At 57.6% G+C, this 230,013-nt stretch carries 213 protein-coding genes, 3 tRNA genes and 5 pseudogenes (2 of these 221 only partly in view); 100 read left to right on the top strand and 121 right to left on the bottom strand.

Annotated elements, in window-relative coordinates:
* Positions 1-69, top strand: the 3' portion of a protein-coding gene (locus ACYZUA_RS16085; protein ID WP_461959637.1) for an aldo/keto reductase. The gene continues 945 nt to the left of window position 1, outside the view; the window shows 69 of its 1,014 coding nt (coding positions 946-1,014); its start codon lies beyond the left edge, outside the window; it ends in the stop codon at positions 67-69.
* A gap of 298 nt (positions 70-367) precedes the next feature.
* Positions 368-1,255 carry an EamA family transporter RarD gene (gene rarD, locus ACYZUA_RS16080; RefSeq protein ID WP_461959636.1) on the top strand — a complete coding sequence of 296 codons (888 nt, stop codon included), beginning with the start codon at positions 368-370 and terminating at the stop codon, positions 1,253-1,255.
* A gap of 65 nt (positions 1,256-1,320) precedes the next feature.
* Here rarD and hppD read toward each other — a convergent pair whose 3' ends face one another.
* A complete protein-coding gene (hppD, locus tag ACYZUA_RS16075; protein WP_461959635.1) occupies positions 1,321-2,397 on the bottom strand; it encodes a 4-hydroxyphenylpyruvate dioxygenase in 1,077 nt (358 codons plus the stop codon).
* Between the two features lie 252 nt (positions 2,398-2,649).
* On the bottom strand, positions 2,650-3,594 hold the full coding sequence (locus ACYZUA_RS16070) for a DMT family transporter (protein ID WP_461959634.1): 945 nt from the start codon (positions 3,592-3,594) through the stop codon (positions 2,650-2,652).
* Between the two features lie 78 nt (positions 3,595-3,672).
* On the opposite strand from ACYZUA_RS16070, the gene ACYZUA_RS16065 reads away from it, so the two are divergent.
* The 3 genes from ACYZUA_RS16065 to ACYZUA_RS16055 all read left to right on the top strand — a co-directional run bounded on the left by ACYZUA_RS16065 (position 3,673) and on the right by ACYZUA_RS16055 (position 6,791).
* Positions 3,673-4,545, top strand: coding sequence for a LysR family transcriptional regulator (locus ACYZUA_RS16065; RefSeq protein WP_461959633.1), 873 nt, complete (start codon positions 3,673-3,675; stop codon positions 4,543-4,545).
* A 115-nt stretch (positions 4,546-4,660) separates the two neighbouring features.
* Positions 4,661-6,196, top strand: coding sequence for an EAL domain-containing protein (locus tag ACYZUA_RS16060; protein ID WP_461959632.1), 1,536 nt, complete (start codon positions 4,661-4,663; stop codon positions 6,194-6,196).
* A gap of 232 nt (positions 6,197-6,428) precedes the next feature.
* Positions 6,429-6,791 (top strand): histone-like nucleoid-structuring protein, MvaT/MvaU family, encoded by a 363-nt coding sequence (locus ACYZUA_RS16055; RefSeq protein ID WP_449643700.1) that lies wholly within the window; start codon positions 6,429-6,431, stop codon positions 6,789-6,791.
* Between the two features lie 174 nt (positions 6,792-6,965).
* Here ACYZUA_RS16055 and ACYZUA_RS16050 read toward each other — a convergent pair whose 3' ends face one another.
* The gene (locus tag ACYZUA_RS16050) at positions 6,966-7,490 is read right to left on the bottom strand and encodes a DUF4946 domain-containing protein (RefSeq protein WP_461959631.1); all 525 of its coding nucleotides are present in this window, start codon (positions 7,488-7,490) and stop codon (positions 6,966-6,968) included.
* A gap of 145 nt (positions 7,491-7,635) precedes the next feature.
* Here ACYZUA_RS16050 and gloA point away from each other — a divergent pair, with 145 nt between their 5' ends.
* Positions 7,636-8,157, top strand: a complete 522-nt coding sequence (gene gloA / locus ACYZUA_RS16045; protein WP_033055156.1) for a lactoylglutathione lyase — start codon at positions 7,636-7,638, stop codon at positions 8,155-8,157.
* Between the two features lie 126 nt (positions 8,158-8,283).
* Here the strand turns inward: gloA and ahpF are convergent, their stop codons facing one another.
* The 3 genes from ahpF to ACYZUA_RS16030 form a co-directional block, all read right to left on the bottom strand.
* Complete coding sequence (ahpF, locus tag ACYZUA_RS16040; protein WP_461959630.1) at positions 8,284-9,846, bottom strand: alkyl hydroperoxide reductase subunit F; 1,563 nt, start codon at positions 9,844-9,846, stop codon at positions 8,284-8,286.
* Positions 9,847-9,970: 124 nt separating this feature from the next.
* Positions 9,971-10,534: an alkyl hydroperoxide reductase subunit C gene (gene ahpC, locus ACYZUA_RS16035; protein ID WP_008155117.1), complete on the bottom strand. Its 564-nt coding sequence runs from the start codon at positions 10,532-10,534 to the stop codon at positions 9,971-9,973.
* 145 nt (positions 10,535-10,679) lie between these two features.
* Positions 10,680-11,624: a site-specific integrase gene (locus ACYZUA_RS16030; protein WP_461959629.1), complete on the bottom strand. Its 945-nt coding sequence runs from the start codon at positions 11,622-11,624 to the stop codon at positions 10,680-10,682.
* Between the two features lie 178 nt (positions 11,625-11,802).
* Here ACYZUA_RS16030 and ACYZUA_RS16025 point away from each other — a divergent pair, with 178 nt between their 5' ends.
* On the top strand, positions 11,803-12,822 hold the full coding sequence (locus ACYZUA_RS16025; RefSeq protein ID WP_461959628.1) for a DNA-binding protein: 1,020 nt from the start codon (positions 11,803-11,805) through the stop codon (positions 12,820-12,822).
* Here the strand turns inward: ACYZUA_RS16025 and gorA are convergent.
* Positions 12,819-14,177 carry a glutathione-disulfide reductase gene (gene gorA, locus ACYZUA_RS16020; RefSeq protein ID WP_461959627.1) on the bottom strand — a complete coding sequence of 453 codons (1,359 nt, stop codon included), beginning with the start codon at positions 14,175-14,177 and terminating at the stop codon, positions 12,819-12,821. The genes ACYZUA_RS16025 and gorA overlap by 4 nt on opposite strands.
* A gap of 130 nt (positions 14,178-14,307) precedes the next feature.
* Positions 14,308-15,147: a UTP--glucose-1-phosphate uridylyltransferase GalU gene (gene galU / locus ACYZUA_RS16015; RefSeq protein ID WP_008155104.1), complete on the bottom strand. Its 840-nt coding sequence runs from the start codon at positions 15,145-15,147 to the stop codon at positions 14,308-14,310.
* A 266-nt stretch (positions 15,148-15,413) separates the two neighbouring features.
* On the opposite strand from galU, the gene ACYZUA_RS16010 reads away from it, so the two are divergent.
* Positions 15,414-15,602, top strand: coding sequence for a hypothetical protein (locus ACYZUA_RS16010; protein ID WP_074876938.1), 189 nt, complete (start codon positions 15,414-15,416; stop codon positions 15,600-15,602).
* 139 nt (positions 15,603-15,741) lie between these two features.
* Complete coding sequence (locus tag ACYZUA_RS16005) at positions 15,742-16,023, top strand: hypothetical protein (protein WP_056740098.1); 282 nt, start codon at positions 15,742-15,744, stop codon at positions 16,021-16,023.
* Positions 16,024-16,034: 11 nt separating this feature from the next.
* Here the strand turns inward: ACYZUA_RS16005 and ACYZUA_RS16000 are convergent, their stop codons facing one another.
* The gene (locus ACYZUA_RS16000) at positions 16,035-16,265 is read right to left on the bottom strand and encodes a hypothetical protein (protein ID WP_461959626.1); all 231 of its coding nucleotides are present in this window, start codon (positions 16,263-16,265) and stop codon (positions 16,035-16,037) included.
* 72 nt (positions 16,266-16,337) lie between these two features.
* Positions 16,338-16,694: a hypothetical protein gene (locus ACYZUA_RS15995; RefSeq protein ID WP_461959625.1), complete on the bottom strand. Its 357-nt coding sequence runs from the start codon at positions 16,692-16,694 to the stop codon at positions 16,338-16,340.
* A gap of 212 nt (positions 16,695-16,906) precedes the next feature.
* On the opposite strand from ACYZUA_RS15995, the gene ACYZUA_RS15990 reads away from it, so the two are divergent.
* The 6 genes from ACYZUA_RS15990 (at position 16,907) to ada (ending at position 20,580) form a co-directional block, all read left to right on the top strand.
* Positions 16,907-17,209, top strand: a complete 303-nt coding sequence (locus tag ACYZUA_RS15990; protein WP_024164534.1) for a DUF1883 domain-containing protein — start codon at positions 16,907-16,909, stop codon at positions 17,207-17,209.
* A gap of 29 nt (positions 17,210-17,238) precedes the next feature.
* Positions 17,239-17,415 (top strand): hypothetical protein, encoded by a 177-nt coding sequence (locus ACYZUA_RS15985; RefSeq protein ID WP_156363902.1) that lies wholly within the window; start codon positions 17,239-17,241, stop codon positions 17,413-17,415.
* A gap of 126 nt (positions 17,416-17,541) precedes the next feature.
* Positions 17,542-18,048 carry a methylated-DNA--[protein]-cysteine S-methyltransferase gene (locus tag ACYZUA_RS15980; RefSeq protein ID WP_461959624.1) on the top strand — a complete coding sequence of 169 codons (507 nt, stop codon included), beginning with the start codon at positions 17,542-17,544 and terminating at the stop codon, positions 18,046-18,048.
* Positions 18,045-18,749 carry a 2OG-Fe(II) oxygenase gene (locus tag ACYZUA_RS15975; RefSeq protein WP_461959623.1) on the top strand — a complete coding sequence of 235 codons (705 nt, stop codon included), beginning with the start codon at positions 18,045-18,047 and terminating at the stop codon, positions 18,747-18,749. Before ACYZUA_RS15980 ends, ACYZUA_RS15975 begins: the two co-directional genes overlap by 4 nt.
* Positions 18,739-19,419 (top strand): DNA oxidative demethylase AlkB, encoded by a 681-nt coding sequence (gene alkB, locus ACYZUA_RS15970; protein WP_461959622.1) that lies wholly within the window; start codon positions 18,739-18,741, stop codon positions 19,417-19,419. Before ACYZUA_RS15975 ends, alkB begins: the two co-directional genes overlap by 11 nt.
* 87 nt (positions 19,420-19,506) lie before the next feature.
* The gene (gene ada / locus ACYZUA_RS15965) at positions 19,507-20,580 is read left to right on the top strand and encodes a bifunctional DNA-binding transcriptional regulator/O6-methylguanine-DNA methyltransferase Ada (protein ID WP_461959621.1); all 1,074 of its coding nucleotides are present in this window, start codon (positions 19,507-19,509) and stop codon (positions 20,578-20,580) included.
* Here ada and ACYZUA_RS15960 read toward each other — a convergent pair.
* Both ACYZUA_RS15960 and acuI read right to left on the bottom strand, forming a co-directional pair.
* On the bottom strand, positions 20,544-21,032 hold the full coding sequence (locus ACYZUA_RS15960; protein WP_461959620.1) for a GyrI-like domain-containing protein: 489 nt from the start codon (positions 21,030-21,032) through the stop codon (positions 20,544-20,546). The genes ada and ACYZUA_RS15960 overlap by 37 nt on opposite strands.
* 52 nt (positions 21,033-21,084) lie before the next feature.
* On the bottom strand, positions 21,085-22,068 hold the full coding sequence (gene acuI / locus ACYZUA_RS15955) for an acrylyl-CoA reductase (NADPH) (RefSeq protein WP_461959619.1): 984 nt from the start codon (positions 22,066-22,068) through the stop codon (positions 21,085-21,087).
* A 189-nt stretch (positions 22,069-22,257) separates the two neighbouring features.
* On the opposite strand from acuI, the gene ACYZUA_RS15950 reads away from it, so the two are divergent.
* Positions 22,258-23,322 carry an NAD(P)H-dependent flavin oxidoreductase gene (locus ACYZUA_RS15950; protein ID WP_461959618.1) on the top strand — a complete coding sequence of 355 codons (1,065 nt, stop codon included), beginning with the start codon at positions 22,258-22,260 and terminating at the stop codon, positions 23,320-23,322.
* Positions 23,323-23,717: 395 nt separating this feature from the next.
* On the opposite strand, the gene ACYZUA_RS15945 is transcribed toward ACYZUA_RS15950, so the two are convergent.
* Positions 23,718-24,821 carry an IS110 family RNA-guided transposase gene (locus ACYZUA_RS15945; protein ID WP_461959558.1) on the bottom strand — a complete coding sequence of 368 codons (1,104 nt, stop codon included), beginning with the start codon at positions 24,819-24,821 and terminating at the stop codon, positions 23,718-23,720.
* A gap of 194 nt (positions 24,822-25,015) precedes the next feature.
* Between ACYZUA_RS15945 and modA the strand changes: the two genes are divergently transcribed.
* From modA to ACYZUA_RS15895, 10 genes are all read left to right on the top strand, one after another.
* Positions 25,016-25,783, top strand: a complete 768-nt coding sequence (gene modA, locus ACYZUA_RS15940; protein WP_461959617.1) for a molybdate ABC transporter substrate-binding protein — start codon at positions 25,016-25,018, stop codon at positions 25,781-25,783.
* Entirely contained in the window at positions 25,784-26,464 is a 681-nt protein-coding gene (gene modB, locus ACYZUA_RS15935; RefSeq protein WP_461959616.1) for a molybdate ABC transporter permease subunit, read from the top strand.
* 3 nt (positions 26,465-26,467) lie between these two features.
* Complete coding sequence (gene modC / locus ACYZUA_RS15930; protein ID WP_461959615.1) at positions 26,468-27,547, top strand: molybdenum ABC transporter ATP-binding protein; 1,080 nt, start codon at positions 26,468-26,470, stop codon at positions 27,545-27,547.
* A gap of 75 nt (positions 27,548-27,622) precedes the next feature.
* Positions 27,623-28,663: a DNA topoisomerase IB gene (locus ACYZUA_RS15925; protein WP_461959614.1), complete on the top strand. Its 1,041-nt coding sequence runs from the start codon at positions 27,623-27,625 to the stop codon at positions 28,661-28,663.
* A 72-nt stretch (positions 28,664-28,735) separates the two neighbouring features.
* A complete protein-coding gene (locus ACYZUA_RS15920) occupies positions 28,736-28,957 on the top strand; it encodes a hypothetical protein (protein ID WP_046047413.1) in 222 nt (73 codons plus the stop codon).
* Positions 28,958-29,084: 127 nt separating this feature from the next.
* Positions 29,085-29,315 carry a hypothetical protein gene (locus tag ACYZUA_RS15915; protein WP_010460746.1) on the top strand — a complete coding sequence of 77 codons (231 nt, stop codon included), beginning with the start codon at positions 29,085-29,087 and terminating at the stop codon, positions 29,313-29,315.
* 305 nt (positions 29,316-29,620) lie between these two features.
* Positions 29,621-29,905, top strand: a complete 285-nt coding sequence (locus tag ACYZUA_RS15910; protein ID WP_046047412.1) for a hypothetical protein — start codon at positions 29,621-29,623, stop codon at positions 29,903-29,905.
* 173 nt (positions 29,906-30,078) lie between these two features.
* Positions 30,079-30,288: a hypothetical protein gene (locus ACYZUA_RS15905; RefSeq protein WP_461959613.1), complete on the top strand. Its 210-nt coding sequence runs from the start codon at positions 30,079-30,081 to the stop codon at positions 30,286-30,288.
* Between the two features lie 1,065 nt (positions 30,289-31,353).
* On the top strand, positions 31,354-35,157 hold the full coding sequence (locus tag ACYZUA_RS15900) for a hypothetical protein (protein ID WP_461959612.1): 3,804 nt from the start codon (positions 31,354-31,356) through the stop codon (positions 35,155-35,157).
* 467 nt (positions 35,158-35,624) lie between these two features.
* Complete coding sequence (locus ACYZUA_RS15895; protein ID WP_461959611.1) at positions 35,625-36,206, top strand: hypothetical protein; 582 nt, start codon at positions 35,625-35,627, stop codon at positions 36,204-36,206.
* A 232-nt stretch (positions 36,207-36,438) separates the two neighbouring features.
* Here the strand turns inward: ACYZUA_RS15895 and ACYZUA_RS15890 are convergent, their stop codons facing one another.
* Both ACYZUA_RS15890 and ACYZUA_RS15885 read right to left on the bottom strand, forming a co-directional pair.
* Entirely contained in the window at positions 36,439-37,365 is a 927-nt protein-coding gene (locus ACYZUA_RS15890) for a putative phage abortive infection protein (protein WP_461959610.1), read from the bottom strand.
* Between the two features lie 93 nt (positions 37,366-37,458).
* On the bottom strand, positions 37,459-38,244 hold the full coding sequence (locus ACYZUA_RS15885) for an HNH endonuclease (protein ID WP_461959609.1): 786 nt from the start codon (positions 38,242-38,244) through the stop codon (positions 37,459-37,461).
* A gap of 674 nt (positions 38,245-38,918) precedes the next feature.
* Here ACYZUA_RS15885 and ACYZUA_RS15880 point away from each other — a divergent pair.
* Positions 38,919-39,923 carry a hypothetical protein gene (locus ACYZUA_RS15880; protein WP_461959608.1) on the top strand — a complete coding sequence of 335 codons (1,005 nt, stop codon included), beginning with the start codon at positions 38,919-38,921 and terminating at the stop codon, positions 39,921-39,923.
* Between the two features lie 184 nt (positions 39,924-40,107).
* Here ACYZUA_RS15880 and ACYZUA_RS15875 read toward each other — a convergent pair whose 3' ends face one another.
* The 3 genes from ACYZUA_RS15875 to ACYZUA_RS15865 all read right to left on the bottom strand — a co-directional run bounded on the left by ACYZUA_RS15875 (position 40,108) and on the right by ACYZUA_RS15865 (position 42,362).
* Positions 40,108-40,602, bottom strand: coding sequence for a hypothetical protein (locus ACYZUA_RS15875; protein ID WP_461959607.1), 495 nt, complete (start codon positions 40,600-40,602; stop codon positions 40,108-40,110).
* A gap of 298 nt (positions 40,603-40,900) precedes the next feature.
* Entirely contained in the window at positions 40,901-41,179 is a 279-nt protein-coding gene (locus ACYZUA_RS15870) for a hypothetical protein (RefSeq protein WP_461964173.1), read from the bottom strand.
* Between the two features lie 994 nt (positions 41,180-42,173).
* Positions 42,174-42,362: an HNH endonuclease gene (locus ACYZUA_RS15865; RefSeq protein ID WP_461964003.1), complete on the bottom strand. Its 189-nt coding sequence runs from the start codon at positions 42,360-42,362 to the stop codon at positions 42,174-42,176.
* On the opposite strand from ACYZUA_RS15865, the gene ACYZUA_RS15860 reads away from it, so the two are divergent.
* Entirely contained in the window at positions 42,282-42,719 is a 438-nt protein-coding gene (locus tag ACYZUA_RS15860) for a hypothetical protein (protein WP_461964171.1), read from the top strand. The two genes, ACYZUA_RS15865 and ACYZUA_RS15860, sit on opposite strands and share 81 nt — an antisense overlap.
* Before the next feature lie 220 nt (positions 42,720-42,939).
* On the opposite strand, the gene ACYZUA_RS15855 is transcribed toward ACYZUA_RS15860, so the two are convergent.
* From ACYZUA_RS15855 to ACYZUA_RS15820, 8 genes are all read right to left on the bottom strand, one after another.
* Complete coding sequence (locus ACYZUA_RS15855; RefSeq protein WP_461959606.1) at positions 42,940-43,230, bottom strand: hypothetical protein; 291 nt, start codon at positions 43,228-43,230, stop codon at positions 42,940-42,942.
* Positions 43,230-45,695: a toprim domain-containing protein gene (locus ACYZUA_RS15850; RefSeq protein ID WP_461959605.1), complete on the bottom strand. Its 2,466-nt coding sequence runs from the start codon at positions 45,693-45,695 to the stop codon at positions 43,230-43,232. Before ACYZUA_RS15850 ends, ACYZUA_RS15855 begins: the two co-directional genes overlap by 1 nt.
* A gap of 122 nt (positions 45,696-45,817) precedes the next feature.
* Positions 45,818-46,039 carry a helix-turn-helix transcriptional regulator gene (locus tag ACYZUA_RS15845; RefSeq protein WP_461959604.1) on the bottom strand — a complete coding sequence of 74 codons (222 nt, stop codon included), beginning with the start codon at positions 46,037-46,039 and terminating at the stop codon, positions 45,818-45,820.
* A 72-nt stretch (positions 46,040-46,111) separates the two neighbouring features.
* Complete coding sequence (locus tag ACYZUA_RS15840; protein ID WP_461959603.1) at positions 46,112-46,777, bottom strand: hypothetical protein; 666 nt, start codon at positions 46,775-46,777, stop codon at positions 46,112-46,114.
* A complete protein-coding gene (locus ACYZUA_RS15835) occupies positions 46,768-48,087 on the bottom strand; it encodes a tyrosine-type recombinase/integrase (RefSeq protein ID WP_461959602.1) in 1,320 nt (439 codons plus the stop codon). Before ACYZUA_RS15835 ends, ACYZUA_RS15840 begins: the two co-directional genes overlap by 10 nt.
* Positions 48,088-48,247: 160 nt before the next feature.
* A tRNA-Leu gene (locus ACYZUA_RS15830) sits at positions 48,248-48,334 on the bottom strand.
* Positions 48,335-48,529: 195 nt separating this feature from the next.
* A tRNA-Cys gene (locus ACYZUA_RS15825) sits at positions 48,530-48,603 on the bottom strand.
* A gap of 204 nt (positions 48,604-48,807) precedes the next feature.
* Positions 48,808-49,029, bottom strand: a complete 222-nt coding sequence (locus ACYZUA_RS15820) for a DUF3079 domain-containing protein (protein WP_033055179.1) — start codon at positions 49,027-49,029, stop codon at positions 48,808-48,810.
* 185 nt (positions 49,030-49,214) lie between these two features.
* Between ACYZUA_RS15820 and ACYZUA_RS15815 the strand changes: the two genes are divergently transcribed.
* From ACYZUA_RS15815 to ACYZUA_RS15800, 4 genes are read left to right on the top strand one after another with little or no spacing between them, the layout of a single operon-like run.
* Positions 49,215-49,745: an iron transporter gene (locus ACYZUA_RS15815; protein WP_008153602.1), complete on the top strand. Its 531-nt coding sequence runs from the start codon at positions 49,215-49,217 to the stop codon at positions 49,743-49,745.
* Positions 49,746-50,078: a cupredoxin domain-containing protein gene (locus tag ACYZUA_RS15810; protein ID WP_461959601.1), complete on the top strand. Its 333-nt coding sequence runs from the start codon at positions 49,746-49,748 to the stop codon at positions 50,076-50,078.
* A gap of 22 nt (positions 50,079-50,100) precedes the next feature.
* Complete coding sequence (locus tag ACYZUA_RS15805; protein WP_461959600.1) at positions 50,101-50,955, top strand: FTR1 family iron permease; 855 nt, start codon at positions 50,101-50,103, stop codon at positions 50,953-50,955.
* A complete protein-coding gene (locus ACYZUA_RS15800) occupies positions 50,943-52,322 on the top strand; it encodes a 4Fe-4S binding protein (protein WP_461959599.1) in 1,380 nt (459 codons plus the stop codon). The genes ACYZUA_RS15805 and ACYZUA_RS15800 overlap by 13 nt, the downstream gene beginning before the upstream one ends.
* A 33-nt stretch (positions 52,323-52,355) precedes the next feature.
* On the opposite strand, the gene ACYZUA_RS15795 is transcribed toward ACYZUA_RS15800, so the two are convergent.
* From ACYZUA_RS15795 to ACYZUA_RS15740, 12 genes are all read right to left on the bottom strand, one after another.
* On the bottom strand, positions 52,356-53,975 hold the full coding sequence (locus tag ACYZUA_RS15795) for a methyl-accepting chemotaxis protein (protein ID WP_461959598.1): 1,620 nt from the start codon (positions 53,973-53,975) through the stop codon (positions 52,356-52,358).
* Positions 53,976-54,068: 93 nt separating this feature from the next.
* Positions 54,069-54,764 carry an anaerobic ribonucleoside-triphosphate reductase activating protein gene (locus tag ACYZUA_RS15790; protein ID WP_046052648.1) on the bottom strand — a complete coding sequence of 232 codons (696 nt, stop codon included), beginning with the start codon at positions 54,762-54,764 and terminating at the stop codon, positions 54,069-54,071.
* Positions 54,761-54,928, bottom strand: a complete 168-nt coding sequence (nrdD, locus tag ACYZUA_RS15785) for an anaerobic ribonucleoside-triphosphate reductase (protein WP_008153595.1) — start codon at positions 54,926-54,928, stop codon at positions 54,761-54,763. Before nrdD ends, ACYZUA_RS15790 begins: the two co-directional genes overlap by 4 nt.
* A 32-nt stretch (positions 54,929-54,960) precedes the next feature.
* Positions 54,961-56,976, bottom strand: coding sequence for a ribonucleoside triphosphate reductase (locus tag ACYZUA_RS15780; RefSeq protein WP_461959597.1), 2,016 nt, complete (start codon positions 56,974-56,976; stop codon positions 54,961-54,963).
* Between the two features lie 392 nt (positions 56,977-57,368).
* Positions 57,369-58,361 carry a GTP 3',8-cyclase MoaA gene (gene moaA / locus ACYZUA_RS15775; protein WP_461959596.1) on the bottom strand — a complete coding sequence of 331 codons (993 nt, stop codon included), beginning with the start codon at positions 58,359-58,361 and terminating at the stop codon, positions 57,369-57,371.
* 25 nt (positions 58,362-58,386) lie between these two features.
* On the bottom strand, positions 58,387-59,343 hold the full coding sequence (locus tag ACYZUA_RS15770) for a peptidylprolyl isomerase (RefSeq protein ID WP_461959595.1): 957 nt from the start codon (positions 59,341-59,343) through the stop codon (positions 58,387-58,389).
* A gap of 10 nt (positions 59,344-59,353) precedes the next feature.
* Entirely contained in the window at positions 59,354-60,034 is a 681-nt protein-coding gene (gene narI, locus ACYZUA_RS15765; RefSeq protein ID WP_461959594.1) for a respiratory nitrate reductase subunit gamma, read from the bottom strand.
* Complete coding sequence (narJ, locus tag ACYZUA_RS15760) at positions 60,027-60,782, bottom strand: nitrate reductase molybdenum cofactor assembly chaperone (protein ID WP_461959593.1); 756 nt, start codon at positions 60,780-60,782, stop codon at positions 60,027-60,029. The genes narI and narJ overlap by 8 nt, the downstream gene beginning before the upstream one ends.
* 2 nt (positions 60,783-60,784) lie before the next feature.
* On the bottom strand, positions 60,785-62,323 hold the full coding sequence (narH, locus tag ACYZUA_RS15755) for a nitrate reductase subunit beta (protein ID WP_461959592.1): 1,539 nt from the start codon (positions 62,321-62,323) through the stop codon (positions 60,785-60,787).
* Position 62,324: 1 nt separating this feature from the next.
* The gene (locus tag ACYZUA_RS15750) at positions 62,325-66,098 is read right to left on the bottom strand and encodes a nitrate reductase subunit alpha (protein ID WP_461959591.1); all 3,774 of its coding nucleotides are present in this window, start codon (positions 66,096-66,098) and stop codon (positions 62,325-62,327) included.
* 69 nt (positions 66,099-66,167) lie between these two features.
* On the bottom strand, positions 66,168-67,565 hold the full coding sequence (locus tag ACYZUA_RS15745; protein ID WP_461959590.1) for a NarK family nitrate/nitrite MFS transporter: 1,398 nt from the start codon (positions 67,563-67,565) through the stop codon (positions 66,168-66,170).
* A complete protein-coding gene (locus ACYZUA_RS15740; RefSeq protein ID WP_461959589.1) occupies positions 67,543-68,847 on the bottom strand; it encodes an MFS transporter in 1,305 nt (434 codons plus the stop codon). Before ACYZUA_RS15740 ends, ACYZUA_RS15745 begins: the two co-directional genes overlap by 23 nt.
* A 304-nt stretch (positions 68,848-69,151) precedes the next feature.
* On the opposite strand from ACYZUA_RS15740, the gene ACYZUA_RS15735 reads away from it, so the two are divergent.
* The 4 genes from ACYZUA_RS15735 (at position 69,152) to ACYZUA_RS15720 (ending at position 72,829) form a co-directional block, all read left to right on the top strand.
* Complete coding sequence (locus tag ACYZUA_RS15735) at positions 69,152-70,954, top strand: HAMP domain-containing protein (protein ID WP_461959588.1); 1,803 nt, start codon at positions 69,152-69,154, stop codon at positions 70,952-70,954.
* Positions 70,951-71,598, top strand: coding sequence for a two-component system response regulator NarL (narL, locus tag ACYZUA_RS15730; RefSeq protein ID WP_461959587.1), 648 nt, complete (start codon positions 70,951-70,953; stop codon positions 71,596-71,598). The genes ACYZUA_RS15735 and narL overlap by 4 nt, the downstream gene beginning before the upstream one ends.
* A gap of 86 nt (positions 71,599-71,684) precedes the next feature.
* The gene (locus ACYZUA_RS15725; RefSeq protein WP_282482941.1) at positions 71,685-72,359 is read left to right on the top strand and encodes a Crp/Fnr family transcriptional regulator; all 675 of its coding nucleotides are present in this window, start codon (positions 71,685-71,687) and stop codon (positions 72,357-72,359) included.
* A gap of 74 nt (positions 72,360-72,433) precedes the next feature.
* On the top strand, positions 72,434-72,829 hold the full coding sequence (locus ACYZUA_RS15720; protein WP_461959586.1) for a putative zinc-binding protein: 396 nt from the start codon (positions 72,434-72,436) through the stop codon (positions 72,827-72,829).
* Positions 72,830-73,689: 860 nt separating this feature from the next.
* On the opposite strand, the gene ubiT is transcribed toward ACYZUA_RS15720, so the two are convergent.
* The 7 genes from ubiT to norR all read right to left on the bottom strand — a co-directional run bounded on the left by ubiT (position 73,690) and on the right by norR (position 80,429).
* Entirely contained in the window at positions 73,690-74,160 is a 471-nt protein-coding gene (gene ubiT / locus ACYZUA_RS15715; RefSeq protein WP_461959585.1) for a ubiquinone anaerobic biosynthesis accessory factor UbiT, read from the bottom strand.
* Positions 74,154-75,044 carry a U32 family peptidase gene (locus ACYZUA_RS15710; RefSeq protein WP_461959584.1) on the bottom strand — a complete coding sequence of 297 codons (891 nt, stop codon included), beginning with the start codon at positions 75,042-75,044 and terminating at the stop codon, positions 74,154-74,156. The genes ubiT and ACYZUA_RS15710 overlap by 7 nt, the downstream gene beginning before the upstream one ends.
* Positions 75,045-75,054: 10 nt before the next feature.
* The gene (gene ubiU / locus ACYZUA_RS15705) at positions 75,055-76,050 is read right to left on the bottom strand and encodes a ubiquinone anaerobic biosynthesis protein UbiU (protein WP_150655791.1); all 996 of its coding nucleotides are present in this window, start codon (positions 76,048-76,050) and stop codon (positions 75,055-75,057) included.
* Positions 76,051-76,126: 76 nt separating this feature from the next.
* A complete protein-coding gene (locus tag ACYZUA_RS15700; protein ID WP_461959583.1) occupies positions 76,127-77,362 on the bottom strand; it encodes a molybdopterin molybdotransferase MoeA in 1,236 nt (411 codons plus the stop codon).
* Positions 77,359-77,913, bottom strand: a complete 555-nt coding sequence (gene moaB, locus ACYZUA_RS15695) for a molybdenum cofactor biosynthesis protein B (protein ID WP_046052662.1) — start codon at positions 77,911-77,913, stop codon at positions 77,359-77,361. Before moaB ends, ACYZUA_RS15700 begins: the two co-directional genes overlap by 4 nt.
* Positions 77,914-78,163: 250 nt before the next feature.
* Positions 78,164-78,811 (bottom strand): pyridoxamine 5'-phosphate oxidase, encoded by a 648-nt coding sequence (gene pdxH, locus ACYZUA_RS15690; RefSeq protein WP_461959582.1) that lies wholly within the window; start codon positions 78,809-78,811, stop codon positions 78,164-78,166.
* A gap of 88 nt (positions 78,812-78,899) precedes the next feature.
* Entirely contained in the window at positions 78,900-80,429 is a 1,530-nt protein-coding gene (norR, locus tag ACYZUA_RS15685) for a nitric oxide reductase transcriptional regulator NorR (protein ID WP_461959581.1), read from the bottom strand.
* 156 nt (positions 80,430-80,585) lie between these two features.
* Between norR and ytfE the strand changes: the two genes are divergently transcribed.
* The gene (gene ytfE, locus ACYZUA_RS15680; RefSeq protein WP_461959580.1) at positions 80,586-81,260 is read left to right on the top strand and encodes an iron-sulfur cluster repair protein YtfE; all 675 of its coding nucleotides are present in this window, start codon (positions 80,586-80,588) and stop codon (positions 81,258-81,260) included.
* Positions 81,261-81,395: 135 nt separating this feature from the next.
* On the opposite strand, the gene ACYZUA_RS15675 is transcribed toward ytfE, so the two are convergent.
* Together ACYZUA_RS15675 and ACYZUA_RS15670 are read right to left on the bottom strand one after the other, a co-directional pair.
* A complete protein-coding gene (locus ACYZUA_RS15675; RefSeq protein WP_033059055.1) occupies positions 81,396-81,836 on the bottom strand; it encodes a CopD family copper resistance protein in 441 nt (146 codons plus the stop codon).
* Between the two features lie 25 nt (positions 81,837-81,861).
* The gene (locus ACYZUA_RS15670) at positions 81,862-83,052 is read right to left on the bottom strand and encodes an NnrS family protein (protein WP_461959579.1); all 1,191 of its coding nucleotides are present in this window, start codon (positions 83,050-83,052) and stop codon (positions 81,862-81,864) included.
* Between the two features lie 568 nt (positions 83,053-83,620).
* On the opposite strand from ACYZUA_RS15670, the gene ACYZUA_RS15665 reads away from it, so the two are divergent.
* Positions 83,621-84,304 carry a Crp/Fnr family transcriptional regulator gene (locus ACYZUA_RS15665; RefSeq protein ID WP_008156275.1) on the top strand — a complete coding sequence of 228 codons (684 nt, stop codon included), beginning with the start codon at positions 83,621-83,623 and terminating at the stop codon, positions 84,302-84,304.
* A 5-nt stretch (positions 84,305-84,309) separates the two neighbouring features.
* Positions 84,310-84,498 carry a protein DnrP gene (locus ACYZUA_RS15660; protein WP_461964000.1) on the top strand — a complete coding sequence of 63 codons (189 nt, stop codon included), beginning with the start codon at positions 84,310-84,312 and terminating at the stop codon, positions 84,496-84,498.
* Between the two features lie 209 nt (positions 84,499-84,707).
* Here ACYZUA_RS15660 and ACYZUA_RS15655 read toward each other — a convergent pair whose 3' ends face one another.
* The 6 genes from ACYZUA_RS15655 to ACYZUA_RS15630 form a co-directional block, all read right to left on the bottom strand.
* Positions 84,708-86,549 carry a nitric oxide reductase activation protein NorD gene (locus ACYZUA_RS15655; protein ID WP_461959578.1) on the bottom strand — a complete coding sequence of 614 codons (1,842 nt, stop codon included), beginning with the start codon at positions 86,547-86,549 and terminating at the stop codon, positions 84,708-84,710.
* A gap of 77 nt (positions 86,550-86,626) precedes the next feature.
* Positions 86,627-88,057, bottom strand: a complete 1,431-nt coding sequence (locus ACYZUA_RS15650) for a cbb3-type cytochrome c oxidase subunit I (protein ID WP_461959577.1) — start codon at positions 88,055-88,057, stop codon at positions 86,627-86,629.
* A gap of 3 nt (positions 88,058-88,060) precedes the next feature.
* Positions 88,061-88,501, bottom strand: a complete 441-nt coding sequence (locus ACYZUA_RS15645) for a c-type cytochrome (RefSeq protein ID WP_095133504.1) — start codon at positions 88,499-88,501, stop codon at positions 88,061-88,063.
* Between the two features lie 202 nt (positions 88,502-88,703).
* Positions 88,704-88,958 carry a cytochrome C oxidase subunit IV family protein gene (locus tag ACYZUA_RS15640; RefSeq protein ID WP_461959576.1) on the bottom strand — a complete coding sequence of 85 codons (255 nt, stop codon included), beginning with the start codon at positions 88,956-88,958 and terminating at the stop codon, positions 88,704-88,706.
* 10 nt (positions 88,959-88,968) lie between these two features.
* Complete coding sequence (locus tag ACYZUA_RS15635; RefSeq protein WP_461959575.1) at positions 88,969-89,556, bottom strand: cytochrome c oxidase subunit 3 family protein; 588 nt, start codon at positions 89,554-89,556, stop codon at positions 88,969-88,971.
* The gene (locus ACYZUA_RS15630; protein ID WP_461959574.1) at positions 89,540-90,343 is read right to left on the bottom strand and encodes an AAA family ATPase; all 804 of its coding nucleotides are present in this window, start codon (positions 90,341-90,343) and stop codon (positions 89,540-89,542) included. The genes ACYZUA_RS15635 and ACYZUA_RS15630 overlap by 17 nt, the downstream gene beginning before the upstream one ends.
* Positions 90,344-90,542: 199 nt before the next feature.
* On the opposite strand from ACYZUA_RS15630, the gene ACYZUA_RS15625 reads away from it, so the two are divergent.
* The 11 genes from ACYZUA_RS15625 (at position 90,543) to ACYZUA_RS15575 (ending at position 99,583) form a co-directional block, all read left to right on the top strand.
* The gene (locus ACYZUA_RS15625) at positions 90,543-92,234 is read left to right on the top strand and encodes a cytochrome D1 domain-containing protein (RefSeq protein ID WP_461959573.1); all 1,692 of its coding nucleotides are present in this window, start codon (positions 90,543-90,545) and stop codon (positions 92,232-92,234) included.
* A 24-nt stretch (positions 92,235-92,258) separates the two neighbouring features.
* Complete coding sequence (locus ACYZUA_RS15620; RefSeq protein ID WP_461959572.1) at positions 92,259-92,573, top strand: c-type cytochrome; 315 nt, start codon at positions 92,259-92,261, stop codon at positions 92,571-92,573.
* Between the two features lie 16 nt (positions 92,574-92,589).
* Entirely contained in the window at positions 92,590-92,916 is a 327-nt protein-coding gene (locus ACYZUA_RS15615) for a c-type cytochrome (RefSeq protein WP_461959571.1), read from the top strand.
* Positions 92,913-94,091 (top strand): cytochrome D1 domain-containing protein, encoded by a 1,179-nt coding sequence (locus ACYZUA_RS15610; RefSeq protein WP_461959570.1) that lies wholly within the window; start codon positions 92,913-92,915, stop codon positions 94,089-94,091. Before ACYZUA_RS15615 ends, ACYZUA_RS15610 begins: the two co-directional genes overlap by 4 nt.
* A gap of 1 nt (position 94,092) precedes the next feature.
* Positions 94,093-94,551 (top strand): Lrp/AsnC family transcriptional regulator, encoded by a 459-nt coding sequence (locus tag ACYZUA_RS15605; protein WP_461959569.1) that lies wholly within the window; start codon positions 94,093-94,095, stop codon positions 94,549-94,551.
* Entirely contained in the window at positions 94,548-95,063 is a 516-nt protein-coding gene (gene ahbB, locus ACYZUA_RS15600; RefSeq protein WP_461959568.1) for a siroheme decarboxylase subunit beta, read from the top strand. The genes ACYZUA_RS15605 and ahbB (ACYZUA_RS15600) overlap by 4 nt, the downstream gene beginning before the upstream one ends.
* On the top strand, positions 95,056-95,499 hold the full coding sequence (locus tag ACYZUA_RS15595) for an Lrp/AsnC family transcriptional regulator (RefSeq protein ID WP_461959567.1): 444 nt from the start codon (positions 95,056-95,058) through the stop codon (positions 95,497-95,499). Before ahbB (ACYZUA_RS15600) ends, ACYZUA_RS15595 begins: the two co-directional genes overlap by 8 nt.
* Positions 95,474-95,977: a siroheme decarboxylase subunit beta gene (gene ahbB / locus ACYZUA_RS15590; protein ID WP_283184253.1), complete on the top strand. Its 504-nt coding sequence runs from the start codon at positions 95,474-95,476 to the stop codon at positions 95,975-95,977. The genes ACYZUA_RS15595 and ahbB (ACYZUA_RS15590) overlap by 26 nt, the downstream gene beginning before the upstream one ends.
* A gap of 27 nt (positions 95,978-96,004) precedes the next feature.
* Complete coding sequence (gene nirJ / locus ACYZUA_RS15585) at positions 96,005-97,183, top strand: heme d1 biosynthesis radical SAM protein NirJ (protein ID WP_461959566.1); 1,179 nt, start codon at positions 96,005-96,007, stop codon at positions 97,181-97,183.
* Positions 97,184-97,253: 70 nt separating this feature from the next.
* The gene (gene cobA / locus ACYZUA_RS15580) at positions 97,254-98,093 is read left to right on the top strand and encodes a uroporphyrinogen-III C-methyltransferase (RefSeq protein WP_461959565.1); all 840 of its coding nucleotides are present in this window, start codon (positions 97,254-97,256) and stop codon (positions 98,091-98,093) included.
* Positions 98,090-99,583: a cytochrome D1 domain-containing protein gene (locus tag ACYZUA_RS15575; RefSeq protein ID WP_461959564.1), complete on the top strand. Its 1,494-nt coding sequence runs from the start codon at positions 98,090-98,092 to the stop codon at positions 99,581-99,583. Before cobA ends, ACYZUA_RS15575 begins: the two co-directional genes overlap by 4 nt.
* Positions 99,584-100,853: 1,270 nt before the next feature.
* Here ACYZUA_RS15575 and ACYZUA_RS15570 read toward each other — a convergent pair.
* The 7 genes from ACYZUA_RS15570 to nosR all read right to left on the bottom strand — a co-directional run bounded on the left by ACYZUA_RS15570 (position 100,854) and on the right by nosR (position 109,497).
* Complete coding sequence (locus tag ACYZUA_RS15570; protein ID WP_461959563.1) at positions 100,854-101,597, bottom strand: SDR family NAD(P)-dependent oxidoreductase; 744 nt, start codon at positions 101,595-101,597, stop codon at positions 100,854-100,856.
* A 109-nt stretch (positions 101,598-101,706) separates the two neighbouring features.
* Positions 101,707-102,210, bottom strand: coding sequence for a nitrous oxide reductase accessory protein NosL (locus ACYZUA_RS15565; protein ID WP_461959562.1), 504 nt, complete (start codon positions 102,208-102,210; stop codon positions 101,707-101,709).
* Positions 102,211-102,243: 33 nt separating this feature from the next.
* Positions 102,244-103,074 (bottom strand): ABC transporter permease, encoded by an 831-nt coding sequence (locus ACYZUA_RS15560; protein WP_033062172.1) that lies wholly within the window; start codon positions 103,072-103,074, stop codon positions 102,244-102,246.
* Positions 103,071-103,994 (bottom strand): ABC transporter ATP-binding protein, encoded by a 924-nt coding sequence (locus tag ACYZUA_RS15555; RefSeq protein WP_461959561.1) that lies wholly within the window; start codon positions 103,992-103,994, stop codon positions 103,071-103,073. The genes ACYZUA_RS15560 and ACYZUA_RS15555 overlap by 4 nt, the downstream gene beginning before the upstream one ends.
* Positions 103,991-105,280 (bottom strand): nitrous oxide reductase family maturation protein NosD, encoded by a 1,290-nt coding sequence (locus ACYZUA_RS15550; protein WP_461959560.1) that lies wholly within the window; start codon positions 105,278-105,280, stop codon positions 103,991-103,993. The genes ACYZUA_RS15555 and ACYZUA_RS15550 overlap by 4 nt, the downstream gene beginning before the upstream one ends.
* Positions 105,281-105,307: 27 nt before the next feature.
* Positions 105,308-107,230, bottom strand: a complete 1,923-nt coding sequence (gene nosZ, locus ACYZUA_RS15545; RefSeq protein ID WP_461963996.1) for a TAT-dependent nitrous-oxide reductase — start codon at positions 107,228-107,230, stop codon at positions 105,308-105,310.
* 53 nt (positions 107,231-107,283) lie between these two features.
* The gene (gene nosR, locus ACYZUA_RS15540) at positions 107,284-109,497 is read right to left on the bottom strand and encodes a transcriptional regulator NosR (protein WP_461959559.1); all 2,214 of its coding nucleotides are present in this window, start codon (positions 109,495-109,497) and stop codon (positions 107,284-107,286) included.
* 201 nt (positions 109,498-109,698) lie between these two features.
* Between nosR and ACYZUA_RS15535 the strand changes: the two genes are divergently transcribed.
* Positions 109,699-110,802 carry an IS110 family RNA-guided transposase gene (locus tag ACYZUA_RS15535; protein ID WP_461959558.1) on the top strand — a complete coding sequence of 368 codons (1,104 nt, stop codon included), beginning with the start codon at positions 109,699-109,701 and terminating at the stop codon, positions 110,800-110,802.
* Between the two features lie 403 nt (positions 110,803-111,205).
* Here the strand turns inward: ACYZUA_RS15535 and hemN are convergent, their stop codons facing one another.
* From hemN to ACYZUA_RS15470, 13 genes are all read right to left on the bottom strand, one after another.
* Positions 111,206-112,594: an oxygen-independent coproporphyrinogen III oxidase gene (gene hemN / locus ACYZUA_RS15530; protein ID WP_461959557.1), complete on the bottom strand. Its 1,389-nt coding sequence runs from the start codon at positions 112,592-112,594 to the stop codon at positions 111,206-111,208.
* Positions 112,595-112,617: 23 nt separating this feature from the next.
* On the bottom strand, positions 112,618-113,964 hold the full coding sequence (locus tag ACYZUA_RS15525; protein ID WP_461959556.1) for an oxygen-independent coproporphyrinogen III oxidase: 1,347 nt from the start codon (positions 113,962-113,964) through the stop codon (positions 112,618-112,620).
* 116 nt (positions 113,965-114,080) lie between these two features.
* Positions 114,081-114,524 carry a CopD family copper resistance protein gene (locus ACYZUA_RS15520; RefSeq protein ID WP_461959555.1) on the bottom strand — a complete coding sequence of 148 codons (444 nt, stop codon included), beginning with the start codon at positions 114,522-114,524 and terminating at the stop codon, positions 114,081-114,083.
* 653 nt (positions 114,525-115,177) lie between these two features.
* Positions 115,178-115,618 (bottom strand): CBS domain-containing protein, encoded by a 441-nt coding sequence (locus ACYZUA_RS15515; RefSeq protein WP_461959554.1) that lies wholly within the window; start codon positions 115,616-115,618, stop codon positions 115,178-115,180.
* 40 nt (positions 115,619-115,658) lie between these two features.
* Entirely contained in the window at positions 115,659-116,036 is a 378-nt protein-coding gene (nirD, locus tag ACYZUA_RS15510) for a nitrite reductase small subunit NirD (protein WP_461959553.1), read from the bottom strand.
* Positions 116,036-118,597: a nitrite reductase large subunit NirB gene (gene nirB, locus ACYZUA_RS15505; protein WP_461959552.1), complete on the bottom strand. Its 2,562-nt coding sequence runs from the start codon at positions 118,595-118,597 to the stop codon at positions 116,036-116,038. Before nirB ends, nirD begins: the two co-directional genes overlap by 1 nt.
* A 95-nt stretch (positions 118,598-118,692) precedes the next feature.
* The gene (locus ACYZUA_RS15500) at positions 118,693-118,833 is read right to left on the bottom strand and encodes a hypothetical protein (RefSeq protein WP_461959551.1); all 141 of its coding nucleotides are present in this window, start codon (positions 118,831-118,833) and stop codon (positions 118,693-118,695) included.
* Positions 118,834-118,941: 108 nt separating this feature from the next.
* The gene (locus ACYZUA_RS15495) at positions 118,942-120,147 is read right to left on the bottom strand and encodes a DUF1624 domain-containing protein (RefSeq protein ID WP_461959550.1); all 1,206 of its coding nucleotides are present in this window, start codon (positions 120,145-120,147) and stop codon (positions 118,942-118,944) included.
* A 146-nt stretch (positions 120,148-120,293) separates the two neighbouring features.
* A complete protein-coding gene (locus tag ACYZUA_RS15490; protein ID WP_461959549.1) occupies positions 120,294-122,417 on the bottom strand; it encodes a TonB-dependent siderophore receptor in 2,124 nt (707 codons plus the stop codon).
* A 271-nt stretch (positions 122,418-122,688) separates the two neighbouring features.
* A complete protein-coding gene (gene rtcA, locus ACYZUA_RS15485; RefSeq protein WP_461959548.1) occupies positions 122,689-123,720 on the bottom strand; it encodes an RNA 3'-terminal phosphate cyclase in 1,032 nt (343 codons plus the stop codon).
* 8 nt (positions 123,721-123,728) lie between these two features.
* Positions 123,729-124,517, bottom strand: coding sequence for a nucleotidyltransferase domain-containing protein (locus ACYZUA_RS15480; protein WP_461959547.1), 789 nt, complete (start codon positions 124,515-124,517; stop codon positions 123,729-123,731).
* A 5-nt stretch (positions 124,518-124,522) separates the two neighbouring features.
* Positions 124,523-125,749 (bottom strand): RtcB family protein, encoded by a 1,227-nt coding sequence (locus ACYZUA_RS15475; RefSeq protein ID WP_461959546.1) that lies wholly within the window; start codon positions 125,747-125,749, stop codon positions 124,523-124,525.
* 263 nt (positions 125,750-126,012) lie between these two features.
* Positions 126,013-127,563, bottom strand: coding sequence for an RNA-binding protein (locus tag ACYZUA_RS15470; RefSeq protein ID WP_461959545.1), 1,551 nt, complete (start codon positions 127,561-127,563; stop codon positions 126,013-126,015).
* Between the two features lie 205 nt (positions 127,564-127,768).
* Between ACYZUA_RS15470 and rtcR the strand changes: the two genes are divergently transcribed.
* Positions 127,769-129,367: an RNA repair transcriptional activator RtcR gene (gene rtcR, locus ACYZUA_RS15465; protein ID WP_461959544.1), complete on the top strand. Its 1,599-nt coding sequence runs from the start codon at positions 127,769-127,771 to the stop codon at positions 129,365-129,367.
* 40 nt (positions 129,368-129,407) lie between these two features.
* Here rtcR and ACYZUA_RS15460 read toward each other — a convergent pair whose 3' ends face one another.
* Positions 129,408-129,623, bottom strand: a complete 216-nt coding sequence (locus ACYZUA_RS15460) for a TOBE domain-containing protein (RefSeq protein WP_008145745.1) — start codon at positions 129,621-129,623, stop codon at positions 129,408-129,410.
* Positions 129,624-130,100: 477 nt separating this feature from the next.
* Here ACYZUA_RS15460 and ACYZUA_RS15455 point away from each other — a divergent pair, with 477 nt between their 5' ends.
* The 4 genes from ACYZUA_RS15455 (at position 130,101) to ACYZUA_RS15440 (ending at position 135,982) form a co-directional block, all read left to right on the top strand.
* A complete protein-coding gene (locus ACYZUA_RS15455; RefSeq protein ID WP_461959543.1) occupies positions 130,101-131,264 on the top strand; it encodes a substrate-binding domain-containing protein in 1,164 nt (387 codons plus the stop codon).
* The gene (locus tag ACYZUA_RS15450; RefSeq protein ID WP_461959542.1) at positions 131,252-134,272 is read left to right on the top strand and encodes an EAL domain-containing protein; all 3,021 of its coding nucleotides are present in this window, start codon (positions 131,252-131,254) and stop codon (positions 134,270-134,272) included. The genes ACYZUA_RS15455 and ACYZUA_RS15450 overlap by 13 nt, the downstream gene beginning before the upstream one ends.
* Positions 134,273-134,316: 44 nt before the next feature.
* A complete protein-coding gene (locus tag ACYZUA_RS15445; RefSeq protein ID WP_461963994.1) occupies positions 134,317-135,369 on the top strand; it encodes an alpha/beta hydrolase family protein in 1,053 nt (350 codons plus the stop codon).
* 82 nt (positions 135,370-135,451) lie between these two features.
* On the top strand, positions 135,452-135,982 hold the full coding sequence (locus ACYZUA_RS15440; RefSeq protein ID WP_461959541.1) for a DUF2867 domain-containing protein: 531 nt from the start codon (positions 135,452-135,454) through the stop codon (positions 135,980-135,982).
* Between the two features lie 61 nt (positions 135,983-136,043).
* Here the strand turns inward: ACYZUA_RS15440 and ACYZUA_RS15435 are convergent, their stop codons facing one another.
* Positions 136,044-137,081, bottom strand: a complete 1,038-nt coding sequence (locus ACYZUA_RS15435) for a LacI family DNA-binding transcriptional regulator (RefSeq protein ID WP_461959540.1) — start codon at positions 137,079-137,081, stop codon at positions 136,044-136,046.
* A 211-nt stretch (positions 137,082-137,292) separates the two neighbouring features.
* On the opposite strand from ACYZUA_RS15435, the gene ACYZUA_RS15430 reads away from it, so the two are divergent.
* Both ACYZUA_RS15430 and ACYZUA_RS15425 read left to right on the top strand, forming a co-directional pair.
* Positions 137,293-138,624 (top strand): MFS transporter, encoded by a 1,332-nt coding sequence (locus tag ACYZUA_RS15430; RefSeq protein WP_461959539.1) that lies wholly within the window; start codon positions 137,293-137,295, stop codon positions 138,622-138,624.
* A gap of 13 nt (positions 138,625-138,637) precedes the next feature.
* Complete coding sequence (locus ACYZUA_RS15425) at positions 138,638-140,008, top strand: amidase (RefSeq protein WP_461959538.1); 1,371 nt, start codon at positions 138,638-138,640, stop codon at positions 140,006-140,008.
* A gap of 91 nt (positions 140,009-140,099) precedes the next feature.
* On the opposite strand, the gene ACYZUA_RS15420 is transcribed toward ACYZUA_RS15425, so the two are convergent.
* From ACYZUA_RS15420 to ACYZUA_RS15395, 6 genes are all read right to left on the bottom strand, one after another.
* Positions 140,100-140,330: a hypothetical protein gene (locus tag ACYZUA_RS15420; protein WP_461959537.1), complete on the bottom strand. Its 231-nt coding sequence runs from the start codon at positions 140,328-140,330 to the stop codon at positions 140,100-140,102.
* A 23-nt stretch (positions 140,331-140,353) separates the two neighbouring features.
* Positions 140,354-140,503: a hypothetical protein gene (locus ACYZUA_RS15415; protein ID WP_461959536.1), complete on the bottom strand. Its 150-nt coding sequence runs from the start codon at positions 140,501-140,503 to the stop codon at positions 140,354-140,356.
* A gap of 51 nt (positions 140,504-140,554) precedes the next feature.
* Complete coding sequence (locus ACYZUA_RS15410) at positions 140,555-140,743, bottom strand: hypothetical protein (protein WP_461959535.1); 189 nt, start codon at positions 140,741-140,743, stop codon at positions 140,555-140,557.
* Positions 140,744-140,846: 103 nt separating this feature from the next.
* Positions 140,847-141,665 (bottom strand): DUF3618 domain-containing protein, encoded by an 819-nt coding sequence (locus ACYZUA_RS15405; protein WP_461959534.1) that lies wholly within the window; start codon positions 141,663-141,665, stop codon positions 140,847-140,849.
* On the bottom strand, positions 141,662-142,090 hold the full coding sequence (locus tag ACYZUA_RS15400; RefSeq protein ID WP_461959533.1) for a phage holin family protein: 429 nt from the start codon (positions 142,088-142,090) through the stop codon (positions 141,662-141,664). Before ACYZUA_RS15400 ends, ACYZUA_RS15405 begins: the two co-directional genes overlap by 4 nt.
* Entirely contained in the window at positions 142,090-142,737 is a 648-nt protein-coding gene (locus ACYZUA_RS15395; RefSeq protein ID WP_461959532.1) for a hypothetical protein, read from the bottom strand. Before ACYZUA_RS15395 ends, ACYZUA_RS15400 begins: the two co-directional genes overlap by 1 nt.
* A 352-nt stretch (positions 142,738-143,089) precedes the next feature.
* On the opposite strand from ACYZUA_RS15395, the gene ACYZUA_RS15390 reads away from it, so the two are divergent.
* Entirely contained in the window at positions 143,090-144,148 is a 1,059-nt protein-coding gene (locus tag ACYZUA_RS15390; protein WP_461959531.1) for a glycosyltransferase family 4 protein, read from the top strand.
* The gene (locus ACYZUA_RS15385; protein WP_461959530.1) at positions 144,145-146,301 is read left to right on the top strand and encodes an amylo-alpha-1,6-glucosidase; all 2,157 of its coding nucleotides are present in this window, start codon (positions 144,145-144,147) and stop codon (positions 146,299-146,301) included. The genes ACYZUA_RS15390 and ACYZUA_RS15385 overlap by 4 nt, the downstream gene beginning before the upstream one ends.
* A 569-nt stretch (positions 146,302-146,870) precedes the next feature.
* On the opposite strand, the gene ACYZUA_RS15380 is transcribed toward ACYZUA_RS15385, so the two are convergent.
* The gene (locus ACYZUA_RS15380; protein WP_461959529.1) at positions 146,871-148,904 is read right to left on the bottom strand and encodes an alkyl/aryl-sulfatase; all 2,034 of its coding nucleotides are present in this window, start codon (positions 148,902-148,904) and stop codon (positions 146,871-146,873) included.
* Positions 148,905-149,071: 167 nt separating this feature from the next.
* Between ACYZUA_RS15380 and ACYZUA_RS15375 the strand changes: the two genes are divergently transcribed.
* The gene (locus tag ACYZUA_RS15375) at positions 149,072-150,055 is read left to right on the top strand and encodes a LysR family transcriptional regulator (RefSeq protein ID WP_461959528.1); all 984 of its coding nucleotides are present in this window, start codon (positions 149,072-149,074) and stop codon (positions 150,053-150,055) included.
* A gap of 77 nt (positions 150,056-150,132) precedes the next feature.
* Positions 150,133-150,390 (top strand): hypothetical protein, encoded by a 258-nt coding sequence (locus ACYZUA_RS15370; protein ID WP_461959527.1) that lies wholly within the window; start codon positions 150,133-150,135, stop codon positions 150,388-150,390.
* A 57-nt stretch (positions 150,391-150,447) separates the two neighbouring features.
* Here ACYZUA_RS15370 and ACYZUA_RS15365 read toward each other — a convergent pair whose 3' ends face one another.
* From ACYZUA_RS15365 to ACYZUA_RS15350, 4 genes and pseudogenes are all read right to left on the bottom strand, one after another.
* A complete protein-coding gene (locus ACYZUA_RS15365; RefSeq protein ID WP_461959526.1) occupies positions 150,448-150,612 on the bottom strand; it encodes a general stress protein in 165 nt (54 codons plus the stop codon).
* A gap of 264 nt (positions 150,613-150,876) precedes the next feature.
* Positions 150,877-151,611: a DUF72 domain-containing protein gene (locus ACYZUA_RS15360; RefSeq protein WP_461959525.1), complete on the bottom strand. Its 735-nt coding sequence runs from the start codon at positions 151,609-151,611 to the stop codon at positions 150,877-150,879.
* Between the two features lie 193 nt (positions 151,612-151,804).
* Positions 151,805-152,050, bottom strand: a complete 246-nt coding sequence (locus ACYZUA_RS15355) for a KGG domain-containing protein (RefSeq protein WP_461963991.1) — start codon at positions 152,048-152,050, stop codon at positions 151,805-151,807.
* Between the two features lie 24 nt (positions 152,051-152,074).
* Positions 152,075-152,188 (bottom strand): annotated as a pseudogene (locus tag ACYZUA_RS15350) (con-10 family general stress protein); the annotation flags it as partial.
* Between the two features lie 310 nt (positions 152,189-152,498).
* On the opposite strand from ACYZUA_RS15350, the gene ACYZUA_RS15345 reads away from it, so the two are divergent.
* Complete coding sequence (locus ACYZUA_RS15345; RefSeq protein WP_461959524.1) at positions 152,499-153,056, top strand: ATP-dependent Clp protease proteolytic subunit; 558 nt, start codon at positions 152,499-152,501, stop codon at positions 153,054-153,056.
* Between the two features lie 5 nt (positions 153,057-153,061).
* On the opposite strand, the pseudogene ACYZUA_RS15340 reads toward ACYZUA_RS15345, so the two are convergent.
* From ACYZUA_RS15340 to ACYZUA_RS15330, 3 genes and pseudogenes are all read right to left on the bottom strand, one after another.
* A pseudogene (locus ACYZUA_RS15340) lies at positions 153,062-153,777 on the bottom strand (alcohol dehydrogenase catalytic domain-containing protein).
* A gap of 90 nt (positions 153,778-153,867) precedes the next feature.
* Positions 153,868-154,125, bottom strand: coding sequence for a hypothetical protein (locus ACYZUA_RS15335; RefSeq protein ID WP_461959523.1), 258 nt, complete (start codon positions 154,123-154,125; stop codon positions 153,868-153,870).
* 103 nt (positions 154,126-154,228) lie between these two features.
* Positions 154,229-155,530 carry an Nramp family divalent metal transporter gene (locus ACYZUA_RS15330; protein WP_461959522.1) on the bottom strand — a complete coding sequence of 434 codons (1,302 nt, stop codon included), beginning with the start codon at positions 155,528-155,530 and terminating at the stop codon, positions 154,229-154,231.
* Between the two features lie 404 nt (positions 155,531-155,934).
* On the opposite strand from ACYZUA_RS15330, the pseudogene ACYZUA_RS15325 reads away from it, so the two are divergent.
* Positions 155,935-156,247, top strand: a pseudogene (locus ACYZUA_RS15325) (hypothetical protein); the annotation flags it as partial.
* Here ACYZUA_RS15325 and ACYZUA_RS15320 read toward each other — a convergent pair.
* The 4 genes from ACYZUA_RS15320 to ACYZUA_RS15305 all read right to left on the bottom strand — a co-directional run bounded on the left by ACYZUA_RS15320 (position 156,134) and on the right by ACYZUA_RS15305 (position 158,750).
* Positions 156,134-156,373, bottom strand: coding sequence for a hypothetical protein (locus ACYZUA_RS15320; protein WP_461959521.1), 240 nt, complete (start codon positions 156,371-156,373; stop codon positions 156,134-156,136). The pseudogene ACYZUA_RS15325 and the gene ACYZUA_RS15320 sit on opposite strands and share 114 nt — an antisense overlap.
* A gap of 98 nt (positions 156,374-156,471) precedes the next feature.
* Entirely contained in the window at positions 156,472-156,855 is a 384-nt protein-coding gene (locus ACYZUA_RS15315) for a nuclear transport factor 2 family protein (protein WP_461963988.1), read from the bottom strand.
* 284 nt (positions 156,856-157,139) lie between these two features.
* Complete coding sequence (locus ACYZUA_RS15310) at positions 157,140-158,159, bottom strand: alpha/beta hydrolase (protein WP_461959520.1); 1,020 nt, start codon at positions 158,157-158,159, stop codon at positions 157,140-157,142.
* Between the two features lie 207 nt (positions 158,160-158,366).
* Complete coding sequence (locus tag ACYZUA_RS15305; RefSeq protein ID WP_461959519.1) at positions 158,367-158,750, bottom strand: nuclear transport factor 2 family protein; 384 nt, start codon at positions 158,748-158,750, stop codon at positions 158,367-158,369.
* 116 nt (positions 158,751-158,866) lie between these two features.
* Between ACYZUA_RS15305 and ACYZUA_RS15300 the strand changes: the two genes are divergently transcribed.
* Positions 158,867-159,838, top strand: coding sequence for a LysR family transcriptional regulator (locus ACYZUA_RS15300; RefSeq protein ID WP_461959518.1), 972 nt, complete (start codon positions 158,867-158,869; stop codon positions 159,836-159,838).
* A gap of 106 nt (positions 159,839-159,944) precedes the next feature.
* Here the strand turns inward: ACYZUA_RS15300 and ACYZUA_RS15295 are convergent, their stop codons facing one another.
* Positions 159,945-160,634 carry a nitroreductase gene (locus tag ACYZUA_RS15295; RefSeq protein ID WP_461959517.1) on the bottom strand — a complete coding sequence of 230 codons (690 nt, stop codon included), beginning with the start codon at positions 160,632-160,634 and terminating at the stop codon, positions 159,945-159,947.
* A gap of 61 nt (positions 160,635-160,695) precedes the next feature.
* On the opposite strand from ACYZUA_RS15295, the gene ACYZUA_RS15290 reads away from it, so the two are divergent.
* Positions 160,696-160,887, top strand: coding sequence for a hypothetical protein (locus ACYZUA_RS15290; RefSeq protein ID WP_461959516.1), 192 nt, complete (start codon positions 160,696-160,698; stop codon positions 160,885-160,887).
* 52 nt (positions 160,888-160,939) lie between these two features.
* Here ACYZUA_RS15290 and ACYZUA_RS15285 read toward each other — a convergent pair whose 3' ends face one another.
* On the bottom strand, positions 160,940-161,512 hold the full coding sequence (locus tag ACYZUA_RS15285) for a hypothetical protein (protein WP_461959515.1): 573 nt from the start codon (positions 161,510-161,512) through the stop codon (positions 160,940-160,942).
* A 161-nt stretch (positions 161,513-161,673) separates the two neighbouring features.
* Here ACYZUA_RS15285 and ACYZUA_RS15280 point away from each other — a divergent pair, with 161 nt between their 5' ends.
* From ACYZUA_RS15280 to ACYZUA_RS15255, 6 genes are read left to right on the top strand one after another with little or no spacing between them, the layout of a single operon-like run.
* On the top strand, positions 161,674-162,363 hold the full coding sequence (locus ACYZUA_RS15280) for a TVP38/TMEM64 family protein (RefSeq protein ID WP_461959514.1): 690 nt from the start codon (positions 161,674-161,676) through the stop codon (positions 162,361-162,363).
* Positions 162,364-162,373: 10 nt separating this feature from the next.
* Positions 162,374-162,757 carry a nuclear transport factor 2 family protein gene (locus ACYZUA_RS15275; protein ID WP_461959513.1) on the top strand — a complete coding sequence of 128 codons (384 nt, stop codon included), beginning with the start codon at positions 162,374-162,376 and terminating at the stop codon, positions 162,755-162,757.
* A gap of 56 nt (positions 162,758-162,813) precedes the next feature.
* A complete protein-coding gene (locus ACYZUA_RS15270; protein WP_461959512.1) occupies positions 162,814-163,200 on the top strand; it encodes a nuclear transport factor 2 family protein in 387 nt (128 codons plus the stop codon).
* Between the two features lie 45 nt (positions 163,201-163,245).
* Positions 163,246-163,695: an SRPBCC family protein gene (locus tag ACYZUA_RS15265; protein WP_461959511.1), complete on the top strand. Its 450-nt coding sequence runs from the start codon at positions 163,246-163,248 to the stop codon at positions 163,693-163,695.
* A 53-nt stretch (positions 163,696-163,748) separates the two neighbouring features.
* Positions 163,749-164,339 carry a flavin reductase family protein gene (locus ACYZUA_RS15260; protein WP_461959510.1) on the top strand — a complete coding sequence of 197 codons (591 nt, stop codon included), beginning with the start codon at positions 163,749-163,751 and terminating at the stop codon, positions 164,337-164,339.
* Positions 164,336-165,370: an aldo/keto reductase gene (locus ACYZUA_RS15255; RefSeq protein WP_461959509.1), complete on the top strand. Its 1,035-nt coding sequence runs from the start codon at positions 164,336-164,338 to the stop codon at positions 165,368-165,370. Before ACYZUA_RS15260 ends, ACYZUA_RS15255 begins: the two co-directional genes overlap by 4 nt.
* Before the next feature lie 7 nt (positions 165,371-165,377).
* On the opposite strand, the pseudogene ACYZUA_RS15250 reads toward ACYZUA_RS15255, so the two are convergent.
* The 4 genes and pseudogenes from ACYZUA_RS15250 to ACYZUA_RS15235 form a co-directional block, all read right to left on the bottom strand.
* A pseudogene (locus ACYZUA_RS15250) lies at positions 165,378-166,585 on the bottom strand (NAD(P)/FAD-dependent oxidoreductase); the annotation flags it as partial.
* 105 nt (positions 166,586-166,690) lie between these two features.
* Entirely contained in the window at positions 166,691-167,434 is a 744-nt protein-coding gene (locus ACYZUA_RS15245; RefSeq protein ID WP_461959508.1) for an SDR family oxidoreductase, read from the bottom strand.
* Positions 167,435-167,506: 72 nt separating this feature from the next.
* Positions 167,507-168,610, bottom strand: a complete 1,104-nt coding sequence (locus tag ACYZUA_RS15240; RefSeq protein WP_461959507.1) for an alkene reductase — start codon at positions 168,608-168,610, stop codon at positions 167,507-167,509.
* A 53-nt stretch (positions 168,611-168,663) separates the two neighbouring features.
* Entirely contained in the window at positions 168,664-169,245 is a 582-nt protein-coding gene (locus ACYZUA_RS15235) for a TetR/AcrR family transcriptional regulator (protein ID WP_461959506.1), read from the bottom strand.
* Positions 169,246-169,603: 358 nt separating this feature from the next.
* On the opposite strand from ACYZUA_RS15235, the gene ACYZUA_RS15230 reads away from it, so the two are divergent.
* Both ACYZUA_RS15230 and ACYZUA_RS15225 read left to right on the top strand, forming a co-directional pair.
* Positions 169,604-169,870, top strand: a complete 267-nt coding sequence (locus tag ACYZUA_RS15230) for a helix-turn-helix domain-containing protein (RefSeq protein WP_461959505.1) — start codon at positions 169,604-169,606, stop codon at positions 169,868-169,870.
* A 121-nt stretch (positions 169,871-169,991) separates the two neighbouring features.
* On the top strand, positions 169,992-170,624 hold the full coding sequence (locus tag ACYZUA_RS15225) for a TetR/AcrR family transcriptional regulator (protein WP_461959504.1): 633 nt from the start codon (positions 169,992-169,994) through the stop codon (positions 170,622-170,624).
* A gap of 33 nt (positions 170,625-170,657) precedes the next feature.
* Here the strand turns inward: ACYZUA_RS15225 and ACYZUA_RS15220 are convergent, their stop codons facing one another.
* Complete coding sequence (locus tag ACYZUA_RS15220; protein WP_461959503.1) at positions 170,658-171,860, bottom strand: pyridoxal phosphate-dependent aminotransferase; 1,203 nt, start codon at positions 171,858-171,860, stop codon at positions 170,658-170,660.
* A gap of 293 nt (positions 171,861-172,153) precedes the next feature.
* Between ACYZUA_RS15220 and ACYZUA_RS15215 the strand changes: the two genes are divergently transcribed.
* The gene (locus ACYZUA_RS15215) at positions 172,154-172,825 is read left to right on the top strand and encodes an NAD(P)-binding oxidoreductase (RefSeq protein WP_461959502.1); all 672 of its coding nucleotides are present in this window, start codon (positions 172,154-172,156) and stop codon (positions 172,823-172,825) included.
* A gap of 14 nt (positions 172,826-172,839) precedes the next feature.
* Positions 172,840-173,487: an NAD-dependent epimerase/dehydratase family protein gene (locus tag ACYZUA_RS15210; RefSeq protein WP_461959501.1), complete on the top strand. Its 648-nt coding sequence runs from the start codon at positions 172,840-172,842 to the stop codon at positions 173,485-173,487.
* Here ACYZUA_RS15210 and ACYZUA_RS15205 read toward each other — a convergent pair.
* Entirely contained in the window at positions 173,484-174,065 is a 582-nt protein-coding gene (locus ACYZUA_RS15205; protein WP_461959500.1) for a TetR/AcrR family transcriptional regulator, read from the bottom strand. The two genes, ACYZUA_RS15210 and ACYZUA_RS15205, sit on opposite strands and share 4 nt — an antisense overlap.
* Positions 174,066-174,341: 276 nt before the next feature.
* On the opposite strand from ACYZUA_RS15205, the gene ACYZUA_RS15200 reads away from it, so the two are divergent.
* Positions 174,342-175,217: a LysR family transcriptional regulator gene (locus ACYZUA_RS15200; protein WP_461959499.1), complete on the top strand. Its 876-nt coding sequence runs from the start codon at positions 174,342-174,344 to the stop codon at positions 175,215-175,217.
* Positions 175,218-175,250: 33 nt separating this feature from the next.
* On the opposite strand, the gene namA is transcribed toward ACYZUA_RS15200, so the two are convergent.
* Positions 175,251-176,291, bottom strand: coding sequence for an NADPH dehydrogenase NamA (gene namA / locus ACYZUA_RS15195; protein ID WP_461959498.1), 1,041 nt, complete (start codon positions 176,289-176,291; stop codon positions 175,251-175,253).
* Positions 176,292-176,320: 29 nt separating this feature from the next.
* Between namA and ACYZUA_RS15190 the strand changes: the two genes are divergently transcribed.
* Positions 176,321-176,791: a winged helix-turn-helix transcriptional regulator gene (locus ACYZUA_RS15190; RefSeq protein WP_461959497.1), complete on the top strand. Its 471-nt coding sequence runs from the start codon at positions 176,321-176,323 to the stop codon at positions 176,789-176,791.
* Here ACYZUA_RS15190 and ACYZUA_RS15185 read toward each other — a convergent pair.
* The 5 genes from ACYZUA_RS15185 to ACYZUA_RS15165 form a co-directional block, all read right to left on the bottom strand.
* Positions 176,672-177,451: a gamma-glutamyltransferase gene (locus ACYZUA_RS15185; RefSeq protein WP_461959496.1), complete on the bottom strand. Its 780-nt coding sequence runs from the start codon at positions 177,449-177,451 to the stop codon at positions 176,672-176,674. The two genes, ACYZUA_RS15190 and ACYZUA_RS15185, sit on opposite strands and share 120 nt — an antisense overlap.
* 238 nt (positions 177,452-177,689) lie before the next feature.
* On the bottom strand, positions 177,690-178,949 hold the full coding sequence (locus tag ACYZUA_RS15180) for a cation:dicarboxylate symporter family transporter (RefSeq protein WP_461959495.1): 1,260 nt from the start codon (positions 178,947-178,949) through the stop codon (positions 177,690-177,692).
* Positions 178,950-179,066: 117 nt separating this feature from the next.
* On the bottom strand, positions 179,067-179,492 hold the full coding sequence (locus ACYZUA_RS15175; protein WP_427131037.1) for a VOC family protein: 426 nt from the start codon (positions 179,490-179,492) through the stop codon (positions 179,067-179,069).
* Between the two features lie 166 nt (positions 179,493-179,658).
* Positions 179,659-180,039 (bottom strand): substrate binding domain-containing protein, encoded by a 381-nt coding sequence (locus ACYZUA_RS15170; protein WP_461959494.1) that lies wholly within the window; start codon positions 180,037-180,039, stop codon positions 179,659-179,661.
* A gap of 634 nt (positions 180,040-180,673) precedes the next feature.
* On the bottom strand, positions 180,674-181,519 hold the full coding sequence (locus tag ACYZUA_RS15165; protein WP_461959493.1) for a WYL domain-containing protein: 846 nt from the start codon (positions 181,517-181,519) through the stop codon (positions 180,674-180,676).
* Between the two features lie 96 nt (positions 181,520-181,615).
* Between ACYZUA_RS15165 and ACYZUA_RS15160 the strand changes: the two genes are divergently transcribed.
* The 4 genes from ACYZUA_RS15160 (at position 181,616) to ACYZUA_RS15145 (ending at position 188,192) form a co-directional block, all read left to right on the top strand.
* Positions 181,616-183,028, top strand: coding sequence for a Wadjet anti-phage system protein JetA family protein (locus ACYZUA_RS15160; protein ID WP_461959492.1), 1,413 nt, complete (start codon positions 181,616-181,618; stop codon positions 183,026-183,028).
* Complete coding sequence (locus tag ACYZUA_RS15155) at positions 183,028-183,630, top strand: DUF4194 domain-containing protein (protein WP_461963986.1); 603 nt, start codon at positions 183,028-183,030, stop codon at positions 183,628-183,630. Before ACYZUA_RS15160 ends, ACYZUA_RS15155 begins: the two co-directional genes overlap by 1 nt.
* A complete protein-coding gene (locus tag ACYZUA_RS15150; protein WP_461959491.1) occupies positions 183,617-187,039 on the top strand; it encodes an SbcC/MukB-like Walker B domain-containing protein in 3,423 nt (1,140 codons plus the stop codon). Before ACYZUA_RS15155 ends, ACYZUA_RS15150 begins: the two co-directional genes overlap by 14 nt.
* A gap of 142 nt (positions 187,040-187,181) precedes the next feature.
* On the top strand, positions 187,182-188,192 hold the full coding sequence (locus tag ACYZUA_RS15145) for a Wadjet anti-phage system protein JetD domain-containing protein (protein WP_461959490.1): 1,011 nt from the start codon (positions 187,182-187,184) through the stop codon (positions 188,190-188,192).
* A 67-nt stretch (positions 188,193-188,259) separates the two neighbouring features.
* Here ACYZUA_RS15145 and ACYZUA_RS15140 read toward each other — a convergent pair whose 3' ends face one another.
* From ACYZUA_RS15140 to ACYZUA_RS15125, 4 genes are all read right to left on the bottom strand, one after another.
* A complete protein-coding gene (locus ACYZUA_RS15140; protein WP_461959489.1) occupies positions 188,260-189,030 on the bottom strand; it encodes a hypothetical protein in 771 nt (256 codons plus the stop codon).
* Positions 189,031-189,272: 242 nt separating this feature from the next.
* The gene (locus ACYZUA_RS15135) at positions 189,273-190,802 is read right to left on the bottom strand and encodes a hypothetical protein (protein WP_461959488.1); all 1,530 of its coding nucleotides are present in this window, start codon (positions 190,800-190,802) and stop codon (positions 189,273-189,275) included.
* Entirely contained in the window at positions 190,771-191,823 is a 1,053-nt protein-coding gene (locus ACYZUA_RS15130; RefSeq protein WP_461959487.1) for a hypothetical protein, read from the bottom strand. The genes ACYZUA_RS15135 and ACYZUA_RS15130 overlap by 32 nt, the downstream gene beginning before the upstream one ends.
* Before the next feature lie 441 nt (positions 191,824-192,264).
* A complete protein-coding gene (locus ACYZUA_RS15125; protein ID WP_461959486.1) occupies positions 192,265-192,603 on the bottom strand; it encodes a hypothetical protein in 339 nt (112 codons plus the stop codon).
* A 196-nt stretch (positions 192,604-192,799) separates the two neighbouring features.
* On the opposite strand from ACYZUA_RS15125, the gene ACYZUA_RS15120 reads away from it, so the two are divergent.
* From ACYZUA_RS15120 to ACYZUA_RS15080, 9 genes are all read left to right on the top strand, one after another.
* Complete coding sequence (locus tag ACYZUA_RS15120) at positions 192,800-194,875, top strand: CHAT domain-containing protein (RefSeq protein ID WP_461959485.1); 2,076 nt, start codon at positions 192,800-192,802, stop codon at positions 194,873-194,875.
* On the top strand, positions 194,872-198,513 hold the full coding sequence (locus tag ACYZUA_RS15115; RefSeq protein ID WP_461959484.1) for a WD40 repeat domain-containing protein: 3,642 nt from the start codon (positions 194,872-194,874) through the stop codon (positions 198,511-198,513). Before ACYZUA_RS15120 ends, ACYZUA_RS15115 begins: the two co-directional genes overlap by 4 nt.
* A gap of 18 nt (positions 198,514-198,531) precedes the next feature.
* Positions 198,532-199,842, top strand: coding sequence for a hypothetical protein (locus tag ACYZUA_RS15110; RefSeq protein ID WP_461959483.1), 1,311 nt, complete (start codon positions 198,532-198,534; stop codon positions 199,840-199,842).
* A complete protein-coding gene (locus ACYZUA_RS15105) occupies positions 199,839-201,242 on the top strand; it encodes a hypothetical protein (protein ID WP_461959482.1) in 1,404 nt (467 codons plus the stop codon). The genes ACYZUA_RS15110 and ACYZUA_RS15105 overlap by 4 nt, the downstream gene beginning before the upstream one ends.
* 31 nt (positions 201,243-201,273) lie before the next feature.
* Positions 201,274-203,694 (top strand): tellurite resistance TerB family protein, encoded by a 2,421-nt coding sequence (locus tag ACYZUA_RS15100; RefSeq protein ID WP_461959481.1) that lies wholly within the window; start codon positions 201,274-201,276, stop codon positions 203,692-203,694.
* Positions 203,691-204,986: an ATP-binding protein gene (locus ACYZUA_RS15095; protein ID WP_461959480.1), complete on the top strand. Its 1,296-nt coding sequence runs from the start codon at positions 203,691-203,693 to the stop codon at positions 204,984-204,986. Before ACYZUA_RS15100 ends, ACYZUA_RS15095 begins: the two co-directional genes overlap by 4 nt.
* Positions 204,987-205,029: 43 nt before the next feature.
* Complete coding sequence (locus ACYZUA_RS15090; protein WP_461963984.1) at positions 205,030-207,204, top strand: DEAD/DEAH box helicase; 2,175 nt, start codon at positions 205,030-205,032, stop codon at positions 207,202-207,204.
* 85 nt (positions 207,205-207,289) lie between these two features.
* Positions 207,290-209,944 carry a PD-(D/E)XK nuclease family protein gene (locus ACYZUA_RS15085; protein WP_461959479.1) on the top strand — a complete coding sequence of 885 codons (2,655 nt, stop codon included), beginning with the start codon at positions 207,290-207,292 and terminating at the stop codon, positions 209,942-209,944.
* Positions 209,944-213,342: a UvrD-helicase domain-containing protein gene (locus ACYZUA_RS15080; RefSeq protein WP_461959478.1), complete on the top strand. Its 3,399-nt coding sequence runs from the start codon at positions 209,944-209,946 to the stop codon at positions 213,340-213,342. Before ACYZUA_RS15085 ends, ACYZUA_RS15080 begins: the two co-directional genes overlap by 1 nt.
* Here the strand turns inward: ACYZUA_RS15080 and tnpA are convergent.
* Positions 213,331-213,891 carry an IS66-like element accessory protein TnpA gene (tnpA, locus tag ACYZUA_RS15075; RefSeq protein WP_461959477.1) on the bottom strand — a complete coding sequence of 187 codons (561 nt, stop codon included), beginning with the start codon at positions 213,889-213,891 and terminating at the stop codon, positions 213,331-213,333. The two genes, ACYZUA_RS15080 and tnpA, sit on opposite strands and share 12 nt — an antisense overlap.
* A 109-nt stretch (positions 213,892-214,000) precedes the next feature.
* On the opposite strand from tnpA, the gene ACYZUA_RS15070 reads away from it, so the two are divergent.
* Positions 214,001-215,257: an IS256 family transposase gene (locus tag ACYZUA_RS15070; protein WP_240890573.1), complete on the top strand. Its 1,257-nt coding sequence runs from the start codon at positions 214,001-214,003 to the stop codon at positions 215,255-215,257.
* A gap of 252 nt (positions 215,258-215,509) precedes the next feature.
* Here ACYZUA_RS15070 and ACYZUA_RS15065 read toward each other — a convergent pair whose 3' ends face one another.
* Both ACYZUA_RS15065 and ACYZUA_RS15060 read right to left on the bottom strand, forming a co-directional pair.
* On the bottom strand, positions 215,510-218,320 hold the full coding sequence (locus ACYZUA_RS15065; RefSeq protein ID WP_461959476.1) for a DEAD/DEAH box helicase: 2,811 nt from the start codon (positions 218,318-218,320) through the stop codon (positions 215,510-215,512).
* Entirely contained in the window at positions 218,317-219,087 is a 771-nt protein-coding gene (locus tag ACYZUA_RS15060) for a hypothetical protein (protein WP_461959475.1), read from the bottom strand. Before ACYZUA_RS15060 ends, ACYZUA_RS15065 begins: the two co-directional genes overlap by 4 nt.
* 401 nt (positions 219,088-219,488) lie before the next feature.
* On the opposite strand from ACYZUA_RS15060, the pseudogene ACYZUA_RS15055 reads away from it, so the two are divergent.
* From ACYZUA_RS15055 to ACYZUA_RS15045, 3 genes and pseudogenes are all read left to right on the top strand, one after another.
* Positions 219,489-219,672: pseudogene (locus tag ACYZUA_RS15055) on the top strand (hypothetical protein).
* A gap of 47 nt (positions 219,673-219,719) precedes the next feature.
* Positions 219,720-220,010 (top strand): type II toxin-antitoxin system ParD family antitoxin, encoded by a 291-nt coding sequence (locus tag ACYZUA_RS15050; RefSeq protein WP_461959474.1) that lies wholly within the window; start codon positions 219,720-219,722, stop codon positions 220,008-220,010.
* Positions 220,011-220,012: 2 nt separating this feature from the next.
* Complete coding sequence (locus tag ACYZUA_RS15045) at positions 220,013-220,369, top strand: type II toxin-antitoxin system RelE/ParE family toxin (protein WP_461959473.1); 357 nt, start codon at positions 220,013-220,015, stop codon at positions 220,367-220,369.
* 208 nt (positions 220,370-220,577) lie between these two features.
* On the opposite strand, the gene ACYZUA_RS15040 is transcribed toward ACYZUA_RS15045, so the two are convergent.
* The 7 genes from ACYZUA_RS15040 to ACYZUA_RS15010 all read right to left on the bottom strand — a co-directional run bounded on the left by ACYZUA_RS15040 (position 220,578) and on the right by ACYZUA_RS15010 (position 225,630).
* The gene (locus ACYZUA_RS15040) at positions 220,578-220,877 is read right to left on the bottom strand and encodes an Arm DNA-binding domain-containing protein (protein WP_461959472.1); all 300 of its coding nucleotides are present in this window, start codon (positions 220,875-220,877) and stop codon (positions 220,578-220,580) included.
* 226 nt (positions 220,878-221,103) lie between these two features.
* Positions 221,104-221,179 (bottom strand) — tRNA-Gly (locus ACYZUA_RS15035).
* Between the two features lie 62 nt (positions 221,180-221,241).
* Positions 221,242-221,802: a CDP-diacylglycerol--glycerol-3-phosphate 3-phosphatidyltransferase gene (gene pgsA / locus ACYZUA_RS15030; protein ID WP_008150904.1), complete on the bottom strand. Its 561-nt coding sequence runs from the start codon at positions 221,800-221,802 to the stop codon at positions 221,242-221,244.
* Positions 221,803-221,834: 32 nt separating this feature from the next.
* Positions 221,835-223,658 carry an excinuclease ABC subunit UvrC gene (uvrC, locus tag ACYZUA_RS15025; RefSeq protein ID WP_123368182.1) on the bottom strand — a complete coding sequence of 608 codons (1,824 nt, stop codon included), beginning with the start codon at positions 223,656-223,658 and terminating at the stop codon, positions 221,835-221,837.
* A 2-nt stretch (positions 223,659-223,660) separates the two neighbouring features.
* Positions 223,661-224,302 (bottom strand): response regulator transcription factor GacA, encoded by a 642-nt coding sequence (gene gacA, locus ACYZUA_RS15020; RefSeq protein ID WP_449643584.1) that lies wholly within the window; start codon positions 224,300-224,302, stop codon positions 223,661-223,663.
* Positions 224,303-224,428: 126 nt separating this feature from the next.
* The gene (locus tag ACYZUA_RS15015) at positions 224,429-224,872 is read right to left on the bottom strand and encodes a GNAT family N-acetyltransferase (protein ID WP_461959471.1); all 444 of its coding nucleotides are present in this window, start codon (positions 224,870-224,872) and stop codon (positions 224,429-224,431) included.
* Entirely contained in the window at positions 224,872-225,630 is a 759-nt protein-coding gene (locus ACYZUA_RS15010) for a carbon-nitrogen hydrolase family protein (protein ID WP_461959470.1), read from the bottom strand. Before ACYZUA_RS15010 ends, ACYZUA_RS15015 begins: the two co-directional genes overlap by 1 nt.
* 160 nt (positions 225,631-225,790) lie before the next feature.
* On the opposite strand from ACYZUA_RS15010, the gene ACYZUA_RS15005 reads away from it, so the two are divergent.
* From ACYZUA_RS15005 to ACYZUA_RS14985, 5 genes are all read left to right on the top strand, one after another.
* Positions 225,791-225,919, top strand: a complete 129-nt coding sequence (locus ACYZUA_RS15005; RefSeq protein ID WP_461959469.1) for a hypothetical protein — start codon at positions 225,791-225,793, stop codon at positions 225,917-225,919.
* 336 nt (positions 225,920-226,255) lie between these two features.
* Entirely contained in the window at positions 226,256-227,344 is a 1,089-nt protein-coding gene (locus ACYZUA_RS15000; RefSeq protein WP_461959468.1) for a 3-deoxy-7-phosphoheptulonate synthase, read from the top strand.
* A 288-nt stretch (positions 227,345-227,632) separates the two neighbouring features.
* A complete protein-coding gene (locus tag ACYZUA_RS14995) occupies positions 227,633-228,514 on the top strand; it encodes an esterase/lipase family protein (protein ID WP_461959467.1) in 882 nt (293 codons plus the stop codon).
* 108 nt (positions 228,515-228,622) lie between these two features.
* Positions 228,623-228,904, top strand: a complete 282-nt coding sequence (locus tag ACYZUA_RS14990; RefSeq protein ID WP_008029538.1) for a peptidylprolyl isomerase — start codon at positions 228,623-228,625, stop codon at positions 228,902-228,904.
* Positions 228,905-229,039: 135 nt separating this feature from the next.
* Positions 229,040-230,013, top strand: partial view of an extracellular solute-binding protein gene (locus ACYZUA_RS14985; RefSeq protein ID WP_461959466.1) — the 5' portion only. It continues 895 nt past the right edge of the window; the window shows 974 of its 1,869 coding nt (coding positions 1-974); the start codon lies at positions 229,040-229,042; its stop codon lies off the right edge, out of view.

The raw sequence follows: 230,013 nt of genomic DNA, 5'->3' as shown, positions 1-230,013 counted from the left end.
CATGCGTCGACGCCGGGGTTTAATGATGTGAGCCATTTCGTGTCGGGGCGCAAACCGGGTCTGGCTTGAGATCTCTCCCTCACCCTAGCCCTCTCCCAAAGGGAGAGGGAACCGATTGGGGGATATTCAGCCTATCCTTCGACTTGGAAATCCCTCGCCGAATCCATAATCGACCGGATCCTTCAGGTCGCACAATTTCGTGAGACACCTCGGTCAGTCCCCTCTCCCTTTGGGAGAGGGCTAGGGTGAGGGGATGACGGTTTGAAATTCTGCAGGGATGTTGGAAATATTGATCACTCGGCCAATATTCAGCACAAAAAACACGTATCCTGCGCGCCCCGTTTGACCTTCAACCCGCGAGGACAGTTTGTCTAAAGGTATCGCTCTATCGGTTTCAGCCTCGGTGCTGTTTGCCGTCATGTATTACTACACTTCGTTGCTCACGCCTTTGAGCGGCGTGGAAATCTTCGGTTGGCGAATGCTGCTGACCCTGCCATGCATGACGGTGTTCATGGTGGTCTCCGGTGAATGGAAACGCGTGGTCGCCCTTTTTCGGCGGCTGGTTGGTCAACCGAAACTGCTCGCCGGCCTGATCGTTTCCGCGACGCTGCTTGGCCTGCAACTCTGGCTATTCATGTGGGCGCCGCTCAACGGCTATAGCCTCGACGTGTCCCTGGGCTACTTCCTGTTGCCGCTGTCCATGGTGCTGACCGGGCGGTTTGCCTATGGCGAGCGACTGTCTTACCTGCAAAAGGTTGCCGTGTTTTTTGCGTCCCTCGGCGTGCTCAACGAGTTGTATCAGGTCGGCGGATTTTCCTGGGCCACCTCGCTGGTCGTCATCGGTTATCCGCTCTACTTCATCCTGCGCAAACGACTGGCGACCGACAACCTCGGCGGCTTGTGGATGGACATGGCCTTGATGTTGCCCGTGGCGCTCTGGTTCGTTCTGGGCGGTGAACAGGGTTTCGCCGTGTTCGATCAACACCCGTGGCTGTCGCTGCTGATTCCGTTGCTCGGCGTCATCAGTGCTTCGGCGCTGGTGGTCTACATCATCGCCAGTCGGTTGTTGCCGTTCAGCCTGTTTGGATTGTTGAGCTATGTCGAACCGGTGCTGTTGCTCGGCGTCGCGCTGCTGTTGGGGGAAAGCATCAAGCCAGGCGAGTGGCTGACCTACATTCCGATCTGGTTGGCGGTGGTGGTTCTGGTGTTCGAAGGGTTCAAGCACCTGGTTCGGCAGCAACGAAAATCGATGTAGCACCCGGCACGAAAAAGCCCGGTCAGCATTGCTGCTGACCGGGCTTTTTTTACATCTGAAACAGCTTAGTCGGCGGAGAGCACACCACGACGCACCTGGTCGCGCTCGATGGATTCGAACAGCGCCTTGAAGTTGCCTTCGCCGAAACCATCGTCGCCTTTACGCTGGATGAATTCGAAGAACACCGGGCCCATCAGGGTTTCCGAGAAGATCTGCAGCAGCAGACGCTTGTCGCCTGACTCGGACGAACCGTCCAGCAGAATGCCGCGCGATTGCAGTTGATCAACCGGCTCACCGTGATTCGGCAAACGACCTTCGAGCATTTCGTAATAGGTTTCCGGCGGCGCGGTCATGAAGCGCATGCCGATGCTTTTCAGGTGATCCCAGGTCTTGATCAGGTCATCGGTCAGGAAGGCAACGTGCTGGATGCCCTCGCCGTTGAACTGCATCAGGAACTCTTCGATCTGCCCGGCGCCCTTGGACGATTCTTCGTTCAGCGGGATTTTGATCATGCCGTCCGGCGCGGTCATGGCCTTGGAGGTCAGGCCGGTGTATTCGCCCTTGATGTCGAAGTAACGGATCTCGCGGAAGTTGAACAGCTTCTCGTAGAAGTTGGCCCAGTAGGCCATGCGACCGCGGTACACGTTGTGGGTCAGGTGGTCGATGATCTTCAGGCCGGCCCCGACCGGGTTGCGGTCAACGCCTTCGATGAACACGAAGTCGATGTCGTAGATCGAGCTGCCTTCGCCGAAACGGTCGATCAGGTACAGCGGCGCGCCGCCGATGCCTTTGATCGCTGGCAGGTTCAGTTCCATCGGGCCGGTTTCGATATGAATCGGCTGGGCGCCCAGTTCCTGAGCCCGGGCAAACGCCTGCTGGGCATTCTTGACGCGAAACGCCATGCCGCACACCGACGGGCCGTGCTCGGCCGCGAAGTACGACGCGACGCTGTGCGGTTCGTTGTTGAGGATCAGGTTGATCTGGCCCTGACGATACAGGTGCACGTCTTTGGAACGGTGGGTCGCGACCTTGGTGAAGCCCATGATCTCGAAGATCGGCTCCAGGGTGTTCGGGGTTGGCGATGCGAATTCGATGAATTCAAAGCCCATCAGGCCCATTGGGTTTTCGTATAAATCTGCCATGGTTGGCGCCTCATCATTTTCTTGTCAATTAACGGATCGTTAGTTGCGAGCAATGCTGAGACCGGCGGGTGGCGCGCAGGAGATGCCCCGCACGCTGCGGGCGAGGAAGTCACCGTAGATCAATTGAAACCCAAAACTCTTCATTGTCGACCCAAGGCTATTGCGGGCGAGGCTTCTGCTGCCAGAAGACGATTATTCTTATATGCGTAACCCGATTCTACACAGCGTAAATCGGTTTGTCCGCCTTCTGTATCAAATCCCCTTTTTCCCTGCTCGCGCAAGGGGTTTGTTGCACAGGAAAATCCCCGCGAGGATCAGCCCTCCTCCCAGGCACATCGCCAGGGTCAACTGCTCGCCCAACAGCAGCGCACCGAGGATCACCGCCGTCAGCGGGTTGAGGGCAATGAACACGCCTGAACGCGTCGCACCGATTTTGCGAATGCCGTCGTAATAGCCAATATAGGCCAGCGCCGAACCCAACACGCCCAGGTACATCAGGCTCAACCATTGCGTGGGTCCGAGGCTGGCAAGTGCAGCAACATTCAACTCACCGCGAACGGCACTGGTCACCCACAGCATCAGCGTGCCCAACAGAATCGAGTACGTCACCGTTTGCACCGGGCCTAGCGTCTGGTTCAGGTTTTTGGAGAACAGCGAATAAACGCCCCAGCCAAGCACGCAGCCGAAGATCAACAGATCGCCAATCCAGGCGTCGGCGTTGCCGGCCAACAACTGTGGATTACGGCTGACGATCACCAGGCTCGCCCCGGCAATGCAGATCGCGATTCCGACGACTTTCGCTCGGCTCAAGCGCTCCTTGAATAGCAGCCATGACGCCAGCCCGATCACGGCCGGGTTCAACGCCACGATCAATGATGCCCGTGAGGCATTGATGTAATGCAGCCCATAAAAGAAGCACAGGCTGTAGAAAAAGATCCCGAAAAAACCCAGCAGCGCCAATTGCAGCCATTGCCTGGGGCTGGGCCTTGCGAGAGGCACGCGGGCCAGTAGCAGAAACACCAGCAACGCCACGCTGGCCAGCAAGAATCGCAGGCTGGCGGCAAACAACGGGCTGAGGCTGTCGGCCAGAAACCGCCCGGCGACAAAGGTCCCGCCCCAGATCATGGTGACGGCAGCCAGTTTCAGATAAACCGGGACGTCCGAAGGGTTGGACAGGCTCTGCTCACAGGTTGTCATAGGTTTCCAGAACGAGAAATCGGCGAGATGACGTATCCTTCGACTAATACCTCCTCATCGTAAAATGAGTAAACACTCATGACCCTGACCCAACTCGAGATCTTTTCTCTGGTCGCCGAACTTCAAGGCTTTACGGCGGCAGCCAATCGCTTGGGGATTTCACAATCCGCGGTCTCTCATGCGCTCAAGTCGCTGGAACAGGAATTGGGCGTCGAGCTGCTGCGCCGGCATCAGTCCCGGGTCGAACTCAGCGACATCGGCCAACAGCTTTTGCTGCGCGCCCGGGCGATGCTGGGTCTGGCCAACACCTTGCGCCAGGAAGCGGCCGATGCGCGCGGGATGAAACGCGGCACGTTGCGCATCGGCTCGTTCGGCCCGACTTCATCGATCAAACTGCTGCCATTGATCCTGCAGCACTACCGCGCGGCTCACCCAGGTATCGAGGTCCACATTGACGAAGGCCCGGACCGACAGGTTATCCAATGGCTGGAGGAGCGCCGAATCGATATCGGCTTCGTGGTGTTGCCCGAGGAGCGGTTCGATACCTTTGCGCTGATCGAGGACCAGATGGTCGCGCTGCTGCCCCTCGATCATCCGCTGGCCCGCCGCGACAGCCTGACCCTGAGCGATTTGTGCAACGACCCGTTCGTGTTGACTGAGGCCGGTTCGTCGGAACTGGTGTCGCGGCTATTCAGTGCCGCGCGGCTGACACCGAACATCCGTTATCGCTGCTCGCAACTGTTGAGCACGTTGGACACCGTTGGCCGAGGCGATGCATTGACGGTCGTCGCCGAAGGCTCATTGCCCGATGATCGCGACGGTCGCTACGTGAAAAAGCCACTGTCGCCAACGGTCACACGCCAGGTTGGTCTGGCGGTGCTCGACCAGCGCCAGTCATCACCCGCGACGCTGGCTTTTATCAAACTGGCCGAGCGCCTGAATTACCGTTGAGCGGCACACACGCCGAGGGCCAACTATCATGGCCTTCTACCTGAACTCTTTTTGGAAGGCGACCCGTCCTGCCAGCATTTTGAGAGCCCCTATTTCATCGTGACAGGTTTCGCAAATGCCACTGAACGTCAAAACCCGCCGCAAACGCGTTATCAGAATGGCTGTGACGCTACTGAGCGGATTACTCCCGGTGCTGTTGGGGTTCGCCATTCTTTATATGCAAGCTGAGCGTACGCTCAAGCAAAGTACTGAACAGACGGCCGAAGAGGCCATTCGTCAATTCGAGTTGATGCTCGACAACACCGCCCAGGCCGCCCGCGAATTGCTGCCACTGGCCGGTCAGAACTGCAATGACGTCAAACTGGCCTTGCGCGAACAGGTCACCCGCCGGCCGTTCGTGCGCTCGACCAATCTGGTGTGGGATAACACTATTTACTGCAGCTCGTTATTCGGTGAGGTTCAGGAAACGATCGTTTCCGGCGACTACAGCAAAGGCGCGTTGTTGCTGATGAAGGGCAACCCGGTCACGCCCGATACTGCATTACTGGTGTATCGGCTCGGCAAAGAAAAACAGGGCGCGTTGAGCACCCTGGATGGGTATCACCTGAGCAATGTATTGCGGCTGATCGGTCGCAAGACATTGCTGCTATTGCAAGTCGGTCCCCATTGGTTGTCCGCCGATGGCAAATTCCATGAAGGTGCCCTGCCTGCCTTTGCGGTGGCGCAAACCCGATTGGCGTCCTCGCGTTACGCCTTTTCGGTGGCGGCCGGGTTTCCTCAAGGCGAAACCTGGCGTTTCATGAGCAGTGAGTATCCGCCGCTGTTCAGCTTGCTGATCTTCTTCGGCGTGGTGTCCGGCTTGATCGGGTACTTTGTGCAAAAACGCTCGACATCACCCAGCAATGAAATGCGGCGCGCTCTGGAAGCTGGGGAGTTCATTCCGTACTTTCAACCCGTGGTGCATGGCGACAACAAGAAGTGGTCCGGCACCGAGGTGCTGATGCGCTGGAATCATCCAAAGGAAGGTCTGGTGCGCCCGGAGCTGTTCATTCCGTTTGCCGAACACTCCGGGCTGATTGTGCCAATGACCCGCTCATTGATGCAGCAGACCGCCGAATGGTTGGCGCCTGTTTCATCTTCCTTCGAGGGCGTTTTCCACATCGGCATCAACATTACCGCCAGCCACTGCAAGGACCTGGAACTGGTCGACGAGTGCCGCCAATTCCTCGCAGCCTTCGAACCGGGTGCCGTCAGCCTGGTGCTGGAACTCACCGAGCGCGAACTCATCGAACCCACGGCCATCACCCACCAACTGTTCGAGCAGCTTCATGCGCTGGGCGTGATGATCGCGATCGATGACTTCGGCACCGGTCACTCAAGCCTCGGTTACCTGCGCCAGTTCAATGTGGACTTTCTGAAAATCGACCAGAGTTTTGTCGCCATGATCGGCGTTGACGCCCTCTCACGGCATATCCTGGACACCATCATCGAACTCTCGGCCAAGCTCGACCTGGGTATCGTCGCCGAAGGCGTGGAAACCGTGGAACAAAGTGATTATCTGACTGCCCACGGCGTGAACTTCTTGCAAGGTTATCTGTTCGGCCGGCCAATGCCCGGCGCGGACTTCGTTAACGCATTAAGTCACCATTAACTAGCGGCGCTCAGCGCCGAGACAAAAAATCGCGCACCAATTTGAATCAAAAGACTACTGTTGTTACATGAAGAAAAAGACATGATTTACTCTTGGCCAATTAACTACTACAATTTTTCATGCCTGCGCTAGATTGGCAGGTGAGCCATTATCACCGAGTCGCTTCAAGGCTCTTGGCTTATAGCTTTGTTTGCGGTTGGTATCAGCCAAACACACTATTGGAGTAAAGATATTGTCCAGACTCGCTGAATTTCGTGCAGCTGAAAAGGCCCTTCAAGAGCAGCTCAAGCAGCTGGAAAGCCTGAAGAATGATGCCGGGCTCAAGAAAGAAATCGAATTCGAAGAAAAGCTCCAGGGGCTGATGAAAACCTACGGCAAGAGCCTGCGCGACATCATCGCCATTCTCGATCCGAACCCGGCAAAATCCGGTCTGCAACAGGCAACGCCTAAAACCCGCCGCGCTCGTGTGGTCAAGGTTTATCAGAACCCGCACACCGGTGAACTGATTGAAACCAAGGGTGGCAACCACCGCGGCCTGAAAGCCTGGAAGGAACAATACGGTGCAGCTACCGTTGATTCCTGGCTGCGCGGCTAAGCACTCGCGGTGAAAAAAAAGCCCTGCCAATGCAGGGCTTTTTCATGGACGCCTTCTAAATGCAACGATTGGCGTCGATCAACTCGCTACTTGCTGAATAACTTTGTGCTTAATCCGTTTGGGTATCTAAAAATTTCCGAATGCGCTGAAACCGGTAGCCATTGAAATCTTTAACTAAAGTTTCAAGCTGTTACGGGCCGCGTCTATTTCATCCTGACTTGCCTTATAAACCTCAGCCTGCCCCGCGTAGGAAAGAACATAGGCTTTATCTGCATCTACGGCGGCAACCAATGTTTGAGAAAGCACATGCCTTCCGTTCTGCGTGATCGTGCAGGTAGTTTCCAGCGCGGATAAGCGGCTCAAGGTCGTCGGGTGAATCTTGTTGCAGACACTTTGATAACCGCCTTGAAAGAAGTCCTTCTGCACCGACTTGCGCATCTCCAGCAATACGCCCTGCAGATTCACCTGATGGCCACTTTCCACCTGAGTCATGGTCAACTCCATCACCATCACCGGCGTGCCGTCCTGATCATTCTTCACCGCGCGCTGGCGGGAAACGTGGGTGTTGGCGCCATTTTGCGGGACGGCTTCGACCTCCCAGCCGTTGGGCCAGGTCATGATTGGCTCATCTGCGTGAGCGCTGCTAACACCTGAAAGCACGCAGATCAGGACAACCATCGATTTACAGAAACGAATCATTGCAATGAACACTCACGGATTGAACCGTAAAGTCTGAGCCTCGCCCGCCTGTCAGGCAATAGCCGACGCTTTCGGTTTGGTGATGTCAGAGCCCTTGCGTATCATTGTCGTCATTCGTTAGCCCCATTATTTTTCCGGAGGGCCCATGAGCCTGCACGAATTGAACACCTTCCCAGGCGTCACCGCCCAACCTGACACCGCCACCCAGAAGTTCGTCTTCAATCACACCATGCTGCGGGTCAAGGACATCACCAAGTCCCTGGATTTCTACACGCGCATTTTGGGTTTCTCGCTGGTGGAAAAACGCGACTTCCCGGAAGCCGAGTTCAGCCTGTATTTCCTGGCGCTGGTCGATAAAAACCAGATCCCGGCCGACGCTGCTGCCCGCACCGAGTGGATGAAGTCGATCCCCGGCATTCTCGAACTGACCCACAACCACGGCACCGAGAACGACGCGGATTTCGCTTACCACAACGGCAACACCGACCCGCGTGGCTTTGGCCACATCTGCATCTCGGTGCCGGACATCGTCGCTGCGTGCGAGCGCTTCGAAGCGCTGGGCTGCGATTTCCAGAAGCGCCTGAATGATGGCCGTATGAAGAGCCTGGCATTCATTAAAGACCCGGATGCTTATTGGGTTGAGATCATTCAGCCTGCACCGATGTAATCAAAAATCAAAAGATCGCAGGCTTCGCCAGCGCCTACAAAAGCCAAGTCAGGCTGCGAACTTTTGATCCATCCACAAAAAACCCCATGATCGCTCATGGGGTTTTTGTGTTTTCAGCGTCGAGTGTTATGCCGGGGCCGAAGTCCGGATCAGGTGATCGAATGCGCTTAGGGAGGCTTTGGCGCCCTCGCCCACCGCAATCACGATCTGCTTGTACGGCACGGTGGTCACGTCACCGGCAGCGAACACGCCCGGCATCGACGTTTCACCGCGAGCATCGACGATGATCTCACCGCGAGGCGACAACTCGATGGTGCCTTTGAGCCAGTCGGTGTTGGGCAGCAAGCCGATCTGCACGAAGATCCCTTCCAGCTCGACGGTACGCAACTCGTCCGACTGACGATCCTTGTAACGCAGGCCGTTGACCTTCTGGCCGTCGCCCAACACTTCAGTGGTTTGCGCACTGGTGATGACAGTGACGTTCGGCAGGCTGTGCAACTTGCGCTGCAAGACCGCATCGGCGCGCAACTGCACGTCGAACTCCAGCAGTGTTACGTGGGACACGATGCCCGCCAGGTCGATGGCCGCTTCGACGCCGGAGTTACCGCCGCCAATCACCGCCACGCGCTTGCCTTTAAACAGCGGACCGTCGCAGTGTGGGCAGTACGCCACGCCTTTGTTGCGGTATTGCTGCTCACCCGGGACATTCATTTCACGCCACCGCGCACCGGTCGCCAGGATCACGGTCTTGGCTTTCAGGGTCGCGCCGCTGGCGAAGTGAACTTCGTGCAACTCACCGCTCTTGCCCGGCAGCAACTTGTCAGCGCGTTGCAGGTTCATGATGTCGACGTCGTATTGCTTGACGTGTTCTTCCAGCGCCACGGCCAGCTTCGGCCCTTCGGTTTCCTGCACGGAGATGAAGTTTTCGATGGCCATGGTGTCGAGCACTTGCCCACCAAAACGTTCAGCCGCCACGCCAGTGCGAATGCCTTTTCGGGCAGCGTAGATTGCAGCCGCAGCACCGGCAGGGCCACCGCCGACAACCAGCACGTCAAAGGCCTCTTTCGCGCTGATCTTCTCGGCTTGACGCTCGATACCGCTGGTGTCGATCTTGGCGAGGATTTCTTCCAGGCCCATACGACCCTGGCCAAAGTTCACGCCGTTCAGGTAAACGCTTGGCACGGCCATGATCTGACGGTCATCGACTTCGGCCTGGAACAGCGCGCCGTCAATGGCGACGTGGCGGATGTTCGGGTTAAGCACGGCCATCAGGTTCAGTGCCTGGACTACGTCCGGGCAGTTCTGGCAGGACAGCGAGAAGTAAGTCTCGAAGCTGAACTCGCCTTTGAGCGAACGAATCTGCTCGATCACTTCTACGCTGGCTTTCGAAGGGTGGCCGCCGACTTGCAGCAACGCCAGCACCAGCGAAGTGAATTCATGGCCCATCGGGATGCCGGCGAAACGCAGGCTGATATCGGCACCCGGGCGGTTGATCGAGAACGATGGTTTACGTGCATCGTCACCGTTGTCGAGCAACGTAATCTGGGTAGAAAGACTGGCAACGTCTTTGAGTAATGCGAGCATTTCCTGGGATTTCGCACCGTCGTCGAGGGAAGCGATGATCTCGATCGGCTGGGTGACCCGTTCCAGGTACGATTTCAACTGGGCTTTAAGATTGGCGTCCAACATACGGGCGATTTCCTTTATTCGTTTCGAAAAAAAACGCCCGAGCGAATCTCGCCCGGGCGTTTTTATTGGGCGGTTGCAGCTTACTTAGGTGCGGAACCCCGCCCTGATGATGCGATCCACAGACTTAGATCTTGCCGACCAGGTCCAGGGACGGAGCCAAAGTGGCCTCGCCTTCTTTCCACTTGGCTGGGCAAACCTGGCCTGGGTGAGCAGCGACGTACTGAGCAGCCTTGATTTTGCGCAGCAACTCGGAAGCGTCACGACCCACACCGCCGTCGTTCAGTTCAACGATTTTGATCTGGCCTTCCGGGTTGATCACGAAGGTGCCACGGTCAGCCAGACCTGCTTCTTCGATCAGCACGTCGAAGTTGCGGGAGATGGCGTGAGTCGGGTCGCCGATCATGGTGTACTGGATTTTGCCGATGGCGGGCGAAGTGTTGTGCCAGGCAGCGTGGGCAAAGTGAGTATCGGTGGAAACGCTGTAGATCTCGACGCCCAGCTTCTGGAACGCGTCGTAGTTGTCAGCCAGGTCTTCCAGTTCGGTCGGGCAAACGAAGGTGAAGTCGGCAGGGTAGAAGAACACGACAGACCACTTGCCTTTCAGGTCAGCGTCCGACACTTGTACGAAGTCGCCATTTTTGTAGGCGGTAGCTTTGAATGGTTTAACTTGGCTGTTGATGATAGGCATCGATGACTCTCCGTCAGGGTTGAAAAGTTTGGTTGAGAAGTTGATGGGGTGAATCCTACCCACTCGATTGCCAGATCGCTCATTGGCAAAGCTCATGCTGCTCATTGGTTTTCGCTATTAGCGGAACGTATTAATAGAAGAAAACCTACTTAGCGGCGCCAATGGTTTTTTCCGCGAGCGGTGTCATCCCGAGAAACGGGCTGGCTTCAACATAGCGCATGGCGGACTTCATATCCTTCCAGCCCACGTAACTCATCAACGACTTCAAGTCCCAACCGCTCTGATGCGCCCAAGTGGCAAAGCCGCGCCGCAAGGAGTGACTGGTGTAGTGCTCGGCCGGGATGCCGGCACGCTCCAGCGCCTGGCGCAGTAACGGGATCACGCTGTTGGCGTGCAGCCCCTCCTCGCTCAAGTGGCCCCAACGATCGATGCCTCGGAATACAGGCCCGCGAACCAATGCAGCTTCAGTGATCCAGTCGATGTAGGCCTGCACCGGGCACAGGCGCTGCAATGCAGGAGTCTGGTAAGTCTTGCCGAGGTTTTCGCGGTCACTCTTGGTGCGCGGCAAATAGAGCGTGATGCCTGAGCCGGCAGCCGCTTGCACATGCTCGATCTGTAGCCGGCACAGCTCATCGCTACGAAAGCCGCGCCAGAAGCCCAACAGGACCAGCGCCCTGTCGCGTCGGGCCCGCAACAGAGCCGGTTGATCGTGTTCAGATTTCGCGGTTTGCGCTTCTTGCTCCAACCAGGCAACCACTTGCTCCAGATGTTGAAGCTGTAAAGGCTCGGCCTGTTTTTCTTGAGCCGGGTGCAGCGCGCGAATGCCCTTGAAGACCTTGCGCACCACCGGCGCCTTGGTGGGATCGGGAAAACCCTGACTGTTGTGCCATTGCGCCAGTGCTGACAAACGCAACTTCAAGGTATTGATCGACAGCACTCCCGCGTGAGCGACGAGGTAGCGCGCGACGCTGTCGCTGGTTGCCGGCAGAAAGCCGCCCCAACTGACTTCGAAATGCTCGATAGCCGCCCGGTAGCTGCGACGGGTGTTGTCGCGGGTGGCGGCTTGCAGGTAACGATCCAGATCGGTCATGGGCTCAACTCTCTAAAACGTACCGCTTTGGCGGGTGAAAACGCGCCGCATGGTTCATCACACGGGGTAATACCAGTATATCCCGCATGAATACCGATCGTATTTTAAGTTTTTAATTAGCGTGGTACATTGTGTACTTGGGTGGCATGTACCACAGTACGAAATCGTAGGAGAACTCATGGCTCGTGGCGGCGTAAACAAAGCAGTGGTCCAGGCAGCACGCTTGGCAATTTTGGCTCGCGGCGAAAACCCAAGCATTGATGCGGTACGGATCGAGATGGGCAACACGGGCTCGAAAACCACGATTCATCGCTATTTGAAGGAACTGGATGACGGCGCCGAGCGCGCCGAGGCGCCGCCGGAACCTATTGATGATGAGCTTACGGGGCTGGTCTCGCGGCTGGCACAAAGACTCAAGGAGCAGGCTCAGGAGCCCATCGATCAGGCACGCGCGCAGTTCGATCAGCAGCGAAAAGAGTTGGAAATACAGTTGAAGGAAGCTCAACAAGCGAATGGCGAACTGCATCAGCAGTACGAGATTCAAAGTCTGGCACTGACTCAAGAGTCCGAGGCCCTGCAAGAAACCCGCGCCATGCTGCAGACCGAACAAACCCGCAATGCCGGACTGAACCAGGCGCTGGCCGATTTCGAATTACGCTTGCAAGACAAGGATGAGCAGATTCGCTCATTGGAAGAAAAACACCTGCACGCTCGCGATGCTCTGGAACACTATCGCAACGCCGTCAAAGAACAGCGTGAGCAGGAACAACGTCGCCATGAAGGCCAGGTGCAGCAGATTCAGATGGAATTGCGCCAGGCCCAGCAAAGCGCATTGGTGCGTCAGGATGAGATCACGCAACTGCACCGCGACAACGAGCGTTTGTTAACGGAGAACCGTGGCACCCTGAGAGAGTTGAGCCTGCTGCAGGATCAACTCAAGCAAACCAACGTTCGACAGGATCAGCTACTGGAACAGGTGAACCGTATCGACAGCGAACGCACCCTCCTGCAGGAACGCTTGCGCGCTGCCCTGCTGGAAAGTCAGTCATTGAAACAGAGCGTCGACGAGCAGTCGCAGACAAACAAAGCGCTGGAAATCGAGTTGCTCAAGACTCAGACGAGCCTCGATGAGAGCGTGCGCCTGGCGGCCGTCATTGCGACAGCGCCAGACGCATCAGATGCCAAAAAGGACGATTAACCCTCGACCGGCGTGCGCATGGTGACGAACTCTTCGGCGGCAGTCGGGTGCACGCCGATGGTTTCATCGAAATCGCGCTTGGTGGCACCTGCTTTCAAGGCTATCGCCAAGCCCTGCACAATTTCCCCAGCCTCCGGACCGACCATGTGACAGCCCAGAACCTTGTCGGTCTTGGCGTCCACCACCAACTTCATCAAGGTGCGTTCCTGGCATTCGGTCAGGGTCAGTTTCATTGGACGGAAGCGGCTTTCGAAGATTGTCACATCGTGACCCGCCTCCCGGGCTTCTTCCTCGGTGAAACCGACCGTGCCGATATTCGGCAAGCTGAATACCGCGGTCGGAATCATCTTGTAATCGACCGGGCGATACTGCTCAGGCTTGAACAAACGTCGCGCAACGGCCATGCCTTCCGCCAACGCCACCGGCGTCAGCTGAACCCGACCGATCACATCGCCAAGCGCCAGAATCGACGGCTCAGCCGTCTGATATTGCTCATCGACCTCGACGAAACCTTTCTTGTCGAGTTTGACCCCGGTGTTTTCCAGCCCAAGATTGTCGAGCATCGGACGTCGACCGGTGGCGTAGAACACACAATCCGCTTCCAGCTCACGGCCGTCCTTGAGCGTCACCTTAAGGCTGCCATTGGCCTGCTTGTCGATACGCTCGATATCGGCGTTGAATTGCAGGTCCATGCCGCGCTTGGTCAGCTCTTCCTGCAGGTGTTTGCGCACCGCGCCGTCGAAGCCCCGCAGGAACAGTTCACCGCGATACAGCAACGTGGTGTCGGCGCCCAGACCGTGGAAGATCCCGGCGAATTCAACGGCGATGTAACCACCGCCTACCACCAGAACACGCTTGGGCAGCTCTTTGAGGAAGAACGCCTGGTTGGAACTGATCGCGTGCTCGTGCCCCGGAATTTCCGGAATCTGTGGCCATCCACCCGTAGCAATCAGGATGTTTTTGGCGGTGTAGCGCTCGCCATTGATCTCGACCTGGTGCGGACCAACGATCTTCGCGTGACCTTCATGCAGGGTCACGCCACTGTTAACCAGCAGGTTGCGATAGATGCCGTTCAGGCGATTGATCTCGCGATCCTTGTTGGCGATCAACGTCGCCCAATCGAATTTCGCTTCACCCGGTGTCCAGCCAAAACCCGAAGACTGCTCGAAGTCTTCGGCGAAGTGCGCGCCGTAGACCAGCAGCTTCTTCGGCACACAGCCGACGTTCACACAAGTGCCACCCAGGTAGCGGCTCTCGGCCACAGCCACTTTCGCGCCAAAACCGGCAGCAAAACGCGCAGCCCGCACACCGCCGGAACCGGCGCCAATTACATAAAGGTCAAAATCGTAGGCCATTTTCAATCTCCTCGGCAGTCCACAAGCATACCCGCAGACGTCCGTTGGGCAAGCGCTGCTAACGATATGGGGACGGAAAATGAAAAAGCCACCCGAAGGTGGCTTTTCAATACAAGTGGGTCAGAGGCTATCAGTAAGCCTTGCCAGTCTTGTAGAAGTTCTCGAAGCAGAAGTTGGTGGCCTCGATGTAGCCTTCAGCGCCACCGCAGTCAAAACGCTTGCCCTTGAACTTGTAGGCAATCACGCAACCGTTTTTCGCCTGTTTCATCAGGGCGTCGGTGATTTGAATTTCGCCACCTTTGCCTGGCTCGGTTTGTTTGATCAGCTCGAAAATATCCGGCGTCAGGATGTAGCGACCGATGATCGCCAGGTTCGACGGGGCGTCTTCCGGGGCTGGTTTTTCGACCATGTTGCGAACGCGGTACAAATCATCAGCGATCAGCTCGCCCGCAATCACGCCGTATTTGTTGGTTTCCTGCGGATCCACTTCCTGGATCGCAACGATGGTGCAGCGATACTGCTCGTACAGTTTGACCATCTGGGTCAGGACGCCGTCGCCTTCGAGGTTGACGCACAAGTCGTCCGCCAGCACTACCGCGAACGGTTCGTCACCGATCAGTGGGCGGCCTGTCAGGATCGCGTGGCCCAAGCCTTTCATTTCGGTCTGACGGGTGTAGGAGAACGAGCACTCGTCCAACAGTTTGCGGATACCGACCAGGTATTTTTCCTTGTCGGTGCCTTTGATCTGGTTTTCCAGCTCGTAGCTGATGTCGAAGTGGTCTTCCAGTGCGCGTTTGCCGCGACCGGTGACGATGGAGATTTCAGTCAACCCAGCGTCCAGTGCTTCTTCGACGCCGTACTGGATCAGTGGCTTGTTTACCACCGGCAGCATTTCTTTGGGCATGGCTTTAGTCGCTGGCAGGAAGCGAGTACCGTAACCGGCTGCTGGGAACAAGCATTTCTTGATCATATAAGTCCTTGATAGGGCTGTGTGTACGAGTTTCGGCGCAGTCTAATCAGGCGGCGTGCACCTTACAATGCCCCGCACTGGCTAACCGATGCCATCATAGAGAAATATTCTCGCGGATAGTTCCCGAGATAGCTCCGCAGCCTTTATAGATAGCACAGACCATCAGATCTGCACGGCCGCGGATCGCACAACCCTACACCATCAGCACCCGTCGAGTGCATTTGGCGCTATCATTGCGCGATTGAACCAGTCAACGAGGCAGATAGATGTCGGAAGCAAAAAGTGTCAACGGGTTCCTGATCAATCAGGCGAAAGATGGCCAGTGGTGGGTAGACAGTGCAGGCGGCGAAAATATCGCCGGGCCTTTCCCTACCGAAGCGTCGGCGATTGAAGTGGCATCCGTTCTGGAGCTCGAACACCCAGCCCCGAAGCGCCGCGGCAAGGACAAGTCCTGAGAAGCACCGGACTCGACCCAAGCCCTGCCTCGCGCAGGGCTTTTTTGTGATTGCCTGCAACTAAGTGGCCATTCGCTATAACCTTTTGATGCCAGCGCTGTCACAGGCTCAGCCCCTTCATCCTGACGACGACAACGACATGAATAAATTTTTGCCCCTGATCGCGGCACTGGCCCTGAGCGGCTGCGCCACTTCCGAAACGACCTACTTGAACAACGGCGAGCAAGGCCTGGCGATCGACTGCTCCGGGGAAGCCAACTCCTGGGCCACCTGCTACGAAAAAGCCGATGCCTCTTGCGCCGGCACCGGCTATCGAATCGTGGGTACCGACGGAACACCTTCGACCAAGGAAAGCGACAAGACGCTGGGCGTCGACGTCGGCAACTACAAGAACCGCAGCGTCGTGGTGGTCTGCAAGTAAGGCGCTCTGCCCTACATGTGAATTTCGGCGAACTTGATCCCTAGGCCGCGCACCGTCTCGATCAACTCATCGAGGCTACTGAAGGATTCGACTTCGTCGTTGTCATCCACCAGAAAATAACTGCGCCCGGCGCTTTTCTTGAAAAACACGATCCATTCTCCCGGATTCGCCGGATTCTGAATCACGTGGGTGGCAGAGATGTGACCCTCTGCATGGCGCTCCCGTACCTGCTCTCGCTTCATGCTCGACTCCAGAAATGACAATGCCGCCAAAGCGCTGCTTTGGCGGCATCGGTGCTGACGGGCGACAGTTTATCAGCCGGAAATGCACGCCGTAGCGGCATTGCGTACATCCGTGGGGCGCAACGGCACATTGGAAATGCGCTCATGCAACTTGATGCTGCTGCCAGTGGAGCGGTCTTCGATATCAAATACTGCCGCCGGGCCTGAGGAGAACTTCTGCGGCACGATGACTCGCATACCGTCCTTGTGCGGCTCGACCTGCAGGGCTCCCCGGCTGCTGGCCAGTTTTTCGGTCAGGCATTGCGCGTACTCATGAGGCTTCTTGCCTGAAATCACGCTCATGGTCGGCAGCGACTCATTGATTTCCGAGACATTCGCACAACCACTCATCGCTATTGCCATAGGCAGGAACAGTACACCCCACTTCATACAACACCTCCGATAAAGACACTCCGACAGTACAAATGCTGTTTTTCTCCGAGGCTTGCTGCGTTTATCACTCATAGAATTCCGTATAACTGTTTTTAATTGTCAAAGCAGACCTCGACGACCGGATAATAACCCGTTCGGGCTGATAAACTGCGCCAATCGCACATGCTATCGTTTTGATTTTGTAGAAAAAGCCCTTCTGGAGGCGCCTCATGAAATTTATCCACCAGCGCGAGCACCTCAACGAAGACGACATCGTCGTCATTCAATGCTCCCAAACATGCAATATCCGCTTGATGAACGACGCCAATTTCCGCAGCTTCAAGAATGGCGGCCGCCACACTTACCATGGCGGTGCGTTCGACACCTTCCCGGCCCGAATTACCGCGCCGAGCACCGGTTTCTGGAACATCACCATCGACACGGTCAACCGCCGGCCGATCAGCGTGACGCGCAAACCGACCCTGACTCACACCATCAAGATCATCCGCCGCTCCAGCACAAAACTGAGCTGAGTGGCACCCAAACACCAAGACAAGCAGGTATGACCGTGGCCCAAACGACCAAGTACGTCATCAAATACAAACTCAATGGTGAGCGTCGCTTCGAATTTGCCCAGCTTGAAAACGGCACCGAAGAAGAAGCCAAGGCCGCGCTGGACGCTCTTCATGGTTCGAGCGAAGACGTCATCAGCGAAATAAGCGTCAGCAAAGCGCTGTAACGGGATCTGGAGCGGCAACATGGATGTCTGCTCCTGCCTCTGGAATTCAACCGCAAGGGCCGGAGTGTTCACTCCAATCTCGCGCCCTAGACTGGCCACCTCAACCTTTGGTTAAGGAGTCAGATCATGTCTACTTCCTCGATTCGCTTCATCAGTGGCACTTCCAGCCTTGGCGTCTTGCTGCTGGCATTCAGCGCCGAGGGTTTGTGCGCGTTGCTGATCGGCGATGACCCGGCGATGCTGGAACGCGATCTTGCGCAGCGTTTCCCCGGCCAACAAGCACCACAGCGCGATGAAGGTTTGATGCCTGCGCTGGAGCAAACCCTGCGCCACCTCGAAGACCCGCGCACCACCCTGGATTTGCCCCTGGATTTGCCGGGCAGCGTGTTTCAACGGCGAGTCTGGGATGCCCTTCGGCAAATACCGCCGGGTGAAACCGCCAGCTATATGGATATCGCACGGCAACTGGGGCAACCCACGGCTTTTCGGGCGGTGGCCAATGCCTGCGGAGCGAACCCGCTGGCGGTGATCGTGCCGTGCCATCGAGTGCTGCGTCAGGATGGCAGCCTTGGCGGCTACCGTTGGGGGCTGGAGCGCAAACGGCAACTGCTGGAGCGTGAGGCGCAGCGATGAGTGCACAACTTCTCGACGGACTGGACTGGGTCATGCTCGAGCAGCAACTCGATCAGGATGGCTGCGCGATCATCAGGTCGCTTTTAAGCCACGCGACGTGCGATGAAATCAGCGCCCTGTATGCCCGCCCCGAACCGTTTCGCTCGCAAGTGATCATGGCTCGTCACGGCTTTGGCCGCGGCGAGTACAAATACTTCCGGTACCCGTTGCCGGATGTCGTCGCCCGTTTACGCAGTGCGCTCTACCCACGATTGGTGCCGATAGCCAATCGCTGGTACGAGCACATGGACCTGCCGACCCGTTTCCCGGAAACCCACGAAGCGTTCCTCGACCGCTGTCATGCCGCCGGTCAGGAACGCCCGACGCCGCTGTTGCTGCAATATGGACCGCAGGACTACAACTGCTTGCATCAGGACCTGTACGGCGAACACGTCTTCCCGTTACAAGTGGCGATTCTGCTGTCAGAGCCGGACGAAGACTTCACCGGTGGCGAGTTCGTGCTGACGGAACAGCGCCCACGGATGCAGTCGCGCCCTCAGGTCATCGGTCTGAAAAAAGGTGATGCGCTGATATTTGCCGTCAATCAACGGCCGGTCAAAGGCGTTCGTGGCTATTACCGGGTCACCCTGCGCCACGGCGTGAGTCGCCTGCACAGTGGAAAACGGCATACCCTTGGAATCATCTTTCACGATGCGTTATGACCTCATGAACCCGACCACCTTCGACTTGTTTGCCGACGCGGAACCCGAGCAGCAACCCCGGCTCGATCGGATCGGCGAACAGTCCTGCGTCCTCAGAGGCTTTGCCCTGCCCTGGCTGGATCAGTTGCTACCCGCACTGGACACGGTTCTGGCGGCGGCACCGTTTCGGCAGATGATCACACCCGGCGGCTTTACCATGTCGGTCGCCTTGAGCAGTTGCGGTGCGCTGGGCTGGACCACCGACCGCAGCGGTTATCGCTATACCCGCCATGATCCGCTGACGGGTCAACCCTGGCCGAAAATGCCCGAGGTGTTTTTCGAACTGGCACAAGCGGCGGCGCGGGAAGCAGGGTTTGCGGACTTCGTGCCTGATTCCTGCCTGATCAACCGTTATGTTCCCGGGGCCAAGATGTCGTTGCACCAGGACAAAGACGAAGCTTCCTACGTAGCGCCCATCGTTTCAGTGTCCCTGGGATTGCCGGCGATGTTCCTGTTCGGCGGTTTCGAACGCAGCGACAAAAGCCAACGAGTGCCGCTGTTGCATGGCGACATCGTGGTTTGGGGTGGCGTGGATCGCTTGCGCTATCACGGGGTATTGCCGATCAAGGAAGGCCAACACCCGCGACTGGGCGAACAACGGATCAACTTCACCTTTCGTACCGCCGGATGAAGCCTTCGAATTCGACCGCAAGACCCGGGGTGCAGCGACCCAGTCGGCTGGTTAATCTGTATGAAACGGATCAACGGACATGAAGCCATGACAAGCCATTCGACAAAGATTGCCACCGAGAACGATCCTCGCTGGGCCGCCGTCGTCGCGCGTGATCCCGGGGCAGACGGACAGTTTGTGTATGCGGTGAAAACCACTGGCATTTACTGTCGCCCCAGCAGCCTGGCACGTTTGCCGAAACCGCAGAACGTCGAGTTCTTCGACACAGCCGAGCAGGCCCAGGCGGCGGGTTATCGCCCCAGCAAACGCGCCGCGAAGGATCAAAGCGACATCGCCGCGCAACATGCCGCGACCGTGGCGGCTGCTTGCCGCCAGATCGAAGCCGCGGAGAATCTGCCTGTCCTGAGCGAACTGGCTGTTGCTGCGGGCCTCAGTAGCTTTCACTTCCATCGGGTGTTCAAAGCAGTTACCGGCCTGACGCCCAAGGGTTACGCCGCGGCCCATCGTTCACGCAGGGTCCGTAAGCGTCTCGCGGACGGAGACTCGGTGACCGACGCGCTGTATGACGCCGGCTTCAATTCCAACAGCCGTTTCTATGAAGCCGCCGATCAACTATTGGGCATGAAACCCGGTGATTATCGCGCCGCCGGTCAGAACAACGACATTCGTTTTGCCGTCGGCCAGTGTTCCCTGGGGGCGATTCTGGTGGCGCAAAGTGAACGGGGTGTTTGTGCGATCCTGCTGGGCGATGATCCGCACCAACTGGTCTGCGATCTGCAGGACAAGTTTCGGCGTGCGAATCTGATTGGCGCAGATCACACGTTCGAGCAACTGATCGCCAAGGTGGTTGGTTTTATCGAAGCGCCGGCCTTGGGCCTGGACTTGCCGCTGGATGTTCGTGGCACCGCTTTTCAAGAACGGGTCTGGCAAGCCCTGCGGGAGATCCCCGCCGGCTGCACCGCCAGCTACGCCGATATCGCTCAGCGAATCGGCGCGCCAAAAGCGATGCGCGCCGTGGCTCAAGCCTGCGGCGCGAACAATCTGGCGGTGGCGATCCCGTGCCACCGCGTGGTGCGCAGCGACGGCAATCTGTCGGGCTATCGCTGGGGTGTGGAGCGCAAGCGTCAGTTGCTTGAGCGCGAAAACCCGTCTGAGTCCTGAATGCCGATATAGACCGACACTGAATCCGGGCTGGTATAGACCTCGAAGTCTGTGGCGAACGCGCGGCAAATCTGCGGGTTGTCCTTAAAGTAGGCCCAGATCAGGCCCCACGCCTGAATGACGCTATCCGGCATCACCCCTTTGGCGCTGAATACCAGGTAATCGCCTCCCTCCACCTGAACCTGCGCAAAGTCCTCGGAGGGCGCGGTGACCGCCACCCCCGCGGTCACATCGAAGTGGCCCGAAGCGTCGGACTCGTAGTTGGAGTAGACGCCGTACATGAAGGAATCCGGCTGTTTGTGGGGGATCTTGTCGAAGATATCCTCAACGAAAAATTGTTCCCACATCGGGCCGATGCGCGCAGTGCCTGGTTGCTGCTCTGCGGCATTGCAGGTGCGCACTTGCAGGCCCGAGACGCTAAAGGGCCGCACTTCACGCTGCTTTACATCCATGGTCGATAGTCCTCGTCTCTGTCGTTTTTCTGTTTGATTGGCGGTGTGACAGTCAACGATTGACGTCGACCACCACCCGCCCACGCAATTGACCGGCGAGCAATCGCGGTGCAGCCTCGATCACTTCGCGCAAGCCGATTTCGTGGCTGATCAGCGGCAGCAAGGTGAAGTCTAGATCTTTGGCCAGACGATTCCAGGCCAGTATCCGCCTGGCTTTGGGCTGAGTCACGCTGTTGATCCCAGCCAAGGTCACACCGCGCAAAATGAACGGTGCGACTGAAGCCGGGAAGTCCATGCCTTGCGCCAAGCCACACGCGGCGACAGTGCCGTTGGCCTTCGTGCTGGCACAGGCATTGGCTAACGTGTGGCTGCCGACCGAGTCGATGACCGCCGCCCAACGCTCCTTCGCCAAGGGTTTGCCCGGCTCGGACAGCGTGGCGCGGTCGATGATTTCGCTGGCGCCGAGTTGCTTGAGGTAATCGTGTTCGGAGGTGCGACCGGTAGACGCGACCACCCGATAGCCAAGATTGCTCAGCAGTGCGATGGCGAAACTGCCTACACCGCCGTTAGCGCCGGTGACCAATACATCGCCCTGCTCGGGCGTCACGCCATTATGTTCCAGCGCCAGGATGCTCAGCATCGCCGTGTAACCCGCCGTGCCGATGGCCATCGCTTGCGCCGCTGTGAACGCCTTGGGTAGCGGAATCAACCAGTCGCCATTCAAGCGAGCCTTCTGCGCCAGTCCGCCCCAATGTCCTTCGCCAACTCCCCAGCCATTGAGTACGATCTGATCACCGACCTTGTAGTCCGGATGCCCACTGACTTCGACAGTGCCTGCCAGATCGATCCCCGGCACCATCGGGAATTTTCGCACCACCGGGCTGCTGCCGGTGATCGCCAGGCCATCCTTGAAGTTCAGCGTGCTGTACGCCACACGCACAGTCACATCGCCCTCGGGCAGTTGATCGTCATTGATCTCTTGCAGTGTGGCCCGGTAACCGCTGTCGTCCTTGTCGATCAAAATGCCTTGGAACATTGCTGCCTCCAGATGGAATCACTCAGTTGTCGTGCGTTTGAAATAACACATAGCAACCTTTCACCGTACTCGACTTTAAGCCAAGCGTGGCACACGTACTGAAAACTCGACTGGCCTTATGTCAGTCATAGCTGCTACAAAATCGGTCCTACCGTCCCTGCCCTGTTATGACGTCGGAGAACCCTTCAAATGAGCAAATGGCCAGACACCCGCATTCTTGACCTGCTTGGCATTGAGCTGCCGATCATCCAGGCGCCCATGGCCGGCGCGACCGGTTCGGCCATGGTTATCGCAGCCAGTAACGCTGGCGGCCTGGGCTCGATGCCGGCAGCCATGTTGAGCATCGATCAGTTGCGCGAGGAGCTGAAAACGATTCGTCAACAAACTCAGCGCCCGATTAACGTCAACTACTTCTGCCATCAGCCACCCGCCGCCGATGAGCAACGCGCTCAAGACTGGAAGAATCTGCTGGAACCCTATTACCGGGAACTTGACGTGGACTTCGACGCGCCGACGCCGGTGTCCAATCGAGCGCCGTTCGATAGCGCGGCCTGCGAAGTGATCGAAGAGCTTCGCCCCGAAGTCGTGAGTTTTCACTTCGGCCTGCCGGAAAAATCTCTGCTGGATCGCGTGAAAGCCACTGGGGCGAAAGTGCTTTCCTCGGCCACCACCGTCGAAGAGGCGATCTGGCTCGAACAGCAGGGTTGCGACGCGATCATCGCCATGGGGTACGAAGCCGGTGGCCATCGGGGCATGTTTCTCAGTGATGATCTGAGCAGCCAGGTGGGCCTCTTTGCGCTGGTGCCGCAGATCGTCGATGCGGTGAAAGTGCCGGTGATCGCTGCCGGGGGGATTGCCGATGCACGAGGCGTCGCAGCGGCTTTCCTGTTGGGGGCTTCGGCGGTGCAAGTGGGCACTGCGTACTTGTTCACGCCAGAGGCCAAGGTCAGCGCCTCTCATCACAAGGCGTTGCGCACGGCAAAAGAAAGTGAGACCGCCGTCACTAACATTTTCACCGGCCGCCCGGCGCGCGGCATTCTCAATCGGGTGATGCGCGAACTTGGGCCGATGAGCGCCAAAGCACCGGCCTTCCCGCTGGCGGGTGGTGCGCTGATGCCGTTGCGGGCCAAGGAGGAAGCGGATTTCAGCAATCTGTGGGCGGGTCAGGCATTCACGCTGGGCGTTGAAATGACCACGGCTGAACTGACCCGACGCCTGGCTGAGGAAGGATTGGCCAAGTTGGTGGGTCGGTAACGCACGGCCGTGTAGCAGCTGCCGAAGGCTGCGTTCGGCCGCGAAGCGGTCGTAAATCCAGCTGCCACGGTTAGCCTGAAAGACCGCGGTGTCTGGTTTCACGACCGCTTCGCGGCCGAACGCAGGCTTCGCCAGCTGCTATGTATGGACTCGCCCCCACTGTCTACCCGCTTTTAAAAAAACTGCCGCCCCGTTGCATCTATGTATTAGGCCTACTCGAGGAAGCCGTCGTCGGCTTCTGGCCAAAATTGGAAGAGCTCGTGGCATGCCGATTACAGTCAGGCCTCGAAGGCCACTAGCAGCTTAGGCATCTATCCACGCCGGTCTTACCAGGGGTCAATGTTTTTTCAGCAACAGGTTGGTCAGTAGGTACCTCGGTGGCAGAACTCGGTGGATCAGTGGCTCATCGTCGCTTGCTGGCCGTCGGCGGGCTGGCGACGATAAGTCTGGTCATTCTGTAACAGCACCCAGACGATGCGCAGGTTGCGATTGGCCAACCTGACCGCCGCGTCCTTGCGGCCCAATCGGCTCATCCAGCGCAACAAACGGCGGTCGTCGGGCTGTTGGGAATCAGGTCGCAACTGCTGCAATACCGCGTGGGCACCCTGGATCATCAGGCTGCGCAAATAGCTATCGCCTCGCTTGGTCATGTCCCCCAGTTGAATCGTCTTCCCGCTGCTGTGCTGATCAGGGACCATGCCGAAGTACGCGGCGAACATGCGAGCATCGGCAAAGCGCTCCGGCTTGGTTTCCTTGGCCACCAGCGCCGTAGCGGTGATGGGGCCGATACCGCGCACGGTCATCAACCGTTTGGCTGTATTGTCGGCGTTCGCGGCCACTTCCAGGCGTCCCGTCAGGACGTTGATGCGCTCGCCCAAATGGCGCCACTCGGCCAGCAGTTCGTCGATCAGCTCGCGCAACAGGGCAGGCACCGGCTGGGTGGCATCCTCCAATATCCGCGGGATTCTCTGGCTGATCGCGACGTCGCCCTGTGCCAGCGCAATCCCGTGCTCCAGCAGCAGGCCGCGCATCTGATTACTCACGGCGGTGCGGCGACGCACGTAACCTTGACGAGCGCGATGCAGTGCCTGCATGGCCAGCGCTGCGACACTTTTGACCGGCACTGCGCAGATCTTTTCGTCGCGACCGGCACGCAGGATTGCCAGCGCATCGTTACGATCATTTTTAGGGCCGCTGCGATGCTTGGCCACCAGACCGGCAGGAAGGATCCGCGCCAGGTTGCCTTGATCCTGCAGCTGCCGGGCCCAAGCTTGAGCGCCCGGGCCGGTCTCCATCAGGACCACGACATGAGGCGGCAGCTGGCGGAGAAACTCATAGAACGCCTCGCGCGACTTGATCCGCTGCTCATAATGCACCTTGCCGAGGGCGTCTTCGCCGGCGAGCTGGAAAACATGCTTGGCCAGGTCGACCGCCACGGTAGTGCAGGCCGATAAATCGGCAGAAGACAAGGATTGATCAATCGAAGTATGCTTTTTCATGGACTCGCCCTCGCTGTCGTTGGCTGTTTAGACTGCCACCGTGGCGCATTGACGCCTCGGCGTGGGCGAGTCCATTCAATTACAGGTTCATGCGTGGTCTCAACAGCGCGCATTCCGTTTGCAGGCATTTCGCTATATATTCCGCTATATAGCGTTTACCCCCTCGCTGCACTTGCCTACAACGGAGCCGTTTCATGACCATTCGTGCCTCACGTTTTGCCCCCACCTGCCTGGCAACCCTGCTGGCAGTGTTCGCTTTCGGGTCCGCCCAGGCGGGCGAAGTCCAGGTCGCCGTCGCCGCCAACTTCACTGCACCGATTCAGGCGATCGCCACTGATTTCGAAAAAGACACCGGGCATAAACTGGTCACCTCCTTTGGAGCCACCGGCCAGTTCTATACCCAGATCAAGAACGGCGCGCCGTTCGAAGTGTTCCTCTCGGCCGACGACACCACCCCGCAAAAACTCGAAACCGAAGGCGACACGGTCAAGGGCTCGCGCTTCACCTACGCCATCGGCACCCTGGCGCTGTGGTCGGCGAAAGAAGGTTACGTCGATGCCAAGGGCAAAGTGTTGAGCGACAACCAGTACCAGCATCTGTCCAGCGCCAACCCGAAAGCGGCGCCTTACGGTCTGGCCGCCACTCAGGTGCTGGCCAAGCTGGGCCTGACCGACAAGGTCAAAACCAAGATCGTTGAAGGCCAGAACATCACCCAGGCCTACCAGTTCGTGTCCACCGGCAACGCCGAACTGGGCTTTGTGGCCTTGTCGCAGATCTACAAAGACGGCAAAGTCACCGGCGGCTCGGCCTGGGTTGTTCCAGCCGACATGCACGACCCGATCAAACAAGACGCGGTAATTCTCAACAAGGGCAAGGACAACCCGGCTGCCAAGGCGCTGGTTGAGTACCTCAAAGGTCCGAAAGCCGCCGCTGTCATCAAATCCTACGGTTACCAACTCTAAATGACGCTATCGAGTGCCGACTTTTCCGCCATCTGGCTGACCCTGAAACTGGCGTCACTGACGACGGTCATCCTGCTGATCATCGGCACTCCGATTGCGTTATGGCTGTCGCGCACCCGCTCGTGGTTGCGCGGCCCGGTCGGGGCGATCGTCGCCCTGCCCCTGGTGTTGCCGCCGACGGTAATTGGCTTTTACCTGTTGCTGGCGCTCGGCCCTAACGGGTTTATCGGCCACTTCACTCAATCACTGGGACTTGGCACCCTCACTTTCAGTTTTGCGGGGCTGGTGATTGGCTCGGTGCTCTACTCGATGCCGTTCGTAGTCCAGCCACTGCAAAATGCTTTTTCTGCCATCGGCACTCGCCCATTGGAAGTGGCCGCGACCTTACGCGCCAATCCCTGGGACACGTTTTTCAGCGTGATCCTGCCGCTGGCCCGCCCCGGTTTCATCACCGCTGCCATTCTCGGTTTCGCCCACACCGTGGGTGAATTCGGCGTGGTGCTGATGATTGGCGGCAACATTCCCGAGAAGACCCGCGTAGTCTCGGTGCAGATCTACGATCACGTCGAAGCCATGGAATACGCCCAGGCCCATTGGCTGGCCGGGGCGATGCTCGTGTTCTCTTTTATTGTGTTGCTGGCGCTCTACTCCAGCCGTAAAACCAAAGCGGGCTGGAGCTGATCGATGATTCATACGCGTCTGAAACTGAAATATTCGGAGTTCACCCTGGAGGTGGATCTGCAATTGCCCGGCCGCGGCGTCACTGCCCTTTACGGTCATTCCGGTTCGGGCAAGACCACCTGCCTGCGCTGCATCGCTGGGCTGGAGAAGGCCGAGCAGGGTTTCATCCAGGTCAACGATGAAGTCTGGCAGGACAGCGACAAGAAGATTTTCGTGCCACCACACAAACGTGCGCTGGGTTACGTCTTCCAGGAAGCGAGCCTGTTTCCCCATCTGTCAGTGATGGCCAATCTGGAGTTCGGCCTCAAGCGCATTCCTCGCCCACAGCGACGGGTCGACATAGCTCACGCGACGGAACTGCTCGGGATCGGCCATTTGCTGGATCGCCATCCGCAGCACCTTTCCGGCGGTGAGCGGCAGCGGGTCGGCATCGCCCGCGCCCTGCTCACCAGCCCGAAACTGTTGCTGATGGACGAGCCGCTGGCGGCATTGGATAGCCAACGCAAAAACGAAATCCTGCCGTACCTGCAACGACTGCACGATGAACTGGACATCCCGGTGCTGTACGTCAGCCACTCACAGGATGAAGTCGCGCGGTTGGCTGGCCACCTCGTCCTGCTCAGCAATGGCAAGGCGCTGGCCAGCGGACCTATTGGCGAAACGCTGGCCCGTCTCGACCTGCCCCTGGCACTGGGCGACGACGCCGGCGTGGTGATCGAGGGGCACGTCAGTGCCTATGACGCCGACTATCAGTTGCTGACCCTGCAACTGCCGAACACGACCCTGAACATTCGGGTGGCTCACTCACCGATGACCACGGGTCAGGCGCTTCGCTGCAAGGTTCAGGCGCGGGATGTCAGCCTGAGCCTGCAAAGTGTCGAGCAAAGCAGCATTCTCAATCGCCTGCCGGTCACCGTGATCAACGAAATGGGCGCCGACAACACCGCCCACGTGCTGATCCGTCTGGACGCAGCTGGCACACCGCTGCTGGCGCGGATCACCCGATACTCCCGAGACCAATTGGGCGTGCACCCCGGCCAGCAACTCTGGGCACAGATCAAGGCAGTGGCGGTGCTGGCATAAATCCGCTGGCACGACGGCAACGGCGTGCGGTCAATGGCTGTAACGGCCCCTGCTCCCTCGCCAAGGACTACCGCCATGCCCAACACCGCGCTGCCCGATGTGCTGCCATCCGACCTGCATTATGTCGATGACACCCAACCCGGCATCACCCGCAAGAAACTGCGCGGCAAGTTCTGCTACTTCGACCCTGCGGGTCAGCGCATCACCGATCAAGACGAAATCAAGCGCATCAATGCCCTCGCCGTCCCCCCGGCCTACACCGATGTGTGGATCTGCGCCGACCCGCGCGGCCATCTGCAAGCTACCGGTCGTGATGCCCGAGGTCGAAAGCAATACCGTTATCACCCACGCTGGCGAGAAGTGCGCGATGCCGACAAGTACTCACGTCTGCGGGACTTTGGGCTGGCGCTGCCGAAACTGCGCAAACAGCTTGAAGCACTGCTGGCGGCTCCCGGCTTCAGTCGCGACAAAGTCATGGCCACGGTCATCACCTTGCTCGATGCGACGCTGATCCGGGTCGGCAACACCCAGTACGCTCGGGACAACCGTTCTTACGGCCTGACCACCCTGCGCAACCGTCATGTCGAGGTCAACGGCCACGCGATCCTGTTCCAGTTCCGTGGCAAGAGCGGCGTCGAGCACCAGATCACCGTGAAAGACCGACGCCTGGCGCGGATCATCAAACGTTGTCTGGAAATTCCCGGGCAAAACCTGTTTCAGTACCTGGATGAAAACGGTGAGCGACACACCGTCAGCTCCTCCGACGTCAACGCCTACCTGCAAACCCTCACCGGTGCCAACTTCACTGCCAAGGACTACCGCACCTGGGCTGGCAGCGCGTTGGCGTTGGCGATTTTGCGGGAACTGCAGTGGGAGCCCGAGTCGGACGCCAAACGGCATGTGGTGGAGATGGTCAAGAACGTTGCCAAACAACTGGGCAACACCCCGGCCGTTTGCCGCAAGTGCTACATCCACCCGGCGGTGCTCGATGGTTTCCTTATGGGGGCGCTGGCTGAGCTGCCCAGGCCACGACCGCGTAAAGGGCTTCGGGCGGAGGAAGTCGGGCTTGCGGTGTTATTGGAGAAGATGATCGCAACCGTTGAAGCGACGAACTGACCTGTCTATTTTTTGCACGATTGCAAATGGCTTCTATAGTTGTTGTGAACCTGAATGAGCTGCGGTGACGCCATGGAAGACATTTTCGTTGTGAAGCGTTGCAACAAGATCATCATCTATGGCCGTCGAGCCGGAGATACCAACCATCCACCACCCGATGCTGCTGTCTGGTACCGCATCGCCGATACTCGAACCCGTGGCTTCATCGGTGACGGTTTCGACCATGAAGAGGACGCCCGGCGTGAATGCCGGCAACTGAATGCCAGGTCGCAAGTGACGGTCCGAGAAGGCTGATGCTACCTGCCTTTCACGGGTCTATACTGAAAAAAGCTGAAGGATTAGCGACCCCATCGGCAGACAGCTCGCTCCCCCGCGGGCTTTTTGCTGCCAGTTAAAGGTTTCTTGAACGGAGGTGTTTGCCATGTCCGAAAAAGAGTCCATCACCACTCTGCTCACCCTACTCGACTCCCGTCAGGCTCGCCTGGCAGCGGCATGCAAGGAAATCGCCGACTGGGTCGATCATCAAGGCGGGCACCCGACGGCCCTAAGAATCCGTGATCGTCTGAACGACATCGAGAAGGACGCGCCATTGATTCGCAATACGCTGTCGTCGCTCAAACCTGTCGACCCGCCCCTGCCGCGGTTCAGATGATTCGATCTGGACATCCTCAAGGACACGGCCTGATTCAGGACGCATAAACGGCGACCTTATCGTCACCGGGTGCGTCCTTGCCTGAGCGCTTTCTGCTACATCCCACCCAGCCAGCGCTGGGCTTTTTTATGGCTAAGCATTCCATTTCACACGGCATTCACATTTCAGGCCTTACATTGACAGGACTCCTTTGAAGAATCCCCTGGCCCGCCCGCATGCGGGCCTTTTTTTTGCCCATTTCGCAGGCAACGAACGTCACCGTACGCTGGAGGTCAAACGATTACACGTCACGAAGGAGGCGTCTGATGGTTACTCACTTCAAAGTCGGCGGGCATCTGGCCTGCGGTCACAAAGGCAGCAAGCTCGTTTCAACCAGCGAACTTACCCGGGTGAAATGCAGAAGCTGCCGCAACACCGACGCGTTCAAGGATGCGCGCAAAGACCAGCGCAACGCTGCACGCCGCGCCGCACGCAAAGCCAAAGTTACGCATACAGCCAATGACTGGCGCGCGGCTTGGGTCGAACGGCTCACCGCCATGGAAGGACTGCAACGATTGCCTCGTGGTTTTACCGGTCAACCATTCGTTTAACTGACAGCTTCGGCGGCTGAATCGAGTTCACTCGATCCGGCCGCTGAACGGCACCAGCGAGGCGCCTCTGGAACCCTGCCATTTTTTGGCGGCAAGCAAATTTCTGAACTAGGGTTCTATCGAATCGAAATGGCACCCGCTGCGTTGGCGGGCCTTGATCAAGGAGGAGACAGATGACACCTATTCGTATTGCTGAGAAAACCTATCGCACTTGGTCCAGCCCTATCTTGCTTGAACTCAAAGAAAGAGAGCATCAGCTCGATCCGGCGGCCCGCCAGGCCCTTGAAAATATCTTGGTAGAGAGAAGGCTTGTCAATATCGGCAATCCTTCTGGCAAAAATCGACGCAGTGCTGGTCCAGGGGCTTTCGGCCGGGATCAATAGCTGTGGGTCAAGCTCAAAATAGCGGACCAGAAACAAACAAGGGTTTGCATCAGCTTTCGCCCGCAAACCCTTGATTTAAGATGGTGCCGAAGCCGGGGTCGAACATAGCACCTGAAGGCCTCTACATTACTGGATTTATCTAACATTAAGTTCGCCGCATATACCTAAACGTATACCTAAAACGTGAAGTACTCTGGTCCTCTCCGCCTCCAGCCGGTCGCCTATCGTGCCGAAGCCCTCCCCCGTTTTGCCGTCGCCGGGTGACGCTTGTGATCATCATTACTCTCCCCGTTTAGGGATTGTGGTTAGGATGCAAGTTTTGAAGAGTTGGAAAAAAAAATCGTTTGGCCGCGGGGGCCGATACTGCGAACGCTAATACTTATGACGCAGCACCTCTCTGCATTCCCCCAAATTCGCCCAAGACGGCAATTTCCTAAAAAACTACGAATTAATGATTGAAACGGGCAGGGATCGGTCCTTCGGGCGAAGACTCCAGACTTTCGACCTCCCCCCTATCCAATGGCTTTATCGAACAGCACCAACTACCCCAGTTGCGTTGTCCGATGGCGAGTTTCAGATCAGCAAGCAATCCGTCACTCCCTGCCGTATGCGGTCCAGCGGCGGGCCTCGAACCACCGGCATAAAGGTGAGACCAAGGGTGCCTTCGCTCTATCGAACTTAGGTGGCTGGCCCACTCTGGACTAGCCCCGGTTCGGTTGACCAAGCTTAGAGGCGATTGCCATCCGTGATCAGAGTCAGCTTTGGTGATTGGCCGAGAGCGGCCAAAAGCGGTCGCTCGAAAGAGCCTATCTGGAGCTTCATTTACATGACGCAGTTGCTACCGACGAAAATTGAATCCGCGCAACGCTGATCAATGTTTACTCAGAGAGCTACTAGCATTACTAGTTGCGGGTAAAGATATCAATGAAGGAGGGAGTCTCATGTCGATTCTGCAGGAAATCCCGAACTGGACTTAAACCTTGCCATTATGCCAAAACGACCTTTCTATACGTTACTCACCAAGCAAGGGCTCGATGCCATGCTGCAGAATATAGGCGGTTTCAAATGAGTGTCTCGGAACCGGTAACGTCACGTGCCGGATCGCATGCGGGTCGCGGCTTTCGCTACCAAGATGCGGCCGGGGTCTGGCTGGTAGTTCGGTGCTGGGCCAGCGAACTACCCTACGGCCAAGTGATGCCCGAAGGACAGGATGACTACGAACTTCGCGGCGCGACGAATTCTGCTTTTGCACAAGTGAAGTCACGCCGCGACCACTTGGGCCCGTTCCCCATGGGAGAGGTCGTGGCCTTCGTGCGGGCCCTCTGGGCCCGGTCCGAAGCGGCCTCGTCCACACCGGACGATCTTATCCTAGTCTTGGAGCGCCCTGTGGCACAGGGGCCGACAGTCGACCACGTACTTTCTGATCACCCAGGTTTGGCCAAAACACTGCGCAACGACCCGCGCTGGACGACGCTGGCACCACGCACCCGTGTCTGGATCGCTCCGGCACCATTTGAAGTAGCGGTGGCGACCATCAGTCACACTATGCCCTGTGCGCCTCTAGCGGCACAGGTCCACTACGGCGAACTGCTAAACCAGATCGGTACCTTGGCGGATGCCAATGGCTTGGTGAAGGACGGGCGCTTTGAAGGTCTGGCCGTATCGGACGTAGAGACGAGTGTCCGTCGAATGGAGCCCATATTAGATCTGGCTGGAATGGAGGCGGCCCTTCGCTACGGCTACTGTGACGCCGTCGATTTTCTCACGCCCGCAGACGATCCCAGCTTCTATCAAGGTGTCGATACGCGCCCCGGCCACCTCGCCGCTGGCCTTGTCGCCGAACGGCCGGAGGCGCGCCGTGCCGTGCTTGCCGCGTTGGAAGCCTGTGGAGCAGCCTTGATCGTTGGCCTATCAGGCACCGGCAAGTCCGCCTTAATGTGGGAAGCCGCGCGGGCAGCTCGACATACAACCCGATGGTTCGAAGTTAAGCGGGGCGATTCTGCTGATGCCCACCTCCTCACCCGCCTCGCGCGCGCGCTGAGAGCTTCACCTGCTGCCCCGGTAGGGTTCGTCCTGGACGACGTCGGTCGGGGGGGCGGCGGTCTTTGGGATGCTTTAATCCGGGAGGCCGGCGCTGGAAGCGGTATCCTGCTGTTAGGCTCAATCAGAGAGGAAGATGTATTCATACTGAATTCGCGATCTCGTGCTCGCGAGATCAGGCCCTCTGTGGAGGACGCGGTAGCGGAACGAATCTGGCGTCGACTTTCGGATCAAGGTCAGACCTGCTGGGCGGGCTGGCGCGAACCGTGGGGCCGGAGCGACGGACTTCTGCTTGAGTACACGCATATTCTGACCCGCGGTGACCGTCTCAAGATTGTCCTCGGCGAGCAGGTCGACCGGCGACTACGAGAAACCCGGGACGTGGAGCTGGCCATTCTCCGAGTCACGGCCCTCGCCGGCGCGGCCGGCGCCACGATCGAAAGCGGACGATTACCTAGTGTACTAGGCATCACACAAGGCGACCTCACCCGGGCGCAGCGTCGGCTCGTTGACGAGCATCTCGTAGCTAAACTGGCAGATGGGCGATTGGGCGGCCTTCACCAGCTCCGGTCGGCGACTCTCTTAGACCTCTGCCATGCTCACCCGCCGCCAACGCTATCGCACACGGTCGAAGAATCCGTCCACACTGCCCACGGCGCAAGCCTAAACGCCTTGGCTACCTATGTGATTGTTCATCTTCCAGATGCAACAGCCCCCCTCGTGAACGCGCTCGCGGTACGATTGGAACGTGACTGTGACCCGGTCGTCATGGCGGCAGCTCTGTCGGGCCTAGGCCAGGCCCACGTCGAGACCACACTGAAGCGCTGGGTGCCCGAAGTATTGTCGCTCGGCTTAGAGCCGACGCAGGTCTGCGTGGCCGTCATGTTCGCCGTGGCGGGCTTGGACCTTTCATCTCTGCCAATCCCGGAACGCCTACAGGGAGCTGTGCGTGTTTTACGGACTAGGTCAGCGTCCGATCCGCGGCTAAATCTTCTGTCCACAATATCTCCAGACGCCATGAGTGCGCTATTCGCCGCCGCCGATACGATCCATCTTCGAGCGCTCTTGGGCGCACTGGTGGGCGTGGAGGTTCCCGAGAGCGTCCGGTCGGCGCTCAGCACCCTTAGGCCAGCATTCGATACGCTGGACCTCACCGAAGCTGCTGACCTGTTAGGCGCCGCCCGACTCATTGATCCGCAAATTGCGACGAATTGGGCTGACGTCCACGTTTGCGAGAATTTGCTGGCCCGCGTCCCGCTTGAAACACCATGGGCCGGCCCGGTGGAGGTCGAAGTGGCGCTCGAAGGTCGCCTGCTACGCGGCTCCATCTTTCACGTCGCGCCCTCGGCTCAGACGGACGTGCATGATGAGGTAGTGCAGCTGTGCAATCGCCTGCTCGGACTTGATCCTACAGCAATGGTTGCTGCCGTCGATGCAGTTGCCGCCGATAGTCTTCCATCTGGCCTGCCGGGATATCCGCTCGCCACCAAGCGCATACTGCGCGAAAATCTGCCGCCCTCGGCGCTGCCCGATTGGAATCGACACTGGACCGCAGCGGCGGCGAGGTTGGTCGGAACAGAAAGCTACACGGATTACTTAAAACGTGCCCACGCGTTGTTGGAGCAGCTCGTCCCGGTACTAGAACGCATCGTAGATGGCGTGCTGCGGAGTAAGCTGCCGCCGCCTAAGATCTGGGAGCGGTTCGGCGACGTGCACGAAGCTTCGCGCGCGCTTACACCGCCCCGGGACGGGCCGCCGACTGGCGGCGCCCCTGAGCAGTACAACACACCGTTACAAAATCTGTTGTTCTACTGTTCTGGCGACTTGTTACGACGCTTCGCTCAACTGCCGGAAGGGTATGGCGCATTCGTCATGTGGGCGGGCGACCTGCTCAAAAACGTGCAGGGAGCACGAAGCGAACCTTGGGCTCTCATTGGCGCTCCTCCGGAGAAATTATTGGGACGACTTGAAAGCTTAATCGCATCGCTACGCCTGCTTGCGGCAGAAGCCGGTACCCAAGAAGCACGGCCGACACAACTGTGGCTCTCCGAAGTCCGCAGGGCCGAACTTGGAAACGCATTGCGTCGTGCCAGGATGGCCGTCGAGCACCAGTTGCAGGTGCGGACTACCAAGTACCTGCAACAGGTCAAAGTTGAACTAGAGAAAAATTCTATCGAGCTAGAACTTCATGCTCGTCCGGATTGGAACAACCCCTTGCCTTGGCCGACCTTAGAACTGCTAGCGATAGTGGATATGGAATCACCCACCGACTGGCTGATCTGGTATCTGGAGAAGGAGTCGCTCATCCGTGCCGCCATAGGCGAAAGCCGTCGTATTCAGATCGTGCCACGCATCGGTGGACTTGCGATTTCGCTGCTGACCGTCGGGGGGGTGTCCACTCTGCTTGCGTCGGCGTACGTCGTCGATGATTGGCTCGACGCACTTCATATAAGCCGGCTGGACGACACCCTGACCCGAGCGGCGCAGATCGCACTCGATTCTATTGTCGAACTCGACGGGCTGCGCCGATTCGGTCTTGGCACGGAGGGGCGTCCAGTTGTGGAGCAAGCGGTTCGGGCGGACGATGAGCGGAGGCTCGCCGGAGCCCTTATAGAGTTCGAGAGGCTCGCAGAGGGAGAGCCTGTTCAACTGCTGCCGCGCCGGCTGAGCGAGGAGGTTGCGGCTGGGCATGTTGCCTTGGCGGAAGACATCGCGGCACTGACACACGGCCGGCTGACGCCTGGTGCAGAGGCGCTGATGAATCTCCAAGACGTCTTACTCGTGCAAGATATCACCACCGCTCTACGCGCAAGTGCGGCGAAGGCTTGACTTGTATCGTACCAACCATGCTGTCAGAGGCACTTCTGCAAATGTTCTGAGGTCCGCGTTGCTACGCGAAATCTTTAAGATTTAACCGAGCAGGAGCGCCCTGATTGCGTAAGAGAACGTTGAAGTTGATCATTAAGCGATCAGCGCTCGATGTTCAACACGCTTTAACACAACCTCGGCCAGAAGTGGACACAATACTGGCAAATGGGTGGCGTCACCGATGCTGCTTTCGACTCTAGAGGGCGGAAGAGCTTGCCGTCATCCATGTCGCGCTCCTTCCTGAGCAATGTCGCGTTTTCCGCGACCACCTCTAAGCTAGACAAGGACTTACAGGACGACAAGGAACGTTATACGACACGCCATCGCAACAAGAAACGCGACATGGCATTTCACACAATAGCAGTTAGCCACCTGAACAGCCTGCATAGCCCGGCCCCTCATAAAAATATTTAAGGGAATGTATCAAAATGGCCTTTACCGAACCTAACTTACACTCTCGAAATCTTAAATTCATCTCAATGATATTCATCGTGTATTGGGCATTAGGGCTCGCGCCCGCTGGCGATTCTATCCGGCTTATATTTATTAATTACGAAATCACAAATCCAGCCGCGCTCCCATGGATTGCCCACACCATCCTTTTATACTTCGCTTGGCGCTTTTATCTGAGTTCGAGAAATATGATCAAGCATGGAGTCATTAAGACAATCAACACCAACCTAAGCGGAAAGCACGAGTCCTTGCTCTACAGGCTGCTAGAGAAACGCGCTAAAGAAGACTATATAAGAAACCAAAAAAATAATTTTCAGAAAGAGCGAGAAGATTATGCGCTAGAAAAAAGCATAAATACGTACAACAACGTTGACTTTTCCACTACCCCACAAGAACTGAAGTACGAGTACGGGGAATTATGTTTGAGCTATCAAGCTTACTACAGAGAACCGCGCTTGCCGGGAAATGACTTCAGAGGCTACACAATAAAATACCGATGGTTCCACTTTCTATGGTTTAAGGCCTGGAAAATATTTGAATTTTTAACAGGAAAATAAGAAACCCCTGATTATTTGATACCTTGGGTTCTTTTCTTGTTCGCACTACTAACGAGTGCTTTCAATATCTTAGGGGTTACGGCCAGAAATATACCGTGGTAACGTTGGCTAACAACGCGCTCACTGGGACGGGCTAAAGCCCGCCCCTGTTAGACAAACGAACGACATGAACTGCTCGTTAAGTTCCGCGATCTCTATTTGTAGGACAACAGCTCCAATTGTCTCATCAACGTTATGCTGCGCCCGGGTTTTTCTTGAATTGGCTTTGGCCAAATGCTGCTTGATCGTAAAATCGTTCAGTATTTAAGAGCAATTTATTGCTTTTACTATCAATTGTAAAGGGCATATGTTCAAGAAAAGCATAGCGCTCTATCAGCAGCTTGAAATTCCAGTATGTATCTTGAGTACTGGTGCAGTAGCAATTTATAGCTAGAAGTTGAGTTACGTCATAGCTCAAGAAAGATCTGAGAATATTGCTGTACATTTTCTCGTTTTTTGCAAGCTGAGCACTTTTAATAGTGTTTTCATTGAAATTTATTCCAATATGGCCATCAGGCACATTGGTTGAAATAAATTTTAATGTTTGATACAAAACCCTGAAGTAGTGGCCACATAACCCGTTTTTCTTTTCAAGGGCATCTTTGGCTCCGGCTAAATTTGAGGCTGGCTTTTCAAAAACAGCCTCCCTGACAAGATCAACGTCTGATCTACCGTTAGTCCACTTGCCTGTTGATATTGATATTTTTTCCAACGCTTTATTGTGTTGATCTAGCAATGAAAAGAAGGTGCCCTCGAATTGTTGTTTTATTTGCGTCTTCGATTGCTCGCTTAGTGCCGACTCGGATTTTTCTTGAGCTAATGCTGAGCGCTCTAGTTCTTTTCTAGTAGATTCAAGCTCCTTGCTTTGCAGAACAATTGTTAGCAGGAGGGCAATTAGCCCAAGGAAGCTAAGTATTGGGTTCAGCGTGCCGCCTATAAAGTCACCAAAAGTTCCCCAATCGGCGTTTTGACTGCTAAATTCCCCGTTAAATTCCGTAAAGTAAAATGCGAAAACCATGCCTACAACTCCTGTTGCAAACGCTAGTATCCATGCTAACCATTTGAACAACAGCGCAGGTGTCAGGGTTTCAAATTTTTGTTCTAGATTCAGGTGCGCCATATTTCCTCTTTAGGCATAACGAGTAAGCTAAGTGGCCGGCTTCAGACGACCCAAGCGAACGAAGTGAGTGATTTTAGCCAGTTGTTAAATCGGCTACCAAAATACAGGCATAGAATTCGACGTAACCACAGTAATACCACTTTTTTTTCCGTTGCAGCTTTCACAAAGTATTTGTAAATTAGTCGGATCATTTACACCGTTTAGAGCGATAGGAACTATATGGTCAATTGCAAGCTTTCCACACACATGAAATAGTGAAGTCAAGTCCGACTTGCAAATTGCACAAAGACCTTTCTCTCTGCAAAATAATGCCCGCTCTAGCCACTTGGGCCAGTATGTACATCTAGGGGTTCTTTTTTCCAAGCTCATAGCAATCTTTAGATTGAAGGCCTTCATTGCTTCACGATCAGCGAAAAGCAGTGTAAAAACCTCCGTAACAATTAAAGAAGCAAGACCGTTCAATGCGATGTCTTCTAGATACTCTGACACATACTCATACTTGTGTTTTTCTACAAGCCCCTCTGTAACTAATACTGTCTCCCCAGTTTCATCATCTCGAAATTGCTCTTCGATATACTGCACAAGTGTTAAATATTGGATTTTATGTGAGTCAAGCATAGAAAATACGGGGCGTACATCATCGTAATCCCATCCACCACCACGAAAGTAAAAATTCAAATCATCACGAACTACATGATCTATGTAATCGTGTAAAAGAGACCATTTTTGCGGTTTGGCGACTTGGTTTTCCAAATCGCTAGCTACATCCATTGGATCAATCGAAAAATCATTTTCGAAAATAGCCTTCCGTACTTTATCAGCGTAGGAGTACGACTCACTGAAATTGAAAGCGTGACAACTTTGAAGAACGTTACTCATCTTCGATACCATTTAAATATTTAGTAGACGACGCAGTTTTTGGGGGCACGCCATTTGTGTCTGATAATGTTCCTTGCTCATGTGTAACTCCCTGATCGGCCTGTATATTGTGTTAGCACGCGCGACAATTAGCGGGCCAGGTAAAGAGGTATGACTTCTGCGCACATTACGGAGTCATGTGCATCATGTCTACGGTGTGATTATGGCTGATTCCTGTCTTTCGCCATCGTCAGCTTTGGGTCGAGGCTGTGTAAAACCGTTTTAGAACACGTTTGACAGTCAGGGCTGGAACAAAAATCGCGCTCCTACGCAATTTCTAGCCTGCTGATTACACAAGCACCAGCAGATTTTACGTAGCAATGCAGACTTCAAAACGGCGCATGTGTTTTTACACATTCTGGGTCGATTGCTGCCGAACACGATCTAGAATCATCAGCTTTTTCGGTGATGGATTGGACTGACTAGAAACTCACACCCTGCAAACCAGGGCGCTCAACCCTCTTCAATTTCTTCTGAACCAGTAATGTACCAATACCACCTGCCAGGTAAGCACCGCCAGGTTGCCTTTGTCGGCCGCAAGAAATTCAGCCGCTTCAAATAGCACTTGGATTGAGGTTTTGTTTTTGCCATTCTAAATAATGGCAATTAGCCGTAAATCGACGACAAGGACAGTAATGAACTATATCACCCGCATCTGTCAAAATGACTCCAATTGGCAGTACCCCACCAGGAGCACAGCCGAAGCATCGAATACCTTCTCCTCACAGCACGGCTATGGCCATGAGGAGTGGCTTTTTCGATTCGAATGGCAAATTGGAGGCTGGCAATATGGCTTTCTTCAAGGAGTAAACAAGGGCTGGGAGTCACGGCTCGCACGTGGTGAGCGTGCAGGTGATGTTGTGCTCTACACCCTTACTCCTGATGGGCGGCGCTATGTGGCCCGTATTCGCCATATCGAGTTCCTAGATGAAGCTCAAGGCATTGCGGCCTTGGATCACTACAAGCGCGTTGGGTGGTATAACCGCATGCTGGAGGAAATAGACGCTGTAGATGGTGATAGAAGTGGCTTGGGGAACGGTGAATGGGCCCCTTACGTGTTGAATGTTCGTTTTCGCCCAGAAGATGTTGAGTGGTATCCGCCCAACACATTTGCCGAGGCTGGGGACCCCGTGCTGCACTTCAACCGTTATCAGCTCATTGAGCTTAATCACGAGGCCTCCCTGCCAGAAACGGTGAATACACGCCGCCCGGCTCGGAAAGGACAGAATCTTCCTCCCATTCAAGACAGATATTTCAGGAGCGGCGGCTCGGGACGGGAGTGCTCGCCAGAGCATGGGATAATGCAGGCCGCCCTGCATGAGGAACTGAAGATTGAATACCCAGGGGCGAATATCGTCTTCGAAGAAAATTTTGTAGATGTCACCGTAACAACGGAAATGGAGAACATCCTCTTCGAGGTTAAGTCAGATTTCTGCACCCGTAGGGTTTTGCGCTTGGCGATTGGTCAGCTACTCGAGTACGCGTACTACTGGAATGAGCTACCAGAAAAAGCGGTTAGGCTGGTTGCGGTTGGTCGGACTGCACTGAGTGCTGAGGACGAGAGATATCTCAGATACCTCAAAGAAAAATTGAATCTTCCACTTGAGTATCGCCAGGTCAAGCTTCCCTCTGAGGCTTAGGAGTATCTCTAAATCAGTGCCGATTTTCCCACCCCATAGGCACTTCTTGAGGCTCTCCCGCTCTCTGATGATGAATTTGACCTGCTAACCCAAGAGCGGTGAAAGTGCAAACTAGAAACTACCAAACTCGTCTTAATCGCACATTTTATTCCACCTCACTTATAAAATTACTAGCGAATAAAAATTATTTTGAGGGAGCAGTACAGTGCCAATCTTTTTCTCCATACACCATAAACTTGCATCGCGCCCACTTCTCAGTCTCCGACTCGCCAACGTTACAATCTTTTCGTTGAGGATACTGGGTGCAGTTCCGGAGTTTTGGATAATGACCTACAGGAATAGGATGGACATCCGGATCAAGAACTCGTCGAGTATCGGCCGCAGCCCTGGCGTCGTATAGTTCTTTGCCGCGCATTTTGGCCGCCTCAGCCTGCTCTTTACACGTGGATATTTTTTCATAAATAACATTTGCCTCTTCCAACATATTCACCGGCAACTTACCAAGCTGTAAAGCCTTAACCAACCCTGCCCAGTCTCTCTGTTCGACTTGAGGATACTTCATTTTTAGTGCGGCATAACCGTCACGTTTCATTTGCGGGAGCATTTTTTCTAATCTTTTAGCCTCATCTAGCATTGCTCTGCCTTCGATTGCTAAGGCATTTAATTTAGCTATTAACATCTCAAGCACCTCTCACTATGTTTTTTTTGATATTAGCTCAAATCAGACGACGCGCTGGATTGCTTCCCATCGCGCAATCTTTTTCCTCTACTCGGCTGCAGGGCGCCGGATTTATCCAACCTCGACGGACACAGTGAAGGTGCAGTGATGCAACTGGGCTAGGTGCACATAGGCTATGTACTGCTGAAAACTCCTCGATATAGTTAAACCTCGTAGTGTAGAAAGAATAGGGTAGCCCTTCTGCTATACTTTTTGGCCTTTCGAATGGAGTCAAAGTCATGAGTGCTCAGCCCTCCCTCTACCTGATGTTTTCGTAAGGATGTATGAAAACCAGCTCGCACTTGAAGCAGCCTTGATGGAGCTGCCTCTTTGGATCGAGAAATAAGAAGCAATAGATATTGGCTTCAACATCCGCGGCGCGCCTTTCGCACTTGGCGACAATGCCGACCACATAAAACAGGGCTTTGAATCGGGCAGGTAACGGCCAAAAGCCTCCGGTTGATGGAGCAATGGCAAATGAGTAGCTATGCTTGGCCTGATGCCGGAATTTATCGAGCAGAATGGGCTTTCCGTCCATGGTATATAACCCCCTTGAGCGGTTCACCCGACTGTCACAATGCCCCGTCTGGTTAGGAGGAGACGAGAGGACAAGGAATGATATCCACCAAGCTGGTGAAAGCAGATCGCAGTAATTGGTGTCTATTTATAATGGTACGCCTGTCGAGCCGAATTATAATTATCTGGAGCAGCATCATGCGAATGAGATATTTCTTTTCTTTTCTTCCTATGCTGTTAGCGCTTGATGGTTGCAGCGTCGGAATAATAACTGCAACCCGGACACTACAGGAACCACCATTTTCAACCATGTATTTAGCTGGCGACGTAACTCAAGCGGGCCGTTGTGTGGGTAAATATTGGCAAACCGAGGCCACACGAATGGGGCCTTTTTGGGAGGTTACAACTACGTCCTATCGAGTAACTGTTACCGGAAATCACGGCGCCGGCACCCCTCCAATTGGCTTGGTTATTGAGTTCACCGACACACCTGAGGGTACTAGAGCATCAGCGCATGTGCATCCCATCTACCCCTCTGATGACCCTAGGCGCACAGTAACTATTGCCGCTCTAAATGCCTGCAAAAAAAGATAGAACGCTCAATATTCATAATTAATATATGACGCATAAAAAAGGTTCAAGTCCGTTCGCTTCGCTCACTCGGGACGCCCGAAAGCTACACTAGTGGTCACCCCTTAACTGAACGCTATGCCATTGGTGAAAGATGAATTTTCTGATGCTGACCATAGCAGGAGTCGTGAGCGCAGCAGCTTTTCTGTCGCTGTGTATCTACATTTTTCTAACAGCTCGGGAAAAAGCATAATCCTATGCTCGACATCACAGTCTGCTCGAGTACGCCAATCCCCCCCGATTGGCCTCAATCGATTGCACTGGGGACGAAGATATCGCCAGTGCTTTCGTTGCGCCGACATAGGCTGAGCAGTAACACCTTGGCTTTGCCGTAAGCGAATTTTTACCGATAGACACGTCTAGGCCAGTCAAGGCCGCCTTGCTGATCAGGGTGATAAATGGGTACCTGCTGGGAGCGGGTGCCAGCCACCTTTGCTTAGCCTCTTCTGCACTAGAGCCTTGTATTCCTTGGGCTCAGGCGCATCCTTGAGCTTATGGCGGCGCTGATTGCACAGCAGGCAGGCGGCTGCAATGTTGAAGCGGGTGTCTCTCCCGCCATCCTGCCTGGCGACCAGATGCTCGGCTGTGCATCGGAAGTGCCTAGCCTGTCGAAGGGTAAGGCCATGGATGCGGGCGAAGGCCTCAGGAGTATCGCGCCACATCTGAAAGCCGCAGTAATAGCAGCGGCCACATTGGCGATCGAAAGCAGCGGAACGATGTTTGATAACAGATTTATGGGCCACGGCGGTCTCCTGTATGAAAAAGGAAGTCCGCTGCGCCTAAAGGCAAAAAACGGCACCAGTCAAGTCACTCGAACTGGCCCAACATCGCCCCTGGAAGGGAACGACATGAACAAATCTACGCCAAAACAAAAGCAGTTATCAACTAGCAGTCTGGAAGCGACCACGTTCCCCTCGCGCACCGCAACGTAGTACCAAGCACCAGATGCTCAACGGCGAGGCTCGCTGCATCTGCCTCGGTGCGGCTGGGCACCGCATTGGATCAAGCCCAATCTGCCTCCGGCAATAAACGCTCGCCTTATGGCCGTGGATAGCAGCAAATGCCGCCAAGCTCCTGAACACCCATAGAAGCGAAATTGTCGCCAATCAACTGCGTAAAAGAATAAAGCCCGGTAGTTGTCCGGGCTCAGCACTACATGACCTGCGCGCCAGGCCACAGCATTCGGGCTTCAAACAAGGCTTCGGTATAGGTCATCGGCTCGCCGATCATTGTGAAGGGACTGTACCCTGCCACGAGCACCGTCCAGTGACTGCGGCGGGCTTCACCATCGTTGGCCACAACTTCGACCATCAGCTCCAAACGGTGCAACTTGATATAGCGGCGCTCCTCCTGTGTCAGCCTGCTAGATGGTGAGACGCTTAAGCGGTTGCCCACCACCTCGGCACTGAACCCACGATCATGGAGATAGTCGATAACTCTCATCAGAAGGCCTCCGCGTCGGATTCATCGAAGGCCATGTCCTGCGAAGTACTGGTGGTGTCGGGGGATAGTTGCCGACTCGAAGTCCTGCAAGTCCCAATGTCCTGCTCGGGGTGATCGTCTGGCAGGACATCAGGACTTGCAGGACATTGCTTCGATAACTTTCTCCCGATACCCCATTTCACCGTCCCCCCAGATTTACCCAGGGACTTGCACTCGATGCCTATCTGCCGAAGAGCGGGAGCAGCACGTCGCAGGGCGTCCCCTAGCCCCTTAGCGGAACGGGGCCACGAATCGCAGCCGGTTGGACGGTACTGTTCCAGGGTACGCAGAATATCCTTTGCCGGGGCGGTCACGCCGTGCGGACGCGCCTCGACCAGTTCCACTACGGCGGCAGCTACCGGGCTAGCGTCAATGGTGCGAGCCAGACTTTCCTGCCGACTGGCTTTGAACTCGCGCAGGAAGTCCTCGGGCTCATGACCTGCTGCGGCGGCGACAGCCATACCGAGGCGAGCAAATTCAACCAGCCGCGGACGATCGTCGGCGGGGATTTGCATCTGCGGCAACAACTCCAGCGCCTTGGCGAATATATCCAGCAGCGCCCCCAGCAAACACGGACGCTCGGCTTCGTACTCCCGCCAAAGGTCTGTTACTTCCAGCCGCTCGCTGATAACCGGCGTCTCGATGGTGATCGTTCTGTCCACCAGATCTTGCGCCGTGACTGCCGCAGATATGCCGTTCAGCACGACGGGGCGCTTCACGCTGATAACACTTTCGTCGGCATCCGAGTACAGCTTGCGCTTGGCAAAGCCGCCTCCGGTTGCCAATACGCACATGGCATCCTGAGTTGCTGCGGGCAAGTGCGAGACGTTCTCCAGGCTCACTACCGCACACACACCAGCTGAAACGAATAGGTCCTCCGACGACCTCGGAGCACTGCGCAAAGGGCAGGAATTCGGATCAATGAGCTGGCGCAGCGCTGTTTGTGTCGTGCTCTTCGCACTACCCTGCTCGCCCAGCAGCTCCAGCACTGGATAAGGCGTATCAGGACGCAGGCATTCGATCAGCCAAGCCAGGGCCAGCAGACGGGAGCCGTGCGGGATGTTCGCCACGTGCCAAAGTTGCTCGATCGATCCACCTGGAACTGGAGCTGGAATCGGCTGCATGGATTCAGGTCGAACGAACATGGCCTCGGGTGACTCGGCGATCTCCCACTTACCCGGCCGAATGCGAACCGCTCGGCTACTGCCTAGTACAGCCAGGTCGAGAAAGTAATCACCAGCGGCACCAGCAGTGCGCAGGTGTACCTCCTGACAGTCTCCATGGAATCGGCCGAGGCCGCTCAGGGTGCCCAGCGCCTCCCGGACCGATTGATCTCGGGGCGCCTTTCCGCTGTCCGAGTAAAATCCGGCGACCAGTGCATCTCGGAACTGGCGCGCGGCTAGATTACGCACTTCGCCCGTCGTACGATCCCGGGCGAAGACGTCCTTGTTTTCATCGTGGAACAGCTCGAAGCGTTGCTCCACGAACTTCACCAGTAGAGACGCCTGGCTCTGCTTTTCCTCGGCATCATCACCGGGCTCGAAGTGTTCCTCGACTGGCTGCTGATCGTCGTCTTCGAACTGGTGATTGCAGGGAGCATCCACCATTTGCAGCAGTTGCTCGACGGTGCCACCCGCGTCCAACCAGTCGGACACGTCGCCCTTCGGCAGCAACCCTGGAAGGCAGAGCACGCGAACTTCGGCCTCTGCCAGACTCAGCGCCCGACAAACCTTGTCAGCGTGCTTATGTCCCGGTTCGTCGTTATCCGCCAGAATCACTACGCGGCGGCGCGCAAAGGGTTCATTGAGAGCATCAGGCCACTTGCCAGCGCCACCGGCATTGCAGGTTGCGAGCAGCCCCAGCGATTCCAGGCGAAGAACGTCCTTCTCGCCCTCCACGACAAACACTGGCGTATCCCACGGCGCGTCCAGCAATTGCGGCAGATGGAAGGGAACCTGACGCACGCCCTTCACCGACCACAACCAGCCACCTTTTCCGTCGGGGCGGCACTGGCGAAAGTCCTTTGGCTCGAAACGGACAACCTGATACAGAACGTTGCCGTCCTCGTCGGTGTAGTCATAACGAGCCGACACTTGGCCCCTGACCGGAAGGACATCAGGACTTGGGGCCGGATGTTTTTCTTTTAGGCCGTGCTGCTCAAGCCAGGCCATTTGCTCGGCCCGACTTGTGATGCAGGTTTCCCTGGCAATCAAATCCAACACGCCGCCACCGCTTCCGTCTTCGTGCGAGTGCCATACCCCCTTTTCCAGATCAACAGATAACGAGCCATGCGCTCCGAACCGAAGCTCGGTTTGCTTGCTCATTGCGGTATTTGGCTCGCCAAGAAGGTACCGGGCTACTGGCCCAATCATGGATTTCAGCCAAGCCGATCCCGTCGGCGCATGGGCGCCGTTTTGACTTTTCATGGGTTACACCCCGCGCTGCTTGGCTTTGCGCCAGGACCAGTTAGAAGGAGACGGGAAGGAATCAACGCGCAGGGCGGCCATTACGCGAAACTTCCAGGAAGCTGTAAGCGTTGATGAATTGCTCATACTGCGTCTCTCGCTTCAATCTTGGTCCGTAACCAAGCCTCCACCTCAGCCAAGACGTAATAAGCCGCGGCTTGACGGCTTTCGTTGGCCTTAATCGGCTTCGGGAATGTCGGGTCTTTCTTGCGGAGCTTGTCTAGGCCAGAGCGGGACAGGTCCAGCCATTGACAGAGCGCTGGCTGACGGATAAGAGCTTTCGGGGGAATTGTTACTGGTTGCATTTGAGCGCCTCCGTATCGGTACGGAGCCATTTTTGTTGAACCCCCGATTGCTGTCGCAGTGCTCAAAAGAGATTAGTTAGAGGCTTTTTTTCCCCCTTTTTTTACACGTCTGATCAGTTTTTCGATTTCGACAATATCCTCTGGCACCTCGACCCCTGCGGCAACGAGAAGCTCTTGGGCGAGTTCTGCAGCTCTGCGTTTGGTCATCTTCGCTAAGGATGACTGCCGTAGCTTGTCTGCGGTATCAGCCAGCAAAGCATCTCGCTGAAACTTCGGCTTCACGCCACGAATAGTTGGAGCGGCCTCCAACTTTTGCTCGGTAATATCCAACACATCGGACACCATGGTGGCCTTCGCCTCAAGGTCAGAAAGCAAGCCACCGCTGAAAAAGCACCCATGGCTACGCCAGCTGGCCTCGTTGATGAGACCCTCGACGAAAGGAGAGAAATTGCTTAGCCGCTGTAGCGCTTCACAAAGACTCAGGTGCGCCTGCTGTATTTCGCGAATTTCTTCGTGGCGCGCGGGTCCTTTTTCCGTTTCGCGGGTGACCGCTCTGTAGGACCCAAGCCTTTGCTTTAACCATTCCTGAAGATCGCCGTCGTGATGTTCGGCCATGTCAGCGATAATTGCCTGCGCAGCATCAGACAGGCTTTCATCGACCAAATCACCTGTACCCCACTCGAGTTGATTGTCGAATACTGGAAGTGCCTTTGATCGCTTGCCCCTTTTTATTGCCATGCTTGTAGCCCCCTCTCCACGCTCACCACTTCGGTGTTCCGGTGTGCAAAATCATAGGGCGTGATGTGCTTTTCCCGGTTAGCGTCCAAGTACTCAGCCCACCACGTCATCATCAGCCGACGCTCTTCCAGGTGCTCAGCCTTGTGGATATAGGCCGCGCGCACGCCGTTGCGCTCTTGGTGGCTCATTTGCCGTTCAACCGCGTCACGCGACCATAGGCCGGACTCGACCAACGCGGAACAGGCCATAGTGCGAAAACCGTGCCCGCAAATCTCTATCTTGGTGTCGTACCCCATGCGGCGCAGTGACTTGTTTACGGTGTTCTCCGACATTGGCCGCCAGTGGCGGTGATCGCCTGGCAGCACCAGATCAAAACTCCCGCTAAGCCGGCGTATCTGCTCTAGTACTTCCAGCGTCTGGCGTGACAACGGGACAAGGTGCGGAGTCCCCATCTTGGCTCCTCGGTGCGACCTCTTGACACCCTCGATTGGTGCCCGTTCGCCGGGAATCGTCCACATGCTCCGGGTAAAGTCGAACTCCGACCAGCGAGCAAAACGCAGCTCACTAGAACGAATGAACACCAGTAAAGCGAGGCTTACAGCAAGACAGGTAAGCGGTCGTCCGGTGTCAGCCTTGCAGCGTTGCAACAACTCCGGCAACCGCTCAAGGGGCAAGGCCGGGCGGTGTTTGGTCTTGCGGGTGGCAGTCCCCCCCACCAGATCAAGCGCCGGGTTGTATTCGATGAATTCGCGCTGAACGGCGATTCGCATGATTCCGGCGATGCGCTGGCGCAGTCGCCCAACCACATCAAGCGCGCCGCGCTTCTCTACCGCCTTCAGACAGGCCAGCAGGTCGCGGGTTTTCAGGTCGGATACGGGGCGTTTGCCCAGCATGGGGAAAAGATCAACCTCAATCTCTTTCAGCACCCTGACCGCGTGATCCTTCGACCATTTGCCGGCCATGCTGGCGTGCCATTCCAGAGCCAACGCCTCAAAGGTGTTCCCCGCCTCATTGGCCGCCTCGATCTTTGCTTGCTTAGCGCTCTCGATGGGGTCTTGGCCATGCGCCAGCAACTCGAGTGCATCGGCTCGACGCGCGCGGGCTGCTTTCAGACCGAGAGCCGGGTAGTTGCCGAACGTTGCCAGACCAGGCTTACCGCTTGGCTTTTTATACTTGAAGCGCCAGACCTTGGTGCCGGTAGCCTTTACAAGCAAAAAAAGCCCTTGCCCGTCGAACAGGGTGTAGTCCTTTGCGCGGGGCTTGGCGGCCTCGCATTTGGGGTCGGTAAGGGGGGTTACGGTGCGCGCCATAGGTATACGCCTCGATATCGAACCGATATATACCTAAACGTATACCTAAATCGTGGAGCTGTACAGGAACACACGGGGATATTCAGACACAAAAAAACCGGCTATAAGGCCGGTTTCTCTAGGTTTCAGGTGTTTACGGGAACATCTGAAATCATACTATTGGTGCCCGAAGCCGGAATCGAACCGGCACGCCCTTACGAGCGGGGGATTTTAAGTCCCATGCGTCTACCAGTTTCGCCATTCGGGCGGTAGCGCGGTGAAGCAGTCTGAAGACTGTCAAATAACGATCTGGCAGTTCTGACGCCTGTGCAGCAGAGGGGGAAATATATACATCCCGCTCTGGTGAAGCAAGTTTGCGACTGACCTTTTCAAGACTAAATCTTGCAAGACAGCGCAAATAAAAAAGCTCCGTAAATCATAGATCTACGGAGCTCGTTTAAAGTGGAGGCCGAGGTCGGAATCGAACCGGCGTAGGTGGATTTGCAATCCACTGCATAACCATTTTGCTACTCGGCCTCAAACATCTGATGTCATGTAGCACAACATCAAACGCGTACAAACTTGGAATCAGATTCGCGATCTAACTCCTTGAAAACATTGAGCTTTTTCAGCGGTCAGTGCTTTCGATGGCGTGAATTATGTACTGATTTCCCGAGGCTGGCAACCCCTTGATTTCAAAAAAAATTCCGTCAGGTGGTTTCTATGTTTCCAGGGGGTTGCTCAGCCCTTCAGGCCGGGATCGTCCGTCACGTCTTCTACCGCGATCAACGGTTCGATGCCCCAGTCGCCATGCAGATACCAATCGTCTCCGATCATTTCGGCTGGATGCATTGTCCTGTCGGAGCCATTGCCGCACGCAAGGGAATTGGCTGGACAGTATCTGTCGCAGCCCCAGCAAATGCGCTCGGGGTGCTTGGGGCTGATGGGAAAATTCTTGGCCATGTCGATCCCCGGTTTGCCTCTAGGATGTGCCTCCAACCTACATCGCCTGCTCAAGAATGCCCTTGATACGGATCAAGGACTGAAATCGAATGCCTTAATCACTGCAAACTTGATAACAATCATTATTATTCGCAGGAAAGCTTCCTACACTCGGGCTCCTACTCGTTAGTGCCCAGGAAGACATCATGCGTACGACCTTTTCGCTGTCCCTCGCCCTGCTCTTGCTCACACCGTTGGCTCAGGCCAAGGAATACCCGATCGGGGAACCCCAGTTGTGTCCAGGGCTGGAAGTCGGGGCGGTGTATTTGCAGCCGATCGAGATGGCGCCTGCCGGAATGATGCGGGCCACTGCGGATTCCGATGTGCATCTGGAAGCCGACATCCGGGCCACGGCGGACAATCGACAGGGCTTTCAGGAAGGCAGCTTCGTGCCTTACCTCAATGTCTCGTTCAACCTGAAAAAACAGGGCAACGAGAACGAACTCAAAGGCGATTTCCACGCCATGGTCGCCAATGACGGCCCGCACTATGGCGACAATGTAAAGCTGCTTGGGCCAGGCAAATATCAGCTGACCTTCACCGTCCTGCCACCCGGCGGTCATGGGTCCCTTGGCCGCCATACCGATAAGGAAACCGGCGTGGCTCCCTGGTTTGAGCGCTGCGAATTGCACTACGAGTTCATCTACGCCGGCATCGGTAAAAAAGGCGGCTATTGAATGAAGCGCCTGCAGATTGCCTGGCTGATGCTTGCCGGAGCAGTTGCGCCATTGACGGCTTATGCCGAATTACCGAGCTATGAACTCAACCTGCGCGATGGTCACTTCACTCCCACCCTGCTGGAAGTTCCGGCCGGACAGCGCTTCAAAATCGTCCTGAAAAATATCGGTCAAGGGCCGGCCGAGTTCGAGAGCACGCCATTGCGGGTTGAAAAAGTGCTGTCGCCGGGCGTGACAACCTTTGTGGTCATTCACCCCCTCAGGCCCGGCCACTACCCCTTCTTCGACGAGTTCAATCCGCAACTGCCCGAGGGCGGCATCCTCGCGAAATAACCCGTTCAAACACGGAGTTTTCATGAATCAATCAATGTTCATTGTCTGGCGCGAAAGCGTCGAGGCGCTGCTGGTGATCGGAATTCTCCAGGCCTGGGTCAGCCAGCAGCATCAGAGGGATCGACTGGCGAAGTACTTGTGGGCAGGTGTGGTGCTGGGCTTGATGCTTTCGGGCCTGCTGGCGGTGTTGATTCTGTTTGCCGGTGAGGCCATGAGCGGCTCAGCCAGTGAATGGTTCCAGGCCGCACTCGCGCTGGTGGCTAGCCTGCTGATCGTGCAAATGGTTGGCTGGATGAACCGCCATGGGCGCACGCTCAAGCACGATTTACAACGACACGCCGATAGCCACCTGACCCGGCAAGGTGGCGCAGGTCTATTACTGCTGGCCATGCTCGCCGTCAGCCGCGAAGGCAGTGAAACGGTGGTCTTTCTCTATGGCGCCGGTGCCCAATTACGAGGTCCGCAACTCGGGTTGTTTGCCATCGGCGGTGCATTAGGACTGGTGTTGTCGGCGCTGACTATTACCCTGCTGCACAGCAGTCGCCGGTTCATTTCGTGGCAGCGATTCTTTGCCATCAGCGAAGCTGTTTTGCTGGTACTCGGCGCGGCGTTGCTGGTCAGCGGCGCCGAGCGAATCGGCGGTCAACTACTCGCCTTGGAGTTGCCGGAGGTGATGTACAGCCTCGTGGGTGATGCGCTTTGGGACAGCAGCGCATTGCTCAGCGACAGCCATGGACTGGGTGGTTTTCTCGCGGGCTTTGCCGGTTATCGGGCGACGCCCAGCGGCATGACGTTACTGGTGCTGGCCGGTTATTGGCTGGCCGTCGGCGGTTGGCTGCGTCAACGTGCTGCGGAAAAAGTCCCATGCCTGAGCTGAGTCGCCGCAATCGTTTACTCCAGCGACTGGGCGACGGCATGCGTCGACATGCGCCCGTGATTCGTGCCGTGCAGTGGGTCGTCGTGTTGTTCTACGCGTTGCTGTTGGTGATCCCGGCCGTGTTGCCGCTGCCGGACAGCCAGGCACGGATGTTCGATAACCTGACCCAGTTCGCGCAGTTTTTGTTCTGGGGCGTTTGGTGGCCGTTCGTGCTGCTGTCGATCGTGCTGTTCGGCCGACTCTGGTGTGGCGTTCTCTGTCCGGAAGGTTCACTCAGCGAATGGGCCAGCCATTACGGCAAAGGTTTGGGTGTGCCGCGCTGGTTGCGCTGGGGCGGCTGGCCGACCCTGGCGTTCTGCCTGACGACCCTCTACGGCCAGTTGATCAGCGTCTATGACTACGCTCAGGCGGCGTTGTTGATCCTGGGCGGTTCGACCGTCGCTGCGGTCGTCGTCGGATTGCTGTTCGCCCGGGGCAAGCGCGTCTGGTGCCGTTATCTGTGCCCGGTCAGCGGCGTCTTCGCCCTGCTCGCTCGCTTGGCGCCCGTGCATTTTCAGGTCGACGAACAACGCTGGATGGACAATGCCGCGCCGCGCCTGCCGCCGCCCAACTGCGCGCCCTTGCTCGATATCCGTCGTATGCAAGGCGCCAGTGACTGTCATGCCTGCGGACGTTGCAGCGGACAACGCGGCGCCGTTCAACTGATCGCCCGTTCCGGCAATCAGGAGATTCTTCACGCAACGGCGCAGACGCTTTCGCCGTGGGACGCGCGCCTATTGCTGTTCGGTGTGATCGGCCTGGCCATGGGCGCGTTTCAGTGGACGGTCAGCCCATGGTTCGTCGCCCTCAAACAAACCCTCGCCCAATGGCTGGTCGAGCACGACCAACTCTGGGCCCTGGAGGACAACGCGCCCTGGTGGCTGCTCACCCATTACCCGCAGCTAAACGACAGCTTCAGTTGGCTCGACGGTTTCAGCATCGTCGTTTATCTGAGTTTGAGTTCGATGGTGTTGGGCACGGCGTTGATGATCCTGCTGCGCCTGACGGCTCGACTGGCGCAAGATCCTGCACTGTATTGGCCCTTGGCGCTGACACTCACGCCCGTGGGTGGTGCGGGATTGTTTCTCGGGCTGTCAGCCACAACGGTGAAGTTGCTGCGCTATGAAGGGCTGTTGCTGGAATGGGTACAACCGGCCAGGGCCTGTCTGTTGTTGGCTGTGATGGGCTGGAGTCTGCTGCTGGGTTCGAAGCGGCTTGACCGCGAAGGCCTTTCCCTGGCGCGGCGCGGGTTGGGCAGCGCTTGCCTGTTACTCGCCATCGGCTTGGTAGGGTTCGGCTGGTGGTTGCAGTTCTGGGGCTGGTCCTGAGCGCCCTCATCCACAACCACCACCGCGAATTAGCTAGACTTTAAAACGCGCCACCGTTTGGTGCAGCGCCCCGGCCATCTGCGCCAAATCGTGACCCGCAGTGTGAGTATGTTGGGCCCCCAGCAAAACCTGCTCGGACAAGTTGCGAATCCCCATCAGATTGCGATCCACCTCTCGCGCCACCAACGCCTGTTCTTCCGTGGCACTGGCGATCATCATGTTGCGCTCGTTGATCTGCGAGATTGACCGGGTGATCTCATCCAATGCATCGCCCGACCGTTGCGCCACTTCAAGGGTGGCCCGCACCAGGTTGCTGCTGCTTTGCATGGCCGTCACCGCATGGCCGGTATCGAGACGAATGTTGCCGATCATCTGCTCGATCTCCTGGGTGGACTCTTGAGTGCGATGCGCCAGGGCGCGCACTTCATCGGCGACCACGGCAAAACCGCGTCCGGCATCCCCGGCACGGGCCGCTTCAATGGCCGCGTTGAGGGCCAGCAGATTGGTCTGCTCGGCGATGCTGCGAATCACGTCCAGCACCTTGCTGATGTCCTGCACCCGGCCCGCCAGTTGCTCGATGCGTTGTGAGGTGTCGGTAACGCCCTCGGCCAGTGCGCCGATTGAAACCACGGTTTCCTGAACCTGTTCACGCCCGCGCTGTGCGGTTTGCTCGGACTGCCGCGAGGCCTCGGAGGTGCTCACCGCATTGCGCGCCACTTCATCGACCGCTGCGGTCATCTGGTTCACAGCGGTGGCCGCCTGCTCGATCTCCAGCCCCTGCAATTGCAGGTTACTGCTGGTCTGGCTGCTGACCGCACTCAGCTCTTCGGAGGAACTGGCCACCTGGTCCACCGAAGTCGAGATGTGCTTGACCATGGCATTCAGACTTTGCTGCATCTGATGCATGTTCATCATCACGCTGCCGCCGACACTTGAGTTCACGGGCACCTGAATCGTCAGGTCGCCTTGAGCGATCTGACTCAAAAACCGTGCGGCATCATCCGGCTCGCCGCCCAATGGACGGGTCACACTGCGCGTGACGATCACCGCCGCGGCGATGACCAACGCCACACAGAACAAAAACAACCCGAGCATATTGCGCCGGGCATCGCTGTACAGTTCCTGCGCCGCCTGTTCCCGGTCGGCGAATATTTTCCCTTGCAGCACCATCAACTGATCCAGGCTGCTATAAACCTCACGCTCCGCCGGCACGACCTTTTGTTTCAGCTGTGCCATGGCGTCATCGAAGGCCCCTTGCCGGATCAACACCTGCACTTGAGTGAACGCCGCCACGTAGGCTTCACGATTCTTCTTCAGCGCGGCATAAGCGGTTTTGCCCTCGGGCAAATAGAACAACGGCTCGAGCGTTTCGAGCGCCTGAGTGATCCGTTTCTTGGTGGTGTCGATTGACTGCTGCACCTGCTGATTGTCTTTATCGATCAGTAGATCCCGGGTGTTCCTGGCGTTATCGCGCACGCCGGTGGCAATGACCATGATCGGATCAATCTTCGGCCAGTCCTGCTTGACGATCACCACCGCCTGATCCTTGAGGGTTGCCAAATCGTGCAACGCGTAAAACGCCATACCCATCAATGCCAACGGCGCGATTGCAAAGCCGATGACGATACGTTGTGCTGTGGTTAATTTGGCCATATCAAATGCTCCCCGTTTGATACCTGCCGATTGGCAGCGCATTTGAAAACCTAATGATGGATGTCCCTGTTAAACGTAAAACCTCAGCCTCGGTTACCCCCGTAACACGAAGGCTGGAAACAACTCGCGCATGGCCTCCCACAGCTCAGGTAGCAAGGCTTGTGCCGAAACACTCGGCAGCAGCGGATCGAACATCCGCTCGGTGCGGACCAGCTGCACGGCGAAGCGTTTGACGCCAAGTTCACTCAAGCGCTTGGCGAGGATCAGCAGACGTGCCGGCTCGAACAAATGCCAATGCACGGTGGTGCGACATTCGTAGTCGACACCGCTGGCCAGCAGATGCTCAAGGCTGCGCCAGTTGGCGGTTCCGCTGCCCTCGACCCGGGTGATCGCCTGGCAATCCTCGGGCAACGCCTTGACATCGAAACCGACCCAATCGGCCCCGGTCAGTGCCTTGGCGAACGCGGCGGGTTTGATGCCGGCGCTGTGCAAACCGATGCGAAATCCCATCGCCCGCACCTCATCCATGGCGCCGAGCAAACCGTCCTGCAAGGTCGGCTCTCCGCCGCTGAACACCACCGCATCGAGCAGGTCCTGACGCCGTTGCAGAAACGCCAACACCCGCCGCCAATCCACTTCGTCTGTGCCACGAGGCGGGATCAACTGCGGGTTATGGCAGTAACGACAACGCCAGGCGCAACCCTGGCAAAACAGCACGCAGGCGAGCTGTCCCGGATAGTCGATAGTGGTCAGGGGCACCATGCCCCCGACCCGCAGCGTTCGACTCATTGGCGCCCGGCCAATGCCGCGCCTTCAGTGAAGTGCACCCGCTCGCGGTGCTCCGACTGTTTACCCGGATTGAACGCCGACACAGGGCGGTGATAGCCCATTACCCGGGTCCAGACTTCGCAGCGTTGACGTTGAGCCTGGGGCAATGTTTGCGATGCAGTCATGGTGAAGCTCCTTGCAGTTGAGTGGATCGAAATCAATGAACGGTGCCGAGTTTCTGTTCTTGCAGCAGCAGTGCTTCGTCGCACTTGGGGCAGAACTCATGCTCGCCATCGAGGTAGCCGTGCACCGGGCAGATGGAGAACGTCGGGGTCACGGTCAGGTACGGCAGGCGGAATCGGCCAAGGGCTTTGCGCACCAGTTGTTTGCAGGCCTCGGTCGAAGAAATCCGCTCGGCCATGTACAGGTGCAAGACCGTGCCGCCGGTGTATTTGCATTGCAGCTCGTCTTGAAGTTCCAGGGCTTCGAAGGGGTCTTCGGTGTAGCCCACCGGCAGTTGCGAGGAGTTGGTGTAATACGGCGCTTGCACGCTGCCAGCCTGGAGAATATCGGGGTAGCGCTTGAGGTCTTCCTTGGCGAAGCGGTAGGTCGTGCCCTCGGCCGGCGTCGCTTCCAGGTTGTACATGTGGCCGGTTTCCTCCTGGAAACGCAGCAACGTGGCGCGCACATGATCGAGCATCTTCAGGGCAAACTGCCGGCCGTGCTCGGTATGCATGCCCTCCTCGTCGCCGGTGAAATTGCGCAGCATTTCATGCATGCCGTTGAGGCCGATGGTGGAAAAATGGTTTCGCAAGGTGCCGAGGTAGCGCTTGGTGTACGGGTACAAACCGGCATCCATGTGGTGCTGAATCACCTTGCGCTTGACCTCCAGGCTTTCCATCGCCAGTTCCATCAGCGTGTCCAGGCGCTGCAGCAAACCGCTGGTATCACCCTTGAACACATAGCCCAGCCGCGCGCAGTTGATGGTGACGACGCCGAGCGATCCGGTCTGCTCCGCCGAGCCGAACAAACCGCCGCCACGCTTGAGCAACTCGCGCACATCCAGCTGCAAACGGCAGCACATCGAGCGCACCTGATTGGGTTGCAGGTCCGAGTTGAGGAAGTTCTGGAAATACGGCAGGCCGTAACGCGCAGTCATCTCGAACAGGCGGTCGGCGTTTTCACTGTCCCATGGAAAGTCATGGGTGATGTTGTAGGTCGGGATCGGAAAGGTGAACACCCGCCCTTTCGCATCGCCGGCCTGCATCACCTCGATGTAAGCGCGGTTGAGCAGCTCCATTTCGACTTGCAGGTCGCCATAGGCAAACGGCATTTCCTCACCGCCAATGACGGGTATCTGCTCACGCAAATCCTGCGGGCACACCCAGTCGAAGGTCAGGTTGGTGAACGGCGTCTGGGTGCCCCAGCGCGAGGGCACGTTGAGGTTGTAGATGAACTCCTGGATCGCCTGGCGCACCTCCTGAAAGCTCAGTTGATCCTTGCGCACATAAGGCGCCAGGTAGGTATCGAACGAGCTGAACGCCTGGGCGCCGGCCCATTCGTTTTGCAGGGTGCCGAGGAAATTCACCATCTGCCCCAAGGCGCTGCTCAAGTGCTTCGGCGGACCGGCTTCGACACGCCCCGGCACGCCGTTGAGCCCTTCGTGCAGCAGGGTGCGCAACGACCAACCCGCGCAGTAACCGGCGAGCATGTCGAGGTCGTGCACATGCAAATCCGCCTCGCGATGAGTCTGGCCGATGGCCTCGCTGTACACCTCGTCCAGCCAGTAGTTGGCGGTGACCTTGCCAGACACGTTCAACACCAGGCCGCCCAGGGAATAACCCTGATTGGCGTTGGCCTGGACCCGCCAGTCTTCACGGTCAAGGTATTCGTTCATCGAGGTTGCGACTTCGACCATGGTCCGGCGGTCACGGCGCAAACGCCCGTGCTGTTCGCGGTAGACGATGTAGGCGCGCATGGCGAGGAAGAAACCGGCATCCATCAACGCCCGTTCAACACGGTCCTGGATTTGCTCGACATGGAGTCTTGGCAATCCTTCGAGCCTGGCCAATACCGCCTGAAGCAAGCCTTCAACCTCAACCTCGCCGTACTCCCCCGTCGCCTTGCCGGCAGCGATCAATGCCTGACGGATTTTGTCGGCATCGAAGGCGACCTGACTGCCATCGCGTTTGTGCAAGCGGTTACATCCTACTGCGATCAGCGTGCTCTGCATTTGGCCTCCAGACACTACATATAGACTTAATCAAACTTAAAACCACAACATGCAGTGAAGGCTACGGACAAAGTGCTGATCTGCAATTGATCGATATCAAGATTTACCGGTGAAAAAAAACCGCCCTGAGGCGGCAAAGGGAAACTGTTGGTAAGCCGGGGGTAAACGCTCTGGTCTGAAATCCACCCCTCACCCCAGCCCTCCCGAAACGTCGGACCGCCCCAGAGGGGAGAGGGGGAAAGGGAGCAGATCTTTATCGCTTCCAAAACTTGAGTTCAACCTAAAGGCCCAGGTCGCAGAGTTTCGTTCATGCATCTCAATCAGTCCCCTCGCCCCTCTGGGGAGAGGGTTAGGGTGAGGGGTGGATTTCGGATCAGCACACAGCCCCCGAATCAACCCCCACTCATGTTCATGAACCGCACAATCTGCACCTCCCCGTCGGGACTGAAATCATGCCGCAACGGCTTCCCACGCAAGGCCTTCTGCACCGCATCAATCACCGGTTGATCATCCAACGGATAACGCCTTAGCAATCCGCGTAAATCCAGAGCATCCTCCTGCCCCAGACACAACAACAGCTTCCCTTCAACCGTCATCCGCACCCGATTACAGCTGCCACAAAAGTTGTGGCTATTGGGCGAAATAAAACCGATCCGGGTCTCAGGATGGCGTTCCAGACGCACATAGCGCGCCGGTCCGCCGCTGTTCTCGGTGCTGTCGAGCAACCGATGCTGGCTGGCGATGAGCGTGCGCACTTCGTCGCTGGAACAGAACGATTCGCCCCGGGAACGACCGACGTCGCCCAAGGGCATTTCTTCGATGAAACTGATGTCGATGCGCTGGTCGATGGCGTATTGCACCAACGCCGGGACTTCATCGAAGTTGCGCCCTTTCATCACCACGCAGTTGAGTTTGATCCGTTCGAACCCCGCGTCCCGCGCCGCTTCAATGCCGTTGAGTACCTGATCGAGGTCGCCGTTACGGGTGATCGCCCGAAACTTCTGCCCATCCAGGCTATCGAGGCTGATGTTCATCCGCTTGACTCCGGCGTCGACCAACGGCCGGGCCAGACGGCCCAGTTGCGAGCCGTTGCTGGTCATCACCAGTTCGCGCAAACCGGGCAAGGCGGCGATGTTGCGGCACAGTTCGACAATGCCCGGACGGATCAGCGGCTCGCCGCCAGTCAGACGGATTTTGCGTACACCCAGGCCAACGAACAGCGTCGCCAAACGCTGCAACTCCTCCAGCGTGAGCACCTGCTGGCGTGGCAGGAACGTCATGTTTTTCGCCATGCAATACACACAGCGAAAATCACAGCGGTCCGTCACCGACATCCGCAGATAATCGATCTGCCGTCCAAAACCATCCTGCATCACAGCGTTCATCACTTCTCCCGGTTTGCCTCGATGCTCACTGCACCAGCGGTGAGTCGGCGCCCTGCAAGTGAATGCCGCGAATATCGGCTGCACCGATCAGGGTTTGCAGGTACTGCACCAGGGCTTTTTGCCAGACGCCTTGCTGCAACTGCGTGCGGATCGCCGTCGACACCACTTCATAGGGCAACGGCATGCCTTCGATTCGTTGATCGACGCTGACCACATGCCAGCCGTAGCGACTTTCCAGTGGTTTGCTGGCCAGGCCCGGTGCCAGGGTGAACAGCTGACGCTCCAGCTCGGGCACGGTCTGGCCCTTGCTGATCTGCCCCAGAGAACCACCCTGGGCCTTCGACGGGCAGGCTGAATATTTCACCGCCAGCTCGGCGAAACTGCCGGGGAATTCATCCAGTTGCTGCAGCAGGACTTCGGCCTGACCCTGCGCAAGCTCCCGGGCCTCGACATCGTCCGGCGCACATTCGAGCAGGATGTGCCGCACCGCCAGCAACGGGGCGCTGTGGAAGCGTCCGCGATTGTTTTCGTAGTAACGCAGACTCGATTCCTCGTCGCACTGCGGCACCTTCACCTCACGTTCGAGCAGCAAGCGCGTGGCCGCTTCTTCTTCGTTCTCACCGGCACCGATCTCCAGCGACACACCGAGTTCGGTGATGCGCTGCTGCAACAACTCGCGGATCACCAGCGCGCGGGCGGCCAGGTAGACCGCCTCCTCGCGGCTTTCGGCCGGGTGATATTGCAGCTCCTGGGCCATCGCCTCCGGGGTAATCGACACCTCGTTGACGCTGATGATCGGCCACTCCTGTTCGCTGCTGGCGATCAACTGCGCCGGGGCGTCCTCGGCCCCTGCGGGCTCAACCGGCAGCGCTTCAAACGCCGCTACGACCGGCGCGATGTCGAGAACGTCCTCGGATTTTTTTGAAGAACCGCAGCCACCGCTGCCGCCGTTACCACCACCACATCCACATCCACCTGACATGATTGTCTCCTCAGTACTTCTGACGAACGATTTGATAACGACGCCCCAGGTACCAGATCGGTGCGCTGATCATGTGTACGAGACGGGTGAAGGGGAACAGCACAAACAGGGTCAAACCGAGAAACACATGCAACTTGTAAATCAGACTGACCGGAGCGATGGCCGCCGCTGCTTCCACCGGACGCAACAGCACGGTGTTCTGCGCCCAATCGGCAAGCATCACCATCACCGAGCCGTCCATGTGTCCGGTGGACGCGGCGATGGTCAGCAGACCGAGCAGCAATTGCGCCAGCAGCACCAGCAGAATCAGGATGTCCGAAGGACTTGAGGTAGCCCGGACCCGAGGGTCGCTGAGCCGCCGGTTAACCAGCATCAGCAGGCCGATCAGGCACAGCAAGCCGAAGAACCCGCCCGAAACCATTGCCAACAACTGCTTGTTCTCAGTGCTGATCACGTGGTGATAAATCGACGCCGGGGTCAGCAGGCCGACGAAATGTCCGGCCAGCACGAACAGCACACCGACATGGAACAAATTGCTCGCCACGCGCATGCCGCGTTGGTTGAGCATCTGGCTCGAACCTGCTTTCCAGCTGTATTGCGACAGGTCGAAGCGGGCCCAACTTCCGATCAGGCAAATCGCCAGGGCGACGTAGGGATAGACCCCGAACAACAACAGGTTCCATTTAGACATTGCCTACCTCCTTGGCTGGCACGGCGGCCAACCCTTCATGCTGAAAATCCACCCAGTGCAACGGCACCGCGCTTTCTTCCCGAGCCTTGCCCGGTGCGCTTGGCAGTCCACTGCAACGGTCCTGCTGTTCGGCCTGGAGGAAGTCCACGGCCTCCTCTTCCCAGATCTTGTCGAGAGCTTCGAGGGAGTCGTCGCGGGGTTCCGCCGCGACCTGCGCCCGCAGGTCGGCGACCGCCTGATGCGGCTCGGCCCCGGCAATTTGCAGCAGCGCCCGGAAGCAGCTGGCATAGGCGCTTTCGCGCTCTTCCAGACGTGCGGCGAGCAAGGCCAGCAAGTGCGAAACATCCGCCAGGCCCTCGCGGGCCTCGATGTCTTCGCGGGTAGACAGGAACTCCAGATACAGCGGGATGTAATCGGGCAGCTCTTTGACGCCGATGGCAAAACCGGCTTCTTCGTATTGCGCCATCATGTCGACCATCGCCTGGCCACGGTCGCGGGATTCACCGTGCACATGCTCGAACAACAGCAGCGACAACGAGCGCCCCCGACCGAACAGCGCACCGTAGTGCTCCTGCCCGTCCATCAGGTCATTGCCGCAGATCAGCTCGAGCAATTCGAACAACGCACCGCGCTGTGTCGGGCTGATTTCCCGTGACTGGATGATCGCTTGCTCCAGTTCGTCGCGACCGCTAATGAGCGTCTCGGTCGGGTAATCGAGCAGCAGCGAAATCACTTTGAGAATTTGCATGCTCATTCCTCCCACAACTGGACGGTTTTCAGGATGTCGCGGCGGTTGGCTTTCTTGGCGCCGAACATGTTGGTGTCGGAACTGCCGCTGCACCCACTGCCGAAACTGAAGCCGCAACCGGAACGTTCGGCGAAGGCATCGCTCATGGCGTCTTCACGGTGGGCGCTAGGTACGACAAAGCGATCTTCGTAGTTGGCGATCGCCAGGTAGCGATACATCTCCTCGACCTGGGCCACGCTCAGGCCGACATCCGCCAGCACTTGCAGGTCCTGAACGCCATCAACTTGCTCGGAACGTTTGTAGGCGCGCATCGCCAGCAAGCGTTTAAGCGCACGCTTGACCGGTTTTTCATCGCCCGCCGTCAGCAGGTTGGCCAGGTACTTCAGTGGAATACGCAGGCTGTCGACATCCGGGATCACCCCGTTCATACCCACGGTGCCGGCAGTGGCGGCGTTCTGGATTGGCGACAGCGGCGGTACGTACCAAACCATCGGCAAGGTGCGATATTCCGGGTGCAGCGGCAGCGCGAGTTTCCAGTCCACGGCCATTTTGTAGACCGGCGAACGTTGCGCGGAATCGATCACCGATTGCGGCACCCCGTCTTCCAGAGCCTGACGAATCACGGCCGGGTCGTTCGGATCGAGGAAGATTTCCAGTTGTTTCTCGTACAGATCCTGCTCATTGGCGGTGCTCGCCACTTCGCTGATGCGGTCGGCGTCATACAGCAACACACCGAGGTAGCGGATGCGCCCGACGCAGGTTTCCGCGCAAACGGTCGGCATCCCGGCTTCGATACGCGGGTAGCAGAAAATGCATTTCTCGGACTTGCCGCTCTTCCAGTTGAAATAGATCTTCTTGTACGGGCAGCCGCTGATGCACATGCGCCAGCCACGGCATTTTTCCTGGTCAATCAGGACGATGCCGTCTTCTTCACGCTTGTAGATCGCCCCGCTCGGGCACGACGCGGCGCACGTCGGGTTGAGGCAGTGCTCGCACAGGCGCGGCAAATACATCATGAAAGTGTTTTCGTACTCGCCGTAAATGTCCGCCTGGATCTTGTCGAAGTTCTTGTCCTTGCGGCGCTTGGCGAATTCGGTGCCGAGGATTTCTTCCCAGTTCGGGCCCCACTCGATTTTCTCCATGCGCTTGCCGGAGATCAGCGAACGCGGGCGCGCGGTGGGTTGATGCTCGCCCAGCGGCGCGGTGTGCAGGTGCTGGTAATCGAAGTCGAACGGTTCGTAGTAGTCGTCGAGGCTCGGCAGGTCCGGGTTGGCGAAAATGTTCGCCAACACGCGGAATTTACCGCCGATGCGCGGGTTGATCGTGCCATTGGCATTGCGGATCCAGCCGCCCTTCCACTTGTCCTGGTTTTCCCATTCTTTCGGATAGCCGATCCCGGGTTTCGATTCGACGTTGTTGAACCAGGCGTATTCCATGCCTTCGCGGCTGGTCCAGACGTTTTTGCAGGTGATCGAACAGGTGTGGCAACCGATGCATTTGTCCAGGTTCAGAACCATGCCGATTTGTGAGCGAATCTTCATCTCAGTTCTCCTCGATATCGGTCGGCAGTGGACGCGGCAGGTCATCGCCACTTGAACCATCGAGCCAGTCGACTTTGGACATTTTGCGCACCACGACGAATTCATCGCGGTTGCAACCGACCGTGCCGTAATAATTGAAACCGTAGGCCTGCTGGGCATAGCCGCCGATCATGTGGGTCGGCTTGAGTACGACGCGGGTGACCGAGTTGTGGTGGCCGCCACGGGTCTTGGTGGTTTCCGAACCGGGCACGTTCACGATCCGTTCCTGGGCGTGGTACATCATCACCATGCCGTCCTTGACCCGTTGGCTGACCACCGCACGGGCGGTCAATGCACCGTTGATGTTGAAGCACTCGATCCAGTCGTTGTCCTCGATGCCGGCGCTTTTCGCGTCGTTCTCCGAGAGCCAGACAATTGGCCCGCCACGGCTGAGGGTGAGCATCAGCAGGTTGTCGCTGTAGGTGCTGTGGATGCCCCATTTCTGGTGCGGAGTGATCCAGTTCAGGACGATTTCCTTGTGGCCGTTGCTGCGCTTGCCTTTCACCCCTTCGATGGTGCGGGTGTTGACCGGCGGCCGATAACTCATCAGTTGCTCGCCGAACGCCTGCATCCAAGGGTGATCCTGGTAGAACTGTTGGCGACCGGTGATGGTGCGCCATGGGATCCCTTCGTGAACGTTGGTGTAGCCGGCGTTGTAGCTGACGTGATCGTCTTCGAGCCCCGACCAGGTCGGGCTGGAAATGATCTTGCGCGGCTGTGCCTGAATGTCGCGGAAACGGATGGCCTCGTGGGCCTTGGACAGCGCCAGGTGGCTGTGGTCGATCCCGGTGAATTCCGACAGCGCAGCCCAGGCCTTGACCGCCACCTGACCATTGGTTTCCGGTGCCAGGGACAGAATCACTTCTGCGGCATCGATGGCAGTGTCGATTTTCGGCCGACCCTCGCTGATACCGGCATCGCCTTCTTTGTGATTGAGCTCACCGAGGAATTTCACTTCGTCTTCGGTGTTCCAGTTGATGCCTTTGCCACCGTTGCCGTGTTTCTCCAGCAATGGCCCGAGGGACGAGAACTGCTTGTAGATATTTGGGTAGTCACGCTCCACCACATGCAGATTCGGCGCGTTCTTGCCCGGCTCCGGGGCCACGCCGGCGCTTTTCCAGTCGGTGCCGCCAAACGGTTGGGCCAGCTCGCCGACGCTGTCGTGCATCAGTGGGATGGTCACCAGGTCCTTTTCAACGCCCAAATGCCCTTCGGACATGCTGGAAAACGCCTTGGCGATGCCTTTGTAGATTTCCCAGTCGGAACGCGATTCCCACGCCGGGTCGATGGCGGCCGACAACGGGTGAATGAACGGGTGCATGTCCGAGGTGTTCATGTCGTCTTTTTCGTACCAGGTTGCCGTCGGCAACACGATGTCGGAATAGACGCAGGTCGAGGACATGCGGAAGTCCAGCGTGGTGACCAGGTCGAGCTTGCCGATGGCGCCCTCGTCCACCCATTCGGCTTCTTCAGGTTTGCAATCGCCGACCTGGCCGATGTCTTCGTTCATCACCCCGTTTTTGGTGCCCAGCAGGTACTTGAGCATGTACTCGTGGCCCTTGCCCGAGGAGCCCAGCAGGTTGGAACGCCAGATGAACATGTTGCGCGGGAAGTTGACCGGGCTGTCCGGCTGTTCGCAGGAGAAGCGCAGCGAACCGTCCTGCAATGACTTGACCACGTAGTCTTTCGGGTCCATGCCGGCCGCAGCCGCGTCGCGGCAAATGTGCAGCGGGTTAGTGTTGAGCTGCGGTGCGCTGGGCAACCAGCCGGCACGTTCGGCGCGGATGTTGTAGTCCAGGGCATGCTCAGGGAATTGCGATTTATCGGCCAGCGGCGAGAGCACATCGTGCATGCTCATTTTCTCGTGACGCCACTGCGAACTGTGGGCGTAGAAGAAACTGGTGCCGTTCATTTGGCGAGGCGGACGGTTCCAGTCCAGGCCGAACGCCAGGGGCAGCCAGCCGCATTGCGGACGGAGTTTTTCCTGACCGACGTAATGCGCCCAACCGCCACCGGTCTGGCCGACACACCCGCAGAGCATGAGCATGTTGATCAGCCCGCGGTAGTTCATGTCCATGTGGTACCAGTGGTTCATCGCCGCGCCGACGATGATCATCGAGCGACCCTTGGTCTTGTCGGCGTTGTCGGCGAACTCACGGGCAATCTGGATGGCTTTCTCGCGGCTGACGCCGGTGATCTGCTCCTGCCACGCCGGGGTGCCGGGCACCGAGGCGTCGTCGTAATCCTTGGCCACATTTTCGCCGCCGAGGCCGCGATTGATCGCCAGGTTGGCGGCCGACAGGTCGAACACGGTGGCGACTTTGGCCACGCTGCCGTCCGCCAGCACCACGTTATGCACCGGCACGCGGCGGTATTGCACGGCATCGCCGGCCACGTGCTGGAAGTGCTCGTGGGACTCGCCGGCAAAATACGGGAACGCCACTTCGGCAACGTCATCGCCGATCAGGCTCAGCTTCAGATCGATCTCACGGCCTTCGCCACCTTCACGAGGCAGAATGTTCCACTTGCCCTTCTCGCCCCAGCGATAACCGATGGAACCCTGCGGGGACACCAGTTCACCGCTGACATCCAGGGCGATGGTTTTCCATTCCGGGTTGTTTTCCTGGCCGAGGTTGTCGGTCAGGTCACTGGCGCGCAGGAAGCGGTCCGGCTGGTAACCGGCGCCCGGTGCCTTGTCGACCATTTGCTTGAGCAGCACCAGCACTGGCAAATCGGTGAATCGCTTGGCGTAGTCGGTGAAATAGGCGCTCGGTTTGTCCAGGTGGAATTCTTTGAAGATTACGTGGTTGAACGCCTGGGCCAGCGCCGCATCGGTGCCTTGTTTAGGGTTCAGCCACAGGTCGGTGAGCTTGGCGACTTCCGAGTAATCCGGGGTGATCGCAACCGTCTTGGTGCCCTTGTAACGGACTTCGGTGAAGAAGTGTGCGTCGGGGGTGCGGGTCTGCGGGACGTTGGAGCCCCAGGCAATGATGTAGTTGGAGTTGTACCAGTCGGCCGATTCCGGCACGTCGGTCTGCTCGCCCCAAACCATCGGCGAGGCCGGTGGCAAGTCGCAGTACCAGTCGTAGAAACTCAGGCACGCACCGCCGATCAGCGACAGGTAACGCGAACCTGCGGCATAGCTGACCATCGACATCGCCGGGATCGGCGAGAACCCGACGATCCGATCAGGGCCGTATTGCTTGATGGTATAGACGTTGGCGGCAGCGATGATCTCGTTGACTTCCTCCCAGTTGGAGCGAATGAAGCCACCCATGCCGCGCTTGCTTTTATAGGAGTCGGCCTTGGCCTTGTCCTCGACGATGCTGGCCCAGGCTTCCACCGGCGCCATGGTCTGCCGCGCATCGCGCCAGAGTTTGAGCAACGGCTTGCGGATTTTCGGGTACTTGAGCCGGTTGGCGCTGTAGATGTACCAGCTGTAACTGGCACCACGCGGGCAGCCACGGGGCTCATGGTTCGGCAGATCGTTACGGGTGCGCGGGTAGTCGGTCTGCTGGGTTTCCCAGGTGATCAGGCCGTTCTTGACGTAGATCTTCCACGAGCAGGAACCGGTGCAGTTCACCCCGTGGGTGGAACGCACGATCTTGTCGTACTGCCAGCGTGAACGGTAGACGTTCTCCCAGTCGCGAGACTCTTTGCGGGTCTCGCCATGACCGTCGGAAAACTCGTTTTGCTTGCGATTGAAAAACTTCAGTTGATCCAGTAAATGACTCACGGTGTAGTCCTCTCAGGCTTGCTGCGGGGTTCTGTGCCCCGCCCACGCAATGGTTGGATTCGGGTCGTCTTAGCAGGGAGTCGCTGCGCCTTTGCGCGCGTACCACCACCAGGTCACCACGATGCAGCTCAGGTAAAAGCCGACGAACATGTAGAAGGCCATCTCCGGGCCGCCGGTCTGGGCCATCGAAGTGCCGAAGGATTTGGGAATGAAGAACGCACCGAAGGCGCCCATGGCCGAACTGAAGCCCAGGACCGCGGCTGACTCCTTGCCAGCGTTCTTTAGCGCTTGTTCGCGGATGGCCGGCGATTGCCCGGCCGAGGCTTTTTCATGCTGGGTGCGGAAGATCACCGGGATCATGCGGAAGGTGGAGCCGTTGCCGATGCCAGTGGTAATGAACAGCAGCATGAACATGCCCAGATAGCCGTAGAAGTTGCCGGGCTCACCGTTCTGCGGCAGGAAGTGCATGACGCCGAAGACCATCACGATCATCGCCACGAAGTTCCACAAGGTCACTTTCGCGCCGCCGAGCTTGTCCGCCAGCCAGCCGCCCAATGGGCGTACCAGCGCACCGACCAACGGGCCGAGGAAGGCGAATTTCAACGCGATGACATCAGGGAACGAGGTTTTGATCAGCAGCGGAAACGCGGCGGAGAAACCGATGAACGAACCGAAGGTCGCCAGGTACAACCAGCACATCAGCCAGTTGTGTTTGCGTTTGAAGATCACCGCCTGCTCGCTGAACGAAGCGCGGGCACTGGACAGGTCATTCATGCCGAACCAGGCCAGCACCGTCACCAGGACAATGAATGGCACCCAGATGAAACCGGCGTTCTGCAACCACAACTGACCGCCGTCCGGCAACGCTTGCGGCGAGCCGCCCATGAAACCGAACACACCGAAGGTAATCACCAGCGGCACACAGAACTGCATCACCGAGACGCCCAGGTTACCCAGCCCGGCGTTGAGGCCAAGGGCCGTGCCCTGCTGCGACTTGGGATAGAAGAAGCTGATGTTGGACATGCTCGATGCAAAGTTGCCGCCACCAAAACCGCAGAGCAAGGCAATCAACACGAACACGCTGTAGGAGGTGCTCGGGTCCTGCACGGCGAAACCCATCCAGATCGAGGGCAACAACAGCGACGCGGTGCTCAGGGCGGTCCAGCGACGGCCACCGAAGATCGGCACCATGAAGGAATAGAAGACGCGCAAGGTCGCCCCGGACAGCCCCGGCAATGCCGCCAGCCAGAACAATTGGTCGGTGGTGAAGGTGAAACCGATGGCGTTCAAACGCACGATCACCGTGCTCCAGACCATCCACACCGCAAAGGCCAGCAGCAGCGCAGGAATGGAAATCCACAAGTTGCGCGTGGCGGTCTGTTTGCCGCTACTTCCCCAGAATGCTGGGTCCTCGGGGCGCCAGTCATGAATGACCGGGCCTTTGTCAGGCTTTTGCAGAACGGACATGTTCTTCTCCTAGGGCAATGCTGGAAATCGGGGACGGGGTCAGCAGCGGCGCTTTACCCAGCACCGGGCTTTTGCGTATTTCGCTGAAGTACATCCAGGTGAGGGAGACCCAGACCACGCCGTACATCAACATGAAGCAGGAAGAGCGCACGCCGGTGAGGTCCACCAGGGCGCCGAACAGAATTGGCAACACGAAACCGCCCAGGCCACCGGCGAGGCCGACGATGCCGGACACCGCACCCATGTTTTTCGGGTAGTCGTTGGCGATGTATTTGAAGACAGAGGCCTTGCCGAACGCGAAGGCGATGCCCATGACGAACAGCAGCACGGTGAACAGCGCGGGATTGAGGCCGATGTGGAAATCCACCGGGCCGTTGATCGTTTGCACTTGCAGTTGGGTTTGGGGATACGAGAGCAGGAACAGGCAGATCCAACTGACCCACAACACCCACCAGGTCACGCTTTGCGCCCCCCAGCGATCCGACATCCAGCCGCCGACCGCACGCAGCACGCCACCGGGCAGGGAAAAGCAGGCCGCCAGCAGCGCCGCGCTTTGCAGGCTGAAACCGTATTCCTGCACGTAGTACTTGGTCATCCACAGTGCGAGGGCGACATAACCACCGAAGACGATCGAGTAGTACTGGCAGTAGCGCCACACCGCCGGGTCCTTCAGCGAGCTCAATTGCTCACGCAACGTGGCGCCGGTGGCACTGCGGTGGTCCTTGTTTTCGGCGCTGAAAAACCAGAACAACAGCGCGGTAATAAAGAGGATCGCGCTGAAGACTTTCGGCACCAACTGCCAGCTACCGGCAGCGATCAGCGCCGGGGCGAGAAACTTGGTCACCGCGGCCCCGGCGTTACCGGCGCCGAAGATGCCCATCGCGAAGCCCTGATTCTCTTTGTCGAACCATTTGGCGACGTAGGCAATCCCGACTGAAAACGAGCCGCCGGCCAGGCCGACGAACAAGCCCAGCACCAGGAACTGCCAGTAGGCGGTGGCGTGACTGATCAGGTACAGCGGCGCCACGCAGGCCAGCATCAACAGGAAAAACACGCTGCGCCCGCCAAAGCGGTCGGTCAGCAGGCCCAGCGGCAACCGCACCAGCGAGCCGGTCAGCACCGGGGTCGCGGCCAGCAGGCCGAACTGGGTTTCGTTGAGCTGGAGAAGGTCCTTGATCGGTACACCGAGCACGGCAAACATCATCCAGACCATGAAACAGACAGTGAAGGCCAGCGTGCTCATGCCCAGCACCAAGCCTTGTCGTACACGCGGTGGGTTCACAAATGCTCTCCAGTCAATTAGCCATGGCGGCAGACTAGAGAGGGCAACCCCGCAAAAACTTGATCCATGTCAACGAAGCCCTAGGGGGCATAGGCCTATGCTTGTGCGGTCTACCTCTAAGGAGGTAGTACAGGAAAACCCTGAAACCATTGGTTTATCAGCGTCTTAAGGTTTTCTTCCACGGTTTTTGCTGACAAGGATCAGTCGACAACTCTTTAGAGGTAGCGCGCCCGGGATCGGCGGCAAAACCCATCCTGGAGCTGCACATGCACGGTTTACCTGATTTTTTCCCGGACCTGCGCTGATGATCCGCTGGTTGCGCAGTTCCCTGCCCGCTCGCGCCGGGCTGGCGGTGATCCTGATCGCCGTGCTCGCCCTCGCCAGTTCGTTGAGCGCCGGACTGATCGCCTGGTTCAGCCAGGGCGATGCGGCCGCCATCAACACCGCAGGCTCGGTGCGCATGGAGACTTACCACCTGAGCTGGAAACTGGCCGCGGGTGCAACCGGCGAAGAAATCATCGCCATCAGCGACAGCCTGCAAACCCGCCTCAACAGCCAGTCACTCAAGGCAGTGCTGGAAGATGGCCCGACCGCCGCGCTGCAAACCAGCTACGGGCAAATTCAGCAACACTGGAACGAGGATTTGCGCCCGGCGCTGGAGCGAGGCGATGCCGCCTATTTTCAGGTCCAGGCCCTGCCCTTCGTTGAACAACTGAACCAGTTCGTCAATCTGTTGCAGCGCCAAAGCGAACAGAAGCAAGGCTGGCAACAGGTGATCCAGGGCCTGGCCTTGTTCACTACCCTGTTCGTCCTGCTGATTGGACTCTACGAATTGCAGTACGGGGTCGTCATGCCCTTGAAAGAGTTGGTGGACGCGACCCAGCGCTTCCGTCGCGGCGATTTCAAGGTGCGGGTCAATCATCAGTCCCAGGACGAACTGGGCCAGTTGGCCATGAGCTTCAACGCCATGGCCGAGACGATCGAAGACTCGCATCGCACCCTTGAGAGTCAGGTCCAGCAAAAAACCCTGAACCTGCAACAAGCCAATGCCGCCCTCGAGTTGCTGTACCAAAGCAGTCGAAGCCTGGCCACACGCCTGGCCAATGCCGAAGGTCTGGATGAGTTGATTCGACGCTTCCAGCAACGCCTGCCCGGCTTGCGCCTGTCGCTGTGTCTGCAAGGACAAATGCAGGCACCGGCCCAGCAGTTGCTCGCCCTCCACGGCGCGAACATCCGCGAAGTCTGCGCCAGCAGCGATTGCGCCACGTGCCAGAAGCACCATAAAGCCAGTCCACAAACGTTCAGCATCAGCAACCAGGGCAGTGAACTGGGTGAACTCAAGGCGCATTTTGTCGACGGACATCCAACCCAAGCCTGGGAAACCCAACTGATCCAGGCCCTGGCCAACCTGATTGGCACCTCGCTCTCGCTCAAGCGTCAACGGGAACAGGATCATCGCCTGCTGTTGCTCGACGAACGCACGATCATCGCCCGCGAGCTGCACGACTCACTGGCCCAGGCCCTGTCCTACATGAAGCTGCAAGTCAGCCGCCTGCAGACCCTGATGCGTCGTGGCGAACCGGTCGAAACCCTGGAAAACGTCACCGCCGAACTGCGCGAAGGACTGAACAATGCCTACCGCCAATTACGCGAGTTGCTGACCACCTTTCGCTTGCAGATTCACGATGCGGGGCTGGTGCAGGAACTCAAGGACACCGCCGAGGAGTTCTCCCGCCGCGGCGAATTTCAGGTGCACCTGCATGTCGACGCGCTGGCCTTTCAGTTATCAGCCAGCGAGCAAATCCACATCTTGCAGATCACCCGCGAGGCGCTCTCCAACTGCCTGCGTCACGCCCACGCGCAAAACGCCTGGCTGCAACTGCGTCAGGACGGTGAAACCGTGAGGCTCATCGTAGAAGACGACGGACGCGGCTTCAGCGGCAACGTCGACCAACGCGAACACCACGGCCTGAAAATCATGGATGAGCGGGCCCGCAGCTTGCGCGGTCAACTCGAAATAGTCTCCAGGGAGCCGCAAGGCACCCGCGTCCAACTGGAATTCCAACCGGAGTTCCTCGGGCAGCAAACTGAAGGTAGCGTCACATGAACCCCTCCCTGCAACACACCATCCTGCTGGTCGACGACCATCCGATGATGCGTCACGGCATCCGCCAGATGCTCGAACTCGAAGATGATTTCCTGATCGTCGGTGAAGCCAACAACGGTGAAGAAGCACTCAGTCTGATCGAACCATTGAAACCGGATCTGGTGTTGCTTGATAACAACATGCCGCTAATGAATGGCATTGAAACCCTGCGCCAATTACGGGCGATGCACTACACCGGCAAAGTGCTGCTGTTTACGGTCTCGGATGCCGAAGACGATATTCGCGACGCGTTGCGTCTGGATGCAGACGGCTACCTGCTCAAGGACATGGAGCCCGAACTATTGATTCAGTACATCCGCAATGCCTTGAACGGCGAATTGGTGATCAGCCCGGGGCTGACCCAGGTCATGGCCCAGGCACTGCGCTCACCGCAGCGCCAGACCGTGGTGGAACTGACCGAGCGTGAACGTCAGGTGCTGAAAACCATCGCCAGCGGCTTCAGCAACAAAGTCATCGGGCACAAGCTCGGCATCACCGAAGGGACGGTCAAGGTTCACGTGAAAAACCTGCTGCACAAACTCGGCTTGCGCTCGCGGGTCGAGGCGGCGGTATGGGCCATGGAGCATCTGCGCAATGCGAGCTGAGGCGCATGCCTCTTTGGAGGTAGGCCGGCAGAGGCATAGGTCATCCGGCCGGCGCTCTCTACTATGAGCGTCAGCGGAGGTACGCCATGCTGACCCACCCTTCCATCGTTTTAACGTTGCGTCGTCACCATCTGTTCAGTCAGTTGCCGGAGAAAATCTTCGAGGAAGTCTGCGGCCTGGCGATGCTCAAGCGCCTGTCCTGTCACAGCACCCTCATGCACCAAGGGGATCCGGCCAAGCGTTTTTTCCTGCTGGTCAGCGGCCAGATCAAGTTGTACCGGCTTACCGGCGAAGGCCAGGAAAATCTGGTGGAGATCATCCAGCCCGGCCAGACGTTTGCCGAAGCTTTGCTGTTCAGTCAGGCCCGTCTCTACCCGGTGAGCGCCACGGCGCTGAAGGACAGCGTGCTGGTGAGTATCGAGGGCAGCCATTACCGCAACGCGCTGGAAGACCAGCCGAAAGTTTGCCTGGCGATCCTGGCGAGCATGAGCGTGCACCTGCACCTGCGTCTGCGCGACATCGACACGTTGACCATGGCCAGCGCGAGTCGGCGGGTGATCAATTTCCTGTTCCAGGAACGCAACCCGGTCAGCGGCTTGATTGTCTTGCAGGTGTCCAAACGCCTGGTGGCCTCGAAGCTGGGCATTCAGCCGGAAACCTTTTCGCGGATCTTGCACCGTTTGGTGGACAGCGGCCTGATCGCGATGGAACGGCGCAACATCAGCATCCTCGCCGAAGAGGATCTCGCGGCGTTCCAATAGACGGAATTGACCGCCGTCAATGCGCAATGCCACCGGCCTTGCACACTGAAGAAGTCCATCCATGGAGAACGCTCATGTCCCGTTCAACCTTGCCCCTGATTTACTCCTGTTCAGGCTGCTCCAACGTCGCCCAACTGGCCAACACCCTGGCCGTGCGGCTTGATCGCAGCGGCCTGGCTGAAATGTCCTGCATCGTCGGGGTCGGCGGGCATGTGGCGGCGCTGGTCAACAAGGCACGTTCGGGACGGCGGATTTTTGCGCTGGATGGTTGTCCGTTGCAATGCGTTGAAAACTGCTTGAAGCAGCATGGTCTGCACGCGGATGTGCATTTGATTCTTAGCCATTACGGGTTGCGCAAGCGCTATGGCGAGGACTGCACGGAGGCTCAGGGGGATGAGTTGTTTGAAGGGATCAGGCAGTTGATTGCCAGTGATGCCCGGCAGAATCACGCCTCTGAACTGATGGTTTGAGGGCAACGCAGATCAAATGTGGGAGCGAGCCTGCTCGCGATGGCGTCTTTTGGCTCAGTACATATCCATTTCTGCGGTAACGGCTTCTATCGGTTTCGCTTTTACAGCGAGTCACTTGGAAAAGCCCCAAGTAACCAAGGGCTCTTGCCCCTGTCGTTCGGTGGCTCGCCTAGGCTCGCCATGCCCTCGCTCCGGTCCTGCTCCGTGGGCCCGCCGCCATCGGCCATCCATGGCCGGGGGCGGCTAACCCGGCATCCATGCCGGGTTGCCCACTGCGCAGAACCTCCACTCGGCCTCTCGAGGGGGCGAATACCGCAAAAGCACCGCGAGGCGGCCTACCGGCCGGCCTGTTTCTTCAAGCGTACGGATTTCCCCTGTGGGAGCGAGCCTGCTCGCGATGAGGCCCTGTCAGTCGACATCAATGTTGAATGTAAGTCCGCCTTCGCGAGCAGGCTCGCTCCCACAGTTGGATTTTTGGCGGGCATGACATAGGTGTCCACCGCCGATGACCATGACAGACATCAGGTCGGCTATCAGGCCGCCTCGCTCTGGCTTTTGATTTTGATCTTGATCTGCCCCGTCGGAAGGCCGAGCGCAGGTTCTGCGCAGTGGGCACCGCGGCAAGGATGCCGCGGTAGCTGCCCCCGGCCATGGATGGCCGATGGCGGCGGGCCCACGGAGCAGGACCGGAGCGAGGGCATGCCGAGCCTAGGCGAGGCACCGTACGTCAGGGGCAAGAGCGTTTGGTTACTTGGGGTTGGGCGGCATTCCGTATTTCCAAGTGACACTCCCTAAGGGCGGAACCCAATGAAGCCGTTACCGCAGCAACGGATATGTACCCCGACCAAAACACAGCCAGGCTAACCGGCCGCCAACCCCTTCCCCGCCCGCTCCAAATTGCGCCACAGCCAAACCGGCAACACATCAGGATCAAGACTGTCGATCAGATTCTTCAACGCCAACCCCAACTCCGTATCACCCTCAATCACCAAACGCCGGCGAAAAAACAACGTGTCCGGATCTTCCTGACGGCTCGCCAGCAATAAAAACTCTCGCCAGTTGCCACTGATAGTCACGTGCGCATTGGCGCGTTCAGCAATTCGCAACCCGTCAAGGGTCAGCGTCAGATACCAGGACAACCCCAGATCCGGAATCCGCAAGCACAACCAACGCCCGCGCAACACTTCAAACTCGCCATCGCGCAACGGCTCGGCAAGGCAACGATTCAGCGCCTGCTGCAACGCCAGACGCTGCACCGCAAAAGGCACCCGACGCACCAGCGGCAACAACCGGTCGGCGCCTTTCAACAACCACTTTTTACGATTCAACACAGACCGACCTCCTCGACGCGCAACATGCCGGCCTGGCCATGCCAGTAACCGTTGCAACCGTCGACGAACAGCGGCGGCATCTCGCCCAGACGAACCCGTTGATAGGCGGCAATGACCTCGGCCATGCCCTGAGCGCGAGGGCTCAGACGCAACAGATCGGCGCCACAAGCCACCAGCCCGGTGTAATCCGCCAGCAGATTGGTCACCTCCGCCGACATCGTTTGAATACCGTTAATGGTGAACAGCGCCTGCCCTTCCTGACTGGTCAACGGCAGGCCGTCGGGGTAGTTGAGGCAGCAAAACTGGCAATCGTCCTTGGGCTTGTTTTCCGCCCGAGCGGTGAAGCAGCGTGCGGAATAAGCCAAAGGCAAATGCCCATAAGCAAAGATCTCGACTTCCGGCGCCTCACGGCCCAGTTCACGCACCTGATCAAGCACATCGCCAATCAGCGCCGCCGAGCATTCCACCGGCGGCACCCAGCGGGTCATCCCGCAGTCCAGCAGTTGCGCGAGCGTATGACCGTTGTACAGATTGAGCGCCGGGCCGCCCACGAACGGCAACTTGCGCTCGGCCAGAAACTGCACCGCGCCCATGTCGTTGGCCTCCACCAGCAATTGGCCGTTGTCGCAGAGTCGGCGCAGGCTGGAAAGTTCGGAGGCCGCTTCGATCAGCGTCAGGCTGGAGATCACCAACTGGGCCTGGCTGCATTCCTGCAACTCGCGCCCCAGACCCAGCCATTGATCCAGTGAAAAGGCCCGGCGTTTCGAACACACGGTTTCCCCCAGATAAATCACATCCAGGGGCAAGGCCGACATCTCGGCGTAAAAGTTGCTGAGTTGCTCTTTGTCCCAATAAAACAGGACCGGTCCAAGGCTGAGCTTCATGTCGCCTCCCTCATTGCCATGATCGATGGTAAGCACCCAGGGTGGTCTGGCTGCCTTCAGACAAACCGGCCAGCACCCGACGCCATTCCTCCTTGACCCGAAAACTGCCCGGCGAGCCACGGTGGGCGTCCAGCGCCGCGCGCCAGACGCGGGTGACTTGTTCGACATAGGCCGGACTGCGTTGCCGGCCTTCGATTTTTACTGCTTCAACTCCGATGGCCGTCAATTCCGGCAGCAAGTCCAGAGTGTCGAGGCTGGTGGGTTCTTCCAGTGCATGAAAGCGTTTGCCGCCGACCAGGAAACGGCCTTTGCACAAGGTCGGGTAACCGGCGGGTTCGTCAGGGGTGTAACGATCGATCAACACTTCACTGAGCCGTGCGCTCAAGCCTTCAGCGTCTTCGCTCCAGCGCACCGCTTTGGCGGGCGAACAGACACCGCATAGGTTGGGCGACTCGCCGGTGATGTAGGAAGACAGATGGCAACGCCCTTCGGCCATGATGCACAAGCTGCCGAAGCCAAACACTTCGATGGGCACCGGGCTGCTCGCGGCGACCTGGCGCACTTGCGCCAACGACAACACTCGCGGCAGCACCGCGCGACGAATCCCGTAACGCTGCGCATAAAATTCCAGGGCCGCAGCATGGGTTGCCGAGCCCTGGACCGACAGGTGCAACGCCAATTGCGGATGCCGCTGGCTGGCATAGTTGAGCACGCCGGGGTCAGCGGCGATCAACGCATCCACGCCGAAATCGGCGGCACGATCGACCGCCCGTTGCCAACGTTCCCAGCCCTTGGGTTGCGGGTACGTGTTGACCGCGACGTAGAGTTTGCGTTGATGCTGACGAATGTGAGCGACCGCCGCGTCGAATTGTTTGTCGTCCATGTTCAGCCCCGCGAAATGCCGGGCATTGGTGTCATCGCGAAAACCGACATAGACGGCATCGGCGCCTTGGCGCACCGCCGCTTTTAGCGCAGGCAGGTTCCCTGCCGGGCAGACCAGTTGCATGGGTAATCCTCATGGAAAAACGCGCTGCCAGTCTAGCGAGACCGGCAGGCAGAGCCTTGACGGCAATCAATTGCGATCAATGCATCAGGTCGGCGAAGGACAGGAACATCACGTTGTCGTGCTTGAGCACTTGCTGCTCGCACTCGATCACCGCCAGCCCGTCGGCCCAACACGCGGCAGTCAACATCGCCGAGCTTTGCTGAGGGTGCAGCTCAACGCTCAACTGGCCGTCAGCGCCCGGGGTCAACCGTGCCCGCAGGTACTGCCGACGCTTGTTACGCTGCAACCAGTCGAACCCGGCGGGAACGGCCATTGGCACCGACAACACGTCTTTCACGCCTTGGGCCCTGAGCAGGAACGGACGCACCACCACCAACGCGGTGATCAGCGCCGCCGACGGATTTCCCGGCATGCCGATCCACGGTTTGCCGGCCACTTCGCCAAAGGCCAGCGGTTTACCCGGCTGAATCGCCAGCCGCCAAAAGTCCAGGCTGCCGAGTTCCTCGATGGCCTGTTTGAGGTGATCTTCCTCGCCCACCGAGACGCCCCCGGAACTCAACAACAGGTCGCATTCCGAGGACGCCAGGCTCAAGGCATGCCGGCTGGCCGCCAACTCATCGGCCATCACGCCGTAGTCGTGCACCTCGACGCCCCAACCGCTCAACAACGCCGCAAGGCAGTAGCGATTGCTGTTGTAAATCTGCCCCGGCGCCAATGGATCGCCTGGCTCACGCAGTTCATTACCGCTGCTGAGTAAGCACACTTGCAACGGTCGATAAACCTCGACCCGCGCAATCCCAGCGCCGGCCAGCAATCCCACTTCTTGCGCACGCAGGCGTTTACCGGCCTGGAGCAACAGATCGCCCCGGCGAACCTCCTCACCTTCCTTGCGCACGTGATCGCCGGCGTTTACGGGCGGAAACCAGACACGCTCGCCCTCGATCCGGCAGCGCTCCTGCGGCACCACCGTGTCGGCACCCGGCGGCAATGGCGCGCCGGTAAAGATTTGCACCGCTTGCTGCGCGAGCAACGGCGAGCACGCCTGATCCCCGGCCGCAATTCGTCCGCCAATCATCAAACAGCCTCCGTCCGGTGGCAGGTCTGCGGCCCTGAGGGCGTAACCGTCCATGGCACTGTTGTCCCAGGCCGGCAGGTTGACAGGGGAATGAATGTCCGCCGCCAGCACCCGCCCCAAGGCTTGATCCAGACCGATTTTTTGCGCCAGGGGCGGCGGCGGTGCCTGGTCCAACAGACGGCTGATGGCCTCGTCCACCGGCATCAGATTGCCAAGGTCGCACACCCGGCCGGTCATGAGCGGGTCTCGCAGGCGTCGATGACCCGTTGCGCTTGCGGTTTCAAATGCGGGGCGAAATTGCACGGGCCGGTGCGGCTGTCCAATTGTTCGAGCAGGATCTGGTTCCAGGCAGTCCGACACGCACCCGGCGAACCCGGAACGCAGCACACCAGCACGCCGTTGCTCATCCCGGCCAACGCCCGTGACTGCAAACTGGACATACCGATTTCCGCCAGGGACACCTGACGGAATAGTTCACCGAAGCCTTCCACGTGTTTGTCCAGCAATGGCAAGACCGCTTGCGGTGTGTTGTCGCGCGCGGTGAAACCGGTGCCGCCGGTCATCAGTATCACTTGAACCTGAGGGTCGGCGATCCAGTGGGAGACCTTGGCGCGGATCTGATAAATATCGTCTTTGACCAGGTCACGATCGATCAATACATGCCCGGCCGTTTGCAGCAAATCCGTCAGGGTCTGCCCCGAGGTGTCGGTGTCGAAGGTGCGCGTATCGCTGATGGTCAGCACGGCAATGTTCAAGGGTTCAAACGTGCGTTGCGCCAGATGGGCCATATCCAAGCCTTCCCGTGTATGAGGGTATGGGACAAAGCCTGAACTGGAATTCGCAGCGAGCCTATTCCTCCAAGGAGGTACCTCCACAGGGACATCAGGAGAATATGCAGGCCACACAAAAACCTGTGGGAGCGAGCCTGCTCGCGATAGCGGTTTGTCAGGCAACATAGATGTCGACTGACCCACCGCTATCGCGAGCAGGCTCGCTCCCACATGGTTCTTCATTGCTGCATGTTTTGCGCAACGGGGCTCAAGGTGCCAGGCGATTTCGTTGCCACACGCTATCGCGCAAACGGTAATCGAGACGGTCATGCAAGCGGTCGGCACGCCCCTGCCAGAACTCCAGCCGCTCAGGGTGCAGGCAGTAGCCGCCCCAATGCTCGGGCCGCGGCACGGTCTTGCCGGCAAAACGTTGGGTGGTTTGTAGCAACAGCGATTCAAGCTCGGCCCGATTGGCCAGCGGCCGGCTTTGCGGTGAAGCCCACGCGCCCAGGCGACTGTCCTGTGAGCGGGAATCGAAGTACCCATCCGACAGCGTCGGGTCGAGCCTGGAGACCAGGCCTTCGATACGCACCTGACGCTCCAGCCCCGGCCAGAAAAAGGTCATGGCGGCATGCGGGTTAGCAGCCAGTTGCTGGCCTTTGTCGCTCTGGTAATTACCGAAAAAGGTGAAGCCTTCATCGCTCAAACCCTTGAGCAGCAGGACCCGGCAGTGTGGGCGCCCTTCACTGTCGACTGTCGCCAACACCATGCTGTTGGCTTCGACAGGCGCGCGCTCGGTGTCGCGGGCCAACTGCATCCATTGCCGGAACATCGCCAGCGGGTCATCCAGCGCCGACTCGTCTTGAAGGCCAAAAAGGGTGTAGTTGCGGCGCATCTGTGCCAGGGAAAGGGGCATGACGGTGATCTCCAAAAAGGTTCTGCCCAGTGTGCGATGCACAGCGCACTAGCACCTTGATCACCATCAACACTGAGCATGCCCAGCCTTATTTGAGGCGCAGACGCCGAGCCAGTTTGTGCAGGTTGCTGGGATCGACTTCCAGAATCCGCGCGGCGCTGGCCCAGTTTTCCCCGGACAGGCTCAAGGCCTGGAGGATTTTCTTGCGCTGGTAATCGTCGACCGCTTCACCCAGGGGCTGGAACGGCTCATCCGCCGTAACGTCCAGGGGACTTTCGACGACCGCGCCCTGCCCGCCCACGGCACTGTCGAGGTCCAGAATCTCGGGCTCCAGCGTCATGATCAGCGTGCGACTGGTGCCGCGACTGAGTTGCTTCAACGCGGCTCGGCTGATCACATGTTCCAGTTCGCGCACGTTGCCCGGCCAGCTGTACGACAGCAGCGCTCGCTCGGCCGCCGGCGACAGACGCAAACCACGCAGACCGAGCCGCGCCCGATTGAGTTCAAGGAAATGCCCGGCCAGCATCAACACATCGTTACCCCGCTCGCGCAGCGGCGGGATCGGCACCGGGTACACCGAGAGCCGGTGATACAGATCGGCCCGAAACAAGCCGTCGCGGATGCTGTCCGGCAGGTGCCGGTTGGTCGCGGCGATGATTCGCACATCGACATGCAGCGGCTTGTCGGCGCCGAGGCGCTGGATCTCGCCGTTCTGCAGAGTGCGCAGCAACTTCGCTTGCACGGCCAATGGCAATTCACCGACTTCGTCGAGAAACAGCGTGCCACCGTTGGCGGCATCGAAACGTCCGGCACGGTCACTGGTGGCGCCGGAAAACGCACCTTTGACATGGCCGAACAATTCACTCTCCGCCAGAGACTCCGGCAACGCTGCGCAGTTGACCTGCACCAGCGGCTTATGACTGCGGCGCGACAGACGATGCAAGCGCCGGGCGAACAGCTCTTTGCCGACGCCGGTCTCGCCCAACAGCAATACCGGCAGCTCGGAATCGGCCAACACGTCCAGTTCATTGAGCAACTGATGCAGCACCTCACTCTGCCCGAGGATTTCGCCTTCATCAGCCGGCCTGCGCACGTCTTGAATATCGCTGCGGGACAAGCGCAGGCTGCGGTTTTCCTGCTCAAGGCGGGTGACTCGCACGGCGGCTTCGATCTGCAAGGTGCAGCGCTTGAGTTCTTCCCGCGCACGGCTGTCGAAGGTCCCGGCGTGCAGCGCATCGAGGGTGATCGCGCCCCAGATCCGACCCTCCACATACAGGCTCACGCCCATGCAGTCGTGCACTGGCATCGGTTCGCCGGCGTGATTGTCGAGCAAGCCGTCATAGGGATCCGGCAGGCGACTGTCGGGCTCGAACCAGGTGGGTTCGCGCGACGCCATGATCGCCGCCAGCCGCGGATGCTGGGCGATGACAAACCGCCGCCCCAACGCTTCATGCACCAGCCCCACCGTCGCCACCGGCCTGAGGCTGTCGTCATCCAGACGCAGCAATCCCACGGCGCCACTGTTGAAGTACTCGCGCAGGGTCTGGACCAGTCGTTGCAACCGCACAGCATTGGGCAACTCGACAATCAGGTCGGCCGCCAGGCTTTCACGCAGCATGGTAGTTATTACCCTCTATGGTTGGATTCACCCTAAAGCGTCCGGGTGCCTATCACCACAACTAAAAATTAAGCCATGTTTTTCAACACGTTAAATTTGGCATGCCGGGTGCAATGAGCCTGGGGAACCGTTGAAATCCAAACAAGGAACCCCCTGATGAGCCTGACTCTACTGGAACAAAGCCTCGGCCAACTGGCCTGCGACATTCCCGGCGCCACGCGTATTTTTCACACCTTCAAACTGGACTTCTGTTGTGGCGGGCATAAAAGCCTGCGTGAAGCGGCCGTTGGCAAAGACCTCGATCCGGTCCTGATCGCCGATGCGCTGCACCGGCTGCAAGACACCGGCGAAACCCAACACGACTGGCGCAACGAACCGTCGGAGTTGTTGATCGCCCACCTTCTGGCGCGCTACCACGCCCGCCATCGCGAGCAACTGCCGGAACTGATCCGCCTGGCCCGTCGCGTCGAGCAGGTCCATGGTGCGCGCAGCAGCTGCCCCAACGGCCTGGCCGATCTGCTGACCGACATGCAACAAGAACTCGAAGGCCACATGCTCAAGGAAGAACAAGTGCTCTTCCCAATGCTGCAACAGGGCATCGGCCCTCAGGCCGCGCCGCCGATCCAGGTGCTGCGCTTTGAACATGATCAACATGGCGAAGCCCTTGAAAAACTGCTCGCGCTGACCAACAACATCACCCCGCCGGCCGATGCCTGCAACACCTGGCGTGCCCTTTATCGTGGGCTGCTGGAGTTTCGTGATGACCTGATGCAACACATCCATCTGGAAAACAACGTGTTGTTTGTTAACGCCTTGAACCGTCGTCATTGATCGATTGCCGCTCACACAAAACCAGTGACGCAGCTTTCGCGAGCAGGCTCGCTCCCACAGGGAACAATATTCCAATGTGGGAGCGAGCCTGCTCGCGAATGGCGCCACCACGGATTTACGGGTTCTCCAGCGCGATCAACCGTGCCAATAGAACATCGCCTTGGCCAGGATCACGATCAACACCATGTGCCCGAGGATGCTGCGGCGAATCCAGCTAGCGCGGGTCGTGGTCAATCGTGCGCTTTTCAGCCAATACGCCAGCAGGAAGTAATGGCCGATGATGCTCAGCGCCAGGACGATTTTCAGGCTTAGCAACGTGCCAAAACTGCTGGCCAGCGGCTGACTCAATACGCCACGGTGCTGCCACGCCAGGCTGATGCCGGCGCCATACAACAGCAACACCACGCCATGCAGCACCTTGCGCGAGCGCACTGCAATCGCTTGATCTGCGGTCGTTTGCGCGGTATCCGCCAACTGCTGACGGGCGCGGTGCCAGATCACCACTTCGAAAAACAGCGTGCCGATAAAGGCAATCGCCGCCAGCAAGTGGGTGACCAGTAAAAAGGGATATAACACCGGCAGCCTCCATCAGTTCACGTGGTTAGCCCGGATGGCCGTCCACACGGGCCCGCAGCAGCATCGGACCGTAGCGCCAGGCGTACAACGCAAACGCCAGCGCCCAGCACAGACCGGCCAGCCACAACGCAGGCAGCGGGAAAAACAGGATCAACACAACCCGGCTCAAGCACGCCAGGTTGAGCAGAATAAACGCCAGGGTCATGCCCGATGGCGGCTCCAGCGCGCGGCCGGTATGCCCGAGGCTGACCCGTGCGATCATCGCCAACACCAGGCCGCCCATGGCGCCGATCGTCAGGCAATGCACCGCCAGACTCGGGTTGATCGGCACACCAAAATGCCACAGCGCCATGCCGAGACAGGCCACCGCCAACCAGGCATACGCCAGGTACAACGACCACAGCAACGGCACACGCCAGAGAGCGCGATCATGCCAGCGAACCAGACGCACCAGATGCCCGACGGCCAACACGGCGAACAACAGGCCGACCCAGAGATTGGGCTCAAGCGCAGGTCCGGCGGCGTACAACAACGCCACCAGCGGCGAGACAATCAGCAGCAGCCAATCCAGCCACGGCCAAGGGGTAACGCCTTCAACCTTGCCGAGGCCGCGCTGGATGAAGAACGGAATGACCCGCCCGCCGATCAAGCCCATCATCGCCGCCACCAGCCAGAGGCCGGTCAGCACGCCTTGACGCTGCCAGCCTTCATGACCTTCGACCAGGCCGTACAGGGACAACCCGTCGGCCGCCGCTAACAACAGCAGCACCACCGCAATCGGGTAGTTACGTGTCTGCCGCACCTTCCACAAGGTGAACCCCATGAGCGCGGCCACCGCCAGCGGGAACGCCAATTCCAGCACCGCTAGCACCGGCCACGGCGCATTGACCAGCCAGGCCACGCGCGCCAACAACCACAGCAACGCCAGCGCGGCCAGTGGTCGCCCGCTGAGGCCGGGACGACCGGTCCAGGTCTGCACGGCTGTCAGCAGAAAGCCCGCGATAATCGCCAAGCCGAATCCGAACAGCAATTCGTGTCGATGCCAGCCCAGCCAGCCACCCGCCGGCTGCCAGCCGGAAAGCGCACCACTGAAAGCGGCCAGCCACAGCGGAATGGCCAGCACTGCCAGCAGGCAGCCGGCGAGGAAAAATGGCCGGAAGGCCAAACGTAACAGTGGCGCGATGGCCATCGCTTTACGGCGGTCGAGCACTTGCATAAAGCCACTCCTTTACCTTGCTGCTGACCTGACGCAAACCCGCACGCGTCGAGGTAAGTCCGGGGGCAATGATCGGGTATTGGCGATCAATTGCCTTTGTCGCAGATCAAGTGTGCAAGGGGCGTGCCCTGAAGCTTGTGGGAGCGAGCCGGCTCCGGGCGGCGTTCCGACGATGACGGCGGTACATCCAGCATCAATGTTGGCTGACCCACCGCTATCGTCGGAACGCCGCCCGGAGCCGGCTCGCTCCCACAGGGGTGATCGAATCAGGGTACAAATGACCATTTAAGGGTTATTTAAACCATAAATGCTGCGGTCTTTTTTACCCAGACCTCTGACAACCTGAGTAAACAAGGGCCTCCAGGCATGGCCCGCGTCTTGCTCAAGCATTCAGCAATCAAAGAAACCTTGATCCCTCTCGATCCCCAGGAGTCGTCATGAAAAAAGTCATCCAGCCACTGGCCTGGTTTGTGGTGTTGACCTCGGTTCTGGCGTTGGCCAGCGGCGTCTCGCTGGGCCTCGTTTGACTTGATCGCCATCCCCTCCTCAATCCTCAGGATGAATTCTTATGGTGCTTCATCGCGTCCATCACCAGATTCTGCGCAGTCATCACTTGTTCGAGCCGTTGAACGAAGAACAGCTGGATGAATTGATGAGTACCAGCCACCTGCTCAGCATCGACAAGGGCGAACCGTTGTTCCGCCAGGGTGAGCCGGCCGACTCGTTCTATTTCGTGATTGCCGGGGCGGTGAAAATCTACCGCCTGACACCGGATGGGCAGGAGAAAGTGTTTGAGGTGATTGGCGATCGGCAAACCTTCGCCGAGGCGATGATGCTGATGGACACCCCAAACTATGTGGCCTCGGCCGAAGCGATCTGCCCGACTCAGCTTTATCGGTTATCCAACAACACCTACATGCGCCTGCTGCAGAGCAACAGCCGGCTGACCTTTGCGCTGCTCGGCAAGCTCTGCGTTCGCCTGCATCAACGGGTCAACGAAATCGAAACCCTGTCCCTGAAAAACGCCACCCACCGGGTCGTGCGTTATCTGCTGACGCAATTGGTGCGCCAGCAAACCGTTGACAGCCAATTCGAACTGCCGATGGCCAAGCAACTGATTGCCGGGCATCTGTCGATCCAGCCGGAAACCTTTTCGCGGATCATCCGTCGCCTGATCGATGAAAACATCATCACCCAGGACGGCCGCCAGATCGCCATTCTCGATCGTCTGCGCCTGGAACAGTTCGAGTGAGTGCCATGCCCGTCTGTTTGTATTGCCAACACACCAACCCCGCACAAGAAACCGAGTGCCGCCAATGCGGCATGCCCCTGCCGGCATTCGCCGCCCAGGCGGGGGAACGCCGGCTGCGCCGATTCACGTGGTTTTGTATCGGCCTGACGATCTTCTGCGTGACGATGTTTTTCTGGTTGCCACGCAGCGCCTGATCCCCACACATCTCCCCATGTAGCAGCTGCCGAGCCTGTGAGGCGTGGTGAGGGGATTTATCCCCGTTCGGCGGCGAAGCCGTCGTAATCCATTGGACACGGTGTGGCTGGAAAAAGCAGGGGCCGCTTCGCAGCCCAACGGGGATAAATCCCCTCGCCACAGGGGCTGCGCTTCGCAGGCTCGGCAGCTGCTACAGGGACCGTGTCGATCACGGCTGGGTCAGCTGGCGATACAACTGCGGCAAGCGCAGGGGTAATTGTTCGGGCTGGCGGATCAAGGTGTAGCCATTGGCGCCGAACATGTAAGGCAGGTAATCCCCGGCCTCGCGGTCAATCGTGATACAGAACGGCGTCAACCCCTGACGCCGCGCCTCCAGCACCGCTTCGCGGGTGTCTTCAACACCGTAGCGTCCCTCATACAGATCCAGATCATTCGGTTTGCCATCCGTCAGCAGCAGCAACAGTTTGCTGCGGCGTTTGCTCTTGCCCAGCAGTTGGGTGGCGTGGCGGATGGCGGCGCCCATGCGTGTGTAATAACCCGGTTTTAGCCCTTGAATGCGACCGCGGGTGTTGTCGTCATAACGCTGGGTGAAGGACTTGAGTTCCTGCATCCGCACTTGATGACGACGCAGCGAGGAAAACCCGTACAGGGCGAAATCATCACCGAGCACCGACAGGGTTTCGCCGAATAGCAGCAGACTGTCGCGGATCACATCAATCACTCGATGCTCATCGTTCAAGTGCGCGTCGGTGGACATCGACACATCGGCCAGCAACAGGCACGCGAGGTCGCGGCGCGTCTGCCGTTGTTCCATGAACAGACCGCGTTCCGCACACTGGCCATGCTCGCGTTCAACGTGAAAATCCAGCCAGGCCTGCATGTCCAGTTCAGACCCTTGGGGTTGCTGGCGTAACCATTGGCGGTCATTGCGCAGGTGCTCGAACTGGCGGCGCAGACGGTGCGCCGGGGCCTTCAGCCGTGGCGGCAGTGGCTGCGCCTCGCAGTCGCGGGGCACCATCATTTGCAGATTGACGAAGGCGTCCTGCATTTGCTGTTTGCGATAGTCCCACTCCGGCAACTTGATGCCCTCGCCCAGAGGGATATCGTCAACATCGGCCGGTGGCAAATCCAGGTGCAGCTTGAGACCACCGCCCTTGCGCAGACGGGTACGCGACAGGCTCAACTCGTCGAGGTCCTCGGCGACTCTGGCCGCATCAGGGTTTTCGCTGTCGTCTGACCAGCGATCCAGGTCGACGTGTTCGGTCCAACTGAACAGGTTCTCCAGGCGCACGATCAACAACCCGCCGTCGCGGCTGCCTTCATCGATCCGCTTGGCGCGTTTGCTTGCGCCTTTCTGCTCACCGGGCGGGGTCGTCAGCGACTCTTCCGACTCGTCACCGAGGTCGGCCGCCTGCGGGCTCGCGAGGTTTTGTGGCGGGTACAACCACAGTGGCAATGGCCATGCGGCCCGTTCGCTGCGGGGAAAATGTTCGACACTGCCGGGCTCGCGTAGCGCCTGGCATAACGCCCGTTCCAGCGCTGCTTCGCCGGTATTCAATGTTGCCGGATCCGGGCGTAGTTGCAGATGGGCATCGACCAAACGTTTGTACCGGGCACGCAACGCGGGATAGCGCCGCAACAGCTGTTGCGTCCAGCGTTGATTGTCCCGCCCCCAATGACGCATCTGCCCGGCCTGCGCGGCGAGCAATGCGAGCCAACGATAGAGTTCCTCGTTCAGTGCGACTTCAGGAAACACCGCGAGGCTCGACGGTAGACGAAGGTTCGCCTCGTCGCACCACGCCAAGGGCACTTGCTTGCAGGTGCCGGCGATCTGCTGCAGCACGTTGCGCCGCAACAACAGATCGCGGTCGCTGGCGGCTTCCACGCCGACGCCATTGGCGCCGCCCATGGCGCGAAACAGCAGCGCCAGCGGGCGTTGCTGGCTGGCCAGTTCGACGCGTGCTTCGGGGAAGTCCGGGCTGGCGCGGCGGGTGATGAAGCGATGCCAGACGCTGCCGACCCACTCTTCCAGTTCGACGGTAAAGGCCATGGTTTTTTTCCTCTGAAAACCAACGTGAAACGGCCCGCTGTACCAGCCGGGCCGCCCTCCTTCAGATGGTTATTGACTCACGAACGAACAGCGGATGCGGCAGTTGCAGTGATCCCCACTGGCACCCGCCGCTTGAAGCTGAACAGGTAGCAGATCAGCCCGGCGAAGAAACCGAGACCGGCGCCCAGACGAGCCCAGAACAGCACTTGCAGATGATCGACAGTGGCCATGAACGGTAACGCCACGCCATCCACCGGCCAGCGTTGCAGGTAGATCTGCACGACACCGGCAGCGGTGAGCAGCAGCGTGATCATTACCATCGACAGGGTCATCAACCAGAAGCCCCAGATCTCCAGTTGCTGCGAACGCTCGTCCGCTGCTTCGCCGAGCCCTCGCAGTTTCGGCATGGCATAGCTGATCAAGGTCATCACGATCATCGCGTAAGCACCGTAGAAGGCCAGGTGACCGTGGGCCGCCGTTAACTGCGAACCGTGGGTGTAGAAGTTGACCGGTGCCAGGGTATGCAGGAAACCCCAGACGCCAGCGCCGAAGAAGGCGGTGACTGTGGTGCCCTTGGCCCACAGCGTGGCCGCGCGGTTCGGGTGGTCCCGACGACGGTTCTTGACCATGCTGAAGGCGAATATCACCATCGCCAGGAAGGGTAGCGGCTCGAGTGCCGAGAAGATTGAACCGACCCACAACCAGACCTCAGGTGCACCGATCCAGAAGAAGTGGTGACCAGTACCGATGATCCCGGTAATCAGCGCCATGGCGATGATCACGTAGAGCCATTTCTCCACGACCTCCCGGTCCACACCGGTGATCTTGATCAGGACGAAGGCCAGCATCGAGCCCATGATCAGTTCCCACACGCCTTCTACCCAAAGATGCACCACCCACCACCAGTAAAACTTGTCGCGGGCCAGGTTGCCGGGGTTGTAGAAGGAGAAAAGAAAGAACACCGCGAGCCCGATCAGCCCCGTCATCATGACCATGCTGACGGTGGTCTTGCGCCCTTTGAGCAAGGTCATGCCGATGTTGTAGAGAAAGCCCAGGCACACCACCACAATGCCCATCTTGGAGATGGTCGGCTGCTCCAGGAACTCCCGACCCATGGTCGGCAGCAGCTCGTTGTGGGTCAGCTTGGCCAGGCCGGCATACGGCACCAGCAGGTAACCGAGGATCGTCAGCACGCCAGCGGCGGCGAATACCCAGAACAGGATGATCGCCAGCTTCGGACTGTGCAGTTCGCGGTCGGCCTCTTCTGGAATCAGGTAGTAGGCAGCCCCCATGAAGCCGAACAATATCCAGACGATCAGCAGGTTGGTGTGCACCATCCGCGCCACGTTGAAGGGGATGATCGGGAACAGAAAGTCCCCTACCACGTATTGCAGGCCCATGATCAAACCGAACAGTATCTGACCGAGAAACAGGATCAGTGCAAACACGAAGTACGGTTTGGCGACGGATTGCGAGGCGAATTTCAGATGCGGATTAGCAATGCTCATGTCTTAGCCCTCCTTGTTTGGCGGCCAGCCATTGGTGTTGATTTTCGAGCTCCATTTGAGGAACTCGGCGATGTCATCCACCTCCTGGTCACTCAACTTGAACTGAGGCATCGCGCGACGGCCCGGTACGCCCAGTGGCTGCATCTTCATCCAGGCATGCAGGAAGGGTTTGAAACCCGCCTCCCCGCCGCGCCGCTGGAACACGTTGCCCAGCTCAGGCGCGAAGTAGGCGCCCTCGCCCAACAGCGTGTGGCAGCCGATGCAGTTGTTTTGCTCCCAGACTGTCTTGCCGCGAATCACTGATTCGGTTAACTGCGCTTCATTGCTGCGCTCTGGAAAGGTCTGTTCCGTGTGATAGGTCAAAGCCAGGAATATCAGGAAGAAGAAGATGCTTCCCCCGAAGTAAATATTCCTGGCCATGCCTTTGGTGAAGGTGTCTGACATGGTCGCTTCCTCTTTGCTAGGCCCGTCCATGATAGGAAGCGAAGGGTCGAAACCTGCTTGATGGCGATCAAGAAAGTCAGATGGTTTGGGTCGGGTATAAATTTCAAGGCACCGCAATTAATCGTATGTATGCAACACCTGTAGGAGCACGGCTTGCCGGCGATGGCGTCCTTGAGATCGCCATCGCGAGCAAGCTCGGCTCCTACAAAAAGATAAACGTCAGGCCTACCACCGTCGCCAACACCAGCGCCCAGCTCAACATCAACCGCCGCCACAGTCGCGGTGCGTGACGCATCTCCATGAAGCCATCGGTGATCAGCCAGGCCTTGCCGACCGCCACCAGCAAAATGGCAATCGACAGCAACCACGTCGAACCAGCCTGCGCCAGCACCACCGTGCACACACTTAACGTCGCAAGCGCCGCCCAACAGACGAGCAAAACCCTGGAAACAGACATGAGAACCTCGTCAACTCAGCACGTAGACCAGCGGAAACAGCACGACCCAGATCAGATCGACCATGTGCCAATACAACACGCCGGACTCAAACCCGCTGCGCGTGTTGGCGTCGTACAGGCCACGGCGACAGCGCTCGGCCAGCCACCCGAGAATGACCATGCCGAGCACTACGTGGAGAAAATGAAAACCGGTGAGAATCCAGTACAACGTGAAAAACGTGTTGTGCTCCATCCCCAGCCCCGAGGCCAGCAAGTGCCGGTATTCCGTGAGTTTCAGCACCACGTAGACACTGGCGGCGAGCAACGCCATCAGCAGGAAGACAGCGCCGTGGCGGGATCGTGAGCGCCTGACGTGCTCCTGCGCCAGCGCTGCGAACAGCCCCGCGGTGAGCAGGCTCAGGGTCATCGCCAACCCGGTCGAGGTGTTGAGCAACAAACGGCTTTCGCTGAACATCTGCGGCTTGAGGGCCTGCGTCACGGCGAACGTCAGGATCAGAATGGCGAACACCGACAGCTCGGCCAGAATGAAAAACCACATCGCCAGATCGCCCGGCAAGTGACGGCGCGAGACGTTCGTGGACTCAGCCGAAGTGGACATCAACCACGTCCATCAGCGCGGCGACGGTCAGCGGATCATCGCTCAGCGGCTCGGCCAGGCAGGCCTGGCAGGCCTCACGCGGGCTCATCCCGGAGCGAATCATCCGCGCCGTGAAAATCAGCAGTCGCGTTGAGGCGACCTCCTCCAGATCATGTTGATCGAGCCGCCGCAGCGCCTGCCCCAGCCGCACCACTTGCGCCGCCAGCGCGCTGTCCACCTGAGCCTCCCGGGCAACGATGCGTTCCTCATCGGCCACCGGCGGATAGCCGAAGCGCATCGCCACGAAGCGTTGGCGGGTGCTGGGCTTCATGCCTTTGAGCAGGTTCTGGTAACCGGGGTTGTAAGACACCACGAGCATGAAAGACGGCGGCGCCTTCAGCACTTCGCCGGTACGCTCCAGGAACAGTTCCCGACGATCATCGGCCAGCGGATGCAGTACGACCACGGTGTCCTGACGCGCCTCGACCACTTCGTCGAGATAACAGATGCCGCCTTCACGCACCGCGCGGGTCAGCGGTCCGTCCTGCCACCAGGTGCCCTGGGCACCGATCAGGTGACGGCCGATCAGGTCGGCCGCGCTCAGGTCGTCATGGCAAGCCACGGTGTACAGCGGCAGTTTCAGCCGATGGGCCATGTGCTGGACGAAACGGGTTTTGCCGCACCCCGTCGGGCCTTTGATCAGCACCGGCATGCCGTGTCGCCAGGCTTGTTCGAACAGCACCTCCTCATTATTCAGCGGTTGGTAGAAGGGTTCGATCGGGTGTTCGCAAGACTGGGTACGGTCCATGGGCTGCCTGTTCCAATAGCGGATTCAAGAAACACGCTACGGGCCCCTGCGACAACCTGGCAAGTGAGATGGCCGGCAAACTTGATCGTCGTCAAGCGAACATTGGCCTGCTCGGGCATAGCCTTGCACGGCACTAAGAACCTGCGTTCTGCGCTGCCGTTTCAGCACATCGCAAAGGTCTTGCCTGAGGAGAAATGGAATGCTGATCAGCAATAGAAAAACGTTTGCCCTGACCCTGACCACGTTGTGTTCGGCACTGGCCCTGGCGGTGAGCCATGCCGCCAGCGCCGAAGAGCCCGTCGCCGCTGCGGCCAACCCGCCCATGGTCAAAACCGCCGGCGCTCCCGACATGAGCCAGGCCGAGTTCGACTCATCCAAGGAAATCTACTTCCAGCGCTGCGCAGGCTGCCACGGCGTTTTGCGCAAAGGGGCCACGGGCAAACCGCTGACACCGGACATTACCCAGAACCGCGGGCAACCGTTTCTGGAAGCCTTGATTACCTACGGTTCACCGGCGGGCATGCCGAACTGGGGAACGTCGAATGCGCTGACCAAAGATCAGATCACGTCAATGGCCAAGTTCATTCAGCACACGCCGCCGACGCCGCCGGAATGGGGCATGGCCGAGACGCTGAAAACCTGGAAGGTGTTGGTCAAACCCGAGGACCGCCCGAAGAAGCAGCTGAGCAAACTCAACTTGCCGAACCTGTTTTCGGTAACGTTGCGCGATGACGGCAAGATCGCCCTGATCGATGGGGACAGCAAGAAGATCGTCAAACTCATCGAGACCGGTTACGCGGTGCACATCTCGCGGATCTCTGCCTCGGGTCGCTACCTGCTGGTGATCGGTCGAGACGCCCGGATCGACATGATCGACCTGTGGCCGGTGGAGCCGACCAAGGTCGCCGAAGTCAAAGTGGGCATCGAGGCACGCTCGGTCGAGACCTCCAAGTTCAAGGGCTACGAAGACAAATACACCATCGCCGGTTCTTATTGGCCGCCGCAATTCACCATCATGGATGGCGAAACCCTGGAGCCGAAACAGATCGTTTCGACCCGCGGCATGACCGTCGACAAGCAGGAATACCACCCGGAACCCCGGGTCGCGGCGATCATCGCCTCCCACGAATGGCCGGAGTTCATCGTCAACGTCAAGGAAACCGGCAAGGTGATGCTGGTCAACTACCAGGACATCAAAAACCTCACCGTCACCTACATCGACGCCGCGCCTTTCCTGCATGACGGCGGTTGGGACAGCACGCACCGCTACTTCATGACCGCCGCCAACAACTCCAATAAGGTCGCCGTAATCGACTCCAAGGAGCGCAAGTTGACCGCGCTGGTGGACGTCGGCAAAACCCCTCACCCGGGTCGCGGCGCCAACTTCAACCACCCGACCTACGGCCCGGTCTGGGCTACCAGCCACCTGGGTGATGACGGCATCTCGCTGATCGGCACCGACCCGACCAAACACCCGCAATACGCCTGGAAGCAGGTCGCCTCGCTCAAGGGCCAGGGCGGCGGTTCGCTGTTTATCAAAACCCACCCCAACTCTCGCCACCTGTACGTCGACACCACCCTCAACCCGGATACAAAACTCAGTCAGTCAGTGGCGGTGTTCAACCTCGACAAGCTCGACGCCGGCTACACCGTGCTGCCCATCGCCGAGTACGCGGGCATCAAGCAAGGCGCGATGCGCGTCGTGCAACCGGAATACAACAAGGCCGGCGATGAAGTCTGGTTCTCCGTGTGGAGCGGCCAGGCAGACGAGTCGGCGCTGGTGGTGATCGACGACAAAACACTGAAGCTCAAGTCAGTCATCAAGGACAAACGACTGATCACACCCACCGGGAAGTTCAACGTCTACAACACCCAACACGACATCTATTGAGCTCCATCAATGCAAGGAAACACCATGAAAAATACTCTGTTCTCACTGTTCGCCATGACCGCTGTTCTGAGTGTGCAGCCGGCCATGGCCCAAGACGCGCTGGAGCTGTTCAAGAGCAAACCCTGCGCAGCCTGCCATTCCATCGACACCAAGATTGTCGGCCCGGCGCTCAAGGATGTGGCGGCCAAGAACGCTGGCGTACCCGGGGCCGTGGACACCCTGGCCGGTCGCATCAAGAACGGCACACAAGGCAATTGGGGCTCGATGCCCATGCCGGCCAACCCGGTAACGGATGAAGAAGCAAAAGTGCTCGCGACCTGGGTGCTGACACTCAAATAACCGCCTGGAGGGCGTCATGATGGTTTATCGACACGCTGTGATTCTGGCGGCCCTCCTCCTCATTTGCGCAACTGCGGTTGCAACGCCGGACGCCCAGCGTCAGGCGCAACTCGAACACCTGCTGACCCAGGACTGCGGCGCCTGCCATGGGCTGCACCTGACCGGCGGGCTGGGCCCCGAACTGTCCCGCGCAGCGCTGGCCGGCAAGTCACGGGACAGCCTGATTGCCACCGTCACCCAAGGCCGGCCCGGCACCGCGATGCCCGGTTGGGCGCCGTTGCTCAGCCCCGACGACATCCGTTGGCTGGTCGATCTTCTTCTCCAGGGATATCCCGCACCATGATCCGTTCAATCCTGCTGTCAGCGGCGACCGGGCTGTTGTTGTCCGCTTGCGTTCAGCCACCGTTGCGCGGCACTGGCGACTTGGGCGTGGTCATGGAGCGCGCCACCGGTAGCGTGCAAATCATCGAAAGCGACACCCGCACCGCGCTGGCCCGACTCGAGGGTTTCGGCGACCTGTCCCATGCCTCGGTGGTGTTCTCGCGTGACCAGCGTTTCGCCTATGTATTCGGGCGCGACGGCGGGTTGAGCAAAATCGATTTGCTGACCCGGCGTATTGATCATCGCGTCATCCAGGGCGGCAACAGCATTGGCGGCGCCATCAGTCAGGACGGCAAGTTGATCGCGGTATCCAACTACGTGCCTGGCGGGGTCAAGGTGTTCGATGCCGACACCCTGCAACTGGTCGCCGATATTCCGGCCACGCCCTTGGCCGATGGCAGCAAGCGCTCCCGGGTGGTCGGCCTGGTCGACGCGCCGGGGCAACGTTTTGTCTTCAGCCTGTTCGATACCGGCGAGATCTGGACCGCCGATTTCAGTCAGGGCAGCACACCGCAGATCAGCCGTTTCACCGGCATCGGCCAGCAACCCTACGACGCCCTGATTACGCCCGATGGGCGCTATTACATGGCCGGCCTGTTCGGTGAGGACGGCATGGCCCAACTCGACCTCTGGCATCCAGAGCGCGGGGTGCAGCGGGTACTCGGCGGCTACGGACGCGGCCAGGCGAAACTCCCGGTCTACAAGATGCCGCACCTGGAAGGCTGGGCCGTTGCCGATAACCAGGCCTTCGTGCCCGCCGTTGGCCGTCATCAGGTGTTGGTGATGGATTCACGCACCTGGAAGCAGACCGCTGTGATCCCGGTCGCCGGTCAACCGATATTCGTCACCTCGCGCCCGGACGGTCGGCAGTTGTGGGTCAATTTCGCCTACCCGGACAACGATCGGGTGCAGGTCATCGACACCGAAACCCATGCCGTGGTCGCGGATCTGAAGCCAGGACCAGCGGTGCTGCACATGGAATTCACCGCCCGCGGCGACCAGTTGTGGCTGTCGTTGCGCGACGGCAATCAGGTTCAAATCTGGGATCCGTACAGCCTGAAGCTGTTGAGCACCCTGCCCGCCAGCGCGCCGAGCGGGATCTTCTTCAGTAGTCGCGCGCAGAAAATGGGGTACTGAAATGAACCTTGAGCTGCTCAGCCGCCAACTCATCGACCGCTTCCAGCACGGCATGCCGCTGTGCCCGGCACCGTACAAGGAGATGGCGCGGATTCTCGGTTGCCGCGAATCCCAGGTGATGGCCTGCCTGGAAGAAATGGATCAGGCCGGCACCCTCTCCCGCATCGGCCCGGTGTTCGAACACAGCCGCGCCGGGGCCAGCACCCTCGCCGCCCTCGCCGTACCTGCCGAACGCCTGCAACAGGTGGCCGATCGCGTCAGTCAGTACGCGGAGGTCAATCACAACTACGCACGGGAGCATTTCTACAACCTGTGGTTTGTGCTGACCGCCCCTGATCGCCAGCACATCGACCGCGTGCTCAAGGAACTGGAGAACGACACCGGCCTCATGCCGCTGGACCTGCCGATGTTGACCGCCTACCGCATCGACCTCGGTTTTGCCCTGGGAGAAAAATCATGAAGCCCGGATTGAGCCCCCACCAAGCGCTGGCGCTGCGCCGGCAGCTCGAAGGCGGATTGCCGCTGGTAGCGCGTCCCTATCAGGAACTCGCCGAACGGATAAACACCGATGAAAACCAGGTGCTCGAACAGATGCGTCAGTGGAGCGAGCAAGGGCTGTTTCGCCGTATCGGCCTGGTGCTGCACCATCGCGCGCTGGGCTTTACCGCCAACGCCATGCTGGTGCTGGATGTTCCCGATGCGCTGATCGACGAAGTCGGCCAGCGCCTGGGGCGAGCGCCCGGCATTAACCTCTGCTATCAGCGGCCCCGACGCTTGCCGCAGTGGCGGTACAACCTGTTTTGCATGGTGCACGGGCGTCAACGTGAGCAGGTGGAGGCGCAGATCCAGACGTTGCTGGAAGAGCATCTGCTGAGCGACCTGCCCCATCAATTGCTGTTCAGCACCCAGGTCTTCAAACAGTGCGGCGGACGCTTTGCGCCCTCGCGAACAGGAGCATCGAGCCATGGATGACCTCGACCGTCGCCTGATCAACCGCTTGCAACTGGGCCTGCCGCTGGTGCGCCACCCTTGGCGAGTATTGGCGGCCGAACTGCAGAGCAGCAGCACTGAACTGCTCGACCGACTGCATGCCCTGCTCGAAGACGGCGTGCTCACCCGCTTCGGCCCGATGTTCGACATTGAACGGCTGGGCGGCGCCTTCACCCTCGCCGCACTGGCGGTGCCGGAAGAACGTTTTGAAGACGTCGCCGAGCAACTGCATGGCCTGCCGGAAGTGGCGCACAACTACCGACGCGAGCACGCCTGGAACATGTGGTTCGTGCTCGGCTGCGCGACCGAACAAGGCATCGCCGAGACGCTTCAGCGCATCGAAACCCTGACCGGCCTGCCGCCGCTCAACCTGCCCAAAGAGGAGACCTACCATGTCGGTCTGTATTTCCCGGCCTGAAGACACCCTCGTCCAGCGCCTGATCGTGTTGACCCAGGCCGGTCTGCCGCTGCTGGACGACCCGTGGGCGTGGCTCGCCGAACAGCTGGGGCTGAACATCGAAGCCACCCTGGACCTGCTCAAGCGCTTGCAGGCCGAGGGCGCGATTCGGCGGATCGCCGCCGTGCCCAATCACTACCGACTGGGCTATCGCCACAACGGCATGACGGTCTGGGATGTGCGCGACACCGACATGCCGCGTCTCGGCGCGCTGATCGGCGCGCAACCCTTCGTCAGCCACTGCTATCGCCGTCCACGCCGAACCGACTGGCGTTACAACCTGTTCGCCATGGTGCATGGCCGCAGCAGCGATGAAATCAACAGCTACCGCGAGCACCTGCGCTACTTGCTGGGCGACGCCTGTGGGGCCGACGAAATGCTGGTGAGCAGCCGCATCCTGAAAAAAACCGGCTTGCGCCTGCCGCCCGCTTCGCGCTGAACACGTTCCCGACTCAAGGAGAGTTGCATGTTGAGGATCAGCCAATACCTGCGTGCGCTGGCCGGCCAGGCGCCTGCACCCAGAACCAGTCCACCGGGCAGCAATCGGGCGCCGGTGGTGATCTGGAACCTGCTCAGGCGCTGCAACCTGACCTGCAAACATTGCTACGCCACCTCGGCCGACAGTGTCTTTCGCGACGAACTGGATACGGCCGCCGCGCTGACCGTGATCGACGACCTGCACGATGCCGGGGTGAAGGTGTTGATTCTTTCCGGTGGCGAACCGCTGTTGCGCGAGGATCTGTTTGTGCTCAGCGCCTACGCCCGGACCAAGGGTTTCTTTGTGGCCTTGTCCACCAACGGCACGCTGATCGATGAGCACAACATCGCGCAGATCAGTGCGGCGAATTTCGACTACGTCGGGATCAGCATCGATGGCCTGGAAGCCACCCATGACGCTTTCCGCCAACTCAAGGGCAGCTTCGCCCGTTCCATGCAGGCGATCCGGCTCTGTCGCGAACAGGGCATTCGCGTCGGGCTGCGCACCACCCTGACCCAGGAGAACCATGCGCAGCTGCCCCAGTTACTGGCGCTGATGCGCGAGTACGACGTGCAGAAGTTTTATCTGTCGCACCTCAACTACAGCGGTCGTGGTAAACGCAGTCGCAAACTTGACGCGCACCAGCAGATGAGCCGCGAGGCCATGACGTTGATCTTCGAGCGCGCCTGGGACGACATCCAACAGGGCCGCGACAGCGATTTTGTCAGCGGCAACAACGATGCCGACGCCATTCTGCTGCTGCAATGGGCAGGCCTTCGTCTGCCTGAGCATTACCCACGTCTGGAAAAAATGCTGCGCGCCTGGGGTGGCAACGCGTCGGGCAGCGGAATCGCCAACATCGACAACACCGGCGAAGTACACCCGGACACCTACTGGTGGCAGCACTCGGTGGGCAATGTCCGGCGCACGCCGTTCCGCACCTTGTGGCTGGACCAGCCGGACGCCCTGCTGTTGCGCTTGCGTGAGCATCCCCGCGCCGTCGGCGGTCGTTGCGCGCAATGCCGCTGGTTGCCCATCTGCAACGGCAACACCCGCACCCGCGCCTGGGCCGAGGGTGATTTGTGGGGCCAGGACCCCGGCTGCCACCTCAGCGATGACGAAATCGGAATTGCGCCGTCAGTAAACATCCCTTGCATCACCCACTGAATAGCCCGTCCGGCCAACCACCTGACAAAGGCTGGGGCCGGTCAACCTGATGAAGCACCAAGGACGTCCCATGCCTCCATCGATTGCTATACCGGCCACACTTGAGTCCCCGTTCCGGCCGGGCGAAGTTGCCCTGGTCGGCGCCGGCCCCGGCGATCCACGCCTGCTGACCTTGCGCGCCTGGAGCCTGTTGATGCAGGCCGACGCCGTAGTGTACGACCGGCTGATCAGCCCCGAACTGCTGAGCTTGATCCCCCTGACCTGCGCCCGCCATTACGTCGGCAAGGCCAGCGGCTGCCACAGCCTGCCCCAGGAACAGATCAACGAACTGCTGGCCGACCTCGCCGATCTCGGGCAGCGAGTGGTCCGGCTCAAGGGCGGCGACCCGTTCATTTTCGGTCGCGGCGCCGAAGAGCTGGAGTACCTGCTGCAACGCGGTATTGATTGCCAGGTAGTGCCGGGCATTACCGCCGCTTCCGGCTGCAGCGCTTATGCGGGCATACCGTTGACCCACCGCGACCTGGTCAATTCCTGCCGGTTCATCACCGGCCATTTGCAACGCGATGGCGAGTTGTCGCTGCCCTGGAGCAGCCTTGCCGACAGTAGCCAGACCTTGGTGTTTTACATGGGCTTGTCGAACCTGGGGATCATCGCTCAGCGTTTGATCGAAGCCGGGCTGTCGGCCGATACACCCGCGGCGCTGATCAGCAACGGCACGCGTCCCGACCAGCACGTTGTCCGTGGCAAGCTGCACCAATTGCCGACCCTGGCGCTGGACTGTCCACCGGGCATTCCGACACTGACGGTGATCGGCACAGTGGTCGATCTATTTGGCGCAGAACAACTGGAATACCCGGCGCGGCTTTACCCGGCGCAAGCGCTGCAGCGCCACGCCAAGGTGGCGATATGAGGTGTCTGATCCTTGCCCCCTTGTTATGGGTCGGTGCGGCCCATGCCGGCGCTACGAATCCGGCTCTTGAACAAGCCGAGAAAAACTACCAGCAACACTGCCAGAGCTGCCATGGGGCCAATCGTCTCGGCGGTGCGGGGCCGGCGTTGTTGCCGGAGAGTCTCAGCCGGATCAAACCCGATGAAATCCGCAGCGTGATTCAGAACGGCCGCCCCGCGAGCCAGATGGCCGGCTATGCCAACGTGTTCAGCCCCGCGCAGATCGACGCGCTGGTGGACTACCTTCAGCAACCGCCCGCCACCCCGCCCACCTGGAGCAATGACGACATACTCGGCAGTCACTCGATGCTCGCGGACCTAAGCAAGCTGCCCACCACGCCCCAGCATGGCGCCGATCCGCTGAACCTGTTCGTGGTGGTGGAAGCCGGCGACCATCACATCGACATCCTCGACGGTGACCGCTTTGAGGTGCTGGCGCGGTTTGCTTCGCACTTCGCCGTGCATGGCGGGCCGAAGTTCTCGCCGGATGGGCGCTTCGTCTACTTTGCCTCCCGTGACGGCTGGATCAGCCTGTATGACTTGCACAACCTGAAACTGATCGCCGAGGTTCGCGCCGGTCTCAACACCCGCAACCTGGCGGTGAGCAAGGATGGACGCTGGGTGTTGGTGGGCAACTACTTGCCCGGCAACGTGGTGGTGCTCGATGCCCGCGATCTGTCGCTGGTCAAAACCATTCCCACGATCGGTCAGGATGGCACCGCGTCACGGGTCAGCGCGGTCTACTCCGCCCCGCCGCGGGACAGTTTCATCGTGGCGCTCAAGGACGTGAAGGAAGTCTGGGAACTGTCCTGGGCTGGCACACCCAATTTCGAACCACGGCGGATCCCTGCCGGGGATGTTCTCGACGATTTCTCCTTTTCACCGGACTACAAACAGCTGCTGGCGACGTCGCGCAAAGCCCAGGGCGGTCAGGTGATCGACCTCGACAGCGGCAAGGTAGTCACCGACATACCGCTGCCGGGCATGCCGCATTTGGGCTCGGGGACTTATTGGAAACGCAACGGCGAGTGGGTGTTCGCCACGCCGAATATCAGCAAGGGACTGATCTCGGTCATCGACTTCAAGACCTGGAAACTGATCAAGGAAATCCCGACCCTGGGGCCGGGCTTCTTTATGCGCAGTCATGTCAACTCGCGGTATGCCTGGACTGACGTGTTCTTCGGGCCTGACAACGATGCGATCCACCTGATCGACAAACAGACGCTGGAGATTGCCCACACCTTGCGCCCGATGCCCGGGAAAACTGCCGCTCATGTTGAGTTCACCCGGGATGGCCGTTACTTGCTGCTGAGCATTTGGGCAACCGACGGTGCGCTGATCGTTTACGACAGCAACTCTCTCAAGGCGATCAAACGTATTCCGATGAACAAGCCTTCGGGTAAGTACAACGTGGGGAACAAGATTGAGTTTGCCGAGGGGACTTCGCACTAGGCCTTGGGGGTATATCCGGTTCTGCGGTAACGGCCTACCGGCCGGCCTGTTTCTTCAAGCGTACGGATTTCCCCTGTGGGAGCGAGCCTGCTCGCGATGAGGCCCTGTCAGTCGACATCAATGTTGAATGTAAGTCCGCCTTCGCGAGCAGGCTCGCTCCCACAGTTGGATTTTTGGCGGGCATGACATAGAGGTCCACCGCCGATGACCTTGACAGACATCAGGTCGGCTATCAGGCCGTCTCGCTTTGGCTTTTGACCTTGAAGCGCGAGGCGGCCTACCGGCCGGCCTGTCTCTTCAGGCGTACGCATTCCCCTGTGGGAGCGAGCCTGCTCGCGATGAGGCCCTGTCAGTCGACATCAATGTTGAATGTAAGTCCGCCTTCGCGAGCAGGCTCGCTCCCACAGTTGGATTTTTGGCGGGCATGACATAGAGGTCCACCGCCGATGACCTTGACAGACATCAGGTCGGCTATCAGGCCGCCTCGCTTTGGCTTTTGACCTTGAAGCGCGAGGCGGCCTACCGGCCGGCCTGTCTCTCCAAGCGTACGCATTCCCCTGTGGGAGCGAGCCTGCTCGCGATGAGGCCCTGTCAGTCGACATCAATGTTGAATGTAAGTCCGCCTTCGCGAGCAGGCTCGCTCCCACAGTTGGATTTTTGGCGGGCATAACATAGAGGTCCACCGCCGATGACCTTGACAGACATCAGGTCGGCTATCAGGCCGCCTCGCTTTGGCTTTTGACCTTGAAGCGCGAGGCGGCCTACCGGCCGGCCTGTCTCTCCAAGCGTACGCATTCCCCTGTGGGAGCGAGCCTGCTCGCGATGAGGCCCTGTCAGTCGACATCAATGTTGAATGTAAGTCCGCCTTCGCGAGCAGGCTCGCTCCCACAGTTGGATTTTTGGCGGGCATGAATAGGTGTCCACCGCCGATGACCTTGACAGACATCTGGTCGGCTATCAGGCCGCCTCGCTTTGGCTTTTGATTTTGATCTTGATCTGCCCCGTCGGAAGGCCGAGCGCAGGTTCTGCGCAGTGGGCACCGCGGCAAGGATGCCGCGGTAGCCGCCCCCCGGCCATGGATGGCCGATGGCGGCGGGCCCACGGAGCAGGACCGGAGCGAGGGCATGTCGAGCCTAGGCGAGGCACCGTACGTCAGGGGCGAGAGCGTTTGGTTACTTGGCGCTTCTCCAAGTGACCCGCCGTCAGGGCGGAACCCTGAGTCGCCGTTACCGCAGCAACGGATATGTACTCCGAACGTAAATATTCCCCTTCAGCCCAAGGTGTAACCGTTATCAACCCTCCAGTCCTGACCATAAACACCCCGAGCCCCCTGCGACAGCTGAAAGACAATCACATTGGCCACCGCCGCCGCATCTAGAAAGTGACCGGGCAGCAGGCGTTTGGTGAGGATAGTAGCGACATCTTCAAGCTGATCTTCGCTCAACCCCAGGTTGTCCCACATCGACGTCGCGGTCGGCCCCGGCGAGACCAGATTAATGCGCACATCAAAGCTAGCGAACTCCACCGCCAGCGTCCGCGCCTGAGCCGCCAGCGCAGCCTTGCTGGCAATGCACGCAGCCAACCCCGGAAAGCTCGAACCCGTCAGGAAACTCCCGACAAACACCACCGACGCCGGGTTCGCCAATTCACCGCGCAACGCCGCCAGCGTATTCAACGCCCCGGCACCATTAACCGCCCACTGACGCTGGAAGGCCGCCATATCCAGGCTGTCAGCCATTTCCGCGATCCCCGCGTTGGGCACCAGATAGTCCACCGGGCCAATCGCCGCAGCGCGCTCGGTCAGCTCGCGCAGGTCTTGCTGATTCGTAACGTCCCCGGCAAACCACTGCAACCGCTCGCCGTAGATCTGCTGCAAGGCCGGCAATTCACCGAGGGTCCGTGACATCGCCAGCACCTTGACCCCGCGCGGTAACAGCGCGGCGCACAGTGCCAGGCCAATCCCGGAGCTGGCACCGGTGACCACCGCCAAACGATCCTGAAACTCGGTTTTCATCATTTACTCCTGGGCATCACGGATGCCAAGCACTGGGGACATAGCGAGCCCTATCTTTGAACAGGAGAAGAAAAAACGACTTGACGGCGATCAGATTTTTTCGACGTCGTTAGTGCTGCTGCAACAGCGCCGGAGTGATCTCGCTGAAGCGCAGCAAGCGACCGCCCTGTTCAGCGGCAAGCTTTTCAGCGGCCTCGCGACTGGAGAAGGATGCCAGCACCACGCCCATGGCGCCTTTGAGTTGGGTGCCGACCACGTAAAACGCGTCTTTGGCATCGATCAGGTGGGCGTCATCCGGCGCGTTCCACGGGCTGTGGCCCATGTCGTGGACATACAGCTTCGCATCGCCATGATGATTTTCCGGCTGCAACCACCAACCGATCATTTCCGCCGTGGAGCAGAACTTCTTGACCCCGGCCCGCTCGACCACTTCGCCCTTGGGCCCCGGAAATCCGTTGATGATCATCCCGCAGACATGGCATTCATCACTGGGATGGAAGGCTGCGGCGGTGTCGCTGTAAGTGGCTTGCGCCGGGTTGTCACAGGCCGTCAGTAACAGGCACATCATCAGGCCCGCCACAGCGCGTACCGTCATCAGATAAAAGGTGTTCATCGTCAACTGCTCCAAAACTATCAAAGTGGAAATTCATGTCGCCCGGCGACGAAACAACAACCAGGCCGAGCCCAATGGCACCGCCACCCACAGCGACAGGCACAGCCAGAGCATCGAGCCCGGCATCGGCAAATCGCTGCCCAGCGTCAGCACACCCGCGGTACTGGCGCCGGGTTCAAAACCGGAGAGGTTGATCAGGCGGTAGATGTCGGCCGGATTGAGCAGCAGCAACCAGGGCAGCACTTTCGGGTTGAACTGCCCTTCGCTGAGCACCAGCAGCGCCAGCAGCGCGAGATCGAACACCAGCACGAAGAAGAACCAGACGCCCAGCGCCAGCCCGGCCGCCGTGGACTTCTCGGCGGACACACTGCTCAGCACATAGGCCAGCCCCAGAAACCCCCAGCCCAGCAACGTCGACGACGCCATGAACCGGCCAAAGGCCCAGAGCAGCAGGCTCAGTTCGACATCGTCCACCAGCACGGCGATGGCCAGCATGGCGCAGCCGAAACCGATCAGTGTCGCCAGCGCCAGGATCAACCCGTGGCCGACAAACTTGCCCAGCAGAATCTGCCCGCGACCCAAGGGGTACGTCAGCAACAGCAGCAACGTGCCGCTTTCGTCCTCGCCGACGATGGCGTCGTAGGCCAACAGCAACGCAATTAACGGCATCAAAAATGTTGCCAGACTGGCGAGGCTGGCGATGGTGGCTGGCACCGAGGTGAAACCCAATTGCCCGGAGGCCGCGGCGCCCAGCCAGGCGATGCCGATGGCCAGCACCGCGAACAACACACTGATCGCCAGCAACCAGCGATTGCGCAAACCGTCGCTGAATTCCTTGCGGGCCATGTTCCAGACAGCGTTCATACGGCCTCCCCGATCGGCGCCGTACCGGCCCGGCTCATGTAGTAGCGGTAAATATCTTCCAGAGACGGCTGATGGATTTCCACGTCGGCCGGTTCGTCTTCATTGAGCAGTTGGCGCAACAGCCCGAGTTTGCTGCCATTGAGCGCGGCCACTTCGAGCCCTTCGACGCCCCAGCGTTCGGTGACGTGCCCGGCGTTGTTCCAGCGTTGCTGCAAGGGCCCGGCGTGCTTGAGGCCGTTGGCGCGAATCAGCGTCGGCAACCCGGCTTTCTCACGCAAACTGTGCAGACTGCCGAGGGCCAGCAGGCGACCCTGGGTCAGAATCGCTGCGCGGTTGATATGCGCCTCGACGCCCGGCAAGACGTGGGAGCAGAGAATGATGCTGGTGCCCTGGCTGCGCAGGCGATCGAGCAAGCGATAAAGATCCTGGGTCGCGATGGGATCGAGGCCGACTGTCGGTTCGTCGAGCAGCAACAACCGCGGCTCGCCGAGCAGCGCTTGCGCCAGCCCCAGGCGTTGGCGCATGCCTTTGGAGTAGGTCTTGACCCGCCGATGCGCCGCACCGGCCAGGCCGACTTCCTCCAGCAGCACGTCCACTTGAGCAAACGCAGCACCTTTGAGCCGCGCGAAATGGCGCAAGGTCTCAAGACCGCTCAGCTGCGGGTAAAACGTCACGTTCTCCGGCAGATAACCGAGCAGGCGGCGCACGTGGGGATCACTGGGCAAACGGCCGAACACCCTGACCTGCCCTTCGCTGGGCTGGAGCAGGCCAAGCACCAGTTTCATGCTGGTGGTCTTGCCCGCGCCGTTGTGCCCGAACAAACCCAGCACTTCGCCTTCAGCGAGGCTGAGGTTGAGCTGATGCAACACCGTAGTGGAGCCATAGCGCTGGCTGACGCCTTCGATATCGATGACGTTCATGAGGTGGGCTCCTGGGTCAGGGTTTGAGTGGATGACTTCATCAGCGGATGACTGTCCAGCACCCCCGGCGATTTCATCACCGGAAACGCCCGCTGCACCCAGCGCAGCAACTCGATGCCGGGGCTGTTCATCAACAGGCGCACCTGCGGGTACAGCCACAGCAGACGGTCGACGTTGTCATTGGGTTCGTAAGCGATATCACCGAGGCCATCGTTGTTGCGGTCCCAGCCCAGGTAATCGCTCCAGTAATTGCCCCGGCCATCCGCCGACCATTCCTGCAAGCGGGTGGCGACGTACTTCACCTGTCGCTGGTTGCCGACAAAAGCGTTGTCGGCGATGCGGTTGTCCTCCGAGCCGGCGGTGAGATGAATACCCACGGCACTGTGCTCGAAGTGGTTGTGTTCGATGCTGTTGAACAGCGAGTTGTAGATGAACAGCGCCTTGCCCTCGGCACCGCTGATCATGCTGTCGCCGGTCGAGCCGTCGCGCACGTCAGTGACGAAGTTGTCACGCAAGGTTGAATAGGTGATGTAGTTCATCAGGATCCCGTAGTTCTGATCCTGTTCGGAGCGATTGCCGATCACCGTGAGCTTGCGGCTTTGCATCAGGGCGTAGCCGGTGCGGGTGCGGCGGGTGGTGTTGCCGATCAGCTGATTATCGTTGGCGAACATGTAATGCACGCCGTAACGCAGGTCTTCCAGGGTATTGCCCTGCAGCAGGTTGCCGTTGGAAGTGTCGATGTAAATGCCATCGCGGGTGTCGCGCACCTGGTTGCCAATGACCTTGGCGCCATGCACCGCATACAGATGAATGCCGTTGCCGCGATCTTGCGAGCGCATCGTCGGATCACCTTGAATGCGGTTGTCGATCAGGCTCACGTCCTGCGTACCGTCGACCCAGATACCGAAACCCTTACCCTGCAGGTGATTGCCTTTTATTAGCGCTCCATGGGCTTTTGGCTGGACAAACACCGCTGCATTCATGGCCGTGAGGTCGTGCCCCCAGTCCAGAAAGGTGCAGCCCTCGATGCCGACATCCGGCGCACTGATGATCAGACCGTTGCCCTGCCCCTCGCCCTGAAATACCGCGCCCGGCTCGCAGACAATCTGCATCGGTTGATCGACGCTGAACGAGCCACGGTACTCCCCTGCCGGCAGGTGCCAGCGTTGATCGGCGCCCATCGTCAACGGCAACGTGGTGATGGGTTGCACCGCCAGCGCGCTGCCGGACATCAGCAGGAGCGCAAGCGCAATGACCTTCACCGGGTTTCCCTTGCTATCAGTCATTGCTTGGCTCCTGTCGATGGGCAACGGTCAGGCCTTCTCGACCTTCATGCGGCCGACCATTTCCATGTGCAGCGCATGGCAGAACCAGCTGCAGTAGTACCAATGCAGGCCGGCCTTGTCGGCGATGAAGGTGATCGATGCGGTCTGCTGCGGGCTGATCTCCATGCTCACGCCATGGTTGGTCATCACGAAGCCGTGGGTCACGTCTTCAATCTGGTCGATGTTGGTGATGGTCACCGTGACCTCGTTGCCCTGCTTGACGGTGAATTCCGGCAGGCCGTAGGCCGGGGCCATCGAGGTCATGTAGACGCGGACTTTGTTACCGTCGCGGATGACCTTGTTGTCGGTCTCCAGCTTGATCCCGTCCTTCGCAGCGATGACCACGGTTTCGGCAAAAAACGGGTCGTTGCGGTCCCAGATCTTCTTGGTCTTGATCTGGTCGCGGCGGGCCATGATGCAATCGTGGGGTTCGGCGAAGGCCGGGCCGTCGTGCACCAGTTTCATTTCCTCGCCGGAGATATCGATCAACTGATCGTTTTCCGGGTGCAACGGGCCGGTCGGCAGGAAGCGGTCCTTGGAAAACTTGCTCAGGACCATCAGCCACTTGCCGTCGGCCTCGCTGGTTTCTGTCAGCGAGGCATGGTTGTGGCCCGGCTGATACTGCACATCGAGTTTCTGCTTGATGTAGTTGACCTTCTCGCCGGTGTACGCGCGAATCGCCTCCTCGACGTTCCACTTCACCACCTGGCTGTCGATAAACAGCGTGGTGTAGGCATTGCCGCGGCCGTCGTAGGTGGTGTGCAGCGGACCCAGACCCAGCTCCGGCTCACCGACCACCACGTCGCGCGGGTCCTTGAATTTGTCGTCGAACAGATCATCGAGCTTGGCGATGGCAATGATCGTACAGGTCGGCGAGAGCTTGCCGTTGGCGATGAAGTACTTGCCATCGGGCGAGGTATTGAGGCCGTGGGGGTTCTTCGGCACCGGGATGTAACGGGTGAACGCGCTGTCCTTGCCATCGGTTTTACGACCGTCGACCACCGGCACTTGCGAGCCGTCGAGGGTGATGAACTTGCCGGCCTTGATCGCCGCTTCGATGCGCGGGATGTTGAACACCACCACCCAGTCGCGTTCGTTGCGCATCATGCCGCCCAGGTCGTAGGCCTTCTCCGAGTTGTAGCAGGTCGAAGCGGCATACTTGCCGGTGTAGTCGGCGTCGGTGTTGTCCAGGTTGCCGTCGACGATGACCTGGAAGGACATCTCCATTTTCTCGGCATCGATGGCGTTGAACATCGTGTAGCTGTTCTTGTCTTGCAGGTCGAAGGTGCTGCCGTCATTGGGATGCGGAATCACGAATTCGGCATTGGCGAACACGTATTTGGTGTGCGGCACTTTTTGCAGGCGCAGCCCGTGAACCGCCTGCACATTGGGCACGGTGAGCATCTTGTCGCACTTCATGATGTCCAGACGGATACGCGCAACGCGGCTGTTGGCCTTGTCGTTGATGAACAGGTATTTGCCGTCGTACTTGCCGTCGGTCATCGACAAATGCGGGTGGTGGCAGTCGCCATTCTGGAAATGCGCGCTGTCACCCATGATCCGTTTGCTTTCGTTGGTCAGGCCCCAACCGGTGGCGGAGTCGACGTTGAACACCGGAACACGCAGCAACTCGCGCATCGACGGAATGCCCATGATCCGCACTTCGCCCTGATGTCCGCCGCTCCAGAAACCGTAGTATTCGTCCAGCTCGCCCGGCCCGACGTGGGTTTTCGATTGCGCGTCCTTGGCCGCAGCCGCCCAGCTCTCACGGGTGAACACTGCGCCACCAAGGGCCGTGGCGCCAGCCAGTACCGCGCCGGTCACCGCGCTGGTGCCCAGGAAACCGCGACGACTGAGGCCGGACGGTTCCGGCACTTCAGTGGTTTTTTTGGATTCTGTGTCGTTCATCAGGTGTTTTCCTTGAAGGGATAAAAACGGTCACTGCGGACAGGCGCTCGCGGGGTTCATTCCAGAGCGGTCACTTCCACGACAGGTATCAGTTGCACACCGACGGGTGCCGCTTTGCCGCGCTTCTTGCGCTTGTTGATCAGCGGCGGGCATTTGTTGTCGTTCTGGTAAGTCATCTGGCAATCGAGGCAGTAGTGGCACTCGTTGGCATTGATCCGGCCATCGGGATGAATCGCCTGGATCTCGCATTCCTTGGCGCACAGTTGGCAGGGTGTGCCGCAGTCCTTGCGGCGTTTGAGCCAGTCGAACAGGCGAAATTTGCTCGGAATCGCCAGCGCCGCACCCAACGGGCAGATGTAGCGGCAATAGACTTTGCGCGTGAAAATGTTGATGACCAGCAGCGCCACCGCGTAGAGCACGAACCACCACTGGCGGTCGAACCTGAGGGTGATGGCGGTCTTGAACGGTTCCACCTCGGCGAACAGTTCGGCGGTGGACATCGACTCCAGGGAGATGCCGAACAGCAGCAGCAAAATGATGTATTTGATCGGCCACAAGCGCTCATGGACCGCGAAGGGCAATTCGTATTGAGGGATTTTCAGCTTGCGTGCGGCCTCATTGATCAGCTCTTGCAAGGCACCAAACGGGCACAGCCAGCCGCAGAACACGCCGCGGCCCCACAGCAGAATGCTCGCGGCGGCGAAGACCCAGAGCATGAAGATCAGCGGATCGGTGAGAAACAGCTCCCAGCGAAAATGATCGAACAGCGCATGGGCGAAGGTCAGGACATTGACCACTGACAACTGTCCCAGCGCGTACCAGCCGATAAACACCACGGTAAAGACCAGGTAACCGCGGCGCAGCCAGTGCAGAAAATGCGGCCGGCGGGTGAACGTGTCTTGCAGGAACAGGATCGCCGTCAGCAGCAGCAACGCGGTTCCGAGTACGGCGATCTGGAAGTGTTTCTGGTACCAGATGTTCAACCACATTGGCCGACTGGCTTCCTCGAGGGCGGCCAGTTCTTCGGCGCTGGGCAGTGGGCGCTCAAGGTAGGGCTCGGGCAATTGATAGGCCAGTTCGAAGCTGCTGAACGTGCCGCTGACCGGGCCGGTCTGGCGACGTACCAGCAATTCCAGGGACCAGGGCGATCCCGGATCGAACTTCGCCGGTTCGCGCACAATGAAAATCGACATCTCAGTGAATTCCGGCATGCCTTTGGCAAACACATCCGAGAGCCGCTGATGGTCCATGTCGCGAAAGCTAATGACATTGCCGAACTGACGCAATTGCACCCGATCGAAGATCCCGCCGCGCACGTACCCCGAGCCCTTATAGGAAAACAGCCCACGACCCAGCACCGCGATAGCCTGCTCGCCGGGCTTGAGGTCTTGCATGAGGAAGCGATATTGATTGTCGCCCAATAGCGCGCGGCCAATGGTCGGCGGATTCAGGTCGGCGGTGTAGAGCTCGATAAAGGTCTCATCAACCTGATCGGCGCTGGCGTTATCGACGCCTTCGGCATCAGTGCCCTTGAAGGCGGCGTCGACTTGGCCACGGGTCAGGTTCAAGCGGCGGATGGCGCCGTTGCCGGTCAGTTGTTCCCAGGTGGCGGGCTCGAAAAAGTCCTGGCGCACGGTGGCGGGCTTGCGTGTCACACCGCCCGAGTCTTCGATCAGCTTGAGCGATACGGCCACCTCGTGGGCGGCACGCATGACGACCTCATTGACCACCATCGCGGTGACGGTTGCGCCAGCAATGGCATCGACAGTGACTGCGTTCGGGTCACTGGAATGGCCGACGACGACCCGCTGACTGACTTGGATCCCTTTGTATTTCGCGCTGAAGCCGTGAAGTTTTGCCTCAGGAATGCCAATCAACAGAATCGGCTCGTGGTGCTCCAGCACATAGGCATCCTGAATCATGCCGGTCGTGTCGAGAATCACTTGGGTGTTGATCGGTTTGCCCGAGTACGCCGGAATATCCACCACGTCCAGGCTCTGGAACACGTAGCCGAGCACCTTGCCGGCGGCGGACAGCGTGCGCACCTTGAACCGGCCTTCGGGGGCGGACACGGAATCGGTCTGAGGGAAGGTTTTCTCGATGCGCTGCTGCTCGATGTCGCCGTATTGCTTGGCCTGCGCTCCTTCGAAGGTGGCGAGCATCAGCATCAGCAGGACCACCAGCCCGACGCCCCAGGCGCGCAGGTTGCCGTGTATCGAAGGCTGATGGATTGTCATGGGTTCGCTGATTTCGAAAGGGCTTTCGGTCATGTTAGGGAGCGTTGCGCCCCCTGCCCTTGATTGAAATCAACTTAAGAAATTAGCCCCGGAAGACCGGTTCCCGGGTAATGCCGATCAGCTAAACCATTTCAGCCGCAACGCAAACCTTGTAATTGAATGGACTCGCCCACGCCGAGGCGTCAATGCGCCACGGTGGCAGTCTAAACAGCCAACGACAGCGAGGGCGAGTCCATGAAAAAGCATACTTCGATTGATCAATCCTTGTCTTCTGCCGATTTATCGGCCTGCACTACCGTGGCGGTCGACCTGGCCAAGCATGTTTTCCAGCTCGCCGGCGAAGACGCCCTCGGCAAGGTGCATTATGAGCAGCGGATCAAGTCGCGCGAGGCGTTCTATGAGTTTCTCCGCCAGCTGCCGCCTCATGTCGTGGTCCTGATGGAGACCGGCCCGGGCGCTCAAGCTTGGGCCCGGCAGCTGCAGGATCAAGGCAACCTGGCGCGGATCCTTCCTGCCGGTCTGGTGGCCAAGCATCGCAGCGGCCCTAAAAATGATCGTAACGATGCGCTGGCAATCCTGCGTGCCGGTCGCGACGAAAAGATCTGCGCAGTGCCGGTCAAAAGTGTCGCAGCGCTGGCCATGCAGGCACTGCATCGCGCTCGTCAAGGTTACGTGCGTCGCCGCACCGCCGTGAGTAATCAGATGCGCGGCCTGCTGCTGGAGCACGGGATTGCGCTGGCACAGGGCGACGTCGCGATCAGCCAGAGAATCCCGCGGATATTGGAGGATGCCACCCAGCCGGTGCCTGCCCTGTTGCGCGAGCTGATCGACGAACTGCTGGCCGAGTGGCGCCATTTGGGCGAGCGCATCAACGTCCTGACGGGACGCCTGGAAGTGGCCGCGAACGCCGACAATACAGCCAAACGGTTGATGACCGTGCGCGGTATCGGCCCCATCACCGCTACGGCGCTGGTGGCCAAGGAAACCAAGCCGGAGCGCTTTGCCGATGCTCGCATGTTCGCCGCGTACTTCGGCATGGTCCCTGATCAGCACAGCAGCGGGAAGACGATTCAACTGGGGGACATGACCAAGCGAGGCGATAGCTATTTGCGCAGCCTGATGATCCAGGGTGCCCACGCGGTATTGCAGCAGTTGCGACCTGATTCCCAACAGCCCGACGACCGCCGTTTGTTGCGCTGGATGAGCCGATTGGGCCGCAAGGACGCGGCGGTCAGGTTGGCCAATCGCAACCTGCGCATCGTCTGGGTGCTGTTACAGAATGACCAGACTTATCGTCGCCAGCCCGCCGACGGCCAGCAAGCGACGATGAGCCACTGATCCACCGAGTTCTGCCACCGAGGTACCTACTGACCAACCTGTTGCTGAAAAAACATTGACCCCTGGTAAGACCGGCGTGGATAGATGCCTAAGCTGCTAGTGGCCTTCGAGGCCTGACTGTAATCGGCATGCCACGAGCTCTTCCAATTTTGGCCAGAAGCCGACGACGGCTTCCTCGAGTAGGCCTAATACATAGATGCAACGGGGCGGCAGTTTTTTTAAAAGCGGGTAGACAGTGGGGGCGAGTCCATACATAGCAGCTGGCGAAGCCTGCGTTCGGCTGCGCAGCAGTCGTGAAATCAAACAATGCGGTGCATTAGGAACACCGTGCCGTCAGGTTTTACGACTGCTCCGCAGCCGAACGCAGGCTTCGCCAGCTGCTACAAAGAGCGTGTTTTGCCTCTCAGACCGTGCGTGAAAACTGGCCTTTTTGCTCACCACCCAGATAAGCGTCAAACGCCATTGCGGCACTGCGCATCATCAAATGCCCTTGTGGCAGCAGCACCAGTTCGTCGCGGTGAATCTGCAGCAATCCATCGCGCACATGCTCGCCCAGCTGCGCCAGCGCCTCGGCAAAGTACTCGGTGAAGCGAATGCCATGCCGCGCCTCATACTTGTCGAACGCGATACGGCCGTGGCACATCAGGTCGCTGATCACCTCGCGGCGCAGCAGGTCGTCGGCGTTCAAGCGGTAACCGCGATGCACCGGCAGCAACCCCTGATCGATACGCGCGTAGTACTGCGAAAGCTCCTTGACGCTCTGGCTGTAGCTGTCGCCGACCTTGCCGATTGACGACACCCCAAGACCGATCAAATCGCAGTCGGCATGGGTGGAATAGCCCTGAAAATTACGCTGCAACGTGCCATTGGCCCGGGCCAGCGCCAGTTCGTCCTCCGGCAAGGCGAAATGGTCCATGCCGATATAGACATAACCGGCCTCGGTCAGACGGCGGATGGTCAGCTCGAGCAATTCCAGCTTGCGCTCCGGTGGCGGCATGTCGGCGGGGCGAATCAGCCGTTGCGCGCGGACCATCTCCGGTAGATGCGCGTAGCTGTAGGCGGCAATCCGGTCCGGACGCAGCGCGATGATCTTGCTCAGGGTGACGTCGAAACTCTGCACGGTTTGCAGGGGCAGGCCGTAGATAAGGTCAACGCTGATCGACTTGAATTGCGCCTCGCGCGCTGCCGCGACCAGCGCATAAATCTGCTCTTCACTTTGCTGGCGATTGACCGCTGCCTGCACGTCGGGGTCGAAATCCTGCACGCCAAAACTCAGGCGATTGAAGCCCAACTGACGCAACGACTGAATCTGCTCGGTGCTGATGGTTCGCGGGTCGACCTCGATGGAGAACTCATGGTCATCGCTGTCATCCATGTTGAACGCCTGGTGCAGGCAGTCCATCAGGTCCGCCAGTTGCTCGCTGGTCAAATAGGTCGGCGTGCCGCCCCCCAGGTGCAACTGAGTGAGTTTGCGCGTGTTGTCGAACAAGGCCGCCTGCATCGCGATTTCACGCTTGAGGTACTTCAGGTACTCGACGGCGCGATGGGTTTTCTGGGTAATGATTTTGTTGCAGGCGCAGTAGTAACAAAGGCTTTTGCAGAACGGGATGTGGATGTACACCGACAACGGTTTCGGCGCGGCCACCTGATTGCTGTCACGGGCGGCACGCTGATAGTCGTCAACGGCAAACGCCTGGTGAAACTGCGGCGCCGTGGGGTAAGAGGTATAACGCGGCCCCGGGCGGTCGTACTTTTCGACCAGGGCGCGATTGAAATCAAATGTCGTGTTCATGATCGATCAACTCGCAAATGGGATTAATGCTTTGCACCGCCCAAATCCTTTTCAAACAGGTTGCAGATGGCATCCACTTCCGGCCGGCCGGCGGGAAGGATGCTGATGAAACGGTCTGACAATTCAATCAACCCGTTCCGACTCAGTTGCTCCAGCAACGGCCAGACGGCGGAGAAGTACTTGGAAAAAACCAGTCCGTAGCGCCTCTCGATAGCGCGGATATCCAGTTCCTGATCACAGGCCAGACGCTCCATGACCATTTGCCGGATCTGATCCCCCGCCTCGAAGCGCCAGCCTCGACACGTCGGCAATTGCCCCCTGTCCAGTTGCTGCTGATAGCGTTCAATCTCGTCGGTATTTTGCGTGTACAAATCGTCGATCTGGCTGATCGCACCCAAACCGAACCCGACATGATCGCAATAGCCGTGACGGGAGAAACCCTCGCAGGTACGGCGCAACCGGCCGCGCTCCTGGGCAACCGCCAGATCATCATCAGGCCGGACAAACTGCCCCAGACCGATGTAGTGATAACCCGCGCCAAGCAGTTGATCAAAGCAGATCTGGCGCATCGCGCCTTTATCGTCCTGGCTGCACAGTGCTCTGATTTTGTCGCCGAGCACCGGCCGATAGCGCCGTGGTGGCCGAGCATAATCGAACACCATCAGCCGGTCCGGCTCCAGCTCGATAATGCTCGCCAGCTTCAGCGCAAAACTGTCTGGCGTCTGCCAGGCATGGCCAAAGCCCAGATCAACGTTGATGGATCGAAAACCAAAGGTGCGCGCGGCATCCATGAGCGACTGGATCGGCGCCGGGTTCTGGTAGCAGGCCACCGACCTGTCACAGTCGGCGTCGATATCCGGCACGCCGATGCTGACGTGATTGAATCCCTGATTGCGCAACAACCCCATGGTCGACCAGTCGGTATGGTGAAGGTCTACCTCGACGCTGTAGTCACCGCCTTCATGTTCGAGAAAATTGAACCGGCCACGCAGATGACTCATCAGCCGCTCCAGATGGGCAGGCATGGGTGTTCCGCCACCCAGATGAAACTGCTCGACCCGTTGCTCCGCACCCAGGTGACAACCGACGAGGTCGATTTCCTGCTCCAGGTGCTGAAGGTACTGCTCGATACCGTTGTGCTCGCCGGCGCTATCGCGCGTGGCACAGGACGACGGTTTAAGGCTGGAAGGCAGTTGCACGTTCAGGGACAGCGGACGGCACTTCTGGCGGCTGACGCGCAGCGCACGGAGCAGGTCCAGAGAGCCAATACCGTCATGAAATTTTTGCGTGTCGGCATGACAGTTAGGGTCAAGCACGCCTTGATCGCACCGGGCGATTAACTCGCCAGGGTTGTGAAGTAAATCGAGCATGACGGTCTCCGAGACTGGCTGCGGATTTACAGTCTCCGGGTTTAACCATCAATGCTCCTTGATTTGCGTCAAGCGCAAGCAAAGTGTCCGCGCAACGGACCACCGGTCTGCCCCGATTACCACGTCAGGTAAAACATGCCCTTGGCCAGCAGCACGATAACGACCATGTGGCAGAACAGGCTGCCATGGATGAAGTGCAGGTATCGCGGGCTCATCCGGCCACTTTTGAACAACAACATGGCACCGAGGAAATGCAGCAATACGCTCACGGCCACTGCGATTTTCAACGCCAGCAATGTGCCGAACGATGAGGACAGTGGTGAAGCCAGGGCTGGCAAGTAGCGCAACCAGACCATGCCCAGCCCCGCACCGAACAACACCAGCAGCACCCACGGCATCAGCGAGCGGGCTCGTCGACCGATGCCCTGCTCCACCAGCAACATCACCTTGGCGGGTAGCTGTTTGCGGATGCCTTCCAGGAACAGGACTTCGAAGAACACCGTGCCGATGAAGATCAGCGCGGCAAACAGGTGCAAGGTCAGAATCAGCGGATAGATCATGGTGTTTTCGCCTTGGGTCAAGGCAACCCGCGCTATGGCGAACATTGGGGGGGAGCGCACTGGCTGTCGGTGTCTGGAGACTACAGAGGCTGCCTGGTTATGCGGTTGATACCGATCAAGAAAGCCGCAAAACCGTGTGCATATCCGTTTCTGCGGTGATGGCTGCTTAGGGTTCCGCCCTTACGGCGGGTCACTTTGGAAAAGCCCCAAAGTAACCAAAGCGCTCATGCGCCTGTCGTTCGGTGCCTCGCCTAGGCTCGGCATGCCCTCGCTCCGGTCCTGCTCCGTGGGCCCGCCGCCATCCCTGCCGGGTTGCCCACTGCGCAGAACCTCCACTCGGCCTCTCGAGGGGGCGGTGCACCGCAAAAGCGAGGCGGCCTACCGGCCGGCCTGTCTCTTCAAGCCTACGCATTTCCCCTGTGGGAGCGAACCTGCTCGCGATGAGGCCCTGTCAGTCGACATCAATGTTGAATGTAAGTCCGCCTCGCGAGCAGGCTCGCTCCCACAGGTACAACGCCGGGCTTTTGATCTTGCTTCTGATCTTGATCTGCCCCGTCGGAAGGCCGAGCGCTGGTTCTGCGCAGTGGGCACCGCGGCAAGGATGCTGCGGTAGGCGCCCCCGGCCCATGGATGGCCGATGGCGGCGGGCCCATTCAATGCCCGCGAATGTAATGCTCCAGCTGCCGAATCAAATCCGCCTGCTCAACGATAGCTTCCTTGACCAAATCCCCAATCGATAACAGCCCCATCAGTTCGCCCCCCTCCATCACCGGCAGATGACGCAGATGGCTGTCAGTCATGACCGCCATGCAACGCTCAATACTCTGCTGACTGTCAGCAGTCACCACCGGCGTGCTCATGATGTCGCGCACCGGCGTACCCACCGAAGAGCGCCCCTGCAAAACGACCTTGCGCGCATAGTCGCGCTCACTGATCACGCCGACCACCTGCCCGGCCTCGATCACCGGAAGCGCGCCCACGTTCTTTTCGGCCATGATCCTCAGCGCTTCAAGGACCATCTCATCGGGCGCGATGCTGTGCACCTGACGGTTTTGCACGACCTTTAGTTTCAGCAATTGTGCGGCTGTTTTCATAAATGCCTCCGATGCGGATACGCGATGCTGTTGGACAGGCTCAAGCTACCCCGACTTCCACCACGCCGCTGTTCAACCGCACGGGCCAGACACGCAGACGCTGTTGCGGGTACTCCAGGCAACTGCCGTCCTCAAGGCGGAAATGCTGTTTGTAGATCGGCGATGCAACCACCAGATCACCCTTGATGCTGCCGACCAACCCACGACCGATGACATTCGCCCCGGATTGCGGGTCATGGTTGTCGATGGCGTAGAGGGTCCGACCCTCGGCGTTCGGCAGGTAGAACAGCGCCACTTGTGCGCCGTCGAGCCAGACGACGACGCCGGAGTTGCTGACCAGGTCCTGTTGCTCGCACACCGTTTGCCAGGCCTCGGGGTTTTCCAGGGAATCGGTGCGTTGGGTATTGGACTGGCTCATCAGACAATCTCCTCGGTAACAGGGATAAGGTTGAGTTCCGCGGCCATGATCGGGCGCCGCTGGCCGCGTTCCTGGACAAAGTGGATGTCCGGGTCCGGGCGTTTATCGTTGACGAAGGTACGGAAGCGCTTGAGTTTTTCCGGGTCTTTGAGGGCGTTGGCCCACTCGCATTCATAGCGATTGACCACCAGTTGCATCTGCGATTCGAGCTCTTCACCCAGCCCGAGGCTGTCGTTGATGATCACGTCCTTGAGGTAATCGAGGCCGCCCTCCAGGCTTTCGCGCCACACCGACGTACGCTGCAATTTGTCGGCGGTGCGGATGTAGAACATCAGGAAGCGGTCGATGTAGCGGATCAGGGTTTCATCGTCGAGGTCGGTGGCGAACAGCTCGGCATGGCGCGGGCGCATGCCGCCGTTGCCGGCGATGTAAAGGTTCCAGCCTTTCTCGGTGGCGATCACGCCAACGTCTTTGCTCTGGGCCTCGGCGCATTCACGGGTGCAACCGGACACCGCGAATTTGAGCTTGTGCGGCGAGCGCAGACCTTTGTAGCGGTCCTCGATAGTCAGGGCCATTTGCACGCTGTCTTGCACGCCATAACGACACCAGGTGCTGCCGACGCAAGACTTCACCGTACGGGTTGACTTGCCGTAGGCGTGCCCGGTTTCGAAACCGGCTTCAATGAGCTCGGCCCAGATGTCCGGCAGTTCATGCAACTGCGCGCCAAACAGGTCGATACGCTGGCCACCGGTGATTTTGGTGTAGAGGTCGTATTTCTTCGCTACCACACCAATCGCGATCAGTTTGTCGGCGGTGATCTCACCACCGGGGATGCGCGGCACCACCGAATAGGTGCCGTTTTTCTGCATGTTGGCCATGAAGGTGTCGTTGGTGTCCTGCAACGGCACCAGCGAGGCGTCCATGATCGGCTGGTTCCAGCACGACGCGAGGATCGAGCCCACCGCCGGTTTGCACACGTCGCAACCGGTGTGACCACGGCCATGCTTGGCCAGCAGTTCTTCGAAGGTGATCACCCCTTCTACCCGCACCAGCGCATAAAGCTCCTGACGGGTATAGGCAAAGTGCTCGCACAGGCTCTTGTCGACGCTGACGCCACGGGCGATCAACTCATGCTCGAAAACCTGCTTGAGCAGCCCGGCACAACCGCCGCAACCGGTGCAGGCTTTGGTCTGCGATTTGAGCAGGCCGAGGTCGGTGCAGCCACCGTCGATGGCCGAGCAAATGGAACCCTTGGTGACGTTGTGGCACGAGCACACTGTGGCCGCTTCGGGCAACGCGCCTGGGCCCAGGGTCGGCGCGCCTTCGGACGACGGCAGAATCAGGCTGGCGGGTTCCGCCGGCAGCGCAATCGCGTTCTGCATGTATTGCAGCAGCGTGTCGTAATAGCTGTTGTCACCGACCAGCACCGCACCGAGTACGTGCTTGCCGGTCGCGTCCACCACCAGGCGACGATAGCTGGCCGTGGTTTCGTCGATGAACTGATAACTGCGCGCGCCCGGCGTGCTGCCGTGGGCGTCGCCGATGGAGCCGACATCGACGCCCAGCAGTTTGAGCTTGGTCGACATGTCCGCGCCCATGAACGGCTCGGCGGTTTCGTTGCACAGCAATGCGGCAACACCGCGCGCCATTTGGTAGCCCGGGGCGACCAGGCCAAAAATGCTGCCGTTCCACGCGGCACATTCGCCGATGGCGTAGATGTTCGGATCGCTGCTCTGACATTGATCGTCAATTACAACGCCGCCGCGCGGGCCGACTTCCAGCAAGCATTGGCGGGCCAGTGCGTCTTGCGCACGGATACCGGCGGAAAACACGATCAGGTCGGTTTCAAGGAATTCGTCGTTGGCGAAGTTCATCCGATAGCGGTACTCCTCGCCTGCGCTGATCGATTGCGTGCCGCGCGACAGGTGCACACCGACGCCGAGTCGTTCGATCTGCGCCTTGAGCGCCAGGCCACCGTACTCGTCCAGTTGCACCGGCATCAGGCGCGGGGCGAATTCCACCACATGAGCTTCCAGCCCCAGGGTTTTCAGGGCGTTGGCGGCTTCCAGACCGAGCAAACCACCGCCGACCACCACACCGCGTCGGGCGTTGCTTGCCGCGGCACGAATGGCGTCGAGGTCTTCAAGGGTGCGATACACGAGGCGCGAATCGCCCTCGGCGCCTTCGATTGGCGGCACAAACGGATAGGACCCGGTGGCCAGCACCAATTTGTCGTAAGAAATGCACCCTTGCGCGGTGATCACCTGACGGCGTGCGCGGTCGATTTCCAGGACCGGCACCCCCAGATGCAGGGTGACGCCCGGGGTCTGGTACAGCGAGGCTTCGCCGAGGGCCAGTGATTCGGCATCACGGCCGGAGAAGTACTCGGAAAGGTGCACACGGTCGTAGGCACGCATCGGCTCCTCGCTGAACACGTGCAGCCGATACTGATCAAGGGCACCGCGTTCGATCAGCTGTTCGACACAATGATGTCCGACCATGCCATTGCCGATCACGATCAGCGTTTGCAGCTTGTTCAAAGTGGCAACATTGGAATTCATAAGAGACACCCGTCGATAGCTGTTCAAAAAGCAAAAAAAAACGCCTGAAACCTTACGGTTCCAGGCGTCTTTGCCTGTTCATTTACGGTGCTAAGTCAGGCATCTATGCCGGATCCACCGATGTTGCCCGCGACCTGTTCGGTCAATCGATCGTCGTTGACCGAGGGGGCTGTCCACTCGACTGCATTCACAGTGGACCTGAACAGTGTCTTGCAGACTTTGTGCCAGTCGGCCATTGGCAGTCCTTGCGCCAGTAAACGTTGACCACGGGTGCCCATGAACGGCCGATATTTGCCTTCGCATAGTGCAGAGGCGTGTTGCGCGGCCTTATAAAAGTGCACACCTCAGAGGTATTTGAGGATCGCGATATCGCGCCGCCGCTGTTTGAGGTTGGCGAACCAGCGCGTCGGAAAGAACAGCAGCACCCCGAGGACCAGACTCCACAGCCACACCGTGGGCAGGTTGTCGAAGCCATAGTAGGCCCCCTGATTGGCGCCCCAGATCGCGACCGCCACCAGGTACATGGCTTTGAGTACGTACAAGTGCAGCAAATAGAAGAACATCGGCGCCCCGCCGTAAATCGCCAGGGTCGCGGTGGACCAGCGATCCTGCAGCTTCTCGAACAGCGCCAGCAGGATCAGCGAAAGGCCAATCGTCGGCATCAGGAACATCAGCGAGGGCGGGTACTTCGTGGCGCTCATGAAACTCATGAAGGTGCGCAACGAGTCACCGGTCTGCACCCAGGGTTTCTCGCCGTAGACGTTCAGGTAGCGAATGAACACGAACGCCACCAGCAGGCCGACGCCCAGTTTGAGCAGGCGGGAAATACGCTCGGCCGGGTCCATGTCCTTGCCGAACCACGGCCCGATTCCCCACCCCAGCAAGATCACGCCAATCCAGGGCAATACCGGGTACGTGGTGCGGGCCCGGGTGAATTCGGTGATGTCGATGAACACCCGCTGATGCAGGATCGACCACGGCACAAAGAACGGCGACTCCGGCCCCACGGTCACGCCATCGAGCAGGTTGTGCCCGGCGACAATGGCCACGCCGAGCACGATCAGCCAACTGCGTTTGAAGTGCAGCAAACCAGCGAGCACGATCATGCAGATGCCTATGCACCAGATCACCTGCAGCCACAGGGTCTTGGGCGGGAACTCGGCGTTCCAGGCAAAGCACACGAAGGTGACTTCGAGAAACACCAGGAACAACCCGCGCTTGAGCAGGAACACCGAGGTTTCTTTCGCCGTGTGTTTCTGGCTGTAGAGCCAGGCCGACAAACCGGTGAGGAAGATGAACGCCGGGGCGCAGATCTCGCTGAGCATGCGGGTGAAATACAGGTCCGGCGTGACGCTCAACGCATCGATCGGGTCGGTGACCTGACGGTGCAGCAGAAAGGTTTCGCGCACATGGTCGATCAGCATCAACAGCATGACGAAACCGCGCAGGGCGTCGATCGCCAGCATGCGGGTGTTGGCCTTGACGGCACTGGTTGCAAGCGCAGGGGAGGCAGTTGTCGCCTGCCCTGCCAATCCTGAAGATGGGGTCATATCAGACACTCATGTAATGGTCGAGGGATCAGGCCTGTTTCTTCAGCCTGGCGACTTCCGATGCCGGCAGCTGCGACGGCGTGCGGAGCGTTCGTAATACCTCAGGGTCAAAAAAATGCGTCTTTCGCGCCTTGGGAAGACTCTTCCTACAAGGTGTATGAAATTCCCACCTGCACGGTTCTAGGCGCCCCTGGATAGGCGTAGACATTGCCGAATGCCCCTTCCTCGTAATCTTCGTCCGTCAGATTTTTCACATCCAGATTGAGCCTGATCCTGTCGTTGACCTTGTAGTAACTCAGCAGATCGACAACGGTGTAGCTGCCCATTGAAAACGACGTATTGGCCGTCTGCCCTGCGCGCTCATCGACGTATTTGAGCCCGGTGCCCAGACCCAGCCCCTTGAGTGCGCCATCCTGGAACTCGTAGACGTTGAGCAGGCTGAAGCTGTTCTGCGGAATATTCATTAGCCGGGTGCCGGATTTGATGACGTTGTCTTTCGTCACTTCGGCATCGACATAGGCGTAGCCGCCGATCACGCGCCATTGCGGGGTCAGGTTGCCGGCGATGTTCAAGTCAAAGCCACGGCTGCGTACCTCGCCTGCCGCCACGCTGAAAGTCGAGTCCACGGGATCGGTGGTGAGCACATTGCGCTTTTCGATCTGGTAAATCGCCGCATCGACACTCAACTGGCTGTCCAGCGCTTGCCACTTGATACCCAGCTCATAGGATTTACCCTTTTCCGGATCAAAACCGCCGCCCTCGCGACTGGCACCGGTATTGGGCTTGAACGAGCGCGCCGTATCGGCATAAATCGCCACTGTGTCGCTGAGGTCGTAGGTCACCCCTATGCGCGGGGTCACGGCATTGTCGCTGGCCTGCCAGCTTCTGCCGCCCGGCACGAAGGTTTCGTAGTCATGCTCGAAGCGTTCGAAACGGGCCCCGGCCAGGACGCGCAAGCGCTCGGTCAAGGCGACCTGATCCTGGATGAACGCGGCGTAGGTCTTGAGGTTTTCCTTGTCGTTGGTCGGGGTGCGGGTCAAGGCTGGACGCGGCTGGCCATACACCGGGTCGAAGATATCGATCGGGTAGGCACTCACCGCCCCGCTGGAGCGCTGGATGATCGACTGGTAGTCGTAATCTTCGTACTCGACGCCGGTCAGCAAGGTGTGTTCGAAACCGCCCGCGTTGAAATGCCCGGTGAGGTTGAGCTGGGTGTCCTTGTCCGTCCACTCCAGCTTGCGATAGTTGAAGTTGCGGCCCAGGGTGCGCCCGTCAGCCGCGACACCGTTGGCCTCGACGGCATTTCCCTGCAGTGTGCCGTCGAGCCATTGGAATCCACCGCCCAGCGTCCAGTTATCGTCGAGCACGTGTTCGAAACGCAGCTGCGCCATGTTGTTGTCGTTGTGCAGTTTGCCAACGTCTTTTTCGCCGAAGAAGGTGTCGCGGGAGGCCGTGCCGATCTGGTTTGGATAGCGCGTCAGGCCGCGATCGAGTGGGTGGTTGTTGCGCATGAAGTCGCCTTCGAAAACTACTCTGGTGTCGTCGTTGACTTGCCAGGCAAGCACCGGCGTGACGCCGTAGCGCTCGGTTTCGACATGATCGCGGAAGGTGTCGCCGCCCTCGCCCACCACGTTCAGGCGATAGGCCAGGCGGCCTTCTTCGTCGAGCGGGCCGGAAGCATCCAGGGTGCCACGCTGCATGCCCTGGTCATCGAGTTGGCTGCCCAGGGTCACAGTGGGCTCGGCCAGCGGCTGCTTGGAGATCACGTTGAAGGTGCCACCCGGATCGCCGCGGCCATACAGCATGGTCGCGGGCCCTCGTAGCACTTCGAGCCGCTCGATGGTGTTCGCATCCGGCATGTTCGGATAGCCACGGTTGATCGGGAGCCCGTTGCGATAAAACTCACCGGTGGTAAAGCCACGTACGGTAAAGGTGGTCAGCCCCTGTCCACCAAAATTGTTGGCCCGCCCCACCCCGCCAGCGTAGTCGAGGGCGTCCTGCAATCGAGTGGCACTGATGTCCTCGACGACATCCTTTGTCACCACGCTGATGGATTGTGGTGTTTCGTGAATCGAAGTGTCGGTACGCGTCGCACTGGCCGAACGGGTCGCTCGATACCCCTGGACCGGCCCTTGGGCCTGCTCCTCGAATACTCCATTGATATCGATCGCTTGTAACTCTAACGAGGCGAGATCCGTGGGTGATTGTTCAGCCCAGGCGGACTGAGAGATAGCTTGCATCACACACAGAGAAACGAGAGTTCGACGCATGAACATTAAAACCTTTGAGAAGATACCGGCCACATCAACAGCGGGGAGGAATTGCAACTAATGGTATCAATTCCCATTCTCGCGAAATAGTCTCTACTTTCAAACAACTGTGTTAATGCACAACTCATTGCAGCAACAGCCGAATGCTGCAGGTCATGAAGCGCACCAGGTAATCGTAACCGCGTACCAAAGGAATAGAAGACCGTCACTAGACTCAGGTATTGATTCGGCCGCACCGGAACCGCCGGTAAAGTAGCCGAAGGCATCGCGATCAGTGGGTCGAGCGCTTGCACTCAACCTTGATCCTGTCGGGTCCATCTTCCAGGTAATCGATTGTCATCGGCAGGAAGCGTTCAATCACCGCGATATTGCTTTGCAGATGCTCAGTCATTCGCGGTGTGGTGAAGCTTCCCCCGCCCGCCAGCGCCATGGGCAAGAGCAATTGATCGGCAAGGTGTTCGGCCACGACTGCTTCGCTATTGAGCCAGTCCGCCGCCTGATTGATCGCCCCATCGGCGACCTTTTCTGCGCGAAGGGCCGCTTGACCAAATGCGCTGAACACTTCAGTGACGTGCTCAAAAGCATATTCCAGCAGCAGGACGTTACCGGGGCCACGGTCCTGATCGAGGACGACGCACTGCAATTCGTCTTGCGCCATGCCTAACCGTTTGGCGACCTGACTCAGTTCACGTTCAGCCACATTCGGCGCAATGCCCGCGATCAGCGCACAAGCGCGTTTCGAGAGCAAGGCACCACGCTCCAGCAGGTGCAACGGAGTCAGGGTCGACGGCTGAATAAACGCCTCGACCTCACCGCCCCCCGTCGGCATAAACCCATGGCGCACCAGCTGCAATTCAACCCTGGCGCCCATGCGCCGCAGTTGTGGCAACCAGGCCAGTTGCAGAAAGTCAGTGGGCGGCGCCATCGAATTATGAGTGCCACCCGATATGTGCACGCGACTGGCTTCAGGCGCCAACAACAAGGCTGGCAACAGCGCCTGCAGCACCAGCGTGCAGCTTCCAGCGGTGCCAATAGCAAAGCTGAAATCCCCGCCGCGAATCGGCCCCGGCTCGAAGGACACGCGTTGCGAGCCCAACTCGGCGCCCTGCACCTGCGCACCACAAACCTGAGCCGCCGCCAGTACGGCGGTCAGGTGCTGACGCAGCAATCCGGGTCGGCTACGTTTGGCTCGAATGTTTTTAATCTGCAGCGCGCGACCGGTCACCATCGACAGGCTTAAAGCGCTGCGCAACACCTGACCACCGCCAATGGCGCCGTCCAGTTCAATCACTTCCTGCTTCATCTTCATCCTTAGGCGTAGTGCTTGACGGTCTCTCTCAAGTAGTCGTCCAGCAATCGCGAGTTTTCCTGAGTGCGCGGCAGTTTGGGTACGGCACGCTCCAATTCCGCGGCGATGAACGCGTGCAATGCGTGGCGCCGTGGGCCGTATGCGCTTTCATCGGCGTTGCGTTTGAGCACCAGCAGTTCTGCGACTTCATCCAGCAACGACGAGTCATCTACGGTGTTCAGCAGATCGGCGAACGTCATCGGCGGGCGACCCAGACCTTGATCGATCCAGCGCACGGCCAGCAACGGCCGTAGCACGTAGAAGTACTTTTTGAAGCGAACGCTGTCGCCTTGCAGATAGCCACGAAAGTTCTTCTTCGCCATCGACAGGTAATGGTTACGTGCGGCCGGCGGACTGTAGAACGCTTCGGCCAACGCACGCAGACGCAAGGTCGCAGCAGATTCGCTGCGATACACCAGCGGTGAATCCAGCCACTCCAGCAAGGTCGGGTTGGATTTGCGCAACAACCCCAAGGTCTTGCGCAACTCCCAGCCGCTGACATCGAGTTCATCGTCCAGCGGACGCTCGATCACATCCCGCGCGGCATCAACCTGAACGAACCAGTCGGGCTTTTCCACATACACAAAACGTACGTCGTAATCGCTGTCGGTCGAGGCGAAACCCCAGGCCCGACTGCCGGATTCGCAGGCGTAAAGTACGGTGACGTTACGCTCGCGTTCTATGCGTTCCAGCTCCTGCAGAACCCTGGCGCGCATCTCGGGTGCCAGGGGGTGATGATCGTGACATTCCATTTTCTCTATCCTTTTACGCACACCACCTGACGCAAGGTGTGCAGCACTTCCACCAACTCGCGCTGGGCGTGCATGACGTGGTCGATGTCCTTGTAGGCCATCGGAATTTCATCGATGACGGCAGCATCCTTGCGGCACTCCACATGGGCGGTGGCACGGATCTGATCTTCGACGGTAAACAGGCTTTTCGCTTTGGTACGACTCATGGTGCGGCCGGCGCCGTGGCTGCAGGAGCAGAATGAATCCTCGTTACCCAGCCCGCGGACGATGAAGCTTTTGGCGCCCATCGATCCTGGAATAATCCCCAACTCGCCCTTCCTGGCCGATACCGCGCCTTTGCGGGTGACCAGAATATCCTCACCAAAATGCCGCTCTTTCTGCACGTAGTTGTGGTGGCAGTTCACCGCCTCCAGCGCCACCTCAAAGGGCTTGCTGATCACTTTTCGTGTCGCCTGAATCACCGCTTGCATCATCAATGCACGGTTCTGCCTGGCGAAGTCCTGGGCCCAGCCGACCGCTTCGACGTAGTCATCGAAGTGCCGGCTGCCCTCTTCAAAGTAAGCCAGGTCACGGTCCGGCAGATTGGCGAGGTGCTGACGCATGTCTGCCTGAGCCATTTGAATGAACAGGTTGCCGATGGCGTTGCCAACGCCACGCGAACCGCTGTGCAGCATGAACCAGACCCGGTTGGTTTCATCCAGGCACACCTCGATGAAGTGGTTCCCGCTGCCCAGCGTGCCCAAGTGCCCACGATTATTGGTGTTGGCAAGTTTCGGGTACTTGCCGGTGATCGCCTTGAACCGCGAATCCAGTGCCGCCCAGGCGCGGTCCGCCTGATTCGGAACGCTGTCCCAGGCGCCCTTGTCCCGACCGCCGCGCCCCCCGGTGCGGCCATGGGGCACCGCTTTCTCGATCGCGCTACGCAAGCCATGCAGGTTGTCCGGCAAATCGCTGGCAGTCAGCGACGTGCACGCGGCGATCATGCCGCAACCGATATCTACCCCGACGGCGGCTGGAATGATCGCGCCGACCGTGGGAATCACACTGCCGATGGTCGAGCCCTTGCCCAGGTGTACGTCAGGCATCACGGCCAGATGCTTGAAGATGAACGGCATCCTGGCGGTGTTCATCAATTGTTGTTTGGCTTCGTTTTCTACCGGGACGCCTTCGGTCCAGAGCTTGATCGGTTTGCCGTTGGCGACTTCCAGCAGTTGGTAAGTATGTGCTTGCATGATTTCGATTCTTTTCTATTGGCCGATTGTTCGGCGTTGTTCTGTGGTTTCTCCGGCACTCACCGGGCAAATCCAAAAAGGTGGCACGACAAAAATGAGTGACTGTTGCGCGTTGCCGCGCTCCGGGGTTAACCGGTCTTAGGATGTACAGCCACTCGGCATTCGTGCCTTTCACAGGCGCTGACAAGGGTTTGATGAGACGTCGTTGATGTAGTCCCATCGGCATTCAGCGCCGGTAAAAAATCAATTCTCTGTGTGACCGATCAAAGCTCCATGGCCTCAATCGCTTTTACCCAATGCTGCGCGCCATAGTGGCCGGCGGTGAACTGCGCGATCACATCGAACACCGAGTCGCTGAAACCGCCGACATTCAAAATGTCTTCACGGTCTGGCGCCTGGGTCCAAAAGCCGGGTTGCATATCAATGCACACCAGTCGCGCCTTCGGGTTGATCTGTTTGATCCGCTCCCATTGGTGCATCGTTTCGGTTGCCCCACGGCGCCGCGCGTCCATCCAGGATTCGTTGTCCGAGACCATGATCAGCGTATCGACCTTGGCCCTGGTGTTCGCCAGTTTCTCCAGCGGCGCGGAACAGCTTGTCCCGCCGCCACCGATGGCGGCCAACTTCTCGGCATTGCTCATCACGCTGTCGCGAGGGTTGAGCTGAATATCCACCACCTGCATTTCAAACGGCATCACCCGAGCGGCCGGCTGCTTGCGCAGTACGGCAGCGGCCAGCAGCGCCGCAACATCAATACAGCGTACTGCGGTGGTCGCGCCCTGACGATAACCGGTCACCGGACTGTGCATTGATCCCGAAACATCCGGGCAAACAATCACCGAACCTTGCAGCGCCGGCACGTTGGCCAACGACATTTCCAGTGCATCCTGCAACGCTTCTCGCACCACCTGCGGCACCTCATCACCGGTCATTCGGTAGGCCGCGAGCAACTGATAGGGATAAACCCGCGCCTTGGCCACCGCTTCGGCATCCGCCAGACGTGCCGCCACATACTCGGCGCAACCCGGCACCTGAAACGCACCGTGGCGCGCCAGGGTGTTGAGGTTCATACGCAGCGCCTGCCAGCCCATGTTCCGGGCTTGAGTTGCCCATTGCTCCTTGGTCAGCGTCTCGTTGCCCAGCAACTGGAACGGTACCTGCGGCACTTCCTGGCTGGCCCCGCTGCGAAAGGCCAGCAACGAGCGCGTCAGTTCAGGCAGTGCCTGCACATCCACCGGTTTACCGATCAACCAGGCGAAAAACGCCTCGCGCCAGGATTCGGTGGGTTTGGGGTGAACCATCTTCACCACATCCGCCAACGATGGCTGGTTACCGATCGACGCCTGTAACAGTTGACGTTCACTGGCGTTATTCAACCAGTTTTGTACCAGCCGTTTTGGCTGCGAACCGAGTGACTTACGCCCTGTTACTCCGCTGCGCAGAATCTGTACGTAATTGCGCAGCATCTTGCCGCTGTCCACCACCTGTTCGAACAGCGCCGGTACCCACGCTGAGCGCTGTGCAGTCAGGGCGGCAAGCATCAAGGCCGGCATGTCTTTCATGTGACCTTTTTTACGAGCGTATAGAGCAGCCTTGGCGACGTAGTGGCTGTCCAGCTCGGTCACGAGTTGCAACACGTTATCCAATTGGCTTTCGGCCGAAGCGTAAAAGGTCTGGTTCAGGCAACCGGTCGCTGCCAGTTGGGCCAGCTGATGTTTGGCTGTGTAGGCATAAGCCGGTGCTTGAGCCGCGTTCAGCGAGTCGCATCCCGGCAGTGCTGCCTGTTGGGTGTTGAACAGCTTGATGTTGGCCATCGTGGCGTCTCGCTTTGTTGTCTTGTTCGTTGCCGGAGGTATTGCAGTCGACGTGCCAGTTTTGTTTTTTGAAACGATAAACTTCATATGTCGTTGTTTTATATGCATTTTATTTTATAACGGTAAATTTTATCGATCCAAATCGAGACATACCGCTAGATGATTATCTATCCTTGCCTATCGCTATTTATCCATTGGTATAAACATGTCAGGCAAACGTACGGTCGCCATCGGTTTTATCGGTTCCACCCTCGACCGAGTCGGCAAGGGCGCCAATCGCTGGGGTCATTGGCGACCGACTGTTGGCCTGTGCCAGCAGCAGGACGTGTTGATCCATCGACTGGAGCTGATCCACGGCGTCGACGCCCGAGACGTCAGCCTCGCGGAACGTGTGCGTGAAGACATCCGCCAGGTTTCGCCGGAAACCGAAGTACACCTGCATCCGATGCCACTGCGTAACCCGTGGGATTTCGAAGAGGTGTACGCAGCGCTGCACGACTTCACCACGGCCTACAGCTTCGACACCGAACACGAGGACTACCTGGTCCACATCACGACCGGGACCCACGTGGCGCAGATTTGCTGGTTTCTGCTCACAGAAGCGCGCTACCTGCCGGCGCGACTGATCCAGACCTCCCCCGCTCGTCAGCTTGAAGAGCAACAGCGCGCCATCGGCACCCATGCCCTGATCGACCTCGACCTGTCGCGCTATGACCGCATCGCCACGCGGTTCGCCCATAAACGCCTGGAAGGCCTGGCCTTCCTCAAGTCCGGGATCGCCACCCGAAACGCTACGTTCAACCGCTCCATCGAGCAGATCGAGCGCGTGGCGGTGCGTTCAAGAGCGCCCATGCTGTTGATCGGCCCGACCGGCGCCGGCAAATCCTTTCTGGCCCGGCGCATCTACGAACTCAAGCGCAGTCGCCATCAGATACAGGGCCGCTTTGTCGAAGTGAACTGCGCCACGTTGCGCGGTGACGGCGCTATGTCGACCCTCTTCGGCCACATCAAGGGCGCTTTCACCGGCGCGCAAAACGCCCGTGACGGCCTGTTGCGAGCGGCCGATGGAGGCATGCTGTTTCTCGATGAAATTGGTGAATTGGGCGCGGATGAACAAGCGATGCTGCTCAAAGCCATTGAGGAGAAACGCTTCTTTCCGCTGGGATCGGACAAGGAAGTGGAAAGTGATTTCCTGATCATCGCCGGCACCCACCGCGACCTGCGTAGCCGCGTGGCCGAAGGGCTGTTTCGCGAAGATTTGTATGCGCGGATCAACCTGTGGACGTTCGACCTGCCCGGCCTGGCCGGTCGGCGCGAAGACATCGAGCCGAATATCGATTTCGAACTCGAGCGTCACGCCCGTGAACAAGGGCAAATGGCACGCTTCAACCTCGAAGCGCGGCGTCGCTATCTGGCATTCGCCAGCTCCAGTGAAGCGGCCTGGCTGGGCAACTTCCGAGAGCTGTCGGCCTCCATCACCCGCATGGCGACATTGGCCGACAGCGGGCGAATCGATGAAACCCAGGTCGAGGAGGAAATTGATCGCCTGCGCTATGCCTGGGGCCTGGCTCAGCCAGACGACGGACTCAACAGGTTGCTAGGTGACAACGTCGAGATGGACCTGTTCGATCGCCTGCAACTCAAAGCCGTACTCGACGTATGCCGACAGGCAGACAGCCTGTCCGATGCCGGACGACGCCTGTTTGGCGTATCACGCCAGGCCAAAGCACAGCCCAATGATGCTGACCGACTGCGCAAATACCTGGCGCGCTTCGCCCTCGACTGGAAGCAGGTGTCAGGCTGACGCCGCACCCGCAGCCCCTCTGATCCAAGTCTTGGCCATTTCAGAGCTTGGCGATCGAGACTTCAGTGGATTTGACGAAGGCAATTACCTCGCTCCCCACTTTCAATTCAAGATCGCGCACCGAACGGGTGGTAATCACCGAGGTGACGATGCCGGAGGCGGTTTGCACATCGATTTCGGAGACCACTTCGCCTGTCACAATTTCCTTGATGACACCCTTGAACTGGTTGCGGACGTTGATCGCTTTGATGGTCATGATGAGGCTTCCTGTCTGATGTCGAATACATCCGCACGGATGTGCAGGCCTCCAAAATGAACCACCCAGAACAACATTAAAAGGAATATATATTGATTTACTTATTCCCCAATAGAATATGCAAACCAATAGCCGCACCCGTCCAGGCTGCAGGTGAACAACGCACCTGCACATTCTTCAGGCCGCCCTTGAACGGGCTCGGTCGCAGCTGGCGAAGCCTGCGTTCGGATTCGAGCCGCATTTTGGGTGCCGTGTTTTTTGACGGGTGTTCATGCAAAGTCGAAGCCTTGTAAATCCACTCAATGTAGTCAACGATGCAAACGGCCTTCGTCCCTTATTTTGTGCCATGGACCCTGCCCCATTTCCTGAATGTTCAGGATTAAAGTTCGCGCACATTACCCACAAAAGACCGGATGACAGCAGAACCGACTATCCTTTCGGACAGTGAACGCTGCACTCTTGGCAAAAAGGGACGCCATGCCAGACTATGATCGCGCCATCGGCTCCAGGCCCGGGCTACCCTGGATGGCTTCAATTACGGTTTTCTGTCTTTTCACTGCAACGCCCGGATTCGGCCAGAACCTGCCAACCACAGCGGGTGTCGAAAACGCCACAGTTACGGTGATTCAAGCGCAGGAAATCGTTTCCAGGGCCACCCTCGAAGCCGTTCGCTGGAGCGGTCCTGAATCCGGCCCGCAAGCCCTGCGGGGCAAGAGCATCGCCTTTGTCGCAGAAGATTTGCGTAATGGAGGAATTGTCGGTGTCGCGCAGGGCGCTCGCGAGGCTGCCAAGGCGATGGGCTGGACGCTGAAGATATTCGATGGCGCTGGGTCATCGGCCGGGCGCGCGAAAGCCTTTTCCGACGCGTTGGCAGCGAAACCCGACGGTCTCATTCTGTGCGGCTCCGATGCCCTTGAGAACAATGCGGCGCTGATCCTCTTTGCCAACCGGGATGTGCCGGTGGTTGGCTGGCACGCCGGGGCACGACCCGGGCCGATTGACGGCACGCCGGTGGCCATGAATGTCACGACCGACCCGCTCGAAGTGGCTCGCCTCACGGCCATGGCGGCAGTGGCACAGTCAAACGGACACGCCGGCGTGGTCATCCTGACCGACTCCAAGTACAGCATCGCCATGGCGAAAGCCAAGGCCATGGAAAACGTCATTCGGGCCTGTCGGGAATGTACGTTGCTGGAAGTGCGCGATGTCGCGATCTCCGAAAGCGGCGAGAAGATGCCGGCGATCACCAAGGAGCTGCTTCAGCGCCATGGCAAGCGTTGGACCCATACGCTGGCCATCAACGATATCTATTTCGACTACTCGATTGCCTCATTGACCAACGCCGCAATACCCAGCGACGGCATCAGTCTGTTGTCTGCCGGTGATGGCAGCGCTTCGGCTTTCTTGCGCATACAGGCAAAAACCTACCAGACCGTCACCGTGGCCGAGCCGCTAAACCTGCATGGCTGGCAAGTGATGGATGAATTGAACCGGCTGTTTGCAGGTCAGCCGGTGAGCGGCTTCGTCGCGCCGATTCACTTGGTCAATGCCGACAATATTGCCTTCGACGGCGGGAAGAAATTTCAGTACGACCCTGACAATGGCTATCGAGACATCTATCGCCAACAATGGAATCCCTGACATTGGACGTTACTTCCCGGCTCGGACGCCAGCTATTGCCGCAATCGCTACGCGCACAGTTCACATTGGCGTTTCTGACGCTGGCGCTGCTGATCCTGGCGAGTGGTGCAACAGCGGTCTACGCCTTGCGCACGTCAAACAACGCCACCCGCCAGCTGACGGATGAACGACTGGTCCGCATGCAAGATGGGCAAGACATGCTGCAGCGTACTTTGCTGATCGAACGCCAGACCGATCAGCTTCTGACAACCCGCTCCCCCGACACCCTGCGCTCAAGCTATGCGGCGACCGTCGAACAGCTTGAAGCCCTTGATCAACTGGTGCAGCAGCTGACTGCCGCGAACAGTGGCGTGGCGATACTCGACATGCATCAGTCGAGTCAGATGTTCCGCAATACCGCCAACATCGTTGCGCAGCTGCGAGAAAGCCTGCTGCAAACCGAGGTCACCTTCGAACAAACCATGGAGGATCACACCGCCCGGTTAACCGCGACTCAGGCCCGGGCCAGCCTGGAACTGGCGGTGTTGCTTTTCGATCTGCCGCAGGCGGTTGACAGTGATGCCGTGCAGCGGCTGCGGATCCGCTATGAGCGCCTTTCACGCACCGCAAGCAAGTTACCCGACGCTGATATAGAGACGCCCGATCTCTTCTACCTGCGCCTGAGGCTCATCAATCAGCACAACGTCATACAGCGCTTCAATGAGGAACTGAAGAATGAGGCCGGGGTTCTGGTCGCGGTGGCCCGCGCGCAATCCAGTGCTTACACCGAGGACTATCGCGAAGCCCTGCAGCGCCTGGTCGAGGCCTCAAATCGTAGCCAGCAATGGGTGCTGATCATGTTGGGCGCCAGCCTGATATTCGCCTGGTTCGTGACCCGGGTCTTCATGGGCCGTCATGTGCTCGTGCGTCTGAATGAAATAAGCCGGCAATTGCGTCAGGAACACACTGACAAAACGCATTTGATGATGGCGGAACACGGGAAGGACGAGATCGGCAACATGGCTCGCGCGGTGAATCAATTCCTCAGAGACCGACTTCAGCTGGAAAAAAGAACAGTCCAATTGAGTATCGCCACAGAGCGGCTCGCCCTTCAAAACAGCCGATTAGAGCAAGAAGCCGTCATCCGTGCCGGACAACGTCATGTCCTGGAGCTGATCGCCAGGAGCACCGAGCTTGCAGAAGTCCTCGACAGCCTGGCTCACCTGGTGGAGTCCCAGCTGGAGGGGATGATGGTGTCCATCCTGGTGCTGGATGAGGATGGCAAGCACCTGCTGCACGGGGCCGCCCCCAGTTTGCCAAAAGCCTATAACCAGCTCATTGACGGGATTGCGATCGGTCCGAACGTCGGTTCATGCGGCACCGCGGTGTATCGACGAGAACCGGTCATCGTCACGGATATCGAGCTGGATCCGCTGTGGGAGGCGTACCGTTCAGCCGCTGCGCCCTATGGATTTCGCGCCTGCTGGTCGACGCCGATTCTGTCCCATGAGCGGAAGGTGTTGGGTACGTTTGCCTTGTATTCCAACACCGTACGCAGCCCTAGCGCGACCGAGACACGACTGATCGACATGGCGACACCGCTTGCCGGCATTGCGATAGAACGCCAAATGACCGAAAAGCGCATTCGCTATATGGGTGACCACGACGCACTGACCGGGCTGCCGAATCGCACACTGCTCGAAGACCGCCTCAAACAGGCAATGCTTTATGCCCAGCGCTACGACCGCCTGGTGACGGTGGTGTTTCTCGATCTGGATAAATTCAAACTGGTGAATGACAGCCTTGGGCACAGTGCCGGAGACGAACTGCTGAAAACCGTCGCCCAGCGCATGCAGGAGTGTGTACGCCGCACCGACACCGTCGTGCGACTGGGTGGCGATGAGTTTGTGATCATCCTGTTCGACCAGCCCTCGAACCTCGACGGCGTTACGGCAGCCCTGCACAAAATCCAGGAAGCCATCCTGCGGCCGATTCAGCTCAGCGGACACACACTCCATGTCACCTGCAGCATGGGCTTGGCCACCTACCCTGCCGACGGCAGCGATACCGACACGTTGCTCAGCAACGCGGACGCCGCCATGTACCGGGCCAAGGAGCTGGGTCGCAACAGCTACCAGTTCTATACGAGCGAGATGAAAAACAAGGTTCAGGGCAAGCTCGCCATGCAGGACGGACTTCGAAACGCACTCAACCATGACGAGTTCCTGCTGCTGTACCAGCCACAGGTGGATTTGCAGTCAGGTCAGATTATCGGCGTGGAGGCACTGATCCGCTGGCAACACCCCGAGCTCGGCGTCGTGTCTCCAATAAAATTCATTCCGCAGGCCGAAGAGACCGGGTTGATCGTGCCCATCGGCGACTGGGTGATTCATGCCGCGTGCAGACAGAACAAGGACTGGCAGGATGCGGGCCGGCCGCCGATCACCATGTCGGTGAATATTTCAGCACGCCAGTTCATCGAAAGGGACCTGATCGACCGGGTGAGGCATGCCTTGCAAGAAACCGGACTGGACCCGATGTACCTTGAGCTGGAGCTGACCGAAAGTCTGATCATGCAAGACCTTCAGCAAGCCATCAGCAAAATGAAGGAACTGCAATCAATGGGGATCAGTCTCTCGATCGACGACTTCGGCACCGGCTACTCCAGCCTCGCAGCATTGAAAAGCTTCCCGATCGCGAGACTCAAGATCGACCAGTCATTCGTGCGTGATCTGCCAGACAACGAGAACGACAAAGCCATCGCCACCGCAGTGATTTCGTTGGGGCACAAACTGAACCTCAAGGTCATTGCCGAAGGCGTCGAAACCGAAGAGCAGCAAACCTTCCTGCGTGAAAACGGCTGCGATGAAATCCAGGGCCACTTTTTCAGCAGAGCGGTCAGCGCAGAGGAAATCAGTCTGTTACTGCGTACGCCCCGGTGGCCTCAACCGAGTCGCATTGCCAGCCCTGACGCGGCAAGACGAAAACACGATGTAAAACGCCCACGCAGTCCAATGCCCGGGCATTAATGACGCAGGTGCTGCGCACTTATCTGATCAAGGAAGAAACAACATTGAAAATAGCTCTTGGCGCCCTGTTGTTGACCTGGCTGACTTCGGTCGCACTCGCTGACGAGAACCCTGTCGGCTTCCACTCTTCTATACTGGCGGACTCGCACAATGACCGCGCACTGGAGATGGTCGTCTGGTACCCCAGCGCAACGACCGCAGCCACGCAAATGATTGGCGATGATGCGGTGTTCGTCGGGGCTTCTGCCGTTCGTGACGCGCCGCCCGCTGTTGGCAAGCATCCATTGTTGGTGCTCTCTCACGGGTACAGAGGTAATTGGAGCAACCAGATCTGGCTTGCCAGTGCGCTGGCTCATAGGGGTTACATCGTCGCCGCAATCAATCACCCTGGCACCACCACTCATGACCGAAGCCCTCAAGCAGCGGCGCAGTTATGGCAGCGGCCCGTTGATGTGCGCCGAGCCATTGATAGGGTCACGACTCAACCTGAAAAATTCGGCATGGTCGCCAATGACCGAATTGCAGTGGTGGGCCATTCACTCGGCGGCTGGACCGCCCTGGAGATCGCCGGTGCTCGTTTCGATCCAGACCACTTCGCCCATGACTGCAAAGCACACCCGCAGTTAGCAAGTTGCACCGTCTATGGAAAGATAAACCCCGCTGGCACCTCAAAATCAAAGGCTGCGTTGGCCGCCGATTTGCGCGATAAACGCGTTACTGCTGTGGTTACATTGGACTTGGGGCTTTCACGGGGCTTGACCGATGAAAGCCTGGCCGCGCTGCCGGTACCAGCGCTGGTGATCGCTGCCGGCGTACCGTCGCGCGAGCTTCCTGCTGAGTTGGAGTCTGCCAACCTGGCCAAACGCCTGCCTGCGGCGTCAAGCCGTTACGTCGAAATCAGCGACGCAAGCCACTTCAGCTTCTTGTCGGTGTGCAAACCTGGCGCGGACGTACTGCTCGAAGAAGACGTACCCGGCGATGGCATCATTTGCCGGGATGGCGACGGTGCTCGCCCACGTGGGGTGATCCAACAGCAGGTTACCTCGCTGATCGACGAGTTTCTTCAGTCATCTATCTACAAAGAAGGCAGTTTGTAAAATCGTGGTACGAGAACTGCCGCAAAAAACGCGACATGGCATGTCATCCAATAAGTAGTCAGACCTCAGGAGAGATCCCCCGATGCCCAGAGAATTCGAGCTCATTACGTCCATGCCAGTGCCCTCGAGGTCCGGCATCACTCACCTTTACAAGTCAATGAACCTGGCGGACGCTTTTGCGATTCGGCTCCCTGCGGGCACATCCAGTAATCCAGATTTGCTAGCTCGATTCATCTTTTCCCACCAGCCATCCTGGGTCGGATGGCTCATGAAAGTCCGAGACACTATCGTTGCCTGTTTCGGCCTCAAGACAGCCAAACACTTGGCGTCACTTGCTGATCGGGTTGGAATCTTCAAGGTCTACAGCACGGACCAGACTGAAATCGTGCTGGGAGAGGATGACAAGCACCTCGACTTCCGGATATCGGTTCTGTGTTCTGGAGAGGCAGAGCCAGAAGGCAGTCACCAGCTCGTTATTTCAACCGTGGTCCAGTGCCACAACCGTCTAGGCCGGGCCTACATCTTCGTCATCGCCCCATTTCACCGCTTGGTGGTTAAGGCCAGCCTCCTGCGTGCAGCGCGCCTCGGTTGGCCTCTGGCTACCTGCCCTTAAGGTTGAGAACGCTGTGTGACCCGCTTATGGAAACCTGTACTTGGATCAGTCACCAGTCTCCTCAGTTATCGCGGCGCAACAGCGAGGAACTCGCCCGCACCTGCAATTGCGGCGCAAGGATGATGGACTCCGCGGCCTCGCCCTTGATGCGCTTGAGCAGCAACTCAACCGCATGCCGCCCCATCTGTGCCAACTGCAGGCGCACGCTGGTCAGTGGAACAATGAGTTCATTGGCTAGCGGGATGTCGTTGAAGCCGACGACGGCAATGTCCCTGCCCGGCTGCAACCCTTTGTCGCGTGCGGCGCCCATCAGGCCAATCGCAAGGAAGTCATTGACCGCGAAAAACGCCTGAGGCCGTGGGTTGAGCCCCAACAGATACTCGCCTTGTTGGTGCCCGGTGAGGCTGTCGAAAGGACCATTGAGGATCCACTCCGGGCGCAGGGCGAAGCCTTGCTCTCGGTAGTAACGGATGAACCCGCGCGTACGATCAGCCCCGGTAGACGCATGCCGTTCACCCGCCAGGATCGCCACATCGCGACAGCCAAGTTGATACAAATGTTCGGCCGCCAACCAGCCGCCCAATTCGTCGTCGCTGGCCGCCGTGAGGTGTCCTGCGATCTGCCGGCTCACCAGCACGCAGGGAATGTGCTTGCGTGCGAGCAGATCGAGTAGGGGCTGGCTTTCACCCACGTGCGAGTCACCCACGATCAGCCCGGCCACTGAGCGGCGCAAGGCGTGCTCGGCACGTGCCAGTTGGCGCGGCTGCAGGTCGTCGGTGTTGGAGACAAAAGTGAGGTAGCCGGCCTCCTCGGCCGCGCTGTCGATGCTGTCATAAATGGTCGCCATCACCAGATCGGTGAGGCGTGGCATGAGTACGCAGATCTCCTGACTTTTGCGCAACTTCAGGTTGGATGCCTGCGTGTTCGGTCGATAATCCAGCTCCTTGGCCAGCGCGCGTATACGCGCCACCACCTCAGCCGACGCCGCTCGCTCGACCCCGGTCGGATCGCCATTGAGCACCCGCGACACCGTGGAGACGTGCAACCCGAGTGCAGTCGCCATGGACTTCAGGGTGGCGGGGCGAGATTCATTCGGCATGTTTGAGCGTCTTCCACCGTGCATTATTCAGCGCGCGATTCTACCTCAACCGGGACCTCTCCCCGGAAAATAAACCTTTACCCAAACGATTGACTAAAACTTTTTCCGTATCTACATTCCGCTTACCCAAACGTTTGGGCAACACAATAAAAATACGCCGGACGCGGCCGACTTTTTGACTTCTGCCATCATTTTGACGAGTCAGATCCCTATGAAGAGCGCAGCTATTCCGTCTTTCCGCTACCAGATTTTCTTCCTGATCATGCTGATGGCATTGCTCAACTACATTGACCGCGGCGCGATTGCCTATGCCTCGGCGAGCATTCTCCCGGAGTACGGTTTCGACAAGGCCGACTGGGGCAACGTCCTGGGTTACTTCGGTTACGGCTACATCCTTGGGGCGTTGATTGGCGGCATCCTGGCCGACCGCTTTGGTGCCAAGCGCATCTGGCTGATTGCGGGTGCCACCTGGTCGATTTTCGAGATCGCCACCGCGTTTGCCGGTGACCTCGGGCTGGCATTCATGGGAGGTTCGGCCATGGCCGGTTTCGCCACTATCCGCGTGCTGTTCGGCTTTGCCGAAGGCCCGGCCTACTCGGTGATCAACAAAAGCGTGGCCAACTGGGCCACGCCCAAAGAGCGCGGCTTCGTGGTCTCGGTTGGACTGCTCAGCACACCACTGGGTGCGCTGCTCACCGCTCCGGTAGCAGTAAGTCTGCAAACCCTGACTGGCGGCTGGCGCAGCATGTTCGTGGTGCTGGGCGTGGTCAGCCTGGCGCTTTTGGTTTTCTTCATGACGCGCTTCACCAACACCCCCGATGAGAACCCGCGGGTGTCCAAGGCCGAGCTCGACTTCCTGCGACGGGAACGCGCTGCGGCAGCCAATGCTTCAACCCCGACCACCAGCGTTGCGCCGGTATGGCATTTCTTCAAGAACAAGGACCTGATACTCAATGCGGTCGGCTACTTCTCGTTCGTGTACGTAACGTTCCTGCTGCTGACCTGGACCCCCAAATACCTGCAGGACGAGTTCCACTACAACCTGTCCTCGCTGTGGTACATGGGCATGATTCCGTGGACCGGCGCCTGCTTCACCGTGCTACTGGGCGGCAAAATCTCCGACCTGCTGTTGCGCCGCACCGGCAACCTGAAGGTTGCACGCAGCTGGCTGGCCGCGACCTGTCTGCTGTTGACTACGCTCTGTTTCATACTGGTATCGCAGGCCCAGACCGTGTGGGGCGTGATTGCCCTGATGACCCTGGCCAACGCCCTTAACGCGCTGCCCAACTCGGTTTACTGGGCCGTGGTGATCGACACCGCGCCGTCCAACCGGGTCGGTGCCTACAGCGGCATGACCCATTTCATCGCCAACACCGCTTCGTTCATCGCGCCAATGCTGACCGGCTACCTGACCGTGCGTTATGGCTACTCGTCGATGTTCGTGGCAGCGGCGGTAGCCACTGCACTGGGCATGAGCGCGATGCTGATGGTGCGTCCCGGCAGTCGGCAAACCAGCCCTTCCCCTTTACCCGCAGCCGTTTGATGGAGTTGTTCGTATGAGCCTGGCGAAGCCTGTTCACGTTGGATCTTTTTTTGGTCAATCGGTCATTGCGCTGGCCGAGCGCCTGCGCGCGGGCAGCCTGACGAGCGTCGAGCTGACCCAAGCAGCCCTGGACAACATCGAGCGCCTGAATCCGACCTTGAACGCCTTCGTTCATGTCGATGCACCCGTGGCGTTGGCCCAGGCACGCAAGGCCGACGAGCTGTTTGCCCAGGGCCTGGACCTGGGCCCGCTGCACGGCATACCGGTGGCGGTCAAAGACAATATCGACACGTTCGATCACGTCACCACCTACGGTTCGGCGCATTTCGCAGGCTTCAAGCCGAGCCGCGATGCGCTGTGCGTGCAGCGCCTGCGCGAGGCGGGCGCGGTCATTGTCGGCAAGACCTTGACCCACGAATTCGCCTACGGCCCGACCGGCGACCGCTCGCTGCACGGCGCGGCACGTAACCCCTGGGAGGCCAGTTGCATCACGGGCGGCTCCAGCGCCGGCAGCGCCGCTGCGGTGGCCAGCGGCATGGTGCCGCTGGCGCTGGGCACCGACACCGGCGGATCTATCCGTATTCCGGCGGCGTTGTGCGCAGTGGTCGGCTTCAAGCCATCGTTTGCCAGCGTGCCGATGGAGGGGGTGTTCCCGCTGTCGTCGAGCCTCGACCACGTGGGCCCGATTGCCAACCACGTCGAGGATGCGCGACTGCTGTTCGAAGTGGTGGCTGGGCGATTGTGCGCGCCGGTGGCCAACCCTCGACCGTTGCGGGTTGGCTGGATCACCACCGGCAGCTTCGGCCCGGTCGACGCCGAGCTGGAACGGCAGGTATACCAGGCGGCGAAGCAACTGTTTGGCGAGGCGCTGCAGGATACTGCTGAACTCGAACCGCTGGCGGCCGAAATGAAAGACACCTTGCTGGTGCTGCAACGCGCCGAGGCCTTCAATGTACATGCCGAGCGCATGCAGGCTGCACCGCACACGTTCGAGCAGGAGGTGCGCGAGCGCCTCGAATTGTCGCGTGAAGTCAGGGGCTGGCAATACATCCGCGCACAAGCCAGCCAAGCGCGACTCAAGGAGGCGATGGCGCGCTTGTTCGAGCGCTATGACTTTATTGTCTCGCCCAGCGTGCCGATTACCGCGACGCCGGTCGATGCGCGCGAAGTCCGGGTTGGTGAGCAGGTCATCGATGTGCGAGCCGCGTTGCTCAGCCACACCTGTGCCTGGAATCTCACCGGGCTGCCTGCAATCAGCCTGCCGGTGGGACTATTGAGGGGAATGCCTGTGGGGCTGCAGGTGATTGGCGCCGCGGGAGAGGATGATCGTTTGTTGCGGGTGATGGCGCAGCGATTCGTGCGGGACTGGTGGACCTGCGAATAGTTTGAACACCGCCCGCCTCCACCGTCAGCTATGTCGCCAATACAGACGGCGTGGGCGTGGGAGATGCTCCAGGACTATTCGGACAAGCCATCTAATCAATCGGGCCAATATTGATCGTTCGATCGTCGCCCAGCCCTTGAATCTTCGCCAGGACATCCGTTGGTGTGCGCTTGGAGAAGTGCACTACAAATCCCATACCGCTTCCGTCTTCCTCGATCGAGGTAATCCAAAGCGCGACTTCATTGGCAGTCATACCCAAGGCTTGCCCAACCTGGCGATTGCGGTGCTCCAGATCATTGTCATCCAGTGGGTAAGTTTTCATTGATCACCTTTCCGGCCTGGGAGCTACTTGCTCTCTTCAGCCTTGCCCTCTTGCATTTGTACCGATGACTTGGTGCCGTCGCTATTGTCTTTGGTTGTATTTTCTGAACTGTCAAAGCACCCATGCAGCATAACTACGCCGCAGAGAGTCAGGCACACATAGAGCTTTTTCATGATTGTCTCCTGCACGTAAGCGCCAATGATTCGCACCGTCAAATCGCTAATTTAACCTTTGGATTTCCGAGGGTCTGCGGAGCGAGGATACGTGCGTTCCTCCTGGATCGTACCGTTCTCCCGATGAATTTTGAGCGACGCTGTTTTGTCCTGAAGAAAGTCGCTATTGATGGCCCAAAGGTCGACGAGCAGAATGATCACCGCGATGGCAATCGAAAAATAACTGGTTGCTTCGGGCATGATTCGATCCTCCAGAGGTTGGTAATCGTTGCCGTCACACCTGATGTCATCGCCGCGAGCAATGGGGAGGCCCGTTGCCGGGCTCCCCTATTTGCAGCGACCGTCAGGAAGTCCCTAATCCTCTAGAGAGATCCGCCGACGCGCCTGGTTCGCTGTTTTGCTGTGAATCCGACCGCGCCGCCACGTCCATCTGATCGGTGGTTTTGGTGACGGTATCGTGTACTGCTTCATAGCCTTCCTGGGCCTGCTTTTTCACCTTGTCAATCAAGCCTGCGCTGGTGCGCCCCATATAGCGCTGCTCTGTCGCCGTTGTCGGCAATACCGCGCCAAGCAGCGCGCCCAGGGCGATGCCCGTGGCCGCTACCACCAATGGCTGCTCCTTGAGCAACTGATTGAACTGCTGCCCCAATACCTGTGTATTACGCGCCAATCTGTCACCGGCGTTATGTAAGGCATGGTTTACCGTTTGGGTGGCAGCACCGACGTTATCACTCAAATGAGTGGCCTTGTCCTTCAATGACTGATAGCCCTCTTTCAGCGTATCGGAGGTCTGATGCATTTGCTCACGGGCGCTGTCGAAGCCTTCCGCTATATCATCGACCCATTCACCCACCTGATCCGGCCCTGTTCGATAGCCTGTCTGCGGCACTGGCGGCCTGTTCTGACTCATCATCAACCACAATAAACCAACCGAAGTCAGCACAGCCGGTACGGGATTGTTGCGCACACTGGTGCCCAGGTTATTCAGGAATGTCGAGCCATTGTTCTGCATCATGCCCCACGCCTGGTCAACCATCTGCCCGGGGGTGAATTTGCTTTCCAGGCGGTCGACGATGTTGCCGATGCTGGCGCGCTGCGCATCAATTTCGCGCTCGATCTGTTCGGGGCTTTTTTCAGCTTCGATGTTCAATTCGCCTTTCATGAGATCTTCCTCCGTAGCGCTTCCTGATCTTTATTCAAAGCGTCCAGTGTCCGGTCAGGCTTGAAGTGGGACGGCTCGAATTGTTTTTTCCCCGACTGCAGCATGGCGAAACCAATGATCATCGCCACCACGCCCACGATCAGCGCGGCCAGCCAGGGCGCCATGAATATGCTCAGGCCGTAGACGGCTGACATCAGCAGGATGATGAAGCCCGCCAAGAGCACCATGGCGCCCCCGGTGACGGCCACCATGCCTGCCTTGAGCGTTGTCACACTGGCTTGAAGCTCGGCTTTGGCCAGGGCGAGTTCCTTGGTGAACAACGCAGGAACTTCGCGGGACAACTGCCTGAGCAGGCCGACGACCGAAGCGTCATCAGGTTGGGTAACCGGTCTCATGCCCGGTAGATCTGAATCTTCTCTGTTCATCACAGTTCTCCTTTGACGTTTGGCGAGGCCAGTGTCGATGGCGCAGCGAAGTCCGAAGGATGGCCGTGCACCTCTGGCGAAGCCGGTGTGATGCCCGTGGCGAGTCCCGCAGACGAGTCGACATGAGGGGGAGCAGTCTCATAGGGACGCTGGGCTCCAAAGCCACCGTTCGGAGGCATTGACCTTTCCGCTGCCGGGTCGTGCCCTTCGCGCACGGTCACCGCCGGAGAACTGCCCGCCTTGAGAAACCGGGACAGTCCGAAGCCCAACGCAATGCTGCCGGCAATGAACAGCGCAGGATTACTGCGAGCCAGTTCAGCGCCTTCATGCAGTAGCTGTTCAGCGCTTTTTTCGCGCAGATTGCCCGCCAGCCCACTCATGGACTCCGCCATGTCGGTGAGATAGTCGGACATGCCGAGTGTGTCTTTACCCTCCAACTCGGACACAAAGCTATTCGCCCCTTTGGCCAGTGCTTCGATTTGGTCGGCGGCCGTGTCACGGTATTGCCCGAACTGGGCGTCGGCTTGTTGTCTGGCGCCGCCGAGTGCCTCGGTGAGGTCCTCCTTTAAATGTTGAAAACCCTGCTCAGGATTACCGTTGTCTGGATTACCGGTACTGGTTCCAGCGCTGCTTTCTGAAGTGTTCATGTCGTCCCTCGCCTTCTGATTGAAAACGCGTCTTGGGACTACACAGCTGAATCGCCCTGAGCCCCTCATAGTAGAAGACGAAGGTGCTCAGTTTGGAGTTCAAAGCAATTTGCAAGCGTGCAGCCAGATCCGACAAGTGATCAGTATCCAAGTCGGAAGAACTTGTAATACGAGAAAAGCGACATGCCAAAAAACGAGGTTGATTAAGAAAATTTATTACGCCAGCCAACAATAATTAGCCTGACTATTAATTAACCGTTTGTCGTCTCCGTAAAACTAACACCTGCGGTGGATTGGTCGAAATGTGACGGTGAAAGCGCGGGATTATCAATCAATCAGCAGGACGGCAATCATGAAAATAGCGCAAATTGCTCCGTTATATGAGTCCGTCCCACCTTCACTTTATGGAGGAACCGAAAGGGTAGTCGCGCACTTGACAGATGCCTTGGTAGAACTAGGAAATGAGGTCACGTTGTTTGCCGCCAACGGGTCACACACTACTGGCGTCTTGGTCACGGCTCGAGATCAAGCTTTGAGACTGGATCAAACATCGCTGAAGTCTGAACTCGCCAGTCATTTACGCTTGCTTTCCGAGGTACAGCGTCGAGCTGGCGAATTCGATGTTTTGCATTTCCATATTGACTTATTACACTTCCCTTTCTTTGAAGATATTGCGCATAAGGTATTGACTACCGTTCATGGCAGGCTGGATATAAAAGATCTCGATGGTGCGTATTCGCGATGGCATCGCTATCCACTAGTGTCAATATCGCAACATCAGCGTACGCCCTTGCCAGATGCAAACTGGATCGACACGATCTATCACGGCTTGTCTCATGCCAGCTTTAAACACCATCAAGAAGCAGGTCGTTATCTGGCGTTTCTGGGACGAATCTCTCCTGAAAAACGCCCCGACCGCGCAATCAACATCGCCCGCGCTGCCGGGTTGCCTTTAAAAATCGCCGCTAAAGTCGATGCCGCTGATCGTGAATATTTCGAACAACGGATATGCCCTTTACTCGCGCTCCCGGGCGTCGAATATATCGGAGAGATAGGAGATCATGAGAAATCCGACTTCTTGGGAAACGCCAGAGCCTTATTATTTCCAATTGATTGGCCCGAACCATTCGGTTTAGTCATGATCGAGGCAATGGCTTGCGGTACACCGGTCATCGCCTGGAATTGTGGTTCCGTCCCCGAAGTGGTTGATCATGGCGTAACCGGCTTCATAATCAATAGCGAACAAGAGGCTGTGATCGCTGCCCGTCAGGTTCTTGAACTTGATCGACAGGTCATACGTGACGTATTCGTCAGACGTTTTTCCGCCAAGGTAATGGCGCAGCGGTATGTCGACCTCTATCGGACACTTACGGAAGTTGATCCTCGTGATGCTTTCAGGCCCATTCCATGAAAAACACATCTGGTACTCCTGAATCCCCCCAACCAGTACCCCTCGTAAATGAGCCGAGCGCTCATAACTTGTTTGTGCTGGTCAATCACAACACCTATCTGGTGGCCAACGCATTCGGTGATATCGAACCTGGTGCCGTAGGGTTATTCCATCATGACACTCGACTCTTGTCCGTCTACCAGTTAACGGTCGCCGGGCACCGCCCTTCCCTGCTGTCTGCATCAGTTAGCCAGGACAACGTCTACTTTCTCTCTCATTTAACCAATCATCCCTTGCCCCTGTTAGGCGAAGAAACCACGCCGCAGGGCGTAATTCATATCGGACGCAAGCGTTTTCTTTGGGAGGAACGCATGTTCGAGTGCATCAGCCTGTTCAATTACTCTGATCAACCAGGTCTGTTGCCGATCAATTTTCGATTCGCCGGGGACTTCCTGGATATGTTCGAGGTGCGCGGACAAAGCCGGCCTCTGCGCGGCACACTCACTGAGCCGCAGGTATTCAAACAAGGAGTCGTCGTTCGCTACGACGGCCTGGACAAACAGTCGCGCAGCATGGCGATCAGCTTTTCCTCTGAGCCGACACAGATCAACGGCGACAATGCCAGCTTTCAAATCGAAATTGGCGCTCATGAAAGCCATGAGCTTTATATAGAGATCGGTTCAAGCATCATGCAGCCAGGGCGTGAGCGGTATCGATCCGCTGCCGCTCAAGCTTGCCGTGCAATGCGCAAGAAAGAACAGCGAGGCGCTCGCATCAAGGCTTCAGGCCGCTTGTTCCAGGCCTGGGTCAACAAATCCCGTGCCGACCTGGCTTTGCTGACGGCAGACCTCCCCACCGGACCTTATCCGTATGCCGGGGTTCCTTGGTATTCCACGCCGTTCGGCCGTGATGCTGTCATTACAGCCTATCAATCTCTGTGGCTTAACCCCTCACTGGCGCGAGGAGTACTCGCGTACCTGGCCGCTCATCAAGCCACCGAAACCTCAACATTCCGTGATGCTGAACCAGGAAAGATCATGCACGAGACGCGGCAGGGGGAAATGTCGAGGCTCAACGAATTACCTTTTGCTCGTTATTATGGCGGCGTCGATACAACGCCATTGTTTCTGATGTTGGCCGGCGCCTATGCACAACGGACAGATGATCTGGCGTTCATTGAAGTGCTATGGCCGGCACTTGAACTGGCAACTTCGTGGATGGAAAACAACGCCTCAAAGAATGCCGAAGGCTTCATCACTTATCAACGAGGGGAAATCACCGGTTTGGCCAATCAGGGCTGGAAAGACAGCCACGATTCTATTTTTCATCAGGATGGTCGCTCCCCTGAAGGGCCTATCGCGTTGGTAGAAGTACAAGGCTACGCTTGGCGCGCTTATTTGGGTATGAGCGCATTGGCCAAACGCCGAGGCGATAATCAAGCAGCGGAACACTGGCAAACCAGTGCAAACAAATTGCGTGAGTCGGTTGAACGCTGCTTCTGGATGAAGGATCAGCAATTTTATGCGCTCGCCCTTGACGGAAACGGCGAGCGTTGCGAAGTGAGGGCCTCGAACGTTGGTCATCTGCTGTTTACCGGCCTGCCTTCCGCCGAGCGAGGCAAGGCGGTTGCACAACAGCTTCTCACTACCGCCTTCTACAATGGCTGGGGCGTCAGAACGCTTGAAACGGGGGCCATCCGCTTCAATCCAATGTCTTATCACAACGGATCGGTTTGGCCTCACGATGTCGCCCTTTGTGCGGCTGGTATCAGCCGATACGGCGAACACATTGGCGCTGTCCGAGTGCTGAGCGGAATGTTCGAAGCGGCTACCTTCTTCGGAATGCGATTACCGGAGCTGTTTTGCGGATTCAAGCGCGGCCCTGGTGAAACACCGGTAGCTTACCCGGTAGCCTGTTTACCTCAGGCCTGGGCAGCTGGCTCAGTGTTCATGCTTCTGCATGCCTGTCTGGGCGTTACTGTTGATGCTGCAGACTGTCGTGTGGTCATTCGACACCCCCGTCTTCCCATTGGCATTGATCGCCTTGAAGTGCGGGCGCTGAAATTCAATGAATATAGCGTCGACCTTGGCTTCCAGAGAATCGGTGATCGTGTCGCCGCGTATATTGAACGGCAGCAAGGGCCTAAATTGATTCGTCTGGACGTCAAACTTTAAAATGCCACACCACTTCGATTAGCCTTGTGCAGAGCCCTGTGGGGGATTGATGGGAGGTGCACTTGGCGAAGCGGCTTTTAACTTCGCAGCAGCGATTTGTCAGGAGTCGTCTTGCTCTGCTTGGTGGTCAGGTTTCCCTTCGGCTCGGCAGCGCCGGCATGTAACCGGCACCGGCGACCAACTGCAGTGATAGCGGAATCGTTCGCCACATACTGAACAAGTTGCCTCGGGCCACTCTTTGTTTCTACGTTCGTTCGTCAAAGTAACTTTCAGCTTTCGCAAAGAGTCGAGACTGTTCGCGCCCATGGGAACACTCCAGTTTTTCTTTGATCGCAGCAAGCTGCTTCCACCTATATTTGTGGACCGACTGACTTTCGGCGAGTTCAACGGGATCGCACGAGCGGCATCGGTGGAGGACTCCAGAACACCAGGGAATATTTGGCCACCAAAGCGGACGTTGTGGGCGTTACAACACCGCTTAAAAAAGCTTGGGCACCTTGCGCACAATATGTCATTTGATACGCAAGGTGGCCTTGGCCTGAAACAGGTCAAAGCGCAGCCCTGAGGGATTACTGCTGAGTCCCGGGCAGCAGTTCAAAGGTAGGCGTAAACGGGGTGATGGCAGCCATTAACAATTCGAAGGGTTTATGGTCGCCTTCAAAGGTGGCTTTGCCGGCAGCGACGAGTTGAGCGAAGCTGGTTTTCCTTGCCATCACGCCTTCAAGATCCGAGCGGTTAAGCGTGATGCTCAAGTCAGCCTTTTGCGCTTGCTGCCCCTTGATAGTAGTCAGCGTTGAATTGCTCAACTCAACCACAAACTGCTCACCGTTGTCGGGCGTCTTGAGATTCAATATCAAGTGTTGATCCGCCACTTTATTGCCGTCCAGGGCGATGCCGAGGTATTCCAACCACAACTCAGTGCTCATGGCGCGGATCATGTCCGGCCCGGTAGGCTTAGGCTGTACGCCCTTGGGCATGCCATGGCGTAATTCGTACGCCGCCGTCAGAAAGCTGTTGCGCACGCCAGCACTTTCCTTCTGATAGCCGACCTGCTCATAGACATCCGCGAGCAAGTCTTTGGCTTGGGTGTTCTGGGGTTCGGCGTACACCAGCTTATTGAGAATTTCATAGGCTTCGCGGTATTTACCCTGATCGAACAAGGATTTGCCCTTGGTCATGATCTTGTCCGCGCCCCCCATCATTTCCACATACAGTGGTGCCGAATCTTTCGGAGACAGCGGCATCAGCGTCGCCGGGTTGGCATCCCAGTAACCCAGGTAGCGGTTGATCACTGCGCGGCTATTGTGCTCCTCGGAGCCGTGATAGCTGTGGGTCGCCCAATTGTTCTTCAAGCTTTCAGGCAACTTGTAGACGTTTTGAATCTCGTTGATGGTGACGCCCTGGTTGGCAGCGTGCAGCACGGCATTGTTCAGGTTGGCGTAGGCATCGCGTTGTGCGCGCATGACGTCCTGAATCCGCTCATTGCCCCAGCGTGGCCAACTGTGGGAAGCGAACATGACATCGGCCTGTTGTCCGTAACGATACAAAGCGTTGTTGATGTTCTTGGACCAGACCAGGGGATCTCGGACCAGGGCACCGCGCAAGGTGTAAATGTTGTGGATGGTGCCGACGATGTTTTCGGCTGCCCAGAAGGCCTTGAATTGCGGGAACCAGGTGTTCATCTCCGCGGGGGCTTCGGTGCCGGGAGTGCTCTGGAACTCCATTTCCACGCCGTCGATGGTCAGGGTTTCGAAGTCTTTCGCAATGTAGCGATTGGGTTCGATCAGACCCATATTGCCAATGGAGGCATTTTTTCCAATGGCCATGTAGACATGGCCATTGGGGCTGTGCGGCAACATCACGCCGTATTGGAAGAAGGCACGTCGAGTCATGGCATTGCCGGCGTAGACGTTTTCAGCCACGGCATGCTCCATAAAGCCGATTGGTGCGATGAGCGGGACTTTGCCGCTGCGCACATCGGCTTCATCGACCAGGCCGCGGACACCCCCGAAATGGTCGGCATGGGAGTGAGAAATCACTACGGCCACGACCGGGCGCTTGCCCAGTTTCTCATTGACGAAGTCCAGTGCTGCCTTGGCGGTTTCCTTCGACATCAGGGTGTCGAACACAATCCAGCCGGTATCGCCCTTGATGAACGTGATGTTCGCCAGATCAAACCCGCGCACTTGGTAAATCTTCTCCGGAACTACTTCATAGAGACCGAAGGCCATATTGAGGATTGCCTGGCGCTGCAAGGACGGATTGATACTGTCGTAATCCTTGCCGTCGAGCAGAAAGTCATAGCTGCCCATGTTCCAGGCGACATTTCCGGCTTCGGCCATGATCTTGTTGTAGGGCGGTGCCGCGATGAAGCCTTTTCCGGCTTCTTCAAAATCACGTTTGTCCGCGAACGGAAGTGTTTTGCGTAGACCGTTTTGCAGTTCGATCGTATAGGCCGAAGGCGCTTTGCCCTTGGTATCGAAATGTGCATTTTTTGTCGAGGTTGTGTCAGGACTAGTGCCGTTTATATCGGCAGCAAAAATGCCAGGGCCAGCGCCACAGCCCAACGTGATTGCCATTGCCAGATGAAGGGTCTTGTGCATGAAAGTGTTCCTGCGCCAGGGGATGCCAAGAGCGTCAATGCGGAAACGCGCGCTCGATTGTATTTATTGGGTACGCGTCAACTTGACCCGTCTGGCCATGAATAGCATATTCATTTCATTACGAAAAATTCCATTTCAGTGGCTTTCGATAACATAAAGGTTATGAGATGACGCCCCGTCGCCTACGCCAGTTTTTGGCATTGATTGAACACGCACACTTTGGTCGAGCAGCTAAAGCGCTGGGGATTTCCCAGCCGGCGCTGAGCAAAAGCATTCAGTTGCTGGAGAGTGAACTCGGAATCACGCTATTCGACCGACGCACCGAAGGCGTCGCGCTGACTGCATTTGGTCAGTTGCTACGGGAAAAGAGCCAGCGCCTTTTGATGGCTGAGGAAGACCTGCGACGGGACATTGCCTTGCTGGCGGACGGTGATATTGGCGCACTCAGGGTCGCCTTCGGTCCCTACCCCAGCATCACCAGTGGTTATGCCAGCATTGCGCGCTTGCATGCCCGGCATCCGCAGATCAAGGTCACCGCCCATGTTGCCGGATGGCGTGAGGTGTCTCGTCAGGTCGCCACAGGGGTGGTGGATCTGGGAATCGCTGAAATCAGCACGCTGCAAGGCCGGGAAGAGTTCACCTGTGAGCTGTTGGGTGAACATGAGGGGCGCCTGTTTTGTCGCCCCGGTCATCCGCTGTTGTCGCGACCTCGCTCACTGACGTTGGCACAAACACTCGACTACCCGTGGGTGGCTTCACGCATGCCGCTACGGTTGGCCACTCATTTGCTCCCCTCAACGGTGGGCTGTGCCGGCGCATACGATGCGCTGACGGGTGATTTCGTACCGGCGATTGAAATAGACGTGCCCATGCAAATCGTTAAGTTCGTCGAGAACAGCAATGCCTTGGCTGTAGGGAATTTATCGACGTTTGAGCGAGAGTTTCTGGCAGGAGACATCGTACCGTTACCCATCCACGACATTTCACTGCGTACTCGGTATGGCTTCATCTACCTGAAAGAACGTTCGCTGCCACCCGCGGTAGAAATTTACATGAAGGAAGTGAGGATCGTGGAGGAGGAACTTCGTCAGCGTGAAAGCCATCTGGCCCAAATGAAAGACGCGGACAGGCCGCTGAAGCTACCGCGTTGAACTTCAACATTACGGTAGCGTCTAGCGATCAGGTGAATGTGAATCCTCTGATTCACTGTACTGAAGGGAGACTGTTCATGAGCTGCCGCATACGCTTGGATTATCTGCTGGACACACTTCTTGGCCCTATCGCAAAAAGTGTCGAATGCGAGGCCATGATCATCCCGATTACACCGGGTGCCTTTCAAGTGCAGGTGCAACCACCCTTCCCGACTGATCTGAACAAGGCTCACACAGTCACTATTATCCAGCCTTCAAAGCAGCCTTTGACCGGCACCCTTGTTCACACTCGTAGATTGGCAAATGGAGACCTGGAATTGCAGATTGATGTATGACATTCAGTTGGCTGTCGACCTGCTGACCTAAGCAGGCCAGCAGGTCGAGCAGACGCATTATTGTTCGCCCCGTGTCCCTCCGTGGCTATGCTGCCCACCGATACGAGCCTTCTCGGCTTTGTCAGTTGCCACGTTGGCATGTTGTTCGCCTTTGCGTCCGGCCTCTTTAACCTTTTGAGGGGCGTCGGAAAATCCGTGATGGGATTCCTGTCGTTTGGTCATGGCTGATCTCCCTTAAGTAAGACTTGTCACCTTCTTTGGATCGGTACCGTTAACTTTCATCCCGCTGACACGACCAACGGGAGTACTCCCCCGCTGCTGGCAAAAAATGACTGGGTGAATTACCTGGAGCCATATCCACATCCGCTGTATACGCGAGGAAGCCGCAACACACTTTACCGGCGAGTTGATACTGGCGCGTGACCTGGATCGTTACCACCTCGACCGAGAGGGTCGCCTAAAGCTTGTCGTTGGGTTTGGTTGACGTCAGCGACTGGTCTGAACAAATCCTTGATAGACGCCAGAATCGTGGCTCGACTTTGATAGTAATGCCGACAACTCCAAAGCATTACGCAGCGCCGCACCGCTGGCTGTGTTGTCGAAAATGCACCACACGGTATTGCCCTTGGTCGCTGCAACCAGCAGTTGATTCGCAAGCTTATTCATATAGGGCTGATCATAGGTGCTGTAGTAAATGCGCGGCGAGCCATGCAGTCGCCAATACTGAACTTCAGATGCTCCAGTCGGTAATGAGTCAGTGCTGATGCGTGATGGATCGACTGCCGCCTGAGTAATCCGATACGCCATCAGTAATGGAAAGGCACCGACCCAGGATTCGTGTCGGGGTTCCAGTATCACTGTTCCGCAATACTGCTCTTTCAGCACCTTGAAGAAGTCTTCAGCAACCGCTTCGTCAAATGCCAGTGATGGCGGAAGTTGTACCAGCAAACATCCCAGGCGCGCGCCCAATCCGGAACATTGAGCGAAGAAATCTTCTAACGGCTGTTCACAATTTGCCAGCCGCCGTTCATGGCTGATCCACTTGGGTACCTTTACGCAAAATCTAAAAGAGTTCGGAACGGACTCGGCCCATCGCACGTATGTTTGATGCCGGTGCGGTCGATAAAACGAGCTGTTGATTTCAACGCCATTGAATTGCGAAGCGTAGCGTTGCAGATGCGTTCCCTCAGCAGGAAACGCCGCCGCATGTTCGCGTCCCACGCTCCAGCCTGCGCATCCTGTGTAAATCGGAAGTTGTCTCAAAAATCACCCTGGGTGCCTGGAGGGTTGGGTCTGGAACGTCACCGAGCCTGATGTCGCCCACGCCATGAAACACGACGGCTTTCATTTTTCCACCTCGGCATTTTTTCAATCAAGCCCCGAAAAAAATCGGGGCTTGATAGGTCACACGGCATCAGGATTGACGCCCTCCGCCACCGCTGTTCTCACCTCCTTTACGTCCCGCTTCAGAGGCTTTGTCCCGGTCATCGGCGAAGTTGCCGCCGCGATCCTTTGACTGACCACCGCCAGTGGACTGATCAGCCTCGTTTGATTGCCGTCCGCCCGATGCCTGGCCACCTTTTTGCCCAGGCTTATTCATGCTTTCCTTGTCGTCGGGGAATTCTCCTCCGCGATTGGTGCCTTGCCCGCCTCCGGACATACGATCAGCATCGCGTGATTGTTGTCCACCAGAAGCCTGGCCACCTTTTTGGCCCGCCTCCGATGCTCGTTGTGGATCGTTGGCAAAATTACCACCCGAGGTTCCTTCACCTTTCTTACCGGCTTCAGAAGCTTTATCTCGGTCATTGGAATTGCCGGGATTGTCATTTCCTGTATTGGCCATTTTTATTCACCTCTTACATCGTTAAACGAGCATTCGCCCGTCTAATTCGGAGGATGCAGGAAGTCGAAAGTTTGGACGAAAATAAAGCTTCACGACCAGTGGATTTTCGACATTAGTTCCATAAGAAATAGAGACTTTCGACTGACGGACTGATCACTCGAAACGTGCTATCGAAGCCGATTTTTTCGTTAACAAATGGTCAATATTTACTAGACTGCATAGCTTATAAGCAGCTTTACAAACGACGGATTTCGGAGGTCAGTACATGACCGAACATATCGTGCACTTTCACTGTCAGATCGACCAGACCACGACTGAGCGTTTCAGGGATTGCTGTCTTGAAGCCATTGATCAAGGCGCCACGTCGTTGCTGTTGAACCTGTCCACGTCGGGCGGCAGTACCAATTTCGGCTTCACGCTCTATACCTTCCTGAAGTCGCTGCCCGTGCCACTCTGTGCGATTAATGCCGGGAACATCGAGTCGATGGGCATCATCATGTTTCTGGCTGCAGGCCGCCGGATCACGTCACCCCACTCGCGCTTTCTCATTCACCCGATGAATTGGTATTTCAGCCAGAAATCCGTCGATCACCAACGCCTGCGCGAATACCTGTCGAGCCTCGACAATGACCTCGCGCGTTACGTCCAGATTTACACGCTGGAAACCGCTGATGCGCAGACAAAACTCGACATTTTCCATTGCTTGTCAGCAGAGGAAAAGGTTATCGCTGCACACGAGTCCCTGGCCTACGGCATTGCTCACGAGATGAAGCAAATGGTCTTTGCCGATGAGGTCAAACACTGGAAAGTCAGTGGTGGATGATCACTCTACAAACTGGGCACTCCGCGATCAGCGAAGCCTACGTCCGGCTCAATGGACTCAGGCAACGGCTCCACTGGCGCCCCGGGAATCAGTATGACCTTGCGGCAATTGTCCTGGCGCTTGTCGAATATATCGTAACCTTGGGCGACCTGCTCCAGCGACATGCGGTGAGTGACAATCCCCTCAGGACTCAGATGACCCAGCTCAATATGTTCAAGCAGTTCGGGCAGATAGCGTTGCACATGAGTCTGGCCCATCTTGAACGTAAGTCCTTTGTCGAATGCATCTCCGAACAGAAAGCCATGGATGAATCCCGCGTAGACACCAAACGGCTATATCCGAACAAAGCGGCACCAGGGGGAATCGATTTCTTGTTGAGATTGGCACCGCGCCCGTCGTTGGTAGTTTCGCAAGCCGCATACAATTGTTGCTGACAAAAGAAGCAGTCGCCGCAGGCAATGACAAAAGGAATAACGACTCGATCCCCGCGTTGCACCTGAGTTACCGATCGCCCGACGTCTTCGACGATGCCCATGAATTCGTGGCCGAAAATGTCGCCGTGTTCAACCGTGGGAATCTTGCCGCGATACAGGTGCAGGTCGGAACCGCAAATCGCAGTGGCAGTAACACGCAAAATGATGTCATCCGCTTGTTCAATGATCGGATCCGGAACGGTTTCGAGCTTGATCTTGTGGGCGCCGTGATAAGTCATTGCTCGCATGTCGATACTCCTCAGCTAATGCATTGGGATCCTTTTGAATAGTGGCAATGACCGGGAAACGACGGTTCCTTTTCCATTGATTGCAACTGATCAGTGGTTGTCGCCGTGACTCATCCCTTTATCTCGTGGGACACCCTCGCTGAGATGGGCACGGACGTTCACCAGGTGCCAATACAAGGTGACCATTTCCAGACGGGTACTGGCCTGGTGTCCCTGCAGATGGCCGCGTCTGATCCCGAGGTAAAGCCAAAACCCAACCCGACCGCAACCAGGACGTGAGCGATTCCAGCCATTGAGGCTGAAGGCGATCAGGCTGAAGATACAAATCGGCAAATCTTTCAGATCCATTCCGACGCACAACGGGTCGAAGATCTCGGGCAAGCCGCTCGCAGTGACTCAGGCATGAACGTTGGCCGCCGAGGAGACGTTGCGTCCCCTCGGCGGCAGGGTGTCAGGTAAACAGATCGACGCCCAACTGGAACGCGACCCACAGCGCGAGGCCTGTAGCAAAGAGCAGCGCAACGTTCTCAAACAGATTGTTGCGATATTTCTTGTCCAGCAGCGACTTCTGGTTGGACATGATCAGCAGACCCAGGGAAATGACCGGCAAGCCGATGATGTTCAATGCGCTGACACCAATGGTCAGGGTCACGAAATCCGGCATGCCTGGCAGCGACCAAACCAACGGCGTCACGAGGATGAACAGCATGAACCATTTATGCATCGGATCATGATGAAACTCCTTACCGTACTTTTCGCGACGTTCAGGACGAACGTGTTGGAAGGCATCGGTAATCAGCATCGGGAACGCGGTGGTCTTGCCTGAAATACTGGCAAACAGTGTCGCGAACACGCCGATGAAGAACACATACCAACCCATCGGGCCGAAGAAAATTTCCAGCGCCTTGCCCAGGTCGCCCAAGGTCTTCACCTCGATACCGTTGGGCCGCAGGATTTCCGCGCCGACGATCCAGATGGCCAGGTTGATGACTATCCCGACGAACACCGCAAACAGCAAATCGTTACGTTGAACACGCTTGTGCTGCGGCCCTACCCAGCCCTTTTGGCGCATGACATACGGATGCACAAAATTGGCAATGGAGCCTGCAACCGCGCCGATAACCGATACCGCCACCAGCAGCGCGCCATGCACGCCTTCATCCGGCGGGATGCTGAAGCCGATGGTGCCTTTGACGATGCCGACAACATCAGGGCCGGACATCACGGCCAAGGCGATAAAGGCCAGGGTCATGATCGCCAGCAGCACCTTCATCACGCCTTCGATCATCGAATAAATATTACGACCCACCAGCATCCACACCGCGAGTACCACCGCCAGTGAACACAGCAGTGGCTGGTCGATTTTCAACAGCATCGCCAGCGACTCACCCGCCCCCTTGATCATGTAGGCGTTCATCAAGTGCCCCATCAGCAGGGCGTAGACGAGCATGAACCAAGCGAAAAAGGGATTCAGCTGCGCATAGCCTTGCAGGATGGTCATGCCCTGGTTATTGCACAACTGGAAGCGAGCGATGATGTTTACGATCAGGTATCTCAAGAGCAGGGAGACCGCCAGGACCCACATCATTGCGTAACCGTAATTGGCACCGGCCACGGATGAGGTGATCAGGTCACCTGCGCCCAGCCAGGACAGTACGGCGATGATTCCGGGGCCCAGCAGTTTGAGTATTCGGGAAAATCGGTTTTGTGCGGGCGCCGCAGCCTGGCCTTCGACGGAAGGAATGCTCGTCATAGAGGGTATCTCCATTTATTTTTTTTGTGAGAACGAGCGCAGTCGAACATAATAGATACGACGTCGTACAACCATTCCTAAACGAGTGTGTTTGGAAATGTTTCAAGCTCGCGCTTAGCGTCGGGCTGCGTGAATTGGCAGAGAACGAAAAAAGACGCCGAAGCCTGAACGCAGAACGTAAATTTCACGCACAAAAAAAAACGCCACTCATTGAGTGGCGTTTTTTTTGAATCTTGGAGCGGGAAACGAGACTCGTATCTGGTGTCCGACTCATTGAAAACCAAGGGGTTTCTTTTCTTGCCTAAGCAGGAAAAGACTCAATTCTGGACTTGTTTTCTGGACGTATCAAGAGCCAGCTACGAGTGATTCCAACCTACACTATTGGACTCTACTTATAGCCAAGAGACCGCCAGTCACGCTTCAAAACTCGCAAACCGCTTTCACACCGCCAGCATGACGACACCCTGGTGCTAATGGTGAGTGGACACCCCATGACTTAAGGCGGACGGGGGCAACTATGATGCAAGCTGGGGCATAAGCCTTGACGTGATAGACCGATGCCAGAACCACGTGTTGGCAGGCTCTCGGGTCCGCCGTCACTACCTACACCATGATTATGCTGAAGAGAAAAAAGAAGCTTGGAGTCTGCTTGGCGAGAAACTCACGGAGATCCTGTTCGGCCAGGATGGTTTGGAGGGACTGAGACACAACAGGTAGTGTCATCGCCTCAGCCATCTTTCCAAAACAAAATGCATGAAGTCCATTGACCAGCACGGGTTGATCGCTGCTGGCAGGATGAGAGGTTCTGGCTTCTCCTTGGCGATGAAAATTCAAACGATTCATTCTGTCGATGGTTGGACAGCCTTCGATTTGACAGCAGTTCGCCAGTGAGAAAGCCCCTTTGTCAATTGATGCGGGGCAAGAACTGTTCAGATGGTTAATTAAGGCGCTACATGCGTTTGGAAAATCTTGCTAACCACAGTCCACTTGCCTTCGACTTTCAGCAGATGGAAGAAGTCGGTGAAGGAAATACCTGACATGTCGTTGGCGTCGATGCGAGCGCTAGCCGCAGTACCGACAATCTCGATGCGGACTATGGCGGCCTGTGCGTCGGGAGATGGGCGGAAATCCTTGTCGATCCCTTCGAACAGGATTGGAATCGCGCCGCCGGCTAGCTTGCCATCGGCGCCGACGCTGTACATCGTCGCATGTGGGTTGAAAGCGGGCTTCATGATACTGCTCTTGGCCTGCTTGCAGCCCTCAATGTACTTATTCAGCACCTCGGTGATAGCTTGGTACTCTTGCACGTACGTAGGTTTGCTTATGGTTTTATTACTGATAACTTGTTGGTCGCGCGGAAGGTCTTCTGCTTGAGCCATCGAGCCTAAGCCCGTAATTATTGCCACAAAAAACAAAGTCTTGATAAAAGTAGTTTTCATTTAGTCGCTCTTAATAAGGGTTGCAATTACGATTGACGCTCGACTGCAAAAGCACAGCAGACATTGGGAAAACTTCGGTGCTGCTGTAGCCAAGTAATAAAATGAACGGCGTGTTTTCTATAATGAGCCCCGCAGTTTCACCGTGACCTACGGGTTCCTTGTCTTGGAAATTACTTGCTCAGGTTGGTCTTGAGTTCTTGCGATGCCTGCGCGATCGCGCTGCGGGGCGCCGGCAGATGGCTGAATGCGTTCGACAGCCCAAAATCGTGAATCATGCCGTTGTAGCGCACCGACTTCACATGTACACCCGCAGCGTCGAGCTTGCGGCCGTAAGCTTCAGCTTCATCGCGCAGGACATCGAATTCGGCGGTCTGGATCAGCGTCGGCGGCAAGCCCTTCAACTGCTCGGTCGTCGCCTGCAGCGGCGAAGCGTAAATCTGCTTGCGTGCCTCGGCGTCGGGCGTGTAGTTGTCCCAGAACCACACCATCAAGTCCTTCGTCAGGAAGTAGCCGTTGGCAAACTCCTTGTAGGACGGCGTGTCGAAGTTCGCATCCGTCACCGGACACAGCAATACTTGTGAACGCAGTGCAGGTGCGCCCTTCTCGTTCGCCATCAAGGCAACCACTGCGGCCATGTTGCCGCCTGCGCTGTTGCCAGCTACTGCGAGGCGCTTGCCGTCTACCTTGATCTCTTCGCCATGCTCGGCCACCCATTTTGTCGCGGCATAGGCTTGCTCGATGGCGACGCCGTATCCCGCCTCAGGCGACAGGGTGTAGTTGACGAAGACCGCCACCGCGCCCGAGCCTGCCACCAGATCACGCACCAGCCGTTCGTGGGTCGGAAAGTCGCCCAAGACCCAGCCGCCGCCGTGGAAGTACATGAACGCGGGTAGGGTCTCCTGTTTGCTGCCAGCCGGGCGCACGATGGTCAGCTTCAGGTCGGTGCCATTGACTCGGATCGTCTTCTCGCTGACGTCTGCTGCCGGCAAGGCCACTTGGGGGGCAGCCTGGGCAGCCACCAGCGCGGCGCGGGCATCGACCGGCGTCATGGAGTCCAGCGTCTTGCCGCCTTCAAGGGATTGCAAGAATTTCGCCGTGTTGTGTTCAACGCCGGGCTGGCTGGCTGCAAAAGCATTACCAAGCGATAGGGTCACGACGGAAAGGGCGAATGCGGAGGTGAGGGTTTTCATGATCTTTCCTTTGTATTGCCTCAGTGTGTGCATCATTAAATAGCGAGCTACTTTCTAATTTTGTTGCGTCTTCAATCAGGCGGTCGAAGGCTGCGTCTTCCAGGCGGTGTGCCGGACGCACAGTTCCAGCGCCGCTCGTCTGCAAAGAAAAACACTGCAGGCATGCCGGGAAGCCTCATCTGCCGCGCACCTAAGGAAGACAGAGGTTCAAGGCGCGACGTGGGTGTGGAAGATCTTGCTGACTACCGTCCACTTGCCATCGACTTTCAACAGATGGAAAAAGTCGGTGAAGGAGATGCCTGACATGTCGTTGGCGTCGATGCGAGCGCTAGCCGCCGTACCGACGACCTCGATGCGGACTATAGCTGCCGGTGCGTCAGGAGATGGGCGGAAACCCTTGTCGATCCCATCGAACAGGATTGGTATCGCGCCGCCGGCCAGCTTACCGTCGCCATCGACGCTAAACATCGTTGCCTGCTCACTGAAAGCTGGCTTCATGATGCTGCTTTTGGCCTGCTTGCAGCCCTCAATGTACTTGTTCAGCACCTCGGTGATGGCTTGGTATTCCTGTACGTAAGTCGGTTTGCTCATGTTTTTACTCCTGTTTCATTAGATTGCTGATCACTGATTTGGCGTGATGAAGTACTTGATGCACCACTATAGGGATCTGTGATAATGAAGAAAATGATCACAAGCATGGATACCGTATGAGCAATAAAGTCATAATAAAGAGCCCGGCACACACGGATGCTCAGAAAGGCGCAATCGCCCCACCACCCGTGCACCTTCCCGGTCTTTTAACGTTCGAGGCTGCAGCCAGGCATTTGAATTTTGCTCGCGCTGCTGTCGAATTAGGGGTCACGCCTACAGCGGTATCACGCACCATCAAAAGCGTGGAAGCGCAGCTGAATGTGCGACTGTTTAATCGTACAACTCGCAGTGTCAGTTTGACCGAGGCTGGCGACTCCTTGAACGTAGCATTAGCACCTGCACTTGCACTGATCAAGGACGCCTTGTCTCAAGCCTTGCTCGCGACTGACCAACCGTCTGGCACAGTGCGCCTCAACTCTTCGTACGTCGCATACCGTATCTTTATCGAACCACATCTAACCGCCTTCATGGAAAAATTCCCACTTATCAATGTCGAGATATCACTGGATAACCGGCTTAGTGATATCGTCAACGCCGGTTTTGATATAGGCATACGCATGGGAAAAAGAGTGCAAAACGATATGGTTTCCGTGCAGTTGGGAGCGGTACAAAAAAGAATTGTGGTGGCTGCAACGGATTACTTCCGCGAACGGAGTGAACCAGAAACTATTGAGGCGCTGCTAAAGCACAACTGCATTCGCCAGCGCTATTCCGTTGGAGGCAGACTGTTTGAATGGAAGTTCGAGGTTCGACGCCAAATGGTTCAAGTCGATGTTCAAGGACGCTTTGTTTTCGACGAAATGAGATCCGTTCTTGATGCAGCGATACAAGGCCAGGGCATCGGTTTCGTCTTCGAGGATTTCGCAAAGCAAGAGTTAGCTAGCGGAATGCTGCGGCAGATACTGAAGCGGCACAGCGCGCTGGACGACGCGTTTCATCTTTATTATCCGCATCGCAAGCACATGCCTGGAAAGCTGCGTGCGTTTGTTGACTTCATGCGTAGTGCAAATAGGGTGGAAACCGATTGATCGAATTCTTCTCAATGAAGTAGGTATGGATTCTTCAAACTGTCAGTTGTCAGCATTGACTAGGCTCAAGCTCCGCACGTTCGATAGCTACTGGGCGCACATGGCATCAGGAGTGAAACCTGACGAAGCTTTCGACCGGGACACGCTCGCTCGACAGAGTATTTTCGATCTTGCTGTCGTCCGCATATCCGAGGCTCATGGCACATACCAAGATTTCATCCTCCGGCAAGCTCAGGTGCTCAGCCACCAACCTGTGATAACGGTTGAAAGCGGCCTGGGGGCAGGTGTCGAGTTCAAACGTACGAGCGAGGAGCATCACGTTCTGAACGAACATCCCGAAATCAAGCCACGCCCCCTGCTCCACGCTTCGATCCTTGGTGAAGATGAGCCCAACTGGAGCGTCAAAAAAGTCGAAGTTACGGACGTGCTGGGCTTTCATGGCCTGCTTGTCTTCGCGTGCGATACCCAATAACGAATACAGCCCCCATCCCAATGCCCGGCGACGCTCGATGTATGGCGACTTCCAGGTTTTGGGGTAGTAGGCAAATTCTTCCGTATGAAGCGCATCCTGTTCTGGATCGCCAAGCACGCCCTTGATGCACCGAGACAAGGCTGCCTTACTTTCACCGGTGATAACGTGTGCTTTCCACGGTTGAATGTTGCTCCCGGAGGGCGCGCGCGCCGCTTGACCCAGTATGGTTTTCAGTACCTCCTGATCGACCTGGTCGGGCAAGAAGGCCCTTACGGAGCGACGAGACCCCAGCGCCTCGATCACGCTCATAGTCGACTGATGCATACATCCTCCTGGTGAACCAGCTGGCTATTGTGGCGACCAGTGCAAGCAGCCCGGTGTTTCCGTGGCTGCCATTGCGATGAGCCATGGGATCAACGCCAATGTCGTTCGTCGCTGGATACCGCTGTTTTGCGATCAGCAGACAGTCGCGCTGCCAGCTTTCATCCCTTTGAAAGTCGAACCGAAACGAAAGACCGAAGCGTTAGCCATCATTGAATTACCGCTCGGCCAGCAAACGCTCACGGATTCTCAATAAGGAGTTTTTATATTCTCGCTGTCTACCACGCCATACCAGGCGTTACCGGGTTTTAGTAGAACCTACCAATCGGGAAAACTGACACTCGGTTTGTTTTTCCCGATCGAGGCTTATGCGGGCGATACTCGCGCAATGATCCGCATCGACTCCATCTGGCTCGCCACCGAACCGATGGATATGCGTGCAGGCACCGAAGCCCCGAATGCGAATAGATCAAGATGCGGATATTGCGCTGTTGCGCGATGGACAAGGCTTCGGCCAGCCAGCGCACCACCGGCTCATCCCCCCTTGGGTCTGAACGCGCGAAGTCACCTGCCGTTTTAATCGTCGACTCGACGGTGGAGCCTGGCGGCGCCACTTGCAGCATCTTGTAGATGCCCGCGTTCTGCTCCGCCTCTATGCCTAGGCGCAGGTTCAGCACCACATAGATGCCGGCCACCTCAAGGTCGTATCGCTCTTTGACGGTGTTCAATTGCTCCACAGCTGCCCAATTGCGGCCATCCCATATCGAAAGATAGGTCGCGTCATAGCCAACCGCCTTGGTGGTCTCACAGCGATCCTCAAAGCTATAGGTGCCCATGGAGCTATAGAAACAGGTGTCCTGTGCGTAAAACTTTTGCGCCATGGTGTACTCCAGCAGGCCGTCGGCACTGACCGTGAAGCATCGCTGCTCGACACTTCACACATCGGCCATATCTGGACGGCAAATTTCTTGACAGTAACTGTAGTGACCGATATAGAATACGTAAAATCTGTAGCGATCACTATGAAAATGGCGTTTTAGGAATGGCCTGGGCGCGGAATCGCTCGACCAACTGTAATAACGGGGTTAGCAAAGTGATGGACGGGGCCGTAGACAGCATCGCGCAGTGGGTCGAGATTATTCGCGCACTTGGCGCCGTCGGGATCGTGCTTTATGCCGCGATATTCGTGTTGGCCACCGTGGCGCTGGTGCCCGCTTCAATGCTCACGGCGCTTGCGGGATTTGTGTATGGCCCGATGTGGGGAACGCTGCTCATCTCACCCGCCGGGTTGCTGTCTGCAACGGTAGCGTTTGCCATTGGCAGATCGTTCTTGCGCCCTTGGGTTACACGACGTCTGGCGAACAGCCCCAAATCAGCGGCGGTCGACCGTGCTATCGAATCAGGAGGTTTTCGGATTGTTTTTCTCCTGCGTCTGGCTTCCATCGTGCCGTTTGCTCCGTTGAGCTATGGCCTCGGCGCCAGCCGAATCGCCCGCCGGGACTTCATGCTGGCGACCTGGATCGGCCTGCTTCCTGGCACATTTCTGTACGTGTACCTGGGCTCGCTGGCGGCTGACGTCGCACAGATCATCAGTGGCGAGGTGACGACCAGCCGCTCGGCTCAAGCCATGACTTGGGCGGGTTTGGCTGTGGTGGTACTCGCGCTACTGACCATCGCCCGGTATGCACGCAAAGCAATCAACCAAGCGCTTCATCAACCCTCTTCAAAATAGGAGTAACACCATGAGCAATCCAACTTACGTCGAAGACTACAACGCCATCGTCGCGGTGCTGAACCAATACAACGAAGGCGGCAAACAAGCCAAGAGCAGCATCATGAAGCCGGCTTTCAGCGAGCAGGCAACCATTTTCGGTGTGGATGGCGAAGGTCTATTGACCGGCGGCCCGATCCAGGGTCTGTTCGACATCATCGACAGCGCGTTCCGTCCTTCGCCGGAAGCCAAGGGGGCGATCGTCAATGTGGATATCGTGGGCACCGCTGCCAGCGTACGTATCGATACCAATGACATCTCCGGTTTCTGCTTCACCGACTTTTTCAACCTGTTGAAGGTTGACGGAAAGTGGACTGTCATCAGCAAGATCTACCACACCCACGTTGCGCCTTAACCCACACGGGTGACCGGCGCCCCGATAGCGCCACAAACGTGCAAAGGAGTTTGACCATGAGCAACAACATCAAAGCGGTACCGACCCAGGACTACAACGCCGTTGTCGCCGTGGCTCAGCAATACGCGGACGGCTTGCGTGTCGGCAGCCCGGAAATTCTTGAGCAGGCTTTCCACAAAGAAGCCGTTATGTACGGCTTCACCAACGGTGAACTGTTGGGCGGCCCAATCAGCAACCTCTTCGACTTCGTCCGCACCAATGGCAAGGCCCCGGACATCAGCACACGACTGGATGTGCTGGCGATTACCCCAACTACTGCCGTGGTTCGTGTGGACATGGAAAAAGACGCGATTGGTGCCGACTACAACGATTACCTGACGCTGATCAAAATCGACGGCACCTGGAAGGTAATCGCCAAGGTTTATCACCAGTTCGAAGGCTGATCAGAGCAGCCTGGAAGGTAATGATGTTTCTCAAGGTGGTGAATCATGGCAAAAGTTGAATACAGCGCCGTTGTAGACGGCGGCGCCGAACGCGTTTGGGATGTACTCAAACGCTTCGGGAAAATCAGCCAATGGCACCCGGCGATCCCGCAGAGTGTCATCGAAGACAATCAGCCTGACGGCCTGGTTGGGTGCATCCGTCGGCTGACGTTGCAGGACGGCGCAATCCTGCGTGAGGAGTTACTGTCGGTGGACGCGGTCAATCTGCAGTTCTCCTATCGTTTCGTTGAAGCGCCGCTGCCCGTGGACAACTATGTGGCGACCGTGCGACTGATCCCGCTGACCGGCGAGGACAAAACCGTGATTCTTTGGTCTGCGACCTTCGACACGCGCGAGCCTGATCCCCAAGGGCAATGGACCTCGACCGTGGAGTCGCTCATTGTCGGCGGGCATGAAAGTCTCCAGCTTTACCTGAGCCAAACCGCCGCAGCATAAATGTGCCCTACCCCGCCCCAGCAATGGGTGCGGGGTTTATTTTTGGAGTTGCGATGCACGACCACATTGCTGAAGTGCCGCTTGAAAAAGCCTATCGGCTGATCAACCACGGCCCGACCGTGCTGGTGTCTGCTCAACATGATGGAACCCAAAATGTGATGGCTGCCGCATGGGCCTGTGCGCTGGATTTTTCACCGCCAAAGGTCACCGTGGTACTGGACAAGATCGCCAAGACCCGCGAATTGGTAGAGCGTAGCGGCGTGTTTGTGATTCAGGTTCCCACCGTGGCACAGTTGCAACTAACCCGTGACGTCGGCAGCGTCAGCCTGCATGAAGATCCACACAAGCTGACTCATAGCGGCGCCGAGTTGTTCAGTATCAGCGGCCATGACGCGCCATTCGTGGCAGGCTGCTCCGCCTGGCTGGCGTGCAAACTGTTGCCCGAACCGCACAACCAGACGACCTACGACCTGTTTATTGGTGAGGTCGTCGGTGCCTGGGCCGACACGCGCGTATTCAGGGACGGACATTGGCACTTCGAGCGTGCTCATCCAGACTTCCGGAGCCTGCACTACATCGCAGGTGGTCACTTTTATGCGATCGGCGAAGCGCAGGACGTCGCTACGAAGGAAGACACGCAATGAACCCGCTTGAAAAACGCCGGCTCGGCCGATCGGACGTTCAACTCAGTGCCGTCGGCTTGGGCACGGTTCAGATGGGTTACAACGCCCACATCAATCACGATCAGGCGGCGACCATCGTGCAGTCGGCCTATGAGGCGGGTATCCGGTATTTCGACACCGCGCCGATGTATGGTACTGGCCGGGCGGAATACACCTTGGGCCGTGCGCTACGCGAACTGAATGTGCGAAAAGAGGTGGTCGTCAGTACCAAGGTCGGCCGCGTACTCGACACCGCAGACGTGCCGGCTGCTCAGCGCCCGGCGGACTCCAGATGGTTCCTGCACAACCCTCACTACCAATACGACTATACCTATGATGGCTTCATGCGCTCGGTGGAACACAGCCTCGAGCGCTCCGGACTGGATCGTATCGACGTACTCCTGGTGCATGACCTGGGGCGTGCCTGGCATGGCCGGCAGGCGGACCTTTACTGGAAACAGATCCGTGAGGGTGGGTTCAGAGCACTGGACGAGCTTCGCAGTACGGGGGTGGTGTCTGCGGTCGGCTTGGGTGTCAATGAAACCGAAGTTGTCGTGGAAGTGGCGCGGGAGTTTGCCATTGACTGCGCGATGATTGCGGGCCGCTACACGCTGCTCAACCATGAGCCACTCAACGGGCATTTTGATGAACTGCAACGCCGTGACGTAGCGGTTATCGCTGCGGGCGCTTTCAATTCAGGTGTGCTGGCTATGGGGGCATGCCCCGGCGCCATGTTTGATTATCGCGCGGTACCGGCCGACATCGCTGCGCGCGTAGCGGTCATACAGTCTATCTGCGCATCCTATGGTGTCGCGATGTCAGCTGCGGCTTTGCAGTTTTCCGCCTGCCACCCTGCTGTAAAGTCGCTGGTGTTTGGTGCCCAATCGGTGGAGGAAGTCCAGCAGAACATGGCAGCTTTTTCGACGCTGATTCCCGCGCAATTTTGGGCACAGCTCAAACAACAAAAGCTGATTTCCGAACACGCACCGGTACCTGGCGAATCCACGCGTTGACACGTTGTACCTGGTGCATGCGGTACAGCGATGCATAGAACACCCGCGCCAACCAGCCTTCCAGCGTCACACTGCCCATCAGTTTACCCATCAGGTTACCCACCGCGAAAAGCGTGACAGCGAGACCAGTGAGCCATAGTCCTTGTAGACATAGGTAAGCAAGGCTTTGCCTTCAAGCCTGGCTTTCAGGCTCTTGATCAGCATCGACGCCTGCTGGTGAGCGGCCTGAGCCCGCGGCGGCACGTTGTGCTCACTCCTCGGCTGCGGGCACGCGGCACAGTCGCCGAACGCAAAAACGTTATCGTCCAGCGTGGTTTGCAACGTTGGTCGCACCCTCAGTTGGTTGATGGGGTTAGTCTCCAGACCATCGATATCCTTGAGGAAGGACGGTGCACGAATTCCGGCTGCCCAGACTTTGAGGCCGGACTCAATCACATCCCCGTTACGGGTTTTGAGATGCTCGGCGGTGACCTCACTGACGGCGGCGCTTGTCATCACCGACACCCCAAGCTTTTCTAACGTTCGGTGAACGGGCTCGCTGATGCGTTTGGGCAGCGCTGGCAGTACTCGCGGTCCGGCCTCAATCAAGGTGATGTGCATGTCATGCGGCTGAATGCGATCCAGCCCGTAGGCCGCCAGCTCATGGGCAGCGTTGTGCAACTCGGCAGCCAACTCCACGCCAGTCGCGCCCGCGCCGACGATCGCCACGCTGATTTTCTCACCCGCAACGCCAAGCGCCTGGGCACGCAGGTAGTGGTTGAGCAACTGCTGATGAAAGCGCTCGGCCTGCTGGCGGGTGTCGAGGAACAGGCAGTGCTGTGCCGCCCCTACTGTGCCGAAGTCATGGGTGGTACTGCCGACGGCGATGACCAGTGTGTCATAGTTCAACGTACGTTCTGGCACCAGCTCGCGGCCGGCACCATCCAGGGTCGGCGCAAGTCGAACGGATCTGGCGGCGCGGTCGAGGCCATTCATGCGGCCAAGTTGGAAGTGAAAGTGGTTCCGCTTAGCCTGCGCCACGTAGTTCAACTCATCATCGTGGGCATTCAGCGAGCCTGCGGCTACCTCATGCAGCAGCGGTTTCCAGATGTGGGTCAGGTTAGCGTCGATGAGGGTGATGTGGGTGGTGCCGCGCTTGCCAAGGGTCTTGCCTAAACGCGTCGCAAGTTCCAGACCACCAGCGCCACCGCCGACAATCAAAATACGGTGTGTCATTGAAGGGGCTCATTGCTTTTACAGGGAAGACAGGACGAATCCTGTAGCGCCCAGACACACAGCGTTGCGCCAGTGCCTGGGCTTGAGGGGGTCAGCAGGTAGTGCTTACCAATCCTGACGGGTCGGCGAAATGATCAGATCGTTGACAGTGACGTTCTCAGGCTGATTGAGTGCATACACCACCGCTCGACCAATATCGTCCGGCGAGATCGCGATCTTGTTCAGCTCTTGGGCCGCCTTGCGACCTGCCGGATCGGTCACTTTTTCGGCCCAACCAGTGTTGATCACACCTGGGCTGACCGTGTTGACACGGATGCCGTGCTGCACGCCCAGCTCTTTGCGCATCGACTCGGTCATGGCTTGGACGAAGAACTTGGTTGCGCTGTAGATACCCGCAGCAGGTCCCACCTGGTGACCGGCAACCGAGTCCATATTGAGGATCTGGCCCGACTTCTGTTTCAGCATGAACGGCAGCACGGCGGCGATGCCATGCAGATAACCCTTGATGTTCACGTTGATCATCTTTTCCCAGTCATCGGTGGCCAGGTCAACCCAGTTGGAAAACAGCATCAGGCCCGCGTTGTTGATCAGGATATCTACCGCACCAAACGAGTCCTGGGCGAATTGCGCCAGCGCTGTCATATCGTCGGGGTTGGTAACGTCGCTGACGCGACCTACCGCTTCACCACCCTTGGCTTTCAACTCGCTGACGATGGCATCCAGACCTTGCTGGTCCAATGCTGCGGCGACAATTCGAACACCTTTCTCGGACAGAGCACGTGCCGATGCAGCACCCAGGCCAGACGATGCGCCAGTGATAATCGCGGTTTTATTCTGCAGATAGTTCATGGGCGTTCCTCTCGATAGTGACTGCCCGTGAGTGCGGGCAGTTGTTTGGGTTATCGCGGATATAGGGTGGGATCAGTAGTTGCCGACAGGCCAATCGGTGTAGCCCTTGGCGCCGCCGCCGTAATACGACTCACGCGGTGCGATGGTCAGCCCAGTCCCTCGACGCAGACGCTCGACCAGGTCCGGGTTGGAGATGAACAGGCGACCAAACGCAACGGCGTCGATCTTGCCTTGGGCGCGGCGCTCAATGGCCATTTCCAGGTCGTAGTTGTTGTTACCGATGAAGGGGCCTTTGAACTGCGCACTCAGCGCGTCCATGTCGACGCCTTCCGGAACTTCGCGCGAAGTCGCGGTAGCGCCTTCGACGAAGTGCAGGTAAGCCAGGTCGAATGCGTTCAGCTGCTGGATCAGGTAGCCGTACATCGCCATGACATTGCTGTCGGGCGGCGTGTTACCAGCGTCGGGCGTTACCGGCGACAAGCGAATACCAACACGGTCGTTACCCCAAATCTTGACGATCGCCTCGGTCACTTCCAGTGTCAGGCGCGCCCGGTTTTCGATGGAGCCGCCATACTGGTCGGTGCGATGGTTGGTGGAATCACGCAGGAACTGGTCCAGCAGATAGCTGTTGGCCGAGTGAACCTCTACACCGTCGAAACCGGCGCGCTTTGCATTCTCGGCGGCACGTTTATACTGCTCGATGATCCCTGGGATCTCATCGGTTTCAAGCGCTCGTGGCATCGACACGGGCACGAAACCGTTGACGGTATAGGTGTCACCCTCGGCCTTGATGGCAGAAGGTGCGACTGGTGCGGCACCGTCTGGTTGCAGCTCCACGCTGGAGAACCGTCCCACATGCCACAGCTGGCTGACGATCTTGCCGCCGGCGGCATGCACAGCATCCGTGACCCTCTTCCAACCGGCGACCTGCTCTTCGCTCCAAATGCCGGGAGTGGCCGCGTAACCACGGCCCTGCGGGGAGATATTGGTGGCTTCGGCCACGATCAAACCGGCAGTGGCGCGTTGCGCGTAATACTCAGCGTGCAGCTCGTTGGGGATGCCATCTTCCGCGTAGCGGCTACGGGTAACGGGGGCCATCAAAATACGGTTGGCGAGTTGTATCGCGCCCAGGTTAATGGGAGTGAATAAGTCAGTACGAGTAGAGTTGTCTGTCATGGTAGACCTCGATTAAATAGACCAGTCGTCTAGTAAGTTAGTAAAAAATATAGCTACGACAAAAGTCGCTTTGCCATGGTCAAGGAGTTTTCAAAGGCGTCGTCGCGCTTGCCGATTTTCATCATCAAAGAAGCGCCGAGCCAAACTTGATAGAGCGCTTGCGCAAGCGTCGTGCTGGGAACTGTGGACGTGATCGATCCATCGACAAGCCCCTGCTCAATACAACGCTCAAGCTTTGCGTGGATGGCTTGCGTACCTCGATCGAGCACCAGGCGCATGCCCTCCGAGAGATCGCACACCTCGGCGCCCAATTTGACGACGAGGCACTTGTCTGTCGGCAAATCAGAGCATTGGGTTTGCGCCCAATACTGGAAGTAACTCAGCAACCTTTGCGCGGCGGGTGCAGCCCCCATCAACAAGGTGTCGACTGTTGCCAGGTAGTCGGAAAAGTACTGTTCAAGCAATGCCTGACCAAATTCGTCCTTGGATTTGAAGTAATGGTAGAACGACCCTTTCGGCACGCTCGCAGCAGCCACCATCTCAGCCAAACCGACGCTGGTATAGCCTTTGTGAGTCATAAACATCCTGGCGACATCCAGGATGTGTTGGCGTGTTTCAGAATGATGCTTTTTCATAGTGCAGCCACCCTAATAAAAACTAGACCGGTCGTCTAGTAAATTTTAGAATGACTTCGATTTCTACGACCAACGGCAGAAGGTGACAAATGTCATGGATAAGGCAAGCGATCGAGTCTTTATATCCCTGCAAAATATGCAGGACACAAATGCGCATTCTTCGGATTATCGCTGTGAGCGCAACCGTTACCTTCGTCGGTGGTGGGCTTTGATGCTCTCTACGTTCCTTAGCACTTAAGTAAGTGGCACCTATCCATTAACGCCCATCCACCTGCGCGGAGGAAAAACAGGTGTCAGCCCCACTCCCACATCATCGCTTGATGCCGAGTCCCTCGCGCAATTCAACCTGAATTGCCTGGTGATCTTCGCTGTGCTCTACCAGGAAAAAAGTGTGACCAGGACGTCTGAGCGCTTGAATATCGGACAGCCAGCAGTCAGCAGCAGCTTGTCCAAGCTCAGACTGAATTTTCAGGACCCGCTGTTTTTTCGCAGAAACGGAAAGATGATACCCACCGAGATCGCCGACGATATAGCGAAGCATCTGATACCGCTGTTGAGCGGCATTGGACACGTCCTCAAGCGATACGACGTGACGACAACAGCGTGCGACTCACAAACGAAGTGAAATTCTCAGGTTTTCCCAGCGCTCACGTCGCGTAACCGACAACTTTATTTTGTGTATCATTACGGCAGAAATCTTTTCCAGACATGTTCGTCTGGCGATACGCCCTAAGGTACTGCGCTCAATGACCGACCCCACCCCACTCTCTATTCCACGCGCAAAAGGACGCCCGCGCGCGTTCGACCGCGACCAGGCCCTGCTGCATGCACTGGCAGTGTTTTGGAAACGTGGCTACGAGCCGGCCTCTGTGGCGGAGCTGTGTTCAGCGATGGGCATCAGCCCTCCCAGTCTTTATGCGGCTTTCGGAAACAAAGCTAAATTGTTCCTGGAAGCGGTTGCCTACTACGAAGAGACGTTTTGGGATGCCACGTGGGAGCGCATGGACAGTGAGCCGGACATCGTGCGCGCCATCAGCGACTTCTTCCATACCTCAGCATCGATCCTTACGGAACCCGAGGCCCCATGCGGCTGCATGGTCGTACTCGCTGCAGTCAACGTCTCGGACGATGCAGGAGAAGTCACCGCCACCCTCAAGGCCTTGCGCCAGGAGGGTCGTGACTACTTGCAGCTGCGGCTTGACCGCGCGGTTGCGGACGGCCAACTCCGCCACGACACGAATACCCGCCTGCTCGCCTCAGCCTTGAACACATTGCTCGAAGGCATGTCACTGCAAGCACATGACGCGGCCAGCCGGGAAGATCTGCAAGGCATTGGCGCAACAGCCGTATCGATGCTGACCCCTTCCCTCTCAGCTTGACTGGGACGTACTCCGCAAAACCAACCGCTGTGTTCAAGCGAGCTGTTCACATGCCTCTTTGATGCGCGTGCACGCCAGCTCCAGTAGCGCCGTTGAGGTAGCAAAGGAAATGCGGAAGTACCCTTCCAATCCAAATGCGCTCCCCGGCACTACGGCCACTTGGGCGGCCTCAAGCAGGTACTGGCAGACATCCACGTCATTTGTCAGCACCACACCCGCTGGCGTTTTGCGCCCGAACAGCCCCGAGCAGGAAGGGAAGAGATAGAAAGCGCCCTCCGGACGGCGACACACCAGACCGGGCGTGTTGTTAAAAGCGTCCAGGCAAAGGTCCCTACGCTGACGGAACACCTCATTACGCTCAGACAGAAAATCGATAGGCCCATCCAGCGCTGCCACGGCGGCGGCTTGGGATATCGCGCAGGGGTTGCTGGTGGTCTGGGATTGAATGGTGGCCATGGCCGCAATCAACGGCTTAGGCCCGCCCGCATAACCAATGCGCCAGCCTGTCATCGAATATGCTTTAGAAACGCCATTCACTGTCAACACACGATCGTGTAGGGCCGGAACCTGCGAAGCCATCGTGGAAAACACCCAGCCGTCGTAACTCAAGTGCTCGTACATGTCATCCGTCAGCACGTAGACCTGCGGGTGATCCAACAGCACGGCTCCCAACTGCTGGAGCTCCGTCGCGCTATAGCCAGCACCGGTCGGGTTGCTGGGCGAATTCAAAATCAGCCACTTGGTGTGCGGCGTAATCGCCCGCTTGAGTTGCTCGGCGGTGATCTTGAAATGCTGATCTGCCGAGCAGGGGATTTCCACGGGTGTGCCCCCTGCCAGGCGCACCATGTCCGGATAGGAAACCCAGTAAGGCGCAGGAATGATGACTTCATCCCCAGGGTTCAGGGTTGCCTGCAGTGCGTTGATCAGCACTTGCTTGCCGCCGGTGCCGACGCTGATTTCGTCGGTTGCGTAAGTGATGCCATTTTCACGCTGAAATTTGCGAACGATAGCCGCCTTGAGTTCGGGGGTGCCGTCCACATCGGTATAGCGGGTCTGGCCTGCATCGATGGCCGCTTTGGCTGCTGCATTGATGTGGTCGGGGGTTGGAAAGTCCGGCTCGCCCGTCGACAGGCTGATGATATCAGCCCCATTGCGGCGCAGCTCTGCCGCCTTGCGCGTGATCGCCAGCGTTGGCGAGGGTTTAACCGCTTTCAGCAGATTTCCGAGCAATTGCATGGGGCCACTCTTTCAGCTTTCGTTGATAGTGCGTAAATGCTAGCGGCCTCCGACAGACAATTAAAACAATATATATGGATGCAAAAAAACAATTTTTTTTGTTTATATCCATCCGTTCTTTTGGCGCCTCCCGCCGATTGACCGGCACACACGTAGCCGGACCAAACTCGCCAGGCGCTTGACAACTTCTGTAGTGACCAATATAGAATGTGGCTGAGCAGGCATTCGCCAATAACGTTTGCAGGTTCGCTTGAGCGGGCCATTTGTGAAACATCGCCTGATCTGGAGGAACTATGAACTCAGTTTTTATCGTCGGTGGTTCGGGCAAGGTCGCCCGTAGTCTCGCCCAACAACTGGCGGAACGGGGTCACCAGCCACGTTCTCTCTACCGTCATGCGGAACAGGCCGAGGGGCTCAAGGCACTCGGGGCCACTCCCATTGCCGGTAACTTGCTTGAACTCGATACAGAAGCTCTGGCCAAGCTCATGACGGGCAGTGATACCGTTGTATTCGCGGCCGGTGCCGGCGGCAAAGGTGGCGCGCAAATGACCGATGCCATCGATGGTCGCGGGTTGGAGCTGTCTATGGCAGCGGCTCAACTGGCGGGTATTCAGCGCTTTATTCTGGTTTCGGCGTTTCCGGAGGCATCGCGTGGCAAAACTGTTTCCGAGACGTTCGAAAATTACATGGCCGTAAAGAAACGCGCAGACGTGCACCTGGCCGCATCAGATCTTGACTGGGTCATCCTCCGCCCCGGCACGTTGCTGAACTCTCCTGGCACTGGCAAGGTCCACGCCGGCCTTGCCATCCCCTATGGTGACGTGCCGCGCGACGATGTAGCGGCAGCCTTGTTGCAGATCATTGAGAAGCCGGGAGTGTATCGCGTCATCATCGAGCTGACCCAAGGCGTCACGCCAGTCGATGAGGCTATTCAGAATTTTGTCCGGGATTGCCCTCAGGCATGAACGAGCCAAAAACAATGAAGCTGCTGCTGGTCGGCGCAAGCGGGCTGGTCGGCAGCCATGTATTGGATCTGGCACTGTCGGATCCGCGCGTCGGCGTCGTCTACGCGCCGACGCGCAGAGATTTGCCGGCGCATCCGAAACTCATCGCCACACCTACCGACTTTGATCGTCTGGATGAACAGGCAGACATCTGGCAAGTGGATGCCGTGATTTGCACGCTGGGCACCACGCTAAAAACAGCTGGCTCCAAAGAAGCCTTCGAGCGGGTCGACCACACCTACCCATTGGCAGTGGCCAGGCTTGCGCGCGATCACGGAACGTCGACGTATGTGCTCAATTCGGCTATCGGCGCAGATGCTGGGTCTTCATTCTTCTACAACCAGGTCAAAGGCCGCCTGGAACAGGATCTGGCGAGGGTGGGGTTTGAATCGCTGACGTATGTGCGGCCAGGTGTCATCGGGGGCAAGCGTGAAGAGGTGCGCTATGCCGAGCGCGCGCTCATCCTCCTGTTAAAACTCGCGTCGCCGCTATTACCTAAACGTGGGCGCCTCAACCCCCCGGAGCTCATTGCTCGGGCCCTGCTCGAAGCCGCAATCAATCAGGCCTCAGGCATCCACGTGGTGACGTCGAGCAGCATGACGAAGCCTGCCGACCGAGACTAGGACAACAAGCGTCGACTCATATCAAGCGCCGCCTCAAAAGGCTCGCGCGTTCTGTTGACCTTGACCAGCAACGAGGCGCCCAACCACATCTGGTAGAGCGCTTCAGCCAGTATTGCCGCGTCAACGGATGCGTTGATGGAGCCATCCGCCTTGCCTTGCTCAACACAACGAATCATCCGCTCAATGATCAGGGCAGTACCCTTCTCGAGCACCCCGCGCATGTTTTCGGACAGATCACACACTTCCGCGCCCAATTTGACCACCAGGCATTTTTGATCGGTGTGATCAAACGCCTGTGTCTCGGCCCAATAGTTTAAGTAGCTCAGCAGACGCTCGGCTCCGGAGCCATCACTGGCCAATTGCACATCGACCTTCGAGAGGTACTCTTCAAAGTATTCTTCGAGCAGCGCTTGGCCAAACTCATCCTTGGAACGGAAGTAGTGATAGAAAGAACCTTTAGGCACACCTGCAGCCGCGAGCATCTCGGTAAGGCCGACGGCGGTGTAACCTTTCTGGGTCATAAGGGACCTGGCGACATCAATGATGTGCTGGCGCATGTCATGGGCGGGTTTCTTCATAATGCGGCGCATGCTATCAAAAAATCGATCAAGCGTCAGGCGCTCGGGGAGCGCCTGACGTTGTTCACATGCGTTGCAAGGAAGCAGCTCTGTGCCTTAAAACGGCCCCGTTGCGACAGGGTTGCAAGGGGAAATTCAATTCGGAGAGTTGCCTTCCGAACGCACCGCAACCCGCCACGTGTCGGGATGGGAACCTGGCCCCCACAAGCGTAACGGACCACTTGAGCGACAAAAATATAAATATATTTCCAACCAAAACATAATTATTATTTGCGCATGATCAAAGAACTTAAAACACTTATCGCGGTGGCTAGGGAAGGGACCTTCGCCGCAGCCGGCAGCAAGATAGGCCTTACCCAAGCGGCCGTCAGCGCCCAGATGCAACGCCTTGAAGCAGAGCTTGGGGTAGAGTTGTTCGACCGCGAAGGACGTACGGCCCAACTCAACAAGATGGGGCATCAAGTTCTATTGCAGGGTCAGGAACTGGTGCGCCAGTTTAAAAATCTGGGTACAAGCCCGGAGGGTCTTCCGGCAAGCATCTTGGTCACTATCGGAGCGATTGCGTCCGTTCAACGCTCTTATTTGCCGGAAGCGCTCGCTGAATTTCACCAACGTTCTCCGGAATGTCGGACGCGCGTGGTACCCGGCCTTTCAATGGAACTGGTGAACCTGGTCGATTCAGGTGAAATCGACATGGCAGCGATCATCCGCCCCCCCTTCTCTCTTCATAGCGATCTGCGCTGGACAACTTTGGCGCGCGAACCGTACCGATTGATCGTCCCCGTCGATATGCCGGGAGAGGACTGGGCTGAGTTGGTGTCGAAGCAACCTTTTATTCGCTATGACCGTTCATCTTTTGGCGGACGCCAGGTTGATAGGTTCTTGCGACAAACCCATATTCCATTGCATGAAGTCTGCGAACTCGATGAGCTGGATGCGATCATCAAGCTCGTTGCAAACGGTGTCGGTGTAGCCTTGATTCCGGAAACAGCCACCCGCAAGGAGTGGCCTGCCGAAGTACGCGCCATCGACCTAAAGCAACGTACATTTCATCGCGATATTGGCCTGGTTCATCGTGCACGCCGTAGCCTTACCGAGCCGGTAAAATTGCTGGCTCAACTGATAACCGAGCAGGCCGTGAAGAAACATTAGAACCAGGCACAGGCGGGATATTGGTCTGGCTGATCAAGCCTTCGTATCAAGCCAGACTGATCCATAACGTGTATAGGCTGCAGGAATCTCAATGATCTCTTTCAGGTCATCTGCTGCCGTGCGCACCCAGAACGGATCACGCAGCATTTGTCGCCCTACAAACACCAGATCAGCGCGGCCATTCTGCAGAATTTCCTCGGCTTGGCGTCCATTCTGGATCAGGCCTACCGCTCCCGTTGCGATATGCAACTCCTTACGCAGCAATTCCGCAGCCGGTACCTGATAACCCGGGTAGGTCTGCACCTTCACCATCTTGATACCACCCGAGCTGCAGTCGATCAGGTCGACACCCTGTTCTTTCATCCAGCGACCATATTCAAGGAACGACTCAGCCGTGTTTCCGCCTTCGGTGTAATCGGAGCTGGAGATCCGAACGAATAAGGGACGGTCACCCCAATGGGTTTTGACTTCCTCCAATACTTCGCTCAGGAAGCGATAGCGACGCTTGGCATCACCGCCATATTCGTCGTCGCGCGTATTGGCCAGCGGCGAGAGAAACTCATTCAACAAGTAACCGTGCGCGGCATGGATTTCAAGTACATCGAATCCGGCGTCGCTGGCACGCCGTGCGGCATCGCCATAGAGCTTCACCAAACCCGGAATTTCATCAGCCGCGAGCTCGCGAGGAACAGGGCTGGTTTCCGTGAACGGAATCGCCGATGGCGCGATGTGAATGAGATTGGGCAGGTCAGCATTGCGCCCTGCATGGCCAATCTGAGCGCCGGCTTTTGCACCAAAGCTGTGAAGCAGTTCAGTCAGCGCCTTCAAGCCGCCAACGTGTGCGTCGCTCCAAATACCAAGGTCACCGGCCCCGATACGGCCATCGGCGTGGACGGCCAGCGTTTCGGGGAAAATCAGCGCCGCCTGGCCCAAGGCACGAGCACCGTAATGCACTCGGTGCCACTCAGTGACAAAGCCATCATCCGCAGCCATGTGCATGCACATGGGCGACATGACGACCCGGTTTTTCAGTTTGAGGCCTTTGATTTTATAAGGGGATAGCAGCAAGCTCATCTACGCAATTCCATAGTGATTGATATGGAATGATGGTAACGTACACAGCACTACTATGTAAGTACGCACATTTTTGTGCTGTAGGCACATTTTTTATACTAAGGAGATTCCCAGTGAAGAAATGCATCCCTCAGGGTGAAATCGAGGCGTTTGCTTGCCCCGTCGCCTTTACTGTCGACGTCATTGGTGGGAAGTGGAAATCGCTCATTCTGTTCCACCTCATGTCAGGAACGAAGCGGTTCAACGAGTTGCGCAGACTGATGCCAGATGTGACTCAGAGGATGCTCACGCTGCAATTGAGAGAGCTGGAGACAGACCGGGTTATCCATCGCGAAATCTATCGTGAGGTTCCGCCCAAGGTGGAGTATTCGCTCACAGAATTAGGCAACACGCTTACGCCTTTGATCAGCGCGATGCGGGAATGGGGGGCGACGCATGAGAGTAAGATCTTCGAGTTCAGGCAGTCTGCGATCGACGATCAATTTGAATCGCTGGCCTAGCTTTAGATTTTGGTTAAACGGGCGGGCGCCCCAGCGCTTGTGAAAATAGCATGCCTCCAGTTCAGGCTGCTTGAAAGTAGTACCCGCCTGCAGCTTGCCGAAATATTCAGCGAAGTTGGTTTTACCGGCGAATCGTCTTTCATTTTCGGTCGAAGCAATGCTGGCCAATGCTTCATCGACGACGAAGCCACGATGTGCATAGTGAATGGCCGGCTCGATCAGTTCGGCCCACCTGAGCTTGCCGAACCGTTTATGCGCCTCCCACATGCCGGCGACCGTACCCGGTACACCTACCGAACGGTGTCCAATGACACTGCCTTCCGGCTGGTCGGCAGCGATCACTTTTTTCCCCGTGTTGTCGACGAACATGTCTCGCGTCGCTTTCAACGGCGCACGCTCACGGTAATCCAGGAAATAGGGCTTACCCTTGTAATAGAGGGTCATGAACCCGCCACCGCCAATATTTCCGGTTTCGGGATAGGTAACAGCCAGTGAAAATGCCACGGCGACTGCCGCATCCACAGCATTCCCGCCTTTGGCAAAAATGGCGTTGGCGGTGTCTGCAGCAAATTGGTCAGGTACGGCGACCGCAGCATGGGTCAACGCCGTGCGTGGGCTGGCCATCGCCAGTTGAAAACCACCCATAAATAGCAACGCCATCCACAATACGACGCAGCGACGCTGCCCGATAGAACAATGTCTTCTTGCACATAAACCACCTCTTTTTTTTATTAATAATGGCAGCACAGTGGCAACTTAGAGGACGCGGCTCGTGACTTGAACCGAGCAACTAGTCGCCTAAAAATAACAAACAACAAACAACAACTTATTATTGAAATATCAGCCAAAAAAAGAGCCCTCGACGCGATTAACGTGGAAGGCTCTTTTGCGTTACTGATTAAACGCTCTGCTCGACACCTGCAGGACTTTTGCGCTCCAGGGGCGCTTTTTCCCACTTGGCGATGACCAAGGGGGCAATCGCATTGCCCAGCACGTTCAAGGTAGTGGTGCCGCTGTCAATGATCCGGAAAATCCCGGCGATCAACGCGACCCCTTCCAGAGGCAGCCCGGCAGACGCCAAGGTTGCCGACAGAATGATGATGGCAAACCCAGGTACACCCGCAGCGCCCTTTGACGTCAGCACCATCGTGACCACCAGCAAAATCTGCTGAGTCAATGACAGATCGATTCCATAGAGCTGGGCGATAAAGATTGTCGCCACACCCAGGAAGATCGAGGCTCCGTCCAGGTTAAAGGCATAACCCACCGGCACCACGAAGCTGACGATACGTCGAGGCACGCCATAGGCTTCCAGCTTGGTCATCAACTGCGGCATGACGGCCGCAGAGGCAGCACTGGAGAAGGCCAGAATCAGCTCATCCCGGAAGTACTTGATTAACTTGAAGAGGTTTTCGCCGATCAGGTAACAGATGCCTCCCAGCATCACCAGCGCAAAGGTAATCAGCGCAAGGTATACCACGCCGATCAACTTGAGCAACGGTAGCAACGAGGCAAATCCGAAGGTCGCGACCGTCGCACCTATCATGCCAAACACACCAATCGGTGCGTACGCCATGACAAACGACACCACCTTGAACATTGCATCGGAGAAGCCCTGAACGACCGCAACAACCGGTGCGCTCTTCTCTTTAGGCAACGTGTTCAACGCCATACCAAGCAGCACTGCAAAGAACAGGACCGACAGCAACTTCGCTTCCGACATCGCGACAATCACGTTATCGGGTACGATGTTTTGCAAGATGATCAGCGCGCCTTTCGACGGTTCCATGTGCACGGCTGCAGCGTTGTGCGCGATGCCCGCGATTTCGGTGCCTTTACCTGGCTCGAAAATGTTGGCGAAGCACAAGCCGAGAACAATGGCGAGGCTGGTGATTGCAAAGAAGTAAATCAACGACTTTGCGCCCATGCGACCGAACGATTTGTTATCGCCGCCCCCGGCAATGCCGAGGATCATGCAGCAGAAAACAATCGGTACGACGACCATTTTCATCATCTTGATGAAAATATCACCGAGCGGTTTAAGGATTTCGGTACTGATCCAAACTTGATTTTCTGGATGGGTATTGAAATACCAACCCACGAGCACGCCAAGCAACAGCCCGGCAACTATTTGCCAAACTAAAGGGATACGTTTCATGTCTAGCCTTTTTGTTGGAATGAAAGGACTGCGCGAGGGCAGTAGCTAGATTCATGAGCTTCCAGCTCATTTAAGTGTTTCTGGCGCACGCACGCTTGAGGGTGCGCCAGTTTTTTATTATTTAGCGAAGAGCTGGCTCATATCCTTGAACGCTTTGAACTCAAGTGCGTTGCCGCACGGGTCGAACAGGAACATGGTCGCCTGCTCGCCGACCTGGCCTTTGAAGCGAATGTAGGGTTCGATCACAAACTTGGTCGCGCGCGCCTTCAAACGCTCGGCCAAGGCTTCCCATTGCGCCCACTCCAGAATGATGCCGAAGTGCGGGACCGGTACGTCGTGGCCGTCGACCGGGTTGCTGTGCACGCTTTCCTGCGAAGCAGTTTTTGGGTGCTCATGGATGACCAGTTGATGGCCGTAGAAATCGAAATCCACCCATTGGTTGCTGGAACGGCCTTCGGAGAGACCGAATACTTCACCATAGAAGTGACGGGTAGCGGCCAGGTCATACACGGGAATTGCGAGGTGGAAGGGAGAAAGACTCATCAGGACTCCGATAACAGCTTTTTATTGGTTTGTGGTGCCGGACACCGTGGTCGCTGCCCGACGGCTTTTTTGAAGGTGGATTTATGCTAAAGCCGCATCATCCTAAAAAAAATCAATATAATTTTTTCACAAACACAATTTTATTTTGTTAATCGAGCGTATCTATTTACTGCTCCCAACCCGCCTGAATGGCACGCGTAATTTGATCGACGAACACCCGGGTTTTCGTCGGAACAAGCCGGCCCGGCGGCATGACGGCATAGATCCCACCGGCTTCTGCGCCTTGCCATTGCGGCAGTATTTGCACAAGCGAGCCATCGCACACCTCTGCGCCAGCCAACCAATCGGGAGTCAGAATGATCCCAATCCCCTCCACCGCCGCCTGTAGCAGCGACTCTGAACTGTCAGAAATCAGCGGCCCCGTCGGCCGAAAGGTCTTTTGCTGGCTACCGTTTTTAAGCACCCAATCCGGCCAGCTTGCGTGGCTGCAGAATCCCAGGCAGGCATGCTCCGCCAACGCCTCAAGCGTTTGGGGGTGACCATGCAACGCGCCCCCCCGGTGTCAGGATAGTTGTCGCCTCTCCGGATTTATCCCCAAAAGCACACCGAGGGCGGAAAGAGACAGGTTGTGACGTACTATTCACGCGAACGTAAAGCCGCATTGCTCAGGATGTTGCTTCCCCCACTGAACCTCACCGTGGCCGAAGTTTGTCGGCGTTGCTGAAGCCCGGTTTGCCGCCGTTCTTGAAACGGCCAGCCTGACGCAGCTTGAGTTAGGCGAGTACTGCCGTCGAAACGGCCTGTATCCCGAGCAACTCAACGCCTCAAACCTGCATGGCAATTGCGAAATTAAAGAAGCAAAAACAGCCTACTGATAAATCTCAGGCAAAAAAAAGCCACTCTATTGAGTGGCTTTTTCTTAATGCTTGGAGCGGGAAACGAGACTCGCATCTAGCGTCCGACCCATTGAAATCTAAGGGGTTTATTTTCTTGCCGAAGCAGGAAAAGACTCAATTCTGGACTTGTTTTTGGGGTGTTCCAAGAGCGAAAAAGGGGTAATTCTAAGCAAGGCTATTGGATTCTACCCATAGCCAATGGACGAACGATCATCAAGCTGGCAGTGTCATTTTCACAGGATCAACAGGGTATGAGCCCCCCGAAAACCCCGCTCACCAGTCAACTCACAACCGTCGAATATCGGCTACCGCAGGCAACTCTTCGGGCTGGTAGACCATGAGCAGATGTTCTGGAGCCCTCTCCCGCTCAGGATCAATGGCCGCTCGGAAGGATTGGATTAAATACTTGGCGATAGGGGCGCGGACGTTAAAAACCGTTGCTGCAGTACCCCCCATGTATTCCTCACGGACCATACGGGCCTGTTCGGCCGACAGATCCCTGTGTGGCACCAGACGCACTGCAACTATCCTGTGCCAATCTACGTCTCGATCCAGCCCTGGGAGGCCGGCGTTTTCAGATGCACTTACCGCCGAAATTCGGCCAAGATTTAGGTCGCAGAATGCCTCAGCTTTGGAACAGTACGCCCGGATGTGCCACCGCGGTCCCGCTTGAATAAGCGAGTGCGGGCGAATTACTCGTTCATGTGCTTCAGGATTACTCATGGAGCGATAGAGCACTCTGATGCAGTGTCCTAGCCGCATTGCACGGTGAATCTGAGCGAACAGCGGGTGCCGGATCGATGTGGCATCGACCTGAATGCACTCAACCGCCACACCTGCGGATACTGCATCTAGGCTTCCAATCACTCCGATGAGTCTCTGGTACTCATCGAAAGTGCCACGGGTGAGTGTAGGACGTAGGCTCCAAGAACCCACATAGCTTTTGCTACCACTATCGGGCTCGCAAGCATCCGGATACTCTGCCCGAAACCCCGCAATGTCCCGGCTGGCCAACGTCTCGTGGATGTTGAACAGGTCAAGCAGTCGGGAGCGCGAAACGCGCCCTTCCCAGAGGAGCAGAATCTCGATAGCTTCAAAGCGCTCTTTTGGAGCAGAGTTGCGACGGGTCATATCCGGAAACCAATGAGAACATTTAGAGCCATAGCATAGATGTAGCAATAGACCTATGCTGCGGTTATCCGAGTAAATCAAACCGGGGCATTGGAAATGGAAGCCAGCACGCCACCGCTTTTTGAGCGCCTACCCAAGGACCTATTCCGGCCCTTAGCAGCGACCAACAATCTACGTTATTGGGATCTTCTATGCCGATTAATGATAGAAATGTGGGGCGATGGCGGACGCTCTCCCGGTGAAGAAGCTCCCAAAACAACAGTAATTCGCGCCATTGAGTCCTTCCTGGTGGCAGACGATCCATGGGAGGACGTGGAAAGTCCTATCACTATCCGCGCCCACGGCATCTTCAACTTTTTTTGCGAGAGCGGATGGCTCAGCCAACGTCGCCGTGGTGTCATCGATCACGTCACGGTGCGGCCAGTCGTCGCCCAATTTTTCACAGTTCTGACCGAATTTGCTCACCACAAGCCCGAGTTCCTTGGCGGCAAGGTTCGATCAATCTTCCTCAACTTACGCGAGGTCTCTGCCGGGAAGGCTCCCGAACTCTATCCCGAGGCTGCCCGGCAGGCCAAGCAGTGCATGGCGCACATCATCAACACCAGCTGCCGCGTTCAGGACTTGATGGACATACTCGTGACCAAGACCACGGCTAGTGAGTTCGTTCGAGGCTTCTTTGAGGAATACATCGAGAAAGTTTTCATTGCGGATTACAGCGACTTCCGCACCAATAACCATCCACTGCAGTACCGATCGGACATCGTCAGCCTGACACTCCAGTTCCAACACGATGCCAATCTGCGCCAATCCTTGATCATGTGGTATGCCGAGAAGCAGGCAGATGGTGACCTCCTGCGAGCAGAGGCCTTGTACGAGCGGGACACCCGTTTGCTTCTGCGCTTACGCGATGTCGAGGAGCACCTGCGTCGGCTGGATGAAGAGATTCGCGTGGCGCATCAGCGCGCCATGGCATTCTTCGAGTACAAGCTGCGATCACCGGGCAACTTCGACAAGCTGATCGACCAGGCCATCAGTGCCGCGAAGGTATTGGAGGAAGGCCATATTGCATTACCTGGCATCGCAGGGATCTATCACGCGTCCGAGTTTGGTTTAGCGAAGCCCCGCACACCGCTGCGAGAGCATGTATCGACCACGGTCGCAGAGTTCGTCCCGACCATCGAGGAGCTCGCCAAGGAAGCGCTCCGGCAGCGGATGAACGCTGATCGCAACGTCACGCCCTTGAAACTGGCCCAATACGTGGCGCGGCATTTAGGCGACCAGAGCGCAATCCGCTCGGATGAGTTGAATATCGATTCGATCATTGATCTCTGCTGCTATCAGCGACTGCTGCTGATTGCCTCACGCGACGGTTGTCCTCAGGGCAAACGCAAGTCGGATCCCCACCTGCAGATGGTTCCGGGTATGCACGTCACATTTGTGCCCGAAACCAATACGAGGAATGAATACATGGAGCATCAACAGTTCGTGATTCGAGTGGGGAGGAAGTGATGGTCAGCTGGGAGCGATTGTCAGAACAGACGCAAGGTGAGTACGTGGTCGCCGACTTCGAGAAAGCGGCCTATCGGCTAATCGTGGAGCAGGTGCTATATGCCAGCGACCGTTTTAGCCGTGTGTCGTATTACTTGATAGTCAAGCATTTCACGGCATACCGAGACGTCTTGTCCAAGTTGGGCATGAGTCTGATACACAATCATCACCATTCCTATGTAGCCGCTATTCCGACCCACCAGGTTGCCGAGAAAATGCGCCTTAGCGAAACCCGTCTGGCGCTGGTGCTACGCCGCCTCTACGACGACCGGATGCAGTCGGCGGAGATCACTGACGGCGAGGCCTATATCTCCCTCGAAGAACTGGAACGCGCTTACAAGGAGTGGCTCGGTCGGGAGCTTCCCGAGCGGGGTGATCTGCGCGAACTGGCCGTTGCCCTAAAACGCTATGGACTGGTGCGAGTGCTGGACTCCGAAGACGGACAGCCCTTCAAGATTGCGATTCGTCCTGGAATCGCTGACGTGTTGGGGGAAAGCGCATTGCATCAGTTGGCCGCGCATGCGCCAGAACTGGATGAGGAGAACGACATTGAAGTTGCTTGAGAACATCGCTCTGGTCCAGTTTTTCCTTTACGAGGCAAAGGACCTGGAGACCGGCATCAACACCGCTTTTTTGGGCCCCAACGGTACCGGCAAGTCCGCCCTACTGGATGCGATCCAAGTGGTCATGCTTGCGGCCGACGGCAACCGCACGCACTTCAATGCGGCCAGCGAAGGCAAGAAGCGCTCCCGTACGCTGCGGGACTACTGTCTCGGGTCTTACATTCCAGGCGGTAGTTCCTACGCCCGAACGTCCGCAAACACGTACGTGGACCTAGTGTTTCGCGATGCCAAGACCGGAGTCCCCTTCACTGCGGGGGTTTCCCTCAGTGCTCACATTGACGATCCGAAGGCAGAGGTTAACGGCCTCTACATCCTGCCCGGCGTCGCAATGACTGCGAAGCACCACCTGCAGACTGAAGGTCAGCGTGAGACGGTAATGCCGTGGCGTGCTTTTCAACACATGGCGACCGATCTTTGTCGGCTCGAAGCGAAGACCGTGCCGGTGTTCACCCAGAACCGCGACGATTTCGTCCGACGTCTTCTAATCGATCACTTGGCGGGGCCCGGCGACAAGCCGAATTCGCAGTCTCTTCGTGCCGCCTTTGCGCGCTCACTCAAGCTCAATGAGGACATCACCGATCTGAGCGAGACACTGCGGCAACACCTGATTGAGCCTATGCCTACGGGGGTAAAAGAATTTCGGGCCCGCCTAGATGAGGTCCGTGACCTACGCGATCTCATCACGCGACTTAAGGAGCGAATCGATCGTGCAACCGAGGTTGCCGACAAGTACGGGGTAGTCAAACGCGAGCGCACATCCGACGCAAATCTGGCAGTACTCAAGCACACTTACTCCACCGAGCGGCTGGGCGAAACTTTGGACTCTGCCGAGGTGGAAGTAGAGAAACTGGCTGAAGATATTGAGCGGGCGAAGCTGGAGTTGGGTCGGTCCGAGGCCGAATTAACACTGGCCAGCGAGACACGAGACCGGGTGATTGCCGAACTCAACCGCGATCCCGATTTTCGCAAACAAGCTGGCCATGCCGAGAATCTGAAGCAACTGGAATCAACGCTTGAACAGAGGCAAGCTCAACTTCGATTGCAGTTCCTCGCTATGTTGGCCGCGCTGAGTGCAGCCACCGACTTGCCAGGCATGGAAGCCCACCGTGGCGCATTCGAAGAGGCGGCTGCGCAGGTGCAAGACCTGGAGCATATACGCGATGACGGCAGGGTCCCTCCAGCAGTTGCGATTCAGGCTACCCTTCGCTCCATGGCTCAGGCCTACGATGTGGTACGCCGCGCGGTAGCGGAGGCCGAAGCAGAGCATAAGCTGGCGACTGAAAAACGCCGAGAGGCGATGATCGCCCGTGAACGTGCCAGTCGCGGGCTTACGTCTCTACATCAGTCCACGATGCAATTGATGGGTGTGCTCTCCGATGCGGGTATCGACGTTACTCCCGTTTGCGACTTGGTAACTGTTTCGGACCCCAGCTGGCAGCCCGCCATCGAGTCCTGGCTGGGCCGGCACATTGAGGCCTTGCTAGTTCCTGCTGAGAAGGAGCTTGATGCAATTGCCATCTATCGCAGCAAGGCAGCCAGCGGCATTTACGGCGTAAAGTTGGCCCTACCGTCCCGTACCCGTGAATGGCGTGCTATGGGCAATGAGCAATATGCGGCGGAGCTAATCCAGGGCAAGAGCACAGAGGCAGTGCAATACCTGCAGGGCGAGCTTGGCCGTACGGTGCTGGCCGAATCGAATGAGCAGCTTCGTGCTGGCGCCAAGGCGATTTCCAAGGAAGGCATGGCCAGTTCGGGCGGCGGCATAGAACGCCGGCGCCTCCCGGGTGCAGGCGAGCTACGGCTCGGCCGCACTGATAGTGGCGCGATGCGCCAACGGGCCGAACAGGATCTCCAGGTGGTAGAAGAGCGACTAAGAATAACAACTGCTGCCGTAGACCGGCTGTTGGCTGGTCAGCAAAAGCTGGCGCCGTTCGCGGACGCAGCGGTGCTGCAGGGCACCCTCGAGAGCCAGTTTTTGGTCGTAGCCCAAACGGCTGGCGCGGCCGCGAATCTGAGGTCTGCGCTCGAAAGCACACAGACTGATTCCCTGGCCGAATTGCAGGCGAGGAAAGCAGCGGCTGACAGCAACGCGGTCAACGCCCGAGAAAAGGAATTGCAGTGGACTAGGGAGGTTACCCGTCTCGGAGAGAAGCTGACGCATACAAACACCCAAGTGGCGGGTCTGCAACAGCAACTGGAAGTCGAATCGCTACGGGAGCGAGAATGTCGTCAGAACACGCTCTACAACGCGAACGAAGTGGAGCGCCACCGTGCCAGACTGGACGAACGCCACAGGGAGAATTGGGCCCAGAAGCTGTCCAGTCTGGACCGTGCACTCCAGCAGGCGCGCTCGGCAGCCGATAACGCGGACCGTGAAGCATGGTATTTGTTTGCTAACTACACTCGGGATTACAACCTTCAAAACATCGACGTCAGCAGTGGCGACTGGTTGCGCGCATTCGAATTCATCTTGGCCGAACGGCAGCGACTGCAGGACTTGGAGTTGGCCGAGCAGGAGGAAAAAGCCGAAGAGGCTTACCAGGCGGCAGTGAAGGTGTTCCGCACGGACGTAGCACAGACACTGCTCACAGGGTTCGACCGCATTCAAGAACAGATTGACGGTCTCACATCGGTACTGAAGTCGGCACCAGCTTTCTCGAACAACGAACGATATGAGTTCAAGCACAAGGTGGTTGACGAACACCGGAGCCTTTACGACTTCCTTCGCCGAGTGCGAACACAGGGTAGCTCAGAAGACGACCTCTTTGGCGGACCTGGAGATATCCCGGAGGAGTTCCGCATGCTGGTAGAAGGAGACAGCAGCTCACCACTCTTGCACGAAACCAGCCCACTCAATGACCACCGCCGATTCTTCAGCTACGACATTGAGGTCTTCCAAGATGGCACCTCGGTCGGATGGCTCAGTAAGCGCTTCGGGCCGGCATCTGGCGGCGAGCATCGGACTCCGGTCTACCTTATTTTCGGGGCTGCGCTCGCAGCCGCCTACGGCAAGTCCAAGGGAAGTACGGCGGGCGGCGGGATCATGTTGTTGGATGAGGCATTCGAGAAGATGGATCCGCAAAACGTCCGAGCCACGGTCCAATATCTCAACGCGCTGGGCCTGCAACTAATCATGGCCGGCCCCGAATCCGACCAGGCCAAGTTGTCATCGTTCCTGAGCATCTACTACGACATGTCCCGCTTCGGATCGCGGAACGTGCAGTTCAAGAAGAATGTAGTGCTCGACGGCGCCCGTGACCTGTTACAGAGCGACAATTTCTTCGTCAACCCCAACCTGCTACAGCAGGAAATTGATCGTCTTGCCGAGGCCGACAATGTCACTGGCTGACTCTGCACTTGATCGACTCCTCTTGCGGGGCGAGCGTTCCCGGCTGAGCGGAAATACCCGAGTCCTTCGCGAGTCATTCAAGTCATCTCTCTCGCCTTACTGGCAACAGAGTCTGGACGAGCGTGACCGGATGCACGCTTACATGCAAGCAGCCTCATCAGCGGGCGCGATCAGGCTCGAATGGGCCCAACAGGGTGGAGATGACCGCCCCCTTGATGCAGTCGTGCTCAAGGACCTCGACAGGCTGGCGGCGTACCTGGGCCGCTCCACCGTAAATGCGTCCGTTGCTCAAGCGGGGAACGTCCTTGCACCATGGAGTATGAACGGTCGGGTGGAAGAGTTGCTCGATTGTTGGAGGCGCCTTAAACAGGTGCGATCACTCGGGCCAAACTCCGCGGCAGACTTTGCTGACGCCTTGCGCGTTCTTGACAGCATGGCCGTCGCGAGTGAGGACCGCGTCGTACGCCAGCTCAGCGTTCAGTTGTTCCGCGACTCCAAGCGTATTGAAGCGCTATGCAAGCATCTGGATCTACTCACGTCCGAAGCGCTGAATGCGCCGGCAAGGCACTGGAGTGAAGTCTTCGGCGCTATCGGACTTTCCAAAGAGCCGCAGCCGTTTCTGGTCTCAGGCATCGGAGCGCTCAGACTCGCCGACGGTATTGATTGCCCGATCGTCCGTCCATTCGTGGGAGTGGCAAACACAGCGGTACATGGTTATTCAGGTACTCCAGCGTGGCTGCTATCGATCGAAAACCTGACCACCTTCCACCAGGCCGCCCGCGCACTTGGCGATACACGGCAAGGAATTGTCATCTACACCGCAGGTATGCCTTCGCCCAGTTGGGGCAGAGCCTATTGCCAAATACTTTCGTCACTCCCGACTGATGCTAGCGTTTACCACTGGGGCGATCACGACGAGGGCGGCTTCCGGATTGCAGCACGGGTGGCGCAGTTTGCAGCAGCAGTCGAGCGCCACCTCAAACCGTGGTCCATGGACGCATCACAATGGAGGAAAAGCGGCGAACCAGCCAAGTCTGACCAGCATCGCTCTATGGTCAAGAGCGCAGAGCGAGCGGGATGGATCGAGCTAGCCTCGCGGATAAGCCCAGTGCTGTTTGAGCAGGAAGGCCAAACACTTCTTTTACCCCTTTGAGAGTTTGCGAGTCTTCCGCTGGTGCTGGGTTAATGCACGAAGCGGAAAACAGCCTGGTGTGTAGTGGTCAACTAGCCCCTGAATTCGCATCAGTATTTTCATTAAAGAGAACTAGGAGATAGACGGCCAACAGTAGAAACATCGCAAGCATAGCCAAAGCAACCATCAGCTCACGGCTATGTTTCGCCACCCACGCGTCGAACCCTACGAACCCCTCATACACCTGAACGTGCGCCACACCATCGCTGTACCCGATGTGCACCTCCTCCTTCTTGAGCGCTCTGAGGTCACCCTCAAAATAGACCCAGAGCTTATAGACGCCATTCTGCACAATCGACGGAATCACCACGCTGCTGGTCGGCTCGGCCATAACCGTATCACTACGCGAATCATCTCTGATCTGGACCAGCCCCTTGGCAGGCAGCTTGATGTGTACGTCCTTTACAACCTTATCACCGGTGTTCTGCAGATGAATGTAGAGTCCCACCGGATAATTGTCGGGCCCTTTCTTGAAAGGGCCATCGAACATGTAGAGATAAGGCGCTTGGCTCAGAGTCACCACCTTGTCGATCTGTTCATGGCTAAGGGTGTCATTGGCGATACTCTTGATACCGTCATAGAGATAGCCGTACTTGAGTACGTCCTTCGCTTTGTCTACACGCTCAGAAAATTGGCTGGGATAGGTCTGGTAATCGTAGGTAAGGTAAGCTTCAAGTTTAGTATCGTCCTTGAATGCCACATAGATTGCCGTAATTGATGCCAGACATCCGATCAAGGTCATCAGAGATTTTCCGACTTTTTCCCAACTCAACGTCTCGCGTCCTTTATTCGTGATCATGGCAATTTCAATTCGCTGGCTGAGCGTGCCAAGTTCCTAGTCTGAAGGCAAGCGCACTGACTGCACTTGCCGGCATGCCTCTAGCGCACCAGCATTTTAGACAACGACACAACTAAGAATGCCCCCCCGACAAGTGCAAACCCGTACACCCCGTCGAAGCGTCAGCTCGCGGTTAGCACCCACTCGCCCTGAACTCGTCAGAGGAATAGATAACTACCAGAGGCATTCCGTATTTCGTCTGACTACGCGCCAGAATTGCTACAGCATGGTGGGGGCCGTGCAACCAATCCCGTGCCTCCTTTTCTGGACGGATCACTGACGACTGAGGCTTGGATTGTTATGGTCCAAGGATTGGGGGCAGTGCGCTCAGAGTGAACATCCGGACGAGGTTGTTTTTTGGGCATCACAGCTGGCGGAGGCACAGGAGGGGGCGACGCTTGATCCACATGCACAAATGCAAAGAGAATCACCCCTAGAGCCACAATGGAGAGAACGCCCAAACCATACCTTGCCACGTTGAAAAACACGCGCTCAACTTGGCCAACGGGCTCTTTCACCATATTGGTGAATTCGTCAGTCGATAGGTAACGATACAGCTTCGGTTGCCACTCCTCGCGCAACTTTTTCTGGATGCTAATAAACTTCCAACCTGAAAAAACACTAATGACCGTGTACGCAACGGCGACCACCATGACGATGCTGATCAGGTAGGCGTTAACCTGCACACTGATTCGTGCGGCAATCAAACCCAGACCGACGGTCAGCGCGGTCGCAATTGCGGTCACGCTTTGGCGCGTTGCATCGGTGGCTTTAGAGGTTTCTTCAGTCACAGCCTTGCGCAGGTCACCCAATGACTTCAGTGTGTCTTTCGTAACTTCCGAGACGGACATCTGATAGGCAATCTTGGCGCATTCCAACGCAGAGGCAAGGTGTTCTTTGAAGTAAGCCGTGACCGTACCGTCGGCGCGGCCGGAGCGTGCAATCTCAGCGGAAAGCAGGATGTGTTTAACCTCAGCTTCCCTGGCATTTTCATACACCCAAGCGACTGCGTCCTGAAGGTCATGAAACTCCTCCATCGGAATGCGAGAGGAATTCAGCCGCAGGTTCTCATCGAACTTCAGATTGAGTTTTGGCGGCCCCTTAAAGGTTAGCGTCGACCCAGTCTCATCGATCTCATTTGCGACACAGCGGCACAGCGCATCGAAGGCATGTGTAGCCCAAATGACATTGAGTTCATCAGCAGAGTCGAGTGTTTGCCCATCAGTCAGCAGCCAATGTCGAATGTCATCGGGCACCGACCTAACGGAAGCTGACTCTTTGACAAGCAACCTCGGAGCCTTCGTCGGGGGCGCCTCAGTGCACTCCAACGCTTCATCCCAATTGCTGTAGGAACGAAGGCGACTACAGAATGGTTTCGTGAGACCAAGCACTCTCCACTGAGTCGCAGAATGCCCTTTTTTCAAATAGCTGCTGAAGCCTATTTCGGTGACCAGAAAGAGGACTGCCCTCTCCTCCTCTAACTGCTGCACTGGCTTTTCGAGTTCGATGCGAAATGGGCCAAAATCGTCCGACACTTCGTCGCGATGATACTCGTTACCGTGCATGTCATAGATGCCGAAATGCCAACCGGCCACTGACGCAGTATCGATGACCGCTAGCGTCTCCGATTCCAGCAGGCTCGACGCTGAGAGAGACGACTCGCCTTCGCTGATAAGAGCCTGCTTTGTCCGAGCAAGCTCGTTAAGAAGTGACGCCAGCTTTAGGTGCGACAATGCTGTCCTCCGTGACCCGATTGGTCTCCACAATTATCTGCTTCCGTTCGTCTTCTAAATGCACCACGCGCACGTTCGGGTTATCGGTCTTGTCCGGGAAGGTAATGGTCACACCTTCGACAGTGATGATTTTGCGCATGTAGGGCTGACGAAGGATTTTGCGGTCAGGCTTGAACGTAAGCTCATGCAACTTGCTGGATTTCACCCGCTTACGGGTCTCGCGTTCCAGGCGATTCGCGACTTTCACATCGTCAGGGGTGCCAGCAGCGACGAGTACAGCCTCTACAATTGCATTCTCATCAATTTTCAGACGCCTACCCAAAATCCCCTGGGCGTGCTTGATCGCCTTGGGCACGTCTTCACCGGGCAAATCCTTTTTACATGCCTGCAGGATGCTGCGGAGCAATTTACGGGATATCTCACTCAGCTCACTGTTGGAGACAGCCCTCGTCACCGACAAGAAATCTGCAAAGTAATCCGCGATGTCGGGACCTTGCTTGGTTCTATCTGTAGCTGATACGTCTTGACTGGCCACCCCGTTGATCACACGCACCAGAGCAGTCTTCTGGATTGCCTTCTTGTCATCAACAAGCGCGGTCAGAATGCGCCTGAGGGATTTCTGAGGATTGGCATCATCCTGCTCTAGAGCGAATTTGTAGTCGTACTTGATCAGGCTGAATATCACGACGCTAGGGTCATCGACCGCCAGCTCGAACATGCACAATACCCCATCGGCACTACCACTGACATGAGCGGTGTTGAAGCTTCGGGCAAGGCCTTGGGCACCAGCTTCAAAATCGATATCACCGTTCGCGATGGCCTCAAGTTCCCGCCGCGAGGCGGAGAGATTCTTGAACATGAACACGGGCGAGGCAGCTGTCTCTAGTATCTTCCCTGTGAAAAAACTTTCTTCCTCAAGGTCGCGCTCGGGCATAGCCTCGAAATTCTTACCGCCAACGACATGCAAAATCATCTTTTTTATCGTCAGGGAGGCCTCTTCTTCTTCCGTAAAAAAGCTCATTGATTCTCCATAATTTGCTCATGACAGACTGTTCAAAAGGCACGGCGAGCCGCTATTGAGCGGACCGAATGGCCTGATCTCGGTATCACGACTTGTTCGTGGGTGATCCGTATGTAGCTTGCGTTACGTATTGATAAAATCGCCATGGTGCAACGTTGCGCCAGAGGATAGGTTGCCTTCGGAGCTGGTGGCAAGCAGCCATTACGAAATGTACACCGCTCAGCATGGGACATATGGAAAGACCCAGTCCCTAGATGCATCAGTGGTACTGTCCAAGTCAGGTTGATGCAGGGAGCGATGCGGCTGCCGAAACAACGGCTATTCAATAAATTGACGACGCTCCCGCGATTTCAACTCGGGGGCCTGGAAGTAAGCCCACCGTTGCCAGGATCGGGTGCGTGGCAGTTGAATACATCAAGATCCAGTTGAAAATGCTGCGCCTTAAAAAAGATTACGTGCAGGCTCCACCGCCTTCGGGCTCAAATGTCCCAACAAAAACGGAAGCTTGCTCAGCAGTTCGTCAAACGTCACAACATCCACGTCCTTACATGCATTGCGAAAAACCTCAAAGCTCCTCAGCTTCGCTTGTTCAACGGGCGTGATGCCCGCAATCACCTCGCATTTCGTTGTGGCTTTCTTATCTCCACGATCGCCAACCGATACAACTCCCTGTACGTTTCGGCCCCCAGTTCCTGATTGCAGGGAGCACAGAGCGTCACCAACGTTGACGCCAGTAACTTGGTCAAAATAGATAATGGCATTACGCAATTGGACAGCCATCAATTGTCCAGCTAAACCCATCAAAGACTGGTAAGAGATGGAAACCAGGCAGTAAGACGGCTCAAGTGGAAAACACACTTGGAGCAGCCGTCAAACTGCACCATTCGACATGGCGCCTACGCATCCTACGGCCTACCTCACTGGCTCGGACGTAAGCGTCAAACACAATGACGTGACCGAAATGGTGAGCCAGCTGATGAAAAGCTACTGCGAAATTGAAATCGTGGTACAGCAAGACATGCAGGGCACCCTCCAGGCGCATGCCCGGCAACGGCTGGAACAACAGGACTTGATTTCCCAGTTCGTTGCTGTGGAGTTAGATGTCAACGCTTCGATCTTTCACTCAGGTGATGCAAGACAAATAGGGAACGTGCTATCCACCGCGCTGCTGCATCCCCCCGCAATTCGTGATGCACTGGTCAGTGCAAAGGCTTTTGCCGCGACTTACAAAACGCCTTTGCGCGTTCGTCTGCGTATCGACCCCGCCACTTCTCCGCTGCATCATCTGCCTTGGGAAACACTGACCGATCCAAGCATGCCGGATCAATTTCTGTTCGATAACGTGCGCTGCATCTTCTCCCGATACCTGTTCACCCGAGAGCTACGCTTACCGCTGCTGCGTGCCAAGCAAGACATGAAAGCGTTGGTGGCCATCGCGAATCCCCAAGACTTGGTCGGTGCCTTGACTTTCACTTCTGAAGACATCGAACGCCAGCTGGCCATTGCTCGCAAGGCTCTTCTGCCCTTGCCCGCTCGCGTACTCGCGGGCCCGGGGAACGTCACCCTGACAGCACTGATGGAAGCGCTACAGGAGGAAGTGGATATACTGTTCCTCGCCTGCCATGGTGTGACCGGTCACATGGGGAATGCCCTTTGGCTGGAGGACGGTGTTGGCAACGGCCAACTCGTTACTGCCGAAAGCTTTGCCGCGCAAATCGGACAGTTGCGACGCCCTCCCAGCCTGATCATTCTGTGCTCTTGCCAAAGTGCGGGCACCGGCACTGCAGAGCGAAACGAACTGTGCGCCCTGGGACCTCGACTGGCAATGCAGGGGGTCCCTGCGGTGCTGGCCATGCAAGGGTTGTTCAGTTTCGCCAGCGCAGAAGACTATCTGCCTGTCTTCTTCAAGGAACTGGCAAAACATGGGGAGGTGGATCTTGCCGCCGCCAGCGCAAGGTCCGCGATTTTCCAACAGCACGACTGGTGGATGCCGGTGGTTTTCACTCGCCTCGACAGCGCACGCATCTGGTACCCGCCCGGCTTTGACCAGACCGAAGGGGAAACAGATACCTGGAAGGTGATCGTCACCAATGTCAGAGGCAGGACCTGTACGCCGATCCTCGGCCCCGCATTCAGCGAGACGCTATCCGGCCCTCGCCGCGCATTGGCGAACGACTGGGTAGATATTTACCGGTATCCAATGTCCGGTCGGGACGTCGAAGACTTCCCCCAGGTGGCGCAGTACCTCTCCACAACGCGCGGTGAGCTCTTTCTACGCCGGGCATTCTATCGTGGCCTCTACAACAGCCTGTTCGAGCGATTTGGCGACCTTGTTCCAGAGGATATGCGTGAGTATGACGACGACACGTTGATGCAGAAGCTCAACTACCTCCTGTCCATTGTTGGCGCAAAGATGCGCAAGTCAGATCCAAAGGATCCCCATGCGTTGTTGGCGAGCCACAGACTGCCGGTGTATATCACCGCCGATCCCAGTAACCTGCTTTGTGACGCCCTGACTGAAACGGGCGCGGTTCCCCGCACTCGCCTCCTGCGCTGGAATACCGTCGCGAGTTACCGCGATATGCATTTGATTGAACAGGCCTCAGTCCCTGCGTCCAAGATCCCGTCAGCCGACGAGCCGATCATCGTAAAACTGTTTGGCGACCTCGATGAACCCGGCTCGCTGGTACTGACCGAAGACAACTACTTCGAGTACCTCGCCAAAGCCTCCTCGGCGCACGATGCGATGCCGCCCTCGGTACGCTGCCGGGTGATCGACAGTCCCTTGCTGTTCGCCGGTTTCCAGCCCGACGCATGGGAGTTCAGGGTGCTCTTGCGCAGCCTGCTGCAAATGGAAGGCCGTGACCTGCTGCTCAAACACAACCACTTCTCCGTACAGATGGACCCCAACAGCATCCTGGACCCAGGCAGTGCTCGCCGTTACATCGACCAGTACCTTAATTCCAAGGTCAAGCTGCAGATGTACTGGGGCGATGTGCAGGCATTCGTCAACGAGCTGGATGCACGCGTGAACGTGAAGGAGCACCCATGAAGTCGCCCTATGTCGGCCCGGGCCCGTTCGACCAGGATCACACCCTATTCGGTCGTGATGCCGAGCTGGAAGAACTGCAATGGCGCCTGATCGCCGATCGCATCATCGTCCTTTATTCGCCCTCTGGCGCAGGCAAGACATCACTGCTGATGGCAAAAAACGGGCTGATCGCAAGGGTGAGCGATCGCTTCCACGCAATTACTGGCCTGCGGGTCGGGGGTGGCTCTGGTACAGACTTGTCTCATAACCTGTTATTGCAGTTGGCAAGCTACGGTGACACGCCGGTTACCGAGCAAGACACGCTTGAAAGCTATGTTGAACGCCTGACCATTCCTGAGGGCGAATCCAGCAAACGCCTGTTGTTGATTTTCGATCAGTTTGAAGAGGTCTTCACGTGTGGCGCGTCAGAGGAGCAGCAACACACCCTCTTCAAGCAGCTGGGAGCCCTACTAAGCCTGGAGAGATCGCCACCGGATCCCTTATCGAGCACTCCCAAACGCTCCGTCTGGCTGGTGATAAGCATGCGGGAGGAATACTTCTCCTGGCTCGATCCCTTCCGTGACCTGATACCCACGCGCCTGAACCATACTTTTCGCCTTCTGATGCTTGGCATCGATCAAGCTATCGAGGCCGTCAGTCGACCGGCCATGGCCGAGGGTGTGGAGTTCCCCAGTGAGGACGGTGAAGATGCGGCAAGCCTGCTGGTCAAGCGCCTGGGCACCAAGCAAGTACGCACCCCGGACGGGCGGCAGATCTCTCGTGAAAGCGGCACAGTCGAACCCGTCCATATTCAGGTGATCTGGGCTGACCTCTGGCAACGCTTGAGCGATCAAGGCAAGCAACCCGTCACGCGTATCCAGGTGGCCGATGTTCGCGATTTCCCTCTCGGAACGCCCTTACAGGACTATTGCGACAAAGCCCTGGAATCAGCCGCCGTAGATAAGCAGCGTGCCAAGTGCTTACGGGACTGGATTGATCGACGCCTGCTCACGTTTGACGGGTTGCGGGTCGCGCGCAGAGTCGAACTGGACGGCAAGTCTGACCCTCGACAGGACGAACTGGCCAAGTTGGAGGCGGTGCATATCATCCGCCAATACAGCCGTGACGATGGCCAGTGGTACGAATTGGCCCATGATCGCCTGGCCTCCCCGATCAGACGCAGCATTGAAGCCTGGCGCCAGGCACACCTGGCCGCGTGGCAGTTGCTGGCACGCGCCTGGCATCGCGACGGTGAACGTCCGGCATTCTTCAAGTCACTCTCAGGTGCCAGCCAACGAAATATTCCCAAAGAAGCTACCGGACAGGACTACAGCCCACTTGAGGTGCGCTTCATAGAAACCTACCGGCGAGAGAAACGGCGTCGGAATATGCGCAATGGCATCGCATTGTTGTGCCTGGTGGCAGTGTCGGTCATTACCTGGAACCACTTTGGGCAGGAGCGCAATCTGCTTGCCGCACGGGGCACTAATGCCATGCAGGTCGCACTGCTGTCGATTCTTGGCAGGGATCCTGCGCCAGACTTGGGTAACCTAGCGGCGTTACTAGGCATGCAACTACAGGAGGCGCATCCGGAATGGCTGTCGGTAAATTTCCAACGATTGCTAGGTGATCAACTCACCCGGGCACAGGGCATTGAACGCATCGTTCTACAAGGCTCAGGCCCGACCCGCAAGATCGCGCAAAATGAGCGTTTCCTGATCATTGCCGACATTGGTGAGGGTCGGCATTCGGTCGAGGTCCTCGACCTTAACCAGGAACAACTACCACAACCCATCGACACTATTGCATTGAAAGAGGCTCACCCTTCAGGCATCAGCGCGATCAGTATAGCGAGCGACCAGTACTTCCTAACGGCTGACTACAAGGGCACCGTATCTGTCTGGAGCAGTGCCACTCGGCAATTCGTCAAAACACTGGATACTCAAAACAGGGGCAGCGCCGTAAAGGCGATGTCCTGGATGGAAGGCAAGCTGTTCCTGGGGCACAACAATGGGGTCGTGGACGTCTGGCAGGTTGATACTTTTACCGAGTCCCCAAAATGGCTCGCGGGCACTCAACTGCAATCCAGAGTGAGCGACCTGAGCCCATTCGATCATGGCAATGCTGTCGCGGTCACCGATATTTCCAGCTTGGATGCCGTCACACTCCTGAGCTTTCGCGATGGGGTAAAAAAGAAACGCACGCTCCTGCCCCAGCTCAAGGAAAACGGCTATGGCAGGGCCTATTACAGCGTTGCTGTCAGCCCAGATGAACGGTTTATCGCTGCAAGCAACCGCACCGGTCAAGTCCAAATATGGAGGACCTCGGACAACAAGGGCGTCGCAAGTTTCCATGCCCATGACCGGGCGGTTGCACAAATGCGCTACCTCGGTGACGGTAGCTTACTGACCGCTGGCTGGGACGGTCTGTTGAAGCGCTGGTCGTTCACAGACGAAGGTACGCCGGTAGGCGAAGTACTCAATAGTTTCGCTCACCAACTGGCAGGCTTGACACTAGCCCCCAACCAACAGGAAATCCATGTAAGCAGTGAACGAGGCGATGTGTTCAGGATTTTATTGAACCTCGACCTCCACCCGATTGGCCGGCTGGTCAAGGGAACGAGCTCGGCTTTTGGTTTGGTGCAAGCACCGGGAAAACCAGAATTGATGGCGGCCATGAGCGACGGACTGAGCCGCTATCACCTTAACGAAGACGGAAGCGCCACACAGACCGATTTCTGGCCAATCCCCACCGTCAGGAGCATCGCACGCGCTGAAACCGCGGGGGTGCAATTCGTGGCGACACAGAAGCAAGTCTTCCTAGTCCGTGATCAGGAAGGCAGTGATGCCATTCCCACCACTGTGTTTACCGCCGAAACGCTCATCGACTGGATTCGTAGCGACGAACACGGGCGACTGTTGATTGTGAAAAGCGGCAACAGCCTGAGGCTGCTGGCATTCGCCAAAGGATATCAGCACTGGTGCCCAGTCAACTTCGACCAAGCGCCCGCCGAAACTATCAGTCTGGCCACCTTCAGACCGGGTTCGTCTGAGTTTGTAACCACCCAGAAAAATACGGCTCAGGTATGGCGTTTCACCGGTATCGACGACGATTGCAAAGATGTCCGACTCATGCCGACAAACTATGCCATTCCCTCTGGGCTGGGTGATTTCCTCACTGTCGGCTTCTCGCCGTCCGGCCAACACCTGTGGTTGGGTACGTTCACCGGGCAAATCTATGCAGTGGACCTGCAAAATCCTTCAAAAGGCACAACACTACTGGAAGGTACATCGACCTTGGAACCCAGTGCGCTGATCGCCAGTAACGATACGTTGGTCGTCGGAGATACCCGGGGGCGCCTCTACCTCTATCTTCCAGACAGAGCCGGGCAAGCGGATAGTTTCAACCGCCTGTCCTTGCCCTTGCTGATCAACCAGCATTTTCATACTTCGACCATCAGATCACTAGATCTCTCGGCTGACGGGCGCTGGCTCGTTTCCTCATCCGATACCGGCACTGCAGTCTGGGATCTGCGCCTGAAGACCTGGAAACGCAAAGCCTGCGAGCTCGCAGGTGACAGGTCGTTCAATAGAGATGAACAAGAGCGGTATTTCAAGTACATCCCCGCCCCATCTAACCCATGCAACATTCGACTGTAACTTTGCAAGGAGGCCATCATGCCGTATCGCACGATTCCGAATACTGACGGGCGTTATTTTATGCTGGTGGTGGATCAGCAAGGCGACGAGCTCACCAAGGATCCCGACGCAGAGAACGGTATGCTGAGCCAGCGCCTGCTTCAACACCTGCGCAATGAAGCATTCAGTGATCTGTTCATATGGATACACGGTTGGAAAGGCGCTGTGCCCGACGCCATCGATCAGTTCGACCGCTGGATTGGCGCTTTCAATCGTAACCACGACGACTACCAACGCATGCTCGCCAAGCACCCCGGTTTCAAGGCCTGCCATCTGGGCTTCCACTGGCCAAGTCTGAGTTGGGGCGACGAGCAAGTCTCGTCAGGAAACAGCTTTTCGCCCACAGCCCACGGCACCGTCGAGGAGCGGGTGGCCTTCCACGCCACTGAACTTGGCGACACTCCAGCCGTACGCGTTGCACTGCACCAACTGTTCGAGGAAGCGCGAACCCACGCTGGCGCTGACTACCTCACAGACAACGCCCGCCAAGCCTATCTCGCGCTGAACTCCGCCCTCGAATTAGGCGCCAACGGGCAAGCAGGCAATGGCAGTGAAGATCGCGAAACCTTCGACCCCGACCAGGCATTTGACTCTGCCGAATTAATCGGTACAGACTTTGGCGGTTTATCCAACCAGCTCCTGGCGCCTCTGCGTCAGCTGACGTTCTGGACCATGAAGAAACGCGCCCGCGTCGTCGGCGAACGTGGCCTGCACAGGCTACTGCTAAGCCTGCAGCATGATCGACCCGAATTGCGTATTCACCTGATGGGCCACAGTTTCGGCTGTATCGTTGCCAGCGCCTCGCTAGCCGGGCCAGAGGGCAAAGATCCATTACCGAATGCTGTGGACTCCTGCGTGCTGGTACAAGGCGCACTGTCACATTGGGCATATGCCAGCAAGATTCCCTATGGCACAGATATCCGCGGCTACTTCAGCCATTTACTGAGCAGCCAGAAAGTCAAAGGTCCACTGGCTATCACCCGTTCGATCCACGACTACGCCGTCGGCAAGATCTATCCTTGGGCGGCAGGGATGGCCAACCAAGTGGCATACGATTTAACTACTCTGCCCCGCTACGGCGCCATAGGCGCCCACGGTATCTGCGGTGTGGAAACGGCCGAGTACCTGAAGATGCTTCCTGCGGGCGACGCCTATACCTTCAAGGCAAGTGGCATCTACAACTTAGACGCGAGCGCCTATATCAAGGATGTTAGCGATGGCCTGTCCGGTGCGCACAACGATATCGACGGGAAGGAAGTGGCTCACTTAATTTGGGAGGCCGCACGATGAACGATTCCACCGAGCACTTTCTGGCTTTCGGTATCCACGCGGATACCGGTCTGCCGCTAACGTGCGAATTTCCCGTTTCGGTCAATGGGCAACTCAGCAATGAGGCACTCGCCCAACGTGCAGCCGGAATTGCCTACTCGAACAATGATCACATGGGTGCAACTGCCGGTTTCGACCTCGAAAAGCTGGACGAGGTTGGCTGGGGTTTAATATTCGCCATCGATGTGGACCCTGCCCCCTATCTTGAACAACTTGAACCCCTGCTGGCGCTCAGGAAGGAACAGGCCGGCGCACGTTTTCGCATTTTCTCCGGCCCGGAAGGACCGCGCCCCGATGAAAGTGCGAACAACTGGCTGAACCGTCATGGAACAGCCCTGAACATTATCGATCCCGACCTGGGTGTTCCCTTCTACTTGTTGCTGGTTGGCCCGCCGACGCACTTATCCTTTGAGTTTCAATACTCACTCGATATTGTCGCCGGTGTCGGACGCCTCGATTTCCCCACGCTCGAGGACTACCGTCACTACGCCAAGAGCGTGGTCAAACATGATCAGCATGATGAGTGCCGCACCCGACGCACTATTGAGTTATTCGCCACCTGCCATGACTTCGACGCCGCCACGCAACTGTTCACTGAAAAAGTGGCCCGTCCCTTGAGCGAAGGGCCGAATGCGCTAGGCGCCAAATTTGGTTTCGCCGTCAACCCCACCCTGGGAGACCAATCCACAAAAGCTCGCTTGGCCAGCCTTCTCAGCCACCCCACACAAGCGCCGTCATTGTTGTTTACCGGCACCCACGGAATGGCATTCAACGCAGACGACCCACGCCAACTTGAACACCAGGGCGCGTTGGTCTGCCAGGACTGGCCGAGTTATGGCGACCTCACTGCCGAGCATTGGTTCTGCGCCCAGGACGTACCTGAACATGCAAACATTCACGGCATGATCCACTTTTTTTTCGCCTGCTATGGGGGCGGCACTCCAGAGCACGATAACTACACATTCACCGAACCGCGCAAACGCATCGCCAATGCACCGACCACTGCCCGACTCGCCCAAAAACTCCTGTCCCTGCCCCAGGGAGGTGCCCTGGCATCGCTGGGCCACGTGGATCGGGCATGGGCGTCAAGCTTCCTGTCAAAGCGAGGCATAGCTCAGACCCAGGCCTTTCGTGATGTCATCCATCGGCTGATGCTGGGTAACCGTATTGGCCACGCTACCGATCAGTTCAATACCCTATGGGGCACGTTGAGTACACAGCTCGTTGTGCTGCTCAACAACTTGAGTTACGGAAAACAACCCACTCACGAATTAATGTCATTGCGCATAGCCCGTGACGACATGCGCAATTACGTTGTGTTGGGCGATCCGGCTGTCCGGCTCCGTGCGGAGCCCCGCTAACTTCATCCACTTTTCAAGGTTGAAATGTCTCATGGCAAGGAAGAAGGCAAAAAACTCCAGTGGCACCAGCATCCTGATGGTTTTTGCACTGACCTTCGCAGTCGCTGCGATTCCGAAGAATGCTTGGATCGCCATTGGCGTCATAGCTTGCATCGGCGCGATTCTATGGCTGCTGGCTCATCGCGCAAAGCGACAGCGCGATCCAATCCCGACATCGCCTCCAGAGCTAACTCGCCCGCAGAACTCACAAGGTATAGACCTTACGTTCTCTATCCGTGAGGTTTCGACGAGCAATATGGATGTTGAAGAAAGTCCCGAGTTTTATACCGTCCAACTCGGCTCGCGCCCCTTCACCTCCTTTAAAATTCCAGATGCAGGCTCACAGAAGTCTGATGCCCGCTGGGTGCCGGCAGGCGAGTCTGTCACTGTTTCTGGCTTTTCGCTTCCCGGCGGTATGTTCTATGTCGGGAGTACGCTGGGTGGCCGATACGACGCGCAAGAGCCCTCACTGATCAACCCAAAACTCCGGATTGCCAAGGCATACGTCGATATTGAAGAGCGGCTGATGCCTTACTGGCCAAGTTTTCATTCCATTACACCGGAGGCTCGGCGCGGATACCTTCAATGGCTTGCAGGTGGGCGTAATGATCCACTTGCGGACACCGGCTATGTCTTTTTGTTTTTCTATGGACTGGAGCGCCGGGTACTCGTTGATAGCGTAGAGAATCCCAAGGTAATTGCTGAGACTCCTTTGATAGTCGAAGAAGTCCAGCGCCTATTGAGTATTTATGGGGAGAACCGGTCGTTCAGGGGATATGCGGGCGGCTTACTGGATTACCTGGAAAACACTGCTGTTGACCCAAATTTCTACCTTGGCCCGCCTCCCGAAGTTGCTGCTTTAAACTACGAAATGCCACTGCCGCTGCGCATGGGTTTGGGGCAACACGCCTCCAACAAGCGTCCACTAGATGCCGATTGGGCGTTGGCATGGGCGCTAGCCGACCCCAACATCGGTAAACGCACCCCGGTGACGCGCTGCAAAGAAGTCTTCTCAACATTGTTCAAGCTCAAATACGCAAGCTTCCATCCTGCGGGTCTGATCCTGGCGCAAAACAAGACCAAGCTTAAGACCAGCTACCGCCCAGCATCTGCGGTGTTAAAGGCACCCACGCTAAATCTGGGTGATCTTCCTGACGTCATGGCAACCTCAGGAACACGTAAAAATTTGCAACTGCTTGTCGAGCTATGCACCAGCGAGCTTGAGCCCTACAGCCGTTATTTGGGACGAAACCCTGAAAGCGCAGAAGCCCTTGAGGGCCTCCTGCAGCTTCCTGTCATCCTCTGGCCGGCGGCGGCCCGTACAGAGTTGGACGAGCTTCGATCCAGGATCGGTGACGATCTGATTGTCATGAGCTTTGGCGAACTCGCGGGTCGATTCAAAAGCGCCGGTGTGTTGTCTCGCGACAAGGTACTCGCGCTTGCCCGTGCACTAGAATCGCTTCATATCGGAATGGAGCCCGACGTACTGGCCGGTAGCAGAATACCGAAAGCTGAAGACCGAATCGCATTGTTCGTGACCCTGCCCGAAGACGGATCACTCCGGGCCTCTACTGCATACAACGCTGCATCAGTAACCCTTGATCTGTCCAGTGCAGTGGCATCTGTCGATGGTGACACCTCCAATGAGGAGTTCACGCTGCTTGCTCAGCACATCGACTCATGGAATCACCTGAGCGTTGCCCATCGCAAGCGTCTAAAGGCGCATCTGCGAATTCAGCTCCAGCAACCACCAACGCTCGCAAGCCTGAAGAAAAAGCTCGATCCCTTGACCGTCGAAGCAAAGCGCATGATCGCCAGCTTCCTGGCTCACCTGGCGCAAGCCGATGGCACCGTCAGTCCATCGGAAGTGAAGCTTCTTGAGCGAGTTTATAAGGCGTTGCAACTGGATAGTCAGCTGCTTTATGGCGACCTTCACGGAGCAGCATCTGGGGCGAGTATTGCGCCCGTTGCGCCAGCAACCAGCTCTCCCCAATCCGAACCTGGGGCACAAGTCTCTGTAACTGCGAAGCAAGGCTTCGTGCTCAATCATGAGCGGATTGCACAGCTGCAGCGGGAGACGGCTGAGGTCTCCGCCCTCCTTGCCCGGGTCTTCACTGATGATCCGGTCGAGGAGGCTGAACAGCCCGTTGAAGCTGCAGAATCGGCTCCGGAGTCGAGCGCTGATATTGCGGGCCTCGATTTGGAGCACTCTGCATTCCTTCGTTTGTTGATCTCACGTCCTGAATGGAGCCGCTCCGAACTTGAAGCCGCCGCCAGCGACATGGAGCTGATGCTCGATGGTGCCTTGGAACAAATCAATGACATGGCTTTTGAACGTTTCGACATGCCCGTCACTGAGGGTGATGACCCCGTCGAGATCAATACAGACATCCTGGAAGAGTTAGCCCTATGAGCACTATCAGAGCCAAGGATCGCGACGCGGTCGTACAATCGCTGCGCGCCGGTGTTGTTCCTCGTGTCGGCCAACACTTGATTCAGGTGGGCCGGGTGGGCGAACTCGATGCACTGATCAAGGACGTCAATCGTCTGGTCGAAAGTGGCTCAGCCTTTCGGGTTGTGATTGGTGAGTACGGTGCAGGCAAGACGTTCTTTCTGAATTTGGTGCGAGCCATCGCTATGGAGCGAAAACTCGTGACCATGCACGCTGATTTGAACCCTGATCGCAGACTGCATGCCACCGGGGGACAGGCACGCTCGCTTTACTCCGAGCTGGCCAAGAACATGTCGACGCGCACGAAGCCCGACGGCGGGGCCATGCAAGGCATCGTTGAGAAATTCATCTCCCAAGCCAAAACCGAAGCAAAGGCGGCAGGTATTGACAGCGAGACTGTCATCCGTGCCCACCTGAGCGAGCTGACCGAGATGGTCAATGGATATGATTTCGCCGAAGTGATTGCTGCATATTGCCGCGGTTTCGAGGAGGGCAATGAGCAACTCAAGGCCGACGCGATCCGTTGGTTGCGTGGCGAGTTCACCACCAAGACGGATGCCCGAGCGGCCTTGGGTGTACGGACCATCATCGATGATGCTTCTGTCTACGATCAGCTTAAACTGCTTTCCAGATTCATCAGACTCGCAGGGTTCGGCGGTCTGATGATCTGCCTCGACGAACTGGTTAACCTCTACAAGCTGGCGAATACTCAAGCTCGTAATGCCAACTACGAACAGATCCTCCGTATCCTCAATGACTCCTTGCAGGGATCGTCCGAGGGGCTTGGTTTCGTATTGGGTGGCACGCCCGAGTTTTTGATGGACACTCGTCGAGGGCTATTCAGCTACCCTGCCCTGCAATCGCGACTGGCCGAGAACTCGTTTGCCAAAACCGGACTCGTGGATCTTTCGGGGCCCGTCATTCGTCTCACCAGTCTTACCCCTGAGGACTTCTACGTACTGCTTCAGAAGCTTCGTCACGTATATGCTGGCGGCGATGCTGAAAAATATTTACTGCCTGACGAGGCGCTCCCGCTGTTCATGGCGCACTGCAACCAACGCTTGGGTGAAGCCTACTTCCGTACACCGCGCACCACGATCACAGCATTCATCAACCTGCTGGCCATTCTGGAGCAAAACCCAGGTGCCGATTGGCGGACGCTGCTTGGAGGCGTCGAGGTCGCCAAAGACTTGGGCGGCGAAGACGACACGAAAGTCGACGCGGACGATGAACTTGCCACCTTCACGCTCTGACTCATCGGGTTTCGACCAGCTAGAATCCCGAATCCAGCGATGGATTTGGGCTGAAGGCTGGACTTCCTTGCGCGACGCCCAAGAATGGGCAGTGCCTGTACTGGTGAATGCCAACCAGGACGTCATCATCGCCGCAGCAACTGCGGCGGGGAAAACCGAGGCCGCTTTCCTTCCCATACTCACCAATCTACTTAACCACGATGACCCGCCTGGCGCCGTGTTGTATATCAGCCCCCTCAAGGCCTTAATCAATGATCAATGGGACAGGTTAAGCCGTCTCTGTGAGCAGCTTGAGATCCCTGTAGTGGCCTGGCACGGAGATATTTCTTCGAGCAAAAAACACCGCTTTCTAAAGTCGTCTGAGGGCGTGCTGTTGATCACCCCTGAATCCCTTGAAGCACTGTTCGTAAACCGTGGCTCAAGTCTTGGCGGAGTATTCCAAAATCTACGCTATATCGTCGTAGACGAGCTGCACGCGTTCATCGGTAGCGAACGAGGCAAACAACTTCAGTCACTGATGCATCGGGTAGAACTTGTCACCGGGCACCGTCTCCCTAGGGTCGGGCTGTCAGCCACGCTCGGCGATATGAAGATGGCGTCGGAGTTTTTGCGTCCGGGAAATGCCGATGGGGTTACCGTCATTGAGTCAAAAAGCTCCAACCAGACGCTTCAGGTGCAGGTTCGCGGTTACATCCAGCCGCCAATGAGCGAGCTCAAAAAGAAGCCCGTCGAGCGCTCTTCTGATCAGGAGGAAAATGAAGACGAGACGGAAAACGAGGCAAGCCCTGACTTCGCGATTGCTGATCATCTATACAAGGTGTTACGCGGCAGTAATAACCTGATTTTCCCGAACAGTCGGTCTCAGGTTGAATGGTACGCAGACCAACTGCGTCGCCGTTGCGAGAAAGATGGTCTGCCCAACGAATTCTGGCCTCATCACGGCAGTCTTTCAAAGGATCTGCGGGAGCAGGCTGAACATGCTCTCAAGGCAGGTAACCAGGCAGCATCGGCGATTTGCACCACGACGCTTGAACTCGGAATAGACATCGGCAGCATCAAAACAGTGGTGCAGATTGGTGCCCCACCATCGGTGGCGAGTCTGCGACAGCGTTTAGGGCGATCTGGCAGACGCCCAGGAGAAAAAGCAACGCTGCGCGTTTACTGCAAGGAGTCACCACTCAAAGATGCATCGAGCCTCTCGGATCAATTGCGCCAAGGCTTGGTTCAGACCATTGCCATGGTTCGACTGCTGGCCAGGGGGTGGTTTGAACCTCCCAGGGCTCAGGGCATTCACGCGTCCACCCTTGTTCAGCAATCCCTTTCCATCATTGCCCAGTGTGGTGGCGCATCTGCAGCAGACCTCTGGAGAGTCTTGATTGCAGAGGGGGCTTTTCCGAATGTCGAGAAGTCAGACTTCGTGAAGCTGCTCAAGTCCCTGGGTGAGCATGAACTCATTGTTCAAGACAGTTCGGGGTTATTGCTCCCAGGGACGGTTGGAGAGCGACTGATCAACCACTACGAGTTCTATAGCGCATTCACCAGCGATGAAGAATTCCGCCTGATGTGTGAAGGTAAAGCGCTGGGATCAGTCCCCGTAAGCCGCCCGTTGACCAAGGATCAACGCATCATCTTTGGAGGCCGGAGATGGCAGGTGCGTGATGTTGATCTCCAGGCCAAGGTCATTATTGTTTCAGCCGCACGCGGTGGTGCCCCTCCTCAGTTCGATGGTTTGGGCGCTATGGTGCATGACACTGTGCGCGAAGAGATGCGCGCAGTCCTGGCAGACCCGGCCGCTTGCCCGTTTATCGATCGCGGCGCTCAAGCGTTACTCGATGAAGCTCGAAAGACATTTGTCTCATTGGGTCTTGGCGAGCGTTACCTCATCGAGTCGAGCGGAAAATGTTATTTGATCAGTTGGCTAGGTGATTACGCCAATGATGCGCTACGCCTGCTGCTCAATCATGTGGGCCTTTCTTGTGATAACTCGGGCCTTGCTATAGAGATCGACGCGAACATCGATCAGGCAAAAGCCGCACTCAAGGCCGTGGGTAGTTTGGACCCAAGCGATCTCGATTCGACTCTCGCAGATGTGGAGAACATGCTGCGCGAAAAATGGGATTGGGCGCTGCCAGAGCCGTTGCTCGTGAAGTCTTTCGCTTCAATCTCGCTCGATATTTCTACCGCAGTATTTTTTGCCCAGAGACAGTCCGCGAGCTGAATTTAAGCTAGTTGAGCCCTATTGGATTGGCGGGCCAGCACAATACAAGCGCTTGATCATTACGTATCACTCTGAAGGAGCAGCGATGTCTTTTGCGAAACGTTCGACCGTTGTAGTGCAGGGCCGCCTAGCCATGCGCCATCAACGTCTGGCCTTGGCCCGAGAAGGCCGCCATGGCGTCCAAGTGATGACTTTTGAGCAGTTGGCGGTTCGACTGGCAGGTGGATTCACCTGCCCGATAGACGACGAAAGCCTGCGCGCGGCCATTCAAATGGCCCTACCCTGTGTAGGCTTGGGTGAACTGGACAGCATCAAAACGCTTCCCGGGATGACTAACGCAGCGACGGAAACATTGCGTAAAGCTTGGTATGCAGGGATCGAGTTTGAAACGCGCGCGGCCGAACATCCCCGGTTGGATGCCATCGCTCGCCTGGAAGCAGCAGTACTCGATCAACTGCCTGCGGCGGTGCTGCGCCCGCTCGATATCGCTGCCGCCGCCCAGAATCGTATTGCTCATGCCGCAGTAGTCCTCGGCGAGGTGCTTATTGAAGGCTTGAGCGACCTACCTCCCTGCTGGCGGCCGCTACTCATAGCACTGGCCCAAAACGTTTCGGTACAGTGGAACTTCGGTCCGAGGCCAATGCCCGATTGGTTGGATGGCAGTGCAGTCAGCGTTCAACAGGCACCCGCGCAAACACCTGCAATCTGCGCAGTTAGCGCGGCAACGACCTACCACGAGTCCATTGAGGCGATGCGGTGGGTGCGAAAACTGCTCGTATCTGGTGTGCCTCCCTCCGAGATCGCAATCGCCGCCTCGTCCACCACCGAATACGATGAACACTTCCTGGCTTTGCGCGCTGATGCCAACCTCGATCTGCATTTCGTTCACGGAATCAAGACCGTCAGTACTCGTGAAGGCCAAGCAGCGGCTGCATTAGCCGATATCGTGGTTTACGGCCTGTCGCAGTCGCGTGTCCGCCGCCTGGCATCTCTTTGCCGTGGTTCGGCAGCCTGGGAATCGCTACCCAAAGGCTGGCAACGCATCCTGCCAAACGACGCGCCACTTCTGAAAGTGAAGTCGTGGGAGCAACTTTTTTCGCGCCTGGAGGCCAGCTCCTGGGTGGATGGTCAGGACCATACGCCTACATTGCGGACCAGTATTGAACTGCTGAGCCAAGGCCCCGAAGCGGCCACGCAGCTCGGGAAAATGTTTCTCAAAGGACGCGCGCTGACCATATGGAACAAGGCGCTTCAGGCCGGGCCGGCGGTGTCCATCGACCAAACCCTGGAAACCTTGAAGCAGGATGATGGGCTAGATGCCTGCATATCGATCGCCTGGATGCCTGCCAGCACCCTAGCTGCGTCGCCACGACGTTACGTACGTTTGATAGGTCTGAACGCGTCCCAGTGGCCGCGTACTGTGGACGAGGATCGGCTGATCCCGACCCATGTCATTCCCACATCGCTGCTCGATCCACTGTCGCTCAATCTCGCTGATCGTCGAGACTTCGAGATCATCCTGGCCAGCACCGACGGAGAAGTCGTGCTGTCCCGCGCACGCAGAGACAAGGACGGACGTTTGCTAGGACGAAGTCCGCTGCTCGGCTCGCAGCCCGAGGAAGCCTATTTGCGCCGCCACGCCGTACCTGAGCATGCTTACAGCGAGACCGACCGGCTCATGGCGCGCCCGAACGAGCTACAGGCACAACCACAAGCGTTGAGCGCGCAGCGTTGCTGGAACAATTGGAGAAGCACGGCCATAACCGCCCATGACGGCCTTGTTCGGGCCGAGCACCCCTTGATCGATGCGATCCTCGATCGTACCCAATCGGCCAGTTCACTTCGCCATTTGCTTCGCAATCCGATTGGTTTCGTATGGGCCTATGGATTGGGCTGGCGCGCCCCACAAAGCGCTAGCGAGCCTTTGGTGCTCGATGGTGCACAGAACGGCAACCTGGTCCACGAAATTCTCGAGAAGGCCTTGCTCATCATCGAAAAATCAGACGGCCTGGCGAATGCCCCTGAGACCTTGATCGAAACCGCAGTTGCCACCGCGGTGGCTGATGTTGCCATCCAATGGGAAACCGAACACCCAGTGCCTCCCCGAATTATCTGGGAACGTACGCTGGAAGCTGCTCGCACGATGGCAAATTGGGCACTGAGTGAACGCGAAGGAGTGCCGTCGGATTCTCGTGCCTATGCCGAAGTGCCCTTCGGCGGCTCAAGCTCTGAGCCTTCAGTAACATTGCCCTGGAACACCGCCGAATCAGTGCCAATTCCTAGTACGGGGTTCAATATCACCGGCTACATCGATCGACTGGACCTATCCGCTGATGGAGCTAAAGCATTTGTTCGCGACTACAAGACCGGCCGCAAGCCAAAGGATGAAATAGAGCTGGATGGCGGGCGCGAACTGCAGCGCTGCCTTTACTCCTTTGCGGTAAAGGCATTGTTAGGGGATCAGGTTGCCGTGAGCGCTTCACTGCTTTATCCGCGTGATAAGACCAGTCTTCACCTCGCTGACTCCCAAGACGTAATGAACAGACTCACCGACTATCTCCAGGCGGCAAGGACAAGCCTGGTGAGTGGCGTGGCGGTACCGGGCACTGACGCGGGCATCAACTATGACGAGCTCGCGTTCGCATTGCCCGCCAATGCAAGCGCCACTTACTGCAAACGCAAACTACCGGCCGCAACGGAAGCATTGGGCGAAGCCGCCAATATCTGGGAGGAAAAATGATGAGCGCGCTAACCAGGGTTCTCAAGGATGACAATGCGCGCTGGCAGGCGATAAGCCAGCACGATCGCTCGTTTCTAGTGGAGGCCGGAGCAGGCTCCGGCAAGACTGCTGTTATGGCCGGGCGCATCGCGCTGATGCTGGCCGATGGCATTCGTCCGAGCAATATTGCTGCGGTGACCTTCACCGAGCTCGCCGCCAGCGAGCTGCTGGTGCGCGTACGCAACTTCGTTTCCGAGCTTTGCTCCAGTGTCATCTCAGCCGAACTTCGCGTTGCGCTCCCCAATGGGTTGTCCGAGGCGCAGCTCGAAAACCTTCACACCGCCCGCGCCGCAATTGATGAAATCACATGCTCAACAACTCATGGCTTCTGCCAGCGCTTGATCAAACCCTACCCGGTTGAAGCTAACCTCGATCCGGGCGCTGTTGTCATGGACGCCCAAGCGGCTGAACGTACATTCAATGGGATCGTAGATGACTGGCTGCGAGAGACGCTGAATACCAACAGAAGCAGCGTTATCGCCGAGATGGTGATGCATAGCCCTGATGAGACCCTGACACTCATCCACCTTGTCGCCGACAAACTGCGCCAGCACCGTGGGGTTTCGGCTCCAGCTGCGCCCCCTATCCAGCTCGCTCAAATAGCACTCCAACGCGCAGCCGCCAACTTTGTAGCCTTCACCAGCAGCGCGAGTGTGCATGAACCTGAAACTGCGATTAAAGCCTCACAATTGGCTGAGCTTGCAGCCGAACTAAGCGCAGGCGCATCACTGGAGACGTCTACGGGGACGATTCGGGCTCTGGTGCTACGACCCCACCAGGAACTTTGTACCCAAGCGGGCGATTTCAAAGCCTATAAATTCAAAGGAAAATGGGAGACAGCTGCCAAGCTGGCAGGCTTGTCGAAGGCAGAGGGTGCTCAGCTCAACGATCAGGCACAAGCTCACTATGAGGCATGCCGCCAAGCATGGACTGAGGTACAGCAATCGGCTGCTGCTCAAGCCTTGGCAGCCGTGATCGAAGAAACTCAACAGGCCGTAGATAAATACGGTGAGTACAAACGTTCCACTGCGAGGCTTGATTACGACGATCTGATCTACACGGCGCGCGATTTGTTGCGCGATCATCCCGAGGTGTGCAGTGCATTAGGGCAACGCTTTGTACATGTACTGGTCGACGAATTCCAGGACACCGATCAGCTTCAGGCAGAGATCTTCTGGCGGCTTTGTGGAACGCCAGGCAGTACGCCTGACGACTGGACAACGTTCCAGATCCGCCCTGGCGCGCTCTTTCTGGTGGGGGACCCCAAGCAGGCCATCTATCGATTCCGCGGCGCCGATGTCAGCGCCTATGTGCAGGCTCGCGAGGCATTCAAGGAGCAGGCCCCAGACAGCCTACTCGCTATCAGCACCAACTTCCGCTCATGCTCGTCGATCCTCACTTACGTCAACGAGCGCTTCCAGGGCATCTTATCGTCACCCGGGCAATCCGGCTTCACCGCGCTTGAGGCTTTTCATGGCGAGCGTGACACGCCTTGCGTTGCTGCACTGAATATTGCTGCTGCAGATGCCGACGGCAAGTCCAGCTCTGAACAACAACGCGATGCAGAAGCCGAAGCCGTCGCCGATCTCTGTGCGCGCCTGATCGGTAGCCAACCAGTCGCAGACCGCAATGGGACCGCAACCCGCCCCTGCCAGCCTGGAGACATCGCTCTCCTCGCGCCCACCGGGACTGACCTGTGGCGTTACGAACAAGCGTTAGAGCAGCGTGGGATACCGGTGGCTACCCAGGCTGGCAAAGGACTCTATTGGCGTCAAGAAATTCAAGATTTGATCGCGCTAACCCGAGTGCTGGCCGACCGGCGCGATACGCTAGCACTCGGCTCACTGCTGCGTGGCCCGCTGGTCGGGTTGAGCGAGGAAGAACTTCTGGATGTGGTGTGGACGCTGCCACGAAATGCAGATACACCAGAGCGACTTCCCTCCCTGGATCTGAGCACTGGGAGCGCAGACATCACTCATCCACTGGCCCGTGAGATTATCGAAAAGCTGCAATCACTCAATCGGCGAGCGAATTCAACCACTCCCCATGCACTGTTATCCCAGGCGGTGGATATGCTGCAGGTGCGCCCGTTGCTATTGCAGCGCCATGGGGGCCAAGCCGAACGAGCCCTGGCCAATATTGATCTTTATTTAAGCTTTTCGACTACCTATGCAGGCGCCGGCTTACGCGCCTTCTCTGAAGCGATGACCGCAGCCTGGGAAGATGAGACCCGGGCCGTGGAAGGCCGCCCAGATGCCCAGGAAGAAGCAGTTGCGCTGGTGACGATGCACGCCGCAAAAGGCTTGGAGTGGCCCATTGTAATTCCCATCAACACAATGACCCAGATCATGTCGGCAAGCGGTGCCGTAGTTGATCGACATAGCGACACCCTCTATTGCAAGGTGCTGAAAATTGCGCCGGCGGGTCATGAAGCGGCTATGGATAAAGAGAAAGAGGAACTTGAACGCGAGCGTATCCGACTGTGGTACGTAGCGGCGACGCGTGCTCGAGAATTGCTGGTACTTACGCGTCACGACACTGTTCCTTCGAAATCTGCATGGGCCAGCCTGCTCGACCTGGACCTAGCGAACCTTCCGGAACCTCACCTCGCGGATTGGCCAGCGCATGTCGTTGTTACGAATGGGCTAGACAGCAACTACCAGACGCGCGAAAGGTTTGCTAGGGAAGCTGAAGCCATTGCTGCGAGCCAGCCGCAGCTGTGTTGGCTTGCACCGAGTCGCAATGAAGGCACCGGTGGAGCTGTACTTGAAGAGGAAACGATAGAAATTTGGACAAGCACCTCCGATGATCAAACGCACGATTTGGAAACGTTGCCACAGGTGCAAGGCGGCCGCGAACGTGGGCTTATTCTGCACAAGCTTATGGAGGAAGTGCTGACTGGCGAAACCGATGCGCAGTTGGTGTCGCTCATTGATCGCGCTCGTGAACTGATCCTGGCACTTGGACAGACGCCTGTCGCCGACCCAGCCACAGGTCTTGCCGCGGAGGAGCTGGCTAGTTGTGTAACCAGGACGCTGGAACTACCCGAGGTCGCCGCTCTGCGGAAATTTCTACTTCCAGAATTCGTGGTCTATTCAGCGAAGGCCGAAGACGGGCAGGAAACTGCTACCGTCGGTATCGCTGACGCGCTGACATTTACGGAGTCTGGATTACCGGACGTCATAGTGGACTGGAAAAGTGATGTAGACCCTGCGCCTGCTGCGCTCAAGCACTATCAGGAACAGGTACAGACCTACCTTGATATTACCCATGCCATGCGCGGAATGATCGTATTCATGAGTACAGGCCGTGTCGTTGAGGTACGGCCCACAAAGGCTCTTGTGGATTCAATCGTGTAACGCTTCAACGAAAAGTCTCCCTTCGACTGGCGTGAAGACGGCCGCTGTAGTGACTCCAGCCGACACCGTCCGTCTTCCGCCACACGACTTCCGTAAAAGTGAGTTCCGCAAGCTGCGCCAATGCCCCCATGTGGCTCCGAAGCATTGGCTGCATTGCCTGACGAAAACGAATGCAATCGCTCGCCAACTGCAGCAGACAGCTGCACGTACGATAGCGGTATAACAAGCCCCAGAAAAACAGGTCTCGCAGGCAGCCGCGCTTTCGGTCGGCCAGCTTACTTTGACCGTAACGCGCGGGGGTGGGATTTCGAGGCAGATGGTGGCAGCGGTGATATCTAATCGTGAAGTCGGCGGCTGTGGTGTCAGCGGGATGAAGGTAGGTTGCAGGGCGACACTTTTCTGCGATTGCAGCCGAATCCACTTATGGACGAGGTTCGCGTTGAGGCTGTGGCTCAGTGCAATGTTGGCAATCGAAGCACCGGGCTGGGCGCACTCTTGAATGACTTGGGCTTTGAAGGATTTGGAATAGGAACGGTGTTGTGGCTGCATGAAAGACCCGCTTAAAAGGCTAGAAATGGTGCCCACTTAAATTTGAGGGTGTAATTAGTTTTGTGTAAACGGTCATTTGGCAGGAGACTGCCTACCCCAAGGAAATCCAATGACCGAGCCAAAACCCAAGCGCGCCAAACGAGTCAAGCCTGATCCTGAACTGGTTAAACTGGCCGACAGTCTGCTGGCCAACTACAAAAAGCCCGAAGATCTGATCGGCGAAAACGGCCTGCTCAAACAGCTCACCAAGATGCTGGTGGAGCGGGCCCTTGAAACCGAGATGACCGAACACTTGGGGCACGACAAAAGCGCAGCGATCACCAACACCGCCGCCAATGCGCGCAACGGTCACAGCGGTAAAACCCTGAAGGGCGACTTCGGCGAACTGCCGCTCGACATCCCTCGCGACCGGCAGGCGTCCTTCGAGCCGCAGTTGGTGGCCAAGCATCAAACCCGCTGGACGGGCTTCGATGACAAAGTCATCTCTCTCTACGCTCGCGGTTTGAGTGTCAGAGAAATCCAGGCTCACTTACAGGAAATGTACGGCACAGAGGTCTCTCCCAGCCTGATCTCGGCGATTACCGACGCGGTGAGTGACGAGGTCAAGCTGTGGCAAGCCAGACCACTGGACGCGCTGTACCCGATCCTCTATCTGGACTGCATTCACGTCAAAGTGCGTGACGCTGGCGCCGTGCGCAACAAGGCGGTTTACCTGGCTATCGGCGTCAATATGGCCGGTCACAAGGAAGTGCTGGGTCTGTGGATCGCTCAAACCGAAGGCGCGAAGTTCTGGCTGCAAGTGGTGACCGAACTCAAGAATCGGGGCGTGCAGGACATCTTCATCGCCTGCGTGGACGGTCTCAAAGGTTTCCCTGAAGCCATTGAAGCCGTCTACCCAAAAGCCGTCGTTCAGCTGTGCATCGTGCACATGGTGCGCAACAGCTTGAACTTCGTGTCGTGGAAAAAGCAGCGAGAGGTGGCGGCTGATCTCAAACTGATTTACACCTCGGCAACCGCCGAATTGGCCGAACAACGACTCTGCGAATTTGAAGCCAAATGGGATGCCGAGTACCAGTCGATCAGCCTGTCATGGCGGCGAAACTGGGCTCGGGTGATCCCGTTTTTTGACTATCCAGCCGAAATTCGCAAGGTGATTTACACCACCAATGCCATCGAATCGATCAACATGAGCCTGCGCAAAGTGATCAAAACGCGCGCCTCATTTCCGACCGATGACGCGGTGATGAAACTGTTTTATCTGGCGCTGAACAACATCAGCAAGAAGTGGACGATGCCGATCCGGGACTGGAAAGCGGCCTTGAATCGCTTCAGTATCCAGTTCGAAGATCGGCTGTTAACGGTTTAATAAAAATCCCGTTTACACAAAATCTAGGACACCCTCTTAAATTTAAGTGCACACCATGTCTTGGCTTTGCAGGGCGGGCTAGATGACTTCACCGGACGGATACCGGACGCTTACCTTGAATTGACGTCAAACACTTCCGTTTGCTCCAAATTTTGGAAAGCCTCGGCGTAATTTCAAGTAACCATCTATAAGCCAGGTTATTTTTCCAGTCTTTGTTGAGCGAGCAGTTGTAGCTCAACCTCAACAGAGCAATCACTCAATTGGAATCAGCAAGTCGTCGATCTCAGCCTCACCACCCCTCGCACGCAAAGCGGCTTCGACCTCCCTAGCCATTTGCGACCATTTGATGGTGGCCGCCTCTTCACTCCCGAACTCGCTGAGCTTCCCGAGACCTCGTAGAATCCAAGGTAGGAAATTGCCCACAACGCTGTTTATGAACGACACAAAGTCCTCAAACATCGTCTCAACGGTGTCCGGCTTCGCCGTAGAGTTCTTCTTGCGTAGGGCTTCAAAGACTTGGCGTAAATCCATACGCGATAGCAAGTTCTCCAGCATCTCCTCAATGTTTGAGGCCTTGACCACGTTCCTGTGCTTAGCCCCTGAGAAAATTTTTGTCAACGTTTCGTTAGACTGTTCGGGAACATCGTTAAACCGCTCCAGCAGATCACTGTAAAGCGCTGCCTGAGTTTCAAAAGATTCCTCGGTCAGGTATTGCACCATTAGCCGACAGGTTCCAGGCGAAAAGCCGCTCAGATTAGCAGCTTTGCCAAAGTCTGTGAGTCGGATTGGGCTGTTCATGACAGCCATTGCACCACCAGCCTGTTGGTCATCCAAAATTTTACTAACGGTCTCACACAGAATTCGACGTACGTTATCCTCACCACCGGTCTGCCCAGCGTATGAGGCATCCGTCAAATCCGACACGATATCATCAGCGTCAGGGTTCTCTCCGATGCACGCGAGCAGTTGCGCGCTGAGTGTTGCCTCTAGCAGTTTTTGCCCTTGGGGGGGAGTTTCATCCCATTCGCTACCAAGCGTGGACACGAGCGGCGAGGACGCAAACATGACTTCCTCCAAGCGATGCTTGTTTTGCTGGCGCAGTTTCAAAGATGGAGGGCCCATCAAGTTTTCGAAGAGAATCGTGTCGCCCTCAGTAAAGGCACCAGCTCTCCCGCAGCGTCCCGCAATGTTACGGAAAGTCATCGACTTCATTGCCGTGCCATCGTCACGCATACTGCTGAGCCAGTGACCAACGATAGTCCACCTGAATGGAAGATCCGCTCCTTCGGCGAGAGTAGTAGTCGCGCAAACCACGGAGAGCGCACGCGCCCGGATTAGTTTCTCTATGTCACGGCGTACATCAAAGGGAAGAGATGCGTTGTGGTACGCAACGCCACGCCGAAGACAATCAGCAAGGAAGTTTAAATACGGATAGCGTGTGAGGATGCTTTCTGCTGTCTCTAGAACTACGTCGTTCTCAACAGATTCTCGATCTTCCATTAGTCCATGAGCAAGCAGCCGAGTGTCCAATTTTCGTGAGCACACGATCAGCCCGGGCGAACCCAGTCGAGTCAAAAGGTCGCGTGCTATCGAGCCAAGATTGGCGGCCGCACTCTTCTCGTTAACAATCGGAAACTTCCCCGGTCGGATTTGTCCAGGAAGTTTGACTTTGATAGGTTCAGATACGGTAGAGGTGGGTATCTCGTCCGAGGGGCGGAGCGCGTCGTTCCCGTGAATCCAGTACATATCCCCGTTCGCAAGGCACATAGCCAATCGGCGAGCGGTAGGTCGCCAGCCAATTTGGTGTAGGTCGCGTTGTGCTACGCCAAGCCATGTGCAAACTCGCTGCGGCTCAGTCAATACAGCTGACAGCCCTATGATGCGAATCTTTGGGTTGCTTCGCTGAAGCAACCGAAGGCGGGAAACCAAGCCCTCCACGCGGGCACCCCGAACTCCATTCTCCAGAACATGAATCTCGTCGAAGACGACCGTGCGTAGTCGATCAAGGTTTTCACCAAAACGAAGCCACCCGTCAAACCGTTCAGGCGTAGCGACGACAACCTCACTCTCGGCGAAGCTGTTCAAGGCTTCAGATTGGAAACCACCAAACATAGAAACTAAAGATATCTCGTCGCCAAGACGTTTCCGAAGTGAGTCCTTCACTTGCTCCCCAACCGCGACAAACGGCGCTACATAGACACAAAGGCCATCACCCTCTAAATCGGCAGCTATACAAGCTTCAGCAACAAAAGTCTTTCCCGTGCTCGTGGGAAGCGTTAGGAGGGTGTTGCGCCCGTGATTGGCAATTCGTTTCTTGCTCAAAAGAACGTGTTGCGGGGGCAGCATTGTCACCGTACCCGCCCGAATGGAGTGCCGGATAAACCATCTTGGAATTTCGGGCGCGTCGTCTAGAAGATTAACGGTTGCTAATCGTTTTGCTTGGTAGGCCGCCACCCGTCCTCCCAGCAAGAGTGCGCCTTCCGCCATAGTTCCTGCCATTGCAGCTTCAGTGAAGAGCGCAAGCGCAGATTTGAATGCTCGGGTACGCGTCTGCCTCTTAGAGCTACGCAGGGCGCGGAACCACCAGAAACGAAACTTCTCGAAGTTCCGGTTGTTCGAAATATATCGAACAGCCCTACTGGAGGGGTCGCATATGGCTGCGACCATACGGAATACCAAGCTTTCCTTGGTATAGCCTGAGGACACATCAGAAAGCGCAGCTCGCGCGCTGGGAAAGTTGCCATGCATCGCAAAGGCAAGAGCAGCATGAAATGACAAGTCATCAAGGTCAGCAACTTTCGGCGGACTTATTCCGCGTCGCAGGTGTTGAGCAGTCGATTGCAAGATGCGGGCTGCGGCAACAAGAGGTCGCGCGCTGTGCTCATCATCTAGCGTCTCAAGTACGTCGAGGTCTACGCGAACTTGGAATGCGCTTATGCACTTAAGTGCGGTCGAGACATCAAAAGGATCTGCGGTCGGCCACGTTGGTTCAACCCCTCTCGCCTTCGCTGCAGATGAGGCAGCGCTTTCGAGGAATCTGATTGAAGCAGGGAGGTCGCTCATGGCATCGTAGTTCCGTTGTTAGAGAGATGCACAAGGCAATTCGTGAGCGTGCTTATCGCAATGCTCCAGGGCTCAATGGTCTGCTTACCCCACCCTTGTTGTTGAATCTTCGCGGCAACATCGTCTAGAGCTTCAATAGCCGCCACATCCCCGACTCCACGATCGTGAACCAACGTAGGTAGCAGCCTGATGCCTTTGCAGTCCTTCGCCTCAGGCATAAAAAGCTTACCGACTCGCTCAAGCGCGTCGTCATCAAACTCGTGTACTTCCATCAGGTAGCCTTGGAGCCAATTGAGCCTCTGACCTAGCGACCCTGCGACCGTTGTTTTCCCCAAGAGTTTTTCGTAGTCATCAACTAGTGCAGTCGCGTAGGTCAACTTGACGGCGCCGGTAGTCTTGACCTCCATGATGTAAAGGCAGTCCTTACTCTCGTCGCCCTTTGGGTCCAAGTGGACAATAGTGACGTCCAGCCCCGTCGGGGCACCATCTTGCAGCGGTGTCAGGGCTCCCATAAGCGCCAATGTGTACCCGTTGCCTTTCCCATACAACCCACTAGCACGCGCAACTTTGTAAGACAGGAATTCGCCAAGGTTGCCCTTTCGACCGGTCGTAAGCTTCGTGATTTTGGGTGGCCAGTTTTTGGTCACCCTTGTGAGCTCACTGTGTATCCATTGGTAAAACGCGGCACAATCGGGATTGCCCCGAACGAGCTGAATCTGCCATCCATTGGATGACTTCGAAGGTGAACTAGTGAAGGTCATCGGCATCTCACTTCCTGTTTTAATGCATGGCCGTTGCTGCCTAAGCAAGACCTCCTGCCGCTATGTTAGCGCAGCCGTCGCTGGCTATTGATAGGCAATAATGGAAGCATTCATTAGTCAGTGCCGACCGTTAAGGTCAGGTTGGGCGGCTGAATCGTATACACAGGCTATTTCCTCCGGAGGTGACACTATTCGGTAGATGTAGATCGAAGCTGACCTTCAAGTATCCAAGCCCGAACGGACACCCAAATAAGCTCCTGAGGCCGGCCTCTCGCCATGTTTCTTCTCAGAGTCCGCTTCGGGTTGTGGATTCAACCAGTAGATGCAACACAACTAAATTTTCTGTAAGCCCTCCCCCCCCGCTACGCTTTCGACTCATCGATTGGGGTCGAAACGATGTCCACTGTATTTCGCTACCTGATGTCCTCGAACGGCTGTACCAAAACCAGCTGGCCCTAAAGGCTGCCCTAATGGAGTTAACCTTGAGGGTTGAGAGTTAAGGTATCGACGGATACTGGCGACAATGTCCGCGATGACCCAGTTAGTCAGATACAAATCTCAGACTATGCGTTCGCGGGCAAAATGGCATAATATGCCAATGATCGGAAAACCCTGCTTGCCCAGAGCTGGAGCTAATTATGGCGACGCGAAACGTTGTGCTCACCCCCCATCAGGAACAGGTTATCCATGACCTGGTTCAGTCCGGCCGTTATCAAAATGCCAGCGAAGTGATGCGAGAAGGTTTGCGGCTATTGGAACAGCGCGTCGCCGAAGACACCGCCAAAGTTGAGGCCCTGCGTCAGGCGACCTCGATCGGCATCATGGATCTTGAGCACGGGCGCTTCATTCCGTTGAACGAAGGGGACCTGGAGCACTGCCTCGAGGGGTTGAGCCTGGAGGCAACCCTCCCCGCGAGAGAGAAACACTGAGCATGCCGCAGTATCGGATTTCCAACGCGGCGCGCGCCGACATTGTCGACATCCTCAGGCTCTCCCAGACGCAGTTCGGCGATCAAGCACGCCAGCGCTACCAGGCGCTGATCCTCGCGGCGCTGCAAGCTATTGCCGGCACGCCTTATCGCATTGGCAGCCACGAACGCGATGAGCTTGCACCGGGCCTTCGCAGCTATCACCTTATCTACTCACGCCAGCAAGCGAGACACCCGCATGGGACAGTCAAAAGCCCACGCCATATCGTGTTCTATCGTGTGGCAAACGACGACGTGATCGAGGTCGTCCGACTCCTTCATGACGCCATGGAAGTGCAACTGCACCTGCCCAACGACTGATCACCGACCTGGCCCAAAGGCTTAACGGGCCATTAACAGCGAAGGTAAGGCACCCCCCTCTACATCTCAACCTGAACGCCCTCGCTGTCAGCCGACTCGGCGGCCAATTGAAGCGGGAGGTTCTGGGTCCGACCGGACTATCGAGACCCACCACCAGAAACACGATGTTCAACTTTGCGTACCACTTTCAATGCTGAACAACCGCTTCTTAGGCGTTTTCCGTGGCCAGGCGCCTGGCATTACGCTCCAGCTGCCGATGGACACGCGGATCGATGCCCCTAGCGACCAGCGCCCTCGCAACATCACGCAGAGCGCGAGCATCTCGTAAGCTAATTGCAGGATAGGTACCGAGAGAAATACGCGGTTGCTTATCCGCCCAGGAAAAGCGGAAGTGCCAGCACTTGGCGCCTTTCGTATTCACGAAAAGGGCGAGGCCGTTATAGTCAGGGAGGGTGTAGTCCTTGGCACGGGGTTTGGCGTGCCGTACTGCCGTATTGGTGAGAGCCATCGTACAATCTCCGTCTCGTTTGAATAGAGGAGATTTGTACGGTTTCCAGAGAGGCGAGTACCACGAAAAAGTGATCTACCAAACGCCGGATTAATGTACTAAAAAATGTACTAAAAAATCGCGGCTAGTCGTGGTATCGAGTGGAACTTACTGGAAACAAAAAAAGAGACAAAAGTCTCTTTTTTCAATTTCTACAGACTTCAATGGAAGCCAATAGAACAATAATTGGAGCGGGAAACGAGACTCGAACTCGCGACCCCGACCTTGGCAAGGTCGTGCTCTACCAACTGAGCTATTCCCGCGTCTTGGTGTGGCGCATTCTATAGAATCCAGATGCCCCGTCAACCCCTTGATTCAAAAAAGTTTATTTCTTTTCCACGTCGGTCTTCAGATGCGGCCAGGCAGCCCGCAAATACTGGACCATTGACCACAACGTCAGGCCCGCGGATATCAGCAGCAAGGCGTAACCCAGCAGCACCCAGAACGTGAAATCCGACGGATTGGCCAGCAGGATCACCAGCGCCAGCATTTGCGCGGCGGTTTTCCATTTGCCCAGGTTCGACACGGCGACATGAGCGCGGGCGCCGAGTTCGGCCATCCATTCGCGAAGTGCCGAGACGACAATCTCGCGACCGATGATCACGGCGGCCGGCAGCGTGAGCCACAGGTTGCCATGTTCTTGCACCAGCAATACCAGCGCAACGGCAACCATCAGCTTGTCAGCCACGGGATCGAGGAAAGCTCCGAACGGTGTGCTTTGTTCCAGTCGGCGGGCCAGATACCCATCCAGCCAGTCCGTGGCGGCGGCAAATGCGAAGACCGAGGCGGACGCCAGGTAGCTCCATTGATACGGCAGGTAGAACAGTAAAATGAAGATCGGAATGAGCAGGACGCGTAGTACGGTAATCAGATTAGGGATATTCATCGGCACAACTGGCTACGAGGTGAGGGGGCATTCTACTCGCTGTGCAGATTGGCATAAATCAACTCTGCGAGCTTTTTACTGATCCCGGGTGCTTTGGCGATCTCTTCGATGCTGGCACGAGACAGCTCCTGCAATCCACCAAAATGTTTCAACAAATCGCGGCGACGGGTCGGTCCGACCCCGGCAACGCCCTCCAGTGTAGACGTGCGGCGAGTTTTCCCACGACGGGCGCGGTGCCCGGTAATCGCGAAACGGTGAGCTTCGTCGCGTATCTGCTGGATCAAATGCAGCGCGGGGGAATCGCCGCGCAAGGTGAATTCGTGGGCAGCATCGTTCAGGTACAGGGTTTCGAAACCGGCCTTGCGCGTGGCGCCCTTGGCCACGCCCAGCAGAATCAGATCAGGCACGGCCAGTTCATTGAGCACGTCACGGGCCATGGACAACTGCCCCTTGCCACCGTCCACCAGCAAAATGTCCGGCAGCTTGCCCTCCCCGTCCTTCAGTTTGCTGAAGCGTCGGGTCAGGGCCTGGTGCATCGCGGCGTAGTCATCGCCCGGGGTGACGCCTTCAATGTTGTAGCGACGGTAGTCGGACTTGATCGGACCTTCGGGGCCGAACACCACGCAGGATGCCACGGTTGCTTCACCACTGGAGTGACTGATGTCGTAACACTCCAGGCGCTGGGGTGGCTCATCCAGATTCAACACTTCCGCCAGGGCATCGAAACGCGCAGCAACGTGTTGACGATTGGCCAGTCGCGCTCCCAGTGCCTGCTCGGCATTGGTGACCGCCAACTGTTGCCAGCGTGCTCGTGTACCACGAACCCGATGACTGATGGTCAATTCGCGACCGCGCAGCTCATCGATGGCCGCGATCAGTGTCGGGAAGTCTTCGTGAACCACGTTGACGATCAGTTCGCTCGGCAAGTCGCGCTCGGGACTGCTGATGAAGTACTGGCCGAGAAACGCCGCCATGACTTCGGAAACGTCCTCTTCGATACCCACCTGAGGAAAGAAGTTCTTGCTCCCCAGCACCCGCCCGCCGCGCACACTGATCAAATGAACGCAGGCACCACCCGGATTGACAAATGCCGCGATCACGTCGACATCGCCCGTCCCGCCTTCCATGCTTTGCTGGTCCTGGACCCGGCGCAGTAATGAAATCTGATCCCGCAACTCGGCCGCACGTTCGAACTCGAGATTGATCGCCGCCTCTTCCATTCCTGCGGACAACTCATCCGTCAGCGCATTGCTGCGCCCCTCAAGGAACATCACCGAGTGCCGCACGTCTTCAGCGTACACCTCAGGTTCCACCAGCCCGACACAGGGCGCCTTGCAGCGTTTGATCTGGTATTGCAGGCAAGGACGCGTGCGGTTCTTGTAATAGCTGTCTTCGCACTGACGAACAAAAAAAGTCTTCTGCAGCAGGCTCAGGCTTTCACGAATCGCACCGGCGCTGGGATAAGGGCCGAAATATTTGCCTTTGGCCTTTTTTGCACCGCGGTGGATGCTCAAGCGAGGGAACTGGCCATCCGAGAGAAAGACGTAGGGGTAGGATTTGTCGTCGCGCAGCAAGATGTTGTAGGGCGGACGCCATTCCTTGATCAGCGTCTGCTCAAGCAACAAGGCTTCGGTTTCATTGGCCGTAATCGTCGTTTCGACCTGAGCGATCCGCGCGACCAGCGCCGCGGTCTTGGGCGCAAGACCGGATTTGCGGAAGTAACTCGAGAGGCGACTCTTGAGGTTCTTGGCCTTGCCGACGTAGAGCAGGCGTGCCTCGCTGTCGAACATGCGATACACACCGGGACGCCCACTGACTGTCGACAGAAAGGCGCTTGGATCGAAGACTTCAGTCATTTTCAGAGGCTGGCATCGACCATGCCGTGACGAACCGCCAACAGCGTCAACTCGACATCGCTGCTGATCGAAAGCTTTTCGAAAATGCGGTAACGGTAAGTGTTCACGGTTTTTGGCGACAGGCACAGTTTGTCGGAAATGATCTGGACCTTCTGACAGCCGACAATCATCAACGCGATCTGGATTTCACGCTCCGACAAGGCGTCGAAAGGCGAATCATTGGACGGCTGGAAGGATTTGATCGCCAGTTGCTGTGCAATCTGCGGGCTGATGTAGCGTTGCCCGGCAAACACCAGACGGATAGCCTGGACCATTTCCGGCAGCCCTGCACCCTTTGTCAGATAACCCGCCGCACCGGCCTGCAACAACCGAGTCGGAAACGGATCCTCCTCGCACACCGTGACCGCGACGACTTTGATATCCGGATGACTGCGCAATAATTTGCGCGTGGCTTCAAGACCGCCGATACCGGGCATCTTGACGTCCATCAACACCACATCGGGTTTCAACTCACGCGCCTTGAGCAGGGATTCTTCACCTGACTCAGCCTGGCCGACTACTTGCAGGCCATCGATGTCAGCCAGCATTCGTGTAATGCCTGTACGAACGAGATCGTGATCATCGACTACTAGCACCCTAATCAAGCAGACACCTCGCGAAATGGTCTTATTGGGTTGCCGACACCTTAGCAAAAAGCAACTGGCAGACCTAGCGGCAAGCGTCATATAAAAAGTTTCAATACATCTTGAAAGGCTTGCCGTAAGCGTGTCTCAGCCAGGCGAGGCATTGATATCACGCTGCATTCTCAGGAAACACTCGTCCGTGCCGACCACCTTCAGTCCCTTTCTCTCATACAACGCTTGCGCGGGATTATTTTCAAAAACAGTCAAACGCAATGCCGGACGCCGCTCCTTGCACGCCATGGCGAATACCTGATCAATCGCCCAGGAACCGGCGCCCTGCCCTCGAAACACTCCGATGACATGCAACTCGCGAATGTATAAGGCTTTGGCGTCACGACTCAGGCTGACGTACCCCACCAAAGTCTCGCCGCGCACAATCAACCAGTTCTCGCGCCCTGCCCAGCCGACATCGAAACCTTCGTCCTGCCACAGCAGATCGTGCTGAATGTAATAGCGCAGCATGTTTTTGCGGGTCAGTTCACGAGCGAAGTCGAGGTCCCGGAGCGTCGCCGGGCGTAATTCAAATGCCATCAAGCCTCCGCAACAGCTACTACTTGCCCCTTCCAGCCATCAGTATCGCGGCGAGCCACGACCATCAGGTTGCCTGTCCCCGGTGCGGCTGCAATCAGAGAACCGTCCGACGCCCAGATCGCGCTGTGTCCTGCCGATTCCCAGCCACCCGTTGCACCGCCATGGTTGGCCATCAGGACCGCCATCGAATGAGCGCTGGCGTAGCCTTGCAACAACGCGGTATCCGCAGCGTAGCCGTTTTCCGTGATCAGCACGCCCGCCGCATAGAGATCCGCGCCTTGCTGCGCTGCCGCGGCGGCATGACTGGCGTGAGAGAAATCCGCGCACACCGCCAACGCGACGGTATCGGCACCTATGGTCAGGGTCGATCCGCCGGTTCCCGGTGCAAATGCCACTTCCTCGCCTGGATGCAAATGCTGCTTGCTATAGACCCCTAGCGAGCCATCGACACCCAACACCAGCGCCCCAATCAACACTGGCGAATCTTCCGACAGCCGAATCGGCATTCCGACGACAGTCGTCACACCGACTTCCCGCGCGAAATCCCGTAGCGGTTGCAGCACCTCGGCGTCTGGCGCAATGGCCAATTCAGCCGCAAGTCCACGCTCGTATCCGGTCAGCGATAACTCCGGGAACACCAGCAATTGCACGCCCTGCTCAGCGGCAACTTGCATGAAGCGCTGATGCCTCAGCAGGTTTGCGGCAAGGTCACCAGCGATGGAGATCGATTGAGCAGCGGCGATGATCAGTGGCGTCATGGTTCGTCCTTGCGACGTTGTATGTAAGCGAAGCACAAAGTGTGTCACAACCGGCGACGCACTCAAGCGATAGAAAATGCCGCCGGTGATCGATAGCATTTTCTGATTGAAACCGCGTACCGGCCTCGAGTAAGCTCGGCGCACTCATCGGAGACAAACCATGTTCAACACCCTCTCACAGCTTCACACCGTCAGCGCCCTGCGCTCGGTGGCGGCTGCCCGGGCGAATGACGTTTGCGCTCCGGTCAGCTTTTATTTTGGGTATTGGTTTAGCCACTGGCGCGCCTGATACCCACACGGCGCCCACTTTAAACGGGTCGCCACCAGAGAATTCTCAACCCCCGGTCGGCTTCCCGACCGGGGGTTTTGTTTTTTCAGCCCCGCACATTTTTAGCAACACACCAGACAACCAGAGGATTCAACAATGAACTACGCCACTTATTACCGTTTCGACAGTTTTACCGCTTGGCGATTTAGCAACCTCCGCTCGGGACAGCCTGCCGCCTCCGATCGGTCACCCACAGGTGGCACGCACACACTCGCAGCCAATCCGGCCAATTGTCGAACACCCCAGTAGGGCCGAGTGCGCGGGAACGAACCCGCCGCCAGCCCAGGAAGCCCGAATATGAACTCGTCCGTCTCTGCTCTGCCGCTGTCCACCTTGAGCCCTGCCAATGAAGCGCTGACCCTGCGTCTGCCCAGCTCATTGCAACTCAAACAGCAATTGCCACTCAGCAACGCCCTGAGCCAGCAAGTCGCCGCCCACCGCCAAGCGGTTCGCGCGATCCTCAACGGTGAAGACTCCCGTCTGCTGGTCATCGTCGGCCCCTGCTCGATTCACGATCCTCAGTCCGCCCTTGAATACGCCGACAACCTCGCCCGACTCGCCGCCGACGTCAGCGATGAAATGCTGCTGGTGATGCGCGCCTACGTCGAAAAACCCCGCACCACAGTCGGCTGGAAAGGCCTGGCCTACGACCCGCAGCTTGATGGCAGCGACGACATGGCCGGCGGCTTGACCCTGTCCCGCGAGTTGATGCGTGAAATGCTCCGCCTGGGACTGCCGATTGCCACCGAACTGCTGCAACCGATGGCTGCCGGCTACTTCGACGATCTGCTGAGCTGGGTCGCCATTGGCGCTCGCACCACCGAATCGCAGATTCACCGTGAAATGGCCAGCGGCCTGAGCATGCCGGTCGGGTTCAAGAATGGCACCGATGGTGGTGTCGGTGTGGCCAGCGACGCCATGCGCTCGGCCGCCCATCCGCATCGCCATTTCGGAGTCGACAGCCAGGGTCACCCGGCAATCATTCAAACGCCGGGCAATCCCGACACCCACCTGGTGCTGCGTGGCGGACACCGCGGGCCGAACTACGACCGCGACAGCGTCGCCCGGGTGAACAACGACTTGACCCAACTGAAGATCCCGGCACGGATCATGGTCGACTGCAGCCATGCCAATAGCGGCAAAGACCCGTTGCGTCAGCCAGCGGTGTTTAACGATGTACTTGAACAGCGCCTGCAAGGCGATCGATCGCTGATCGGCATGATGATCGAGAGTCACCTGTTCGAAGGTTGCCAACCGCTGAGCCCGTCCATGCGTTACGGCGTGTCCGTAACGGACGGCTGCCTTGGCTGGAGCGGGACTGAATTGTTGTTGCGCCAGGCAGCCGACCGGCTCAGAGCTCAGAGCAGGGTTGAACAATCGGCGTGAGCCACACCCTTTTCCAGTCCTCCCATCGAGGACTGGACGTCGGAATCGAGACACGATTAACAGGCAAAGGGTGTTCTCGAAGTAGGCCATCGCAGTAAAACGCTCTGTTACAGATAAAAAGATGTCCAAATATTCCGACCAAGACCTCATCTACTTTCGAACTTTCGTACATTTTCTATACCGTTTTCATCAGGTTACAGCGGCTTTTTCATACAACGCCGAACAGCGGGTGTGCTTTAGAGTGAGCCCATCAACCCACCTCTGAACGACTGTGAAAAAGGAAAGAACATGCTACGGAATGCAACTACTCAGTATCCGATCCTGTTGGTCCACGGGCTCTTCGGCTTCGATCGCATCGGCAAGGTCGAACTCTTTCATGACGTCAAGCAGGCCCTCAGGAGTGCAGGCGCAAGAGTGTTTATCCCGTACCTGTCGGCTACCCATAGCAATGAAGTCCGCGGCGACCAACTTCTGGCGCAGATAGAACGAGTACTGGAAGGAACCGGTGCGAACAAAGTCAACCTGATCGGCCACAGCCAAGGCGCACTCGCTACACGTTACGCGGCAGCGACAGCGCCGGAGGCGATCGCTTCTGTGACGTCCGTCAGCGGACCCAATCACGGCTCGGAACTGGCCGACTTCTTGCGCAAGGCGCTGACGCCCGGGCGCCTGCCGGAACACGTCGCTGCGACCGTTGCAACGTTGTTTGCGGACTTTCTATCGTTGCTCAGCGGCCACCGTCACCTGCCGCAGAACGCCATCGCCGCGCTGAATGCCCTGACCACCGAAGGCGTGGGCGCGTTCAACGACAAGTACCCCCAGGGGTTGCCGAAAACCTGGGGTGGCAAGGGGCGCGAGCTAGTCGACGGCGTACGTTATTACTCCTGGAGCGGCACATTGCAGGGCGACATCCTCGACAAAGGGCTCGATGCATTGAATCCGCTGCACGGGTTCCTCCGCGCCTTTTCCCACTACTTCACCACCGAACCCGAGCAGAACGACGGCCTGGTTGGCCGCTACAGCTCTCATTTGGGCAAAGTCATCCGGTCCGACTACCCGCTGGATCATCTGGACAGCCTCAGCCAGACCGCCGGTCCGCTGCGCAAGGGCATCGACCCGATTGCCTTATATGTACAACATGCCGAGCGCCTGAGAATTGCCGGCCTATAAAGGAATGCCAGACCGGCCTGCATGATCTGGACGGAACTTTGAGGAGAAATAGACCACTGAATCCGGTAGGCTCCGCATTTTACTGAACATTGAAAGGAGTAATTCACCATGGCTAAAGCCACTGCCCGTCACATCCTGGTTGCCTCGGAAGATAAGTGCAACGAACTGAAAGCCCAGATCGAGGCCGGTGCCGACTTCGCCGAAGTCGCCAAAGCCAACTCCACTTGCCCGTCCAGCCGCCAGGGCGGTGATCTGGGTTCGTTCGGTCCAGGCCAGATGGTCAAGGAATTCGACACCGTGGTCTTCAGCGCACCGATCAACGTGGTGCAGGGACCGGTCAAGACCCAGTTCGGTTACCACCTGCTGGAAGTGACCAGCCGTCAGGACTGATCAACCTTTAAGTTTTCTGCATAACGGCCCGCCTTTTGGTGGGCCGTTGTGTTTCGGTGACGTGATACGAGTGGCGAGGGACGCGCCGCTAGCGTACAAATTGCGGTTATTGACCACCCGGTTCTAAGGCTGACAATGCGACTGGCGTTCCCTACTTTATTGTTCACGGCCGTGGCCCTGTTGTTGAGCGTCACCGGTGTGACTGCAGCGCCGCAACATGCGCTGACCGTGTACGGTGAACCGGCGAAGTATCCTGCCGGCTTTAGTCATTTTGCCTACACAAACCCCCAGGCCACCAAGGGCGGCACAATGCGCCGCTCGGCCGTCGAAATCGGTCATTTCGATCATATGTTGCCCTACATCGATAAAGGCATTGGCGTCACACAGATCGACGGCCTGCTTTACTCGCCCCTCGCCCAACGTTCGCTGGACGAGCCTTACACCGTGTACGGCCTGGTGGCTCAGAAGATGGAGCGCTCGGACGACGGTTTGTTCCTGCGCTTCTACCTGAACCCCAAGGCCCGTTTCGCGGACGGCAAACCGATCACGGCCGAAGACGTGCGCTACACCTTCGACCTGTTGATGACCCAGGGCAGCCTGCGTTACCGCACTCAATTTGCCGACGTCAAAGGCGTCGAAGTGGAATCACCTCAGACGGTTCGGTTCGACTTGAAAAGCAATGAAAATCGTACCCTTCCACTCGATATCGCGACCTTGCCGGTGTTTCCCGAGCATTGGTGGAAGACGCGCGACTTTGCCAATGGGGGCGGTTACGAACCACCATTGGGCAGCGGCCCCTACAAGGTGAGCAAAGTCGACTCCGGTCGCAGCATCACCTTCGAGCGCAACGCCGATTGGTGGGGCAAGGATTTACCGGTCAGCCGCGGCCTCTACAACTTCGATCGTTTCAGCATCGAGTACTTCGGTGATACCGACGTCGCCCGCCAGGTCCTGCGCGGCGGAGCCTACGACTACAACCGAGAATTTTCCGCCACCGGTTACTCCATCGGCTACGTCGGCCCGGCCCTGAGTGACGGGCGCCTGCAAAAGGCGCACCTGGCAACGCAAGCTCCCCAAACGGCACAGGGCTTTGTGTTCAATCTGCAAAA

Source organism: Pseudomonas sp. LS2P72 (assembly GCF_054897865.1).
Note: the sequence above shows the minus strand (reverse complement) of the source record. Positions and strands in the feature narration are given on the sequence as shown.

Coding starts and splice junctions, on each gene's coding strand:
- ACYZUA_RS15990 (WP_024164534.1), top strand. CDS start 16,907: ATGAAATTTATCCACCAGCGCGAGCACCTCAACGAAGACGACATCGTC.
- nirD (WP_461959553.1), bottom strand. CDS start 116,036: ATGAGCCAGTCCAATACCCAACGCACCGATTCCCTGGAAAACCCCGAG.
- ahpF (WP_461959630.1), bottom strand. CDS start 9,846: ATGTTGGACGCCAATCTTAAAGCCCAGTTGAAATCGTACCTGGAACGG.
- ACYZUA_RS15975 (WP_461959623.1), top strand. CDS start 18,045: ATGAGTGCACAACTTCTCGACGGACTGGACTGGGTCATGCTCGAGCAG.
- ACYZUA_RS15390 (WP_461959531.1), top strand. CDS start 143,090: ATGAAAATAGCGCAAATTGCTCCGTTATATGAGTCCGTCCCACCTTCA.
- ACYZUA_RS15650 (WP_461959577.1), bottom strand. CDS start 88,057: ATGAGCATTGCTAATCCGCATCTGAAATTCGCCTCGCAATCCGTCGCC.
- ACYZUA_RS15085 (WP_461959479.1), top strand. CDS start 207,290: ATGTCTTTTGCGAAACGTTCGACCGTTGTAGTGCAGGGCCGCCTAGCC.
- ACYZUA_RS15735 (WP_461959588.1), top strand. CDS start 69,152: ATGATCCGCTGGTTGCGCAGTTCCCTGCCCGCTCGCGCCGGGCTGGCG.
- ACYZUA_RS15660 (WP_461964000.1), top strand. CDS start 84,310: ATGCCCGTCTGTTTGTATTGCCAACACACCAACCCCGCACAAGAAACC.
- narH (WP_461959592.1), bottom strand. CDS start 62,323: ATGAAGATTCGCTCACAAATCGGCATGGTTCTGAACCTGGACAAATGC.
- ACYZUA_RS16005 (WP_056740098.1), top strand. CDS start 15,742: ATGAATAAATTTTTGCCCCTGATCGCGGCACTGGCCCTGAGCGGCTGC.
- ACYZUA_RS15400 (WP_461959533.1), bottom strand. CDS start 142,090: ATGAACAGAGAAGATTCAGATCTACCGGGCATGAGACCGGTTACCCAA.
- ACYZUA_RS15205 (WP_461959500.1), bottom strand. CDS start 174,065: ATGAAGAAACCCGCCCATGACATGCGCCAGCACATCATTGATGTCGCC.
- ACYZUA_RS15525 (WP_461959556.1), bottom strand. CDS start 113,964: ATGCTCGATTTACTTCACAACCCTGGCGAGTTAATCGCCCGGTGCGAT.
- ACYZUA_RS15405 (WP_461959534.1), bottom strand. CDS start 141,665: ATGAAAGGCGAATTGAACATCGAAGCTGAAAAAAGCCCCGAACAGATC.
- ACYZUA_RS15700 (WP_461959583.1), bottom strand. CDS start 77,362: ATGACCGGCCGGGTGTGCGACCTTGGCAATCTGATGCCGGTGGACGAG.
- ACYZUA_RS15335 (WP_461959523.1), bottom strand. CDS start 154,125: ATGGATCTGAAAGATTTGCCGATTTGTATCTTCAGCCTGATCGCCTTC.
- ACYZUA_RS15840 (WP_461959603.1), bottom strand. CDS start 46,777: ATGGCAATAAAAAGGGGCAAGCGATCAAAGGCACTTCCAGTATTCGAC.
- ACYZUA_RS15770 (WP_461959595.1), bottom strand. CDS start 59,343: ATGTCAGGTGGATGTGGATGTGGTGGTGGTAACGGCGGCAGCGGTGGC.
- ACYZUA_RS15875 (WP_461959607.1), bottom strand. CDS start 40,602: ATGTTAATAGCTAAATTAAATGCCTTAGCAATCGAAGGCAGAGCAATG.
- ACYZUA_RS15015 (WP_461959471.1), bottom strand. CDS start 224,872: ATGGCATTTGAATTACGCCCGGCGACGCTCCGGGACCTCGACTTCGCT.
- ACYZUA_RS14990 (WP_008029538.1), top strand. CDS start 228,623: ATGGCTAAAGCCACTGCCCGTCACATCCTGGTTGCCTCGGAAGATAAG.
- ACYZUA_RS15395 (WP_461959532.1), bottom strand. CDS start 142,737: ATGAACACTTCAGAAAGCAGCGCTGGAACCAGTACCGGTAATCCAGAC.
- ACYZUA_RS15535 (WP_461959558.1), top strand. CDS start 109,699: ATGAAAAAGCATACTTCGATTGATCAATCCTTGTCTTCTGCCGATTTA.
- ACYZUA_RS15870 (WP_461964173.1), bottom strand. CDS start 41,179: ATGGACGGAAAGCCCATTCTGCTCGATAAATTCCGGCATCAGGCCAAG.
- ACYZUA_RS15570 (WP_461959563.1), bottom strand. CDS start 101,597: ATGAAAACCGAGTTTCAGGATCGTTTGGCGGTGGTCACCGGTGCCAGC.
- ACYZUA_RS15915 (WP_010460746.1), top strand. CDS start 29,085: ATGTCCGAAAAAGAGTCCATCACCACTCTGCTCACCCTACTCGACTCC.
- ada (WP_461959621.1), top strand. CDS start 19,507: ATGACAAGCCATTCGACAAAGATTGCCACCGAGAACGATCCTCGCTGG.
- ACYZUA_RS15430 (WP_461959539.1), top strand. CDS start 137,293: ATGAAGAGCGCAGCTATTCCGTCTTTCCGCTACCAGATTTTCTTCCTG.
- ACYZUA_RS15270 (WP_461959512.1), top strand. CDS start 162,814: ATGAGCAACAACATCAAAGCGGTACCGACCCAGGACTACAACGCCGTT.
- ACYZUA_RS15010 (WP_461959470.1), bottom strand. CDS start 225,630: ATGACGCCACTGATCATCGCCGCTGCTCAATCGATCTCCATCGCTGGT.
- ACYZUA_RS16000 (WP_461959626.1), bottom strand. CDS start 16,265: ATGAAGCGAGAGCAGGTACGGGAGCGCCATGCAGAGGGTCACATCTCT.
- ACYZUA_RS15815 (WP_008153602.1), top strand. CDS start 49,215: ATGCGTACGACCTTTTCGCTGTCCCTCGCCCTGCTCTTGCTCACACCG.
- ACYZUA_RS15555 (WP_461959561.1), bottom strand. CDS start 103,994: ATGAACGTCATCGATATCGAAGGCGTCAGCCAGCGCTATGGCTCCACT.
- uvrC (WP_123368182.1), bottom strand. CDS start 223,658: ATGACTGAAGTCTTCGATCCAAGCGCCTTTCTGTCGACAGTCAGTGGG.
- ACYZUA_RS15455 (WP_461959543.1), top strand. CDS start 130,101: ATGCCAGACTATGATCGCGCCATCGGCTCCAGGCCCGGGCTACCCTGG.
- ACYZUA_RS15420 (WP_461959537.1), bottom strand. CDS start 140,330: ATGAAAACTTACCCACTGGATGACAATGATCTGGAGCACCGCAATCGC.
- nirJ (WP_461959566.1), top strand. CDS start 96,005: ATGTTGAGGATCAGCCAATACCTGCGTGCGCTGGCCGGCCAGGCGCCT.
- pdxH (WP_461959582.1), bottom strand. CDS start 78,811: ATGCCCCTTTCCCTGGCACAGATGCGCCGCAACTACACCCTTTTTGGC.
- ACYZUA_RS15355 (WP_461963991.1), bottom strand. CDS start 152,050: ATGTCCGGAGGCGGGCAAGGCACCAATCGCGGAGGAGAATTCCCCGAC.
- ACYZUA_RS15475 (WP_461959546.1), bottom strand. CDS start 125,749: ATGCAAGCACATACTTACCAACTGCTGGAAGTCGCCAACGGCAAACCG.
- ACYZUA_RS15615 (WP_461959571.1), top strand. CDS start 92,590: ATGATGGTTTATCGACACGCTGTGATTCTGGCGGCCCTCCTCCTCATT.
- ACYZUA_RS14995 (WP_461959467.1), top strand. CDS start 227,633: ATGCTACGGAATGCAACTACTCAGTATCCGATCCTGTTGGTCCACGGG.
- ACYZUA_RS15060 (WP_461959475.1), bottom strand. CDS start 219,087: ATGCCGATGACCTTCACTAGTTCACCTTCGAAGTCATCCAATGGATGG.
- moaA (WP_461959596.1), bottom strand. CDS start 58,361: ATGAACGCTGTGATGCAGGATGGTTTTGGACGGCAGATCGATTATCTG.
- ACYZUA_RS15500 (WP_461959551.1), bottom strand. CDS start 118,833: ATGGCCGACTGGCACAAAGTCTGCAAGACACTGTTCAGGTCCACTGTG.
- ACYZUA_RS15950 (WP_461959618.1), top strand. CDS start 22,258: ATGAGCAAATGGCCAGACACCCGCATTCTTGACCTGCTTGGCATTGAG.
- ACYZUA_RS15515 (WP_461959554.1), bottom strand. CDS start 115,618: ATGAAAACAGCCGCACAATTGCTGAAACTAAAGGTCGTGCAAAACCGT.
- ACYZUA_RS15835 (WP_461959602.1), bottom strand. CDS start 48,087: ATGGCGCGCACCGTAACCCCCCTTACCGACCCCAAATGCGAGGCCGCC.
- ACYZUA_RS15265 (WP_461959511.1), top strand. CDS start 163,246: ATGGCAAAAGTTGAATACAGCGCCGTTGTAGACGGCGGCGCCGAACGC.
- ACYZUA_RS15620 (WP_461959572.1), top strand. CDS start 92,259: ATGAAAAATACTCTGTTCTCACTGTTCGCCATGACCGCTGTTCTGAGT.
- ACYZUA_RS15980 (WP_461959624.1), top strand. CDS start 17,542: ATGTCTACTTCCTCGATTCGCTTCATCAGTGGCACTTCCAGCCTTGGC.
- ACYZUA_RS15275 (WP_461959513.1), top strand. CDS start 162,374: ATGAGCAATCCAACTTACGTCGAAGACTACAACGCCATCGTCGCGGTG.
- ACYZUA_RS15670 (WP_461959579.1), bottom strand. CDS start 83,052: ATGCAAGTGCTCGACCGCCGTAAAGCGATGGCCATCGCGCCACTGTTA.
- ACYZUA_RS15560 (WP_033062172.1), bottom strand. CDS start 103,074: ATGAACGCTGTCTGGAACATGGCCCGCAAGGAATTCAGCGACGGTTTG.
- ACYZUA_RS15130 (WP_461959487.1), bottom strand. CDS start 191,823: ATGAGCTTTTTTACGGAAGAAGAAGAGGCCTCCCTGACGATAAAAAAG.
- acuI (WP_461959619.1), bottom strand. CDS start 22,068: ATGTTCCAAGGCATTTTGATCGACAAGGACGACAGCGGTTACCGGGCC.
- ACYZUA_RS15070 (WP_240890573.1), top strand. CDS start 214,001: ATGACCGAGCCAAAACCCAAGCGCGCCAAACGAGTCAAGCCTGATCCT.
- ACYZUA_RS15885 (WP_461959609.1), bottom strand. CDS start 38,244: ATGAGTAACGTTCTTCAAAGTTGTCACGCTTTCAATTTCAGTGAGTCG.
- ACYZUA_RS15745 (WP_461959590.1), bottom strand. CDS start 67,565: ATGTCCGTTCTGCAAAAGCCTGACAAAGGCCCGGTCATTCATGACTGG.
- narJ (WP_461959593.1), bottom strand. CDS start 60,782: ATGCAAATTCTCAAAGTGATTTCGCTGCTGCTCGATTACCCGACCGAG.
- ACYZUA_RS15120 (WP_461959485.1), top strand. CDS start 192,800: ATGAAAAGCTACTGCGAAATTGAAATCGTGGTACAGCAAGACATGCAG.
- ACYZUA_RS15200 (WP_461959499.1), top strand. CDS start 174,342: ATGATCAAAGAACTTAAAACACTTATCGCGGTGGCTAGGGAAGGGACC.
- ahpC (WP_008155117.1), bottom strand. CDS start 10,534: ATGCCTATCATCAACAGCCAAGTTAAACCATTCAAAGCTACCGCCTAC.
- ACYZUA_RS15440 (WP_461959541.1), top strand. CDS start 135,452: ATGCCCAGAGAATTCGAGCTCATTACGTCCATGCCAGTGCCCTCGAGG.
- nrdD (WP_008153595.1), bottom strand. CDS start 54,928: ATGACTGCATCGCAAACATTGCCCCAGGCTCAACGTCAACGCTGCGAA.
- ACYZUA_RS15080 (WP_461959478.1), top strand. CDS start 209,944: ATGAGCGCGCTAACCAGGGTTCTCAAGGATGACAATGCGCGCTGGCAG.
- ACYZUA_RS15280 (WP_461959514.1), top strand. CDS start 161,674: ATGGCCTGGGCGCGGAATCGCTCGACCAACTGTAATAACGGGGTTAGC.
- ACYZUA_RS15910 (WP_046047412.1), top strand. CDS start 29,621: ATGGTTACTCACTTCAAAGTCGGCGGGCATCTGGCCTGCGGTCACAAA.
- modC (WP_461959615.1), top strand. CDS start 26,468: ATGATTCATACGCGTCTGAAACTGAAATATTCGGAGTTCACCCTGGAG.
- ACYZUA_RS16030 (WP_461959629.1), bottom strand. CDS start 11,624: ATGACCGATCTGGATCGTTACCTGCAAGCCGCCACCCGCGACAACACC.
- ACYZUA_RS15435 (WP_461959540.1), bottom strand. CDS start 137,081: ATGCCGAATGAATCTCGCCCCGCCACCCTGAAGTCCATGGCGACTGCA.
- ACYZUA_RS15490 (WP_461959549.1), bottom strand. CDS start 122,417: ATGCGTCGAACTCTCGTTTCTCTGTGTGTGATGCAAGCTATCTCTCAG.
- ACYZUA_RS15245 (WP_461959508.1), bottom strand. CDS start 167,434: ATGAACTATCTGCAGAATAAAACCGCGATTATCACTGGCGCATCGTCT.
- ACYZUA_RS15725 (WP_282482941.1), top strand. CDS start 71,685: ATGCTGACCCACCCTTCCATCGTTTTAACGTTGCGTCGTCACCATCTG.
- ACYZUA_RS15895 (WP_461959611.1), top strand. CDS start 35,625: ATGGCCTTTACCGAACCTAACTTACACTCTCGAAATCTTAAATTCATC.
- ACYZUA_RS15345 (WP_461959524.1), top strand. CDS start 152,499: ATGACCGAACATATCGTGCACTTTCACTGTCAGATCGACCAGACCACG.
- rtcR (WP_461959544.1), top strand. CDS start 127,769: ATGTCAGGCAAACGTACGGTCGCCATCGGTTTTATCGGTTCCACCCTC.
- ubiU (WP_150655791.1), bottom strand. CDS start 76,050: ATGCAACTGGTCTGCCCGGCAGGGAACCTGCCTGCGCTAAAAGCGGCG.
- ACYZUA_RS15985 (WP_156363902.1), top strand. CDS start 17,239: ATGACCGTGGCCCAAACGACCAAGTACGTCATCAAATACAAACTCAAT.
- nirB (WP_461959552.1), bottom strand. CDS start 118,597: ATGAATTCCAATGTTGCCACTTTGAACAAGCTGCAAACGCTGATCGTG.
- ACYZUA_RS15470 (WP_461959545.1), bottom strand. CDS start 127,563: ATGGCCAACATCAAGCTGTTCAACACCCAACAGGCAGCACTGCCGGGA.
- gloA (WP_033055156.1), top strand. CDS start 7,636: ATGAGCCTGCACGAATTGAACACCTTCCCAGGCGTCACCGCCCAACCT.
- ACYZUA_RS15375 (WP_461959528.1), top strand. CDS start 149,072: ATGACGCCCCGTCGCCTACGCCAGTTTTTGGCATTGATTGAACACGCA.
- ACYZUA_RS15425 (WP_461959538.1), top strand. CDS start 138,638: ATGAGCCTGGCGAAGCCTGTTCACGTTGGATCTTTTTTTGGTCAATCG.
- ACYZUA_RS15495 (WP_461959550.1), bottom strand. CDS start 120,147: ATGACCCCATCTTCAGGATTGGCAGGGCAGGCGACAACTGCCTCCCCT.
- ACYZUA_RS15795 (WP_461959598.1), bottom strand. CDS start 53,975: ATGGCCAAATTAACCACAGCACAACGTATCGTCATCGGCTTTGCAATC.
- ACYZUA_RS15155 (WP_461963986.1), top strand. CDS start 183,028: ATGGTCAGCTGGGAGCGATTGTCAGAACAGACGCAAGGTGAGTACGTG.
- ACYZUA_RS15845 (WP_461959604.1), bottom strand. CDS start 46,039: ATGCAACCAGTAACAATTCCCCCGAAAGCTCTTATCCGTCAGCCAGCG.
- ACYZUA_RS15180 (WP_461959495.1), bottom strand. CDS start 178,949: ATGAAACGTATCCCTTTAGTTTGGCAAATAGTTGCCGGGCTGTTGCTT.
- ACYZUA_RS15890 (WP_461959610.1), bottom strand. CDS start 37,365: ATGGCGCACCTGAATCTAGAACAAAAATTTGAAACCCTGACACCTGCG.
- rtcA (WP_461959548.1), bottom strand. CDS start 123,720: ATGAAGCAGGAAGTGATTGAACTGGACGGCGCCATTGGCGGTGGTCAG.
- ACYZUA_RS15220 (WP_461959503.1), bottom strand. CDS start 171,860: ATGCAATTGCTCGGAAATCTGCTGAAAGCGGTTAAACCCTCGCCAACG.
- ACYZUA_RS15185 (WP_461959496.1), bottom strand. CDS start 177,451: ATGGCGTTGCTATTTATGGGTGGTTTTCAACTGGCGATGGCCAGCCCA.
- ACYZUA_RS15710 (WP_461959584.1), bottom strand. CDS start 75,044: ATGAAGCTCAGCCTTGGACCGGTCCTGTTTTATTGGGACAAAGAGCAA.
- ACYZUA_RS15810 (WP_461959601.1), top strand. CDS start 49,746: ATGAAGCGCCTGCAGATTGCCTGGCTGATGCTTGCCGGAGCAGTTGCG.
- ACYZUA_RS15140 (WP_461959489.1), bottom strand. CDS start 189,030: ATGATCACGAATAAAGGACGCGAGACGTTGAGTTGGGAAAAAGTCGGA.
- ACYZUA_RS15225 (WP_461959504.1), top strand. CDS start 169,992: ATGACCGACCCCACCCCACTCTCTATTCCACGCGCAAAAGGACGCCCG.
- ACYZUA_RS16050 (WP_461959631.1), bottom strand. CDS start 7,490: ATGATTCGTTTCTGTAAATCGATGGTTGTCCTGATCTGCGTGCTTTCA.
- nosR (WP_461959559.1), bottom strand. CDS start 109,497: ATGACCGAAAGCCCTTTCGAAATCAGCGAACCCATGACAATCCATCAG.
- ACYZUA_RS15575 (WP_461959564.1), top strand. CDS start 98,090: ATGAGGTGTCTGATCCTTGCCCCCTTGTTATGGGTCGGTGCGGCCCAT.
- ahbB (WP_283184253.1), top strand. CDS start 95,474: ATGTCGGTCTGTATTTCCCGGCCTGAAGACACCCTCGTCCAGCGCCTG.
- ytfE (WP_461959580.1), top strand. CDS start 80,586: ATGAGCCTGACTCTACTGGAACAAAGCCTCGGCCAACTGGCCTGCGAC.
- ACYZUA_RS15900 (WP_461959612.1), top strand. CDS start 31,354: ATGAGTGTCTCGGAACCGGTAACGTCACGTGCCGGATCGCATGCGGGT.
- ACYZUA_RS15175 (WP_427131037.1), bottom strand. CDS start 179,492: ATGAGTCTTTCTCCCTTCCACCTCGCAATTCCCGTGTATGACCTGGCC.
- ACYZUA_RS15625 (WP_461959573.1), top strand. CDS start 90,543: ATGCTGATCAGCAATAGAAAAACGTTTGCCCTGACCCTGACCACGTTG.
- ACYZUA_RS15165 (WP_461959493.1), bottom strand. CDS start 181,519: ATGACCCGTCGCAACTCTGCTCCAAAAGAGCGCTTTGAAGCTATCGAG.
- galU (WP_008155104.1), bottom strand. CDS start 15,147: ATGATCAAGAAATGCTTGTTCCCAGCAGCCGGTTACGGTACTCGCTTC.
- ACYZUA_RS16065 (WP_461959633.1), top strand. CDS start 3,673: ATGACCCTGACCCAACTCGAGATCTTTTCTCTGGTCGCCGAACTTCAA.
- hemN (WP_461959557.1), bottom strand. CDS start 112,594: ATGAACACGACATTTGATTTCAATCGCGCCCTGGTCGAAAAGTACGAC.
- ACYZUA_RS16010 (WP_074876938.1), top strand. CDS start 15,414: ATGTCGGAAGCAAAAAGTGTCAACGGGTTCCTGATCAATCAGGCGAAA.
- ACYZUA_RS15550 (WP_461959560.1), bottom strand. CDS start 105,280: ATGACTGATAGCAAGGGAAACCCGGTGAAGGTCATTGCGCTTGCGCTC.
- ACYZUA_RS15105 (WP_461959482.1), top strand. CDS start 199,839: ATGAACGATTCCACCGAGCACTTTCTGGCTTTCGGTATCCACGCGGAT.
- gorA (WP_461959627.1), bottom strand. CDS start 14,177: ATGGCCTACGATTTTGACCTTTATGTAATTGGCGCCGGTTCCGGCGGT.
- ACYZUA_RS15610 (WP_461959570.1), top strand. CDS start 92,913: ATGATCCGTTCAATCCTGCTGTCAGCGGCGACCGGGCTGTTGTTGTCC.
- ACYZUA_RS15820 (WP_033055179.1), bottom strand. CDS start 49,029: ATGGCCAAGAATTTTCCCATCAGCCCCAAGCACCCCGAGCGCATTTGC.
- ACYZUA_RS15720 (WP_461959586.1), top strand. CDS start 72,434: ATGTCCCGTTCAACCTTGCCCCTGATTTACTCCTGTTCAGGCTGCTCC.
- ACYZUA_RS15630 (WP_461959574.1), bottom strand. CDS start 90,343: ATGGACCGTACCCAGTCTTGCGAACACCCGATCGAACCCTTCTACCAA.
- tnpA (WP_461959477.1), bottom strand. CDS start 213,891: ATGCAGCCACAACACCGTTCCTATTCCAAATCCTTCAAAGCCCAAGTC.
- ACYZUA_RS16025 (WP_461959628.1), top strand. CDS start 11,803: ATGGCTCGTGGCGGCGTAAACAAAGCAGTGGTCCAGGCAGCACGCTTG.
- ACYZUA_RS15850 (WP_461959605.1), bottom strand. CDS start 45,695: ATGAAAAGTCAAAACGGCGCCCATGCGCCGACGGGATCGGCTTGGCTG.
- ACYZUA_RS15005 (WP_461959469.1), top strand. CDS start 225,791: ATGTTCAACACCCTCTCACAGCTTCACACCGTCAGCGCCCTGCGCTCG.
- ACYZUA_RS15595 (WP_461959567.1), top strand. CDS start 95,056: ATGGATGACCTCGACCGTCGCCTGATCAACCGCTTGCAACTGGGCCTG.
- ACYZUA_RS15410 (WP_461959535.1), bottom strand. CDS start 140,743: ATGCCCGAAGCAACCAGTTATTTTTCGATTGCCATCGCGGTGATCATT.
- ACYZUA_RS15260 (WP_461959510.1), top strand. CDS start 163,749: ATGCACGACCACATTGCTGAAGTGCCGCTTGAAAAAGCCTATCGGCTG.
- ACYZUA_RS15235 (WP_461959506.1), bottom strand. CDS start 169,245: ATGAAAAAGCATCATTCTGAAACACGCCAACACATCCTGGATGTCGCC.
- ACYZUA_RS15115 (WP_461959484.1), top strand. CDS start 194,872: ATGAAGTCGCCCTATGTCGGCCCGGGCCCGTTCGACCAGGATCACACC.
- ACYZUA_RS15385 (WP_461959530.1), top strand. CDS start 144,145: ATGAAAAACACATCTGGTACTCCTGAATCCCCCCAACCAGTACCCCTC.
- modA (WP_461959617.1), top strand. CDS start 25,016: ATGACCATTCGTGCCTCACGTTTTGCCCCCACCTGCCTGGCAACCCTG.
- ACYZUA_RS15520 (WP_461959555.1), bottom strand. CDS start 114,524: ATGATCTATCCGCTGATTCTGACCTTGCACCTGTTTGCCGCGCTGATC.
- ACYZUA_RS15800 (WP_461959599.1), top strand. CDS start 50,943: ATGCCTGAGCTGAGTCGCCGCAATCGTTTACTCCAGCGACTGGGCGAC.
- ahbB (WP_461959568.1), top strand. CDS start 94,548: ATGAAGCCCGGATTGAGCCCCCACCAAGCGCTGGCGCTGCGCCGGCAG.
- ACYZUA_RS15100 (WP_461959481.1), top strand. CDS start 201,274: ATGGCAAGGAAGAAGGCAAAAAACTCCAGTGGCACCAGCATCCTGATG.
- ACYZUA_RS15300 (WP_461959518.1), top strand. CDS start 158,867: ATGAGCAATAAAGTCATAATAAAGAGCCCGGCACACACGGATGCTCAG.
- ACYZUA_RS15285 (WP_461959515.1), bottom strand. CDS start 161,512: ATGGCGCAAAAGTTTTACGCACAGGACACCTGTTTCTATAGCTCCATG.
- ACYZUA_RS15045 (WP_461959473.1), top strand. CDS start 220,013: ATGCCGCAGTATCGGATTTCCAACGCGGCGCGCGCCGACATTGTCGAC.
- modB (WP_461959616.1), top strand. CDS start 25,784: ATGACGCTATCGAGTGCCGACTTTTCCGCCATCTGGCTGACCCTGAAA.
- ACYZUA_RS15310 (WP_461959520.1), bottom strand. CDS start 158,159: ATGAAAACCCTCACCTCCGCATTCGCCCTTTCCGTCGTGACCCTATCG.
- ACYZUA_RS15370 (WP_461959527.1), top strand. CDS start 150,133: ATGAGCTGCCGCATACGCTTGGATTATCTGCTGGACACACTTCTTGGC.
- ACYZUA_RS15000 (WP_461959468.1), top strand. CDS start 226,256: ATGAACTCGTCCGTCTCTGCTCTGCCGCTGTCCACCTTGAGCCCTGCC.
- ACYZUA_RS15145 (WP_461959490.1), top strand. CDS start 187,182: ATGCAAGCAGCCTCATCAGCGGGCGCGATCAGGCTCGAATGGGCCCAA.
- ACYZUA_RS15095 (WP_461959480.1), top strand. CDS start 203,691: ATGAGCACTATCAGAGCCAAGGATCGCGACGCGGTCGTACAATCGCTG.
- ACYZUA_RS15805 (WP_461959600.1), top strand. CDS start 50,101: ATGAATCAATCAATGTTCATTGTCTGGCGCGAAAGCGTCGAGGCGCTG.
- ACYZUA_RS15645 (WP_095133504.1), bottom strand. CDS start 88,501: ATGTCAGACACCTTCACCAAAGGCATGGCCAGGAATATTTACTTCGGG.
- ACYZUA_RS15790 (WP_046052648.1), bottom strand. CDS start 54,764: ATGAGTCGAACGCTGCGGGTCGGGGGCATGGTGCCCCTGACCACTATC.
- ACYZUA_RS15050 (WP_461959474.1), top strand. CDS start 219,720: ATGGCGACGCGAAACGTTGTGCTCACCCCCCATCAGGAACAGGTTATC.
- ACYZUA_RS15640 (WP_461959576.1), bottom strand. CDS start 88,958: ATGTCTGTTTCCAGGGTTTTGCTCGTCTGTTGGGCGGCGCTTGCGACG.
- ACYZUA_RS15040 (WP_461959472.1), bottom strand. CDS start 220,877: ATGGCTCTCACCAATACGGCAGTACGGCACGCCAAACCCCGTGCCAAG.
- ACYZUA_RS15255 (WP_461959509.1), top strand. CDS start 164,336: ATGAACCCGCTTGAAAAACGCCGGCTCGGCCGATCGGACGTTCAACTC.
- ACYZUA_RS15215 (WP_461959502.1), top strand. CDS start 172,154: ATGAACTCAGTTTTTATCGTCGGTGGTTCGGGCAAGGTCGCCCGTAGT.
- hppD (WP_461959635.1), bottom strand. CDS start 2,397: ATGGCAGATTTATACGAAAACCCAATGGGCCTGATGGGCTTTGAATTC.
- ACYZUA_RS15860 (WP_461964171.1), top strand. CDS start 42,282: ATGGCGGCGCTGATTGCACAGCAGGCAGGCGGCTGCAATGTTGAAGCG.
- ACYZUA_RS15160 (WP_461959492.1), top strand. CDS start 181,616: ATGGAAGCCAGCACGCCACCGCTTTTTGAGCGCCTACCCAAGGACCTA.
- ACYZUA_RS15210 (WP_461959501.1), top strand. CDS start 172,840: ATGAAGCTGCTGCTGGTCGGCGCAAGCGGGCTGGTCGGCAGCCATGTA.
- moaB (WP_046052662.1), bottom strand. CDS start 77,913: ATGGCCCATCTGGCGCAACGCACGTTTGAACCCTTGAACATTGCCGTG.
- cobA (WP_461959565.1), top strand. CDS start 97,254: ATGCCTCCATCGATTGCTATACCGGCCACACTTGAGTCCCCGTTCCGG.
- ACYZUA_RS15880 (WP_461959608.1), top strand. CDS start 38,919: ATGAACTATATCACCCGCATCTGTCAAAATGACTCCAATTGGCAGTAC.
- ACYZUA_RS15635 (WP_461959575.1), bottom strand. CDS start 89,556: ATGTCCACTTCGGCTGAGTCCACGAACGTCTCGCGCCGTCACTTGCCG.
- ACYZUA_RS15065 (WP_461959476.1), bottom strand. CDS start 218,320: ATGAGCGACCTCCCTGCTTCAATCAGATTCCTCGAAAGCGCTGCCTCA.
- ACYZUA_RS15460 (WP_008145745.1), bottom strand. CDS start 129,623: ATGACCATCAAAGCGATCAACGTCCGCAACCAGTTCAAGGGTGTCATC.
- ACYZUA_RS15945 (WP_461959558.1), bottom strand. CDS start 24,821: ATGAAAAAGCATACTTCGATTGATCAATCCTTGTCTTCTGCCGATTTA.
- ACYZUA_RS15450 (WP_461959542.1), top strand. CDS start 131,252: ATGGAATCCCTGACATTGGACGTTACTTCCCGGCTCGGACGCCAGCTA.
- ACYZUA_RS15365 (WP_461959526.1), bottom strand. CDS start 150,612: ATGACCAAACGACAGGAATCCCATCACGGATTTTCCGACGCCCCTCAA.
- ACYZUA_RS16070 (WP_461959634.1), bottom strand. CDS start 3,594: ATGACAACCTGTGAGCAGAGCCTGTCCAACCCTTCGGACGTCCCGGTT.
- ACYZUA_RS15380 (WP_461959529.1), bottom strand. CDS start 148,904: ATGCACAAGACCCTTCATCTGGCAATGGCAATCACGTTGGGCTGTGGC.
- ACYZUA_RS15295 (WP_461959517.1), bottom strand. CDS start 160,634: ATGCATCAGTCGACTATGAGCGTGATCGAGGCGCTGGGGTCTCGTCGC.
- ACYZUA_RS15190 (WP_461959497.1), top strand. CDS start 176,321: ATGATGGTAACGTACACAGCACTACTATGTAAGTACGCACATTTTTGT.
- ACYZUA_RS15565 (WP_461959562.1), bottom strand. CDS start 102,210: ATGAACACCTTTTATCTGATGACGGTACGCGCTGTGGCGGGCCTGATG.
- ACYZUA_RS15655 (WP_461959578.1), bottom strand. CDS start 86,549: ATGGCCTTTACCGTCGAACTGGAAGAGTGGGTCGGCAGCGTCTGGCAT.
- ACYZUA_RS15925 (WP_461959614.1), top strand. CDS start 27,623: ATGCCCAACACCGCGCTGCCCGATGTGCTGCCATCCGACCTGCATTAT.
- ACYZUA_RS16060 (WP_461959632.1), top strand. CDS start 4,661: ATGCCACTGAACGTCAAAACCCGCCGCAAACGCGTTATCAGAATGGCT.
- ACYZUA_RS15905 (WP_461959613.1), top strand. CDS start 30,079: ATGACACCTATTCGTATTGCTGAGAAAACCTATCGCACTTGGTCCAGC.
- ACYZUA_RS15855 (WP_461959606.1), bottom strand. CDS start 43,230: ATGAGAGTTATCGACTATCTCCATGATCGTGGGTTCAGTGCCGAGGTG.
- ACYZUA_RS15480 (WP_461959547.1), bottom strand. CDS start 124,517: ATGGAATGTCACGATCATCACCCCCTGGCACCCGAGATGCGCGCCAGG.
- ACYZUA_RS15330 (WP_461959522.1), bottom strand. CDS start 155,530: ATGACGAGCATTCCTTCCGTCGAAGGCCAGGCTGCGGCGCCCGCACAA.
- ACYZUA_RS15960 (WP_461959620.1), bottom strand. CDS start 21,032: ATGGATGTAAAGCAGCGTGAAGTGCGGCCCTTTAGCGTCTCGGGCCTG.
- narI (WP_461959594.1), bottom strand. CDS start 60,034: ATGTCTAAATGGAACCTGTTGTTGTTCGGGGTCTATCCCTACGTCGCC.
- ACYZUA_RS15415 (WP_461959536.1), bottom strand. CDS start 140,503: ATGAAAAAGCTCTATGTGTGCCTGACTCTCTGCGGCGTAGTTATGCTG.
- ACYZUA_RS15920 (WP_046047413.1), top strand. CDS start 28,736: ATGGAAGACATTTTCGTTGTGAAGCGTTGCAACAAGATCATCATCTAT.
- ACYZUA_RS15780 (WP_461959597.1), bottom strand. CDS start 56,976: ATGCAGAGCACGCTGATCGCAGTAGGATGTAACCGCTTGCACAAACGC.
- ACYZUA_RS15110 (WP_461959483.1), top strand. CDS start 198,532: ATGCCGTATCGCACGATTCCGAATACTGACGGGCGTTATTTTATGCTG.
- ACYZUA_RS15665 (WP_008156275.1), top strand. CDS start 83,621: ATGGTGCTTCATCGCGTCCATCACCAGATTCTGCGCAGTCATCACTTG.
- ACYZUA_RS15605 (WP_461959569.1), top strand. CDS start 94,093: ATGAACCTTGAGCTGCTCAGCCGCCAACTCATCGACCGCTTCCAGCAC.
- norR (WP_461959581.1), bottom strand. CDS start 80,429: ATGCTGCGTGAAAGCCTGGCGGCCGACCTGATTGTCGAGTTGCCCAAT.
- alkB (WP_461959622.1), top strand. CDS start 18,739: ATGCGTTATGACCTCATGAACCCGACCACCTTCGACTTGTTTGCCGAC.
- ACYZUA_RS15320 (WP_461959521.1), bottom strand. CDS start 156,373: ATGAATCGTTTGAATTTTCATCGCCAAGGAGAAGCCAGAACCTCTCAT.
- pgsA (WP_008150904.1), bottom strand. CDS start 221,802: ATGAATATCCCTAATCTGATTACCGTACTACGCGTCCTGCTCATTCCG.
- ACYZUA_RS15995 (WP_461959625.1), bottom strand. CDS start 16,694: ATGAAGTGGGGTGTACTGTTCCTGCCTATGGCAATAGCGATGAGTGGT.
- ACYZUA_RS15125 (WP_461959486.1), bottom strand. CDS start 192,603: ATGGCTGTCCAATTGCGTAATGCCATTATCTATTTTGACCAAGTTACT.
- ACYZUA_RS15240 (WP_461959507.1), bottom strand. CDS start 168,610: ATGACAGACAACTCTACTCGTACTGACTTATTCACTCCCATTAACCTG.
- narL (WP_461959587.1), top strand. CDS start 70,951: ATGAACCCCTCCCTGCAACACACCATCCTGCTGGTCGACGACCATCCG.
- ACYZUA_RS15305 (WP_461959519.1), bottom strand. CDS start 158,750: ATGAGCAAACCGACTTACGTACAGGAATACCAAGCCATCACCGAGGTG.
- namA (WP_461959498.1), bottom strand. CDS start 176,291: ATGAGCTTGCTGCTATCCCCTTATAAAATCAAAGGCCTCAAACTGAAA.